The 226,955-nt window shown below is 70.3% G+C and carries 210 protein-coding genes, 3 rRNA genes, 6 pseudogenes and 1 riboswitch (2 of these 220 cut by a window edge); of the genes and pseudogenes, 85 read left to right on the top strand and 134 right to left on the bottom strand.

The features are described 5' to 3' along the window. Positions 1-69 carry the 3' end of a PucR family transcriptional regulator gene (locus OHT77_RS34575; RefSeq protein WP_328832327.1) on the top strand. 1,578 nt of this gene lie to the left of the window's left edge, so the window shows 69 of its 1,647 coding nt (coding positions 1,579-1,647); its start codon lies off the left edge, out of view; it ends in the stop codon at positions 67-69. 10 nt (positions 70-79) lie between these two features. Here OHT77_RS34575 and OHT77_RS34570 read toward each other — a convergent pair whose 3' ends face one another. From OHT77_RS34570 to OHT77_RS34550, 5 genes are all read right to left on the bottom strand, one after another. After that, entirely contained in the window at positions 80-1,219 is a 1,140-nt protein-coding gene (locus tag OHT77_RS34570; RefSeq protein ID WP_328832326.1) for a glycosyltransferase family 4 protein, read from the bottom strand. 429 nt (positions 1,220-1,648) lie between these two features. Continuing rightward, positions 1,649-3,367 (bottom strand): DNA repair protein RecN, encoded by a 1,719-nt coding sequence (recN, locus tag OHT77_RS34565; protein ID WP_328834431.1) that lies wholly within the window; start codon positions 3,365-3,367, stop codon positions 1,649-1,651. A 177-nt stretch (positions 3,368-3,544) separates the two neighbouring features. After that, positions 3,545-4,450 (bottom strand): NAD kinase, encoded by a 906-nt coding sequence (locus OHT77_RS34560; protein ID WP_266767260.1) that lies wholly within the window; start codon positions 4,448-4,450, stop codon positions 3,545-3,547. Next, positions 4,447-5,262 carry a TlyA family RNA methyltransferase gene (locus tag OHT77_RS34555; protein ID WP_328832325.1) on the bottom strand — a complete coding sequence of 272 codons (816 nt, stop codon included), beginning with the start codon at positions 5,260-5,262 and terminating at the stop codon, positions 4,447-4,449. The genes OHT77_RS34560 and OHT77_RS34555 overlap by 4 nt, the downstream gene beginning before the upstream one ends. Positions 5,263-5,269: 7 nt before the next feature. Then, the gene (locus OHT77_RS34550) at positions 5,270-5,587 is read right to left on the bottom strand and encodes a hypothetical protein (RefSeq protein ID WP_328832324.1); all 318 of its coding nucleotides are present in this window, start codon (positions 5,585-5,587) and stop codon (positions 5,270-5,272) included. Positions 5,588-5,629: 42 nt separating this feature from the next. Here OHT77_RS34550 and OHT77_RS34545 point away from each other — a divergent pair, with 42 nt between their 5' ends. Further along, positions 5,630-5,977, top strand: a complete 348-nt coding sequence (locus tag OHT77_RS34545) for an SCP2 sterol-binding domain-containing protein (RefSeq protein WP_328832323.1) — start codon at positions 5,630-5,632, stop codon at positions 5,975-5,977. Here OHT77_RS34545 and OHT77_RS34540 read toward each other — a convergent pair. The 4 genes from OHT77_RS34540 to OHT77_RS34525 form a co-directional block, all read right to left on the bottom strand. After that, positions 5,961-6,806, bottom strand: coding sequence for an ABC transporter ATP-binding protein (locus OHT77_RS34540; RefSeq protein WP_443048225.1), 846 nt, complete (start codon positions 6,804-6,806; stop codon positions 5,961-5,963). The two genes, OHT77_RS34545 and OHT77_RS34540, sit on opposite strands and share 17 nt — an antisense overlap. A gap of 110 nt (positions 6,807-6,916) precedes the next feature. Further along, positions 6,917-7,972, bottom strand: coding sequence for a FecCD family ABC transporter permease (locus OHT77_RS34535; protein WP_328832321.1), 1,056 nt, complete (start codon positions 7,970-7,972; stop codon positions 6,917-6,919). Beyond that, positions 7,969-9,012 (bottom strand): FecCD family ABC transporter permease, encoded by a 1,044-nt coding sequence (locus tag OHT77_RS34530; RefSeq protein ID WP_328832320.1) that lies wholly within the window; start codon positions 9,010-9,012, stop codon positions 7,969-7,971. Before OHT77_RS34530 ends, OHT77_RS34535 begins: the two co-directional genes overlap by 4 nt. A gap of 95 nt (positions 9,013-9,107) precedes the next feature. After that, a complete protein-coding gene (locus OHT77_RS34525) occupies positions 9,108-10,136 on the bottom strand; it encodes an HAD hydrolase-like protein (protein ID WP_328832319.1) in 1,029 nt (342 codons plus the stop codon). Positions 10,137-10,208: 72 nt separating this feature from the next. On the opposite strand from OHT77_RS34525, the gene OHT77_RS34520 reads away from it, so the two are divergent. After that, a complete protein-coding gene (locus tag OHT77_RS34520) occupies positions 10,209-11,501 on the top strand; it encodes a DUF1015 domain-containing protein (RefSeq protein ID WP_328832318.1) in 1,293 nt (430 codons plus the stop codon). Between the two features lie 82 nt (positions 11,502-11,583). On the opposite strand, the gene OHT77_RS34515 is transcribed toward OHT77_RS34520, so the two are convergent. The 6 genes and pseudogenes from OHT77_RS34515 to OHT77_RS34490 form a co-directional block, all read right to left on the bottom strand. After that, positions 11,584-12,456, bottom strand: a complete 873-nt coding sequence (locus OHT77_RS34515) for a hypothetical protein (RefSeq protein WP_328834430.1) — start codon at positions 12,454-12,456, stop codon at positions 11,584-11,586. 75 nt (positions 12,457-12,531) lie between these two features. Continuing rightward, a pseudogene (locus tag OHT77_RS45090) lies at positions 12,532-13,536 on the bottom strand (hypothetical protein); the annotation flags it as partial. Between the two features lie 654 nt (positions 13,537-14,190). Next, positions 14,191-14,307, bottom strand: a 5S ribosomal RNA gene (gene rrf / locus OHT77_RS34505). A gap of 106 nt (positions 14,308-14,413) precedes the next feature. Then, positions 14,414-17,537, bottom strand: a 23S ribosomal RNA gene (locus OHT77_RS34500). 309 nt (positions 17,538-17,846) lie between these two features. Continuing rightward, positions 17,847-19,372: ribosomal RNA gene (locus OHT77_RS34495) — 16S ribosomal RNA — on the bottom strand. Together the 16S, 23S and 5S rRNA genes form the textbook arrangement of a ribosomal RNA operon. A gap of 534 nt (positions 19,373-19,906) precedes the next feature. Beyond that, on the bottom strand, positions 19,907-20,548 hold the full coding sequence (locus tag OHT77_RS34490) for a DNA-3-methyladenine glycosylase (RefSeq protein WP_328832317.1): 642 nt from the start codon (positions 20,546-20,548) through the stop codon (positions 19,907-19,909). A gap of 138 nt (positions 20,549-20,686) precedes the next feature. Between OHT77_RS34490 and OHT77_RS34485 the strand changes: the two genes are divergently transcribed. From OHT77_RS34485 to OHT77_RS34470, 4 genes are all read left to right on the top strand, one after another. After that, positions 20,687-21,469: a sporulation protein gene (locus tag OHT77_RS34485; RefSeq protein WP_266767271.1), complete on the top strand. Its 783-nt coding sequence runs from the start codon at positions 20,687-20,689 to the stop codon at positions 21,467-21,469. A 40-nt stretch (positions 21,470-21,509) separates the two neighbouring features. Next, a complete protein-coding gene (locus OHT77_RS34480; RefSeq protein ID WP_328826102.1) occupies positions 21,510-22,280 on the top strand; it encodes a transposase family protein in 771 nt (256 codons plus the stop codon). A gap of 102 nt (positions 22,281-22,382) precedes the next feature. After that, positions 22,383-22,922 (top strand): YbhB/YbcL family Raf kinase inhibitor-like protein, encoded by a 540-nt coding sequence (locus OHT77_RS34475; RefSeq protein ID WP_328832316.1) that lies wholly within the window; start codon positions 22,383-22,385, stop codon positions 22,920-22,922. A gap of 145 nt (positions 22,923-23,067) precedes the next feature. Beyond that, a complete protein-coding gene (locus OHT77_RS34470; RefSeq protein ID WP_328832315.1) occupies positions 23,068-23,574 on the top strand; it encodes an HNH endonuclease in 507 nt (168 codons plus the stop codon). A 67-nt stretch (positions 23,575-23,641) separates the two neighbouring features. Here OHT77_RS34470 and OHT77_RS34465 read toward each other — a convergent pair whose 3' ends face one another. From OHT77_RS34465 to OHT77_RS34455, 3 genes are all read right to left on the bottom strand, one after another. Next, entirely contained in the window at positions 23,642-24,607 is a 966-nt protein-coding gene (locus OHT77_RS34465) for an SPFH domain-containing protein (protein WP_328832314.1), read from the bottom strand. 152 nt (positions 24,608-24,759) lie between these two features. Next, on the bottom strand, positions 24,760-25,194 hold the full coding sequence (locus tag OHT77_RS34460) for an NfeD family protein (RefSeq protein WP_328832313.1): 435 nt from the start codon (positions 25,192-25,194) through the stop codon (positions 24,760-24,762). A 76-nt stretch (positions 25,195-25,270) separates the two neighbouring features. Continuing rightward, on the bottom strand, positions 25,271-26,062 hold the full coding sequence (locus OHT77_RS34455; protein WP_200690084.1) for an ABC transporter ATP-binding protein: 792 nt from the start codon (positions 26,060-26,062) through the stop codon (positions 25,271-25,273). A 132-nt stretch (positions 26,063-26,194) separates the two neighbouring features. On the opposite strand from OHT77_RS34455, the gene OHT77_RS34450 reads away from it, so the two are divergent. Next, positions 26,195-26,983: a hypothetical protein gene (locus OHT77_RS34450; RefSeq protein ID WP_328832312.1), complete on the top strand. Its 789-nt coding sequence runs from the start codon at positions 26,195-26,197 to the stop codon at positions 26,981-26,983. A gap of 378 nt (positions 26,984-27,361) precedes the next feature. Here OHT77_RS34450 and OHT77_RS34445 read toward each other — a convergent pair whose 3' ends face one another. From OHT77_RS34445 to OHT77_RS34430, 4 genes are all read right to left on the bottom strand, one after another. Further along, the gene (locus OHT77_RS34445; RefSeq protein ID WP_266767278.1) at positions 27,362-27,601 is read right to left on the bottom strand and encodes a chaplin family protein; all 240 of its coding nucleotides are present in this window, start codon (positions 27,599-27,601) and stop codon (positions 27,362-27,364) included. 214 nt (positions 27,602-27,815) lie between these two features. Then, the gene (locus tag OHT77_RS34440) at positions 27,816-28,055 is read right to left on the bottom strand and encodes a chaplin (RefSeq protein WP_266767279.1); all 240 of its coding nucleotides are present in this window, start codon (positions 28,053-28,055) and stop codon (positions 27,816-27,818) included. Positions 28,056-28,235: 180 nt separating this feature from the next. Beyond that, on the bottom strand, positions 28,236-28,877 hold the full coding sequence (locus OHT77_RS34435; RefSeq protein ID WP_266767280.1) for a response regulator: 642 nt from the start codon (positions 28,875-28,877) through the stop codon (positions 28,236-28,238). Beyond that, on the bottom strand, positions 28,870-30,015 hold the full coding sequence (locus OHT77_RS34430; RefSeq protein ID WP_328832310.1) for a GAF domain-containing sensor histidine kinase: 1,146 nt from the start codon (positions 30,013-30,015) through the stop codon (positions 28,870-28,872). The genes OHT77_RS34435 and OHT77_RS34430 overlap by 8 nt, the downstream gene beginning before the upstream one ends. A 185-nt stretch (positions 30,016-30,200) precedes the next feature. Between OHT77_RS34430 and OHT77_RS34425 the strand changes: the two genes are divergently transcribed. The 3 genes from OHT77_RS34425 (at position 30,201) to OHT77_RS34415 (ending at position 33,032) form a co-directional block, all read left to right on the top strand. Next, positions 30,201-30,896 (top strand): SDR family NAD(P)-dependent oxidoreductase, encoded by a 696-nt coding sequence (locus OHT77_RS34425; protein WP_328832309.1) that lies wholly within the window; start codon positions 30,201-30,203, stop codon positions 30,894-30,896. Then, a complete protein-coding gene (locus tag OHT77_RS34420) occupies positions 30,893-31,978 on the top strand; it encodes an S-adenosylmethionine:tRNA ribosyltransferase-isomerase (RefSeq protein WP_328832308.1) in 1,086 nt (361 codons plus the stop codon). Before OHT77_RS34425 ends, OHT77_RS34420 begins: the two co-directional genes overlap by 4 nt. Positions 31,979-32,276: 298 nt before the next feature. After that, positions 32,277-33,032 carry a transglycosylase SLT domain-containing protein gene (locus tag OHT77_RS34415; protein ID WP_328832307.1) on the top strand — a complete coding sequence of 252 codons (756 nt, stop codon included), beginning with the start codon at positions 32,277-32,279 and terminating at the stop codon, positions 33,030-33,032. 105 nt (positions 33,033-33,137) lie between these two features. Here OHT77_RS34415 and OHT77_RS34410 read toward each other — a convergent pair whose 3' ends face one another. Next, on the bottom strand, positions 33,138-35,657 hold the full coding sequence (locus tag OHT77_RS34410) for an ABC transporter ATP-binding protein/permease (RefSeq protein ID WP_328832306.1): 2,520 nt from the start codon (positions 35,655-35,657) through the stop codon (positions 33,138-33,140). A 240-nt stretch (positions 35,658-35,897) separates the two neighbouring features. Here OHT77_RS34410 and OHT77_RS34405 point away from each other — a divergent pair. Beyond that, positions 35,898-37,475: pseudogene (locus tag OHT77_RS34405) on the top strand (streptophobe family protein); the annotation flags it as partial. 2,043 nt (positions 37,476-39,518) lie between these two features. After that, complete coding sequence (gene serB, locus OHT77_RS34400) at positions 39,519-40,727, top strand: phosphoserine phosphatase SerB (RefSeq protein WP_328832305.1); 1,209 nt, start codon at positions 39,519-39,521, stop codon at positions 40,725-40,727. Positions 40,728-41,024: 297 nt separating this feature from the next. Here the strand turns inward: serB and OHT77_RS34395 are convergent, their stop codons facing one another. From OHT77_RS34395 to OHT77_RS34380, 4 genes are all read right to left on the bottom strand, one after another. Further along, positions 41,025-41,567, bottom strand: coding sequence for a SixA phosphatase family protein (locus OHT77_RS34395; protein WP_328832304.1), 543 nt, complete (start codon positions 41,565-41,567; stop codon positions 41,025-41,027). A 77-nt stretch (positions 41,568-41,644) separates the two neighbouring features. Beyond that, complete coding sequence (locus OHT77_RS34390) at positions 41,645-41,851, bottom strand: hypothetical protein (protein ID WP_266767288.1); 207 nt, start codon at positions 41,849-41,851, stop codon at positions 41,645-41,647. A gap of 199 nt (positions 41,852-42,050) precedes the next feature. Then, positions 42,051-42,167, bottom strand: a complete 117-nt coding sequence (locus OHT77_RS34385; RefSeq protein ID WP_019060691.1) for an SGM_5486 family transporter-associated protein — start codon at positions 42,165-42,167, stop codon at positions 42,051-42,053. Between the two features lie 48 nt (positions 42,168-42,215). Beyond that, positions 42,216-43,544: a CynX/NimT family MFS transporter gene (locus tag OHT77_RS34380; protein WP_328832303.1), complete on the bottom strand. Its 1,329-nt coding sequence runs from the start codon at positions 43,542-43,544 to the stop codon at positions 42,216-42,218. Between the two features lie 70 nt (positions 43,545-43,614). Here OHT77_RS34380 and OHT77_RS34375 point away from each other — a divergent pair, with 70 nt between their 5' ends. Continuing rightward, entirely contained in the window at positions 43,615-44,310 is a 696-nt protein-coding gene (locus OHT77_RS34375; protein ID WP_266767290.1) for a FadR/GntR family transcriptional regulator, read from the top strand. On the opposite strand, the gene OHT77_RS34370 is transcribed toward OHT77_RS34375, so the two are convergent. From OHT77_RS34370 to fabG, 3 genes are all read right to left on the bottom strand, one after another. Beyond that, complete coding sequence (locus OHT77_RS34370; protein ID WP_328832302.1) at positions 44,285-44,638, bottom strand: hypothetical protein; 354 nt, start codon at positions 44,636-44,638, stop codon at positions 44,285-44,287. The two genes, OHT77_RS34375 and OHT77_RS34370, sit on opposite strands and share 26 nt — an antisense overlap. A 167-nt stretch (positions 44,639-44,805) precedes the next feature. Beyond that, entirely contained in the window at positions 44,806-45,573 is a 768-nt protein-coding gene (fabI, locus tag OHT77_RS34365) for an enoyl-ACP reductase FabI (protein WP_266767292.1), read from the bottom strand. A gap of 5 nt (positions 45,574-45,578) precedes the next feature. Then, entirely contained in the window at positions 45,579-46,283 is a 705-nt protein-coding gene (gene fabG / locus OHT77_RS34360; protein WP_328832301.1) for a 3-oxoacyl-[acyl-carrier-protein] reductase, read from the bottom strand. 240 nt (positions 46,284-46,523) lie between these two features. Here fabG and OHT77_RS34355 point away from each other — a divergent pair, with 240 nt between their 5' ends. The 3 genes from OHT77_RS34355 to tyrS are packed head-to-tail and all read left to right on the top strand — an operon-like array spanning position 46,524 to position 50,752. Beyond that, on the top strand, positions 46,524-48,047 hold the full coding sequence (locus OHT77_RS34355; RefSeq protein WP_328832300.1) for a TldD/PmbA family protein: 1,524 nt from the start codon (positions 46,524-46,526) through the stop codon (positions 48,045-48,047). Continuing rightward, a complete protein-coding gene (locus OHT77_RS34350) occupies positions 48,044-49,438 on the top strand; it encodes a metallopeptidase TldD-related protein (RefSeq protein ID WP_328832299.1) in 1,395 nt (464 codons plus the stop codon). Before OHT77_RS34355 ends, OHT77_RS34350 begins: the two co-directional genes overlap by 4 nt. Positions 49,439-49,483: 45 nt before the next feature. Continuing rightward, positions 49,484-50,752, top strand: coding sequence for a tyrosine--tRNA ligase (gene tyrS, locus OHT77_RS34345; protein WP_266767296.1), 1,269 nt, complete (start codon positions 49,484-49,486; stop codon positions 50,750-50,752). A gap of 88 nt (positions 50,753-50,840) precedes the next feature. Here tyrS and OHT77_RS34340 read toward each other — a convergent pair whose 3' ends face one another. Next, the gene (locus OHT77_RS34340) at positions 50,841-51,119 is read right to left on the bottom strand and encodes a GlsB/YeaQ/YmgE family stress response membrane protein (protein ID WP_266767297.1); all 279 of its coding nucleotides are present in this window, start codon (positions 51,117-51,119) and stop codon (positions 50,841-50,843) included. A gap of 247 nt (positions 51,120-51,366) precedes the next feature. Here OHT77_RS34340 and OHT77_RS34335 point away from each other — a divergent pair, with 247 nt between their 5' ends. Together OHT77_RS34335 and OHT77_RS34330 are read left to right on the top strand one after the other, a co-directional pair. After that, a complete protein-coding gene (locus tag OHT77_RS34335; protein ID WP_328832298.1) occupies positions 51,367-51,765 on the top strand; it encodes a DUF3099 domain-containing protein in 399 nt (132 codons plus the stop codon). Between the two features lie 315 nt (positions 51,766-52,080). After that, a complete protein-coding gene (locus OHT77_RS34330) occupies positions 52,081-52,320 on the top strand; it encodes a hypothetical protein (RefSeq protein ID WP_266767299.1) in 240 nt (79 codons plus the stop codon). Between the two features lie 25 nt (positions 52,321-52,345). Here the strand turns inward: OHT77_RS34330 and moaA are convergent, their stop codons facing one another. The 3 genes from moaA to OHT77_RS34315 form a co-directional block, all read right to left on the bottom strand. Continuing rightward, positions 52,346-53,335 (bottom strand): GTP 3',8-cyclase MoaA, encoded by a 990-nt coding sequence (gene moaA / locus OHT77_RS34325; protein WP_328832297.1) that lies wholly within the window; start codon positions 53,333-53,335, stop codon positions 52,346-52,348. A gap of 184 nt (positions 53,336-53,519) precedes the next feature. Further along, positions 53,520-55,139, bottom strand: coding sequence for a solute symporter family protein (locus tag OHT77_RS34320; RefSeq protein ID WP_328832296.1), 1,620 nt, complete (start codon positions 55,137-55,139; stop codon positions 53,520-53,522). Further along, positions 55,136-55,492 carry a DUF485 domain-containing protein gene (locus tag OHT77_RS34315; RefSeq protein WP_266767302.1) on the bottom strand — a complete coding sequence of 119 codons (357 nt, stop codon included), beginning with the start codon at positions 55,490-55,492 and terminating at the stop codon, positions 55,136-55,138. Before OHT77_RS34315 ends, OHT77_RS34320 begins: the two co-directional genes overlap by 4 nt. Positions 55,493-55,733: 241 nt before the next feature. Here OHT77_RS34315 and OHT77_RS34310 point away from each other — a divergent pair, with 241 nt between their 5' ends. The 3 genes from OHT77_RS34310 (at position 55,734) to OHT77_RS34300 (ending at position 59,916) form a co-directional block, all read left to right on the top strand. After that, positions 55,734-57,272 carry a S8 family serine peptidase gene (locus OHT77_RS34310; RefSeq protein WP_328832295.1) on the top strand — a complete coding sequence of 513 codons (1,539 nt, stop codon included), beginning with the start codon at positions 55,734-55,736 and terminating at the stop codon, positions 57,270-57,272. 117 nt (positions 57,273-57,389) lie between these two features. Further along, on the top strand, positions 57,390-58,805 hold the full coding sequence (locus OHT77_RS34305; RefSeq protein WP_328834429.1) for a CoA transferase: 1,416 nt from the start codon (positions 57,390-57,392) through the stop codon (positions 58,803-58,805). Positions 58,806-58,905: 100 nt separating this feature from the next. Continuing rightward, a complete protein-coding gene (locus OHT77_RS34300) occupies positions 58,906-59,916 on the top strand; it encodes a CopD family protein (protein ID WP_328832294.1) in 1,011 nt (336 codons plus the stop codon). A gap of 96 nt (positions 59,917-60,012) precedes the next feature. Here the strand turns inward: OHT77_RS34300 and OHT77_RS34295 are convergent, their stop codons facing one another. From OHT77_RS34295 to OHT77_RS34260, 8 genes are all read right to left on the bottom strand, one after another. Continuing rightward, positions 60,013-61,059 carry a zinc-dependent alcohol dehydrogenase family protein gene (locus OHT77_RS34295; RefSeq protein ID WP_328832293.1) on the bottom strand — a complete coding sequence of 349 codons (1,047 nt, stop codon included), beginning with the start codon at positions 61,057-61,059 and terminating at the stop codon, positions 60,013-60,015. Between the two features lie 39 nt (positions 61,060-61,098). After that, on the bottom strand, positions 61,099-61,806 hold the full coding sequence (locus OHT77_RS34290) for a lysoplasmalogenase (protein WP_328832292.1): 708 nt from the start codon (positions 61,804-61,806) through the stop codon (positions 61,099-61,101). Further along, entirely contained in the window at positions 61,803-62,681 is an 879-nt protein-coding gene (locus OHT77_RS34285; RefSeq protein WP_328832291.1) for a sterol desaturase family protein, read from the bottom strand. The genes OHT77_RS34290 and OHT77_RS34285 overlap by 4 nt, the downstream gene beginning before the upstream one ends. Before the next feature lie 100 nt (positions 62,682-62,781). After that, positions 62,782-63,501 carry a VIT1/CCC1 transporter family protein gene (locus tag OHT77_RS34280; protein WP_328832290.1) on the bottom strand — a complete coding sequence of 240 codons (720 nt, stop codon included), beginning with the start codon at positions 63,499-63,501 and terminating at the stop codon, positions 62,782-62,784. Positions 63,502-63,525: 24 nt separating this feature from the next. Further along, positions 63,526-64,791 (bottom strand): amidohydrolase family protein, encoded by a 1,266-nt coding sequence (locus OHT77_RS34275; RefSeq protein WP_328832289.1) that lies wholly within the window; start codon positions 64,789-64,791, stop codon positions 63,526-63,528. Continuing rightward, entirely contained in the window at positions 64,788-66,071 is a 1,284-nt protein-coding gene (locus tag OHT77_RS34270; protein ID WP_328832288.1) for an amidohydrolase family protein, read from the bottom strand. Before OHT77_RS34270 ends, OHT77_RS34275 begins: the two co-directional genes overlap by 4 nt. A gap of 10 nt (positions 66,072-66,081) precedes the next feature. After that, positions 66,082-66,966 (bottom strand): SDR family NAD(P)-dependent oxidoreductase, encoded by an 885-nt coding sequence (locus OHT77_RS34265; RefSeq protein ID WP_328832287.1) that lies wholly within the window; start codon positions 66,964-66,966, stop codon positions 66,082-66,084. After that, the gene (locus OHT77_RS34260; protein WP_328832286.1) at positions 66,966-67,763 is read right to left on the bottom strand and encodes an acetoacetate decarboxylase family protein; all 798 of its coding nucleotides are present in this window, start codon (positions 67,761-67,763) and stop codon (positions 66,966-66,968) included. Before OHT77_RS34260 ends, OHT77_RS34265 begins: the two co-directional genes overlap by 1 nt. A 172-nt stretch (positions 67,764-67,935) precedes the next feature. Here OHT77_RS34260 and OHT77_RS34255 point away from each other — a divergent pair, with 172 nt between their 5' ends. The 5 genes from OHT77_RS34255 to OHT77_RS34235 all read left to right on the top strand — a co-directional run bounded on the left by OHT77_RS34255 (position 67,936) and on the right by OHT77_RS34235 (position 72,734). Further along, the gene (locus OHT77_RS34255) at positions 67,936-68,922 is read left to right on the top strand and encodes a DEDDh family exonuclease (protein ID WP_266767314.1); all 987 of its coding nucleotides are present in this window, start codon (positions 67,936-67,938) and stop codon (positions 68,920-68,922) included. A 79-nt stretch (positions 68,923-69,001) separates the two neighbouring features. Further along, positions 69,002-69,235: a hypothetical protein gene (locus OHT77_RS34250; RefSeq protein WP_033286388.1), complete on the top strand. Its 234-nt coding sequence runs from the start codon at positions 69,002-69,004 to the stop codon at positions 69,233-69,235. Positions 69,236-69,320: 85 nt separating this feature from the next. Then, complete coding sequence (locus OHT77_RS34245; RefSeq protein ID WP_328832285.1) at positions 69,321-70,115, top strand: SURF1 family cytochrome oxidase biogenesis protein; 795 nt, start codon at positions 69,321-69,323, stop codon at positions 70,113-70,115. Positions 70,116-70,186: 71 nt separating this feature from the next. Next, positions 70,187-71,974, top strand: a complete 1,788-nt coding sequence (locus OHT77_RS34240; protein ID WP_328832284.1) for a glycoside hydrolase family 15 protein — start codon at positions 70,187-70,189, stop codon at positions 71,972-71,974. 4 nt (positions 71,975-71,978) lie between these two features. Beyond that, positions 71,979-72,734, top strand: coding sequence for an SDR family oxidoreductase (locus OHT77_RS34235; RefSeq protein WP_328832283.1), 756 nt, complete (start codon positions 71,979-71,981; stop codon positions 72,732-72,734). A 7-nt stretch (positions 72,735-72,741) separates the two neighbouring features. Here OHT77_RS34235 and amaP read toward each other — a convergent pair whose 3' ends face one another. From amaP to OHT77_RS34210, 5 genes are read right to left on the bottom strand one after another with little or no spacing between them, the layout of a single operon-like run. Beyond that, positions 72,742-73,329 (bottom strand): alkaline shock response membrane anchor protein AmaP, encoded by a 588-nt coding sequence (amaP, locus tag OHT77_RS34230; RefSeq protein WP_328832282.1) that lies wholly within the window; start codon positions 73,327-73,329, stop codon positions 72,742-72,744. After that, positions 73,326-74,000: a DUF6286 domain-containing protein gene (locus tag OHT77_RS34225; RefSeq protein WP_328832281.1), complete on the bottom strand. Its 675-nt coding sequence runs from the start codon at positions 73,998-74,000 to the stop codon at positions 73,326-73,328. The genes amaP and OHT77_RS34225 overlap by 4 nt, the downstream gene beginning before the upstream one ends. Continuing rightward, positions 73,997-74,389: an Asp23/Gls24 family envelope stress response protein gene (locus OHT77_RS34220; RefSeq protein ID WP_328832280.1), complete on the bottom strand. Its 393-nt coding sequence runs from the start codon at positions 74,387-74,389 to the stop codon at positions 73,997-73,999. Before OHT77_RS34220 ends, OHT77_RS34225 begins: the two co-directional genes overlap by 4 nt. Beyond that, positions 74,386-74,571, bottom strand: a complete 186-nt coding sequence (locus tag OHT77_RS34215) for a hypothetical protein (protein ID WP_328832279.1) — start codon at positions 74,569-74,571, stop codon at positions 74,386-74,388. Before OHT77_RS34215 ends, OHT77_RS34220 begins: the two co-directional genes overlap by 4 nt. 55 nt (positions 74,572-74,626) lie before the next feature. After that, a complete protein-coding gene (locus tag OHT77_RS34210; protein ID WP_266767330.1) occupies positions 74,627-75,112 on the bottom strand; it encodes an Asp23/Gls24 family envelope stress response protein in 486 nt (161 codons plus the stop codon). Positions 75,113-75,199: 87 nt separating this feature from the next. Between OHT77_RS34210 and OHT77_RS34205 the strand changes: the two genes are divergently transcribed. After that, the gene (locus OHT77_RS34205; protein WP_328832278.1) at positions 75,200-76,000 is read left to right on the top strand and encodes a nucleopolyhedrovirus P10 family protein; all 801 of its coding nucleotides are present in this window, start codon (positions 75,200-75,202) and stop codon (positions 75,998-76,000) included. A 117-nt stretch (positions 76,001-76,117) separates the two neighbouring features. Here the strand turns inward: OHT77_RS34205 and OHT77_RS34200 are convergent, their stop codons facing one another. The 3 genes from OHT77_RS34200 to OHT77_RS34190 all read right to left on the bottom strand — a co-directional run bounded on the left by OHT77_RS34200 (position 76,118) and on the right by OHT77_RS34190 (position 79,218). Continuing rightward, complete coding sequence (locus tag OHT77_RS34200; RefSeq protein ID WP_328832277.1) at positions 76,118-76,930, bottom strand: enoyl-CoA hydratase/isomerase family protein; 813 nt, start codon at positions 76,928-76,930, stop codon at positions 76,118-76,120. A 117-nt stretch (positions 76,931-77,047) separates the two neighbouring features. Further along, entirely contained in the window at positions 77,048-77,266 is a 219-nt protein-coding gene (locus tag OHT77_RS34195; protein ID WP_019060653.1) for a helix-turn-helix domain-containing protein, read from the bottom strand. A gap of 353 nt (positions 77,267-77,619) precedes the next feature. Further along, the gene (locus OHT77_RS34190) at positions 77,620-79,218 is read right to left on the bottom strand and encodes an ABC-F family ATP-binding cassette domain-containing protein (RefSeq protein WP_266767336.1); all 1,599 of its coding nucleotides are present in this window, start codon (positions 79,216-79,218) and stop codon (positions 77,620-77,622) included. A gap of 334 nt (positions 79,219-79,552) precedes the next feature. Between OHT77_RS34190 and ypfJ the strand changes: the two genes are divergently transcribed. Further along, positions 79,553-80,443: a KPN_02809 family neutral zinc metallopeptidase gene (ypfJ, locus tag OHT77_RS34185; RefSeq protein WP_328832276.1), complete on the top strand. Its 891-nt coding sequence runs from the start codon at positions 79,553-79,555 to the stop codon at positions 80,441-80,443. Between the two features lie 134 nt (positions 80,444-80,577). Further along, complete coding sequence (locus tag OHT77_RS34180) at positions 80,578-80,991, top strand: VOC family protein (protein WP_328832275.1); 414 nt, start codon at positions 80,578-80,580, stop codon at positions 80,989-80,991. Positions 80,992-80,997: 6 nt separating this feature from the next. Here OHT77_RS34180 and OHT77_RS34175 read toward each other — a convergent pair whose 3' ends face one another. From OHT77_RS34175 to OHT77_RS34165, 3 genes are all read right to left on the bottom strand, one after another. Next, a complete protein-coding gene (locus OHT77_RS34175) occupies positions 80,998-82,407 on the bottom strand; it encodes a hypothetical protein (RefSeq protein ID WP_328832274.1) in 1,410 nt (469 codons plus the stop codon). A gap of 203 nt (positions 82,408-82,610) precedes the next feature. Then, entirely contained in the window at positions 82,611-83,738 is a 1,128-nt protein-coding gene (locus OHT77_RS34170) for an alpha/beta hydrolase family protein (protein WP_328832273.1), read from the bottom strand. 493 nt (positions 83,739-84,231) lie between these two features. After that, the gene (locus OHT77_RS34165) at positions 84,232-84,879 is read right to left on the bottom strand and encodes a class II aldolase/adducin family protein (RefSeq protein WP_328834428.1); all 648 of its coding nucleotides are present in this window, start codon (positions 84,877-84,879) and stop codon (positions 84,232-84,234) included. Between the two features lie 469 nt (positions 84,880-85,348). Here OHT77_RS34165 and OHT77_RS34160 point away from each other — a divergent pair, with 469 nt between their 5' ends. The 10 genes from OHT77_RS34160 to cobI all read left to right on the top strand — a co-directional run bounded on the left by OHT77_RS34160 (position 85,349) and on the right by cobI (position 99,303). Next, on the top strand, positions 85,349-86,176 hold the full coding sequence (locus OHT77_RS34160; protein WP_328832272.1) for a lysozyme: 828 nt from the start codon (positions 85,349-85,351) through the stop codon (positions 86,174-86,176). 168 nt (positions 86,177-86,344) lie between these two features. Next, the gene (locus tag OHT77_RS34155) at positions 86,345-87,613 is read left to right on the top strand and encodes an inorganic phosphate transporter (protein WP_328832271.1); all 1,269 of its coding nucleotides are present in this window, start codon (positions 86,345-86,347) and stop codon (positions 87,611-87,613) included. A gap of 32 nt (positions 87,614-87,645) precedes the next feature. After that, positions 87,646-87,867, top strand: coding sequence for a hypothetical protein (locus OHT77_RS34150; RefSeq protein WP_266767350.1), 222 nt, complete (start codon positions 87,646-87,648; stop codon positions 87,865-87,867). Positions 87,868-88,002: 135 nt separating this feature from the next. Beyond that, positions 88,003-88,145: riboswitch (cobalamin riboswitch) on the top strand. 98 nt (positions 88,146-88,243) lie between these two features. Next, positions 88,244-89,185: a cobalamin biosynthesis protein gene (locus tag OHT77_RS34145; protein ID WP_328832270.1), complete on the top strand. Its 942-nt coding sequence runs from the start codon at positions 88,244-88,246 to the stop codon at positions 89,183-89,185. Further along, on the top strand, positions 89,182-90,693 hold the full coding sequence (locus OHT77_RS34140) for a cobyric acid synthase (RefSeq protein WP_328832269.1): 1,512 nt from the start codon (positions 89,182-89,184) through the stop codon (positions 90,691-90,693). The genes OHT77_RS34145 and OHT77_RS34140 overlap by 4 nt, the downstream gene beginning before the upstream one ends. Further along, positions 90,690-94,343: a cobaltochelatase subunit CobN gene (cobN, locus tag OHT77_RS34135; protein ID WP_328832268.1), complete on the top strand. Its 3,654-nt coding sequence runs from the start codon at positions 90,690-90,692 to the stop codon at positions 94,341-94,343. The genes OHT77_RS34140 and cobN overlap by 4 nt, the downstream gene beginning before the upstream one ends. After that, positions 94,340-96,376, top strand: coding sequence for a putative cobaltochelatase (locus OHT77_RS34130; protein ID WP_328832267.1), 2,037 nt, complete (start codon positions 94,340-94,342; stop codon positions 96,374-96,376). The genes cobN and OHT77_RS34130 overlap by 4 nt, the downstream gene beginning before the upstream one ends. Then, entirely contained in the window at positions 96,376-96,975 is a 600-nt protein-coding gene (gene cobO, locus OHT77_RS34125) for a cob(I)yrinic acid a,c-diamide adenosyltransferase (RefSeq protein WP_328832266.1), read from the top strand. The genes OHT77_RS34130 and cobO overlap by 1 nt, the downstream gene beginning before the upstream one ends. A gap of 16 nt (positions 96,976-96,991) precedes the next feature. Further along, positions 96,992-98,572 (top strand): cobyrinate a,c-diamide synthase, encoded by a 1,581-nt coding sequence (locus OHT77_RS34120; protein ID WP_328834427.1) that lies wholly within the window; start codon positions 96,992-96,994, stop codon positions 98,570-98,572. Further along, entirely contained in the window at positions 98,557-99,303 is a 747-nt protein-coding gene (gene cobI, locus OHT77_RS34115) for a precorrin-2 C(20)-methyltransferase (RefSeq protein WP_328832265.1), read from the top strand. The genes OHT77_RS34120 and cobI overlap by 16 nt, the downstream gene beginning before the upstream one ends. An 11-nt stretch (positions 99,304-99,314) precedes the next feature. Here the strand turns inward: cobI and OHT77_RS34110 are convergent, their stop codons facing one another. Further along, a complete protein-coding gene (locus OHT77_RS34110) occupies positions 99,315-100,046 on the bottom strand; it encodes a ZIP family metal transporter (RefSeq protein ID WP_328832264.1) in 732 nt (243 codons plus the stop codon). Positions 100,047-100,168: 122 nt separating this feature from the next. Between OHT77_RS34110 and cobM the strand changes: the two genes are divergently transcribed. From cobM to cobC, 6 genes are read left to right on the top strand one after another with little or no spacing between them, the layout of a single operon-like run. Continuing rightward, on the top strand, positions 100,169-100,993 hold the full coding sequence (gene cobM, locus OHT77_RS34105) for a precorrin-4 C(11)-methyltransferase (RefSeq protein ID WP_328832263.1): 825 nt from the start codon (positions 100,169-100,171) through the stop codon (positions 100,991-100,993). After that, positions 100,990-102,228, top strand: a complete 1,239-nt coding sequence (gene cbiE, locus OHT77_RS34100) for a precorrin-6y C5,15-methyltransferase (decarboxylating) subunit CbiE (RefSeq protein ID WP_328832262.1) — start codon at positions 100,990-100,992, stop codon at positions 102,226-102,228. Before cobM ends, cbiE begins: the two co-directional genes overlap by 4 nt. Next, a complete protein-coding gene (gene cobJ / locus OHT77_RS34095; protein ID WP_328832261.1) occupies positions 102,225-103,934 on the top strand; it encodes a precorrin-3B C(17)-methyltransferase in 1,710 nt (569 codons plus the stop codon). The genes cbiE and cobJ overlap by 4 nt, the downstream gene beginning before the upstream one ends. Before the next feature lie 5 nt (positions 103,935-103,939). After that, the gene (locus OHT77_RS34090; RefSeq protein ID WP_328834426.1) at positions 103,940-104,530 is read left to right on the top strand and encodes a precorrin-8X methylmutase; all 591 of its coding nucleotides are present in this window, start codon (positions 103,940-103,942) and stop codon (positions 104,528-104,530) included. Next, positions 104,527-105,450 (top strand): sirohydrochlorin chelatase, encoded by a 924-nt coding sequence (locus OHT77_RS34085; RefSeq protein WP_328832260.1) that lies wholly within the window; start codon positions 104,527-104,529, stop codon positions 105,448-105,450. The genes OHT77_RS34090 and OHT77_RS34085 overlap by 4 nt, the downstream gene beginning before the upstream one ends. Next, complete coding sequence (gene cobC / locus OHT77_RS34080) at positions 105,440-106,525, top strand: Rv2231c family pyridoxal phosphate-dependent protein CobC (protein ID WP_328832259.1); 1,086 nt, start codon at positions 105,440-105,442, stop codon at positions 106,523-106,525. The genes OHT77_RS34085 and cobC overlap by 11 nt, the downstream gene beginning before the upstream one ends. 259 nt (positions 106,526-106,784) lie before the next feature. Here the strand turns inward: cobC and OHT77_RS34075 are convergent, their stop codons facing one another. From OHT77_RS34075 to OHT77_RS34055, 5 genes are all read right to left on the bottom strand, one after another. Then, entirely contained in the window at positions 106,785-107,690 is a 906-nt protein-coding gene (locus tag OHT77_RS34075; RefSeq protein ID WP_328832258.1) for an SCO1860 family LAETG-anchored protein, read from the bottom strand. Between the two features lie 131 nt (positions 107,691-107,821). Beyond that, positions 107,822-108,913, bottom strand: a complete 1,092-nt coding sequence (locus tag OHT77_RS34070) for an amidohydrolase family protein (RefSeq protein ID WP_328832257.1) — start codon at positions 108,911-108,913, stop codon at positions 107,822-107,824. 90 nt (positions 108,914-109,003) lie between these two features. Next, a complete protein-coding gene (locus tag OHT77_RS34065; protein ID WP_328832256.1) occupies positions 109,004-109,783 on the bottom strand; it encodes an amino acid ABC transporter ATP-binding protein in 780 nt (259 codons plus the stop codon). Then, on the bottom strand, positions 109,780-110,619 hold the full coding sequence (locus OHT77_RS34060; protein ID WP_328832255.1) for an amino acid ABC transporter permease: 840 nt from the start codon (positions 110,617-110,619) through the stop codon (positions 109,780-109,782). Before OHT77_RS34060 ends, OHT77_RS34065 begins: the two co-directional genes overlap by 4 nt. Further along, positions 110,616-111,467: a transporter substrate-binding domain-containing protein gene (locus OHT77_RS34055; RefSeq protein WP_328832254.1), complete on the bottom strand. Its 852-nt coding sequence runs from the start codon at positions 111,465-111,467 to the stop codon at positions 110,616-110,618. The genes OHT77_RS34060 and OHT77_RS34055 overlap by 4 nt, the downstream gene beginning before the upstream one ends. A gap of 173 nt (positions 111,468-111,640) precedes the next feature. Here OHT77_RS34055 and OHT77_RS34050 point away from each other — a divergent pair, with 173 nt between their 5' ends. The 5 genes from OHT77_RS34050 (at position 111,641) to thpD (ending at position 116,225) form a co-directional block, all read left to right on the top strand. Next, complete coding sequence (locus tag OHT77_RS34050) at positions 111,641-112,744, top strand: pyridoxal-phosphate-dependent aminotransferase family protein (RefSeq protein ID WP_328832253.1); 1,104 nt, start codon at positions 111,641-111,643, stop codon at positions 112,742-112,744. 301 nt (positions 112,745-113,045) lie between these two features. Continuing rightward, positions 113,046-113,552 carry a diaminobutyrate acetyltransferase gene (gene ectA / locus OHT77_RS34045; RefSeq protein ID WP_266767380.1) on the top strand — a complete coding sequence of 169 codons (507 nt, stop codon included), beginning with the start codon at positions 113,046-113,048 and terminating at the stop codon, positions 113,550-113,552. A gap of 49 nt (positions 113,553-113,601) precedes the next feature. Continuing rightward, positions 113,602-114,873 (top strand): diaminobutyrate--2-oxoglutarate transaminase, encoded by a 1,272-nt coding sequence (gene ectB / locus OHT77_RS34040; RefSeq protein ID WP_328832252.1) that lies wholly within the window; start codon positions 113,602-113,604, stop codon positions 114,871-114,873. 45 nt (positions 114,874-114,918) lie between these two features. Further along, positions 114,919-115,323 (top strand): ectoine synthase, encoded by a 405-nt coding sequence (locus OHT77_RS34035; RefSeq protein WP_266767384.1) that lies wholly within the window; start codon positions 114,919-114,921, stop codon positions 115,321-115,323. 5 nt (positions 115,324-115,328) lie between these two features. Beyond that, the gene (gene thpD, locus OHT77_RS34030) at positions 115,329-116,225 is read left to right on the top strand and encodes an ectoine hydroxylase (RefSeq protein ID WP_328832251.1); all 897 of its coding nucleotides are present in this window, start codon (positions 115,329-115,331) and stop codon (positions 116,223-116,225) included. Between the two features lie 94 nt (positions 116,226-116,319). On the opposite strand, the gene OHT77_RS34025 is transcribed toward thpD, so the two are convergent. The 4 genes from OHT77_RS34025 to OHT77_RS34010 all read right to left on the bottom strand — a co-directional run bounded on the left by OHT77_RS34025 (position 116,320) and on the right by OHT77_RS34010 (position 119,786). Continuing rightward, positions 116,320-117,369: an aminotransferase class V-fold PLP-dependent enzyme gene (locus OHT77_RS34025; RefSeq protein ID WP_402420928.1), complete on the bottom strand. Its 1,050-nt coding sequence runs from the start codon at positions 117,367-117,369 to the stop codon at positions 116,320-116,322. A 127-nt stretch (positions 117,370-117,496) separates the two neighbouring features. Next, positions 117,497-118,225, bottom strand: coding sequence for a DsbA family oxidoreductase (locus OHT77_RS34020; protein ID WP_328832249.1), 729 nt, complete (start codon positions 118,223-118,225; stop codon positions 117,497-117,499). Between the two features lie 77 nt (positions 118,226-118,302). After that, positions 118,303-118,794: a GNAT family N-acetyltransferase gene (locus OHT77_RS34015; RefSeq protein ID WP_328832248.1), complete on the bottom strand. Its 492-nt coding sequence runs from the start codon at positions 118,792-118,794 to the stop codon at positions 118,303-118,305. After that, the gene (locus OHT77_RS34010) at positions 118,791-119,786 is read right to left on the bottom strand and encodes a GlxA family transcriptional regulator (protein ID WP_328832247.1); all 996 of its coding nucleotides are present in this window, start codon (positions 119,784-119,786) and stop codon (positions 118,791-118,793) included. The genes OHT77_RS34015 and OHT77_RS34010 overlap by 4 nt, the downstream gene beginning before the upstream one ends. A gap of 70 nt (positions 119,787-119,856) precedes the next feature. Between OHT77_RS34010 and OHT77_RS34005 the strand changes: the two genes are divergently transcribed. Further along, a complete protein-coding gene (locus OHT77_RS34005; protein ID WP_328832246.1) occupies positions 119,857-121,221 on the top strand; it encodes an MFS transporter in 1,365 nt (454 codons plus the stop codon). On the opposite strand, the gene OHT77_RS34000 is transcribed toward OHT77_RS34005, so the two are convergent. Next, positions 121,187-121,795, bottom strand: coding sequence for a DUF1349 domain-containing protein (locus OHT77_RS34000; RefSeq protein WP_328832245.1), 609 nt, complete (start codon positions 121,793-121,795; stop codon positions 121,187-121,189). The genes OHT77_RS34005 and OHT77_RS34000 overlap by 35 nt on opposite strands. A 45-nt stretch (positions 121,796-121,840) precedes the next feature. Beyond that, positions 121,841-123,370: an aldehyde dehydrogenase (NADP(+)) gene (locus tag OHT77_RS33995; protein WP_328832244.1), complete on the bottom strand. Its 1,530-nt coding sequence runs from the start codon at positions 123,368-123,370 to the stop codon at positions 121,841-121,843. Between the two features lie 131 nt (positions 123,371-123,501). Between OHT77_RS33995 and OHT77_RS33990 the strand changes: the two genes are divergently transcribed. The 3 genes from OHT77_RS33990 to OHT77_RS33980 all read left to right on the top strand — a co-directional run bounded on the left by OHT77_RS33990 (position 123,502) and on the right by OHT77_RS33980 (position 126,330). Beyond that, a complete protein-coding gene (locus OHT77_RS33990) occupies positions 123,502-124,275 on the top strand; it encodes an IclR family transcriptional regulator (protein WP_019060609.1) in 774 nt (257 codons plus the stop codon). 4 nt (positions 124,276-124,279) lie between these two features. Then, a complete protein-coding gene (locus tag OHT77_RS33985; protein WP_328832243.1) occupies positions 124,280-124,753 on the top strand; it encodes a GNAT family N-acetyltransferase in 474 nt (157 codons plus the stop codon). 122 nt (positions 124,754-124,875) lie between these two features. Then, complete coding sequence (locus tag OHT77_RS33980; protein WP_328832242.1) at positions 124,876-126,330, top strand: peptidoglycan D,D-transpeptidase FtsI family protein; 1,455 nt, start codon at positions 124,876-124,878, stop codon at positions 126,328-126,330. A 75-nt stretch (positions 126,331-126,405) separates the two neighbouring features. Here OHT77_RS33980 and OHT77_RS33975 read toward each other — a convergent pair whose 3' ends face one another. Beyond that, entirely contained in the window at positions 126,406-127,857 is a 1,452-nt protein-coding gene (locus OHT77_RS33975) for an NCS2 family permease (protein WP_328832241.1), read from the bottom strand. Positions 127,858-128,122: 265 nt separating this feature from the next. On the opposite strand from OHT77_RS33975, the gene OHT77_RS33970 reads away from it, so the two are divergent. Together OHT77_RS33970 and OHT77_RS33965 are read left to right on the top strand one after the other, a co-directional pair. Then, a complete protein-coding gene (locus OHT77_RS33970) occupies positions 128,123-128,692 on the top strand; it encodes a SigE family RNA polymerase sigma factor (protein ID WP_328832240.1) in 570 nt (189 codons plus the stop codon). Further along, positions 128,689-129,546 carry a hypothetical protein gene (locus OHT77_RS33965; RefSeq protein ID WP_328832239.1) on the top strand — a complete coding sequence of 286 codons (858 nt, stop codon included), beginning with the start codon at positions 128,689-128,691 and terminating at the stop codon, positions 129,544-129,546. The genes OHT77_RS33970 and OHT77_RS33965 overlap by 4 nt, the downstream gene beginning before the upstream one ends. A 255-nt stretch (positions 129,547-129,801) precedes the next feature. Here OHT77_RS33965 and OHT77_RS33960 read toward each other — a convergent pair whose 3' ends face one another. Continuing rightward, positions 129,802-130,749: a MerR family transcriptional regulator gene (locus OHT77_RS33960; RefSeq protein ID WP_328832238.1), complete on the bottom strand. Its 948-nt coding sequence runs from the start codon at positions 130,747-130,749 to the stop codon at positions 129,802-129,804. Between the two features lie 55 nt (positions 130,750-130,804). Then, positions 130,805-131,212 carry an NUDIX hydrolase gene (locus OHT77_RS33955; protein ID WP_328832237.1) on the bottom strand — a complete coding sequence of 136 codons (408 nt, stop codon included), beginning with the start codon at positions 131,210-131,212 and terminating at the stop codon, positions 130,805-130,807. Positions 131,213-131,331: 119 nt separating this feature from the next. On the opposite strand from OHT77_RS33955, the gene OHT77_RS33950 reads away from it, so the two are divergent. Next, a complete protein-coding gene (locus tag OHT77_RS33950) occupies positions 131,332-131,613 on the top strand; it encodes a hypothetical protein (RefSeq protein WP_328832236.1) in 282 nt (93 codons plus the stop codon). Positions 131,614-131,704: 91 nt separating this feature from the next. Here the strand turns inward: OHT77_RS33950 and OHT77_RS33945 are convergent, their stop codons facing one another. Then, complete coding sequence (locus tag OHT77_RS33945; RefSeq protein ID WP_328832235.1) at positions 131,705-132,262, bottom strand: SMI1/KNR4 family protein; 558 nt, start codon at positions 132,260-132,262, stop codon at positions 131,705-131,707. An 18-nt stretch (positions 132,263-132,280) separates the two neighbouring features. Beyond that, the gene (locus OHT77_RS33940) at positions 132,281-132,529 is read right to left on the bottom strand and encodes a hypothetical protein (protein WP_328832234.1); all 249 of its coding nucleotides are present in this window, start codon (positions 132,527-132,529) and stop codon (positions 132,281-132,283) included. A gap of 157 nt (positions 132,530-132,686) precedes the next feature. Here OHT77_RS33940 and OHT77_RS33935 point away from each other — a divergent pair. Then, positions 132,687-132,940 (top strand): annotated as a pseudogene (locus OHT77_RS33935) (family 43 glycosylhydrolase); the annotation flags it as partial. On the opposite strand, the gene OHT77_RS33930 reads toward OHT77_RS33935, so the two are convergent. The 16 genes from OHT77_RS33930 to OHT77_RS33855 all read right to left on the bottom strand — a co-directional run bounded on the left by OHT77_RS33930 (position 132,937) and on the right by OHT77_RS33855 (position 150,757). Beyond that, the gene (locus OHT77_RS33930; protein WP_328832233.1) at positions 132,937-133,728 is read right to left on the bottom strand and encodes an HAD family acid phosphatase; all 792 of its coding nucleotides are present in this window, start codon (positions 133,726-133,728) and stop codon (positions 132,937-132,939) included. The pseudogene OHT77_RS33935 and the gene OHT77_RS33930 overlap by 4 nt on opposite strands. A gap of 188 nt (positions 133,729-133,916) precedes the next feature. Then, entirely contained in the window at positions 133,917-135,020 is a 1,104-nt protein-coding gene (locus tag OHT77_RS33925) for a right-handed parallel beta-helix repeat-containing protein (RefSeq protein ID WP_443048224.1), read from the bottom strand. Between the two features lie 31 nt (positions 135,021-135,051). Then, a complete protein-coding gene (locus tag OHT77_RS33920) occupies positions 135,052-136,092 on the bottom strand; it encodes a pectinesterase family protein (RefSeq protein ID WP_443048167.1) in 1,041 nt (346 codons plus the stop codon). 1 nt (position 136,093) lies between these two features. Then, entirely contained in the window at positions 136,094-137,257 is a 1,164-nt protein-coding gene (locus OHT77_RS33915) for a pectinesterase family protein (RefSeq protein WP_328832231.1), read from the bottom strand. Positions 137,258-137,344: 87 nt separating this feature from the next. Continuing rightward, a complete protein-coding gene (locus tag OHT77_RS33910) occupies positions 137,345-138,655 on the bottom strand; it encodes a pectate lyase family protein (protein ID WP_328832230.1) in 1,311 nt (436 codons plus the stop codon). Between the two features lie 17 nt (positions 138,656-138,672). Beyond that, complete coding sequence (locus OHT77_RS33905) at positions 138,673-139,461, bottom strand: rhamnogalacturonan acetylesterase (protein ID WP_328832229.1); 789 nt, start codon at positions 139,459-139,461, stop codon at positions 138,673-138,675. A gap of 98 nt (positions 139,462-139,559) precedes the next feature. Beyond that, the gene (locus OHT77_RS33900) at positions 139,560-140,897 is read right to left on the bottom strand and encodes an ABC transporter substrate-binding protein (protein WP_328832228.1); all 1,338 of its coding nucleotides are present in this window, start codon (positions 140,895-140,897) and stop codon (positions 139,560-139,562) included. 114 nt (positions 140,898-141,011) lie between these two features. Next, the gene (locus OHT77_RS33895; protein WP_328832227.1) at positions 141,012-142,523 is read right to left on the bottom strand and encodes a glycoside hydrolase family 43 protein; all 1,512 of its coding nucleotides are present in this window, start codon (positions 142,521-142,523) and stop codon (positions 141,012-141,014) included. Beyond that, entirely contained in the window at positions 142,520-143,365 is an 846-nt protein-coding gene (locus OHT77_RS33890; RefSeq protein ID WP_328832226.1) for a PmoA family protein, read from the bottom strand. Before OHT77_RS33890 ends, OHT77_RS33895 begins: the two co-directional genes overlap by 4 nt. Continuing rightward, positions 143,365-144,534 carry a Gfo/Idh/MocA family protein gene (locus OHT77_RS33885; RefSeq protein ID WP_328832225.1) on the bottom strand — a complete coding sequence of 390 codons (1,170 nt, stop codon included), beginning with the start codon at positions 144,532-144,534 and terminating at the stop codon, positions 143,365-143,367. The genes OHT77_RS33890 and OHT77_RS33885 overlap by 1 nt, the downstream gene beginning before the upstream one ends. A 49-nt stretch (positions 144,535-144,583) precedes the next feature. Beyond that, positions 144,584-145,468, bottom strand: coding sequence for a carbohydrate ABC transporter permease (locus OHT77_RS33880; RefSeq protein ID WP_266767433.1), 885 nt, complete (start codon positions 145,466-145,468; stop codon positions 144,584-144,586). Next, positions 145,465-146,400, bottom strand: a complete 936-nt coding sequence (locus OHT77_RS33875) for a carbohydrate ABC transporter permease (protein WP_019060581.1) — start codon at positions 146,398-146,400, stop codon at positions 145,465-145,467. The genes OHT77_RS33880 and OHT77_RS33875 overlap by 4 nt, the downstream gene beginning before the upstream one ends. Before the next feature lie 154 nt (positions 146,401-146,554). Beyond that, the gene (gene araD / locus OHT77_RS33870; protein ID WP_328832224.1) at positions 146,555-148,285 is read right to left on the bottom strand and encodes an L-arabinonate dehydratase; all 1,731 of its coding nucleotides are present in this window, start codon (positions 148,283-148,285) and stop codon (positions 146,555-146,557) included. Then, positions 148,273-149,181: a dihydrodipicolinate synthase family protein gene (locus OHT77_RS33865; protein WP_328832223.1), complete on the bottom strand. Its 909-nt coding sequence runs from the start codon at positions 149,179-149,181 to the stop codon at positions 148,273-148,275. Before OHT77_RS33865 ends, araD begins: the two co-directional genes overlap by 13 nt. Next, on the bottom strand, positions 149,178-149,846 hold the full coding sequence (locus OHT77_RS33860; protein WP_328832222.1) for a GntR family transcriptional regulator: 669 nt from the start codon (positions 149,844-149,846) through the stop codon (positions 149,178-149,180). The genes OHT77_RS33865 and OHT77_RS33860 overlap by 4 nt, the downstream gene beginning before the upstream one ends. Positions 149,847-150,007: 161 nt before the next feature. Next, entirely contained in the window at positions 150,008-150,757 is a 750-nt protein-coding gene (locus OHT77_RS33855; RefSeq protein WP_328832221.1) for an MBL fold metallo-hydrolase, read from the bottom strand. A gap of 122 nt (positions 150,758-150,879) precedes the next feature. Between OHT77_RS33855 and OHT77_RS33850 the strand changes: the two genes are divergently transcribed. Next, complete coding sequence (locus OHT77_RS33850) at positions 150,880-151,473, top strand: HD domain-containing protein (protein ID WP_328832220.1); 594 nt, start codon at positions 150,880-150,882, stop codon at positions 151,471-151,473. A gap of 59 nt (positions 151,474-151,532) precedes the next feature. Here OHT77_RS33850 and OHT77_RS33845 read toward each other — a convergent pair whose 3' ends face one another. Beyond that, a complete protein-coding gene (locus OHT77_RS33845) occupies positions 151,533-152,123 on the bottom strand; it encodes a TIGR03086 family metal-binding protein (protein ID WP_328832219.1) in 591 nt (196 codons plus the stop codon). A 212-nt stretch (positions 152,124-152,335) separates the two neighbouring features. Here OHT77_RS33845 and OHT77_RS33840 point away from each other — a divergent pair. Continuing rightward, positions 152,336-153,502: pseudogene (locus tag OHT77_RS33840) on the top strand (MFS transporter); the annotation flags it as partial. Positions 153,503-153,792: 290 nt separating this feature from the next. Here the strand turns inward: OHT77_RS33840 and OHT77_RS33835 are convergent. Together OHT77_RS33835 and OHT77_RS33830 are read right to left on the bottom strand one after the other, a co-directional pair. Further along, positions 153,793-154,956, bottom strand: coding sequence for a hypothetical protein (locus OHT77_RS33835; RefSeq protein ID WP_328832218.1), 1,164 nt, complete (start codon positions 154,954-154,956; stop codon positions 153,793-153,795). Beyond that, on the bottom strand, positions 154,953-155,966 hold the full coding sequence (locus tag OHT77_RS33830; RefSeq protein WP_328832217.1) for a 5-dehydro-4-deoxyglucarate dehydratase: 1,014 nt from the start codon (positions 155,964-155,966) through the stop codon (positions 154,953-154,955). Before OHT77_RS33830 ends, OHT77_RS33835 begins: the two co-directional genes overlap by 4 nt. 241 nt (positions 155,967-156,207) lie before the next feature. On the opposite strand from OHT77_RS33830, the gene OHT77_RS33825 reads away from it, so the two are divergent. From OHT77_RS33825 to OHT77_RS33800, 6 genes are all read left to right on the top strand, one after another. After that, positions 156,208-157,017 (top strand): NAD-dependent epimerase/dehydratase family protein, encoded by an 810-nt coding sequence (locus OHT77_RS33825; protein WP_328832216.1) that lies wholly within the window; start codon positions 156,208-156,210, stop codon positions 157,015-157,017. Positions 157,018-157,285: 268 nt separating this feature from the next. Beyond that, a complete protein-coding gene (locus OHT77_RS33820) occupies positions 157,286-158,056 on the top strand; it encodes a DeoR/GlpR family DNA-binding transcription regulator (protein WP_266767449.1) in 771 nt (256 codons plus the stop codon). A 122-nt stretch (positions 158,057-158,178) separates the two neighbouring features. Continuing rightward, on the top strand, positions 158,179-159,549 hold the full coding sequence (locus OHT77_RS33815; protein ID WP_328832215.1) for an ABC transporter substrate-binding protein: 1,371 nt from the start codon (positions 158,179-158,181) through the stop codon (positions 159,547-159,549). Then, entirely contained in the window at positions 159,546-160,484 is a 939-nt protein-coding gene (locus OHT77_RS33810; RefSeq protein WP_328832214.1) for a carbohydrate ABC transporter permease, read from the top strand. The genes OHT77_RS33815 and OHT77_RS33810 overlap by 4 nt, the downstream gene beginning before the upstream one ends. Then, positions 160,481-161,329, top strand: a complete 849-nt coding sequence (locus OHT77_RS33805) for a carbohydrate ABC transporter permease (protein WP_328832213.1) — start codon at positions 160,481-160,483, stop codon at positions 161,327-161,329. Before OHT77_RS33810 ends, OHT77_RS33805 begins: the two co-directional genes overlap by 4 nt. Then, complete coding sequence (locus OHT77_RS33800; RefSeq protein ID WP_266767455.1) at positions 161,326-162,315, top strand: zinc-dependent alcohol dehydrogenase family protein; 990 nt, start codon at positions 161,326-161,328, stop codon at positions 162,313-162,315. Before OHT77_RS33805 ends, OHT77_RS33800 begins: the two co-directional genes overlap by 4 nt. Positions 162,316-162,379: 64 nt before the next feature. Here OHT77_RS33800 and OHT77_RS45085 read toward each other — a convergent pair. The 7 genes and pseudogenes from OHT77_RS45085 to OHT77_RS33765 form a co-directional block, all read right to left on the bottom strand. Further along, a pseudogene (locus tag OHT77_RS45085) lies at positions 162,380-162,505 on the bottom strand (IS5/IS1182 family transposase); the annotation flags it as partial. Between the two features lie 368 nt (positions 162,506-162,873). Continuing rightward, positions 162,874-163,395, bottom strand: coding sequence for a Pycsar system effector family protein (locus OHT77_RS33790; RefSeq protein ID WP_328832212.1), 522 nt, complete (start codon positions 163,393-163,395; stop codon positions 162,874-162,876). Further along, a complete protein-coding gene (locus tag OHT77_RS33785; RefSeq protein WP_328832211.1) occupies positions 163,392-164,165 on the bottom strand; it encodes a hypothetical protein in 774 nt (257 codons plus the stop codon). The genes OHT77_RS33790 and OHT77_RS33785 overlap by 4 nt, the downstream gene beginning before the upstream one ends. Further along, entirely contained in the window at positions 164,162-165,547 is a 1,386-nt protein-coding gene (locus tag OHT77_RS33780) for a hypothetical protein (RefSeq protein WP_328832210.1), read from the bottom strand. The genes OHT77_RS33785 and OHT77_RS33780 overlap by 4 nt, the downstream gene beginning before the upstream one ends. Before the next feature lie 38 nt (positions 165,548-165,585). Next, the gene (locus tag OHT77_RS33775; RefSeq protein WP_328832209.1) at positions 165,586-166,209 is read right to left on the bottom strand and encodes a hypothetical protein; all 624 of its coding nucleotides are present in this window, start codon (positions 166,207-166,209) and stop codon (positions 165,586-165,588) included. Between the two features lie 97 nt (positions 166,210-166,306). Continuing rightward, on the bottom strand, positions 166,307-166,861 hold the full coding sequence (locus tag OHT77_RS33770) for a hypothetical protein (RefSeq protein WP_328832208.1): 555 nt from the start codon (positions 166,859-166,861) through the stop codon (positions 166,307-166,309). After that, positions 166,858-167,874 carry a hypothetical protein gene (locus OHT77_RS33765; protein ID WP_328832207.1) on the bottom strand — a complete coding sequence of 339 codons (1,017 nt, stop codon included), beginning with the start codon at positions 167,872-167,874 and terminating at the stop codon, positions 166,858-166,860. The genes OHT77_RS33770 and OHT77_RS33765 overlap by 4 nt, the downstream gene beginning before the upstream one ends. A gap of 254 nt (positions 167,875-168,128) precedes the next feature. On the opposite strand from OHT77_RS33765, the gene OHT77_RS33760 reads away from it, so the two are divergent. The 4 genes and pseudogenes from OHT77_RS33760 to OHT77_RS33745 all read left to right on the top strand — a co-directional run bounded on the left by OHT77_RS33760 (position 168,129) and on the right by OHT77_RS33745 (position 174,440). Then, complete coding sequence (locus tag OHT77_RS33760; protein WP_328832206.1) at positions 168,129-169,349, top strand: helix-turn-helix transcriptional regulator; 1,221 nt, start codon at positions 168,129-168,131, stop codon at positions 169,347-169,349. Beyond that, positions 169,346-172,603, top strand: a complete 3,258-nt coding sequence (locus OHT77_RS33755) for a toll/interleukin-1 receptor domain-containing protein (RefSeq protein WP_328832205.1) — start codon at positions 169,346-169,348, stop codon at positions 172,601-172,603. Before OHT77_RS33760 ends, OHT77_RS33755 begins: the two co-directional genes overlap by 4 nt. 43 nt (positions 172,604-172,646) lie before the next feature. Next, positions 172,647-172,882 (top strand): annotated as a pseudogene (locus OHT77_RS33750) (transposase family protein); the annotation flags it as partial. A gap of 367 nt (positions 172,883-173,249) precedes the next feature. Further along, positions 173,250-174,440 (top strand): TerD family protein, encoded by a 1,191-nt coding sequence (locus OHT77_RS33745; protein WP_328834424.1) that lies wholly within the window; start codon positions 173,250-173,252, stop codon positions 174,438-174,440. Between the two features lie 50 nt (positions 174,441-174,490). Here the strand turns inward: OHT77_RS33745 and OHT77_RS33740 are convergent, their stop codons facing one another. Further along, positions 174,491-175,072 (bottom strand): TetR/AcrR family transcriptional regulator, encoded by a 582-nt coding sequence (locus OHT77_RS33740; protein WP_328832204.1) that lies wholly within the window; start codon positions 175,070-175,072, stop codon positions 174,491-174,493. A 147-nt stretch (positions 175,073-175,219) separates the two neighbouring features. On the opposite strand from OHT77_RS33740, the gene OHT77_RS33735 reads away from it, so the two are divergent. Continuing rightward, the gene (locus OHT77_RS33735) at positions 175,220-176,671 is read left to right on the top strand and encodes an MFS transporter (RefSeq protein ID WP_328832203.1); all 1,452 of its coding nucleotides are present in this window, start codon (positions 175,220-175,222) and stop codon (positions 176,669-176,671) included. Here OHT77_RS33735 and OHT77_RS33730 read toward each other — a convergent pair. The 5 genes from OHT77_RS33730 to OHT77_RS33710 form a co-directional block, all read right to left on the bottom strand. Then, a complete protein-coding gene (locus OHT77_RS33730; RefSeq protein ID WP_328832202.1) occupies positions 176,668-177,684 on the bottom strand; it encodes a 1-aminocyclopropane-1-carboxylate deaminase in 1,017 nt (338 codons plus the stop codon). The two genes, OHT77_RS33735 and OHT77_RS33730, sit on opposite strands and share 4 nt — an antisense overlap. Before the next feature lie 54 nt (positions 177,685-177,738). Further along, entirely contained in the window at positions 177,739-178,386 is a 648-nt protein-coding gene (locus OHT77_RS33725) for a GntR family transcriptional regulator (protein ID WP_328832201.1), read from the bottom strand. 49 nt (positions 178,387-178,435) lie between these two features. Continuing rightward, the gene (locus tag OHT77_RS33720; RefSeq protein ID WP_328832200.1) at positions 178,436-180,019 is read right to left on the bottom strand and encodes a TROVE domain-containing protein; all 1,584 of its coding nucleotides are present in this window, start codon (positions 180,017-180,019) and stop codon (positions 178,436-178,438) included. A gap of 375 nt (positions 180,020-180,394) precedes the next feature. Beyond that, a complete protein-coding gene (locus OHT77_RS33715; protein WP_328832199.1) occupies positions 180,395-181,858 on the bottom strand; it encodes an alkaline phosphatase PhoX in 1,464 nt (487 codons plus the stop codon). 194 nt (positions 181,859-182,052) lie between these two features. Beyond that, positions 182,053-183,489 (bottom strand): hypothetical protein, encoded by a 1,437-nt coding sequence (locus OHT77_RS33710; protein ID WP_328832198.1) that lies wholly within the window; start codon positions 183,487-183,489, stop codon positions 182,053-182,055. Positions 183,490-183,802: 313 nt separating this feature from the next. Between OHT77_RS33710 and OHT77_RS33705 the strand changes: the two genes are divergently transcribed. Then, complete coding sequence (locus OHT77_RS33705; protein ID WP_328832197.1) at positions 183,803-185,626, top strand: endonuclease/exonuclease/phosphatase family protein; 1,824 nt, start codon at positions 183,803-183,805, stop codon at positions 185,624-185,626. Positions 185,627-185,679: 53 nt separating this feature from the next. Here OHT77_RS33705 and OHT77_RS33700 read toward each other — a convergent pair whose 3' ends face one another. The 6 genes from OHT77_RS33700 to OHT77_RS33675 form a co-directional block, all read right to left on the bottom strand. Then, a complete protein-coding gene (locus OHT77_RS33700; protein ID WP_328832196.1) occupies positions 185,680-186,405 on the bottom strand; it encodes an SRPBCC domain-containing protein in 726 nt (241 codons plus the stop codon). 25 nt (positions 186,406-186,430) lie between these two features. After that, positions 186,431-187,039 carry an ArsR/SmtB family transcription factor gene (locus tag OHT77_RS33695; protein WP_328832195.1) on the bottom strand — a complete coding sequence of 203 codons (609 nt, stop codon included), beginning with the start codon at positions 187,037-187,039 and terminating at the stop codon, positions 186,431-186,433. A 71-nt stretch (positions 187,040-187,110) separates the two neighbouring features. Beyond that, positions 187,111-187,842, bottom strand: a complete 732-nt coding sequence (locus OHT77_RS33690; protein ID WP_328832194.1) for an antibiotic biosynthesis monooxygenase — start codon at positions 187,840-187,842, stop codon at positions 187,111-187,113. Between the two features lie 91 nt (positions 187,843-187,933). Continuing rightward, a complete protein-coding gene (locus OHT77_RS33685; RefSeq protein WP_328832193.1) occupies positions 187,934-188,614 on the bottom strand; it encodes a hypothetical protein in 681 nt (226 codons plus the stop codon). After that, the gene (locus OHT77_RS33680) at positions 188,611-188,757 is read right to left on the bottom strand and encodes a hypothetical protein (protein WP_328832192.1); all 147 of its coding nucleotides are present in this window, start codon (positions 188,755-188,757) and stop codon (positions 188,611-188,613) included. Before OHT77_RS33680 ends, OHT77_RS33685 begins: the two co-directional genes overlap by 4 nt. Before the next feature lie 281 nt (positions 188,758-189,038). Next, positions 189,039-189,710, bottom strand: coding sequence for a hypothetical protein (locus OHT77_RS33675; RefSeq protein WP_328832191.1), 672 nt, complete (start codon positions 189,708-189,710; stop codon positions 189,039-189,041). A 100-nt stretch (positions 189,711-189,810) separates the two neighbouring features. On the opposite strand from OHT77_RS33675, the gene dapA reads away from it, so the two are divergent. Further along, positions 189,811-190,716 (top strand): 4-hydroxy-tetrahydrodipicolinate synthase, encoded by a 906-nt coding sequence (dapA, locus tag OHT77_RS33670; RefSeq protein ID WP_328832190.1) that lies wholly within the window; start codon positions 189,811-189,813, stop codon positions 190,714-190,716. Between the two features lie 30 nt (positions 190,717-190,746). Here the strand turns inward: dapA and OHT77_RS33665 are convergent, their stop codons facing one another. Both OHT77_RS33665 and OHT77_RS33660 read right to left on the bottom strand, forming a co-directional pair. Next, positions 190,747-191,961: a WD40 repeat domain-containing protein gene (locus OHT77_RS33665; protein ID WP_328832189.1), complete on the bottom strand. Its 1,215-nt coding sequence runs from the start codon at positions 191,959-191,961 to the stop codon at positions 190,747-190,749. After that, positions 191,958-192,515: a SigE family RNA polymerase sigma factor gene (locus OHT77_RS33660; protein WP_328834423.1), complete on the bottom strand. Its 558-nt coding sequence runs from the start codon at positions 192,513-192,515 to the stop codon at positions 191,958-191,960. Before OHT77_RS33660 ends, OHT77_RS33665 begins: the two co-directional genes overlap by 4 nt. A 94-nt stretch (positions 192,516-192,609) precedes the next feature. Between OHT77_RS33660 and OHT77_RS33655 the strand changes: the two genes are divergently transcribed. Then, positions 192,610-193,050 carry a hypothetical protein gene (locus OHT77_RS33655; protein WP_443048223.1) on the top strand — a complete coding sequence of 147 codons (441 nt, stop codon included), beginning with the start codon at positions 192,610-192,612 and terminating at the stop codon, positions 193,048-193,050. A 65-nt stretch (positions 193,051-193,115) separates the two neighbouring features. Here OHT77_RS33655 and dapD read toward each other — a convergent pair whose 3' ends face one another. The 3 genes from dapD to OHT77_RS33640 form a co-directional block, all read right to left on the bottom strand. After that, positions 193,116-194,105 (bottom strand): 2,3,4,5-tetrahydropyridine-2,6-dicarboxylate N-succinyltransferase, encoded by a 990-nt coding sequence (gene dapD, locus OHT77_RS33650; protein WP_328832188.1) that lies wholly within the window; start codon positions 194,103-194,105, stop codon positions 193,116-193,118. A 572-nt stretch (positions 194,106-194,677) separates the two neighbouring features. Beyond that, positions 194,678-195,229 carry a TetR/AcrR family transcriptional regulator gene (locus OHT77_RS33645; RefSeq protein ID WP_328832187.1) on the bottom strand — a complete coding sequence of 184 codons (552 nt, stop codon included), beginning with the start codon at positions 195,227-195,229 and terminating at the stop codon, positions 194,678-194,680. Then, a complete protein-coding gene (locus OHT77_RS33640; RefSeq protein ID WP_328832186.1) occupies positions 195,229-195,549 on the bottom strand; it encodes a DMT family transporter in 321 nt (106 codons plus the stop codon). Before OHT77_RS33640 ends, OHT77_RS33645 begins: the two co-directional genes overlap by 1 nt. A 277-nt stretch (positions 195,550-195,826) precedes the next feature. Here OHT77_RS33640 and OHT77_RS33635 point away from each other — a divergent pair, with 277 nt between their 5' ends. Then, on the top strand, positions 195,827-196,690 hold the full coding sequence (locus OHT77_RS33635) for an AbfB domain-containing protein (RefSeq protein ID WP_328832185.1): 864 nt from the start codon (positions 195,827-195,829) through the stop codon (positions 196,688-196,690). On the opposite strand, the gene OHT77_RS33630 is transcribed toward OHT77_RS33635, so the two are convergent. From OHT77_RS33630 to OHT77_RS33590, 9 genes are all read right to left on the bottom strand, one after another. Continuing rightward, positions 196,687-197,070, bottom strand: a complete 384-nt coding sequence (locus tag OHT77_RS33630) for a VOC family protein (RefSeq protein WP_328832184.1) — start codon at positions 197,068-197,070, stop codon at positions 196,687-196,689. The two genes, OHT77_RS33635 and OHT77_RS33630, sit on opposite strands and share 4 nt — an antisense overlap. A gap of 43 nt (positions 197,071-197,113) precedes the next feature. After that, positions 197,114-197,452, bottom strand: coding sequence for a metal-sulfur cluster assembly factor (locus tag OHT77_RS33625; RefSeq protein WP_019060535.1), 339 nt, complete (start codon positions 197,450-197,452; stop codon positions 197,114-197,116). Beyond that, positions 197,449-197,922, bottom strand: coding sequence for a Fe-S cluster assembly sulfur transfer protein SufU (gene sufU / locus OHT77_RS33620; protein WP_328832183.1), 474 nt, complete (start codon positions 197,920-197,922; stop codon positions 197,449-197,451). Before sufU ends, OHT77_RS33625 begins: the two co-directional genes overlap by 4 nt. A 16-nt stretch (positions 197,923-197,938) precedes the next feature. Further along, a complete protein-coding gene (locus tag OHT77_RS33615) occupies positions 197,939-199,213 on the bottom strand; it encodes a cysteine desulfurase (RefSeq protein ID WP_328832182.1) in 1,275 nt (424 codons plus the stop codon). Beyond that, positions 199,210-200,001 (bottom strand): Fe-S cluster assembly ATPase SufC, encoded by a 792-nt coding sequence (gene sufC, locus OHT77_RS33610; RefSeq protein WP_328832181.1) that lies wholly within the window; start codon positions 199,999-200,001, stop codon positions 199,210-199,212. Before sufC ends, OHT77_RS33615 begins: the two co-directional genes overlap by 4 nt. A gap of 7 nt (positions 200,002-200,008) precedes the next feature. Continuing rightward, on the bottom strand, positions 200,009-200,338 hold the full coding sequence (locus tag OHT77_RS33605) for a non-heme iron oxygenase ferredoxin subunit (protein WP_266767496.1): 330 nt from the start codon (positions 200,336-200,338) through the stop codon (positions 200,009-200,011). Further along, a complete protein-coding gene (gene sufD, locus OHT77_RS33600) occupies positions 200,338-201,519 on the bottom strand; it encodes a Fe-S cluster assembly protein SufD (RefSeq protein WP_328832180.1) in 1,182 nt (393 codons plus the stop codon). Before sufD ends, OHT77_RS33605 begins: the two co-directional genes overlap by 1 nt. Before the next feature lie 62 nt (positions 201,520-201,581). Beyond that, complete coding sequence (gene sufB, locus OHT77_RS33595; protein ID WP_328832179.1) at positions 201,582-203,006, bottom strand: Fe-S cluster assembly protein SufB; 1,425 nt, start codon at positions 203,004-203,006, stop codon at positions 201,582-201,584. Continuing rightward, positions 203,003-203,725, bottom strand: a complete 723-nt coding sequence (locus OHT77_RS33590) for a helix-turn-helix transcriptional regulator (protein ID WP_328832178.1) — start codon at positions 203,723-203,725, stop codon at positions 203,003-203,005. The genes sufB and OHT77_RS33590 overlap by 4 nt, the downstream gene beginning before the upstream one ends. Positions 203,726-203,885: 160 nt before the next feature. Here OHT77_RS33590 and OHT77_RS33585 point away from each other — a divergent pair, with 160 nt between their 5' ends. The 4 genes from OHT77_RS33585 (at position 203,886) to OHT77_RS33570 (ending at position 207,509) form a co-directional block, all read left to right on the top strand. Beyond that, entirely contained in the window at positions 203,886-204,731 is an 846-nt protein-coding gene (locus OHT77_RS33585; RefSeq protein ID WP_328832177.1) for an aminoglycoside N(3)-acetyltransferase, read from the top strand. Between the two features lie 10 nt (positions 204,732-204,741). Beyond that, complete coding sequence (locus OHT77_RS33580) at positions 204,742-205,665, top strand: ABC transporter ATP-binding protein (protein WP_328832176.1); 924 nt, start codon at positions 204,742-204,744, stop codon at positions 205,663-205,665. Next, entirely contained in the window at positions 205,662-206,429 is a 768-nt protein-coding gene (locus OHT77_RS33575) for an ABC transporter permease (RefSeq protein ID WP_328832175.1), read from the top strand. The genes OHT77_RS33580 and OHT77_RS33575 overlap by 4 nt, the downstream gene beginning before the upstream one ends. 69 nt (positions 206,430-206,498) lie before the next feature. Further along, positions 206,499-207,509 (top strand): COX15/CtaA family protein, encoded by a 1,011-nt coding sequence (locus OHT77_RS33570; protein ID WP_328832174.1) that lies wholly within the window; start codon positions 206,499-206,501, stop codon positions 207,507-207,509. 22 nt (positions 207,510-207,531) lie between these two features. Here OHT77_RS33570 and OHT77_RS33565 read toward each other — a convergent pair whose 3' ends face one another. The 4 genes from OHT77_RS33565 to OHT77_RS33550 all read right to left on the bottom strand — a co-directional run bounded on the left by OHT77_RS33565 (position 207,532) and on the right by OHT77_RS33550 (position 210,984). Then, a complete protein-coding gene (locus OHT77_RS33565; protein WP_328832173.1) occupies positions 207,532-208,281 on the bottom strand; it encodes a nucleotidyltransferase domain-containing protein in 750 nt (249 codons plus the stop codon). 18 nt (positions 208,282-208,299) lie between these two features. Further along, positions 208,300-209,406 (bottom strand): amidohydrolase family protein, encoded by a 1,107-nt coding sequence (locus OHT77_RS33560; RefSeq protein WP_328832172.1) that lies wholly within the window; start codon positions 209,404-209,406, stop codon positions 208,300-208,302. Between the two features lie 219 nt (positions 209,407-209,625). Beyond that, positions 209,626-209,958, bottom strand: coding sequence for a hypothetical protein (locus OHT77_RS33555; RefSeq protein WP_328832171.1), 333 nt, complete (start codon positions 209,956-209,958; stop codon positions 209,626-209,628). Between the two features lie 72 nt (positions 209,959-210,030). After that, the gene (locus OHT77_RS33550; protein WP_384289767.1) at positions 210,031-210,984 is read right to left on the bottom strand and encodes a heme o synthase; all 954 of its coding nucleotides are present in this window, start codon (positions 210,982-210,984) and stop codon (positions 210,031-210,033) included. A gap of 356 nt (positions 210,985-211,340) precedes the next feature. On the opposite strand from OHT77_RS33550, the gene tkt reads away from it, so the two are divergent. The 5 genes from tkt to pgl are packed head-to-tail and all read left to right on the top strand — an operon-like array spanning position 211,341 to position 218,030. Continuing rightward, positions 211,341-213,428 carry a transketolase gene (gene tkt / locus OHT77_RS33545; protein ID WP_328832170.1) on the top strand — a complete coding sequence of 696 codons (2,088 nt, stop codon included), beginning with the start codon at positions 211,341-211,343 and terminating at the stop codon, positions 213,426-213,428. Between the two features lie 34 nt (positions 213,429-213,462). After that, positions 213,463-214,581, top strand: a complete 1,119-nt coding sequence (gene tal, locus OHT77_RS33540; protein ID WP_328832169.1) for a transaldolase — start codon at positions 213,463-213,465, stop codon at positions 214,579-214,581. A gap of 4 nt (positions 214,582-214,585) precedes the next feature. Beyond that, entirely contained in the window at positions 214,586-216,124 is a 1,539-nt protein-coding gene (gene zwf, locus OHT77_RS33535) for a glucose-6-phosphate dehydrogenase (RefSeq protein WP_328832168.1), read from the top strand. Next, a complete protein-coding gene (gene opcA / locus OHT77_RS33530; RefSeq protein ID WP_328832167.1) occupies positions 216,121-217,251 on the top strand; it encodes a glucose-6-phosphate dehydrogenase assembly protein OpcA in 1,131 nt (376 codons plus the stop codon). The genes zwf and opcA overlap by 4 nt, the downstream gene beginning before the upstream one ends. Next, the gene (gene pgl / locus OHT77_RS33525; RefSeq protein ID WP_328832166.1) at positions 217,248-218,030 is read left to right on the top strand and encodes a 6-phosphogluconolactonase; all 783 of its coding nucleotides are present in this window, start codon (positions 217,248-217,250) and stop codon (positions 218,028-218,030) included. Before opcA ends, pgl begins: the two co-directional genes overlap by 4 nt. 67 nt (positions 218,031-218,097) lie before the next feature. Here the strand turns inward: pgl and pgi are convergent, their stop codons facing one another. The 8 genes from pgi to OHT77_RS33485 all read right to left on the bottom strand — a co-directional run. Continuing rightward, a complete protein-coding gene (gene pgi, locus OHT77_RS33520; RefSeq protein ID WP_328832165.1) occupies positions 218,098-219,750 on the bottom strand; it encodes a glucose-6-phosphate isomerase in 1,653 nt (550 codons plus the stop codon). A gap of 54 nt (positions 219,751-219,804) precedes the next feature. Beyond that, the gene (locus OHT77_RS33515) at positions 219,805-221,103 is read right to left on the bottom strand and encodes an MFS transporter (RefSeq protein ID WP_328832164.1); all 1,299 of its coding nucleotides are present in this window, start codon (positions 221,101-221,103) and stop codon (positions 219,805-219,807) included. A gap of 132 nt (positions 221,104-221,235) precedes the next feature. Further along, positions 221,236-221,571, bottom strand: coding sequence for an RNA polymerase-binding protein RbpA (locus OHT77_RS33510; RefSeq protein WP_003957010.1), 336 nt, complete (start codon positions 221,569-221,571; stop codon positions 221,236-221,238). A gap of 206 nt (positions 221,572-221,777) precedes the next feature. Then, positions 221,778-222,011 (bottom strand): preprotein translocase subunit SecG, encoded by a 234-nt coding sequence (gene secG / locus OHT77_RS33505; protein WP_328832163.1) that lies wholly within the window; start codon positions 222,009-222,011, stop codon positions 221,778-221,780. Positions 222,012-222,120: 109 nt separating this feature from the next. Beyond that, positions 222,121-222,897: a triose-phosphate isomerase gene (gene tpiA, locus OHT77_RS33500; RefSeq protein ID WP_328832162.1), complete on the bottom strand. Its 777-nt coding sequence runs from the start codon at positions 222,895-222,897 to the stop codon at positions 222,121-222,123. Between the two features lie 5 nt (positions 222,898-222,902). Further along, positions 222,903-224,114 carry a phosphoglycerate kinase gene (locus OHT77_RS33495; RefSeq protein WP_328832161.1) on the bottom strand — a complete coding sequence of 404 codons (1,212 nt, stop codon included), beginning with the start codon at positions 224,112-224,114 and terminating at the stop codon, positions 222,903-222,905. Positions 224,115-224,241: 127 nt separating this feature from the next. After that, the gene (gene gap / locus OHT77_RS33490) at positions 224,242-225,252 is read right to left on the bottom strand and encodes a type I glyceraldehyde-3-phosphate dehydrogenase (RefSeq protein ID WP_266767532.1); all 1,011 of its coding nucleotides are present in this window, start codon (positions 225,250-225,252) and stop codon (positions 224,242-224,244) included. A 189-nt stretch (positions 225,253-225,441) separates the two neighbouring features. Next, on the bottom strand, positions 225,442-226,955 hold the 3' portion of the coding sequence (locus OHT77_RS33485) for a M14 family metallopeptidase (protein WP_328832160.1). The gene runs 1,444 nt beyond the window's last position; only the last 1,514 of its 2,958 coding nucleotides appear in the window; its start codon lies beyond the right edge, outside the window; the stop codon is at positions 225,442-225,444.

The following is a 226,955-nucleotide window of genomic DNA, read 5'->3' as shown; positions in this document are numbered from 1 at the left end:
GACCTCGAAGACCCGCAGACGGTACTGGCGTTGAGCCTCGCGCTGCGCGCCCGCAGGCTCGTCCCCTGAGGCACCGCTCTCAGGTGAACGGCAGCGGCTGGGTCAACTCGTCGTAGACGCTCAGCACTTGGGCGACGGTCTCGTCCTCGGTGGGCCAACTGGCCGCCTGCCGGGCGCCCTTCTCCCGCAGCAGTTCCCGGCGTTCCGGGTCGCGCAGCAGGCCTGTGACGGCGTCGGCGAGGGCCTTCGCGTCGCCGTAGGGCACGAGTTCGGCGGCGTCGCCGACGAGTTCGGGGATGCCGCCGACGGCGGTCGCGACGAGCGGGACGCGGGCGTGCAGGGCCTCCTGGGCGATCACCGAGCGGGACTCCCAACTGCTGGGCAGGAGTGCCAGATCGGCGGCGGCGAGGATCTCGCTCACGTCGTCGCGCCGCCCGAGGAGCCGCACCGGCAGCTCCTCGTCCTCGATGCGGCGCTGCAACTCGCCCCGCAGTGGCCCCTCCCCCGCGATCACCAGCAACGGCGTCGGGTCGAGCCGGCACCAGCCGCGGGAGGCGTCCAGGAGGATGTCGTAGCCGCGCTCCCGGTCGAGGGAGCCGACGGCGACGAGCAACGGGCGGTCGGTGGCGCCGAGTTCGGCCCGCAGCTTGGGGCTGGACCGGTCGGGATCGTCGTGGTCCACGGCGGGGCGACGCGGCCCGGGCAGGGCTACGGCGGCGAGGCGGGCGTCCCGGGCGCCGGTGCGCCGGGCCCGGTCGACGAGATCGGAGGTGGTCCCCAGCACCAGCACGGCGGCCTTCACGACCCGCCGCTCCAGCAGCCGCAGCAGGTGCGCCCGGGCTCCCTCGACGTGGGTGCGGTTGTGCCATGTCACGACGAGCGGGGTGCGGCGGCCGCTGAGGGCGAGGACCGCGCGGAAGGAGGCGTGCAGTCCGTGCGCGTGCACCAGGTCGGCGTCCGCGCAGGCCGCCCTGAGCGTGGCCACGGACGCCGGGTCGCTGCTGCGGGGCACGTGCACGTGGTCGGCGCCGACGCCGGTGAAGTCGTAGGTGTGATCGGCCTCGACGGGGGCGCACACCGTCACGCGCACGCCCCGCGCGACGAGCCCGGAGGCCAGGGAGCGCACATGTGCGCTGCTCGCGGCGTTGCCTCCGCCGAGCACCTGCACGGTGCGCAGCGGCGACTGGCCGTGCGGTGAGTGGCTGCTCACGGGGGTCACGTGGCCGGGGCTCCTGGTTCGGCGACGGGCGGTCACGAAGAAAGTACAGAAGGATCGGGCGGAGGGGGTGTACCGCACGCTTCCTACGCGTTCCGACTCAAGGATGCCAGCACGTACGGGTGTTCCGGCACGCCGGAGAGTGTGGGGGCCGTGCAGATGGGCAACAGGGGCGCGGCTGTCACCCGTACGAGTGAGGAGGCGGCGCGTCCGGAACGGGCTCCCCGCTTCGGCTGGCCCGCGTCGGCGCGCTCACCCTGTCCCCGTACATCGCCGCCACCGCCACAGCGGCGTCATGCGTCCCCGCGTCCCCGAGCGACGTCCGGCACCACCGCACCGGCGGCCCGCTCCTCAGCCGGGGCCCCGCCGGACGTACGCGGGACTCTCACCCGCCGTGCGCGGAGCCCGCGCCAGCCGTACGCGAAGCCCCCGCTACCCGTCCGCCCGCGCCGTGGCCAACAGCTCCTCCGCATGCGCCCGCGCGGTCTCCGAGTCCTCCTGGCCGGCGAGCATCCGGGACAACTCCCGTACGCGCTCCTCGCCTTCGAGGACCTTGACGCCGGAGCGGGTGACGGAGCCGTCGTTGGTCTTCTCGACCAGCAATTGCCGGTCGGCGAACGCGGCGACCTGGGGCAGGTGGGTGACGACGACGACCTGGGCGGTCTTGGCGAGCTTTGCGAGGCGGCGGCCGATCTCGACCGCTGCCTTGCCGCCGACGCCGGCGTCGACCTCGTCGAAGAGGTAGGTCGGGACGGGGTCGGTCCCGGCGAACACGACTTCCACGGCGAGCATCACGCGGGACAGCTCACCGCCGGACGCGCCCTTGGCGATGGGCCGGGGCGGAGCGCCCGGGTGCGGGGCGAGGAGCAGTTCGACCTCGTCGACGCCCGACGGGCCGTAGGCGACCGCACGGCCGCCGACCTCGACGCCCTCCGGGTCCTCGGTCTGCCGGATCTCGAACGACACACGCGCGTGCGGCATCGCGAGGGACGCCAGCTCGGCGGTCACCGCTGCCGCGAAGCGCTCGGCGGCCTCCGTGCGGGCGTCGGTCAACGCCTGGGCCAGGCCGCCCAGTTCACCGCGCAGCGCGTCCCGCTCGGCGGTCAGCTCGTCGATGCGTTCGTCGTCGCCGTCCAGCTCGGTGAGCCGTGAGGCGCCCTGCTCGGCGTACGCGAGCACGGCGGTGATGTCCTCGCCGTACTTCCGGGTGAGCGCGTTGAGGGCGGCCCTGCGTTCCTCGACGGCGGCCAGTCGCAGCGGATCGGCGTCCAGGTCGTCGGCGTAGCCCGCCAACTCCCCTGCCACATCGCCGAGAAGAATGCCGATCTCACCGATCCGGTCGGTGAGCGAGGCGAGTTCGGAGTCGTGGGACCGGACGGCTTCCAGGGCCCGCTGCGCACCCGCGACGAGCGTCGCCGCGTCGATGCCCTCGGGGTCCTCGGGGTTACCGGCGAGCGCGGCATGCGCGGCCGTCGCCGCGGACGCCAACGCCTCGGCGTGACCGAGCCGTTCGGCCTCGGCGGCGAGTTCGACGTCCTCTCCGGGACGCGGCTCGACACCGGCGATCTCGTCGAGGCCGTAGCGCAACATGTCGGCCTCCTGGGCCCGTTCACGCGCGCGCGTGGTGATCTCGTCCAACTCGACGGCGACGGCGCGCAGTCGCCGATACGCCTCGCCGTACTTCGCGAGCGGCCCGGTGACGGCGTCCCCGGCGTACCGGTCGAGCGCCTGCCGCTGCCGGGACTGCTTCAGCAACCCCTGCTGATCGGTCTGCCCGTGCACGGCGACGAGGTCGTCGGCCAGCTCGGCCAGCAACCCGACCGGCACGGAACGCCCGCCCAGGTGTGCCCGGGACCGCCCCTCGGCGGAAACGGTACGGCTGATGAGCAGCGTCCCGTCCTCGAGCTCCGCGCCCGCCTCCTCGGCACGCAGGACGGCCGAGGCTCCCGGAGGCACGGAGATCCGCCCCTCCACGACCGCGTTCTTCGCCCCGATCCGCACCAGCGCCGGGTCCGCCCGTCCCCCGAGCAGCAGCCCGAGACTGGTGACGACCATGGTCTTGCCCGCACCGGTCTCACCCGTGACAGCGGTGAACCCCGGCGACAGCTCGACGACAGCGTCGTCGATGACTCCGAGCGACCGTATCCGCATCTCCTCCAACACGGACACGACCTTACGAGGTCGGGGGCCGCCTGTGCGACGCCCCCCACCTCGCTTATGGGAAGCAGCAGGTGAACGGAAGCAACAAGGCTCCACATATCACCCACGTGAGTGCATCCCGCTCAGGGGCGCGAGGAACTGCGCGACAAGCCCCCACCGGCCGGCACCTTACTGAGGAGCCCCACGCCACCCCGAAACAGGCAACGCGAACTTCGCGACAAGCCGATCCGTGAACGACGCGTGATGCAGCCGGGCCAGCCGCACAGGCACAGCCCCCCGCCGCACCTCGACCCGAGCCCCCGCAGGCAACTCGACCGTCCGCCGCCCGTCACACCACAGAACCCCCGGCGGGATGTGCGGCAGCACCTCGACGGCCAGCACGGAATCCGGCGAGGTCACCAGTGGCTTCGCGAACAACGCGTGCGCACTGATCGGCACCATCAACAACGCCTCGACCTCGGGCCACACCACAGGCCCACCCGCGGAGAAGGCGTACGCGGTCGACCCGGTGGGCGTCGCACAGACGATCCCGTCACACCCGAACCCCGTGACCGGCCGCCCGTCGATCTCCAGCACGACCTCGAGCAGCTTCTCGGCGCCGGCCTTCTGCACCGCCGCCTCGTTCAGCGCCCAGTCCGTGTGCACGATGTTCCCGTTCTTGTGCACGACGACATCGACGGTCATCCGCTCCTCGACCTCGTACGCCCGCGTGACCACCCGGTCCACGACCTTGTCGAGGTCGTCCCGCTCCGCCTCCGCGAGGAACCCCACGCTGCCGAGGTTGACGCCGAGCATCGGCACCCCGGACGCCCGCGCGAACTCCGCCCCGCGCAGCAGCGTGCCGTCGCCGCCGAGGACGATGAGCAGCTCGCAGCCCTCAAGGCATTGCGGGGTGGCCTCGGTGACCGTCTCCACCTCGGGGGGCAGCGGCAGGTCGCGTGCCTCGTACTCCAGGACGCGCACGCCGATACCGGACTGCAGGAGCCCCTTCACGACCAGTTCGGCACTCCGGATGGCCGCCGGGCGGCCCGTGTGCGCGAGCAGGAAAACAGTACGAGCTCGGTTCTGTGTCAACGCGGCCCCTCCGCCACTGCACGGTCAACATCGGCCGGGTCCAGTTCGGGTGCGCCGGCCCGCAGCCACAGAAAGTACTCGACATTCCCCGACGGTCCGGGCAGCGGGCTGGCGGTGACCCCCCGCACCCCGAGCCCCAGTTCGGCGGCCCGTCGGGCGACCCCGCGCACGGCCTCGGCCCGGAGTTCCGGGCTGCGGACGACTCCGCCGCTCCCCAGGCGTTCCTTCCCCACCTCGAACTGCGGCTTGACCATCATCACCAGGTCCGCGTCCGGCTTCGTGCACCGCACCAGGGCGGGCAGCACCAGCCCGAGCGGGATGAAGGACAGATCCCCCACGACAAGATCCACAGGCTCCCCATCGATCGCTTCAAGCGTCAACTCGCGTACGTTCGTACGGTCCTTGACGGTGACGCGTTCATCGCTCTGAAGAGACCAGGCGAGTTGTCCGTACCCGACGTCGACGGCCACGACCTGCGTGGCACCCGCCCGCAGCAGCACATCGGTGAAGCCTCCGGTGGACGCGCCGGCGTCCAGCGCCCGCCGCCCCTCGACCACGAGCCCCTGCGGTACGAAGGCCGCCAGCGCGCCCGCGAGCTTGTGGCCGCCGCGCGAGACGTAGTCGGGATCGTCGTCGTCCTGTACGACCACGATGGCGGCCGCGGTCTCCACCTGGGTGGCGGGCTTGGTCGCGACGGTCTTGCCGACGGTGACCCGTCCGGCGGCGATCAGCTGGCTCGCGTGCTCCCGCGAGCGCGCGAGCTTCCTTCGGACCAGCTCGGCGTCGAGACGGCGGCGTGCCACTCCTGCCACGTTCGGTTCAGCTCCTGTTGTCGTACGGCCTCGGGGGCACCGGAGGACCCGGGCGGGCGTCGAGCGCGGTGAGCGCGTCGCGCAGCCCCCGGTGTACATCCTCGTACACCTCGACATGTCCGTCCGTGGCGAGGTGGTCGGTGTCGGCAAGCCGCCCGAGCTGGGCGTCCACGTCGGCGTTGCCGCTCGGTGCGCGGTCCACGTGCAGGGGCGCGGGCGCGGCCGGGTCGTACGCGGGCTCCGCCTCCACAACGGCCTCCGGAACCGCCGCCGGAACACCCTCCGCTACGGCCCCGACCTCGGCCTCGGGCAATGAGTCGCTCATGCCCAGACGCTACCCCGAAGCCCTGGGGTACCGTCGATCACGATGGCAACGATCGAAGAGTGCCGTGCCGCACTCGAGAAGCTCTCGGACACCATGCAGAAGGCCGATGGGAATGTCCGCGCCGCCGCGGCCATGGACCGCTCGGTCAGCTGCCGGATCACCGACCTCGACACCACGTTCGTGGGCCGGCTCACCGGCGGCCGGATCGTGGTGGACGAGACCGTGCAGGGCCTTCCGGCGGAGAAGGCCCAGATCAGGCTGACCATGGCCGGCGACGACCTGGTGGCCATGGTCAACGGCGGCCTGAACTTCGCCAAGGCCTGGGGCTCGGGCCGGGTGAAGCTGGAGGCCAACGTGTTCGACCTGTTCCGCCTCAGGAAGCTTCTGTAGCCACCGCCGCGGCCCCCGCCCCGGCCGCGGCCCCCGCACGCGCGCGTGCCTTGCGCGCCGCCGGCACCACCAGCGGCGTCCCCGTCTCCGGGTCGTCGATGACCTGGCAGCGCAGCCCGAAGACCTCCTCGACCAGCTCGGCCGTGACGATGTCGCTCGGGGCGCCCTCCGCGATGACCGCGCCCTCTCGCAGCGCGATGAGGTGGGTGGCGTACCGGGCCGCGTGGTTGAGGTCGTGCAGCACCGCGACCAGCGTGCGCCCCTGCTCCTCGTGCAGCTCGGCACAGAGGTCGAGGACGTCGATCTGGTGCTGGATGTCCAGGTAGGTGGTCGGCTCGTCGAGCAGCAGCAGGGGCGTCTGCTGGGCCAGCGCCATCGCGATCCACACGCGCTGCCGCTGCCCGCCGGACAGTTCGTCGACATAGCGATCGGCGAGCTCGGCGACACCGGTCTGTGCCATCGACTCCTGTACGACCCGCTCGTCCTCGGCGGACCACTGGCGCAGGATGCCCTGGTGCGGGTACCGGCCGCGGCCCACGAGGTCGCCGACGGTGATGCCGTCGGGCGCGATGGACGACTGCGGGAGCAGCCCCAGGGTGCGCGCGACCTTCTTCGCCGGCATCGACTGGATGACCTGCCCGTCGAGCAGCACCCGGCCCTCGGTCGGCTTCAGCATCCGGGACAGGGCGCGCAGCAGCGTGGACTTGCCGCAGGCGTTCGGGCCGACGATCACCGTGAAGGAGTTGTCGGGTATCTCGACGGACAACTCACTGGCGATGACGCGCTGGTCGTAGGCGAGGGTGACGTTCTCGGCGGACAGACGGTTCACGGTGCTCCTTCGGTGGTTCTCGTTCGCCGAGGCGTTCGTAGGGGTGTTCGTGGAGAGGCTCGCGGGGACGGTCGTGGCGGCGCTCGTAGGAGTGGTGGCCCTGTCCCCACTCATATCCGGCCCGCCTTCCGCTCGGTGACCAGGAGCCACAGCAGGTAGACACCGCCGAGGACCCCGGTGACCACGCCCACGGGCAACTGGTCGGCGCCGAAGGCCCGTTGGGACGCCCAGTCGGCGGTGACCAGCAAGGTGGCGCCCATGCAGAGGGAGGGCACCAGGTTGGGACCCGGCGAGCGGGTCAGGCGGCGGGCGAGCTGCGGTGCCGTGAGGGCGACGAAACCGACGGGTCCCGCGGCGGCGGTCGCGGCCGAGGTGAGGAGCACGGCGGCCACCAACAGCAGCAGCCGTACGCGCTCGACGCGCACCCCTAGGGCGTACGACACGTCGTCGCCCATCTCCATCATCCGCAACCCGCGCCCGTTGGCGAGGACGAGCGGCAGGAGCACGGCGCACAGCGCGAGGAGTGGCCAGACCTGGGTCCAGTCGCGGCCGTTGAGGGAACCGGTCATCCACACGACCGCGCGGGCCGCGTCGACGAGGTCGGCCTTGGTGAGCAGATAGCCGTTGACGGCGGTGACCACGGCGGAGACGCCGATGCCGACCAGGACGAGCCGGTAGCCGTGCACGCCCTGCTTCCAGGCGAGCAGGTAGATCGCGAGCCCGGTCACCAGACCGCCGACGAGGGCCCCGAGGGTGACAGCGGTCGCGCTGCCGGAGAACAGCACGATCATGACGAGCGCCCCGGCCGTCGACCCCTGCGAGAGGCCGAGCACGTCCGGACTGCCCAGCGGATTGCGCGAGATGGACTGGAACAGCGCACCCCCGAGCCCGAGCGAGGCGCCGACCAGAAGGCCGACGAGGACGCGGGGCAGCCGCAGTTCCCTGACGATGAACTCCTGTCCCGCGTTTCCGCCGCCGAACAGCGTCTTGAGGACGTCACCGGGCGGGATCGGGAAGTCCCCGGTGCCGATCAGCACGACACTCGCCGCGAGCGCGCAGACCAGGAGAAGGACGACGACCGTGACGGCGCGGGGGTCGAGGCGCAGCGAGAGGCCGCCGGTCCGTACGGCTCGGGTACGGAGAGCCTGAGTGGGTGTGGCCTTCACAGCTGGGCCGTCCTCCGCCGTCGTACGAGATAGATGAAGACCGGCCCGCCGATGATCGCGGTGACGATGCCGACCTGGAGCTCCGCGGGCCGCGCGATCAGCCGGCCGAGCACGTCCGCCGAGAGCAGCAGTACGGGCGACAGGATCGTGGCGTACGGCAGGATCCAGCGCAGGTCGGGGCCAGTGAAGGAACGCACCACATGCGGGACCATCAGGCCGACGAAGACGATCGGGCCGCAGGCCGCGGTGGCCGCCCCGCACAGCACGGTCGCGGAGAGCATGGCGAGCGCGCGGGTGCGGTTGAGGTTGGCGCCGAGGGCGCGGGCGGTGTCGTCGCCCATCGCGACCGCGTTCAGGGGGCGGGCGAGCAGCAGCGCGACGACCGTGCCGACCGCGAAGAACGGCGCGACCTGGGTGATCGTCGAGCCGGTGGCCGAGGCCAGTGAACCGACCGTCCAGAAGCGCATCTTGGAGAGCGCCGCGTCGTCCATGATCATGACGGCCTGGAGGTAGCCGTAGAGCGCGGCGCTGATCGCGGTGCCGGCGAGGGCGAGGCGTACGGGGGTGGCGCCCCGGCTGCCGCCCAGGAACCAGACCAGCGCGCCGACGACGGCCGCGCCCGCGAAGGCGAACCAGACGTAGCCGGTCAGCGATGTGACACCGAAGTACGTGATCGCGGTGACGACGGCGGCGGAGGCGCCGGCGTTGATGCCGAGGAGGCCGGGGTCCGCGAGGGGGTTGCGGGTGAGCGCCTGGAGGACCGCGCCGGACAGGCCGAGCGCGGCACCGGCGAGCAGCCCGAGGACCGTACGGGAGATGCGGTCACCGACGACGACGTCCGCGTACGTCCCCGAGTCATGGAACAGGCCGTGCCACACATCCCCCAACGGCAGCGATTTCGCGCCGATCGCGATGCTCGCCAGGGCCACGAGGACCAGGAGCGCCGCCGAGGCGAAGAGCCCAAGGACACGTATCGCCCGGTGGGTTGGGGGCGCGGGGGCGGTCTCCGCGCGCTGTTCTGGGGGACTGTCGACCAACACGTGGTTAGGTTAGCCTACCCTCGCATGCGCTCCGGAGGCCGTGTCCCGCTCCCCCGCCGTTCAGCGCCCCGGGCGCTGGCCCCCGCCTCCCCCTGTCACAACTCCAGCTTCGCCAGCGCCTTCTCGGCGTCCAGCGTGCAGGAGCCGTCGCCCGCCGCCGCCCAGGCCGCCGCGCACAGGGCGCGCAACCCGTCCAAGGGCTCGCCGTCACCGTCGAGTTCCAGCCGGTCACGGCCCGCCGTCGCCGTCCAGCCACCGCACCGGAAGCCGTCTCCCGCCTCGGTGACCTCGGGCTGCCCGGTGAGCATGCCCCGCAGATCGGCGTCGACGTACGTCGGCCGGTGCTGCGGCGGCGCCGCGAGGAGCTGCGGGCCGTCGGTCACGCCGGTGAGGACGAGCAGCGAATCCACCTCGCCGTTGAACGCGCCCTCGATGTCCGTGTCCAGCCGGTCCCCGACCACCAACGGCCGCTTGGCGCCCGTCCGCAGGATCGTCTCCTTGTGCATGGGCGGCAGCGGCTTGCCCGCGACCTGCGGCTCGGCCCCGGTCGCTATGCGTACGACCTCCACCGCCGCGCCGTTGCCCGGGGCGATACCCCGTGCGCTCGGGATCGTCAGGTCGGTGTTGGACGCGAACCACGGCACCCCGCGCGCGATGGCGTAACAGGCCTCCGCGAACCGCGACCACACCAGGTCGGGGCCGCCGTAGCCCTGCGCGACGGCCACCGGCTCGTCGTCCGCCGAGTCGACGGGCTCGAGGCCGCGCTCACGCAGCGCGACCCGCAGGCCCTCGCCGCCGATCACCAGCACGCGGGAGCCCGCCGGCACCTGCTCGCTGATCAGCCGGGCGACGGCCTGCGCGGAGGTGATGACGTCGTCGGCACCGGTCGGTATGCCCAGCTCGGTGAGGTGGTCGGCCACCGCGTCCGGGGTGCGCAGCGCGTTGTTCGTGACGTAGGCCAGCCGCATCCCGCCCTCACGGGCGGTGGCGAGCGAGTCGACCGCGTGGGCGATCGCCTCACCCCCCGCGTACACCACCCCGTCGAGGTCGAGCAGCGCCGTGTCGTACGCCTCGCTCAGGGCCCGGCCACTGCCCTCGGGCCTCGTCCTGACGCTCTGGCTCATTCCACATCGCTCCTCGTTCGATCGCTTTCACCCGATCATCCCGCATGCCACTGACACACGTACGATGCCGGGATGAACACCGCAGGTCACTCGGAAGCAACGGAGCGCCGAGGCCTGGAACTCACCCCGTTCCGAGGCCTTCGCTACGACCCCGACCTGGTCGGCAGCCTGGCCGCCGTGACGTCCCCACCGTACGACGTCGTCGTACGCCCCGACGGCCTGCACCATCTCCAGGACTCCGACCCGCACAACATCGTCCGGCTGATCCTCCCGCAGGCCACCACCCCCAGTGCCCGCAACGAACAGGCCGCCGACACCCTGCATCGCTGGCTCTCCGAAGGCGTCCTCACCACCGACCCCGAGCCCGGCCTGTACGTGTACGAACAGCACGACGGCAACGGCCTGTTGCAGCGCGGTGTCATCGGCGCCCTGCGCCTGTCGGACCCCTCGGAGGGCGTGGTCCTGCCGCACGAGGACGTCATGCCGCACGTGGTCGCCGACCGGGCGGCCCTCATGCGCGCCACCTCGGCGAACTTCGAACCCCTGCTCCTGACGTACCGCGGCAACGGCACCCCGTCCGACACCACGACGGTCGTCGAGCGCATCGCCCAGGACCCCGCACTCCTGTCGACGACCACGGAGGACGGTTACAGCCACCGCCTCTGGTCGGTGACCGACCCCGCCGACCTGGCCCGTATCCAGCAGGACCTGGCCCATCACCAGGCCCTGATCGCCGACGGCCATCACCGCTGGGCGACGTATCGACGTCTACGCGCGGAGCATCCCTCCCCCAGCCCCTGGGACTACGGCCTCGTCCTCCTCGTGGACACGGCCCGCTACCCGCTCCGGGTCCGCGCGATCCACCGCCTCCTGCACGGCGTCCGGGTCTCCGACGCCCTCGCCGCCCTGGAGGGCCTGTTCCGCGTGCGGCACCTGGAGGTGCCCCTCGTGGAGGCCCTGGACGCCCTCGCCGACGCGGCCTGCGAAGGCAACGCCTTCCTCCTCGCGGGCGACGGTGCCTTCCACCTGGTCGACCACCCGGACCCGGACCTCCTGGCCCGCACCATCCCGGGCGACCGCCCGGCCGCGTGGCGCACCCTGGACGCGACGGTCCTGCACGCCACTCTCCTGGACCACGTCTGGCACATCCCTGAGGACGACCCGGCCCGCATCGCCTACATCCACGACACCGCCGCCACGGTCCGCAAGGCCGAACGCGACGGCGGTACGGCCGTGTTGATGCACCCCGTCCGCGAGGAGGTCGTCCGCGACCTGGCCCGCCAAGGCGTCACGATGCCCCGCAAGTCGACGTCCTTCGGCCCGAAACCGGCGTCGGGACTGGTGCTGCGCGCGCTCGACGACTGAGCCGCGGCCGACAACACCCGGAACGCGAAAGGGCGGGACCCCAGGTGCTGGGGTCCCGCCCTTGTCACTTCACTGACGTGGGTCAGTTCTTGTCGTCGTCGTCATCTTCTTTAAGAAGGACATCGTCCTTGACGACGTCTTCCTTGACGACGTCGTCCTTGGACTCGGCAGCGGCTTCGACACCGTCGTCCTCGTCGTCGTCCTCGATGTCGTCGTCCTCGTCGTCCAACTCGTCGACTACGGAGACGTCGTCCTGAGGCTCGACCTCGTCATCGACCTCCGCCTCGACCTCGGCCTCGGCGTCGGTCACGGTGTCGCTGTCGTCCTCGTCGTCCTCGACGAACGCGTCGACGAACTCGACCCCGTCGATCTCGGCGAGCCGGTCCGACGCGTCCGTGCTGCCGTCCTTGTCCGACTCCACGGCCTTGGCGAACCACTCCCGCGCCTCGCCCTCACGCCCGGCGGCGAGCAGGGCGTCGGCGTAGGCGTACCGCAGGCGCGCGGTCCACGGCTGCACGCTGTTCGAGGCCAGCTCGGGGCTCTGCAACGTGACGATGGCCGCGTCGAGCTGGTCCATGTCACGCCGGGCACCCGCCGCGACGAGCCGCATCTCGACCTGGCCGGCCTTGTCGAGCTTGTGCACCTCGGCGGCGCCGGCCATCTCCAGCGCCTTCTCGGGCCGCCCGAGCCCACGCTCGCAGTCGGCCATCACGGGCCACAGGTCGACAGTGCCGGTCATCCGCCGCGCGGCACGGAACTCGGCCAGCGCCTCGCTGTACTTCTGGTTGGCGTACGCCGCGAACCCGGCCGCCTCACGCACGGCGGCGACACGCGACGCCAGGCGCAGGGCGATCTTGGAGTAGGCGTAGGCGGCCTCGGGGTCCTCGTCGATGAGCCGGGCAACCATCACCAGGTTCTTCGAGACGTCCTCCGCGAGCCCCTTCGGCAGACTCATCAGCTCCTGCCGTACGTCCTTGTCGATCTCCTCGCCCGTGACGTCCTCGGGGATCGGCAGGCGCTTGATCGGCTCACGGTCGCGGTCCCGCTCGTCCCGGAAGCGGCTGCCGCCACCGCGGCGGTCGTCGCCCCGACGGTCGTCGCGCCGGTCGTCGCGGCGGGGGTAGCCACCGCGCTCGTCGTCACGCCGGAACGCGGGACGGTCACCACGGCTGTCGTCCCGACGGAAACCACCGGGACGCCCACCGCGCTCGCCGCCACGGTCATCACGTCGGTCATCGCGACGGGGACCCGACGGACGGTCGTCACGACGGGGAGCGGCGGAACGGTCGTCACGGCGGGGGTAGCTGCCCCGCTCACCGCGGTCGTCGTCACGCCGGAAGGCAGGACGCTCGCCCCGGTTGTCGCCACGGTCATCACGCCGGAACGGAGGCCGCTCACCACGGCTGTCGCCACGGTCGTCACGGCGGAAGGCCGGTCGGTCCCCACCACGGTCGTCACGACGCGGGGCGGCGGAACGGTCGTCACGGCGGGGGTATCCGCCACCGTCGCCACGGTTGTCGTCCCGACGGAAGGCAGGACGGTCACCGTCACGACGGTCGTCCCGACGGTCATCACGCCGGAAGGGCGGACGCTCGCCGCGGTCGTCGCGACGGAAGGGCGGACGCTCGCCGCGGCTGTCACCACGGTTGTCGCCACGGTCGTCACGACGGAACGGAGGCCGCTCACCACGGCTGTCATCGCGCCGGAAGCCACCACGGTCGCCGCCGCGGTCGTCCCTGCGGGGGCCGGCGGGGCGGTCGTCACGGCGAGGAGCGGCGGAGCGGTCGTCACGCCCACGGAACCCACCGCGATCGCCGCTGCCACGGTCATCGCTACGACGGTCATCGCGGCGGTCGTCGCGGCGGGGGTAGCTGCCCCGGTCACCGCGGTCGTCGTCACGCCGGAAGGCAGGACGCTCGCCCCGGTTGTCGCCACGGTCATCGCGGCGGAACGGAGGCCGCTCACCGCGATTGTCGTCACGCCGGAAACCGCCGCCGCTGCCACGGCTGTCGTCACGCCGGAACGGCGGACGCTCACCACGGCTGTCATCGCGCCGGAAGCCGCCACCGCGGTTGTCGTCGCGACGCTCGCCACCCCGGTTGTCGCTGCGGTCGTCACGACGGAACGCGGGCCGCTCACCACGGCTGTCGTCCCGACGGAAACCACCGGGACGCCCCCCGCGCTCGCCACCGCGGTCATCACGGCGGGGACCGGACGGACGGTCGTCACGACGAGGACCTGCGGGCCGGTCATCACGACGCGGGCCGGCGGAACGGTCGTCACGCCCGCGGTAACCACCGCGATCGCCACCACCACTGCTGCCGGCACCGCCACGGTCGTCACGGCGAGGGGCGCCGCCACGGCTGTCGTCACGACGGCCGTAGCCCCCGCGATCACCACCGCCGCCGCTGCCGCCGCGGTCGTTCCCACGGTCGTTGCTACGGCTCGGGCCTCCGCGGTACCCGCCACGGTCGCCGCGGTCACCACTGTCCCGTCGCCGCTCCTCGCGCTCGGGTCGGTCCTCGGGAGAGTTGGTGGACATCGGTGACTCCTGTCTTCGGTACCGCAAGTCATTCTCGCGCAGCCAGCTACGCGGCGCGCTCCGGACTGTGTTTCTGAAAGTTTCTGGAAAAACAAAAGGACCCCTGGTCCCAGCGTGAACGCTGGGACCAGGGGTCCTCCAAATATTGTTCGGCGGCGTCCTACTCTCCCACAGGGTCCCCCCTGCAGTACCATCGGCGCTGTAAGGCTTAGCTTCCGGGTTCGAAATGTAACCGGGCGTTTCCCTCACGCTATGACCACCGAAACCCTAATGGTTTCGAGCGAACAAGCACACTTTTCTGTTGTGTCGTTCAAGCTCTAGCCGACAACTGTTCGTTGTCTCAGAACTAACACAGTGGACGCGAGCAACTGAGGACAAGCCCTCGGCCTATTAGTACCGGTCACCTCCACCCATTACTGGGCTTCCAGATCCGGCCTATCAACCCAGTCGTCTACTGGGAGCCTTAACCCCTCAAGGGGGTGGGAACACTCATCTCGAAGCAGGCTTCCCGCTTAGATGCTTTCAGCGGTTATCCCTCCCGAACGTAGCCAACCAGCCATGCCCTTGGCAGAACAACTGGCACACCAGAGGTTCGTCCGTCCCGGTCCTCTCGTACTAGGGACAGCCCTTCTCAATGTTCCTGCGCGCGCAGCGGATAGGGACCGAACTGTCTCACGACGTTCTAAACCCAGCTCGCGTACCGCTTTAATGGGCGAACAGCCCAACCCTTGGGACCGACTCCAGCCCCAGGATGCGACGAGCCGACATCGAGGTGCCAAACCATCCCGTCGATATGGACTCTTGGGGAAGATCAGCCTGTTATCCCCGGGGTACCTTTTATCCGTTGAGCGACGGCGCTTCCACAAGCCACCGCCGGATCACTAGTCCCGACTTTCGTCCCTGCTCGACCCGTCGGTCTCACAGTCAAGCTCCCTTGTGCACTTACACTCAACACCTGATTGCCAACCAGGCTGAGGGAACCTTTGGGCGCCTCCGTTACTCTTTAGGAGGCAACCGCCCCAGTTAAACTACCCATCAGACACTGTCCCTGATCCGGATCACGGACCCAGGTTAGACATCCAGCACGACCAGACTGGTATTTCAACGACGACTCCACCCACACTGGCGTGTGAGCTTCACAGTCTCCCAGCTATCCTACACAAGCCGAACCGAACACCAATATCAAACTGTAGTAAAGGTCCCGGGGTCTTTCCGTCCTGCTGCGCGAAACGAGCATCTTTACTCGTAGTGCAATTTCACCGGGCCTATGGTTGAGACAGTCGAGAAGTCGTTACGCCATTCGTGCAGGTCGGAACTTACCCGACAAGGAATTTCGCTACCTTAGGATGGTTATAGTTACCACCGCCGTTTACTGGCGCTTAAGTTCTCAGCTTCGCCACCCCGAAGAGTGACTAACCGGTCCCCTTAACGTTCCAGCACCGGGCAGGCGTCAGTCCGTATACATCGCCTTACGGCTTCGCACGGACCTGTGTTTTTAGTAAACAGTCGCTTCTCGCTGGTCTCTGCGGCCACCCCCAGCTCATGAAGTAAATTCAATCACCAGTGATGGCCCCCCTTCTCCCGAAGTTACGGGGGCATTTTGCCGAGTTCCTTAACCATAGTTCACCCGAACGCCTCGGTATTCTCTACCTGACCACCTGAGTCGGTTTAGGGTACGGGCCGCCATGAAACTCGCTAGAGGCTTTTCTCGACAGCATAGGATCATCCACTTCACCACAATCGGCTCGGCATCAGGTCTCAGACTATGTGTGATCCGGATTTGCCTAGACCACGTCCTACACCCTTACCCCGGGACAACCACCGCCCGGGATGGACTACCTTCCTGCGTCACCCCATCACTCACCTACTAACCGCTTGGGCCGGCGGCTCCACCACTTTCCATTCCCCGAAGGGTCCGGAACGGCTTCACGGCCTTAGCATCACGATGCTCGATGTTTGACGCTTCACAGCGGGTACCGGAATATCAACCGGTTATCCATCGACTACGCCTGTCGGCCTCGCCTTAGGTCCCGACTTACCCTGGGCAGATCAGCTTGACCCAGGAACCCTTAGTCAATCGGCGCACACGTTTCTCACGTGTGTATCGCTACTCATGCCTGCATTCTCACTCGTGAACCGTCCACCACTAGCTTCCGCTGCAGCTTCACCCGGCACACGACGCTCCCCTACCCATCCCAGCACCCGTTGGGGCTTATTGCTGGAATGACACGACTTCGGCGGTACGCTTGAGCCCCGCTACATTGTCGGCGCGGAATCACTAGACCAGTGAGCTATTACGCACTCTTTCAAGGGTGGCTGCTTCTAAGCCAACCTCCTGGTTGTCTCTGCGACTCCACATCCTTTCCCACTTAGCGTACGCTTAGGGGCCTTAGTCGATGCTCTGGGCTGTTTCCCTCTCGACCATGGAGCTTATCCCCCACAGTCTCACTGCCGTGCTCTCACTTACCGGCATTCGGAGTTTGGCTAAGGTCAGTAACCCGGTAGGGCCCATCGCCTATCCAGTGCTCTACCTCCGGCAAGAAACACACGACGCTGCACCTAAATGCATTTCGGGGAGAACCAGCTATCACGGAGTTTGATTGGCCTTTCACCCCTAACCACAGGTCATCCCCCAGGTTTTCAACCCTGGTGGGTTCGGTCCTCCACGAAGTCTTACCTCCGCTTCAACCTGCCCATGGCTAGATCACTCCGCTTCGGGTCTTGAGCGCGCTACTAAATCGCCCTATTCGGACTCGCTTTCGCTACGGCTTCCCCACACGGGTTAACCTCGCAACACACCGCAAACTCGCAGGCTCATTCTTCAAAAGGCACGCAGTCACGACGAATTGAGTAAACTCAATGCGCGACGCTCCCACGGCTTGTAGGCACACGGTTTCAGGTACTATTTCACTCCGCTCCCGCGGTACTTTTCACCATTCCCTCACGGTACTATCCGCTATCGGTCACCAGGGAATATTTAGGCTTAGCGGGTGGTCCCGCCAGATTCACACGGGATTTCTCGGGCCCCGTGCTACTTGGGTGTCTCTCAAACGAGCCGTTGACGTTTCGACTACGGGGGTCTTACCCTCTACGCCGGACCTTTCGCATGTCCTTCGCCTACATCAACGGTTTCTGACTCGCCTCACAGCCGGCAGACTGTGAAAGAGAGATCCCACAACCCCGTATACGCAACCCCTGCCGGGTCTCACACGCATACGGTTTGGCCTCATCCGGTTTCGCTCGCCACTACTCCCGGAATCACGGTTGTTTTCTCTTCCTGCGGGTACTGAGATGTTTCACTTCCCCGCGTTCCCTCCACTTGCCCTATGTGTTCAGGCAAGGGTGACAGCCCATGACGACTGCCGGGTTTCCCCATTCGGAAACCCCCGGATCAAAGCCTGGTTGACGACTCCCCGGGGACTATCGTGGCCTCCCACGTCCTTCATCGGTTCCTGGTGCCAAGGCATCCACCGTGCGCCCTTAAAAACTTGGCCACAGATGCTCGCGTCCACTGTGCAGTTCTCAAACAACGACCAACCACCCATCACCCTGCCCTTACAGGCAAGTTCACTGGGGTCGGCACTGAAGGCAGCTTCACAGCCGTACCTTCAGACACCCAACAGCGTGCCCGGCCAGGATCCGTCCGGAGATCGTGCTTTCCACACTCTTGCGAGTAGTACTTGCAGTCTCCGACCCGTGATACCGGCCGAATAATCAACGTTCCACCCTTGAGCAACCAGCATCGAACATTCGCCGATGTACTGGCCTCTGACCGAGCGAACTCGGTTAGAAGTGCTCCTTAGAAAGGAGGTGATCCAGCCGCACCTTCCGGTACGGCTACCTTGTTACGACTTCGTCCCAATCGCCAGTCCCACCTTCGACAGCTCCCTCCCACAAGGGGTTGGGCCACCGGCTTCGGGTGTTACCGACTTTCGTGACGTGACGGGCGGTGTGTACAAGGCCCGGGAACGTATTCACCGCAGCAATGCTGATCTGCGATTACTAGCAACTCCGACTTCATGGGGTCGAGTTGCAGACCCCAATCCGAACTGAGACCGGCTTTTTGAGATTCGCTCCACCTCACGGTATCGCAGCTCATTGTACCGGCCATTGTAGCACGTGTGCAGCCCAAGACATAAGGGGCATGATGACTTGACGTCGTCCCCACCTTCCTCCGAGTTGACCCCGGCGGTCTCCTGTGAGTCCCCGTCACCCCGAAGGGCACGCTGGCAACACAGGACAAGGGTTGCGCTCGTTGCGGGACTTAACCCAACATCTCACGACACGAGCTGACGACAGCCATGCACCACCTGTACACCGACCACAAGGGGGGCACTATCTCTAATGCTTTCCGGTGTATGTCAAGCCTTGGTAAGGTTCTTCGCGTTGCGTCGAATTAAGCCACATGCTCCGCTGCTTGTGCGGGCCCCCGTCAATTCCTTTGAGTTTTAGCCTTGCGGCCGTACTCCCCAGGCGGGGAACTTAATGCGTTAGCTGCGGCACCGACGACGTGGAATGTCGCCAACACCTAGTTCCCACCGTTTACGGCGTGGACTACCAGGGTATCTAATCCTGTTCGCTCCCCACGCTTTCGCTCCTCAGCGTCAGTAATGGCCCAGAGATCCGCCTTCGCCACCGGTGTTCCTCCTGATATCTGCGCATTTCACCGCTACACCAGGAATTCCGATCTCCCCTACCACACTCTAGCTAGCCCGTATCGAATGCAGACCCGGGGTTAAGCCCCGGGCTTTCACACCCGACGTGACAAGCCGCCTACGAGCTCTTTACGCCCAATAATTCCGGACAACGCTTGCGCCCTACGTATTACCGCGGCTGCTGGCACGTAGTTAGCCGGCGCTTCTTCTGCAGGTACCGTCACTTTCGCTTCTTCCCTGCTGAAAGAGGTTTACAACCCGAAGGCCGTCATCCCTCACGCGGCGTCGCTGCATCAGGCTTTCGCCCATTGTGCAATATTCCCCACTGCTGCCTCCCGTAGGAGTCTGGGCCGTGTCTCAGTCCCAGTGTGGCCGGTCGCCCTCTCAGGCCGGCTACCCGTCGTCGCCTTGGTGAGCCATTACCTCACCAACAAGCTGATAGGCCGCGGGCTCATCCTGCACCGCCGGAGCTTTTAACCACAGACCATGAGGCCCGAAGTGTTATCCGGTATTAGACCCCGTTTCCAGGGCTTGTCCCAGAGTGCAGGGCAGATTGCCCACGTGTTACTCACCCGTTCGCCACTAATCCCCACCGAAGTGGTTCATCGTTCGACTTGCATGTGTTAAGCACGCCGCCAGCGTTCGTCCTGAGCCAGGATCAAACTCTCCGTGAATGTGTACCGGTTATCCGGTGATACATCACGAGAGCGGAACAGCCAGGCGGAATAAGCCCGGCCGTTCACAGCGTCCTCGCTGTGTATTTTCTTCAAAGGAACCTCGTCCCAACCGTCAGATGACAGTCGGAGACGGGGTATCAACATATCTGGCGTTGATTTTTGGCACGCTGTTGAGTTCTCAAGGAACGGACGCTTCCTTTGTACTCACCCTCTCGGGCTTTCCTCCGGGCTTCCCTTCGGTCTTGCGTTTCCGACTCTATCAGACCGTTTCCGGTGCCGATTCCCTGTCGGGGGGCTTTGCGAAAGGCTTTGGTTTTTCGTCCGTCGGCCTTTCGACATTCACTACGTTAGCCGATTCCCTCGGCAACTCATAATCGAGTTCCGCGAGTTCGAATTCAGGCATGCAGGCACGCCGAAATCGCCCTCAGCGAGGGAGAGTCGTAAGTAGTGGGTTGGCCGCTTCCGGCTGCAGGCGAACGCCGTACCCGGGTCAAGCGGCTCGGGCTACATTACGCACCCTGCCAAGACGCGTCAACTTGGCCGACGTCTCGGCGTATGTGCCCGATACGGGCTAACCGTAGGGTCGTTGGTGATCCAGAACCGCCACGGGTGGACCGCGCCCTCGCCGGAGACTCCGGTACGGGGGCCGCTGCTTACCTGATGGGAGGGCACCGGTGTACCGGTCAGCATCCTGATGGGTGTCTCGTCCGGGGTGCACGCGTCCGTGCCGTCCAGGGAGCGGTCGACGTCCAGGGCGGTGGCCAGGCGGGCGGGGCCTTTGGCCAGTTCTTTGTCATTTCGGGCCGAGAGTCGACGTTTGCGGGCGAGTTCGGCACCCTCGACGATCTCTCCGGCCCGGAGCAGGACCCCTCGTGCGGTGCCTTCGGGCCCGCACACCAGGTTCATGCAGTGCCACATGCCGTAGGTGAAGTAGACGTACACGTGACCGGGCGGACCGAACATCACGCCGTTGCGGGCCGTCGGTCCCCTGTACGCGTGGGACGCCGGGTCGTTGCCGCCGTCGTAGGCCTCGACCTCTGTGAGGCGCAGGACGATCGGGCCGTCGGGGGTCGTACGGACGACGATGCGGCCGAGGAGGTCGGGGGCGACCTCCAGGACAGGGCGGTCGAAGAACTCCCTGGGAAGGGGCATACGGTCCGGGGGCGCGATCATGGCGTCCGAGCGTAGTCCAACCGCGCTTGTGCCAAGGGGTGGTCAAGGTTCGGTCCGCTTGCCAGGGTGTGGCGCGGAACCGGGCGCGGCCGGTTCGCGTTTGTAGGGATCAAGGGTCCACACGTAAAGGGAGAGTCAATGGCGTTCAAGAAGCTGCTCGCGAGCCTGGGGGCCGGCGGGGCTTCGGTGGAGACGGTGCTGACCGAGGTCAACGTCGTTCCGGGCGGGGTCGTCCAGGGCGAGGTGCGGATCCAGGGCGGGTCCGTCGCCCAGGAGATCCAGGGGCTCTCGGTCGGACTGCAGGCCAAGGTCGAGGTCGAGAGCGGTGACCAGGAGTACAAGCAGGACATCGAGTTCACGAAGGTGCGGCTGGGCGGCGCCTTCGAGCTCCAGCCGGGGGCCGCGCACAACGTGCCGTTCGGTCTCGAGATCCCCTGGGAGACGCCGGTCACGATGATCGACGGCCAGTCGCTGCGCGGGATGCACATCGGGGTGAGCACGGAGCTGGCGATCGCCCGTGCCGTGGACTCCAGTGACCTCGACCCGGTCAACGTGCATCCGCTGCCGGCGCAGAAGGCTCTCCTGGACGCCTTCATCCAGCTGGGTTTCCGGTTCAAGAGCGCGGACATGGAGCGCGGGCACATCCGGGGGACGCGGCAGAAGCTGCCGTTCTACCAGGAGATCGAGTTCCAGCCGCCGTCGCAGTACCGCGGGCTGAACCAGGTGGAGCTGAGTTTCGTCGCCGACGAGAACGCGATGGACGTCATCCTGGAGATGGACAAGAAGCCGGGCCTCTTCAGTGAGGGCAGTGACACGTTCCGTTCCTTCCAGGTGGGTCTGCACGACTTCCAGGGGACTGACTGGGCGGCGTACCTGAACCAGTGGCTGTCCGAGGTCGGCAGCAAACGGAACTGGTTCTAAAGGGTGTTGCACAAGGCCGTGAACTGGGCATCTCCGGTGTATGGCAGGGGTGTTGAGGGCCGAACGGGTGTGGGTGGAGACATTCACCGGGCTGCAAGTGACGCAGTTCGCGCGTCTGTTGAAAGTGGTGCGGGAGCGGGGCGGTAACGGCACCCTGCGGGGCCGGCCATGGTCGCTGCCGCTGGCCGAGCGGGTGCTGGTGGTCGCGGTGTACTACCGCACCAATCTGACGATGCGGCAGCTGGGCCCGCTGTTCGGTGTCTCCTCCTCCACCGTGTGCCGGGTCATCCAACGACTGGGACCGCTGCTCGCGATCGAGCCCGTCTCCCGCCCGGCCGATGCCCCGGAACGCATGTGGATCGTGGACGGCACGCTGATCCCGCTCCGCGACCGGTCGGTGGCCGCATCCAGCCGCAACTACCGGTTCTCGGCGAACGTGCAGGTGGTCGTGGACGCGGACACGCGGCTGGTGATCGCGGCAGCACGACCGGTGCCGGGCACGACGGCGGACGCCCACGCCTGGCGTGCGTCCGGGCTGAGCCGACACTGTGAGGGCGTGACGGTGCTCGGCGACGGCGCCTACCTCAACTGCGGCATGGCGGTACCGCACCGCAAACGCCCCGGACGGGCTCTGCTCCCGGGCGAGGAGGACGACAACGCCGCCCACCGCAAGGTCCGCGCCCGCGTGGAACACGTCATCGGCCGCCTGAAGAACTACAAGATCCTCCGCGACTGCCGACAGCACGGCGACGGCCTCCATCACGCGGTCCAAGCCGTCGCCCACATGCACAACCTCGCCCTCGCATCATGACCAGAAGACTGTGCTCACCCACTCTGGCCTGCCCGAACACGGCCTTGTGCAACACCCTTTAGGCTCGGTATCCACTGAAGAAACCGATCAGGAGGTACCGAGGTGACCGAGCTCAAGCGGCGGCCGCTCCCCCATGACTTCCACCCGCCCGTGCCGTCGTTCACGGTGACGAGTGCGGACGTCGAGCCGGGGGCCACGCTCAAGGACGCTCAGGTCTACGCGGCCGGCAACACCTCGCCGCAGCTGCGGTGGGAGGGCTTCCCGCCCGAGACCAGGAGTTTCGCCGTGACCTGCTACGACCCGGACGCCCCCACGGGCAGCGGGTTCTGGCACTGGACGGTGTTCGACATCCCGGTCTCGGTGACGGAGCTGCCGGAGGGTGCGGGCAGCGGCAAGTTCGAGGGGCTGCCCGAGGGCGCCGTACAGGTGCGGAACGACTACGGGTCGAAGGACTTCGGGGGCGCCGCGCCGCCGCCCGGGGACGGGTCCCACCGCTATGTGTTCACGGTGTACGCCGTGGACACGGAGAAGCTCGGTCCGGACTCGGACGCCTCTCCCGCGGTCGTCGGATTCAACCTGCGGTTCCACACGCTGGCGCGCGCCCATGTGGTCGGTGAGTACGAGGTTCCCGCCGAAGACTGACGTTCATTGAACGTTTGCCCGCCTCTGGTCTTGGAATTGATCAGGGGCGGGCAGTTTTTATTGCGTTGTCCATCTCGGCGTGCCCGGCCAGAGTTGATCCAAGCCCGCCATGTGGTGGGCCGATTGCACATGGGAGGTGGGCTGGATGCGGGACACGCTGGTGCTGAACGCGAGCTTCGAGCCGCTGTCGACGGTGTCGTTGAATCGAGCCGTCGTTCTGGTGCTGCAGGACAAGGCTGTCGTCGAGCAGGCCCACCCCGAACTGCGCATGCGCGGAGCCGAGGTCGACATACCGGTCCCCCGGGTGATCCGGTTGTGCAGGTATGTGAGGGTGCCGTTCCGAAGACAAGCTCCGTGGTCGAGGCGCGGTGTGCTGGTCAGGGACCGGCACCGGTGCGCGTACTGCGGCAGGCGCGCGACGACGGTCGACCATGTGGTGCCGAGGGCGCAGGGCGGTCAGGACTCCTGGCTGAACACGGTGGCGTCGTGCGCGGAGGACAACCACCGCAAGGCGGCGCGGACCCCGGAGCAGGCGGGGATGCCGTTGCTGCGGCATCCGTTCGAGCCGACGCCTGCGGACGCGATGCTGTTGGCGCTGGGGACCGAGGACTTCGATGCCCTGCCGGACTGGCTGGTTCAGCCGGCCGCGTAGGGCATGTGAGCAGAACTGGGGCCCACCTCCCGCGAGAGGTGGGCCCCAGTGTCGTAGAGCGGGTCCGTCAGTCGATGGACGGCTTCTCGCGGCGTTGGCGTTCCGAATTGCCGCCGGAGCTACCGGAGTTGCCTCCGTCGTTGCCCGAACCGCCGCCGAACGGGCCCATGTTGCCCATCGCGCCGGAGAGGCCCTTGAGGGCGTCGCCGATCTCGCTGGGGACGATCCAGAGCTTGTTGGCGTCGCCCTCGGCGATCTTCGGGAGCATCTGGAGGTACTGGTAGCTGAGGAGCTTCTGGTCGGCGTCGCCGGCGTGGATCGCCTCGAACACCGTGCGGACTGCCTGGGCTTCACCTTCGGCGCGCAGGGCCGCGGCCTTGGCCTCACCCTCGGCGCGCAGGATCTGCGACTGCTTCTCACCTTCGGCGGTGAGGATGGCGGCCTGGCGGGTACCTTCCGCGGTGAGGATCGCGGCGCGCTTGTCACGGTCGGCGCGCATCTGCTTCTCCATCGAGTCCTGGATGGAGGTCGGGGGCTCAATTGCCTTGAGTTCCACGCGGTTTACGCGGATGCCCCACTTGCCCGTCGCCTCGTCGAGGACTCCGCGCAGCGCCGCGTTGATCTCCTCGCGGGAGGTCAGGGTGCGCTCCAGGTCCATGCCGCCGATGATGTTGCGGAGCGTGGTGACCGTCAGCTGCTCGATCGCCTGGATGTAGCTGGCCACTTCGTAGGTCGCGGCCCGCGCGTCCGTCACTTGGTAGTAGATGACCGTGTCGATGTTGACGACCAGGTTGTCCTGGGTGATCACCGGCTGCGGCGGGAACGGTACGACCTGTTCGCGCAGGTCGATGCGGTTGCGGATCGTGTCGATGAACGGGACGACGATGTTGAGTCCCGCGTTGAGTGTCCGTGTGTAGCGGCCGAATCGCTCCACGATCGCGGCACTTGCCTGCGGGATGACCTGGATCGTCTTGATCAAAGCGATGAAGACCAACACCACCAGGATGATCAAGACGATGATGACCGGTTCCATCGTGCTCCCCGTACCCTTCTCCGCCTCGGCGCTTTCGGAAGATCTTATGGTTGTTGAAGATCTTGCTGGTCGAGTCTGACAGACCGTCGAGCAACTCGTGTGCCGTTCGGTTCAGTTGAGTCCCGCGAGGTCATCCCTCGCGTCCTTCGAGGTCAGATGACGATCGCGGTGGCTCCCTCGATCTCCACGACGTCCACCTCCTGGCCCGGTTCGTAGGCGCGGTCGGTGTCGAGTGCGCGGGCCGACCAGATCTCTCCGGCGAGCTTGATCCGACCGCCGCCTGAGGCGTCGACACGCTCCAGGACGACAGCCTGCTTGCCCTTCAACGCGTCCACTCCTGTGGCGAGTTGGGGGCGCTGGGAGCGGTGCCGGTTCGCGATGGGCCGTACGACCGCGATGAGCGCGACCGAGACGACGGCGAAGACGAGGACCTGGACGACGAGGTCACCGCCGATCCCGGCGGTCCCCGCGGCGGCCACGGCGCCGACGGCGAGCATGCCGAACTCCGGCATCGCGGTCACCACGAGGGGAATCCCGAGTGCCACCGCGCCGACGAGCCACCACACCCAACCGCCGATGTCGTTCACATGGTCAATGGTAGGGCTGCGGGTGCCGTCACGGACAGGGCGCACATGTCCCTGCACCCGCTTCTTACAAGGGAGTTCAGGCCATGGGGAGACCGTGTGCGGTCCAGCGGTCGCCGACCTGCTCGACGATCAGCGGGAGGCCGAAGCACAACGACAGGTTGCGGGCGGTGAGTTCGAGCTCCAGCGGGCCGGCGGCGAGGACCTTGCCCTGACGGATCATCAGGACGTGGGTGAAGCCGGGGGCGATCTCCTCGACGTGGTGCGTGACCATGATCATGGAGGGGGCGATCGGGTCGCGGGCGAGGCGGCCGAGACGGCGTACGAGGTCCTCGCGGCCGCCGAGGTCGAGGCCGGCGGCGGGCTCGTCGAGGAGGAGCAGCTCGGGGTCGGTCATCAGGGCGCGGGCGATGAGGGTGCGCTTGCGCTCGCCCTCGGACAGGGTGCCGAAGCGGCGGTCGAGGTAGTCGCTCATGCCGAGGCGGTCGAGGAAGGCGCGGGCGCGCTGCTCGTCGACGTCCTCGTAGTCCTCGTTCCACCCGGCGGTCATGCCGTAGGCGGCGGTCAGGACGGTCTGGAGGACGGTCTGGCGCTTGGGGAGCTTCTCGGCCATGGCGATGCCGGCGACGCCGATGCGGGGGCGCAGTTCGAAGACGTCGACCTTGCCGAGGGTCTCGCCGAGGATGGTAGCGGTGCCGCTGCTGGGGAACAGGTAGCTGGACGCGACGTTCAGGAGCGTGGTCTTGCCGGCGCCGTTCGGGCCGAGGATGACCCAGCGCTCGCCCTCCTTGACCGACCAGGAGACCTGGTCCACCAGAGCCCGGCCCTCCCGGACCACGGTTACGTCCTCCAGCTCCAGAACATCGCTCATGAGCGCGCTGTCTCCCATTGCATCGTCGGCCTGTCTCGGCTGTCGCGTGCGCCGGTAGGCGCAGCCCTCGAAGAAATCTACGCCACCGGCCGGGCGGTCCATTCCATCGGTCCTGTCCTTAGGGTGGACGCCATGCTTTCGGAACCACGCTCAGGGCGCCTCGCCGCCTGGGGAAATGCCCTGTTGGCCGGACTTGTCTCGCCGGACGACGCCGTGCTCGCCATCGTGGGCGAGGACGCCGTGCACCGGGTGGAAGGGCTGCCGGGCGAGTCGGCGCCCGTCGGACTCACGCTCGCGCTGGGGCGGCTGCGCGCGCTCGGGGTGACCGGACTGCGCGTCGCGCTGCCCACCTCGGGACACCCGCTGGGGCTGAGCGGGCCGCCCGCGTTCAACGCGCGGGCCCTCGACGCGGAGGAGGCGGTGGTCTGCTACGGCGCCGCGCTCGGCCTCGTTCCCGAGGTCTACGAGGCCGGTCCCGCCGGTGACGTCCATGTCGAGGTCGTGTGGCACTGCCTGCCGGTGCGGGAGGCGCCGCCGGCCGATGTGCCGTCGCTCGGGGAGGCGGAGCGGGAGCTGGCGGAGGCGCTGCGGGATGCGACGGAGGTGTTGTCGCGGCTCGATGTCGCCGGGTCGGGGCCGGTGGCGGAGGCGGCGGTCGACGCGTACCGCGCGCGGGCGGAGCGGGGGCGGGAGGTGTTGGCGCCGGGGTATCCGCCGCGGGCGGTGCGGGTGCTTGAGCTGGCGCAGCGGGTGGGGTTGCTGGTGTCCGTGGCGTACGAGAACGGGCCCGGGGGTGCGGTGAGTGCGTCCGAGATGATGGCTCGGGCGGAGGCGTTGCGGCCGGTGGAGCGGACGGCTCGGCGGGCGCAGGTCGCGGCGTACAACTCCGTTGTGGAGGAGCGGGAGAAGGGGGTGCGGTGAATGTTCCGCTGCCTTGGTTGCCCGGTGTTGGGGTGGGCGTCCTCTGGGGGCTGCGCCCCCAGGCCCCCGCTTCGGCCCTGAAGGGGCCTCGTCCTCAAACGCCGGACGGGCTGAGTTGTACCGGCCTGGGTTGAGAGGTGGCGGGCGGGCTGATCACTGCGGGCCTGGGTTGAGAGATTGCCGGACGGGCTGGATTTTGCCGGCCTGCGTTGAGAGGTTGCCGGACGGGCTGGATTCTGTCGCCCGCGTTGAGGGGTACCGGGCGGGCTGATCAATGCCGGGCTGGGTTGAGAGGTTGCCGGAGGCCCCTCGGATCTCATGCAAAAGGGCCCCGCGAGTCGTCGTTGACTCGTGGGGCCCCTTTTTTGTGCTGTGGCGTCAGCCGTTGATGCCCTTGTTGCCGAACGCGGGGTTCAGCAGGCCGATGACGTTGACGCTGTCGCCGACGACGTTGACCGGGACGTGGACGGGCACCTGGACGGCGTTGCCCGAACCGACACCCGGGGACTTCACGGCCGCGCCGTCGGCACCGGCGTCGGCGAAAGCGGCACCGGCGGAGGCGCCGGCGGCGATACCGGCGACGGTGAGGGCCACAGCGGCCTTCTTGGCGATGTTCATGAGAAGCGTTCCTCCTGCGATTGCGTGACCGACCCGGCCGCGGGTCGTGCGCTGATCAACGCGGGGGGAGGCGGAAACGGCACGCGGATGCGCGTGTGACTGCCCGTTCGGATCATTGGCGCGACAAGCCGACCAGGTGACCAGGTGACGAGCAGACCGGCCGCCCAGGGAGTGCCCTGGACGGCCGGAGGTCACTGTCGCGTGGCGACGTGTGTCAGCGGTTGACGCCGAGGTCACCGAAGGCGGGGTTCAGGACGCCGATGACGTTCACGCTGTTGCCGACCGCGTTCACCGGGATGTGCACCGGGACCTGGACGACGTTGCCCGAGCCGACGCCGGGGGAACCGGCGGCCTGGCCGTCGGCCAGGCCGTTGGCGGAGGCCAGTCCGGCACCGGCGGCGACAAGCCCGCCGGCCACCATCGTCACGGCCGCTGCCTTCTTCAGGTTCTTCACTTCTGAGCCCTCCTAGCGATGACCGCGGCAGGCGCCGCGGCACGCACTGGAGAACGGCGGAGATCCACGAAGGATGCGCCATTCGGGGGACATTCCCACGACGGTATGAATCTCAGCCCGGAAGGGGACGCTCCGTGTTGCCGACGCAGCTCTCCGACCTCGCCGGATCGCTCTGTGCGGTCACCGCGTCAGACCGTGGCGTACAGCGAACAGGGCGGCCTGGGTGCGGTCCGCCAGGTCGAGCTTCATCAGGATGTTCGAGACGTGGGTCTTGACCGTCTTCTCGGAGAGCACCAGGGCGCGGGCTATCTCGCGGTTGGAGCGGCCGTCGGCGATCAGGCCGAGCACCTCGCGCTCCCGCTCCGTGAGCGAACCGCCTCTCCCCTGCCCCGAGTTGGACTCCTCCTGGGACAACAGGACGCCGGCGACCTCGGGTTGGAGCAGGATGTGGCCCGCGTGCACGGAACGGATGGCGCCGGCCAGGGCGTCCGGGTCCACGTCCTTGTAGACGTAACCGGCGGCGCCCGCGCGCAGGGCCGGGATCACCGTGCGCTGTTCGGTGAAGCTGGTGACGATCAACACGCGCGCGGGGAGGTCGAGTTCGCGGAGTCTGCGCAGGGCGTCGATGCCGTCCATGCCCGGCATCTTGACGTCCATGAGGACGACGTCGGGCTTCAACTCCTCGGTGCGGGCGACTCCTTCGGCGCCGTCGGCCGCCTCGCCGACGACCTCGATGTCGTCCTGCACCTCCAGGAAGGTGCGCAGGCCCCGGCGGACGACCTGGTGGTCGTCGACGATGAGGACCTTGATCGGATCAGCCACCGGGGACCTCCATCTCGATCGTGGTGCCCTTTCCGGGCGCCGATTCCACGGTCAGTGTGCCGCCGACGCCGTTGGTGCGGTCCCGCATGGAGACCAGGCCGAGGTGGCGTCCCGCGCGGCGGATCGACTGGGGTTCGAAGCCGCTGCCGTCGTCGGTGATCCGGAGGACCGCTCCGCAGCCACGCCGTGCCAGGGTCACGCCGACGTGCTCCGCGCCGGAGTGGCGCAGCGCGTTGTGCAGGGCCTCCTGGGCGACGCGGAGCATGGCCTCCTCCTGGGCCGCGGGCAGCGCGCGGAAGCCGCGGCCGGTGAAGGTGACGCGCGCGGTGTGGGCGCGGTCGAGGACCTGGATCTGGGTGCGCAGGGTGGCGATCAGTCCGTCCTCGTCCAGCGCGGCGGGGCGCAACTCGACGACTGCTGCCCGGAGTTCGTCGGCGGCCTCGGCGGCGAGCGCGGCCACCTGCTGGAGTTCGCCCTTGGCGCGGGAGGGGTCGCGGTCCACGAGGGTGGCGGCGGCCTGTGCGGTGAGGCGGAGGGAGAAGAGCTTCTGGGCCACCGCGTCGTGCAACTCGTGGGCCAGGCGGGAGCGTTCCTCCGCGATGGTCAGCTCGCGGCTGCGCTCGTAGAGGCGGGCGTTGGTGAGGGCGATGGCCGCGTGCTGGGCGAGGATGGAGAGCAACTCCTCGTCCTCCTCGGTGAAGCCGCAACTGCCGTCCTTCTTGGGGCAGTTCTTGTTCGCGAGGAACAGGGCGCCGATGACCTCGTCGTCGTCGCGGATGGGCAGGCCCAGGAAGTCGGACATGTCGGGGTGGGCCGAGGGCCAGCCCTCGAAGCGGGGGTCCTTGCGGACGTCTGCCAGGCGCTCGGCCTTCGCCTCGTGCAGCATCGCGGCGAGGATGCCGTGCTGGCGCGGGAGCGGGCCGATGGCCTTCCACTGGGCGTCGCTGACGCCGTCGACCACGAACTGGGCGAAGCCGCCGTGGTCGTCGGGGACGCCGAGGGCGGCGTACTCCGCGTCGAGCAGCTCGCGGGCCGAGGCGACGATCGTCTTGAGGACGTCGCGCACCTCGAGGTGCCTGCTCATGGCCAGCAGCGCGGAACTCACCGCCGCGAGGCCGGACCGTGGACCTTGACTCATGTCCTCACGGTACCGGCGGGGTGTGACAGTGCGGATCGGGCTGGTGACGCCCGTCTTCTGGTCCGGTGGGCCTAGGCCGAAGGGCCCCCGTGGATGCGGCCCGGGGCTGACGCGGCGGGGGCGGTCCCGTTCCTACGTTGGGAGCACGCCGATGGCGGCGTAGTGGACGAGGGGACGTGTGTGTCATGTCGGTAGCGATCATCACGGGGGCGTCCAAGGGACTGGGCCGGGCTCTCGCCGAGGCCCTGGCGGCGCGCGGCTGGGATCTGGTGCTGGACGCCAGGACCGAGGGGGTGCTGACGGAGGCCGCGGTGGCGGTCGCCGCGTACGGCACGCGCGTGGAGGCCGTGCCCGGGGATGTCACGGACGCCGTGCACCGGGCGGAGCTGGTGGCGGCGGCGGGGAAGCTGGGCGGTGTCGACCTCCTGGTGAGCAACGCGAGCGCGCTGGGCGCCGAGCCGCTCGTACGGCTCGAGGAGCTGACCCTGGACGGGCTGCGGCGGGCGCTGGAGGTGAACGTGGTGGCCGCGCTGGGGCTGGTCCAGGAGGCGCTGCCGCTGCTGCGGGCCTCGGGGGCGGGCGCGGTGATCGCGGTCAGCTCGGACGCGGCGGCCGAAGCGTACGAGACGTGGGGCGGTTACGGGGCGTCCAAGGCGGCCCTGGACCATCTCGCGGCCGTGCTCGCCGCTGAGGAGCCCGGGCTGCGGGTGTGGGCGGTGGATCCCGGGGACATGGGCACGGACCTGTACGCGGCGGCCGTACCGGACGACGGTGATCCGCGGCCGGAGCCCTCGGCCGTGGTGCCGGGCTTCCTGCGGTTGCTGGACGAGCGACCGGCGAGCGGCCGCTACGGCGCGCCGGCCCTGCTGGAGGAGCGATGACCGTGGCCGTGCGGGTCCCGGAGGAGCTGTCCGCGCGCGTGCCGGCGGAGCAGCGCGGGCCCGGGCTCGACCGGGACGCCGTACGACTGCTGGTGTCGCGGGGTACCGAGGTGTCGCATCACGTGTTCGCGGAGCTGCCGCGGCTGCTGCGGGCCGGGGATCTGCTGGTCGTGAACACGTCGCCGACGCTCGCCGCGGCGGTGGACGGGTGGATCGGGCACACGCGCGTGGTGGTGCATTTCTCGACGCGCGGCGATGACGGGCGGTGGGCGGTCGAGCTGCGGGAGCCGGACGGGAAGGGCACCACACGCGCGCGTGCGGGCGGCCCGGAGGGGACGGAGGTGCGGCTGCCCGAGGGTGTGCGGCTGGTCCTGGAGGAGCCGCTGAGCGGGCGGGGCGAGCGGTTGTGGTGGGCGGGGGTGTCCGGTGCGGAGGTGCCCGCGCTGCTGCGGGAGCACGGGCGGCCCATCCGTTACTCCTATACGGAGCGGGATCAGCCCTTGGACGTCTATCAGACGGTGTTCTCCTTGCCTGCCGAGGACGGGACAGGCAGTGCGGAGATGCCGAGTGCGGCTCGGCCGTTCACCGCGCGGCTGGTGGCGGAGGCGGTGAGCCGGGGAGTGCAGTTCGCGCCGATCACGCTGCACACCGGGGTGGCGTCGGCGGAGGCGCACGAGCCGCCGTACCCGGAGCGGTTCGCGGTGCCGGAGGCGTCGGCCCGGCTGATCAACGCGGTCAGGGCCGGGGACGGGCGGGTGATCGCGATCGGAACGACGGCGGTGCGGGCGGTGGAGTCGGCCACCGAGGATGACGGGGTCGTACGCGCGCGTGCGGGCTGGACGGACCTCGTGGTGACCCCGGAGCGGGGCGTGCGGGTGGTGGACGGGCTGCTGACGGGGCTGCACGAGCCGGAGGCCTCGCATCTGCTGATGCTGGAGGCGGTCGCGGGGCGGGCCGCCGTAGGCCGGAGTTATGAGGAGGCGTTGCGCGGGCTCTACCTGTGGCACGAGTTCGGGGACGTGCACCTCATCCTCCCGGAGGAGGACCCTCACGCGGTGCGTTGCTCACGCAACTCCGGGTGAGGATGAGGAGGGGGCGATGTGAGCCCGCACATAGGGCGCAGATCACGTACTAGCGGACATAGGAGATATAGGCGCACCGCTTGAGCGGGACAGACGGTCCTGTCTGTCCCGTTTTGCCCTTCCCTGCTCCACTATCCGGGATCGTACGTCACACCTTTGCCACAGGTTTTTGCGGCCGCTAAGAATTGCAGCCGTCGCTCAGCGCCGCGGATCTCCTCCGCGGCGTTTGTGCCGGAAGCACCCGCGTCCCCGCCGGACGGTGAGCGACCTCCGCGCAATTCGAAGAGGTCCATCCGCCATGCCCAAGAACCTGAACACTCCTGGTCATAGTCGCCTGACCAAGCTGACCAAGCAGCACAAGATCGCGCTCGCCGGTGTCGCCACGCTCGGCGCCGCGGCCCTCGCGTTCTCCGCGGTGCCCAGCGGCGCGGGGACGACCACGAGCGACGCCGCCCCCACGGCGAAGATCGCGTACAAGTCGGAGCCCATCAAGGGCGTCAAGGCCAGCGTCACCGACCAGCTCGCCGGCGCGAGCGTGAAGACCGAGGCGATCCAGGCGAAGGCCGACGCCAAGGCGAAGGCCGCGAAGGCCAAGGCGGACGCCGCCGCGAAGAAGAAGGCCGCCGCCGAAGCCGCCGCCAAGAAGAAGGCGGAGGCCGCGCGCAAGGCCAAGAAGGCCGCGAGCCGCTCCACCGAGCGCGTCAGGATCCAGCCCGTCGCCGCGAAGACCTACGCCAACAACCTCAACGGCTGGATCGACCAGGCGCTGTCCATCATGAGGCAGAAGGGCATCCCGGGGTCGTACAACGGCCTGTACAAGAACATCATGCGGGAGTCCTCGGGCAACCCCAGCGCGATCAACGGCTGGGACGTCAACGCGGTCAACGGCACCCCGTCGATCGGCCTGCTCCAGGTGATCCAGCCGACGTTCAACGCGTACCACGTCTCCGGTACCTCGACGAACATCTACGACCCGGTCGCCAACATCACCGCCGCCGCCAACTACGCGGCCGACCGGTACGGCTCGATCGACAACGTCAACAGCGCGTACTGAGGCCTCCGGCGGACCTCTGGGTCTCGGTATCGACGCCGAAGGGCGGCACCCCCACCAGGGGCGCCGCCCTTCGGCGTCGTCATGCACGACCTGCTTGCGCGAGAACTACTTCCGCATGACCTCGGGCTCGTGGCGGCGCAGGAAGCGGGCCACGAAGAAGCCGCAGATCACGCCGAGGGCGATCAGGGCGGCCATGTCCATGCCCCAGGCGCCGACGGTGTGCTCCCACAGCGGGTCGGTGCTGTCGCCCGGTTTCGGCGGGCTGATCTTGTTGAAGTCGAGCGTGGCGCCCGCGGCGCCGACCGCCCAGCGCGAGGGCATCAGGTACGAGAACTGGTTGACGCCGATCGAGCCGTTCAGCGTGAACAGGCAGCCGGTGAACACGACCTGGATGATCGCGAACATGACCAGCAGCGGCATGGTCTTCTCGGCCGTCTTCACCAGCGAGGAGATGATCAGGCCGAACATCATCGCGGTGAAGCCGAGACCCATGATCGGGATGCAGAGCTCGAACATGGTCTGGCTGCCGAGCACCAGGCCCTGCTTCGGGATCTCCCGGCTGGCGAAGCCGATGACGCCGACCATCAGACCCTGCAGCGCGGTGATCACACCGAGCACGAACACCTTGGACATCAGATACGCGGAACGGGACAGGCCGGTGGCGCGCTCCCGTTCGTAGATGACCCGTTCCTTGATCAGCTCACGGACGGAGTTGGCCGCGCCCGCGAAGCAGGCGCCGACCGCGAGGATCAACAGGACCGTGGTGGCCGTGCCGTTCGGGATGATGCTGCCGTTCGCCCGAGCCGGGTTGGGCAGCAGACTGTTGCCCGAGTCGATGAGCAGGCTCACCGCGCCCAGCACGCCCGGCAGGATCACCATCAGGGCCAGGAAGCCCTTGTCGGAGGCGATCACCGCGACATAGCGGCGCACCAGCGTGACGAACTGCGACATCCAGCCCTGCGGCTTGGGCGGCTTCATCGCCTGCATCGGCGGCATCTGTACGGACTGCGGTGCTATCGCGTCGATGTCCGCGGCGTACATCTGGTAGTGCTGCGAGCCCTTCCAGCGGCCGGCCCAGTCGTAGTCGCGGTAGTTCTCGAAGGCGGAGAAGACGTCGGCCCAGGTGTCGTAGCCGAAGAAGTTCAGCGCCTCCTCCGGCGGCCCGAAGTAGGCGACGGAACCGCCCGGGGCCATCACCAGCAGCTTGTCGCAGATCGCCAGTTCGGCCACGGAGTGGGTGACGACGAGGACCGTGCGGCCGTCGTCGGCGAGGCCGCGCAGCAGCTGCATGACATCGCGGTCCATGCCCGGGTCGAGGCCCGAGGTGGGCTCGTCCAGGAAGATCAGCGAGGGCTTGGTGAGGAGCTCCAGGGCCACCGAGACGCGCTTGCGCTGGCCGCCGGAGAGAGAGGTGATCTTCTTCTCTTTGTGGATGTCGAGCTTCAGCTCGCGCAGCACCTCGTCGATACGGGCCTCGCGCTCGGTGCCGGTGGTGTCGGCGGGGAAGCGCAGCTTGGCCGCGTACTTGAGGGCCTTCTTGACGGTCAGTTCCTTGTGCAGGATGTCGTCCTGCGGGACCAGACCGATGCGCTGGCGCAGCTCGGCGAACTGCTTGTACAGGTTGCGGTTGTCGTAGAGGACGTCGCCCTGGTTGGCGGGCCGGTAGCCGGTGAGCGCCTTGAGCAGGGTCGACTTGCCGGAGCCCGACGGGCCGATGACCGCGATCAGCGACTTCTCCGGTACGCCGAAGGAGACGTCCTTGAGGATCTGCTTGCCGCCGTCGACCGTCACCGTCAAGTGCCGTGCAGAGAAGGAGACTTCACCGGTGTCGACGAACTCTTCCAGCCGGTCCCCGACCAGCCGGAACGTGGAGTGGCCGACGCCGACGATGTCGTTGGGGCCCAGCAGCGCCGAGCCGCCCTTGGTGATCGGCTGGCCGTTGACGTACGTGCCGTTGTGCGAGCCCAGGTCGCGGATCTCGAAGCGGCCGTCGGGCGTCGCGTGGAACTCGGCGTGGTGGCGCGAGACCTGGAGGTCCGAGACCACCAGCTCGTTCTCCAGCGCACGGCCGATCCGCATCACGCGGCCCAGCGAGAACTGGTGGAACGTGGTCGGGCTGCGGTCGCCGTAGACCGACGGCGCCCCCGCGCCGGCGCCGGATCCCTGCTGCGGCGGAATGTTCGCGGCGGCCGCCGGCGCCTGATAACGCTGCTGCTCAGGCGTCTGCGCCGGGGCCTGCTGCGGCGGCGCCTGCTGCGCCCAGCCGGGGCCCGCCCCCTGTGCGGCGTACGGCTGTTGCTGCGGCTGCGCCTGCGGGGTCGCGACGGCCGCCGCGGCACCGGACAGGTTCAGCCGCGGGCCGTCGGTCGCGTTGCCCAGGTACACGGACGTGCCGGGGCCGATCTCCATCTGATGGATGCGCTGGCCCTGCACGAACGTGCCGTTGGTGCTGCCGTGGTCGTCGATGACCCAACTCCGGCCGCCCCAGCTGATCGTGGCGTGCCGCCAGGAGACCCTGGCGTCGTCGACCACGACGTCCCCCTGCGGATCACGTCCGAGGGTGTAGGACCGGGACGCGTCGAGCGTCCAGGTCCGTCCATTCAATTCCAGTACGAGTTCCGGCACTCCATGCCCCACTGAGTAGTCCCCCGAGTTACCCCCATCACAGGGAGTCTAGGGATGGCGAACATCGTCGGGAACTATTTCAGGCTGCACCCCCTGACCGAAAGTCGGGCCTTGTGAAGACCACGTCGGTACGCCTTCGCCGGTTCCGTTGACGGGGTTGAAACCGACCCGGAGAGTGGTAATCCACGCGAGGGGGACATGTGCGGTGTCCGCACCGCGCCGCGGATCGGGGGGTCTGCCATGAGCTCAGCGACAAGTGTCGGGACGGCGCACCACGACACGAGGGTGCCCTGGACCGACGTCCTGCTCTCCGCGATCGCGGCGGTGAGCTGGGCCCTGATAGGCATGGCGGGCACGGCGGCACTCGGCCTGCACCTGCTGGGCGCCGACGCGACGGGCTCGCTCGGCCCGATGACCGCGGCGGTGGTGGCCCTCGGCGCGGGCGGCTCGGTCACCCCGACCGGCGACGTGTCGGCTTTCGGCCTGACCGGCGCACAGGCCAACACGGCCGTCACGATCACGCCGTTGGGCGTGAGCCTGGTGGGCGCCCTCCTGCTGTCGTACTTCTTCCTACGGTCCTTGCGGGCGGCCGGAGTTGTGATCGCACCGGCCGAACTCCTCGCGCGCGCGGGCTCGGTGATCGCGCTCTTCGTGGCGATGCTGGGCGGGCTGGCGTGGGCGGGCCACGACGTCATCACGATCGACGGAAGCAAGCTGGGCCTCGACAAGCTGACGGGCGGCGGCAGCGGGGGCGGCGGGGTGAACATCCCCGGCCTCGGCGACATCGGTGACATCGGCGGCCTGCTCCCGGACAAGGTCGGCGACCTGGTCAAGGCGAAGGCGGCGGTCGGCTTCACGGTGGACACGGCACCGACGCTGCTGGGTGGCCTGGCCTGGTCGGCCGGCATCCTGCTGATCGCCCTGCTGGCCTCACGCCGTACGCCCCTGCCCCGCGGTTGGGAGGCGGTCCACCGTGTCGTACGCCCGGCCGCGTCCGCCCTTGTCACGGTGCTGCTGGTCGCGGTGGCGGCGGGGCTCGCGGCGGCGGCGTACGCGGCGATCGGCGACGACCACCCGAAACGCATCGCGGGCGCGGCGCTCCTCGGCGCCCCGAACGGCGTCTGGCTCGGCATCCCCCTCGGCCTCTTCGTCCCCTGGGACGGCGAGGCGACGGGCGAACTCTCCAAACTCCTCCCCCATCCCTTGGACCACCTCCTCAGCGCGAAGTCGAACCAGCCGGTGACGGTGGGCCGGCTGGCCGAACTGGACGGGCGGGTCTGGCTGTTGGCGGTAGCGGCGGCGCTGATGATGCTGCTGGCGGGGGTGTTGGCTGCGGCGCGAACGCCTGTGGGAGTGAGGGGTGTTGGGGGATCAGCGGGCTCAACCGGTGCGGGTGTGCCGGGTGTTGCCAGGGGTCTCGGCGATGCCAGTGGTGCGAGCGCGCCGGGTGCTGTCGGGGGTCTCGGCGATGCCCGTGGTACGAGTGCGCCGGGTGTTGTCGGGGGTCGCGGTGATGCCAGTGGTTCGGGTGGTCGCAATGGCCGGGAAAGCGCTCTTGGGTTTGCCGGGCGGTGTGCCCTGCGGCTGGGGGTTGTCACCGCGCTGACGCTGCCGTTGCTGGCGTGGCTCACGGATGTGTCGGTGGACGCGTCGCTGTCGGTGCTGGGGTTCGACGCGTTCGGCGCGGGGATCGAGTTGCACGGGCATCTGGGCATGGCGTTGGTGCTGGGGGCTGTGTGGGGTGCGGGGGCGGGGGGTGTCGGGGGTCTGCTCGCGTATGCGACCGGGGCGGCGGGATGGCGGGCGTCGCGGCTGGCACGGGGGGACTTGGGGACGGGGAGTGGGACTGGGACTGGGGTGGGGGAAGGGGTCGTGGTTGGAGTTGGGGTGGGGTCGGGGGTGGGGTCCGGGTCTGGAGCGGGGTCGGATGGGTGGAGGCCGGGTTCCGGGGTGGGGTCGGGGTCTGGAGCGGGGTCGGATGGCTGGGGGCCGGGGTATCCGGAGCGGTCGCAGCCTGTGGGGAGTGCCGGGCATGGAGGGGGCGCCGGGCCTGCGAGGGGGCCGGGGTCCGCAAAGGGGTCGGGGACTGCTGGGGACTCGGGGCCTTATGTGCCGAGCGAGCCGTACCGTGCGCCTAATCCCGCGACCAATCCGTATCTCCAAGTACCTGATGAACTACGGCAACCGGAGGACCGGAGGCCGTCCGGGGGCGCGTGGCCAGATGGGAAGCAGTCGGGGCGCGGGGGCGGGGCGGGGCCTCGGGGGTCCGGGGCTGGTGGTTCGGGGGCGGGCGGGGAGTGGGGTGGCGGGGGTGGGCCTGGCGGTGCGGGGGGTGGTGGTGCGGGGTCTGGTGATGCGGGAGCCGGTGGTTCGGGGCCTCGTGGTGGAGGGACCGGTGGTGCAGGCCCTGGCAGTGGAGGGCCCCGTGGGGTCGGGCCCGGTGGTGGAGCACCCGGTGGTGCAGGCCCTGGCGGTGGAGGGCCCCGTGGTGGAGCGCCGGGCGGGGGCGGACCTGGTGGTGGGGATCGGCCCCGTGGGGCAGCTTGGCCGCCGGGGGCCGGATCGCCTACGGAGGTCGTGTGGCCGCCGAGTGCGGGGTCACCGCAGGACGGGGGTCGGCCGCCTGGCGGAGGTGCGCGGGGTGACGGTGCCGGGCAGCCTCCGGGTGACGTAGGACCGAGTGGTGGGGCTCGGTCTCGCGGGCCGGCGTGGCCACGGGATGCGGGTTCACCGCAGGAGGGCGCGTGGCCGCCGGGCGAGGGGACACCGCAGCAAGGTGGTCGGCCACCCCTTGGAGGGGCAGCGCCTGCCGGTCGGCCTCAGCCGCCGGGCAGCGCAGGGCAGTTCGGGGCTGGTGGGGCACCCGGAGCGGTGGGGCCCGGTGGGGTCGGGCCGTACGCCGGGAGTACGCGGCCGCCCGGGGTCGTACCGCCTGACGACGGGACTCAGCGCAACGACGACCCGCAGGTACCCGATATCCCGCCGCCCGTCGACCTTTACGGCGCCCCGACCATGGCCCAGTCCTACGAGCCGCCGGATCGGTCGCGTCGGCGTCGGCCGGGGGCACGTTCGCGGGACTGGCAGGGGGATGACCCGGATGAGGGGCAGCAACCTCCGCCTCCTCCGCCGACGACACCGCCACCGCCCCCTCCGGGGAGGCCTAAGGGGCGTCGGTGACTCGGCTTGGTGCCGGGTGAGAGGTGGGGGACGTCTGTCAGGGGGTGGGTGGCGTCAGTCAGGGGGTGGGTCGGTGCATTCCCATGGCCCGGCGAGCCAGCTCGTGCAGGGACCAACGGTCCAGTGCCCTGGTGTCGGGTGGCTCACGGGCTGGCGGCTCGGCGGCTCGGCGGCTCAGTGCCCAGGCGGCTCGACACACGGCGCCCCACTCGCCCAGCACCCGACCACTCAGCATCCGAGCACCCAACACACCGCGCCCCACTCGCCGAACCGCCCAACACATCCCACTCACTCACCCACTCGCCGAACCGCCCAACACATCCCACTCACTCACCCACTCACCCACTCACCCACTCACCCACTCACCCACTCAGGCGTACCCACCCATCCCGCGCCGCCCCAACCCCCCTCACCAGTCCCCCTCCCTACGACAACAGGTCAACTCCTGATCAACCACGCGCCCCAAAACGATCACCACACCCCACCTCCTGACCACTCCTCAGCCACCTCACGATCACCCCCCGCCCGCTCCTGACCAGCACCCACCCCACTCCTGACCACTCCCCGCCCCCTTCGTGATCGCCCCGTAAGGTTCGCGCCACCGATCCGACACCCACTGTTCCGTGTCCGCTAGGCGGACCTCTGCCGCATAAGGCACTGCGTGCCGGATACGGTGGGTACACCATGAGCGCTTCGCAGACCTCTGACGTCCCCACTCTCCTCGTCAAGATCTTCGGCAAGGACAGGCCGGGCATCACCGCCGGACTCTTCGACACCCTCGCCGCCTACTCCGTCGACGTGGTCGACATCGAGCAGGTCGTCACCCGTGGCCGGATGGTGCTGTGCGCACTCGTGACCCCGCCCCCCGCCGGGCTCGAAGGGGATCTCCGGGCCACCGTGCACAGCTGGGCCGAGTCGATGAAGATGCAGGCGGAGATCATCTCCGGCCTCGGCGACAACCGCCCCCGCGGGCTGGGCCGTTCGCTGGTGACGGTGCTGGGCCACCCCCTCACCGCGGAGTCCACCGCCGCGATCGCCGCCCGCATCACCCGCGCCGGCGGCAACATCGACCGCATCTTCCGGCTCGCCAAGTACCCAGTCACAGCAGTCGAGTTCGCGGTGTCCGGTGTGGAGACCGAACCCCTGCGCACCGCCCTCGTCACCGACGCGGCAACCTTCGGCGTCGACATCGCCGTCGTCGCGGCGGGCCTGCACCGGCGGGCCCAGCGCCTGGTCGTCATGGACGTCGACTCCACGCTCATCCAGGACGAGGTCATCGAACTCTTCGCCGCGCACGCCGGCTGCGAGGACGAGGTCGCCGAGGTCACCGCCGCAGCGATGCGCGGGGAACTGGACTTCGAGCAGTCCCTGCACGCCCGCGTGGCACTGCTGAAGGGGCTCGACGCGTCGGTCGTCGACAAGGTCCGCAGCGAGGTGCGCCTCACGCCCGGCGCCCGCACCCTGATCCGTACGCTCAAGCGTCTCGGCTACCAAGTCGGCGTCGTCTCAGGCGGGTTCACCCAGGTCACCGACGACCTCAAGGACCGGCTCGGGCTCGACTTCGCCCAGGCGAACACGCTGGAGATCATCGACGGACGGCTCACCGGCAAGGTCACCGGCGAGATCGTCGACCGCGCGGGCAAGGCCCGGCTCCTGCGCCGCTTCGCCGCCGAGGCGGGCGTACCGCTCGCGCAGACCGTGGCCATCGGCGACGGCGCCAACGACCTGGACATGCTCAACGCGGCCGGCCTCGGTGTCGCCTTCAACGCCAAGCCGGTCGTACGGGAAGCCGCGCACACCGCGGTGAACGTGCCGTTCCTCGACACCGTGCTCTACCTGCTGGGCGTCACCCGCGAAGAGGTCGAAGCCGCGGACACCCACGACGAGGACTGACCCCGGCCCGGGAGACGCCCCGAACCCGACACGGGCCGAGGACGAATAACCGAGGACTCGAGGACCGATCACAGCCTCACACCACGTTCAGGGGCCCGGCACCACACGGTGCCGGGCCCCTTGTCATGCCGGTCTGCACGGCCTGCCCGGTCTGCAGGGCCTGCCCGGTCTGCAGGGCCTGCCCGGCCTGCCTGGTCTGCACGGCCTTGCCCAGCCGATCCAACCGCTGCCCTGCCTGCCCTACCTGCGCAGCCCAGCCCTACTCAGCCCTGACCAGCCCAGCCCAGCCCGCTCCGCCTACTCCGACGGCGCCCAGTAGTCATCCAGCGCAGCCACACCCGGCTCCAACGCCTTCCACGAACCGGTGAAGGACAGCACCGCAAAACCGGCGGTCGCGAACCCTCGACGCGTCAACCGCTCCCGAGCCTCACCGCTACCCGCGCCCGCGCCCGCTCCCCCACCCGCTCCGGGAAGGATCTCCGCCAACCCCTGCACACTCGGGTTGTGGCCGACGAGGATCACGTTCCGCGCGTCGTCCGGCGTCTCGTTCAGCACCGCGATCAGCTCGCCGGGAGAGGCTTCGTAGAGCCGCTCCTCGTAGACGGTTTTCGGCCGGTGCGCGAGCTCGTGGACGGCGAGCTTCCAGGTCTCCCGGGTCCGGACCGCCGTGGAGCAGAGGGCCAGGTCGAAGGGGATGCCGGTGTCGGCCAGCCTGCTTCCGGCGGTGGCCGCGTCCAGGCGGCCCCGCTCAGCGAGCGGCCGCTCGTGATCGGTCACCTGGGGCCAGTCGGCTTTCGCATGCCGGAAGAGGACGATCCTGCGGGGTTCTGCGACGCTCATGGGATCCAGCTTCGCATGAAACAGGCCATGGGGCGCAGGGAGTTGACGGGGCGGCCGCGCGGGTGCTCAGCGACTGCTCAGCGGGCTATGAGCTGGTGCGCGCGCTCGAAGAGGTGCGTGATCATCGGGTCCGAGCCCGCCGCTTGCGCGTCCGTCGGGTTGAGCATCATCACGAGCAGCACGATGAACGCGAGCGCCGGCAGGGCGAGGGCCCACCACGGCAGCCTGATGTCGACGCCGCCCGTGGTCGCCGGGTGGGGCCGGGTGTGCGTAGGGGCCGACATGGATGCCTCCGCTGGTCTCCGAGTGGTCCGCGATCCGCTTCTCGCGGTCACACCATCGAAGTTACGGAAGTTCCGGCCCCCAACCCATCCGGAGATCCACCCACTTGACCCTGAGCCTCACCCCCTAGGGGATGGTGGGGACAACCCCACCATCGGCCCGCGGAGGCACCTTCACGGAGACTCGGTCACGGGGACGCGGTCACGGCGAAGCGATCGTCGCGATGATGGCGATGACGATGAAGATGGCGAAGAACGAGCCGAAGACGATGAGCATCTTCCGCTGGCCGTTCTGGGGGTTCGGATCGAGCACTGGCATGCGCCCAGTCTCGCACCATCGGCCCTTGCCGGACGCGCCGGGGTGAGGTCAGCGGACCGCCTCGTCCTCCACCGTGCGGTTGCGTCCCGCGAGGACGCCGACGGCCATCTGCGGGATCATCAGGCCGGCCATGAGGGCGATCGGCAGTCCCCAGCCGCCGCTGCTCTGGTAGAGCACGCCGACCAGGAGCGGCCCCGGGATCGAGATCAGATACCCGGTGCTCTGCGCGAACGCCGACAGCTGGGCGACGCCCGCACCGGTCCTGGCCCGCATGCCGACCATCGTCAGGGCCAGCGGGAAGGAGCAGTTGGATATGCCGAGGAGCACGGCCCAGGCCCAGGCGCCGCCGGCCGGTGCGAGGTACAGGCCCGCGTATCCGGCGAGCCCGCAGAGGCCGAGCGCGATCACGATCGGGCCCTGCCGGGGCAGCCGGGTGGCCAGCCGCGGGATGACGAAGGCGAGCGGCACGCCCATCACCATCGTGACGGCGAGGAGCAGCCCCGCGGTGCCGGCGGAGACCCCCGCGTCCCGGAAGATCTGTGCCATCCAGCCCATCGTGATGTAGGCGGCGGTGGCCTGGAGCCCGAAGAACACGGCGAGCGCCCAGGCGGTGCGGCTGCGGGTGATCCGCAGCACCGGCTGCGCCCCGGGCGTGGATGTCCCGTCGGCGGCCTCCCGCGCGCGGGGGTGCTGTTCCGCGGAGGGCGCCTCCCGGTGTCGTACGAGAGCGATCCAGGGGAGTACGGCCGCGGCGGCCAGCGCTGCCCAGACGGCGAGGCCGGAGCGCCAACTGCCGCCCAGGGCGTCGGTGACGGGGACGGTGATCGCGGCGGCGGCTGAGGTACCGAGGGCCAGGGCCATCGAGTACAGGCCGGTCATGGAGCCGACCCGGTCGGGGAACCAGCGCTTGACGATCACCGGCATCAGGACGTTGCTGACGGCGATGCCCATGAGGGCGAGCGCGCTGCCGATCAGGAAGCCGGGTATGCCGCCGATGTAGGGCCGTATGAGCAGGCCCGCGGTGATGGCCGCCATGCCGGCGCAGACCACCGCGGCCGGGCCGAAGCGGCGGGCGAGGCGGGGTGCCATGACGCCGAAGAGGGCGAAGCACAGCGGGGGTACGGAGGTGAGCAGTCCGGCGACGCTGCCGCTCATGCCGAGGCCGTCGCGGACCTCTTCGAGGAGGGCGCCGAGGCTGGTGATGGCGGGGCGGAGGTTCAGCGCGGCCAGCACGATGCCGACGACGATCAGACGTTTGGTCCACGCGCGCGTGGGGGCGGCTCCGGTGGACTCCGGGGAGTCGGCCGGAGTGGACTTGCTGACGTTGGTCGTGGACCTCAGTGTCCCTGTTTCCTCGCTTGCCATGCCACCCATCATAGAATGATGGGATGATTGGTTGTCCATCCCCGGGTGGCCCGCTCCCGCCCCGCCCATGCGAAGGTGTGCCATGCCCCTGAGTCACCCCCGTCGTTCGGCGCTCTCCGAGCAGGTCATCGCCGCGCTGCGGAACCAGATCGCCTCGGGCGAGTGGCCGGTCGGCTCCCGGATCCCGACCGAGCCGGAGCTGGTCGAGCAGCTCGGGGTCGCCCGCAACACGGTCCGCGAGGCGGTCCGCGCGCTCGCGCACAACGGCCTGCTGGACATCCGCCAGGGCTCCGGCACCTACGTCGTCGCGACGAGCGAGCTGGCGGGCGTGATGCACCGCCGCTTCGCGGACGCCGACCCCCGGCACATCGCCGAACTGCGATCCACCCTGGAGTCGTCGGCGGCGCAGCTGGCCGCCGAGCGGCGCACGGAGAAGGACCTCAAGCAGCTGGACGCCCTCCTCGTACGGCGTGAGGAAGCCTGGGCGTCGGGTGACACGGAGGCCTTCGTGACGGCCGACGCGACCCTGCACATGGCCGTGGTGGCGGCCTCGCACAACGACGTCATGACGGCGATGTACGCCGACCTGGGCGAGGTGCTGCGGGAGTGGCTGCGCGCGGACGTCGGCGAGGCGCTGACCCCGGAGACGTACATGGACCACACGCGGCTGGTGGACGCGATCCGCGCGGGGGACGCTCAGGCGGCCGCCGAGGAGGCCGCGGGCTATCCGTTCGTGTGCCGCGCGCTGCGGTTCAGCTCGCCCGCTTCTGGTGGCTGACCCACACCGCGCGGACGTCCTCCCAGCAGCGGCCGGTGAGCCGTACGGTCTGCGCCGGGCCCGCGTCGGTCGCGATGCCGTCGCTGTCGATGTCCCACCAGCGGTCGCACTCGATGTGCAGGCTGACGCGGTCGGTCCGGGGGTACGGGTTGTGGCAGTACGCGATCACGTGCGAGCCGTGGACGGCGGTGCGGCAGTCGGCGCCGAACAGCTGGGGCGCGGTCGGTTTTCGTACCTCCACGCGTGCGTGGGGCATCGCCTCGTACGCCAGGGAGATGACGAGCACGACGGCGGCGGTCACTGAGGCCAGGCTGCGGGACAGACGCACAAGGGAAACCTCCTCGGCGGTGCTGGGGAGGAAATCGCGTGGTGAACGCGTAATCCAGAGTGCGCGGTTGTCCCCGGTCCCCGCCCGGCCGGGTGGGCCGAACGGGTGACACGGAAAGGGCCCGCACCCTGTCCGGTGCGGGCCCTTTCCGTGCTTCCGTGGCGGTGTTACGCGCCGATGGCGTGCAGGCCGCCGTCGACGTGGACGATCTCGCCGGTGGTCTTCGGGAACCAGTCGCTCAGCAGGGCGACGATGGCCTTGCCGGCCGGCTCCGGGTCGTTGAGGTCCCACTCCAGGGGGGAGCGGTTGTCCCATACGGAGGCCAGCTCGCTGAAGCCCGGGATGGACTTGGCGGCCATCGAGCCGAGCGGGCCGGCGGAGACGAGGTTGCAGCGGATGTTCTGCTTGCCCAGGTCGCGGGCGAGGTAGCGGCTGGTGGCCTCCAGGGCGGCCTTGGCCGGGCCCATCCAGTCGTACTGCGGCCACGCGAAGGACGCGTCGAAGGTGAGGCCGACGACCGAGCCGCCGTTCTGCATCAGCGGCAGGCAGGCCGTGGTCAGCGACTTCAGGGAGAACGCCGAGACGTGCATCGCCGTGGCGACCGACTCGAACGGCGTGTTCAGGAAGTTGCCGCCGAGCGCGTCCGCGGGCGCGAACCCGATGGAGTGCACGACACCGTCCAGGCCGCCCAGCTCCTCGCCCACGACGTCGGCGAGGCGCGCCAGGTGCTCGTCGTTGGTGACGTCGAGCTCGATGACCTTGGTGGGCTTCGGGAGCTTCTTGGCGATGCGCTCGGTCAGCGTGGGCCGCGGGAACGCGGTCAGGATGATCTCGGCGCCCTGCTCCTGGGCCTGCTTCGCGGCGTGGAAGGCGATGGAGGACTCCAGCAGCACACCGGAGATCAGGACGCGCTTGCCCTCGAGGATTCCGCTCATGGTGATCAGTGACCCATTCCCAGTCCGCCGTCTACGGGGATGACGGCTCCAGTGATGTACGAGGCGTCGTCCGAGGCGAGGAACCGCACCGTCGCGGCGACCTCCTCGGGCTGCGCGTACCGGCCCAGCGGCACCTGCTTCATGATCGCGTCGCGCTGCTCGTCGGTGAGCGCCTTGGTCATGTCGGTGTCCACGAAGCCGGGCGCGACGACGTTGAAGGTGATGTTGCGCGAGCCCAGCTCACGGGCGAGGGAGCGCGCGAAGCCGACCAGGGCGGCCTTGGAGGCGGCGTAGTTCGACTGACCGGGGCCGCCCATCAGGCCGACGACCGAGGAGATCAGGACGACACGGCCCTTCTTGGCGCGCAGCATCGCGCGGTTGGCGCGCTTGACGACGCGGAAGGTGCCGGTGAGGTTGGTGTCGATGACCGAGGTGAAGTCCTCCTCGGTCATGCGCATGAGGAGCTGGTCCTTGGTGACGCCGGCGTTGGCGATCAGGACCTCGACCGGGCCGTGCTCGGCCTCGATCTCCTTGTAGGCCTGCTCCACCTGCTCGGGGTCGGTGATGTCGCACTTGACGGCCAGGAAGCCGGCCGGCGGCTCGCCCGAGCGGTATGTGATGGCGACCTTGTCGCCGGCGTCGGCGAATGCGCGGGCGATGGCGAGGCCGATGCCCCGGTTGCCTCCGGTGACGAGAACCGAGCGGCTCAACGGATCACCCTTTCGATAGCGGTTCTGCACACCTGCCAGATACACCTGGTTGACAGGCGGCTTTATCGAAAACCTATCGGTCCGCCGCGTCCGGCGGACAATCGGGCACCGACAGTGGCTTACGGGACTCGCTGTCGGGTCCCTACAGAAAGTGCCGACGCAGCGCGGAAACGTGTGGTCCCCGTACCCGCTCGCGCGACATGATCGGACCCGACAGGCCACGACAGCAGGGAGACCTCCGTGCCTCATTCCATCGACGAAGCCTTCACGGCGCTTCCGCTACGCGCCCTGGCCGACGCCGCGCTCGCACGCGCGCGTGCGCTCGGGGCCGAGCACGCGGACTTCCGGTTCGAGCGGGTGCGCAGCGCGTCCTGGCGGCTGCGGGACGCGCGCCCGGCCGGTACGTCGGACACCACCGACCTCGGGTACGCGGTGCGGGTCGTGCACGGCGGCACGTGGGGGTTCGCCTCGGGCGTCGACCTGAGCCTGGACGCCGCCGCCAAGGTCGCCTCCCAGGCGGTGGCGATGGCGAAGCTCTCCGCCCAGGTGATCAAGGCCGCCGGGTCGGACGAGCGGGTCGAGCTGGCCGCCGAGCCGGTGCACGAGGAGCGGACGTGGATCTCGTCGTACGAGATCGATCCGTTCTCGGTGCCCGACGAGGAGAAGGCGGGGCTGCTGGCGGAGTGGAGTGCCCGGCTGCTCGCGGCGGACGGCGTCAACCACGTGGACGCGTCGCTGCTCACCGTGCACGAGAACAAGTTCTACGCCGACACCGCGGGCACGGTGACCACGCAGCAACGGGTCCGGCTGCACCCGCAGTTGAGCGCCGTGTCGGTCGACGAGTCGACCGGTGAGTTCGACTCCATGCGCACCATCGCGCCGCCCGTGGGCCGCGGCTGGGAGTACCTCACGGGCACCGGCTGGGACTGGGACGGCGAGCTGGAGCGGATCCCTGAGCTGCTCGCCGAGAAGATGCGGGCGCCGAGCGTCGAGGCGGGCCTGTACGACCTCGTCGTGGACCCCTCCAACCTCTGGCTGACGATCCACGAGTCCATCGGCCACGCCACCGAACTGGACCGTGCGCTCGGCTACGAGGCCGCCTACGCCGGCACGTCCTTCGCGACCTTCGACAAGCTCAACAAGCTCAAGTACGGCTCCGAGCGGATGAACGTCACCGGCGACCGCACCGCCGAACACGGCCTCGCGACGATCGGCTACGACGACGAGGGCGTCGAGGGCCAGTCCTGGGACCTGGTCAGGGACGGCACCCTGGTGGGCTACCAACTCGACCGCCGCATCGCCAAGTTGACCGGCTTCGAGCGCTCCAACGGCTGCGCGTACGCCGACTCCCCCGGCCATGTGCCCGTGCAGCGCATGGCCAACGTGTCGCTCCAGCCCGACCCGGCGGGGCTGTCCACGGAGGACCTGATCGGCGGCGTCGACCGCGGGATCTACGTGGTCGGCGACCGGTCCTGGTCGATCGACATGCAGCGCTACAACTTCCAGTTCACCGGGCAGCGGTTCTTCAGGATCGAGAACGGCCGGATCACCGGGCAGCTGAAGGACGTCGCCTATCAGGCGACGACCACCGACTTCTGGGGCTCCATGGCGGCCGTCGGCGGCCCGCAGACCTACGTCCTGGGCGGCGCCTTCAACTGCGGCAAGGCCCAGCCGGGCCAGGTCGCCTCGGTGTCGCACGGCTGCCCGTCCGCCCTCTTCACGGGCGTCAACATCCTCAACACCACCCAGGAGGCCGGTCGATGAGTCCTCGTACGAACAAGCCGCACGAGATCGTCGAGCGCGCCCTCGAACTCTCCCGGGCCGACGGCTGTGTCGTCATCGCCGACGAGCAGTCGACCGCCAACCTCCGCTGGGCGGGCAACGCGCTGACCACGAACGGCGTCACGCGCGGGCGCACGCTCACCGTCATCGCGACCGTCGACGGCAAGGAGGGCACCGCCTCGGGGGTCGTGTCCCGGTCGGCCGTCACCCCTGAGGAGCTGGAGCCGCTCGTACGGGCCGCCGAGGAGGCCGCGCGGGGGGCCGCGCCCGCCGAGGACGCGCAGCCGCTCGTCACGGGCGTACCCCAGTCGCCCGACTTCACGGACGGGCCCGCCGAGACGTCCTCCACGGTGTTCGCCGACTTCGCTCCCGCGCTCGGCGAATCGTTCGCACGCGCGCGTGCGGGCGGCCGTGAGCTGTACGGCTTCGCCTACCACGAACTGGTCTCCAGCTACCTGGGCACGTCGACCGGGCTGCGCCTGCGCCATGACCAGCCCAACGGCACCCTGGAGCTGAACGCCAAGTCCCCGGACCGTACGCGCTCGGCCTGGGCCGGCCGCTCGACCCGGGACTTCAAGGACGTCGACCCGGCCGCGCTGGACGCCGAACTGGCCGTACGACTGGGCTGGGCGGAGCGGAGGATCGAGCTGCCCGCCGGACGGTACGAGACGCTGCTGCCGCCCACGGCCGTCGCGGACCTGCTGATCTACCAGATGTGGTCGGCGTCGGGCCGGGACGCGGTCGAGGGGCGCACGGTGTTCTCCAAGCCCGGCGGCGGCACCCGCGTCGGCGAGAAGCTCACCGAGCTGCCGCTGTCGCTGCGCAGCGACCCGAACGAACCGGGCCTGGAATCCGCCCCGTTCGTGCTCGCGCACAGCTCCGGGGGCGACCAGTCGGTGTTCGACAACGGGCTGCCGCTGGCCGCCACCGACTGGGTGCGCGACGGCGAACTCCAGCACCTGTTGACCAGCCGGCACAGCGCGGGGCTCACCGGGCTGCCGGTGGCGCCGGCGATCGACAACCTGATCCTGAGCGGGGGCGAGGACCGTTCCCTGGAGGAGATGGTCGCGAGCACCGAGCGCGGGCTGCTGCTGACCTGCCTCTGGTACATCCGCGAGGTCGACCCGGCGACGCTGCTGCTCACCGGGCTGACCCGGGACGGCGTCTACCTCGTCGAGAACGGTGAGGTCGCGGGCGAGGTGAACAACTTCCGGTTCAACGAGTCGCCGGTCGACCTGCTGGGGCGCGCGACCGAGGCGGGGCGGACGGAGAAGACGCTGCCGCGGGAATGGAGCGACTGGTTCACCAGGGCCGCGATGCCCGCGCTGCGGGTGCCGGACTTCAATATGAGCTCTGTCAGTCAGGGCGTATAACCTCGTACCTGATCCACGCGACCATCCCAAGGAGATACGAGAACCGTGACGGACATCGTCGACGAGCTGAAGTGGCGGGGCCTGTTCGCCCTGTCCACTGACGAAGATGCTTTGCGCAAGGCGCTCGCGGACGGTCCCGTCACGTTCTATTGCGGCTTCGATCCGACGGCGCCCTCGCTGCACCTCGGTCACCTGGTGCAGGTGCTCACCGTGCGCCGGCTCCAGCAGGCCGGTCACCGGCCGCTGGCGCTGGTCGGCGGGGCCACGGGCCAGATCGGCGACCCCCGCCCGACGGCGGAGCGCACGCTGAACGACCCGGAGACGGTGGCCGGCTGGGTCCAGCGGCTGCGCCGTCAGATCGAGCCGTTCCTGTCCTTCGAGGGCGAGAACGCCGCGGTCATGGTGAACAACCTCGACTGGACGGCGAACCTCTCCGCGATCGAGTTCCTCCGCGACATCGGCAAGCACTTCCGCGTCAACAAGATGCTCGCGAAGGACTCCGTCGCCAAGCGCCTGGACTCCGACCAGGGCATCAGCTACACGGAGTTCAGCTACCAGATCCTCCAGGGCATGGACTTCCTGCAGCTCTACCGCAGGTACGGCTGCACGCTCCAGCAGGGCGGCAGCGACCAGTGGGGCAACCTCACGGCGGGCCTGGACCTGATCCACCGCCTGGAGCCGGACGCCACGGTCCACGCCTACGGCACCCCGCTGATGACCAAGGCCGACGGCACGAAGTTCAGCAAGTCCGAGGGCACCGCCATCTGGCTCGACCCGGAGATGACCACGCCGTACGCGTTCTACCAGTTCTGGCTGAACACGGACGACCGGGACATCTCGACCTACGCGCGCATGCTGTCCTTCAAGTCCCGTGCGGAGCTTGAGGAGTTGGAGCAGCAGACCGCGGAGCGTCCGCAGGCCCGTGCGGCGCAGCGTGCGCTGGCCGAGGAGCTGACGACGCTGGTGCACGGCGCGGAGCAGACGGCCGCGGTGACCGCCGCGTCCCGGGCGCTGTTCGGGCAGGGCGAGCTGGCGGAGCTGGACGAGAAGACGCTGGCCGCGTCGCTCTCCGAGGTGCCGCACGTCCAGGTCGCCGAGCTCGGTCCCGTCGTCGATCTGTTCGCCGAGGTGGGGCTGGTGGCGAGCAAGTCCGCTGCGCGGCGGACCGTGAAGGAGGGCGGGGCGTACGTGAACAACGTGAAGGTGTCGGCCGAGGACGCGGTGCCCTCGAAGGAGGATCTGCTGCACGGGCGGTGGCTGGTGCTGCGGCGCGGTAAGAAGAATCTGGCCGCGGTTGAGGTGACTGGAGCGTAAGCGCCAAAGGGGCGCGGGTTGACTGCGGACCGCGGCTTTCGTCGTGGCTGGTCGCGCAGTTCCCCGCGCCCCCTTTGGGGCGCTGCTCCTAAGCTCGCTGTTTGTTCTTGCCGATTGTCGCCATGTACGCCATGTCGACGACGAAGACGATGATGACCGCGGCCACGAGCTGGAACGCGTGGCGGCTCCAGTCGATGCCGCTGGTGGCGGCGACGCCGGCCGCTCGGGCGATCGCGTTGCCGACGATGGCGCCGAGAATGCCGCAAATGGTGGTCAGCCAGAGGGGACTGTGCTGCTTGCCCGGGATGATCGCCTTCGCGATCAGGCCCAGCACGAATCCCACGATGATGGCCCACAACCAGCCCATGGCTGCCTCCTTGTACGGCTCTACGTGAGCATTACGCCAAGTGTGGGTCCGGTCGCGCTACGGCGCATGTCGGGCGGGGCCGTACGTGTTACGGCGCAGTCCGGTCACCGTGACCGGAGGTCCCCCGGTCTCGAAGGCGGCGGAGGCGCGGCGTAACGTAGGACGTGTCGGGGCCCCGTTCCCGGATCGGATGCGGGCCGGGGTTGCGGGCCGGGGAGAGTCCGATGCGGGCGGATGGTGGAATGTGATGCGGAAGCTGCACGGCGAAGGCAACGCCCAGGTGTTCCGGATCACCGGAGCCCGCACGGGACTCGCGGAGGACATCCGCGGGCGGCAGCGCCGCTACATCATCTCGATGTCGATCCGTACGGTCTCGGTGATCCTCGCCTGCGCGCTGTGGAACGTCGAACGGCACGTCGCGATCGTCGCGCTGGTGCTCGGTGTGCTCCTCCCCTATGTCGCCGTGGTGATCGCGAACGCCGGGCGCGAGAACGCGCCGGGGCTTCCGTCCACATTCGTCACCACCCCGCTGCGGCCGATGATCGCGCCGCCGAGGACGGACGAGGCGTTCACGGGAGCCGTCCCGGAAGAGGTCGTGACCGAGCCGGCACCGGGTTCGGGGGGCGAACCGTACGACCGGTCGTGACCGTGGCGAACGCGTCCGAACCGGAAGCCGGGCCCTCGCCAAGCTCAAGAAAAGCTCAGATCAATCATGTTGTTCCGGTGCCGGGCGGCCGGTCACCCGTGACATACTTCGTACGCGCTCCGCATCCCCCGTCGGAGCGACGGACCGACGCCGGGCAGCTCCCCCCGTGGCTGCTCGGCGTCGCCTTTTGAGGCCTCCGTCGCACCCCCCGGAACCGCCCCTCCTTCCCCCCGTCGGTCAATTCAGGCGCTGGTGTCGGGGCGCCGGACGACCGTGGGGAACGGCTGACGTCCGGGCTCGGTTAGGGTCGGGCGCGTGATTCTGAACGCCGCCGGCTCCGATCCCGTCTCCCCGATCTGCTCCGCCAAGGGGTGCCGTGCCGCTGCCGTGTGGGTGCTGGCGTGGAACAACCCGAAACTGCACACACCAGAGCGGCGCAAGACCTGGCTCGCGTGCGAGGAGCATCGCGAGCACCTGTCCCAATTCCTCGGTGTCCGGGGCTTCTTGAAGGACGTCGTCAGCTTCGAGGACTGGGAAGAACCCGAGACTCCGTAGGCCCCCTCTCGCCTACGACGGCCGCTCAGCCGCCGATCGCCGACATCGGGCGGTCCGGCTGGAGGAACGACGGGTCGTCCAGGCCCGAGCCCGCCTTCTTGCCCCACATCGCCTCGCGCCAGATGCGGGCGATCTCCGTGTCCGGGGCGTCCGAGCGCAGGGCGGCGCGGAGGCTGGTCTCCTCGCGGGCGAACAGGCAGTTGCGTATCTGGCCGTCGGCCGTGAGGCGGGTGCGGTCGCAGGCCGCGCAGAACGGGCGGGTGACCGAGGCGATGACGCCCACGCGGTGCGGGCCGCCGTCCACGGTCCAGCGCTCGGCCGGGGCGGAACCGCGCTCGTCGCCGCCCTCGGGGGTCAGCTCGAAGCGGGTGCGGAGGGAGGCGAGGATGTCGCCCGCCGTGACCATGCCGTCGCGCTTCCAGCCGTGCTGGGCGTCCAGGGGCATCTGCTCGATGAAGCGCAGTTCGTAGTCGTGCTCCACGGCCCAGGCCAGCAGGTCCGGGGCCTCGTCCGCGTTGAGCCCCGGCATCAGCACCGAGTTGATCTTCACGGGGGTCAGGCCCGCGTCGTGGGCGGCTTCGAGGCCCTCGATGACGTCCTTGTGGCGGTCGCGGCGGGTGAGGGTCTTGAAGACGTCGGGGCGCAGGGTGTCCAGCGAGACGTTGACCCGGTCCAGGCCCGCCTTCTTCAGGGCGGCCGCCGTGCGCTTGAGGCCGATGCCGTTGGTGGTGATCGACATCCGGGGGCGGGGCTCCAGGGCCGCGACCCGCTCGACGATGCCGACCAGGCCGGGGCGCAGCAGGGGCTCGCCGCCGGTGAAGCGGACCTCCTCGATACCGAGGGAGGTGACCGCGATGTCGATCAGGCGGACGATCTCGTCGTCCGTGAGGAGGTCGGGCTTTGCCAGCCACTGCAGGCCCTCCTCGGGCATGCAGTACGTGCACCGGAGGTTGCACCGGTCGGTCAGCGAAACCCGCAGGTCGGTGGCTACCCGGCCATAGGTGTCGATCAGCATGTGTGCCCCCTCCCTCGTTTCGGACCGCATGTTTTCCGACACCTGCGAGCCTACGCGACACCACTGACAACGAGGGCGGCCCGATCCCACGAGGTACGGCACGGCCGCGTCGTAGGGACCTACGACGCGGCCGTCGGCGTGGGGGGACTGCGTGGGGGGACTCAGAGGGACCTGGCAGGGCCGGTCAGTGGGCTCCGGTGCCGGTCAGGGACCGTACCTCCAGCTCCGCGTACTTGCCGGTGTCCGGCTCCTCCTTGGAGAGGATCGTGCCGAGCCAGCCGAGCAGGAAGCCGACGGGGATGGAGATGATGCCGGGGTTCTCCAGGGGGAACCACTGGAAGTCGACGTGGGGGAACATCGACGTCTCCTTGCCGGAGACCACCGGCGAGAAGAGGACCAGGCCGACCGCGGTGACCAGGCCGCCGTAGATCGACCAGAGGGCGCCCTGGGTGGTGAAGCGTTTCCAGAAGAGGCTGTAGAGGATCGTCGGGAGGTTGGCGGAGGCGGCGACTGCGAAGGCGAGGGCGACCAGGCCGGCGACGTTCAGGTCGCGGGCGAGGGCGCCCAGGACGATGGAGACGGCGCCGATGCCGACCGTGGCGTAGCGGGCGGCGGCCATCTCCTGCTTCTCGGTGGCCTGTCCGCGCTTGATGACGTTCGCGTAGATGTCGTGGGCGAACGAGGACGACGAGGCCAGGGTCAGTCCGGCGACGACCGCGAGGATCGTGGCGAAGGCGACCGCCGAGATGGTGGCCAGGAGGATGGCGCCCCAGTTGGAGTCGACTCCGCCCAGATGCAGGGCCAGGAGTGGGGCGGCCGTGTTGCCCGCCTTGTTGGAGGCGATGATCTCGTCGGGTTTGATCAGTGCGGCGGCGCCGAAACCGAGGGCCAGGGTCATCAGGTAGAAGGCGCCGATCAGGCCGATGGCCCAGTTGACCGACTTACGGGCGGCCTTGGCGGTGGGCACCGTGTAGAAGCGGATCAGGATGTGCGGCAGTCCGGCGGTGCCGAGGACCAGGGCGAGGCCCAGGGAGATGAAGTCCAGCTTGGTCGTGCCGGTGGCACCGTACTTGAGGCCCGGGTTCAGGAAGGCGGACCCCTTGCCGCTGTTGGAGGCGGCCTTGCCGAGCAGGTCGGAGACGTTGAAGTCGAACTTCAGCAGCACCAGGAAGGTCAGCAGCAGCGCGCCGGCGATGAGCAGGCAGGCCTTGACCATCTGGACCCAGGTGGTGCCCTTCATGCCGCCGATCGTGACATACACGATCATCAGGACGCCGACCAGGGCGACGATGCCGATCTTGCCCGCGTCGGTGGTGATGCCGAGGAGCAGCGAGACCAGGACGCCCGCTCCGGCCATCTGGGCCAGCAGGTAGAAGATCGACACCACGATGGTGGAGGTGCCGGCCGCGGTGCGGACCGGGCGCTGGCGCATGCGGTACGCGAGGACGTCGCCCATGGTGTAGCGGCCCGAGTTGCGCAGCGGTTCGGCCACCAGGAGCAGGGCGACCAGCCAGGCGACCAGGAAGCCGATGGAGTACAGGAAGCCGTCGTACCCGAAGAGGGCGATCGCGCCGGCGATGCCGAGGAAGGACGCGGCGGACATGTAGTCGCCGGAGACGGCGAGGCCGTTCTGGAAGGCGGTGAACTGGCGGCCGCCCGCGTAGAAGTCGGCGGCGCTCTTGGTCTGGCGGCCCGCCCATACGGTGATGACGAGCGTCGCGGCGACGAAGATCGCGAACAGGGTGATGATCAGCGGCCGGTGCTGGCTCGCCTCGCCTGCGGCAAGGGTGATCGCGGGGCTCATGCGCCGTCCTCCATCCGGGACTTGATGGCTGCCGCCTTGGGGTCGAGCTTCGCGGCGGAGTACCGCGCGTACCACCAGGCGATGAGGAACGTGGTGAGGAACTGGGCGAGGCCCAGGACCAGGGCGACGTTGATGTTGCCGACGACCTTGGTGTCCATGAAGTCGTCCGCGTAGTTGCACAGCAGCACGTACAGCAGGTACCAGACGATGAAGGCGACGGTCAGCGGGAAGGCGAAGGAGCGGTGGGCGCGGCGCAGTTCGGCGAACTCCGCACTCTCCTGGACCTGTTCGAACTCCTCGGTACTGGGGAGTTGGCGTTCGGCTTTCGAGGGGGGTGGTGTCTCGGTGGCCACGGTGTCTCCTCGCGTTGCGGACCTGCGGGTACTGAGTTGGCTTGGCGCTTCCTGCCCAAGGGCACGGCGCGGCACCTCGACCGGTTCAACTCCTTTGACTTCTTTCGGTAGTCGTCTTTGGGAAATCATTGCTGGCCAGCCGTCGCGGGAGATAACTTCGGGTCTGCACCACTCGTCATGTACCTGCCCGGGCGCCAACCACGTCTCGGGCCGTTTCGTTTTCGGATGATGTGGAGATCCCATGGCTCATCTGCGCCCCAGACGCCGGCTCGCCCTCGCCGTGCCGGTCGTGCTGTCGCTGACCGCCTCGCTCGGTTTCCTCCCGTCCGCGGCCTCGGCGGTCCCGGCCGTCGAGCCCGGGACCGCGGCCCAGGCCGCCGACGCACCGAATCTTGCGTATGTGGTCAACACACGGCTGGACCACCGGACGATCAACTCGGTCAAGAAGGCGATCAATGCGGCCGGCGGCACCATCGTGGTGACGTACGAGAAGATCGGCGTGATCGTCGTCCACTCGGCGAACCCGGACTTCGGCCCGGTCATCCGCAAGGTGCACGGTGTGCAGTCGGCCGGTGCCACGCGCACCGCGCCGCTGAGCCTCGCCTCGACGACCGACGAGGGCGCGGTGCAGTACCTCTCCAAGGACCAGGCCGCGAAGACGGCGAAGGCCTCCGCGGCCGCCGGGAACAGCGAGCCCCTGGAAGCCGACCAGTGGGACCTGCCGGCGATCGGCGCCGACAAGGCCGCCAAGATCAACCCGGGCAGCAAGAGCGTGACGGTCGCCGTCATCGATGTCGGCGTGGACGACACCCACCCGGACATCGCCCCGAACTTCTCCCCCTCGCAGTCCGCCAACTGCGTGGGTGGCAAGGCGGACACCACGTACGGCGCCTGGCGTCCCGTGGACTCCGGCCACTATCACGGCACGCATGTCGCGGGTGAGATCGCCGCCGCCCGCAACGGCATCGGTGTGGCGGGCGTCGCGCCGGGCGTGAAGGTCTCCGGCATCACGGTGGCCGAGCCCGACTCGACCCAGTTGTTCTACCCGGAGAGCGTGGTCTGCGCGTTCGTGTTCGCCGCGGACCACGGCGTGGAGATCACCAACAACAGCTACTACGTTGATCCTTGGCTGTACAACTGCATGGACGACCCTGATCAACGTGCCATTGTGGATGCGGTCAACAGGGCCCAGCTGTACGCGCAGAGCAAGGGCACGCTCAATGTCGCGGCGGCCGGCAACTCGAACGACGACCTCGACTCCCACGCCCTCGTCGACACCTCCAGCCCCGACGACTCGACCGCCACGACCCGGACGGTCGACCCGCACGAGTGCTTCGACGTACCGACCCAGCTGCCGGGCGTCGTCACGGTCAGCTCGGTCGGCGTGAAGAAGGCCAAGTCGTACTTCTCCAGCTACGGCAAGGGCGTCATCGACGTGGCGGCGCCGGGCGGGGACGCCCTGCAGATCCCGGACACCCCGTCGAAGAACGGCCGCATCCTCTCCACGCTGCCGAACAACTCCTACGGCTACCTCCAGGGCACCTCGATGGCGACCCCGCACGTCGCCGCGGTGGCCGCGCTGCTCAAGTCCACGCACCGGTACGCCAGTCCGGCCCAGTTGCAGGGGCTGCTGAAGGCCGAGGCGGACAACCCGGGCTGCCCGACCGAGCCGTACGACACCAACGGTGACGGCGTCGTGGACGCGACCTGCGTGGGCGGCAAGCGGGTCAACGGCTTCTACGGGTTCGGCATCGTCAACGCGCTGCGTGCGGTGAAGTAGCCGACACCTCGCTTGCTCACGGGCCGGGCGGACTTCCGCCCGGCCCGTTCGCGTCCGTACAGTCCGTCCATGCATATATTGATTGAATCAATACTGCATAGTTCAATCATGACTGATATGAATGGCATCAAGGTGGCATGGGGTGCGATGGGCGGCGATCCCGCCCTGGTCTCGCGCCTCTCGACCGTCGTACGCGCGGGAGCCCTTCAAGCACGCCTTCCCGTACGGGAGTTGGCACGGGCCTGTGTGGGATCGTGCGCGCTGGCCGCCGCCGAGTTGGGGGCGCGGCGGGCCGGGCTCGCGGAGGTGCCCGGGGTGCGGGTCGACGACGGGGCCGTCGCCACGGCGTTCGTCAGTGAGCGGCATCTGTTGATCGACGGGCGGGCGCCGGTCAGCTTCGCGCCGCTGTCGCGGTTCTGGCGGACGGCCGACGGGTGGGTCCGCACCCACGCGAACTATCCGCACCACCGGGCACGGCTGCTGGGCGCGTTGGGGCTGACGGAGGGCGCCTCCGTGGAGACCGTGGCCGACGTACTCGCCGAGCGGTCCGCCCTGGAGGTGGAGGAGGCGGTCTACGGCGCCGGGGGCCTCGCGGTCGCGCTGCGGACGGCGGAGGAGTGGGCCGCGCATCCACAGGGGGCCGCGGTCGCCGGGCGGCCGCTCGTCGAGCGCGAGCGGATCGGGACGGCACGCGCGCGTGTGCTCCCGCCGCTCGACGGCGACCCGTTGCTGCCCGCCGCCGGGATGCGCGTGCTCGACCTGACCCGGGTCATCGCGGGCCCGGTCGCCACACGGACGCTCGCGCTGCTCGGCGCGGATGTGCTGCGGGTGGACGCCCCGCAGTTGCCCGAGGACCCGGACACGCACGCGGACACCGGGCTCGGGAAGCGGTCGACGCGGCTTGACCTGGGTCTCGCGGCCGATCGGCGTGCCTTCGAGGCCCTGCTGGAACGGGCGGACGTGATCGTCACCGGGTACCGGCCGGGCGCCCTGGACCGGTTCGGGCTCTCCCCCGAGGCACTGCTCGACCGTAGGCCCGGGCTGGTCGTGGCGCAGCTGTCGGCGTGGGGCGCGTACGGGCCGTGGGGTGACCGGCGGGGGTTCGACAGCCTGGTGCAGGTCGCCACGGGCATCGCGGCGATCGAGGGGTCGCCGGAACAGCCCGGGGCGCTGCCCGCGCAGGCCCTCGACCACGGGACGGGGTATCTGCTGGCGGGCGCGGTGCTGCGGGCGCTGACGGAACAGTCGGAGCGGGGTGGTGGCATCGCCCTGCGGCTGGCGCTCGCACGGACCGCGGGGTGGCTGATCGCGGGTCAGGGTGAGCGGGGCCGGGCGGCGGCACACGAGCAGGGTGCGGTCCCCCGCGAGGAGAGCGGGACGGCGTACACCCGGCCCGACGCCTGGCTGGTCGAGACAGACAGCGGTATCGGGCACCTCCGACATGCCCTGTCACCCGTGTCCTTCGACGGTGGACCCTCGAACTGGGCGCGTCCTCCGGGGTGTTGGGGCATGGATCCGGCTCGCTGGGCTTGATTTCGGGGGCATCCAGAAGCGCGCTTATGGGCGAAATACGGTTCATCCAATCGTTTTGCTGCACTTGCCCGGTTCTGCGGCGGCTGGTGAAGATCTTGGTGTGACCTTGATACGACCGACTGTCGAAGCGGCCGACACCAGCGGCTCCGGGCGGCGCCCCGGTCCGCGTCGGGCCGTCACCGTGCTGGCGCTGGTGGTGCTCGCCGCGCTGATCCCGCTGCTCGGCCCGTCCGCCGCGCTGCACGACACCGGGGAGGCCGCCGCGCCCGGTGTAGGCGGCATCGCGCTGCTGCGGGCGGTGCTGTTCGGCGCCCTGTGTGTGCCCCTGGGTGAGCTGTTCGTGAACCGGCTGGCGCGCACCCTGCCCGGCGCTCCCCCGAACGGCCCCCGCAGCTGGTCTCTGTACGCGGCCGGTGCCGGTTTCGTCGCCGCGCTGGGGCTCGCGTCGGTCGTGGTGACGGACACCCTGGTGCCGGACAGCCCGACCCGGATCGACATCGCCGGCCTCTACCAGTCTCGGGACGGCAGGCTCGCACTCCTGGAGATCGGCGCGTTCGCCGTGGCTGCCCTGTGCGCGCGGTCGCGGCGGCCCGGCGTTCAGGTGTGGCCCCTTGGCGCCGTGGTCCTCGCGGAGGCGCTGCGCGCGCATCCGACGGGCGAGTACAGCCCCCTGGTCGGCTCCGAACTGACCCTGGTCCATCTGACGTGCGCGGCGCTGTGGGTGGGCGGTCTGCTGCACGTCCTGCGGACGCTGCGGCAGTGGCGGGGCACCGAGGCGGGTGCCGCGCTGCTGGGTCTCTACGCGCGCGTGGCGGTCGTCCTGCTCGCCGCGATCACCGCAACGGGGGTGTGCAGTTCGCTGCGCCGGATGCCGGTCGGCACGATCCTGGACCAGCTGACGACGACGGCGTACGGGCGCACCCTGCTCGCCAAGGTGCTGCTCGTCGCCGCCGTCGCCGTCCTCGCGCTGTGGGCCCGGTCCCGGCTGCGGCGGGCCACCGATCCGCTGACCGCCTGCTCCCCCGCGCGGGCGGAGGTCGTCGCCCTGGGAGTGGTGGTCGTGCTCTCCGGACTGTTGACGGCGTTGCCGGTGCCGATCCGCTGGCATTGACCAGCCAGCCGATCAACCCGGCCAGTCGATCAACCCGTCAGCCAATCAATCGACCAATCGGTCAATGGTGCCGTCCATGGTTGATCGAATGATTGATCAGCCGTTGGTGACCAGGACCTTCAGGGCCGTGCGCTCGTCCATCGCCTTGTAGCCGTCGGGCACGCCCTCCAGGCCGACCGTGAGGTCGAAGACGGGCGACGGGTCGATCGTGCCGTCCAGGACGTCGGGCAGCAGTTCCGGGATGTACGCGCGGACCGGCGCGACCCCGCCGCGCAGGGCGATGTTCCGGTCGAACATGACCCCGAGGTCGAGGCCGGTGCCGCTGCCGTGCGGCACGCCGACGAAGCCGATCGCGCCGCCGTCGCGCGTGATCTCCACGGCCGTGCGCATGGACTGCTCGGTGCCGACGGCCTCGACGACGGCGTGCGCGCCCTGGCCGCGGGTGAGTTCGCGGACGGCCGCGACGGCCTCCTCGCCGCGTGCGGCGACGACGTCGGTGGCGCCGAAGCGGCGGGCGATGTCCGTACGGGTCTTGTGGCGGCCGAGCGCGATGATCCGCTCGGCGCCGAGGCGCTTGGCGGCGAGCACGGCGCACAGGCCGACCGCCCCGTCGCCCACGACGGCGACGGTGGTCCCCTTGCCGACGCCGGCGCCCAGGGCCGCGTGGTGGCCGGTGCCCATGACGTCGGACAGGGTCAGCAGCGCGGACAGCAGGTGGTCGTCGGAGGCCGCCTCCTTCGGCAGCCGTACGAGGGTGCCGTCGGCGAAGGGCACGCGTACCGCCTCGCCCTGGCCGCCGTCGTAGCCCACGGCGCCCCAGAAGCCGCCGTGCACGCAGGAGGTGGTGAGGCCCTCGCGGCAGTAGTCGCAGACGCCGTCGGACCACATGAAGGGCGCGACCACGAGGTCGCCCGTCCTGACGCCGGTCACCTCGGAGCCGGTCTCCTCGACGATCCCGAGGAACTCGTGCCCGATGCGCTGCCCCGGCTGCCGGGCCGCCTCGCCGCGGTACGCCCACAGGTCGCTGCCGCAGATGCAGGCGCGCAGCACCCGGACGACGGCGTCGGTCGGCAGCTGGACCAGGGGCTCGGGCACGTCCTCCACGCGCATGTCGAACGGGGCGTGGATGGTGGTGGCGCGCATGAGGGTCCTTCTCGTCACGGGTGTGCTGGTGCGGTGCGCTCAGGGGGTGGTCGAGCGCACTTCACGGTACGCCGCCGTCGGCGCGCGGCGCTCGGCGAGGGTGCCGAGCACGCCTTGGACCAGCAGGAACTGCGCGGCGACGTACGTCACCATGATCCAGAAGTCGGGCCTTGGCGGCTGGGGCCAGTCGGCGACGCCGGTCGCGATGAGGGTGTCGGAGACCATGAAGAGCGCCCCGCCGAGCCCCGCGACGGGGCCGAGCCGGACGACCGCGGCGCACGCCATGGCCGTGAGGAGGGCGCTGTAGCCGGCCACCGGGATGCGCAGGTCCGCCGGGAGGTCGGGCCACAGCAGCGTGACGGTGACGGCAAGAGCGACGGCGTACCCGCCGACGAGGAGACCGGCACGCGCGCGTGGAGCGCGTTCCGGGCCGCCGTACGTCCTGAAGAGGGCGAGGTAGCAGACATGGCCCGCCGCGAAGCCGGCCATGCCGGCGAGGAAGGCGGGGTCGGCGTCCGAGAGCAGCAGGGTGTCGCCGCCCCAGCCGAAGAGGAGCGCGGCGACGAGGAGCCGGGGTGCGCCGCGCAGGGCCGCGTACGCGGCGAGGAGCGGCATCAGGAGAGGCTTGGCGACGGTGTGGGCGGGGTCGTGACCGACGGCGAGCGCGAGCAGGTCCACGAGGGCGGCGAGACCGAAGGCCGCCAGGAGAACGCGTGCGGCGGCCGGGTGTCCGGGACGTGGGTTCACGCGGCCGCGGTCTCCTCGGCGGCCGGAGCGCCCTCTGCCACGGCGGGTGCCGGCTGCCAGCCCGGTCCCCGGAAGACGCGCCCCGCGCGCTCGCGCCAACTGGTCGCCGTCTTCAGGTCCTTGGCGATGGCGACGTACTCATGGGTGGCGACCTTGATCGGGTTGAACGTGTTGATGTTCTTGGTCAACCCGTAGACGGGCCGCTCAACCTCGGGCACGAACGACCCGAAGAGCCGGTCCCAGAGGATGAGGATGCCGCCGAAGTTGCGGTCCAGATAGCCGCCCTGGGAGGCGTGGTGGACCCGGTGGTGGGACGGGGTGTTGAAGACGAACTCAAACCAGCGGGGCATACGGTCGATCCGCTCGGTGTGGATCCAGAACTGGTAGACGAGGTTCGCCGAGGAGCAGAACGCGAGCGCGGCGGGGTGCACGCCCAGGGCGACGAGCGGAACGTAGAACGGCCACACCGTGAGGGTCGTCCAGGGCTGGCGCAGGGCCGTGGTGAGGTTGAACTTGCGGCTGGAGTGGTGGACGACGTGGCAGGCCCACAGGATGCGGATGACGTGGTGGCCGCGGTGGGACCAGTAGTAGAAGAAGTCCTGGCCGAGCAGCATCAGCGGGATCGTCCACCACAGGACGGGCACGCGCAGCGGGGTGAGTTCGTAGATCGCGGTGTAGATCGCGACGATCGGGATCTTCCAGAGGAAGTCGAAGACGAGGCTCCCGAGCCCCATGCCGAGACTCGTCGCGGCGTCCTTCGCCTCGTAGCCCGCCGCGTCCTCGTCGGGGTGGACGCGCACGCTGATCATCTCGATCACGGTGAGCAGCGCGAAGGCGGGTATCGACCAGAGCACGGCATCGGGCAGGTTCGGCATGGATGAACCGTAGGACCGCACATCGGCCGCGACTAGACGTTGTTACCCACAAGTATTACCGGGGGTACGCGCTTGCTTGTTGGTGATCTCCGCCAACGCGTCAGGCTCCGGCCGCCCCGAGGAGCGTCCCCGCCACGTACGTCACCGCCATCGCCAGCGCTCCCCCGGCCACGTTCCGCGCCATCGCCGGCTTCGGGGCGGCCGCGCCGAGGCGGGCGCTGGCCCAGCCGGTGAGGACGAGGGCCGCGAGGGAGGAGACGACGGTGACGCCGAGGCGCCAGTCGGCCGGGGGCAGGACGATCGCCAGGAGGGGCAGCAAGGCGCCGATCGTGAAGGACAGGAAGCTCGCCCCGGCCGCGTGCCAGGGGTTGGTGAGGTCGTCGGGGTCGATGTTGAGCTCCACGCGCGCGTGGGCGCGCAGTGCGTCGCGTTCCGTGAGCTGGGCCGCCGCCTCCATGGCCACGTCCCGGGTCAGCCCGCGGTCCTGGAGGAGTTCGGTCAACTCCTCCAGTTCCGCCTCCGGTTGCTCCTTCAGCTCGCGCTTCTCCATGGCCAGGGCGGCCTTCTCCGAGTCGCGCTGCGTCGAGACGGACACGTACTCCCCCGCCGCCATCGACATGGAGCCGGCGAGGAGACCCGCGAGGCCGGCCGTCAGCAGCGCCGTGCGGTCGTCCGTGGCGCCGGCCACGCCGACGACGAGTCCGGCGGTCGACAGGATGCCGTCGTTCGCGCCGAGGACCGCGGCCCGCAGCCAGTTCAGCCGGGAGCCGAGGCTGCCGCCGTGGGCCTCGGAGTGGGACTCGACGTTGGTTTCAGTCACCCCCGGAGGATTCCACCCCGGGCCTCACCACACCCGTACCGACGCTCCCCGCGCGAACACCGGGCTCGTCGCGCCGGCCGGCGGTTCGGCGAGGGGCTCCGCGATCTCGCTCACCAGGGGGCCGACCTTCGCCGCGACCGGGTCCAGGGCGTCGAGGTCGAAGCCGTACACGCGGGCCGCGTTGCCGCCGAGCATGGCGGCGACCTCGTCGCGCGGCACGCGCGCGTACGCGAAACGGAGGCCCTCCCTGGAGTACGGGTACGTGCCCTCGTCGTGCGGGAAGTCGCTGCCCCACATGATCTTCTCGATGCCGATGCGGTCGCGCAGGGGCACCTCATGGGGGCGCATGAAACTGGCGCCCACGAAGCAGTTGTCGCGCCATACCTCCGACGGACCCTTCCCCATGGAGGCGGCCAGTCCCGCGCCGAACTTGGACTCCGCGGTCGATGCCTTCGTAGCCGCCGCGACCAGCCTGCCGTGGTAATAATCCAGCATGTCGAGCACCCCGGGTATCCATCCGGAGCCCTGCTCGGTCAGGACCAGTCGCAGGTCCGGGTGGCGGCGGAAGGCACCGCCGAAGATGAGGTGCCACAGGGCGCGGTGCGAGAACCAGGTCGTCTCGACCATGTACACCGCGCGGGCGGCCGGTTCGTCGCCCAGGGGCGGGGACGCCGAGCCCGCGTGGTGGTTGACGGGGACGCCGAGTTCCGCGCACACGGCCCAGATCGGGTCGTACGCCGACGAGTACAGCTCCGGCAGTCCGGAACCCGGAGGGGTGCCCGGCAGCAGGAGACCGCCCCGGAGGCCCGCCGCGACGGCCCACCGGATCTCCTTGACGGCCTCCTGGACGTCGTTCAGGAGGATCTGGAAGACACCCGCCCGTCGGCCCGGTGCGGCCGAACAGAAGTCCGCCAGCCAGCGGTTGTGGGCGCGCAGGCCGGCCCAGCGGCGCCGGAACTCCTCGGCGGTGGGCGCGGGCGCCATCAGGGAGCCGGACGGGAAGAACGGCGGGATGGTGTTCGGGAAGACGACCTCCGCGACGATCCCGTCCTGCTCCAGCTCCGCGATCCGCCGCGCGGAGTTCCAGTTCCGGTCGGCCGTGTCGGCGACCAGGTCCTCGTACGGATTGACGTAGGTGGCCGCCCACGCGTCGAACTCGTCGTGGTACCGCTGCTCCAGGTAGGGCCTGTAGTCGAGGAGATCGGCGCCCGCGTGGCAGTCGGCGGAGATGACCGTGTACCGGTCCGCGCCGTCGGGGCCCACCGGGTCCAGGGAGTCCGTCGCGCTCATGGCGTCGCCCCCAGGACCGGGAAGTCGTGGTCGGTCAGCCAGTGCCGCCCCACCTCCCGCGAGCGCGCCCAGGACGCCCTCACGGCCTCCTGGTCGTCCTGCTGGCCGAGTTCGGCGGGGGTCGGGCCGATCCGGCGGGCCAGCGGGCTCAGCGCGGCCACGTCGAAGCCGAAGGCGTCCGCCGCCGCGAGACCCAGCATGCGGCGGGTCTCGTCGACCGGGATGTCGTGGAAGGTGCGCTTCAGCCACGCGCGCGTGTCGGGCCAGGTGCCCTCGGGGTGCGGGAAGTCGCTGCCCCAGAGGATGTTGTCGACGCCGATCTCGTAGCGCTGCGCCAGTTCACGGCGCTTGGTGTTGGTGGCGCAGATGAAGACCTGGCGGTCGAGGTACTCGTGTGGCGGCCGCTTCAGCTCCGCGAACGGAGACAGCTTCTTGCCGCCGTGGGCGCCCAGGTAGAGGCGGTCCATGAACCACAGCTGGTTCGGCAGCCACCAGCAACCCGACTCCGCCACACCGAACTTGAGGCCCGGGTGGCGTTCGAAGACTCCGGACCAGAGCAGGAACCAGAGCGGCCGGGCGGGCCACCAGGTCACCTCGCTCACGTAGATGCCCAGGTGGTCGCCGTACTCGTGGCGGGGCGCCGCCCCGGAGTGGGTCAGTACGGGCATCCCGCACTCGGCGGCGGCCGCCCACACGGGGTCGTAACGGCGGTCGTGGTAGGGCTCCTTGTCGACCCACATGGAGGGGATCATCAGGGCGCCGAGACCGGACTCCTTGGCGCGGTGGATCTCCGCGACGGCCTTCTCCGTAGGGGCCGTTATCGGCAACAGGGCGACTCCGCAGTGCCGTTCGGGGTGCTCGGAGACGAAGTCGGCGAGCCAGCGGTTGTGCGCCTGGGCGCCCGCCATGCCCAACTCGGGGTCCTGGTCCCCGGAGAGGCCGAGGCCCACTCCGAAGGGCGCGGCCGTCTGGCTGTCGACGGCGTCGGCGTCCGGGAAGACCACCTCGGCGGCCACCCCGTCCCCGTCCAGCTCCTTGAGGCGCTGCGCGCTGTCCCAACCGCCGCGCAGGCCTTCCTCGTTGTCGTGGAACCACTTGGCGGCGAACGCCTCGTTGCGGATGCCCAGCCGGGTCATCTCCTCGCGGCGCCGGTCGCGTCCGGCGAGGAACTCGTCGAAGTCCCGGTGGAACCGGGCGTCCAGATAGGGCCGGTACTCCTCGGTGGGCAGCCCGGCGTGGCAGTCGGAGGAGATGATCAGGTACGGCTCCTGGTCGGTCACAACAGCCCCCTCAGTCCAGGATGAAGCTTTCGAGGTACGACGGGTTCGTCCGGTCGAGCATCGAGCCGGCCCGTGCCCGGATCTGGGCGTCGCTGTGCTCGCTCTCGGGCAGCATCCAGAAGCGGTCCGCCCGGATGCCGTCCACGACGAGCTCGGCGACCTCCTCCACGGGCGTGAAGGCGACCTCCTTGCCGGCCTCCTTCATCGCGCTCTCCCACTGGCCGAGGCTGCGGTACGGCGTCCTGCGGGGGCGCTCCTTGGCGTACCGGGCGGGCCGGTTGCGGTGCGACTCCCACAGGCCGGTGCGCAGCATGTGGGGCCCCGGGAAGAGCACCGAGGCGCCCACGCGCGCGTGCTCCGCCCTCAGGTGGGCGTACAGGGACTCGGTCATCGTGACGACGGCCGCCTTGGTGACGGCGTACACGGAGGCGGTGGGCAGCGGAGCGATCCCGCCGTCCCCGGAGGACGTGTTGACGACATGACCGGGTTGATCGGACTTGATCATCCTCGGGACGAACGCCTGGATGCCGTGGAAGACGCCCCACACGTTGACGGCGAACGCCCACTGCCAGTCGTTCGGTTCGTGCTCCCACATCCGGCCCTCGGCACCCGAGCCGACCCCGGCGTTGTTGCACAGGACGTCGACGGCGCCGTACGTCTCGTAGGCCGACTCGGCCAGATCCAGGACCTGTTGGCGTACGCCGACGTCAACCACGCGCGCGTGCACGTCGGCTCCGTCGGCACGCAGGTCGGCGGCGGCCTTGTCCAGGGCGCCCTGCTCGACGTCGGCGAGGACCACCTTGAGTCCCTCGGCGGCGAACCGCCGTGCCATCGCGAGCCCGATCCCGCTCGCCGCCCCGGTGACGACGGCGACCTGACCCTCCCTCAGTTCCATCAGACGCTCCCCTCGGGAGGCCCGTCGTGGATCTGGAGCGGGTCGTCGTAGCGCTGGTGGATGTACGGCAACAGGGCCTGCGCGTCGACCCGTTCGACGACCTTGCCGCGCTGGTCGCTGGTCTTCTCGCCGATGGTGATGTCGACGAGGGAGCGCACGGGCAGGTCGGCGACCGGGTCGTACATGGACTCGCGCAGGACGACGTCCCCGGTGACGCGTTCCAGTCGGCGGACCTTCTCGTTGCGCAGGCAGTGCACGAGCACCGGGTCGGCGTCGAAGCCCGAACCGTCCACCGCGGGAAGGAACTTGAAGTAGAAGTCGGTCTTCTGCGTCGGCCCCGGGAGGGGCAGTTCCTCGCTGACGGCGCCGCGGACCTCGACGAAGGCGATGCCGTGCCGGGCCAGGGACGCGCGCACGACGAGGCCCACGCGCTCGACGGTCACCTCGCCGAGTTTCTTGGGCTCCCCGAAGACCTCACGTCCGCCGGTGAGGGCCCGTTCGTGGGTCATCGGCATCACCAGGGGGTACCAGCCCTCGACGCCGTCGTGCGCGGCGGCGACCGCCAACGAGCCCGCGCCCAGGGGGTATCCGGTCAGTTCGACCTTGCTGATGTTCACCCGGACCAGGGGCCGCCCGGTGGGCTTGAGGGGCGGCGGCAGGACCGCCGCGACCGCGTCAGGGTCGCTCTCCCAGACGGCCACCACACCGGTGGACCAGATGTCCGGGAGTCTGGAACTCGCCGTGCGCGCGGCGGCGATCTCCGCCTCGGTCCGTGCCCCGTACCGTACGCGTGCCATACGCCGTACCGCCCTTCGTAGGCCGTCATCCGTCAGGCGGGCAGCACGGTCGCACCGGGCGGGCAAAAGGTCCATAGCCACGCGCACGCGCATTCGGCGGACCCGAACGGGCGGGCGGGGCGGGCGACCTGAGGGACAGGGCTGTCAGTGGCGGCCCGTATCCTCAGTGACCATGCTCGAAGACCACTCGCCCGCAGTGTCCGCAGCCGCTCCGTGGCCGGCCGCGTATCCCCAGGGGTACGCGGTAGTTGACGTGGAGACCACCGGCCTGGCCCGGGACGACCGGATAATCTCCGCGGCCGTCTACCGCCTGGACGCGCTCGGCGAGGTCGAGGACCACTGGTACACGATGGTCAACCCGGAGCGCGATCCCGGCCCTGTGTGGATCCACGGTCTGACGAGTGACGTCCTGGAGGGCGCGCCCCTCTTCAAGGACATCGCCGACGAGTTCGCGACCCGCCTGGAGGGCCGCGTGCTGGTCGCGCACAACGCGGTCTTCGACTGGCAGATGATCGCGCGGGAGTACGCGCGCGTGCAGATCGATCCGCCGGTCCGTCAGCGGCTGTGCACCATCGCCCTGTCGAAGGAGCTGAGCCTCCCGCTGCCCAACCACAAACTGGAGTCCCTGGCCGCGCACTTCGGTGTCGTGCAGCAGCGCGCGCACCACGCGCTCGACGACGCGCGCGTGCTCGCCGAGGCGTTCCGGCCGAGCCTGCGCGCGGCGGCCCGGGGCGGCGTACGGCTGCCGCTGCACGAGTGCCGGCCGCTGACCGAGTGGGCGGACCGGCCCGCGCCCCGGATCGGCCAGCAGGCGGGCGGCTACAGCGGCTACGGAGCGGGCAGTTGGCGACCCGCGCGCAAGCGGCCCGCGTGCCCGTACCCGAACCCGGGACGGTTCGAGGACGGCAGGCCGCTCAAGCAGGGGATGCGGATCGCGTTCTCCGGGGACACGTCCATCGAGCGCGAGCTGCTGGAGGACCGTGCCGTGGAGGCGGGTCTGCATGTCGCGACGAGCCTGTCCCGGCTGACCAGCCTGCTCGTCACGAACGACCCGGACTCGGGCACGTCGAAGGTCGTCAAGGCCAAGCAGTTCGGCACCCCGGTGGTGGACGAGGCGGCGTTCGGACAGCTGCTGCGGGACGTCGAGGCGGCGGACTGACCGTACGGACGGGTGATTGTCGTACGACGCGCCCCGCGCGCGCTCGCCCGTGCCGGGCGGACGGCCCACCCTGTGGCGCATGGCGAGATGTGAAGTGTGTGGCAATGACTACGGCATGAGCTTCGAGGTGCACGCGCAGGGCGCGGTGCACGTCTTCGACTGCTTCTCCTGCGCGATCCACCGCATGGCCCCCATCTGCGAGCACTGCCGGGTGCAGATCATCGGCCAGGGCGTGGAGGTCGAGGGCCGCTGGTTCTGCGGGGGCCACTGCGCCCGGGCGGAGGGGATGGTGGGGATCATCGACAAGGTGTGACCCGCCGGTCTTCCGGAATCCGCGACCCGTATCCCTTCCGGTACCCCCCTGAATGCGCCCCACGACCGAGTTGTACGGTCGTGGGGTGTACCGCTTCCTGATGTCCCGGCAGTGGGTGATCCTCGCGTTGATCACCCTCCTCCTGATCCCGACGATGATCAGGCTGGGCATCTGGCAGATGCACCGCTACGAGATGCGCAGCGCCCGCAACCAGTTGGTGACGGACGCGCTGCACGCCAAGCCGGTCCCCGTGGAGACGATCAGCTCCCCCGGGCACGCGGTGACCCGTAAGGAGAAGTACCGCACCGTCACCGCGACGGGCACCTTCGAGACCTCCAAGGAAGTCGTCGTCCGGCGCCGCACCAATGGCGACGACGAGGTCGGCTTCCACGTCCTCACCCCGTTCGTGCTGACGGACGGCAAGGTCGTGTTGATCAACCGTGGATGGATCCCGGCGACCGGCGCGCAGACCACGTTCCCGAGGATCCCCGCGCCGCCGAGCGGGAAGACGACCATCACGGGGCGTCTGATGGCCGACGAGACGACCGCGGCCAGCGGCATCAAGGACATCAAGGGCCTGCCCGACCGCCAGATCATGTTGATCAACAGTGAGGAGCAGGCGCGCCGCCTGCACGCCACGGTGGTCGGCGGCTATGTGGAGCAGACCGCGCCGGAGGCGAAGGGCGGCTCCCCGGAGCAGATCTCCGACCCGGGCAAGGAAGACGCCCCGCTGAACTACGCGTACATGATCCAGTGGTGGCTGTTCGCGGCGGCCGTGCCCGTCGGCTATGTGGTCCTCGCCCGCCGCGAGGCTCGCGACCGCCGGGAGGCGGCCGCGAAGGAAGAGGAGACGGCGGAGGCCGAGCCCGCGACCGTGTGAGCTGGGCCTCTCTTCACCCGCCCGGCCCCGAACCAAGATTGCTCCGTCGGCAGGGAGGGAACCCGCACCCCGTGCACCCACGTATCGAGGACTACGCCCTCATCGGCGACGAACAGACCGCGGCTCTGATCGGCATGGACGGCTCGGTCGACTGGCTGTGTCTGCCGCGCTTCGACTCGGCCGCCTGCTTCGCGAGACTGCTCGGTGGCGAGGACAACGGCCACTGGCGCATCGCCCCCGAGGGAGCGGACCGCTGCACCCGCCGCGCCTACCGCCCCGACACCCTCGTCCTGGACACGGAGTGGGAGACCGCCGAGGGCACGATCCGTGTCACCGACCTGATGCCCCAGCGCCACCGCGCCCCCGACGTCGTACGCATCGTCGAGGGCCTCAGCGGCAAGGTCACCGTCCGGAGCACCCTGCGGCTGCGCTTCGACTACGGCGCGGTCGTGCCCTGGATGCGCAGGTCCGACGGGCACCACGTGGCCGTCGCGGGCCCCGACTCGGTGTGGCTGCGCAGCGAGCCCGAAGTGCACACCTGGGGCGAGGACTTCAGCACTCACTCGGAGTTCACCGTCGAGGCCGGCGAGAAGGTCGCCTTCGTCCTCACCTGGCACCCCTCGCACGAGCCCCGTCCGGCGCTCGTCGACCCGTACGAGTCGCTGCGCACCAGCGTCTCGGACTGGGAGCGCTGGGCGGCCCGCTGCCGCTACGACGGCCCCTACAGGGACGTCGTCGTGCGCTCCCTGATCACGCTCAAGGCCCTCACCTACCGTCCGACGGGCGGCATCGTCGCCGCGGCCACCACCTCCCTCCCGGAGGAGATGGGCGGCGTCCGCAACTGGGACTACCGCTACTGCTGGCTGCGCGACTCGACGCTCACCCTGGGTGCCCTGGTCTCGGCGGGCTACCACAAGGAGGCCGAGGCCTGGCGCGACTGGCTGCTGCGCGCGGTCGCGGGCGACCCGGCCGACCTGCAGATCATGTACGGCGTCGCGGGCGAGCGTCGGCTCCCCGAGTTCGAGCTGCCGCACCTCTCCGGGTTCGGCGGTTCGGCGCCCGTGCGGATCGGCAACGGCGCCGTCAACCAGCTCCAACTCGACGTCTACGGGGAGGTGATGGACTCCTTGTGGCTGGCCCGGCGCGCGGGTCTGTCGCCCAAGCCGCACATGTGGTCCCTGCAGAGCGTCCTCCTGGACTGGCTGCGCGACCAGTGGAAGCAGCCGGACGAGGGCCTCTGGGAGGTGCGCGGCGGGCGCCGGCACTTCGTGCACTCCAAGGTGATGGTCTGGGTCGCAGCCGACCGCGCGGTGCGCACCCTGGAGGAGTACGCCGACCTGTCGGGCGACCTGGAGGGCTGGCGCGAGCTCCGCGACGAGGTGCACCGGGACGTGTGCGAGAAGGGCTACGACCCCGAACGCAACACGTTCACGCAGTACTACGGGTCGCAGGAACTCGACGCCGCCCTCCTGCTCATCCCCCGCTTCGGCTTCCTGCCCGCCGACGACCCCCGGGTGGTCGGCACGGTCGACGCAGTCCACGAGGCACTCGGCCACGACGGTTTCGTACGCCGCTACGACACCGCGGCCGACACCCCCGTGGACGGGCTCCCCGGCGACGAGGGCGCCTTCCTGGCGTGTTCCTTCTGGCTCGTGGACGCCCTCCAGATGACGGGCCGCAGGAAGGAGGCCCGGGTGCTGTTCGAGCGCCTGGTGGGCCTCGCGAACGACGTGGGGCTGCTCGCGGAGGAGTACGACCCGGTGGCGGGCCGTCAGCTGGGCAACTTCCCGCAGGCGTTCAGCCACATCGGCCTGGTGAACACCGCCCTCGCCCTGTTCGGGGACGAGGAGGCAGGATAGGGCCATGGATCTTGGACTGAAGGACCGCGTGTACGTCGTCACCGGGGCCACCCGCGGGCTCGGCAACGCCACCGCGCGCGAGTTGCTCGCCGACGGTGCGAAGGTGGTCGTCACCGGGCGGGACGAGCAGCGGGCCGCCGACGCGGCGGCCGAGCTGGGGCCGAACGCGGTCGGCGTGGCCGTCGACAACGCCGACGCGGAGGCGCCGGCCCGGCTGATCGCCGCCGCGCGCGAGCACTTCGGGGGCTTCGACGGCATCCTCGTGAGCGTCGGCGGCCCGCCGCCCGGGTTCGTCGCGGACACGACCGACGAGCAGTGGCAGACGTCGTTCGAGTCGGTGTTCCTGGGCGCGGTGCGGCTCGCGCGCGCGGCGGCCGAGGAGCTGGCGCCGGGCGGTGTCATCGGGTTCGTGCTGTCCGGTTCGGTGCACGAGCCGATCCCCGGGCTGACGATCTCGAACGCGCTGCGGCCGGGTCTCGCCGGGTTCGCGAAGTCCCTCGCGGACGAGCTGGGGCCGCGCGGCATCCGTGTCGTGGGGCTGCTCCCGGCCCGTATCGACACGGACCGGGTGCGTGAGCTGGACGGCCTGTCCGCGGACCCGGAGGCCACGCGTGCGGCCAACGAGGCGCGGATCCCGCTGCGGCGCTACGGGAGTGCCGACGAGTTCGGGCGGGTGGCGGCGTTCCTGCTGTCGCCGGCCGCGTCCTACCTGACGGGGATCATGGTCCCTGTGGACGGCGGTATGCGGCACGGCTTCTGACGTACCGTCAACTCACCCTTTCCGCGCGGTGCTTGACGCCGGTCAGGCGGACCTCCGTCGGCAGGCTCTCCAGGCCCGCCGAATCGCGCGCGTGGGACAGGGCGTTGGCCGTCAGGTGGTCGAGGGCGACTCCGGGGTCCACGTGCGGTTCCAGGCTGAGCTGGACGCGGGCCTCGGGGGCCGTACGGGTCCCGGCGAGCCGCACGTGCGCGTGCGCCACGCCGTCCAGTTCGCCCGCGTCGCCGGCGAGGACGCCCTCCAGGGCCCGGCCCCGCAGCAGCGCGCCCTCGCCGTCACCGGTGCGGACGGAGACCTCGGTGAGCCGACGCCTGCGCAGGACCGCGACGAGCCACCACAGGGCGAGCAGGACGAGGACCGCGAGCACGGCGAGGACCGTCGGCCACCACCAGCCGTCGCTCCGCCAGCGGGTGCGCCGGGCGGCGCTCAGCAGGACGTCGTGGCGCCCGTCGTAGATCCACCAGGAGGGCGGGTTCGCGCCGAGGCCGACGGCCAGGACGGAGCCGCCGAACACGAGCAGTACGAGGCCCACTACACCGATCAGCACGCGGTTGACGATCCTGAGCACCGGCCTCATCCCTTCCGTCCGGAACGGCCGACATGCACCGACAGCGCGGGCGGCCGGGCGAGTCCGAGCCCGGTGATCGCGTCGCCGAGCACGGCGTCCAAGTCGGCCCGTACGTCGTCGAGTTCACGGAAATGCGACACCGCGCGGACGTCGGCTTTCTTCCGGCTCGTCCGTACGCGCACCGACTGCACGCCCGAGACCTCCATGGCCCGGTCGCGCAGCACCATCGCGGCGGCGGAGCGCTGGAGGCCGGCCCGGACGTCGGCGTGGGTGCGGCGCATCGTCAGCACCTGGCGCAGTCCGGGGGTGAGCGCGAGCACGACCAGCAGCAGGCCGAGGGCGGCGGCGATTCCGGCGCCGACGAGGACCCAGGTGTCGTCCAGGGGCCGTTCGGCGAGCTGCCGGGCCAGTGCGCGGCGCCAGTGCATCGCGGGCCGCTCGGCGCGGACGGCGGCGACGTCGTAGAGCAGGACGCCCGCGCCGGCCAGCAGCAGGACGGCGACGATGCCAGCGGGGACGCGGCGCGCCGACCAGAAGCGGCCGCCCTTGCCGTCGCCGTCGTGGACGACGGGAACGTCGTAGTCGGATGCGGCGGTATACCCGCCGTGTCCGGGATCGGTGTCCTTCTCGATGACCGGTAGTCGTTGGGTCGTGCCTTCGGAGCCCTGGGGCTCGCTCATCGCGTCCTCCCCTGTGCCGCGCGGTGCGCATGTGCCGGATGCAGCCGTTCCACATGGACGGCGACCTCGGGTACCTCCATGCCCACCAACGCGCGTACCCGCTGAACCACCTGTCGACGCACCCGAGTACAGCGGTCGCCGATATCGCAGGGATAGCCGAGTTCGAGGTGCACGCGCACGCGTACCGTGTCGTGGTGTACGACGACGGTCGCATGCGGCGGCGCGACCTCCGGGGGCAGCGGTCCGAGCGCCTCACGCGCGGCCTGCGCGGCGATCTTCGCCACCACCCGGTCGGCGATCCGGGTGGCGCCCCGCTCGCCGGGCGCGACGACCGCCGCGGGTGCGCCGCGCTCGTCGACGGCGCTGTCCCCGCCGCTCACGGGTGTCATCGCCGCCGGTCGTCACGCGAGCGGAAGAAGTCGCCGAGTTCCAGGTCCCCCTCGAGGAACCGGCCGACGACGTACCCGACGGCGCCCAGGGCCGCCACCAGCAGGAACGCCCCGAACCCGCCGAAGTATCCGGCGAAGCCCAGCGCCATTCCGGCGATCATGCCGACCACGGCCCTGCTCATCCTGCGCTCCTCAGCTCGTTCGTCGGCCCGCTCGTTGACTCGTACGCCGGATCGGTCACTGGAGCCTGGGCTCCGGTTCGTCGTCCTCCTCGTCCGGCAGCTTCACGTCGCTGACCGCGATGTTGACCTCGACGACCTCGAGGCCGGTCATCCGCTCCACGGCCGCGATGACGTTCTCCCGTACGGCTCGGGCGACGTCCGCGATGGACACGCCGTAGTCGACGACGATCTCCAGGTCGAGCGCGGTCTGCACCTCGCCGACCTCTGCCTTGACACCTCTGGACACCGATTTCGAACCGCCTGGGACCCGGTCGCGCACGGCCCCGAAGGTGCGGGACAGTCCGCTGCCCATGGCGTGGACGCCGAGGACGTCCCGGGCGGCGAGCCCGGCGATCTTCTCCACGACGCCGTCGGCGATCGTCGTCCGTCCCCTGGACGCGGGGTCGCCGCCGCCGCGCTTGGTCGGGGTTTTGCGCGTCTGCAGGGGCTCCCGGTCGCCGTCGGGGTCCTGTGTCCGGTTCCGCTCCGTCATGTCGGTCATCGCCGTACATCCCTTTCGGTCGTCGTCCTTCGACCACGGTAGTTCCGGTTGCGCGGTCTCGCGCTGGAGATGCGGCAGGCTGAGGGCATGACGGCGGACGCGTGGACGCGAGCGGTACGGCATCAACTCCGGCTCGGCAGATTGCTGCCACTGGGTGACCGGCGGGACGGCGCGTGGGTCGCCGAGCGGGCGGCGGAAGCGGTGCTGCGGGGCGCCGCGGAGCGGGTTCGGGGCGTGCGGCTGGGCGCGCTGCGGATCGCCCTCGCCGATCCCGGGGATACGCAGGAACCCGCCGTACCGCCTCCGCCGGGCGCGCTGCCGCCCGGCCCGCTGCGGATCACGGCCGGCTTCGCGGCGGTGGCCACGGAACCCCTGCCGGAGGCGGCGTCCCGCCTGCGTACGGCGCTGGCGACGGCCTCGGCGGAGCGGCTCGGGCTGGTGGTGGCGGAGATCGATCTACAGGTGACGGTCCTGTTGGACCATATGGACGACATTGCCGTCGACGACGACGTTGACGCCCTTGACCACCTGGACGACGCCGACCGTCTGGACGCTGCGGATCATGACCCTGCCGACGACATTGACCATGTTGATGACGTTGATCAGGTGGACGGTATTGACGGCGACGCCGCCTCCCAGGTCGCCGCAGCCGCGCTCGCCGTCCCGGGTGTGGTCCGGCTGACCGGTGCGCTGGGTGGCCTCGGCCGGGCGGTGCACATGGAGGACGTCGCGGGCGAGGGGGCGCTGCCGCGTCTCCACGCGCGTGTGGAGCTCGCGGTGCGCGCGGACCGCCGGGCCGTGGATGTGGCCCGGGAGGTCCGCGCGGCGGTCGGCGAGGCGCTCCCGGCCCACCCGACCGTGGCCGTACTGGTCACCAAGGTGGACTGACGGCACGGTGGGTGGGTGGCGAGGTGGGCCGACGGCCCTGAAGGTAAATCGGCGGCCCTGAAGGTGGACCGGCGGCCCTGAGAATGGGCCGGCGGTCCGGAAGGTGGGCCGACGGCCTTACTCGCCGACGCCTGCCAGGTCCCGCAGCCGGCGCGCCTGCGCGGCCCGCTCGGCGGCGCGCTGGTCGTCGTAGGCGCGGCCCTGGACGCCCTGGAGCAGCGCCTTGGTCTCGATGACGGCGTCGCGCGGGGCGGCCAGCAGCGCGGTCGTCAGGTCGCGTACGGCGTCCTCGAGCTGGTCGGCGGGGACGGCGATGTTCGCGAGGCCGGTGCTGACGGCCTCCTCGGCCAGGACGGAGCGGCCCGTCGCGCAGATCTCGAGCGCGCGGGCGTAGCCGACAAGGCCCACCAGGGGGTGCGTGCCGGTCAGGTCGGGCACCAGGCCGAGGCTGGTCTCGCGCATGGCGAACTGCACGTCGTCGGCGACGACGCGCAGGTCACAGGCGAGGGCGAGCTGGAATCCGGCGCCGATGGCATGCCCCTGGACGGCGGCGATGGACACGAGGTCGCTGCGCCGCCACCAGGTGAAGCCTTCCTGGTACTCGGCGATGGCCCCGTCGAGCACGGAGTCGTCGCTGTGCGCGAGGTCGATGAACGACGGTTCGCCGTCGAAGCCCTCGGGCGTGAACGCCCGCCGGTCGAGTCCGGCCGAGAAGGACTTGCCCTCGGCGCGCAGCACCACGACGCGGACGGTGCCCGGCAACGACCGTCCGGCCTCCGCCAACGCCCGCCACAGAGCAGGACTTTGAGCGTTGCGCTTGGCCGGGTTGGTCAGGGTCACCGTGGCGATCGCGTCGTCGACGGTGAGCCGTACGCCGTCCTTGTCGAGTACGGGACCGAGGTCCTTGTCGTCCTGTTCGGGCGAAGCCATGGGGCGCCTCCGATGTGTGCGGTCAGCAGAGCAGAGCTAAGTGACTGCACAGTAACCACCCGGCCGGTCAGTCGTCCGACCGGGTGGCCACCATCGAAACCGATGGGCCGCCCGGGATCAGGCCGAAGCCTTCTTGCCCCGGGTCGCCCCGCCACGCCCACGGAGCGTGACGCCCGACTCACTGAGCATCCGGTGGACGAAGCCATACGAACGGCCGGTCTCCTCGGCCAGCGCTCGGATGCTCGCACCGGAGTCGTACTTCTTCTTCAGGTCTGCCGCGAGCTTGTCGCGCGCGGCGCCGGTTACCCGGCTGCCCTTCTTCAGAGTCTCGGCCACCCGTGCCTCCTCATGGGAAGTGCGCTCTTGGTCTCCTCATGATCACCCCTCCAAGCGTTCATGGCCACCCATTCGGCAAGGTCCGTAAGACAAGGTTTTGACGACAGGAGCGCGTCCCCACATGTGGAATGTGGAATTCCATAGGGCGCTGTCCGTACGGCCGAACGAGTTGTTCCGCGAAGTACCTGGTCAGAGACGCAGAACGGCCGAGCCCTTGTCGATAAAGGGCTCGGCCGGGAAATCGATGTACGACACACCTCGGTACGAGGAGACCTCACACAGATGGTGGATCAACGGTAGGCCGAATGATCCATACGCCGTGGATCAAGCATTCGGTCAAGCGGCACTGACCATCAGGCCAACGCGACGAGATCCGCGTAATCCGCACCCCACAGGTCCTCGACGCCGTCCGGCAGCAGGATGATGCGCTCGGGCTGGAGAGCCTCCACGGCGCCCTCGTCGTGGGTGACGAGAACGACGGCGCCCTTGTAGGTGCGCAGCGCGCCGAGGATCTCCTCGCGGCTTGCGGGGTCCAGGTTGTTCGTCGGCTCATCCAGGAGGAGGACGTTCGCGGACGACACGACGAGCGTGGCGAGCGCGAGGCGGGTCTTCTCGCCGCCGGAGAGGACCCCGGCCGGCTTGTCGACGTCGTCCCCGGAGAACAGGAACGAGCCGAGGGTCTTGCGGACCTCGACCAGGTCCAGGTCGGGGGCGGCGGAGCGCATGTTCTCCAGGACCGTGCGCTCCGGGTCCAGGGTCTCGTGCTCCTGCGCGTAGTAGCCGAGCTTGAGGCCGTGGCCCTCGATGACCTCTCCGGTGTCGGGCTTCTCGGCGCCGCCGAGGAGCTTCAGGAGGGTCGTCTTGCCCGCGCCGTTCAACCCGAGGATGACGACGCGCGAACCCTTGTCGATGGCCAGGTCGACGTCGGTGAAGATCTCCAGGGAGCCGTACGACTTCGACAGGCCCTCCGCCATGAGCGGGGTCTTGCCGCAGGGCGAGGGCTCCGGGAAGCGCAGCTTGGCGACCTTGTCGGAGACCCGCACCGCGTCGAGACCGGCGAGCAGGCGGTCGGCGCGCTTGGCCATGTTCTGCGCGGCGACCGTCTTGGTGGCCTTGGCGCGCATCTTGTCGGCCTGCGAGTGCAGGGCGGCGGCCTTCTTCTCGGCGTTCTGGCGCTCGCGCTTGCGACGCTTCTCGTCGGCCTCGCGCTGCTGCTGGTAGAGCTTCCAGCCCATGTTGTAGTAGTCGATCTGGGAGCGGTTGGCGTCCAGATAGAACACCTTGTTGACGACCGTCTCGACCAGGTCGGTGTCGTGGGAGATCACGATGAAGCCGCCGCGGTACGTCTTCAGGTAGTCGCGCAGCCAGACGATCGAGTCGGCGTCGAGGTGGTTCGTGGGCTCGTCGAGGAGCAGGGTGTCCGCGTCCGAGAACAGGATGCGGGCCAGCTCGATACGGCGGCGCTGACCGCCGGAGAGCGTGTGCAGCGGCTGGCCGAGCACCCGGTCCGGGAGGTTCAGCGCGGCGGCGATGGTGGCGGCCTCGGCCTCGGCGGAGTAGCCGCCCTTGGTGAGGAACTCCGTCTCCTGGCGCTCGTACTGCCGCATGGCCTTGTCGCGGGTGGCGCCGCTGCCGTTGGCGATGCGCTGTTCGTTCTCGCGCATCTTGCGGATCAGGGTGTCCAGGCCGCGCGCGGAGAGGATGCGGTCGCTGGCGAGCACGTCCAGGTCGCCGGTGCGGGGGTCCTGCGGGAGGTAGCCGACCTCGCCGGAGCGGGTGACGGTGCCCCCGGCGGGCTGGCCCTCGCCGGCCAGGACCTTGGTCAGGGTGGTCTTGCCGGCGCCGTTGCGCCCGACCAGACCGATGCGGTCGCCCTTGGCGACACGGAAGGTGGCGGACTCGATGAGGACGCGGGCACCGGCGCGCAGCTCGATACCGGAGGCGGAGATCACGGACAGACTCCAGAGCGGGGTCGTAGGCGGAAGGGGCGGCTGAGGACGTTCCCGCCGTCTAATGCGCGAGGAGAATGGCCATGGGCCAAGTCTAACGGGGCCGTGCAAGGGCTTTTCCGGTGCGCGCTGGGTGCCCGCCGTGGGGCGGGCGGCCCGGGGTGATCCGGTACGGGGCGCGCACGGCGGTGAGCTGCGCGGTCCGGGCAGGTATCGGGCGACAAGGAGGGGTACGCATCGTGACGTACGGCACGCGCGTGCGTGCAGGGTCGACGGCCGTCCCCCGTTCGGCCCCTCGTCCGGCGCTTCACCGGGGACGGCGGGCGAGGATGACGCCATGCAGTTCGACGACGACGCGAATCTGGACACCTCCGAGGTGCAGGACGTGCGCGGCAGCCGGATTCCCGGTGGCCGGGCGACCGTGGGCGGCGGCCTCGCGGGGCTGATCGCGCTGCTGCTCGGGCTCTTCTTCGGCGTCGGTCCCGACAACCTGGGGTTGTCGTCGGGCAGCGACTCACCGGCGGCGACCGCTTCCTCGCTGGCCCAGGTACAGACGGCCTGCCGGACCGGGCAGGACGCGAACACCAAGGAGGACTGCCGCATCGTGGCGGTGGTCAACAGCGTGCAGGACTTCTGGGCGCAGGAGTTCCAACGGCGCAGCGGTACGTACACGCGGTCGCCCACGGTCTTCTTCAGCGGGCAGGTCGCGACCGCGTGCGGGACGGCGACCTCGGCGGTGGGGCCGTTCTACTGCCCCGGTGACCGGAAGGTCTATCTGGACCTGGGGTTCTTCAACGAGCTGCGGACCAAGTTCGGCTCCAGCGGCGGGCCGTTCGCGCAGGCGTACGTCGTGGCCCACGAGTACGGGCACCACGTGCAGGACCTCATGGGCACGCTCGGCAGGTCGCAGGACGGCCGGACGGGCGCGAACAGCAACGCGGTGAAGGTGGAGCTCCAGGCGGACTGCTACGCCGGTGTGTGGGCGCATCACGCGACCACCACGAAGGACGAGTCGACCGGGCGCCCGCTGATCACCAGCCTCACGGACGCCGACATCCGGGACGGCCTGGACGCGGCGGCGGCCGTGGGCGACGACCGGATCCAGGAGCGGTTCCAGGGCCGGGTGACGCCGGAGAGCTGGACGCACGGGTCGGCGGCGCAGCGACAGCAGTGGTTCTACACGGGCTACCGGACCGGCGACATGGCGCAGTGCAACACCTTCCGCTGACGGCGGTCGGCGGGCGCGGCGCACGGTTCGCGGGGGCGTTGTCAGTGGCGGGTGCAAGACTCGTCGAAAGGGTCCAGAACAGCGAAAAACACCCGATCGACGAGGAACACCCGACGCACAAGGAAGTGATCGGCATGGCAGCCAAGGACAGCGGGCGTCCCAGCATCTACCCGTCGCTGCTGTACACGGACGCGAAGGCGGCGATCCGGCAGCTCACGGAGGCCTTCGGCTTCACCGAACTCGCGGTGTACGAGGGCGAGGACGGCTCGGTGATGCACGCGGAGCTGGTGCAGGGGAACGGCGCGGTGATGCTCGGCTCCAAGGGCCGCGGCGGCCGCTTCGACGAGGCGATGAAGAGCGCGGGCCCCGCCGGGGTGTACATCGTCGTGGACGACGTCGACGCCCATCACCGCCGGGCCGTGGAGCACGGCGCGGAGATGCTGATGCCCCCGACGGACCAGGAGTACGGCTCGCGGGACTACATGGCCCGGGACGCCGAGGGCAACATCTGGAGCTTCGGTACATACGCTCCGGACACAGGGACCTGACCGCGCCTAGCTGCCCCCCGTGTGCACCTGGAAGGCCGCCCGGCGTACGGCCTTGGCCAGTGCCGGGTCGGGGTGCGCGGCGGCGAGCGCGACGAGGACCTGCACGGTGCGGGGATGCCCCACGGCGCGCACCTCGTCGAGGAGCATGGGCACGGTCGGCTGGATCGCGGACTCCAGGTGGCGCACCAGCAGCGGGGCCTCCCCGTGGTCGGCGACCGCGGCGGCGGTGTCGACCCACAGCCAGGTGGCCTCGGCACGGGTGAGCACCTCGTGGGCGTCCTCCGGGTCGATCCCGTCGTGCTCCGCGAGCCACAGCAGGGCGTACGGCCGCAGGGTCGCCTCGTCGGCGACGGAGCGGACATCGGGCTCGGCGGGGGCGCCCACGACCCGCAGCGCCTCGAAGGCGAGGCCGCGCAGCAGGGCGTCCTCACCGCGGGCGGCGTCGATCAGCTCGCCGACCGCACTGCCCACGGTGCGGGCGGCGAGCCAGGCGCGGTACTCGGCGCGGGCGGCGTTCGGGCGGAGCTGGGAGCAGCCGCGGAGCATGTCCTCGGCGGACTGCTCGATGTTCCCCGCGGGGCTCTGCGCGGCCACGCAGATCTGCTCCAGCTTGACCCAGACCGCCCAGCTGCCGAGCGGGGTGAGAGTGGCCTGGCCGTCGCCGTAGGTGAGGGCGCCGACGGAGGCCAGTGCGTGCAGGGCCCAGTCGAGGAGGGGGTCGAGGGGGGTGTCGGCGGCCGGTGGCTGCGGGACGGCCGGGACGGGTTCGGGCTGGGGGCCGTACGGGATCTCGCAGCGCTCGGTGCGGAGTTCGGTGACCCGTTGGCCGAGGAGGTCGAGGAGCTGTTCGACGGGGACGGGGCCGGCGGACAGCTGGAGGAAGGAGAGCACCTGAGGCATGGCCGAGACGACCTCGGCGACGGCTGAGGGCTCGTGCTCCCGGGGTTCGGGGTGCGCGAGCGACCAGGCGTCGAAGAGGGCGACCCAGCCGCGCAGTACGGCACTGTCGTCGCGGTCCCAGGCGCGCAGCCGCCAGCCGGGGCGGGCGGTGTCGCCGTGCACCTCGACGAGTCCGGCGAGGCGGGCGGTGTCCCAGTCGGCGCGGACCTGAGCCGGGGTCAGGCCCAGCTCGCCTGCCGCCCGTTCGGCGGTCGCGTCGGAGAGGGTGCCCTTGCCGTCGGGGCTCGCGCTGTCACGGCCGGGGCGTAGTGCGGCGTCGGCCCAGTGGGCGACGCGGGCGGCTCCGGCCAGGCCGGAGCGAGCCATTCTGGCCAGTTCCGCGGGGGCCGGCGTGCCCTCCGGAGGGCGGGGTGCGGGGCGGCGCGAGCGCCGCTGGTTCATCGCTCGGGGGGCGGCGGCCAGGGGTCGCGGGCGGACGAGTCGAAGCCTGGAGTCGCGCGGGATACGGGACGTCACGGGTGCAGTCTTCCGGTTGACGGTCCGAAAACCCAAACGGAATGTCACGGCGGGCGACGGGGATGGCCAAGGGACGGGTCGTCGAGGGGTGCCGAGGACCGCGTTCAGGCCAGTGGTACAGGGCTAAACGGAAGGTCGGCGGGGGTGTGGAGAGGGTGGCGGTCCGGGGTGGTGAAGGGGGGCGTCCGGTACGGGCCGGCGGATCACATGAGCGGGGTGAGGAAGCGGCGCAGGATCTCCTCGTAGTCGGCCGGGTCGGCGTTCCACATCGCGCTGTGCGGGGCGTGCGCGACCGGCTGGAGGGTGATCAGGTCGGGGCGCTGCGCGGCGAAGCGGCGGGAGAGGGCCCAGGGGGCCACGGTGTCGTCCGGGCCGTGGAAGATCAGGGTCGGGACGTTGAGCCGGGCCGGGTCGGCGGCCTCGGCGATGCGGTCGCCGTGCAGACCGGTACGGCCCTGGGCGGCGCGGACCGCCAGCGGCAGCAGCGCGCCCGGGGTGTGCCGGGCGGTGGCGAGGGCGCGCAGCGTCGTCTCCCAGTCCAGCACCGGGGAGTCCAGCACCAGGCCGGAGACGTGCTCGCGCATCGCGGAGTGGGCGGCGGCGCGCAGGGCCATGGTGGCGCCGGTGGACCAGCCGTACAGGACGACGTGCTCGGCGCCGTAGCGGACGGCGTAGCGGATCGCCGCGTCCAGGTCGCGCCACTCGGTCTCGCCGAGATGGCCCAGGCCGTCGGGGTTGCGGGGTGCGCCGAGGTCGCCGCGGTAGGCGAGGGCGAGGACCGGGAAGCGGTTGCGGTGCAGGAACTCCATGACGTTCATGGAGAGTTCGCGGGTGGCGGCCAGCCCGTGCACCGCGATCACCCAGGTGCTGCGCGCCCCGGGCACGAACCACGCGGGCAGGGAGCCGAGTTCGCCGGGGATGTCGATGTCGGCGTGGTCCAGGCCGAGGGCGGCGCTCGGGTTGCCGACGTGGACGTTCGGGGTGAGCCACACCTTGTCGCCCGGGCGGAGAGTGCCGTGGGTGACGCGTTCGAGGCGGCGTACGACGGCGTCGGCGGAGGAGGCCGCGCTCTCCACCACGGGCCCGACGACCGCGTGGGACCCGTCCCCGGCGAGGCCGTACGTGCCCGGGCGCAGCGAGGCGAGATCCCGGGTGAGGGTGATCTGGCCGGCGGCGGTGGAGTGCACCGTGAGCCGGGGTTCGGTGGGCAGCGGTCGCCCCGGCGACGCCTTCAGCGCGGCGTCACTGGCATACCGCCCGGCGACGACACCGGCGACACCGGCCGCGAGGGCCACGGAGACGGCTGCGGCCGTCGCTTTGACTGTGCGCACGGGTCCAGTGTCGTGGGGGACGGGGTCGGGGGCCAGTGGGAGGGGGTTTCGGGGCGGGGTGAGGTGGAGTGCGGCGGGGGCTTCCGTGCAGGTGGGAGTGGGTGTGGTGGGGGTGGAGCGAGGCACGAGGGGGACGCGGCGGCGTGCAGGTGAGGCGGGTCACGCGGGTCACGCGGGTCACGCGGGTCACGCGGGTCACGCGAAGCAGCTCGCGCCGGAGACGGCCTCGCCGGGACCACACCCCAGAAGGAAGCCAGCCCCCCCGACAACCCCGTTAGGCCTCGCCGAGCGCGCCCCCGACGCCTCCGGCAACCGCACGGGCACGGGCACCCGCACGGGCACCCGCACCGCCACCCAGCCGATCTCACCCATCCCAGCCTCCGCCGCCCCGCACCTCCATCGACCTAACCCCTCGCCTCCCGGCGGCCTAACCCCTCACCCGCCGACAACCACACCCGCGCCCCCTCACTCAAACCCTTCACTCAAAACCCCCTCACCCTCGCTGCCCATACCCCCTCAACTTCTCCCCCGCCTCGGCAAGCTGTTCCCCCGTCAGCAACGAAGGCGACAGCCCCGGTACCGAGGACGCCGTGAGCCACAGGCGGCACATCCACTCCAACTGGGCCGTGCGGTCGAACGCCTGGTCCAGGGAGGCGCCGTAGGCGATCGTGCCGTGGTTCTGGAGGAGGCAGGCGGAGCGGTCGGTGAGGGCGTGGAGCATGTTCTCGGCGAGTTCCTCGGTGCCGTAGGTCGCGTACGGGGCGACCCGGACCGGGCCGCCGAGGGCGCCGGACATGTAGTGGACGGAGGGGAGTTCGGGGACGAGGGTCGAGACGGCCGTCGCGTGGACGGCGTGCGTGTGGACGACCGCGTGGGCGCCGGTGCTGCGGTACACGGCGAGGTGCATGGGCAGTTCGCTCGTCGGGAGCAGCGTGCCCAGCACCTGCCGCCCGTCGAGGTCGACGCCGACCAGGTCGGTGGGCGTCAGCCGGTCGTAGGGCACCCCTGACGGCGTGACCAGCACGGTGTCGCCGACGCGCACGGAGACGTTCCCGGAGGTGCCGACGACCAGCCCGTCGGAGACCGTCCGGCGAGCCGTCGCGACGAGCTCGCCCCAGGCGTCCGCCTCCTCGGCCCGCACACTCCTGCCCCGCGCTTCGCCCGAACTCCCCCGGGCGTCCCGCGCACTCCCCGACGTCTCGCCCGAACTCCCCGGCGTCTCCACCGAACTCCGCGGGGCGTCCCCTGAACTCCCCAAGCTCCCCGCGCTCCCCGGGCCCTCCCCCAAACGCCCCGCACTCCCCGGGACCTCTCGCGAACCCGCCGCACTCCCCCCACTCCCGGAGCCCTCCCCCGAACTCCCCGCCCCCTCGCGGCCGCCCCGCCCACCCCACTGATCCACCCGTCGCTCACCCATCCCCTGATCCTCTCAGCCGGTATCCAACCCACGTTCGAGCGAAGGCACTTTAGGCCGGAAGCCATAGATCCGAAAGATACATATGGGCATAAACCGCCCACTCCAGCCGCCCGACTGGAGACCGACCGGCAGCGACGGATTCCCAACACCCGCTGGGAGACCCGCCGTACACACCACCACCCCCGGGGGAAACATGGCCCGCACCCACACACCCAGCCCGACCTACGCACCGAGCCCGATCCACGCACCGAGCCCCACCTGCACTCCGAACCCCACCCACACCCGGCGCCTCACCAGCACCCTCACCCCCCGCCTCCTCTCCACCACCCTCACCGCCGCGGCCCTCGCCACCGCCCTCGCCACCACCCCGGCCACCGCCGCGAGCTCCCCCAAGGGCCACGACGTCTCCTCCCACCAGAAGAGCGTCAACTGGTCGAACGCGAAGGCGAAAGGCGCGTCCTTCGTCTACGTCAAGGCGACGGAGTCCACCACGTACCGCAACCCGTACTTCAGCCAGCAGTACGACGGCGCCCGCAAGGCCGGCATCATCCGCGGCGCCTACCACTTCGCCCTGCCGAACAAGTCGTCCGGCACGAGCCAGGCCGGGTACTTCGTGGCGCACGGCGGCGGCTGGAAGGCGGACGGCTGGACGCTGCCGCCGGCGCTGGACATCGAGACGAACCCGTACGACAAGAAGCACCCGTGCTACAGCCTGAGCAAGACCGGCATGGTCAACTGGATCAAGGCGTTCAGCGCCGAGGTGAACCGGCGGACCGGCCGCCGCCCGGTGATCTACACGACCACCCAGTGGTGGAAGACCTGCACGGGCAACAGCGGCGCCTTCGCCTCGACGCACCCCCTCTGGATCGCCCGCCACGGTTCGGCGACCGCCGGAGCCCTGCCCGCCGGATGGTCGTACTGGACCTTCTGGCAGTACGCCAACAGCGGCAGCCTCCCGGGTGACCAGAATCTCTTCAACGGATCGATGACCCAACTGCGGAAGTTCGCCCGCGGCTACTAGGCGGCAACCACCGGGCGGCAACCAGGCCGCCCCCTGCGCCGGCCCAGGCAATCCACCAGGCAATTCACTAGGCATTCGGTCACCACGGATACCCCCTCAGTTCATCTTCCGTTCATTCAGGTTGCCTACGGTCAACGCGCCGATGACCTCGAACGATTGCCTGGGTAAATGGAAAACTTCTCGCTGATCCTCGCGATTGTGGTAATCACCGCACTCGCGTTCGATTTTACGAACGGTTTTCACGACACCGCCAACGCGATGGCCACCACCATCTCGACCGGTGCGCTCAAGCCCAAGGTCGCGGTGGCCATGTCGGCCACCCTCAACCTCGTGGGCGCCTTCCTCTCCGTGGAGGTCGCCAACACGATCTCCAAGGGACTCGTCGACGAAAGCGGAATCCGGCCCGAGGTCATCTTCGCCGCCCTGGTCGGCGCGATCCTCTGGAACCTGGTGACCTGGCTCGTCGGGCTGCCGTCCAGTTCCTCGCACGCCCTGATGGGCGGTCTGATCGGCGCGACCATCGCCTCCGCCGGGACCGGCGCGGTCCACGGTGACGTCCTGGTCACCAAGGTGCTGCTGCCGGCACTCGCGGCCCCGGTCGTCGCCGGTGTCGCCGCGCTGCTCGCCACCCGCTTCTCCTACGCGCTGGGCAAGAACGCGGGCGGCAAGGCCGCCGACAAGGGCTTCCGTGTCGGCCAGATCGCCTCCGCCGGACTGGTCTCGCTGGCCCACGGCACGAACGACGCGCAGAAGACGATGGGCATCATCACGCTGGCCCTGATCGCCGGCGGCTCGATCGCCCCCGACTCCGACCCGCCCACCTGGGTCATCCTCTCCGCGGGCCTCGCCATCGCGATGGGCACGTACATCGGCGGCTGGCGCATCATCCGCACGATGGGCAAGGGCCTCACCGACCTCCAGCCGCAGCAGGGCTTCGCCGCCCAGACCAGCGCCGCGGCGGTCATCCTGGCCTCCTCGCACATCGGCTTCTCCCTCTCCACCACGCACGCCGTCTCCGGTTCGGTGATGGGCGCGGGCCTCGGCCGCAAGGGCGGGGTCGTCCGCTGGTCGACCGCGACCCGGATGTTCGTCGCCTGGGGCCTCACGCTGCCGGCCGCCGCGCTGGTCGGCGCGCTCGCCGAGTCCGTGACCGACCTCGGCGACTGGGGCACCGCGCTGGTGGCCGTCTTCCTGGTCGCCTCCAGCGCCGGCATCTGGGTGCTGTCCCGCCGTCAGGTCGTCGACGCCTCGAACGTCAACGAGATCGACGAGCCGGCCGGCGTGGTCACCACCGCGATCGCCGCCGTCGCCCCGCCGCCCCCGTCGGTCGCCCTCTCCGAAGGCCTCACGGCGACGATCCCCTCGCCGCCCGTCGTCGTCACGTCCGACCCGACGACCCCGGCGTCTCCGGCGGCCCCGCCGGCCGCCGCCGTCTGAGCCCGCGCCCCAGGCAGAAGGAACGAATCAGCATGAGCATCGACTGGGCAGCCCTCGGCTCCGTCTTCGGCGTCAGCCTCGTGACCACCGTGGCCCTCGTGGCCGTCTTCACCCTCGGCATCACCGCCCTCTCGCGCCGCGAACGGGCCACCGCCCAGGGCGACTCGGCGCCGCTCGCCCTGACCGGCGCGTACGCCTGCTTCGCGGCCTGCGCGGCGGCGGTGGCGTACGGGATCTATCTGATCGTGGCCTGACCGGCCGCCAGTTGACGCGGGTGTGGGGTGCGGGACGGATCGCCGTCGCGCACCCCACACGCGCGTGACCCCTCCGACCCCTCGTGTGTGGGCCTCAGCACACTCCGTCCCCGCAGGTCAACAGCAAGTTGACGGCCCTTCCAACAGCATGGTGGACTGCCGGAGCCATGTACGGCGGCAGAAGAGGAAGCCGGTGTGAATCCGGCGCGGTCCCGCCACTGTCACCGGGGTAGACACCCCCGGGAGCCAGGAACTCTCGCCGCCGGTCTCGTCGAACCAGGGCGTGGACACCCTGAGTGAGGACATATCGCCATGCTCGGCTGCCGTTCGAGGTCCACCACCAGCGCAGTGTCCGATCCGGCGATCGGCTGAGCCGATGCGTGCCGATCGCGTCTTCGCGTACGGCGCCGCCGCCGGCCTCCTCGGCGACCACCTGCTCGGCGATCCCCGCCGCGGGCATCCGGTCGCCGCGTTCGGCCGTGCCGCCGGCGCCGTGGAACACCTGCTGTGGCGCGACCACCGAGGCTGGGGCGCCCTGCACACCGCCGTGTGCGTAGGCGGCACCATCGCCCTCGCCACCGCGGCCACTTCGGCCCTACGACCTTCCCGTACGGCTTCCGTCGCGCTCACCGCCGCCGCCACCTGGGCCGTCGTCGGCGGGACCTCCCTCGCGCGCGAGGCCGGGGTCGTCGGGCGCGCGCTGGAGGCCGGGGACATCGAGGCCGCCCGGGCCCGCCTCCCCCACCTCTGCGGGCGGGACCCGCAGGCCCTCGACGCGGACGGGATCGCCCGGGCCGTCGTCGAGTCGGTCGCCGAGAACACCTCCGACGCGGTCGTGGGCGCCTTGGTCTGGGGCGGCATCGCCGGCGTCCCGGGCCTGCTCGGCTTCCGCGCCGTGAACACCCTGGACGCGATGGTCGGCCACAAGTCGGCCCGGTACCGCCGCTACGGCTGGGCCTCGGCCCGCCTCGACGACGTGGCCGGCTGGCCGGGCGCCCGTCTCACCGCAGCGCTCGCGACCGTCGCGGGCGGCGACCCGCGCGGCGCCGTCCGCGCCTGGCGCACCGACGCCCCCAAGCACCCGAGCCCCAACGCCGGTCCGGTGGAGGCCTCTTTCGCGGGCGCCCTCGGCGTTCGGCTCGGCGGCACCCTCTCCTACGGCGGCCGGGTCGAGCACCGGCCCGTGCTCAACGGCGACGGACGCCCCGTCGCCGTACCGGACATCGCGCGTGCCGTACGGCTGTCCCGCCGCGTCGGTCTGCTCGCGCTCGGGGTCAGCGTCGCCGGGCGGCTGCTGCTGAAGGGACGTGCCTCATGAGCGGCGGCGGGCTGCTGGTCGCCGGGACCACCTCGGACGCCGGCAAGAGTGTCGTCACCGCCGGGATCTGCCGGTGGCTGGTGCGGCAGGGCGTGAAGGTCGCGCCGTTCAAGGCGCAGAACATGTCCCTGAACTCGTTCGTGACGCGCGAGGGTGCCGAGATCGGGCGGGCCCAGGCCATGCAGGCGCAGGCGTGCCGGATCGAGCCGACCGCGCTGATGAACCCCGTGCTCCTCAAGCCCGGCAGCGACCGCAGCAGCCAAGTGGTCCTGATGGGCAGGCCGGTTGGCGAGATGAGTGCGCGCGGCTATCACGGCGGGCGTCAAGAGGCGCTGCTCGGCACGGTGTTGGACTGTCTCGCCGAGTTGCGGGGCACGTATGACGCGGTGATCTGTGAGGGGGCCGGTTCGCCCGCGGAGATCAATCTGCGGCGGACCGACATCGTGAACATGGGCATCGCGCGCAATGCGAAGCTGCCCGTTCTCGTCGTCGGCGACATCGACCGCGGGGGCGTCTTCGCCTCCTTCTTCGGGACCGTCGCGCTGCTGAGCCCCGAGGACCAGGCGTTCGTCGCCGGGTTCCTCGTCAACAAGTTCCGGGGTGATGTGTCGCTGCTGGAACCGGGGTTGGAGATGCTGCTCGGCCTCACCGGTCGGCGGACGTACGGCGTGCTGCCGTTCCGGCACGGGCTCGGGATCGACGAGGAGGACGGGCTGCGGATCTCGCTGCGCGGCACCGTGCGCGAGTCGACCACCGCGCCGCCGGTCGGCGAGGACGTGCTGCGGGTCGCCGTCTGCGCGATCCCCCTCATGTCCAACTTCACCGATGTGGACGCGCTGGCCGCCGAACCGGGCGTCGTGGTGCGGTTCGTGGACCGGCCGGAGGAGCTGGCCGACGCGGACCTCGTCGTCATCCCCGGCACCCGGGGCACGGTGAAGGCGCTGGAGTGGCTGCGGGAGCGGGGACTTGGGGACGCCCTGGTCCGGCGGGCCGCCGAGCAGCGGCCGATCCTCGGCATCTGCGGCGGCTTCCAGATCCTCGGCGAGCACATCGACGACGAGATCGAGAGCCGGCAGGGCTCGGTCGACGGCCTCGGACTCCTGCCGGTGCGCGTGCGGTTCGCGCGCGAGAAGACCCTCACCCGGCCCGTCGGCGAAGCCCTCGGCGAGCCGGTCGAGGGGTACGAGATCCATCACGGGGTCGCCCGACTGACCGGCGGAGAAGCCTTCTTGGACGGGTGCCGGGTCGGTCAGACCTGGGGCACCCACTGGCACGGCTCGCTGGAGTCGGACGGGTTCCGGCGGGCGTTCCTGCGCGAGGTGGCCGCCGCCGCGGGCCGCCGGTTCGTGCCGGCGCCCGACACGTCGTTCGCCGCGCTGCGCGAGGAGCAGCTCGACCGGCTCGGCGACCTCATCGAACAGCACGCGGACACGGACGCGCTCTGGCGACTCATCGAGTCCGGCGCGCCGCAAGGACTGCCTTTCATTCCACCGGGAGCGCCCGCATGAGCACAGTGTTGTTGTTGTCGACCGCCGACACGGATCTGCTGGCGGCCCGCGCCTCCGGCGCCGCGTACCGGATCGGCAACCCGTCCCGGGTGGACGCGGCGGAGGATCTCCCCGCCCTGATCTCCGGTGCGGACATCGCCGTCGTACGACTGCTCGGCGGCAAGCGCGCCTGGGAGGACGGGCTCGCCGCGCTCAGGGCCTCGGGCATCCCGACCGTGCTGCTGGGCGGAGAGAGCGTCCCCGACGCGGAGTTGATGGCCGAGTCGTCGGTACCGGCCGGTGTGGTCGCCGAGGCACTGCGCTATCTCGTCGAGGGCGGCCCCGACAACCTCACCGAGCTGGCCCGGTTCCTCTCGGACACCGTGCTGCTCACCGGCGAGGGCTTCGAAGAGCCCCGAAAGACGGCCGAGTTCGGCGTCCACGGCGAGCGCGCCTTCGTCGAGGGCCGCCCCACGGTCGGCGTGCTCTTCTACCGGGCGCACCACCTCTCCGGGAACACCGCCTTCGTGGACACCCTCTGCGAGCAGATCGAGGCGAAGGGCGCCAACGCCCTTGCCGTGTACTGCGGTTCACTGCGCGGCGCCGACCCCGCCCTGTACGAGATCCTCGGCACGGCGGACGCCCTGATCGCCACCGTCCTCGCCTCGGGCGGTACCCACGCCTCCCAGGCCTCGGCCGGCGGCGACGAGGAGGCGTGGGACATCGGCGCCCTCGCCGACCTCAACGTGCCTGTCCTGCAAGGACTTTGCCTTACGTCGTCCAGGGCGGCCTGGGACGGGTCGGACGCCGCCCTGTCCCCCATGGACGCGGCGATGCAGGTCGCGATCCCGGAGTTCGACGGCCGTCTCATCACCGTCCCGTTCTCCTTCAAGGAGCAGGGTCCGGACGATGTCCCGGTCTACGTCGCCGACCCCGAGCGGGCCGCGCGGGTCGCCGGAATCGCCGTGCGGCACGCGCGGTTGAAGCACAAGCCGAACGCCGAGAAGAAGCTCGCGCTCGTCTTCACCGCCTACCCGACGAAGCACTCGCGCGTCGGCAACGCGGTCGGTCTGGACACGCCCGCCTCCGCGGTGCGGGTGCTGGACGCGCTGCGGGACGCCGGGTACGGGGTCGACCAACACCCGGACAACGGCGACGAGTTGATCCACCGGCTCATCAACGCCGGTGGCCACGACGTCGAATGGCTCACCGAGGAGCAGCTGGCCGCCGCGCCCGCGCGGGTCCCGCTCGCCGACTACCAGGCCTGGTTCGACAAGCTCGAACCGGAGCTGAGGCAGGGCATGGTGGAGGCGTGGGGCGAGCCGCCCGGCAACCTCTACGTCGACGGCGACGACATCGTGCTCGCGTCCCTGCAGTTCGGGAACGTGGTCGTGATGATCCAGCCGCCGCGCGGCTTCGGGGAGAACCCGATCGCGATCTACCACGACCCCGACATGCCGCCGTCGCACCACTACATGGCCGCGTACCGCTGGTTGGACAACAGCTTCGGCGCCGACGCGGTCGTCCACATGGGCAAACACGGGACCATGGAATGGCTGCCCGGCAAGGGACTCGGTCTGAGCAGCGGCTGCGCCCCGGACGCCGTGCTGGGTGAACTCCCCCTGATCTACCCGTTCATCGTGAACGACCCCGGCGAGGGCACCCAGGCCAAGCGGCGCGGTCACGCGACGGTCGTCGACCACCTGGTGCCGCCGATGGCCCGTGCCGACACGTACGGCGACCTGGCCAAGCTGGAGCAACTCCTCGACGAGTACGCCCTGGTGTCCGATCTGGACCCGACGAAGGCACCGGCCGTGCGGGCGCAGATCTGGACGCTGGTGAAGGCGGCCGAGCTCCACCACGACCTGCATGTCGACGACCAGCCGGACGACGCGGCGTTCGACGAGTTCGTGATGCACATCGACGGCTATCTGTGCGAGATCAAGGACGTGCAGATCCGCGACGGGCTGCACATCCTGGGCGGCGGCCCGGTCGGCGAGGCGCGGGTGAACCTCGTGCTGGCCGTACTGCGCGCCTCGCAGGTGTGGGGCGGGCAGGCCAACGCGCTGCCGGGGCTGCGGGCCGCGCTGGCGGAGCATTTCGGCCTGGTCGAGAAGGAGTTGCTGGCCGAGCCGGGCGCCCCGGTGAAGGTGCCGGTGGAGCTGACCGAGCTGGTCGACGGGCCCGCCCGGTCCGCCGCCGACGCGATCGACCTGCTGGAGCAGCTGTGCCGCCGGTTCGCCGAGGGCATGGAGTCCCAGGAGTGGGAGGTCACGGCCGTACCGGCCCTCGTCCGTGAGGTGATCGGCGCCGAACTCCCGGACGCCGTCGCGGTGTTGGAGTTCGCCTGCGTCGAGGTCGTGCCCCGGCTCGCCCGCACCACCGACGAGATCGACCACATCCTCCTCGCCCTGGACGGCGGTTACGTCCCGGCGGGCCCCTCGGGCTCCCCGACCCGCGGTCTGGTCAACGTCCTGCCGACCGGACGGAACTTCTACTCCGTCGACCCCAAGGCCATTCCGTCCAGGCTGAGTTGGGAGGTCGGGCAGTCCCTGGCCGACTCCCTCGTGCAGCGCTACCTCCAGGACACCGGCGAGTTCCCGAAGTCGGTCGGCCTCACGGTGTGGGGCACGTCCGCGATGCGCACCCAGGGCGACGACATCGCCGAGATCCTCGCGCTGCTGGGCTGCCGTCCCGTCTGGGACGACGCCTCGCGCCGGGTGACCGGCTTCGAGATCGTGCCCGTGACGGAGCTGGGCCGGCCGCGCATCGACGTCACCGTGCGGATCTCCGGCTTCTTCCGGGACGCGTTCCCGCACGTCGTCGGGCTGATCGACGACGCGGTGCGGGCGGTGGCCGAGCTGGAGGAGCCGCCGGAGTCCAACTACGTCCGCAAGCACGCCGACGAGGACACCGCGGAGCACGGCGACCGCCGCCGCGCCACGGCCCGTATCTTCGGCTCCAAGCCGGGCGCGTACGGCGCGGGGCTGCTGCCGCTGATCGACGCCCGCAACTGGCGCAGCGACGCGGACCTCGCCGAGGTGTACGCCGTGTGGGGCGGTTACGCGTACGGGCGCGGCCTCGACGGGCGGCAGGCCCGCGGGGACATGGAGACCGCGTTCCGGCGCATTGCCGTGGCGGCGAAGAACGTCGACACCCGCGAGCACGATCTCGTCGACGCCGACGACTACTTCCAGTACCACGGCGGCATGGTCGCCATGGTCCGTCACCTCACCGGCACCTCCCCCGAGGCCTACGTCGGCGACTCCGCCACCCCCGACCAGGTCAAGACCCGCACGCTGGGCGAGGAGACGCACCGCGTCTTCCGCGCACGGGTGGTCAACCCCCGCTGGATGGCGGCGATGCGGCGCCACGGCTACAAGGGCGCCTTCGAGATGGCGGCGACCGTCGACTACCTCTTCGGGTACGACGCGACGGCCGGCGTCGTCGACGACTGGATGTACGAGAAGCTCAGCGCGGAGTACGTCTTCGACCCGGAGAACCAGGACTTCATGAAGAAGTCCAACCCGTGGGCGCTGCGCGGCATCACCGAGCGGCTGCTCGAAGCGGCCGAGCGCGGACTGTGGGCCGAGCCGGACGCGGACACGCTGGAACGACTGCGGGCCACCTACCTGGAGCTCGAAGGCGACCTGGAGGGCGACGACAAGTGACAACTCCCTTTCCGTTCACGGCCGTTGTCGGCCAGGACGATCTGCGGCTCGCGCTGCTGCTGAACGCCGTGTCGCCGGCGGTCGGCGGTGTGCTGGTGCGCGGCGAGAAGGGCACCGCCAAGTCGACGGCGGTACGCGCCCTTTCGGCGCTGCTGCCGGAGGTCGCCGTCGTGCCCGGCTGCCGCTTCTCCTGCGATCCCGCCGCACCCGACCCGGCCTGCCCGGACGGGCCGCACGAGACCGGGCCCGGGGCCCAACGCCCGGCGCGCATGGTCGAGTTGCCGGTCGGCGCCTCCGAGGACCGGCTCGTCGGCGCGCTGGACATCGAGCGGGCGCTCGCGGAGGGCGTCAAGGCCTTCGAGCCGGGCCTGCTGGCCGACGCGCACCGGGGCATCCTCTACGTCGACGAGGTCAACCTCCTCCACGACCACCTCGTCGACCTGCTGTTGGACGCGGCGGCGATGGGCGCGTCGTACGTCGAACGCGAAGGCGTCTCCGTCCGGCACGCCGCCCGCTTCCTGCTCGTCGGCACCATGAACCCCGAAGAGGGCGAACTGCGCCCGCAGTTGCTCGACCGCTTCGGCCTGACCGTCGAGGTCGCCGCCTCCCGGGAACCCGACCAGCGGGTCGAGGTGGTACGGCGCAGGCTGGCCTACGACGACGATCCGGAGGGCTTCGCGACCCGCTGGGCGGACGAGGAGTCCTCGGTGCGGGCGCGGATCATCGCCGCGCGTGCGCTGCTGCCGTCCGTGCGGCTGGGCGACGGGGCGCTGCGGCAGATCGCGGCGACCTGTGCCGCCTTCGAGGTCGACGGCATGCGCGCCGACATCGTGATGGCCCGCACGGCGACCGCGCTGGCCGCGTGGGCCGGACGGACCGACGTGCTCGCCGAGGACGTACGCCAGGCCGCGCTGCTCGCGCTGCCGCACCGGCGGCGGCGCAATCCCTTCGACGCGCCGGGACTTGACGAGAACAAGCTCGACGAGACGCTGGAGGAGTTCGCGGAGCCGGAGCCCGAGGACGACGATCCGGATCCGGACGGCGGCCCCGACGGGCCCGGCGGTGGCGGGCAGCAGCCGCCCGAGCCGGACTCCGACGGGCCCCAGGGCGATGACACGGGCGCGCGGCCCGAGGCCGGTGAGGGCGGGGAGCCGCAGCCTTCCGGTTCCGGTGAGCAGCAGCCCGTACGCGCCTCCGAGCCCTTCCGCACCAAGGCGCTGAGCGTGCCGGGGATCGGCGAGGGCGCGGCCGGCCGGCGGTCGCGGGCGCGGACCGAGCACGGGCGGACCACCGGCGCCAAGCGGCCCCGAGGGGCGCTCACCAAGCTGCACCTGGCGGCGACCATCCAGGCCGCCGCGCCGCACCAGCTGGCGCGCGGACGGGCCGGGCGCGGCCTGGTCGTACGCCGGGACGATCTGCGGCAGGCGACGCGCGAGGGGCGTGAGGGCAACCTCGTGCTGTTCGTCGTGGACGCCTCCGGGTCGATGGCGGCACGGCAGCGGATGAGCGCGGTGAAGGGTGCCGTGCTGTCGCTGCTGCTCGACGCGTACCAACGGCGGGACAAGGTGGGGCTGGTGACCTTCCGGGGGTCCGCCGCGGATGTCGCCCTGCCGCCGACCTCGTCCGTGGACGCCGCCGCCGTACGGCTGGAGTCCTTGCCGACGGGTGGGCGGACGCCGCTCGCCGCCGGGCTGCTCAAGGCGCACGACGTGCTGCGGGTGGAGCGGTTGCGGGATCCGGCGCGGCGGGCACTGGTCGTCCTGGTGACCGACGGGCGGGCCACCGGTGGGCCCGAGCCGGTCGCGCTCGCCGGGCGGGCCGCACGGCTGTTCGCGGCCGACGGGATCGCCTCCGTGGTCGTGGACTGCGAGTCCGGGCCCGTACGGCTGGGCCTGGCCGGGCAGTTGGCCGGAGAGCTGGAGGGTACGGCGGTGACGCTGGACGAGCTGCGGGCCGACTCGATCGCCGGGCTGGTCCGGGATGTGCAGGGGAATCAAGGGCGTTCGGGTTCGAGTTCGAGGAGGGCCGCGTAGTGCCGCAGGGTCAGCCCAGTGTCGTACCGGATGACGGTCTGACGACCCGTCAGCGTCGTAACCGGCCACTTGTCGTCGTGCACACGGGAGTTGGGAAGGGCAAGTCCACCGCCGCCTTCGGACTCGCGTTGCGGGCCTGGAATCAGGGGTGGCCCATCGGGGTGTTCCAGTTCGTCAAGTCGGCGAAGTGGAAGGTCGGCGAGGAGAACGCGCTGCGGGTGCTGGGAGCATCCGGCGAGGGCGGGTCCGTCGACTGGCACAAGATGGGCGAGGGGTGGTCGTGGGTGCAGCGCGACTCCCAGATGGACAACGAGGAGAAGGCCCGCGAGGGTTGGGAGCAGGTCAAGCGGGATCTCGCCGCCGAGACCTACCGGCTCTACGTGCTGGACGAGTTCGCCTATCCCATGCACTGGGGGTGGGTCGACGTCGACGAGGTCGTCTCCGTGCTGCGGGACCGGCCGGGCACCCAGCATGTCGTCATCACCGGGCGGAACGCGCCCGAGAAGCTCGTCGAGTACGCCGACCTCGTCACCGACATGTCCAAGGTCAAGCACCCCATGGACGCCGGGCAGAAGGGTCAGCGGGGTATCGAGTGGTGAAGCTGCCGTGACGTCCATGTCCCCCTCGGGCTCCTCGGGCTTCTCGTCCTCCTCGTCCGTGCCTCGGCTGGTCATCGCCGCGCCGTCCTCCGGCAGCGGCAAGACCACCGTCGCCACGGGGTTGATGGCCGCGTTCGCCTCGCGGGGGCTCGCCGTGTCTCCGCACAAGGTCGGGCCCGACTACATCGATCCCGGGTATCACGCGCTCGCCACCGGACGGGTGGGGCGGAACCTCGACGCGTATCTGTGCGGGCCGGAGTTGGTGGCTCCCCTGTTCGCGCACGGGGCTCGTGGGTGTGATCTCGCGGTGGTCGAGGGTGTGATGGGGATGTACGACGGGGCCGCGGGGGAAGGGGAGTTGGCGTCCACCGCGCATGTCGCGAAGTTGCTGCGGGCGCCCGTCGTTCTCGTCGTCGACGCGTCCTCGCAGTCCCGGTCCGTTGCCGCGCTGGTGCACGGGTTCGCTTCCTGGGATCCGGAGGTTCGGGTCGGAGGGGTGATCCTCAACAAGGTGGCGTCCGATCGGCATGAGGCGTTGTTGCGGGAGGCGTTGGACGCCGCCGGGGTTCCTGTTCTGGGTCTGTTGCGGCGGGCTCCTCAGGTGGATACGCCTTCTCGGCATCTCGGGTTGGTGCCGGTTGCCGAGCGGCGGGCCGCGGCGGTGGAGGCTGTTGCGGCGATGGGGGCGCAGGTGGCCGCCGGGTGTGATCTTGAGGGGTTGATGGCGCTGGCGCGTAGTGCCGGTGCGTTGTCCTGTGTCGGGTGGGACGCGGGTGAGGCGCTGGCTTCTTCGCCCCCGCCGCCCCTGCCCTCCCCCACTCTCGGCTTCGCTCGAGCGGGGGGACCCCCATCGTCCCTGGGGGCTGCGCCCCCAGACCCCCGCTTCGGCCCTGAAGGGGCCTCGTCCTCAGACGCCGGACGGGCTGGAAGTGCCGGCCTGCGCCCACAAGTGACCGGACGGGCTGACTTTGCGCGCCCGGAATCACCCACATCAAAGATCAGGATTGCCGTCGCCGGTGGTCCCGCCTTCACCTTCTCCTACGCCGAGCACACCGAGCTTCTCGCCGCAGCCGGTGCCGAAGTCGTCGTGTTCGATCCGTTGCGGGATGAGGAACTGCCGGACGGGACACGGGGGTTGGTGATAGGGGGCGGGTTCCCCGAGGTGTACGCCTCTGAGTTGTCCGCCAACGAGCCCTTGCGTAAAGCCGTTTCCGCTCTCGCGCAGAGCGGCGCTCCCGTCGCCGCCGAGTGTGCCGGACTGCTGTACCTGTGCCGGGAGTTGGACGGGATGCCGATGTGCGGGGTGCTGGAGGCGTCCGGGGGGATGAGCGGGCGGCTGACGTTGGGGTATCGGGACGCCGTCGCCTTGAGCGACAGTGTGCTGGCCGTGGCGGGGACGCGGATGCGGGGGCACGAGTTCCATCGGACGCTCGTCGAGCCCGGCTCGGGGGCGGCGCCCGCCTGGGGAGTTCGCGCCCCTGAGCGGCGGGTCGAAGGTTTCGTACAACAGGGTGTGCACGCGAGTTATCTGCACACGCACTGGGCGGCCGAGCCCGGTGTGGCCCGTCGGTTCGTGGAGAGGTGCCGGACGTCATGAGCAGCCGCAGGTTGATCGGAGTCGGGGTGGGTCCCGGCGATCCGGAGCTGGTGACCGTCAAGGGCGTCAACGCTCTGCGGGAAGCCGACGTGATCGTCGTGCCCGTCATGGACACCCTGGAGCGGGGACGCGCCGAGGCCACCGTTCTGCATTACGTGCCCGAGGAGAAGGTGCTGCGGGTGGTGTTCGCGCTCAATGAGCGGACCGACCGTGCTCGGCGTGAGGCCGCCTGGGATGCCGCGGGGGCCAAGGTCGCCGAGTTGCTCGGGACGAACGGTGTCGTGGCGTTCGCCACCATCGGGGACCCCAACGTCTACTCCACCTTCACCTATCTCGCCCTGACCATAGGGGAGTTGGTGCCGGGGGTCGTCGTCGAGACCGTGCCCGGGATCACCGCCATGCAGGATCTCGCGGCGCGCTCCGGGGCCGTACTCACCGAAGGGACCGAGCCGTTGACGCTCGTGCCGGTGACCGCCGGGTCGGGTGTGCTGAAGGACGCGCTGGCGGGGCCGGGGACGGTCGTGGCGTACAAGTTCGGGCGGCAGGCCGCGGAGGTCGCCGAGGCGCTGCGGGAGACCGGGCGGCTCGAGGACGCGGTGTGGGGTTCGGCGCTCGGGCTGCCCGAGGAGTCGATCCGGCCCGCCGCCGAACTGGACGGGCAGCCGCTGCCCTATCTGTCGACGCTCATCGCGCCCGCGCGGCGCGAGGGCGGGCGGGGCGGGAAGTTGTGAGCGGTCGTGGATCAGGCCGCCGCGAGGCCTACCACCAGCCAGATGAACGCCGCTCCCGCGACCGTGCACAGCAGGGTCGCGGGCGCGGGATGCTCGTGGTGGGCCTCGGGGAGGATCTCGGCGGCGGCGAGATAGAGGAGCACACCGCCGAAGAAGCCGAGATAGCCGCCGAGCAGGGCCTCCGGGATGGTGAGGAAGGCCGTCGACGCGGCACCCGCCACCGGGGCCGCCGCGTCCGCGACCAGCATCGCGATCGCCTTGCGGCGGGCGTTGCCGTACAGACTCGTGATCGTGTACGTGTTGAAGCCGTCCGCGAAGTCATGGGCGATGACCGCGAGCGCGACCGCGGTGCCCATGCCGCCGCCCACCTGGAACGCGGCGCCGATCGCGACCCCGTCCATGAAGCTGTGGCCGACCATCGCGGCAGCCGCCGTGAGGCCCACCTCGGGCGCGCGGCCGTTGCTCTCCTCGGCGCCGTGCGAGGCCTGACGCGCGGCGAGCAGGCGTTCGACCAGATGGGCGACGAGGAAGCCGGCCACGAAGAGCAGCAGCGCGGCCGGTACGCCGAACACCTCGCGGCCCGCCGCGTGCAGCGCCTCCGGCAGCAGGTCGAGGCCGACCACGCCCAGCATCAGGCCGCCGGCCAGGCCCAGGACGAGATGGCGGCGGTCGGTCACGCGCTGTGCCGTCCAGCCGCCGGCCAGCGTCATCAGGAACGCGCCGAGCGCGACGAAGACCGCCATAGTCCCCTTGCTATCCGATCAACCCCTGTTCGCGCACATCCTGGCCCACTTCGGCCCCACTCGCATTGACGTTCCCCACCCTCCCCACGTTCCCTTTGTTCCGCTTGAGAGGACCCAGCCCCATGGCCGATGCCGATACCCCCACCGGCAAGGTGACCTTCGTCGGTGCCGGCCCCGGCGCCGTCGACCTGCTGACCTTCCGTGCCGCGCGCGCCATCGCCGAGGCCGACGTCGTGATCTGGGCGGCCAGCCTGGTGCAGGCCGAGGTCCTCGACCACGCGCGCGAGGGCGCCGAGATCCTGGACTCCGCCACGATGTCCCTGGAGGACGTCGTCGCCGTCTACGAGCGGGCCCGCGCCGAAGGGCTGCGCGTCGCCCGTATCCACTCCGGTGACCCGGCCCTCTGGGGCGGTACGCAGGAGCAGGTCGACCGGTGTGCCGCGATCGGCATCGCGACGGAGATCGTCCCCGGTGTCTCCGCGTTCTCCGCCGTGGCCGCCCTCGCGCAGCGCGAGCTGACGATCCCCGAGGTCGCGCAGTCGGTGGTCCTCACCCGGCTCGGCGGCGGCAAGACGCCGATGCCGCCCGGCGAGGAGGTACGGGAGTTCGCGCGGCACGGCACGACCATGGCGATCTTCCTGTCGGCGGCCCGCAGCGGGCAGTTGGTACGGGAGCTGCTGGAGGGCGGCTACCCGACGGACACGCCGGTCGTCGTCGCGTACCAGGCGACCTGGCCGGAGGAGCTGATCGTGAAGTGCACGATCGCCACGCTGGAGGAGACGGTCAAGGAGCACAAGCTCTGGAAACACACGCTCTTCCTGGTCGGCCCGGCCCTCGACGCCCACGGCACCCGCTCGCACCTGTACCACCCGGGCCACTTCCACGGCTATCGCAAGGCCGACCCGGAGGCCCGCAAGGCCCTGCGCTCCCGGGGTGCGAGCACGTGATCACGGTCATGGGGACGGGGACGGGAGCGGCGGTCGCGGACGACGTGCTCGCCGCCGCCCGGCTCGTCGTCGGCGGGCGGCGCCATCTCGCCGCCGTCGCCGTCCCCGAGGACGCCGAGCAGGTCGTCCTCGGCCCGCTCGCGCCCGCGCTCGACACCATCGAGGCCTACGTCGGCAAGGGCGAGCCCGTCGTCGTGCTGGCCTCGGGGGACCCCGGGTTCTTCGGGATCGTCCGGGCCCTGGCGGAACGGTTCTCCAGCGACGCCCTCGATGTACGCCCCGGTGTCTCCTCCGTCGCCACCGCCTTCGCCCGGCTGGGGCTGACCTGGGACGACGCGGTCGTCGTCAGCGCGCACGGCCGCGATCCGCGGACGGCCGTCAACGCGTGCCGTGCGCACCCCAAGGTCGCCGTGCTGACCGGACCGGGCGCCGGACCCGCCGAGCTGGGCGCCGCGCTCACCCACCGGGCCGCCGGACGTGTCCTCGTCGTCGCGTCCGCGCTGGGCTCCGGTGAGGAGCGGGTCGAGCGGGTCACGCCCGCCGAGGCCGCCGCCCGGGACTGGGGTACGGCGGTGAGTGTCGTCCTGTGTCTGGACGAGGAGCGGGTGCTCGGTGCCGTGCGGACGGTCGCCGGGGCCGCCGTCGGGCCGGCCCAATGGGCGCTGGACGAGCGGGAGTTCGAGCACCGGGACTCGATGATCACCAAGTTCGAGGTACGGGCGCTGGCGCTGGCCCGGCTCGGGCCGCGGCTCGGCGAGCTGGTCTGGGACGTCGGCTCGGGCTCCGGGTCCGTGGCCGTCGAGTGCGCGCGGCTCGGCGCCGCCGTCACCGCCGTCGAGAAGACCCGGGACGGTGTCGAGCGGATCCGTGCCAACGCCGAGGCGCACGGCGTCGATGTGCATACCGTGCACGGGGCGGCGCCGACCGTGCTGTCCGATCTCGATGATCCCGACGCCGTGTTCGTCGGCGGGGGCGGGCGCGAACTGCCCGCCATCGTCACCGCGTGCGCGCGGCGGGCCAGGCGGACGGTGGTCGTCGCGATGGCCGCGCTCGACCGGGTGCCGGCCGTACGGGAGGCCCTCTCGGCGGCCGGACTCACGGTCGACGGGGTGCTGTTGCAGTCGTCCCGGCTCGCGCCGCTGCCGGGTGACGTGACCCGGCTCGCGGCGACCAATCCCGTTTTTCTGCTGTGGGGAAACCGAACCCCCGTCTCTCCAGAAGGAGTTGCTCTGTGATCGGCCTCATCTCCGCCACCGCGGCGGGCGCGGGCGCGCGGGACCGGCTGGCCGCCGCGTGGCCGGACCGCACGCGTGTCTACGAGGGTCCCGTGGCGGACGCCGTCCGGGCCGCGTTCGCGGAGTGCGAGCAGCTCGTGTGCTTCCTCGCCACCGGAGCCGTCGTCCGGCTGATCGCCCCGCTGCTGGGCGACAAGCGGACCGACCCGGGGGTCGTGTGCGTCGACGAGGGCGGCCGGTTCGCCGTGTCGCTGGTCGGCGGACACGGCGGCGGGGCCAATGAACTCGCCGTGGAGGTGGGCGAGTTGCTCGCCGCGCGGCCCGTGGTGACGACGGCGACGGACGCGGTCGGTGTGCCCGGCCTGGACACGCTCGGGTTCCCTGTGGAGGGCGATGTCGCCGGCGTCTCGCGCGCGCTGCTCGACGGCGAACCGGTCGCCCTGGAAGCCGAGTTGGCGTGGCCGCTGTCGCCGCTGACGGTGTCCGACCATGGCTCCTACGTCATCCGGGTCACCGACCGCGCCGTGGAGCCCGCCGAGCGGGAGGTCGTGCTGCGGCCGCCGTCCCTGGTCGTCGGGGTCGGGGCGTCCAAGGGGGCGCCGGTGGACGAGGTGCTCGGGCTCGTCGAGAGCGCGGTGCGTGACGCGGGGTTGTCCCTCGCGGCCCTCGCCCAACTGGCCACCGTGGACGCCAAGTCGGAGGAGCCCGGCATCGTCGAGGCGGCCCGCCGTCTGGGTGTCCCGCTGGTGACGTACTCGGCCGACGAGCTGGCCGCCGTAGAGGTACCCAACCCCTCGGACGCGCCCCTGGCCGCCGTGGGCACGCCGTCCGTGGCGGAGGCCGCGGCGCTGGTGGGCGGGGGTGAACTCCTCGTCCCGAAGCGGAAGTCGGAGCGTGCGGACGGGCAACCGGCCATGGCCACCTGTGCTGTCGTACGACGGGTCGCGCGCGGGCGGCTCGCGGTGGTCGGGCTCGGGCCCGGCGCCCGGGATCTGGTCACCCCGCGTGCGAAGGCCGAACTCCGGCGCGCCGCCGTGCTGGTGGGGCTCGACCAGTACGTCGACCAGATCCGGGATCTGCTGCGGCCCGGGACCGTGGTCCTGGAGTCGGGGCTCGGCGCCGAGGAGGAGCGGGCCCGTACCGCCGTCGCGGAGGCGCGCAAGGGGCAGGCGGTCGCGCTGATCGGCAGCGGGGACGCCGGGGTGTACGCGATGGCCTCGCCCGCGCTCGCGGAGGCGTCCGACGACATCGACGTGGTCGGAGTCCCGGGCGTGACCGCCGCGTTGGCCGCCGCCGCGATCCTCGGGGCGCCGCTCGGCCACGACCACGTCTCCATCAGCCTCTCCGATCTGCACACGCCGTGGGAGGTCATCGAGCGGCGGGTGCGGGCGGCGGCCGAGGCGGACATCGTGGTGACGTTCTACAACCCCCGCAGCCGGGGCCGGGACTGGCAGCTCCCGAAGGCCCTCGCGATCCTCGCCGAGCACCGGGAGCCGGGGACGCCGGTCGGTGTCGTACGGAACGCGTCGCGGCCCGACGAGTCCAGCCGGCTCACCACCCTGGCCGCGCTCGATCCCGCCACGGTCGACATGATGACGGTCGTGACCGTGGGCAACACGGCCACCCGGGACATCGCGGGGCGCATGGTGACGCCGCGCGGGTACCGCTGGCAGGCGGCGCAGGCGTCGCGGGAGGTGGCGAAGTGAGTTCCGTGGACCGGGTGATCCATCCGATCGAGCTGGAGTCCTACCGGCGGCTGCGCGCCCGCCTCGACACCTCGCACTTCCCGCCGCTGACCCGCGCGGTCGTGGAACGGGTCGTGCACTCCGCGGCCGACCTCGACTACGCGTCCGATCTCGTCCTGGACGAGGGCGAGTTGGCGGTCGCGCACCGCGCGCTGCACGCCGGGGCGCCGGTCGTCGTGGACGTGGAGATGGTCGCCGCCGGCATCACCCGTCGCGACACCGTGTGCCGGCTCCGGGACGCCGAGTCCGGCCCGGGACTGACCCGTTCGGCACACGCGATCCGGCTCGCCTACGACGAGGTCGGGCCCGGCGCCCTGTGGGTGATCGGCAACGCGCCGACCGCCCTGGAGGAGCTGCTGCGGCTGGACGCCTCGCCCGTGCTCGTCATCGGACTGCCCGTCGGATTCGTCGGCGCGGTCGAGTCCAAGGCCGCGCTGCGCGAGAGCGGGCTGCCCGCCGTGAGCAACGTGTCCGAGAAGGGCGGTTCGGCGGTCGCCTCGGCGGCCCTCAACGCCCTGCTGTACCACCCTGTTTCACATCCGGAGGAGAAATCGTGACCACCCCGCCGCCCGCCCTGCTCATCGCCGGACACGGCACCCGCGACGAGGCCGGAGCCGAGGCGTTCCGGGACTTCGTACGGGAGTTGGGCCGCCGCCACCCCGAACTGCCCGTCGCGGGCGGGTTCATCGAGCTGTCGCCGCCGCCGCTGGGCGACGCGGTGACCGAGCTGGTGGAGCGCGGGGTGCGCCGGTTCGCCGCCGTACCGCTGATGCTGGTGTCCGCCGGGCACGCCAAGGGGGACATCCCGGCGGCGCTGGCCCGGGAGAAGGAGCGGCACGAGGGCATCTCGTACACCTACGGCCGTCCGCTGGGCCCGCACCCGGCGCTGCTGAAGGTGCTGGAGCGGCGGCTCGACGAGGCGCTCGGCGAGTCGGCGCGCACCCCGGCCGACCGGGCCGACGTGACCGTGCTGCTCGTGGGGCGCGGCTCGACGGACCCGGACGCCAACGCCGAGGTGCACAAGGCGGCGCGGCTGCTGTGGGAGGGACGCGGATACGCGGGCGTGGAACCGTCGTTCGTGTCGCTGGCGGCGCCCGACGTGCCGAGCGGTCTTGACCGGTGTGTGAAGCTGGGCGCGAAGCGGATCGTGGTCCTGCCGTACTTCCTGTTCACCGGCATCCTGCCGGAGCGGGTGCGGCAGCAGACGGAGGGCTGGGCGGCGGCGCACCCCGACATCGAGGTGCGGTCGGCCGACGTCATCGGCCCCGAGCCGGAGTTGCTGGACCTGGTGATGGAGCGGTACCGGGAGGCGGTCAAGGGTGATCTGCGGATGAACTGCGACTCGTGCGTGTACCGGATCGCGCTGCCCGGCTTCGAGGACAAGGTGGGGCAGCCGCAGCAGCCGCACTTCCATCCCGACGACGAGGGCCACGACCACGGGCATCACCATCACGGTGGGCACGCCCATGCACACTGACAGAGCCCACGGTCCGACGGACCGGGCCCACGATCTGCGTCATCACGGTGACGCCGAAGTCCGGGACGACGGCGCCCTGTTGATCGACCTCGCGGTGAACGTCCGCGCGGACACGCCTCCCGTCTGGCTGCGTGAGCGGATAGCCGACTCGCTCACCGGCCTCGCCGCCTACCCGGACGGGCGGACGGCGCGGGCGGCGGTCGCGGCGCGGCACGGGCTGCCGGTGGAGCACGTCCTGCTGACGGCGGGTGCCGCCGAGGCGTTCGTGCTGCTCGCCCGGGCGCTGAAGGTCCGTCAGCCGGTCGTCGTGCACCCGCAGTTCACCGAGCCGGAGGCGGCGCTGCGGGATGCGGGGCACGCGGTGGAGCGGGTGCTGCTGCGGGAGGCGGACGGGTTCCGGCTGACCCCGGGGGCGGTGCCGGAGGACGCGGACCTGGTGCTGATCGGCAACCCGACGAACCCCACGTCCGTCCTGCACCCCGCCGCCGCCGTCGCCCGACTCGCCCGTCCTGGGCGGACGTTGGTGGTCGACGAGGCGTTCATGGACGCGGTGCCGGGTGAGCGGGAGACCCTTGCCGGCCGGACCGACATCCCTGGCCTGGTCGTCCTCCGCAGCCTCACCAAGACCTGGGGTCTCGCCGGGCTGCGGATCGGGTACGTCCTCGCCGCCCCCGAGACGATCGCGGAACTGGAGCGGGTCCAGCCGTTGTGGCCGGTGTCCACGCCGGCGCTGGCCGCGGCGGAGGCCTGCATGGACTCGCAGGCGCTCGCCGAGGCCGCCCACGCCGCCCACCGGGTCACCGCCGACCGGGCCCATCTCGTCGCCGGGCTCGCGGAGTTCGCCCCCGACGGCCTCCGCGTCATGGAACCCGCCGAGGCGCCGTTCGTCCTTGTCCGGGTCCCCGACGCGATGGCGGTACGGCGTCACCTCCGCGACCTGGGCTTCGCCGTGCGCCGTGGGGACACGTTCCCGGGGTTGGACGACCAGTGGCTACGGCTGGCCGTCCGCGACCGGGCGACAGTGAACCGTTTCCTCCAGGCACTGGACCAGGCGCTGACGCTGGCGGGCGGGTGACGGGGGTTCCCCTCCCGACTTTCCCACCCACCCACCCGACTCGGTGGGCCGAGAGGTCACCGCACAAACCCTTTCCCACCACCCACCCGACTCGGCCGGCTGAGAGGTCACCGTAGAAGCCTTTCCCACCCACCCACCCACCCGAAGCGGTGGGCTGAGAGGTCGCCGTAGAAGCCCTGCCCACCTGGACATCCTCTGCAGTTGAAGGTCAACCTTCAAAGCGCCCGAAACGGGTGGGTGGGTGGGAAAGCGTGGTGGGTCAGGTGCGGCGGCGGCGCGTCATCATCACCGCCGCTCCTCCCGCCGCCAACAGCACCACCGCCCCGCCCGCGATGTAAGGCGTCGCGGAACTGCCCCCCGTCTCGGCCAACCCCGCCTCCGCAGGCGCCCCTTGGGGCTTCACGTCCGGCGCGGGCTTGGCGGACGGCGGCGTCACGGAGGCGACCTTCGGCGCCTCACAGGTCGCCTGGGCCAACGTCACCGTGCCCTCGACATCCGCCACGTTCAGCTTCAACGGGTTGACGGAGACCTTGAGTTCGAGCGCGGTCGCAGCGGCCGTACGGGTCGTGGTCGACGTCTTGGACAGATCGAGGCTGACGGACCCGACCCCCGGCACCTGAACCTCCGTAGGACCACTCGCGGTCACCGTGATCCGCTTGCCGAGCACGGTCACCGCCCCCGGCAGATGCGACGTGGCGACCGGCGCCTTCCCCGCCTCGCACGTCGCCTTCGAGGTGACCGCGTCGATCTCGATGAGGGAGAGCAGCGGCAGCCCGGGGACATGGAGCCGCGCATGGGCGAGGTTCGTGTACCCCTCGGCCTTCGTCGCGGACACGGTCGCCTTCGCCGTGGCGACGTCCGCGCCGAGCACACTGAAGGGCTGCCCACCGTTCACCCCGTCCAACTGGGCGGTGAGCGCGGTCTTTTCGGCACTCTGCGGGGCGTGGACCTCGTTGAGGGAGACCGCGAGCGGGACATCCACGGTCTTGTTGAGCAGGGAGACGTCGAGCCCGGTACGGAGCACGACGGCGCTCGCGCGACCCTGGTCGGTGGTCGCGTGGGCGGAACCCGCGCCGGCCAGCGCCACGGGACCGGTGGCGAGGGCGGTAGCCGTGGCCACGGTGGCCCAACGGCGTGCGGGCATGCGGAAGTTGGTGCCGTTCAAGGTGTGGGACCCCCAGAAGAGACATGCTTGGGACCCGGTAAGAATTACTCACGAGGGGTGAACCGTCAGCGATCCGGCGTCACTTCACCCCATCGTGGGTTTTCCGTGAACTTATTCGAATCGCCTGGCGACTATTCGACCACCAGCCCGTTCAGCACCACCCGCCGCGGCGACGCGAGCACGCGCACATCGGCGCGCGGGTCCGCCTCGTACACGACGAAGTCCGCCGGCGCACCCTCCTCCAGCCCGGGCCGCCCGAGCCACTCCCGCGCGCCCCACGCGGTCGCCGACAGCGCCTCCACGGCGGGGATGCCGGCGGTGACGAGTTCGGCGACCTCGGCCGCGACCAGGCCGTGGGCGAGAGAGCCTCCGGCGTCGGTGCCGACGTAGACCGGGACGCCGGCGTCGTAGGCGGAGCGCACGGTGTCGTAGCGCCGCTCGTAGAGTCGCCGCATGCGAGCGGACCAGCGGGGGAACTTGGCGTTGCCGTCGTCGGCGAGCTTCGGGAAGGTCGCGATGTTGACGAGGGTCGGGACGATGGCGACGCCCCGCGAGGCGAACAGCGGGATCAGCTCCTCGGTGAGGCCGGTCGCGTGCTCGATGCAGTCGATGCCGGCCTCGACCAGGTCGCGCAGCGCGTCCTCGGCGAAGCAGTGCGCGGTGACGCGGGCGCCGAGCCGGTGGGCCTCGGCGATGGCCGCCTCCACCGCGTCGCGCGGCCAGCAGGCCGACAGGTCGCCCAGGTCGCGGTCGATCCAGTCGCCGACCAACTTGACCCAGCCGTCGCCGCGCCGGGCCTCCTGGGCGACGTAGGCGACGAGGTCGTCGGGTTCGATCTCGTGGGCGAAGTTGCGGATGTAGCGGCGGGTGCGGGCGATGTGCCGGCCTGCGCGGATGATCTTCGGGAGGTCTTCGCGGTCGTCGATCCAGCGGGTGTCCGAGGGGGAGCCTGCGTCGCGGAGCAGAAGGGTGCCGGCGTCGCGGTCGGTGAGGGCCTGTTGCTCGGCGGTCCCGGCGTCGACGGGGCCGTGGGTTCCCAGGCCTACGTGGCAGTGGGCGTCGACGAGGCCGGGGAGGGCCCAGCCGTCCACCGTTCGGATGTCGTCGGCGGCGGCGGGGCGGTCGTAGGAGATGCGGCCGTCGATGACCCAGAGTTCGTCGCGGATGTCCTCCGGTCCCACAAGGACCCGGCCCTTTACGTGCAGCACGGCTTGATCGCTCATGGGACGCACGATAGTTCGTCGGGTGCGGGCGCGATGTGGCTGGTCGCGACCACGCGGCGGAGCCGTACGTCGCCACGGCCCCGCGCCCCTTCAGGGCGCGTTGTCCTCGTCCTGGACCTCCGCCATCGCCGGGTCCAGCAGACGCGACAAGAAGTGGCGGGTGCGGTCGTGCCGTGGGGTGGTGATGACCTGGTTCGGGGTGCCCTCCTCGATGATCACGCCCGCGTCCATGAACACGACCCGGTCGGCCACCTCGCGCGCGAACGTCATCTCGTGGGTGACGACCATCATCGTCATGCCCTCGTTCGCGAGCATCCGCATGACCGCGAGGACGTCCCCCACCAGCTCCGGGTCGAGTGCCGACGTCGGTTCGTCGAAGAGCATGACCTCGGGGTCCATCGCCAACGCCCGTGCGATGGCGACGCGTTGCTGCTGGCCGCCGGAGAGGGAGGCGGGGTGGGCGTCGGCCTTTTCCGCGAGGCCGACGCGGCGGAGGTTGTCGGCGGCGATCTTCGCGGCCTGGGTCTTGTCGCGGCGCAGGACGCGGCGTTGCGGGAGGGTGAGGTTCTCGGTGACGGTCAGGTGCGGGAAGAGGTTGAACTGCTGGAAGACCATGCCGATACGGCGGCGTACGGCGTCGATGTCGACATCGGGGTCGGTGATCTCGGTGCCGCCGACGAACACCCGTCCCGCGCTGGGTTCTTCGAGCAGGTTCACGCACCGCAGGAGGGTCGACTTGCCGGAGCCCGAGGGGCCGATGACGCACACGACCTCGCCCTGTGCGATCTCCAGGTCGATGCCGCGCAGCACCTCGTTGGTGCCGAACGACTTGTGCAGGCCCTGTACGTGGATCTCCGGGGTGCCGGTCACCGGACCGCCTCCCCCGTCCTGGTCTCCATCCGCCGGACCACGAAGCTCAGCGGGATCGTCACGAGGAGGTAGCACAGGCCGGCCACCAGGATCGGCGTGGAGTTGGCCGTCGTACTCGCCAAGTCCCGTCCGTATTTGGAGAGTTCGCGTTCCTCCAGGGTGACGCCGAGGAACAGGACCAGGGAGGAGTCCTTGAAGAGGAGGACGAGTTCGTTGGTCAGCGGCGGGAGGATGATCCGGAACGCCTGCGGGACGACGATCGACACCATGGCCCGCGCCGGCGAGAAGCCGAGCGAACGGGCCGCCTCCAACTGCCCTCTGGGCACCGCCTGGATGCCCGCGCGGATCGTCTCCGCCATGTACGCGGCCGACACCAGGCCGAGCGCGAGGGCGACCTTGCCGTACGTGCCGCCGACGATCTCCGTGCCCGGGAAGGCGAGCGGTACGGCGACGCCGACGAAGATGAAGATCAGCAGGGCGGGCAGGCCGCGGAAGATCTCGATGTAGATCCCGGCGAGCCAGCGGTAGGGACCCACCGACGACAGCCGCATCAGGGCGACGACCATGCCGAGGACGAGACCGAAGACGAAGCCGGACAGGGTGTACAGCACCGTGTTCTTCAACGCCAGCGTGATGACGTCCGGGAACATCTGCTGGGCGATGCTCCACTGCGCGAACTGGTTCTTCAGGCGGCCCCAGTCGGCGGTGACCGCGAAGACGATCACGACGGCGGCGAAGACGGCGTACTGCACTCCCTGGGACAGCCTGCGCCGCTGCCGTCTGCTCAACCCCTGTCTCCTGGGCTGGAGTCGGGGGTCCGCCGTGTCGCCGGTCATGACGCCGACGGAGAGGCGGCCGAGGCGTCGTAGGGGCCGATCCACTTCTCGTAGAGCTTCTTGTACGTGCCGTCGGCCTTCGCGTCCTTGATGGCCTTGTTGATGGCGGCGAGGAGTTTCGTGTTGCCCTTCTTGACCGTGAAGCCGTACTGCTCACCGGTGTTGAGGTTGTCGACGACCTTGAACGCGTCGGCGTTGGCCTTGGTCTTCAGCCAGCCCTGGACGACCGGGTAGTCGATGATGACGGCCTGGACCTGACCGGTGCGCAGGCCGTTGAGGACGGCGTCGGAGGACTCGAAGGAGACGGGGTCGAAGCCCTGCTTCTTGGCGTAGTCCTCGCCGGTGGTCTGCGCCTGCGCGCCGAGCTTCCTGCCCTTGGCCTTGACGTCGGCGAGCGAGGTCAGGCCGCTCTTCTTGTCGACGAGGACGGCCTGGGTGGCGTCGAAGTAGGGGTCGGAGAAGTCGACGTTCTTCTTGCGCTCGGCGGTGATGGTCATGCCGGCGGCGGCGAGGTCGCACTCGCCGGCGTTGAGGAAGGCGCCGGTCTTGAAGTTCTCGAAGGGGGTGTCGAGGATCGTCTGCTTCACGCCGAGGTCCTTGGCGACCAGGTCGATGAGGGAGACGTCGAAGCCCTGCACCTTGCCGTCGATCTCGGACTGGAACGGCGGGTACGGGAGGTGCGTGCAGGTGGTGAGCCGGCCGGCCTTGACGAGTTCGACGCCACCGGCGGCGGTCTTCGAGCCGCTGCCGCCGCTGTCGCTCGACGTGCAGCCGGCCACGAGGACGAGTGCGGCGCTCGCGGTGGTGGCGGCCAGGGTGCGGATCCGGCGGCCGAGGAGCGTGTTCACGGAGGCCTCCTGTGACGGAACTATGGGTTCCGATTATTCGGAGGGGTCCGGCGGCCCGCTCACCCGGACGGCGACCAGGGGGCCGTCCGGGCTAAGAAGTCGCCGGTTACGCTCATCTCCGTCGATCAGGACCGTCCCGCCCGGCCCCTCCCCGCGAGCGAAAGAGCACCGCCATGACCCACCCCTTCCTCGACCTGGCCCCGCTGAGCGCCGCGCACTTCGCCGCGATCGAGGACCGGGTGGCCCGGTTGCTCGACACCGAGCAGGATGTCGTGATCATGCAGGGTGAGGCGTTGCTGCCGCTGGAGGGGGCGATCCGTTCGACGGCGGGGCCGGGCACGCTCGCGCTGAACGTCATCACCGGCCCCTACGGGCAGACCTTCGGGAACTGGCTGCGGGACTGCGGCGCCGAGGTGATCGACCTCTCCGTGCCGTTCCACACGGCGGTGACCGCCGACCAGGTCCGGGAGGCCTTCGCGGCACACCCCGGGATCGACTTCGTGTCCCTGGTCCACGCGGAGGCGGCGACCGGCAACACCAACCCGGTCGCGGAGATCGGCGAGATCGCACGGGCGCACGGCGCGATCTTCTACGTCGACGCGGTCGCGTCCATCGGCGCGGAGCCGGTGCTGCCGGACGCGTGGGGGGTCGACCTGTGCGTGATCGGGGCGCAGAAGGCGATGGGCGGTCCGGCGGGCGTCTCGGCGGTGTCGGTGAGCTCACGGGCCTGGGCCCGTATGACGGCGAACCCCGGCGCCCCGCGCCGCTCCTACCTCTCCCTCCTCGACTGGAAGGACCGCTGGACCGACGCGGGCCGCACCGCGCTGCCGCACGCACCGGCCCAGCTGGAGATGCTCGCGCTGGAGGCCTGCGTGGAGCGCATCGAGTCCGAGGGCCTGTCCACGGTGATCGAGCGCCACGCGACCGCGGCGGCGGCGACCCGCGCGGGCGCCCTCGCCCTGGGCGGCGGCCTCGCACCGTACGTCCACAAGGCCTCCGAGGCGGCCCCGGTCGCCACGACCCTCAGGACCCCGCCGGGTGTGGTGGCTTCCGACCTGGTGGCGAGCGCCCTCTCCTCGAACCCGGGGTTGCCCCTGGCCGCGGGCGGCGGCGCTCTGGCCAAGGAAATGATCCGGGTCAACCACTACGGCGTGGACGCGACGGCGGAGGCGGTCCGGAACTCCTTGGCAGCGCTCGGCGCGGCACTGGCCGGGCAGGGGGCGTCGGTGGACCTGGAGGCCGCCCGGTCCGCCGTCGACAGCGCCTGGCGCCGATAGCGGACCGAGTAATGCCGGCCTAATTCAGACGCAATTCCCGGGAATTTTATCGCCGCTTTTACGGGTAGCTTCCCACATTCTTCTGCCCGATTTACGCGAGGCCAAACGCAAATAATTCGCGCAGATCTCGTGAGGGTTACACCCCTGTGACCCGTTACACAGAGCGCCCGTTTCACGCCTTATGCGGTGGTCAAAGTATGACATAAAGACCGCCATCGCACGCGTGATAACACAAGCGGGCCTCAGACGTAACCCCATCCCTCCATGCAATTTCGAATTTCCCTCGGTAAATTCAATTCGCATGACTGCCACCCAAGCAGACCTGCACATCGACCGCCCCACGGTGGCCGACGGCGCCGCGTTGTGGCGTATTGCCAAGGACTCGAACGCCCTCGACCTGAACTCGTCTTACAGCTATCTGCTGTGGTGCCGGGACTTCTCCCGTACCTCGGCCGTCGTCCGTGACGAGCGCGGCGAGCCGGTCGGCTTCGTCACCGGGTACGTGCGGCCCGAGCGGCCGGGCACGCTGCTTGTGTGGCAGGTGGCCGTCGACGCCGCGCAGCGCGGTCGCGGGCTGGCCGCCCGGCTGCTCGACGGACTCACCGCGCGGGTCGCCGAGGAGTACGGCGTGACCGAGGTCGAGACCACGATCACGCCCGGCAACACCGCCTCCGAGCGCCTCTTCACGTCGTACGCCGAACGCCACGGCGCCCCCGTGGAGCGCACGGTCCTGTTCGAGACCGGTGACTTCCCGGACGGACCGCACGACCCCGAGGTGCTCTACCGCATCGGCCCGCTGGGTCACTGAGCCCCCCGTTGCCCGCCACCCGCACCCCCCACACCGAGGAGCGATTCGCGTGACCATCACCCAGCCCGATCTGAGCGTCTTCGAGACCCTGGAGTCCGAGGTCCGCAGCTACTGCCGCGGCTGGCCCACCGTCTTCGACCGGGCCCGGGGCAGCCGTATGTACGACGAGGACGGCCACGCCTACCTCGACTTCTTCGCGGGCGCCGGCTCGCTGAACTACGGGCACAACAACCCGGTCCTGAAACGGGCGTTGATCGACTACCTGGAACGCGACGGCGTCACGCACGGGCTCGACATGTCGACCGGTGCCAAGCGCGCGTTCCTGCAGACCTTCCAGGACCTGGTGCTGCGCCCGCGCGACCTGCCGTACAAGGTGATGTTCCCGGGCCCGACCGGCACCAACGCCGTCGAGTCCGCGCTGAAGCTGGCGCGGAAGGTGAAGGGCCGCGAGGCGATCGTCTCGTTCACCAACGCCTTCCACGGGATGTCCCTCGGCTCGCTCGCCGTGACCGGCAACGCCTTCAAGCGGGCCGGTGCCGGCGTCCCGCTGGTGCACGGCACGCCGATGCCGTTCGACAACTACTTCGAGGGCAAGGTCCCCGACTTCCTGTGGTTCGAGCGGCTGCTGGAGGACCAGGGCTCCGGCCTGAACAAGCCCGCCGCGGTGATCGTCGAGTCCGTGCAGGGCGAGGGCGGCATCAACGTCGCCCGCCCCGAATGGCTGCGCGCGCTGGCCGAGTTGTGCGAGCGCCAGGACATGCTGCTGATCGTCGACGACATCCAGATGGGCTGCGGCCGCACCGGCGCGTTCTTCTCCTTCGAGGAGTCGGGCATCGTCCCGGACATCGTCACCGTGTCCAAGTCCATCAGCGGCTACGGCCTTCCGATGTCGCTGTGCCTGTTCAAGCCCGAGCTGGACATCTGGGAGCCGGGCGAGCACAACGGCACGTTCCGCGGCAACAACCCGGCGTTCGTCACCGCCACCGCCGCCCTGGAGACGTACTGGGCGGACGGCGCCGCGATGGAGAAGCAGACCCGGACCCGCGGTGAGCAGGTCGAGCAGGGGCTGATCTCGATCACCGAGGAGAACCTCGCCGACATCAGGGAGTACCGGGGCCGCGGTCTGGTCTGGGGCATCGAGTTCAAGGACCCCGAGCGGGCCGGCCGGATCTGCGCCCGCGCCTTCGAACTCGGCCTGCTGGTCGAGACGTCGGGCCCGCAGAGCGAGGTCGTCAAGCTGCTGCCCGCGCTGACCATCACCCCCGAGGAGCTGGACGAGGGTCTGAGCATCCTCGCCCGCGCCGTACGCGAAACCGCCTGAACCGAACCACCAGCTGTTACTGCGTCAAGGAGGCGTCACCACACCGTGATTGTCCGTTCGTTCAAGGAACTCGAAGGCACCGACCGGCACATCAAGGCCGCGTCCGGCACCTGGGAGAGCAAGCGCATCGTCCTCGCCAAGGAGCGGGTCGGTTTCTCGGTGCACGAGACCATCCTCTACGCGGGTACCGAGACGTCGATGTGGTACGCGAACCACATCGAGGCCGTCGTCTGCGTCGAGGGCCACGCCGAACTCACCGACAACGAGACCGGGCAGACGTACACGATCACGCCCGGGACCATGTACCTCCTCGACGGCCACGAGCGGCACACGATGCGGATCAAGGAGGACTTCCGCTGCATCTGTGTCTTCAACCCGCCCGTCACCGGACGGGAGGACCACGACGAGAACGGCGTCTACCCGCTGCTGACCGAGCCCGAGGAGGTGTGACGAGCATGACCACCGTCACCGACATCACCGACCTGTACCCGAGCCGCGGCACCACCGAGGTGTCCGTCCCGCGCAAGGACCCCGTCGTCTGGGGCTCCCCCGACACCCCGGGACCGATCCCGACGGCCGACCTCCAGGCCTTCGAGCGCGACGGCTTCCTCTCCATGCAGGAACTCCTTCGCGACGACGAGGTCGAGGTCTACCGGCAGGAGTTGGAGCGCCTCGTCACCGATCCGGCGATCCGGGCCGACGAGCGGTCGATCGTCGAGTCGAAGTCCAAGGAGATCCGGTCCGTCTTCGAGGTGCACCGGATCAGCGAGGTGTTCGCGCGTCTCGTGCGGGACGAGCGGGTCGTCGGGCGGGCCCGGCAGATCCTCGGTTCGGACGTGTACGTCCACCAGTCGCGGATCAACGTGAAGCCGGGCTTCGGCGCGAGCGGCTTCTACTGGCACTCGGACTTCGAGACCTGGCACGCCGAGGACGGTCTGCCGAACATGCGCACCGTGTCCGTGTCGATCGCGCTCACCGAGAACCACGACACCAACGGCGGCCTCATGATCATGCCGGGCTCGCACCGCACGTTCCTCGGCTGCGCGGGCGCGACCCCCGAGGACAACTACCGCCAGTCGCTGCAGATGCAGGACGCGGGCACGCCCTCGGACGAGGCGCTGACCGGGATGGCCTCCGAGTACGGCATCAAGTTGTTCACGGGCAGGGCCGGTTCGGCGACCTGGTTCGACTGCAACTGCATGCACGGCTCCGGCGACAACATCACGCCGTTCCCGCGCAGCAACGTCTTCATCGTGTTCAACAGCGTGGAGAACACGGCCGTCGAGCCGTTCGCGGCTCCGGTACGGCGCCCCGAGTTCATCGGCGCCCGGGACTTCACCCCGGTGAGGTGACGGCGAGGCGGTTCACCGCGAGGGCACCCCGGTCACGGCGACCGGGGTGCCCTTCCGCACGCCAACTCCCTTGAAGCGCCGGCCTCTTCCCGCGTCAGCCGGCCAGGACCTCCAGCAGCCGGTCGACGTCCTCGGCCGTGTTGTAGAGATGGAAGGCCGCCCGCAAGTTCCCCGCCCGGTCGGAGACTTCGACCCCCGCCGCGCTCAACTCGCCCTGCCGACGCCCGAGTCCGGGCACGGAGACGATCGGTGCCCCGGGGGACGCCACCGGTTCGTGCCCGAGGGCGTCGAGCCCCGCGCGGAAGCGGTCGGCGAGGGCCAGGTCATGGGCGCGTACGACGTCGACCCCCACCTCCTCCAGCAGCGCGAGCGAGTGGCGGGCTCCGGCGTAGGAGAAGAGGGCCGGGCTCTCGTCGAACCGGCGGGCGGAGTGGGCGAGTTCCTCGACCGGGCCGTAGCAGCTGTCCCAGGGGGCCTCGCCCGCGACCCATCCGGCGAAGACCGGGGTGAGGCCGCCGAGGTCCTCCGGGGTGACGAGGAAGGCGACCCCGCGGGGGCAGAACAGCCACTTGAAGCCGACGGAGGCGACGTAGTCGTAGGCGCCCGCGTCGAGGTCGAACCAGCCGGTGGCCTGGGACGCGTCGACATACGTGCGCGCCCCGTGTTCCTGTGCCGCCGCCCGCAGCGCGGGCAGGTCGGCGATGCGGCCGTCGGCGGACTGGGCGGCGCTGACCGCGACGAGCGCCGTGCCGGGGCGTACCGACTCGGCGATCCGCTCCAGCGGGACGGCGCGCACCTTGAGGTCGGGGCGCATGTGGAAGGGGTTCACCACGGAGCTGAAGTCGGCCTCGGCGGTGAGGACTTCGGCCCCGGCGGGCAGTGAGGAGGCGATCAGCCCGCTGTAGACCGCGACCGAGGCCCCGGCCGCCACCCGGCCGACCGGTACCCGGGTCAGCCGGGCGAACGCGGCGCGGGACGCCTCGACGTCGTCGAACATGTCGGTCGGCGTACCGACCGCGGCGGCCTCGATGGCGGTGCGCATCGCGGTGACGGTACGGGTCGGGAGGAGGCCGGTGCTCGCGGTGTTGAGGTAGGTGTTCTTCGGGGCGAACTCGGCGCGGACGAGGCTCTCGAAGGTCTCCATGCCCCCACTCTGCGGCGCCGGAAAGCCCTCGTCCATTGCGGATTTTTACGTGGATCCGCTAAGGAACGCTTATAGGTCACCGGACGGTCGCCCCTGACCAGCGCCTTTCAGCCAGGGGCTACGGCTGTCAGGCCTGCGGCACCGCGCACCCGTCGGGCCCGCACGCCTCGGCGTCGCCGCCGCTGCCGGTCCCGCTGTCGATCAGCTTGAGCGGCGCGTGCTCGCCCCACGCCTGGGTCAGCGCCTGGGCGAAGACCTCGGCGGGCTGGGCGCCGGAGACGCCGTACTTGCGGTCGAGGACGAAGAAGGGGACGCCGTTGGCACCCAGCTCGGCGGCCTCGCGCTCGTCGGCGCGGACGTCGTCGGCGTAGGCGGCCGGGTCGGCGAGCACCTTGCGGGCGTCGTCGGCGTCGAGCCCGGCACTGGCGGCCAGCTCCACGAGCCGCTCGTCGTCGCCGAACACGGACCGCTCCTCGGCGAAGTTCGCCTTGTACAGCGCCTGGATCAGCTCGTCCTGGCGGCCGTGCTCCTTGGCGAAGTGGAGGAGGCGGTGCATGTCGAAGGTGTTGCCGTGGTCGCGGTCGCGGGTGCGGTAGTCGAGCCCCTCGGCGGCGGCCTGCGCCCCGAGGTTGTCCTCACCGGCCTGCGCCTGCGCCTCGCTCATCCCGTACTTCTTGGTGAGCATCTTGATCACGGGCTGGGTGTCGCCCTTGGCGCGGCCCGGGTCCAGCTCGAAGGACCGGTGCACGACCTCGACGCCGTCACGGTGCGGGAACGCGTCGAGCGCCTTCTCGAAGCGGGCCTTGCCCACGTAGCACCACGGGCAGGCGATGTCGGACCAGATCTCGACGCGCATTCTTCGGCTCTTTCCAGGACGTACGGATGGAACGGAGACTCCCTCCGTCTCCCCCGTGAACGTTCAAGCACCTCGCTTCATTCCCCCGCCACGTCCAGCCGCATCCCCAGGTGATGACCACCGTCGCCCGGCTCGGCGACCCATCCCTGCCGCACGTAGAACCCCTGCGCCCGCTCGTTGTCGACATGCACGTCGAGTACGGCGCTCCGCCGCCCGTCGGCCCGCCACTGCTCGACGCAGGCCGTGTGCAGGACCGTGCCGAGCCCGGAGCGCCACCGCTCGGGCTCGACGTGGAACTGGAACAGCTTGACCGTGTCCGCCGCCCCGCCCTCGGGGGTGCGGAAGGAGGCGACGGCGACGATACGACCGCTCTCCACGACGCACAGCACATGGGCGTCGGGCCGCTCGATGACTCCGCGCCAGGCGGCGAGCCAGTCCCGCCCGTCCTCCGGGACGCCGTCGGGGTAGTACGTCGCCCGGGCCCGCGCGTGCAGCGCGGCGACGCTCTCGGCCTCCGCGGGCAGCGCCGTACGGATCACCCGGGCTCCACTGACTCGGTCGCTGATCATGCAACCGATGACGTGACCTCGGCCCCTCCGGTTCCCAGCCGGCTGTACTGCGTCCGGTAGGCGCTCGGCGTCAGCCCGGTGCGGCGGACGAGGTGGCCGCGCAGGGAGTCCGCCGTGCCCAGGCCGCAGGCGCGGGCGACCTGGTCCATGGGAAGGGCGGTGGTCTCCAGAAGCTCCTTGGCCCGCTCGACGCGCTGGTGGAGCAGCCACTGCAGGGGGCTCACCCCGCTCTCCGCGTGGAACCGGCGGGTCAGCGTGCGGACGCTGACGCCCGCGTGCCGGGCCAGGTCGGTGAGGGTGAGCGGCTTGTCGAGGTTGCGCATGGCCCAGCCCCGGGTGTCCGCGCAGGCGACACCGCGCTCGGGCGGCAGCGGGGTCTGCGTGAACTGGGTCTGCCCGCCCGGCCGTACGGGTGCCACCAGGGCGAGGCGGGCGACCTCGTTGGCGATGGCAGCGCCGTAGTCGGTGCGGATGATGTGCAGGCAGAGGTCGATGCCGGCGGCGTATCCGGACGCGGTCAGGAACTGGCCGTCCTGCACGTAGAGGACGTCACCGGTGACGTCGACCTCCGGATAGCGGCTGCGCATCTCCTCGGCCTGGTTCCAGTAGGTCGTGGCCCGGCGCCCGTCCAGCAGCCCGGCCTCGGCCAGGGCGAACGCGCCGCTGCAGATGGACGCGATGCGCTTGCCCGCGGCGGCGGCCTCGCGCAGGGCGCTGACCGTGCGCGGGTCGGGCGTGTACCGGTGCCCGGTCCCGACGACGAGCACCAGGTCCGCGTCCCGCACGACGCCGAGCCCCTGCCGTACGTGCAGGTCGAGGCCGCCCGTGGTCGGCACGGGCCCGGGTTCCGGAGCGCAGATGACCGTCTCGTAGCCCCGCTCCCCGTCGACCTCGACCCGATCGAACAGCAGCTCCGGGATGGCCAGGTTGAACATCGAGACAGGGGTCGCCGCGACAACGGCGACCCGACGGGGACGGCTGGGCTGGACCATGGCCAGAACCTCCGGACGTATGGCATTCCGGCCACTACTGTACGGCGCCGCCCACCCGCACCATGAGGACATGACGACGTCCACCACCCAACTCACGCCCCGCACCAGGGACTTGCCCCCGCTCTCCCCCGCGCTCACCCTCACCGCCGCACTCCTCGGCTTCGCGCTCATCACCCTCGACGCGTCCGTGGTGAACGTGGCGCTGCCGTCGATCGGGACCGCGCTGGGCGGCGGGATGTCGGGACTGCAGTGGGTGGTCGACGCGTACGCGCTGTCCTTCGCCGCCCTGATGCTGTCCACCGGCGCCTTCGCCGACCGGGCCGGGGCGAGCCGCGCGTACGCGATCGGTATCGCCCTCTTCACCCTCGCCTCGGCGGCCTGCGGCCTGGCCCCGAACCTCCCCGCGCTGATCGGCGCCCGCGCGCTCCAGGGCGTGGCGGCGGCCGTGGTCCTCCCGGCCTCCCTTTCCCTGGTACGGCAGGCCTACGCCGAACCGGTCAAGAGGGCGCGTGCGGTGGCGACTTGGGCGGCCGGCGGCGCGGTACCGGTGGCGCTCGGCCCGGTGGCCGGAGGGGTGCTGACCACGCTCTGGGACTGGCGGGGCATCTTCTTCGTCAACCTGCCCCTGGGCGCGACGGCACTCGCCCTGCTCCTCCGGGCCCCCCGCTCGGAACGCCGCCCCGCGCCCCTGGACCTCCCCGGCCAGCTGACAGCGGTGATCGCCCTGACGGCGGCGACCTTCGCGGTAATTGAACGCGGGGGCACGGGACTTGTGGCCGCGCTCATCGCGATCCTCGCGGCCGGGGCCTTCATCACCGTCGAAAGGCGCCAGTCCCACCCGGTGGTGCCGCTCGCCCTGTTCCGCAGCCGTACGGTGTCGGTGGCGGTCGCGACGGGCGCGGCGTGCAGCGTCGCCTTCTTCGGGCTGACCTTCGTCTTCGCGCTCTTCTTCCAGCAGGTGCAGGGCCGTTCGGCGCTGTACGCCGGCCTGATGTTCCTGCCGATGACCGGCCTGATCCCGCTGACGAACATCGCGGCGGGCAGACTGGCGGCCCGTCACGGCGCCCGACTCCCCATGCTGACAGGCCAGTTGCTGGCCGCACTGGGCACGCTCGTCCTGCTGTCCGTCGACGAGAGCACGCCCCCGCTGCTGGTGGCGGTGCTCCTCGTACCGATGGCCCTGGGCTGCGCCCTGACGGTCCCGCCGCTGACCGCGGTGATGATGGACGCGGTGACGGCGGAACGCGCGGGCCTGGCGGCGGGCGTACTCAACTCCGCGCGTCAGGTGGCAGGCGGCCTGGGCATCGCGGTCTTCGGAGCACTGGTCTCCGCCGACTTCACGGCGGGCCTGCGAGAGAGCCTCGCGATCAGCGCGACCCTCTTCGCGGCAACGGCTTTCCTCAGCTTCCGTCTCGCAGATCGTTCGGCCAACTAGGCCTGAACTCAAGGTGGTCGTACGTCACGACGCACCCCTCCCCCATCGGCGACTGGGCCATGAACCCGACGAGCGCGGCATCGGTCTCCTTCTCGTCACCGAGCGTGAAGAGCCGGATGAATATCCACTTCTTCCCGTCCCGGGACGCGTGAAAGGCAAACGCCCGCCCGGTCCGACTGACCCGCAGCCACACCGAACTCCCGTCCACGGTGAAGGAGTTGGCGTCGTCCGAGTGCCCCCGCGTGACCACCGTGCACACGGTGGGCACGTCGGGCGAGTACTCCAGGCAGAGCTTGGCCCAGGCCCGCTCCCCCACGTGGACGTAGAGCACCCCGGCATCGAAGGACCCGGCGAACCCGACGGTGACGCGGGCGATCAGCTGGAAGTCCCCATGCGGCGCCCCCAGCAACCGAGGCGCGTCGGAGGCGGGTTCCAGCCCTTCCCCGGTAGGCGGCACGAACCGATCCTGCCGGGGCCCGGCCCATCCACTGAGCACACCGTCGTCGTACGACCAATGCCCGTCGGGACCGTAAGTGCGGAGGAGAAAGGGCAGTTGGGAAAGTTCCAAGTCCATCGACTAATCATCTCAGCCCAGGGGGAGTGTTTTTCAGGGGCGGCGCTACCGCTCCAATCGCCCGTCATAACGCCGGGGCAGCCCCAGCGGATTGGCGTCCCGAAGCTCCAACGGCAGCAACGCTTCGGGCGTGTTCTGATAAGCCACAGGCCGAAGCCACCGCTCAATGGCCGTACCCCCGACAGATGTCGAGGTGGACGTCGTAGCCGGGTAAGGCCCTCCGTGATGCTGAGCCGGCGCCACGGCAACCCCCGTAGGCCACGCATTCACCAGCACCCGCCCGGCCAACGGAGTGAGTTCCGCGAGGATCTCCGGCCCACGCCCCTCCCCGGCCGCCTCCCCCGCCGACAGCTGAACCGTCGCCGTGAGATTCCCGGGCAGTCGCGACAACACGGCGTTCGCCTGCGCGTCGTCGTCGTAGCGCGCCACGACCGTGACCGGCCCGAAGCACTCCTCGAGCAGCAGGTCGTACGCGCCCTCGGCGACCAGCTTCTCCGCCGGGACCGTGAGGAACCCGGGACTCACCGTGTGCTCGCTCCCCGCCCCCGGCGTCACCGGCGACTCCACCTCGGGCAACCCCGCCCGCTCGGTGACGCCCGCGAGGAAGTTGTCCCGCATCCGGTGGTCCAGCAGCACCCCGGAGTCCGTGTCGCTCACGGCATCCGTGAGGGACTTGACCAGCCCGTCCCCGGCGGCACCGGACGGCACCAGCACGAGCCCCGGCTTCACACAGAACTGCCCGACACCCAACGTCATCGAACCGGCGAGCCCCGTACCGATCGCCTCGGCCCGCTCGGCCGCGGCAGCCTCGGTCACGACCACCGGGTTCAGGGAGCCCAGTTCGCCATGGAACGGGATCGGGACCGGACGTGCCGCCGCCGCGTCGAAGAGGGCACGGCCGCCGCGTACGGACCCTGTGAACCCGGCCGCCGAGACCAGCGGGTGCTTGACCAGCTCGACGCCCGCCTCGAAGCCGTGCACCAGGCCGAGGACACCGGCCGGGATGCCCTGCTCGGCGGCGGCCCGGCGCAGCACGCTCGCGACCAGCTCGGACAGGCCGGGGTGGTCGGGGTGCGCCTTGACGACGACCGGGCAGCCGGCGGCGAGCGCGCTCGCGGTGTCACCGCCGGGGACGGAGAAGGCGAAGGGGAAGTTGGACGCCGAGTAGACGGCGACGACACCCAGCGGCACCTTGTAGCGGCGCAGGTCCGGGATCGGCGGGGTCGCGGTGTCGTCGGGGTGGTTGATCACCACGTCGAGGAAGGCGCCCTCGTCGACGATGTCCGCGAAGGCCCTGAACTGGTAGCAGGTACGGGCCAGTTCGCCGTTCAGCCGGACCGGGCCGAGCGCGGTCTCCGCGTCGGCGACCTCGACCAGCTGGTTCTTGGCCGCCTCGAGCTGGTCGGCCGCCCCGCGCAGGAAGGCCGCGCGGACGGTACGGTCGGCGAGCGAAGCCCGCGCCGCGTGCGCGGCGCGGACGGCGGCGTCCACCTCCTGGGCTGTGGCCTCCACCGCAACCTGTTCCCGCTGCTTCCCGGTTCGGGGGTCGACACTCCAGACTGGTGCTGCTGCCACCGCGGGTCCCTCCACATGTAATGCCGCAGTTCTGGGTCATTCACCAGGGTCGTTCGATATGCTGAACGCTGTCTCTGATGATGAATATGCTCTCGGAGACTATTTCCCGTCGAACGAAGGGGTCAAGGGCGATGTCGGCAGGCGAGACAGGCGGCGGGGCACAGGTCAAGTCCGCGGTGCGGACGGTGGAGCTGCTCGAATACTTCGCGGGCCGGCCCGGAATGCACTCCCTCGCGGCGGTCCAGGAGGCCGTCGGATATCCCAAGTCCAGCCTCTACATGTTGCTGCGCACCCTGGTGGAACTGGGCTGGGTGGAGACGGACGCGACGGGCACGCGGTACGGCATCGGGGTGCGGGCGCTGCTCGTGGGCACCTCGTACATCGACGGCGACGAGGTCGTGGCGGCGGCCCGCCCGACCCTGGACCGGCTCTCGGACGACACCACCGAGACCATCCACCTCGCCCGCCTCGACGGCACGAACGTGGTCTACCTGGCCACGCGCCAGTCGCAGCACTATCTACGGCCCTTCACCCGCGTCGGCCGCCGGCTCCCCGCGCACTCGACCTCGCTGGGCAAGGCGCTGCTGAGCACCTACTCCGACGAGCAGGTCCGCAAGATGCTCCCGGAGACCCTGCCCGCGCTCACCGAGCACACGATCACCGACCGCGAGAAGCTCATCGAGGAGCTCCACCAGGTCCGCGACCAGGGCTTCGCCGTGGACCGCGAGGAGAACACGCTGGGCCTGCGCTGCTTCGGCGTGGCGATCCCGTACCGCACCCCCGCGCGGGACGCGATCAGCTGCTCGGTGCCGGTGGCGCGGCTGACGCCCGCGCACGAGCAGATGGTGAAGGACGCCCTGTTCGACGCCCGCGACCGGCTCACCCTCGCCACCCGGAGGCTCTGAACTCATGCAGGTCTCGCTCCGCCCGATCCACGACAGCGATCTGCCGGTCTTCTTCCGGCTGACGAACGACCCCGAGTCCGTCCGGATGGCCGCCTTCACCGCGAAGGACCCGACCGACCGGGACGCCTTCGACGCCCACTGGAAGCGCATCCGCGCCCTGCCCGGCGTGCGGAACCGCACGGTCCTGGCCGACGGCGACGTCGTGGGCAACGCCGCGGTCTACGGCGACCCGGGCGAGCGCGAGGTGACGTACTGGATCGACCGCGCCTACTGGGGCAAGGGCATCGCGACGGCCGCGCTGCGCGACCTGCTCGCCGAGGAACCCGAACGCCCGCTGCACGCGCGCGTGGCGGCCGACAACCCGGGCTCGCGGCGCGTGCTGGAGAAGTGCGGGTTCCGCGTCACCGGGCACGACCGGGGCTTCGCGAACGCGCGGGGCGAGGAGATCGACGAACTGCTGCTGACGCTGGAGGCGTAGCGGACCGCGGTGGTCGCGTGCGGCTGTCGATGTCCTGAACGGCCGCTGATTTCATGAGCGCTCGATGAGAAATGGCGATGTCAGGGAACGATTCGTTCCCGTCCGGTCGTCTTCAGAGCGGGATGAACAAGACGATCAGGCGCGCCTCCGTCTTCGCGCTGCTCCTGGTGCTCGCCCTCCTGGCGAGGGCGACCTGGGTGCAGTTCTACGACGGCCAGGCCCTCGCGGACGACAAGGACAACCGGCGGAACGCGATCGCGACATACGCGGACCCGCTCGGGAACATCATCGTGGCCGGCAACGCGATCACCGGCTCCGCGCGGACGGGAAGCAGCAGCGACCTCGCGTACAAACGCACGTACACGGACGGCAAGCTGTACGCGGCGGTGACGGGCTATGCCTCGCAGAGCTACGCGCCGACGCAGTTGGAGGGGATCTACACAGATCTCCTCGACGGCACGGACAGCGGCCTGAAGACCGTCATGGACACGGTCACCGGCAAGCGGGCCGCCCCGGGCAACGTGGTCACGACGATCGACCCGGCCGTGCAGAAGGCGGCGTACCACGCGCTCGGCGACAAGAAGGGCGCGGCCGTCGCGATGGACCCGACGACCGGCAAGATCCTCGCCGTCGTCTCGACCCCGTCCTACGACCCCTCGACGCTGACCGACGCCGACACCGCGGGCACGGCCTGGAAGAAGCTCACGAAGGACCCCGACAAGCCGCTGACCAACCGCGCGCTGCGCCAGCCGCTGCCGCCGGGTTCGACGTTCAAGCTGGTCGTGGCGTCGGCCGCGCTGGAGAACGGGCTGTACTCCTCGGTCGACGAGAAGACAGCCAGCCCCTCGCCGTACACCCTGCCCGGCACGGTCACGAAGCTGAGGAACGAGAGCGCCTCCGCGCCCTGCGAGGACGCCTCGATCCGGGTGGCGCTCGAGTACTCGTGCAACACCGTGTTCGCGAAGATGGCCGTGGACCTGGGCCAGGACAAGGTCAAGGCGATGGCCGAGAAGTTCGGCTTCAACGACGAGAAGCAGGACATCCCGGTGCGCGCGTACCCGAGCGTGTACCCGTCCGACATGGACAAGTCGTCCACGGCCCTCACCGGCATCGGCCAGTACGACGTGACGGCCACCCCGCTCCAGATGGCCATGGTGTCCGCAGCCATAGCCAACAACGGCAAGCTGGTCTCCCCGCACATGGTGTCCGAGACCACCGACAGCGGCGGTGACGTGGTCCACAACTACGACGCCACGACGACCCAGCAGATCGTCAGCTCCCGCACCGCTCAGCAACTCCAGTCGGCGATGCAGTCGGTCATCACGGACGGCACCGGCACGAACGCCAAGATCGCGGGCGTGACGGTCGGCGGCAAGACCGGCACGGCCCAACACGGCGTGAACAACGACCAGTCCCCGTACGCCTGGTTCACGTCCTACGGCAAGTCCGACTCGACGGGCAAGGAGATAGCCGTAGCGGTGGTCGTCGAGCAGTCGGACGCAGCAAGATCGGAGATCAGCGGCAACGGTTTGGCGGCCCCGGTGGCCAAGGCCGTGATGAAGGCAGCGTTGCTGTGATGCCGCTAAGGGGCGCGAGGAACTGCGCGACCAGCCACAACAAACCGCAAGCCGACCGCGCAGCGCCCCCTACTCCTACTTCACACCGAGAACCTGCTCCACGGGATCAATGGCGAAGTACACCAGGAACAGCACCGACACCCCCCACAACAACCAGTTGACCTCCTTCGCCTTACCGAGCACCGCCTTGATCACGACGTAAGAGATGAACCCGGCACCAATGCCATCGGTGATCGAGTACGTGAACGGCATCGCGGCGATGGTCAGGAACGCCGGAATCGCGATCTCGTACTTGTCCCAGTCGATGTGCTTGACGTGAGTCATCATCAGGAACCCGACCGCGATCAACGCAGGCGCGGCAGCCTGCAGCGGCACGATCGTCAGCAGGGGCGTAAGGAACAACGCAAGCCCGAACAGCCCACCGGTGACCAGGTTGGAGAACCCGGTCCGAGACCCTTCCCCCACACCGGACGCCGACTCGATGTACGCGGTGTTGGAGGAAGCGGACCCGATCCCGCCGGCGACAGCGGCGGCGCCGTCGATGAACAGCACGCGCCCGATGTTCGGCACCTGCCCCTCCTCGTCCAGGAGCCCGGCCTCCGCACTGATACCGACGATCGTGCCCATCGCATCGAAGAAGTCGGACAGGATCAACGTGAAGATCAGCAGCACCACGGTGATCGCACTGGTCTCACCGAACGCCCCGAACAGACTGAAGTGACCGATGAGCCCGAAGTCGGGCGCGGCCACGATCTTGTCCGGCACCTTGGGCGTCATCAGCCCCCAACTCTTGATGTCGGCAACGGAGTTGATGATGATCGCGAGGACGGTCATCGTGACGATGCTGATGAGGATCGCGCCCTTCACCTTGCGGGCGACGAGCGCGATGGTCAGCAGGACGCCGAGACAGAAGACGAGGACGGGCCAGCCGGTGAGATGACCGACGGCGCCGAGCTGCACGGGGACGGTGGTGTCGGCGGCGTCCGGTATACGGCTGACGAAGCCCGCGTCGACGAAGCCGATGAACGCGATGAACAGCCCGATGCCGACGCCGATCGCCTGCTTGAGCTGTTGCGGGATCGCGTTCATGATCGCCTCGCGCAGCCCGGTGAGGACGAGCACACAGATCAGGACGCCCTCGATGACGACGAGGCCCATCGCGTCGGGCCAGCTCATCAGCGGCGCCAGCTGGAAGGCGACGACGGCGTTGAGGCCGAGGCCCGCCGCGATGGCGAGCGGCAGGTTGCCGCCGACGCCCATGATGACCGTCATCACACAGGCCACCAGGGCGGTGGCGGTGACCAGTTGGCCGGTGTCGAGCGAGTGCCCGAACTTGTCCTTGGCGCTGCCCAGGATGATCGGGTTCAGGACAAGGATGTAGGCCATCGTGAAGAACGTGGCGAAGCCGCCGCGTATCTCACGGCCGAAGGTGGACCCCCGCTCGGAGATCCTGAAGAACCGGTCGACACCGTTCGCCGCCGGTGGTTCGGCACTTGGCCGGTCGGCCACCTTCTGTGACTCGGACATGCGGGTACTCCTCGTGGCTTCAATGATCGGTGCGCGGATGCTGGCTGGATTGTTCCCGCGTTGAACCTGTTTCAGGTTTTCCCCGTGTTACGGAATCGAGGTCGGCGCGCCAGTCTGCGGTCGGCCTGCCAGACGTTGTTCGAAGGTCCGTACCAGAATGGCCAGTTGACCACTGCTACGCTTCCGGATCTCGCGGGGGCCACCCCCGAACAAACACGTGTCAGCTACATGACATACACAAAGCCGCAGCGAGGAGAGGTCCGCCGTGGGCACAGTCGTCGACGACGCCGCCTCCGAGGAGTTCCACGCCTTCTTCGAGCGTCACTACGCCGAACTGTCGCGCCTGGCCCACCTGTTGACGGGTGAGGCGGACGCCGCCGACGATCTCGCGGCCGACGCGCTGCTCGCGCTCTGGCACCGCTGGGACCGGGTGCGCGCCGCCGACCATCCGGCGGCCTACGCCCGCGGGGTCGTCGCCAACCTGGCCCGCACCCGGATCCGCAGCGCGGTGCGCGAGCGGCGCCGGGTCGCCCTGTTCTGGACGCAGCGCGAGGAGAAGACCGAGAACCCGGACGTGCCCGGCGTGGTCGACGTCCAAGAAGCCCTGCGCAGACTGCCGTTCCGCAAGCGGGCCTGTGTGGTGCTGCGGCACGCGTTCGACCTGTCGGAGAAGGACACCGCGCTCGCCCTCGGTGTGTCCGTCGGTACGGTTAAGAGCCAGACGTCAAAGGGCATGGCCGAGTTGCAGCGCCTGCTCGGCCCGCAGAGCCCTCCGCTGCGGATGCACGCGGCGGCGCTGGCACGCGGCGGCGAGAGCGGAGGGAGGACCCGATGAGGCATCAGGACGTGCACGACGACGAGTTGATCGCCCGGCTGCACGAGGCGGCCGAGGGACACGAGCCCGACCGCTCCCGCATCCTCGCCCGGCTCGAACGCGGGATGGCCGCGCAGTCCCGCCCCGACCACCGGGCCACCCGGCCGCCCGTGTTCGGCTGGGTGCGGGTGGTCAGCGCGACGGCCGCGGTGGCGGGCGTCCTCGCGATCGGCGGCTACGCGGTGGCGTCCGCGGTGAAGAGCACCTCCCCCGCCGAGCAGACGGTGTCCGTCCCACCGACCCCGACGCCCACACCGTCACCGGACGCGACGAGCCGTACGCCGGTCAAACCGGTTGTCCCAAGGCCGAGTTCGGGCTCCGGCGCCCCGCACAGCACTCCGAGCGCGACCGCCACGCCGACGACGTCCGCGACCGGGTCACCCTCCGCACCTCCCGCGCTGCCGGCCGCCTCCGGCACCCAGGACGGCCCGCTGTGGTCGGACGGTTCGATCGACCCGGGAAGCAACGACTTCTGGGCGCAGAACGACATCACCCTGAAGACGACGAAGCAACTCAGCGCGCTGACAGTTCAGTTGAAGGTGAAGCAGACCGGCGGGGTCACGTCGTCGGGCGCCTGGCGCTCGCTCCCCGAGCAGGATTTCACGCAGACGGTGACGGAGCAGGACGGCTTCCTGGTCTACACATGGGTGCTCAGGGAGGGCCGTACGGTCGCGGTCGGGGACTGGGTCTTCGCCGGGCAGTACAACCATGCCCGCGGCGGCCGGGACGCCAAGGACGACAGCTACGCGGCGGCGGGCACGGCGGCGGGCCAACAGCTGGCGGTGAAGGGCGACTTCGCGGGGCAGAAGTCGTAGAAGCCCGTTCGTACGGCGGAAACAACCACACGTTCGTTTTCAACGTCCTTTCCTGTGCGTGGGGTTCGGATGGGACGCGGTACGACGTCCTGAAGATCAACACCATCAGTGGTTCGACGGGCTCGGGCTTCCTCAGCTCCGGCACATCGTCCGACTGCACAGACCTGCTGAACCGAGCCCCCCTCGGTCAGCAGAGCAACGCCCCTGCCGGTGACGACCGGCGGGGGCGTTGCGTTGTGCCCTGGGCCGCGGGGGCTAGCGCGCCCCTGGTGTCCGGACCCGCAGAGCCTGGACGGACCAGTCGAAGACGGGAGCCAGGCTCTCCGGAGCCGTCCAGCCGTTGACCACGGCCAGGAGCTGGAGATATCGCTCCCTGCGGGGGTCGTTGACGGTCTCCAGCCGGGTCGCCAGCCGATGGCGTAGCTCACTGTCGTCGGGTCGGCCGAGGAGGCGGGCGTAGTGCGCGGTGAACGACGCGACGAACGGATCGGCCTGGGGTGAAGCCGGGTCGATGCCGGCGGTGAGGGCCGGCCCGGCCTGATCCCGGACGGCCACGGCGATGTCGCGCACCGGGACCGTGCTGTTGCTCCTGGCACGCTCAGCTGCCTGGTCCTCGGCGATCTTCCGCACAGAGGCGCGGAAGTCCGGGTCGAGGGACAGCTCGGCCAACTCCACCCACGCCTGGACCTGTTCGGCCTCCGGGTTGTCGGGCAGTTCGGGGGTCATGGAGCGCATGACCCCGGCGAGCGCGGGGGCGGCGTCGTCGAGGCCGCCGAATACGGCGTCCAGGAAGTCGCCGATCAGACGCCGCCGTTCGTCCTCGGAAAGCTGGGCCAACCGGTGCATGAGTTCCGTCTCCTCAGGTGTCGCCCGGCGCTCGGCCACCGCCGTCATCACCGCGTGCCGCAGTCGCAGGACCCGGATCTGCACCGCCAGCGCCTCGGCGTGCGCCGCGGCGACCTCGGGCAGCGAGAGCTCACGGTCCACGACCCTGCGGATCGTGGAGAGGTCAAGTCCCAACTCCCGCAGGGTTCTTACGAGGTCCAGGCGCGCTACGGCGTCGACGCCGTAGCGGCGGTAGCCGGCCGGGCTGCGGTCCGCCGGCGCCACGATCCCGCGATCGGAGTAGAACCGAACGGTCTTGACCGTGAGCCCGGTCCGCCGAGCGAGTTCACCGATCGAGTAGAGCGCGTCACCGTCCATGCCCCCACCTTTGCGTCTCCCCTTACTGGAGACTCAAGCGACTCCGTTCACGGGATCAGGGAAGCAGGCCGAGCGCGTGCAGCGCGTCGAAGGCCATCTCGTCGACGGCCGAGACTCGGTTCCGGTCGGCGTAGCGGAACCACGCCTTCTCGGCGATCTCTCTGGACGGGGTCAGCTCACCGCGGTGAGCTGCGGTGTAGCAGATCATGCGGAAGGGGCCGTGATCCGGATGGCCCTCGCCGATCTCGAACGTGCCGAAGTGCGCCATGGAACCGGGGTCGATCGCCGCCCGCAGTTCCTCGTCGATCTCCCGCACCAGGGTCTCTTCGTCGGACTCGCCCGGCTCACGATGACCGCCCGGCAAGTAGAAGCGATCTCTGCCGTGACTACGGGTCACCAGCACCCGGTCGTGCCGAACCAGGACCCACGCCACCTTCTCCGGCACGCTGCTGCCTTCCGCCATGACTCGGGACCGTACCTCGCCCGGCTCGGCTGCACCGGCTCCTCACACCTCCTGGATCGGTACGCTTCCGTCGGGAGGCGGGAATGTTCAATGCGGTGGCTTTTGGCGCTGGCGGTGTCATGTTCCTGGCTCTTGGCGCGTGGTTCGTCTGCCGGCAACGCCGCAGGCACGCCGGCACCCTCGCGGGCTGGGGCGCACTGGCCCTCGGAGCAGCGCAGTTGATACACGCCGCGGGATCCTTGACCAGCAACCGCCAGCCGTTCAGCGTCGTCCTCGCCACCTGCTGTGCGGTAGTCAGCGTGGTCGGCTACATCCTGGTGGCGAGCGACAGGGACACGGTCCCTGACGGCCGCGGCCACAGCCGCCGGAAGCGCCGGAAGCTGCCTCCGATCCGCCCATGACGCGCTGCTTTCAACAGGCTCTCCAACTGTGGTGGCGGGGCCTTGGGCTGAGATGAGACGGGAAGCGAGACGGCGCACTCGTCCCGGCTCGTCACCCGTGGGGGCACTCCCGGCTGGACACTTCACGGTGCGGGTAGGGCCCATCGGGCATGACGTCGTTCAGCCAGTCGGTGAACCACTGGGCCAGTGACTGTTCGAGCGGGGCGAGGGCGTGCGGGAGACAGCAGAGGTTGGGATCCCAGTTCCACATCTGCCCGTCTGCGGTGCGGAAATCGATCAGCGTCCACATGGCGCAGCCACGGTTCATGAGAGGCACGATCCCCGGTGGGAGAGGGTGATCGGGATCGGCGGCGAAGTCGTCGTAGGCCATGGAGATGTCCGCGCGGTCGCCGAACCACTTGCCCGTGTCGGTGAGGGACAGCACTTCCGACGGGCCGAAGCCCCCGTTGGCGACCTCGAGGTACATCCGCTTCAACAGGTCGGGCATCGGGTGGCCCACGACTCGCTCGAACCTGGTGACGTCCTCGGCGGACGCGGGACCGGGCAGCCCCCGGCCGGCCACGCGTGCACGGGTAGCCAGGATGAGCTCGTCGTCAGTCACATCGAGATCCTTGGCGAGGCTGCTCAGCTTGTCGAGGTCGAAGAACACGACCGGGGATCTCGCGCCTCAGCTCTGCGCGTCGTCCCGCGAGAAGCGGACCTCGCGCTTCTCCATCCACCGGTACGACCAGTGCATCTCAGCCGTGATGGTCTTGACGCTCCCCTCGGGGAACTCCTTCGTGGCTGCCTCCAGCGCCGCGTCGACGGCCGCGTTGTAGGCCGCCTTGATCCGGGCCTCGCCCACCGTGGAATTGGGTGTCTGGAGATCGAAGTCGAGCGTGATCGTCAGATGCTTCGGCGCGGGGTCCTGTGCCATGAGTGCCTCCCCTTGGTGACGTACAGGACCGCCAGTATCGGGTCAGTAGGCGATCACCGCCATCGAACGGCCCAAAAGCCCCAACCCAGGCACCCATCAAGGAGTTTGCGGCAAGCCACGTCAGCTCATCGTCGTCCCGATCGCCGCGGAGACCGTGGAAGAGACAAGCGTGGCCTACGCGACGGGACCGTCCCCGTCCGGTCCGTGGACCGAGCGGGGGACGGTCCTGTCCAAGAACCCCGAGTACGGCATCCTGGGCACGCCCTGAACGGGCCAGGAAGGCCTGGTGGGGACGGCACGCACCGGGAGACCACGATCGACCGCCTGTGGTTCGCGGCGGACGGAACGATCCTGCCGGTGGTGCCCACCCTCGGGTCGGTCGGCGCCGTAGAGACTTCCCGTAGGGACTAGCTGACGAAGTAGGTCGGGTTCGGGAGCTTGTACGTCTTGTCGGCGTAGCCCCCGTCGAGGTCCGAGTACTGGTCGCCGAAGTTGGCGATGATGTCGTAGCCGAGGGACTCGATGTGCTTCCGGGTACCGGACTTGTACTGCACGGTGGTGCAGGTCCAGGTGCCGGCGGTCGCGCAACTGCTCAGGTACGACGGCGGGTTGGCCGTGTTCTTGAGGAACATGTGGTCGGCGTCGAGGTTGATGTCGGCGCCGACCTTCTTCAGGTTGTCGACCGCGGAGGTGCGCTGCGCCTCGGTCAGGCCCGAGTTGTAGAACACGGCGACGCCCTTGGACGCGGCGTACTTGACCAGCGCGGGGGTGCCGAAGACCTCCGGGCGGTTGGCCTGGGCGACGTACGCGGCCCAACTGGCCGAGCTGTAGCCGTAGTTGTTCTTCTTCTCGTAGTCGAGGCTGAGCAGCAGCGTGTCGTCGATGTCGAAGACGACCGCCGGCTTGACGCCCTTGTGGTGCTTGCGGACGGCCGCGTCGATGTACTTCTTCGCGGACGCGTCGATGCGCGCCAGGTCCTTGGCGTACGGGCTCGTCGCCGAGGCCTGGTACACGCCGTTGCTGTCGAGCGTGGTGCCGTAGTAGGTGTCGATGTCCTTCGTCAACAGGCCGATGTTGTACGGCTCGTGCGTCGAGTTGGCCGTCGACTGGCCGGCGCTGGCGACGCCGCTGCCGTACAGGGCGGCACCGGCGACGACACAGGCGGCGCCGAGGGCGGCCGCTCTAAGGGACTTCCGCATGGAATCTCCGGATCTGGTTCCGATGGGTGATGCACCAGGTCAGGGACTGTCTACGCGCATCACGCGTCGGGCGCGAGGGCCTTTATCCGATCGATACGAAATCCACAGGGCGGACGGTGGCGGCGAGCGCTCTCCACTGGCGTAGGCGGGCCCAGCCCCGTCCAACCCGAACTGGGCCCACCGCACGGTCAGTTCATCGTCGCGCCGATCGTCGTGCTCCCCGTCGTGAGGAACGTCGTCGCCGGCAACGTGCCGCTCGACGAACGGGCGTTGTACGTCGTCGACGCGTCCGTGGAGATGAAGGACGGGGTGGAGACGCCGGAGTCCCAGTTGTTGCCGGACGAGGTGACGGCGGAGCCCTTGGTGACCGAACCGCCGCTGTTGCTGACGGCGAGGTTCTTGCCGAGTTTGGCGGAGCTGGTGGCGAAGTAGTAGCCCGCGCCGCCGTTGACGTAGGCCGTGGTGCGGTTGATGACGATCGCGCCGGTGTTGGAGTTCTCGGTGAAGCCGTTGCCCGAATTCCCCCAGGCGGCCGAGTTGTTGACGACGTGGGCGACGGTGACGCCGTTGCCGCCCAGCTTGTAGCCGTTGCCGTTGCCCTCGAACGCGGAGTCGCCCCAGCGGTTGATCCCGTTGCCGAAGGACCAGCTGTGCTCGATGGTGACCGGCGACGAGAAGGACCAGAGGTCGATGCCGTCGTCCGAGTTGTTGTACAGCCGGGCACCGGTGACCAGGTTGCCGGTGCCGGAGCCGAACTTGATGGCGACGCCGTCCGCGTTCTGGCCGTGCGTCGCGGCGTCGTAATTGCCGTACGAGTCAAGGTTCTTGACCGTGTTGTTGACGGTGCCGTCGCCGGTGAGCGTGAAGCCGGAGTCGCCGCCGTTGATGGTCTTGACGTTGCTCCAGTTGGTGCCGGTGCAGGACTGGCAGACGACCGCGCTGTCCGGGGAGTTCTGGAAGGTGATGTTGGAGACGTTCCAGTAGTCCGCCGTCAGCTTGAAGATCCAGGACCCCGACGGCAGTGACGAGCCGTCGATCTTCACCGTCTCCGAGCCGTATGCGGTGAGGGTGACCGGCGCGGAGGAGGTGCCGTTGGTCGTCGACTGGAGGGTGGCCGTCGGGTAGTAGGTGCCGCCGCGGACCTGGATGACCGTGCCGGCGGTGGCGTTCTTGATGGCGCTGGTCAGATCGGTGGAGTTGCTGACCACGACGGTCGCCGCGTGGGCCGGGGTGGCGATCACGGCGAGTCCGAGCGAGGCCGTGGTCACGGCGAGTGCGGTGAAGGTGCTGATACGACGCATGACGTGCGGGTCCTTTCGTCGATCAGAAGGAGCGGACGGGGCGCCAGTCACCGAGGTAGGCGGCAGGGGTGTGCAAGTCGGCCTCGGCGAAGGCGAGTTGGGGCCGGTTCTCCGGGACGGTGATCACGGAGCCCGGCCCTGTGTTGCGGTACTCGGCAAAGCGCATCGACTGCCAGGGGTAGGCGTCGCGCATGTTCGTGTAGGGCGCGACGGGGTCGATGCCGGGCCCGATCCGGGAGTCCCGCACGACGAGGGACGGCCAGGCCGTTGTCTCGTACGACGGGACCCACGGCCGGGCCAGCTTGTACGCGGCGTCCTCCGCGCCGGAGGTGATCCGGGAGCGGACCGCGAGGATGCCGTGCGGGTTGGCGCGGGCGGTGGACGGGGCGAAGACCATGCCCTTGGGGGTGAAGGACACGTCCCGTTGCAGGGTGTGGAAGCGGCAGTCCGCGAAGACCGCCGTGGCCCGCCCGAAGACGAAGTCGACGTCGCCCTCGATGTAGCAGTGCGAGAAGTACTGCCGGTCGAAGGCCTCCAGCGCGGACGTGTCCACGAACAGCGTGTCCTGGTGGGCGAGCAGACGGACCCGCGAGAACCGCGAACGGTCCCCCGTCACATACGCGGCCACCGCCTGCGTCCCGGTGATCTCCGGATGGTCCGCGCGCAGCCAGTCGTTGGCGAGGGTGAGGTCCCGTACGGTCAGCCCGGGCGCCGCCGAGGTGAAGGTCGCGGAGCCCGCCGTGCCGTACGTCCCCGAACCGTCCGGCTTCTGCGTCCCGTTGGCGTTGTCGTAGACGATGACGACGTCCCGCGGGTCACGGGTCGCGCCGCGCAGCGTCAACTCACCAGCTGAAACAGGGACGTTGACGACCTCGCGATACGTCCCCGGGTGCACGACGATCGTCCAGCCGACGCCCTGCACCGCGTCGACGGCGGCCTGTACCGACTCACCGGGCCGGACATGCAGCACACGACGACGGCCGAGGCCTACGGCGGGTCCGGCGCCGGCGGCCACCAGCCCACCGGCAATCCCCGCCAGGAGGGTGCGTCTGGGCACGGCCATCTCAGCGCCTCCGCCCCGGGGTCCAGTCACCGAGATACGTCTCACGGGTCGCCGACTCAGCCTGCACAGGGGTTAGTTGGGGCCGGTTCTCCGGCACGCTGATCACGGCGCCCGGACCCGTGTTGCGGTACTCCGCAAACCGCTGGCTCTGCCAGGGATAGGTGTCCGACATGTTGGTGTACGGCGCCACCGCGTCGATCCCGGCGCCCAGCACCGTGTTCCGCACGGTGAGCATCGGGTGGGCGGTGGTGTCCGAGCCGGGTACCCAGGGGCGGGCCAACTTGTAGTAGCCGCGCGGGGCTTCACTGCTCACGCGGCTGTGCGTCACCAGGTAGCCGCGCGGGTTCGCCACCGCCGTGGAGGGCGCGAAGACGAAGCCGTACGGTGCGGTCGCCAGGTCGGTGCGGTTCAGGGTGCGGAAGTGGCAGTGGTCGTAGACGGCGGTCGCGCGCCCGAAGACGAAGTCGACGTCTCCCTCGACGTAGCAGCGCGTGTAGTACTGGCGGGCGAAGACGCCGAGCGCCGACGAGTCGGCGTACAGGGTGTCTTGGTGGCCGAGGAAGCGGCAGTCGAAGAACGCCGAGCGGTCGCCCTGCACCTTGACCGCGACCGCCTGGGTGCCGGTGATGTCGGGGTGGTCGGCGCGCAGCCAGTCGTTGGCGAAGGTGATCCAGCGGGCGGTGAAGCCGTCGGTGCGGAGCGTGGTCGTGGCCGAGCCGGAGGTGCCGTAGGTTCCCGAACCGTCGGGTTTCCGGGTGCCGTTGGCGTTGTCGTAGACGATGACGACGTCACGCGGGTTCTCGCTCGCGCCGATCCAGGTCATCTCCGTGGCGGCGTCGGTGAGTTGGCCGGTCGCCGGGTCGGCGACCCCGGTGATGACCGTCTCGCGGTAGACACCGGGTGCGAGGACCAGGGTGTACCTGGCGCCGGTCGCGGCGTTCACGGCGGACTGGACGGTGGTGAAGTCGCCCCGGCCGCGCGGGTCGACGTACAGGGTGAGCGGGGTGAGGCGCGCGGCGGGTGAGCCGTAGCGGCCGAACGGGCGGGGTCTGCCGACGGCGAGGGCGGGGACGGTGGTGAGGCCGAGCGCGACGCCCGCGCCGGCGCTCGCCATGAGGAATCCCCGTCTGGTCAGGGGCAGTTGATGGATGTGGTGCGAGGGCATGCGGGTGCTCCTTCGCGGTGCGGCTCGTGAGGTGGCGCGGGTGCCGGGCCGATCGGACGGGACCGGCCCGGTGTCCGGCGTGGTGTGTCAGCGCAGGCGGCCCGCGCCCGCTCCCCGGTCGACGAGGTACGGCACGGCCTTCGCGGGGTCGATCTTCGTGCGCAGGGTGGGTGTCCAGCCCGCGCCCGACTGGAGGATCTCGGTCGGAACTCCCGCGTTGTGGACGGCGATCAGGTCGGTGAGCTTGCCGTTGACGTAGTTGTCGTCGGCGGTGAGCGGTGCCTCGGACCACTTCTTGAGGATGGTGGCCTCGTCGATGCCGGCCGGGACGGTGAACGCGTTGTGTTCCGCGACGAGTTGGGACTCCAGGCCGATGCCGTAGCTGTAGCCGTAGCCCGGCTCGGCGACGAAGTGGTTGTTGTACGAGTCGACTTGGCCGAAGCGGACGCGGGGTGCGCGTTCGACCAGGTTGGAGAACAGGTTGTGATGGAGCGTCACCTTCAGATGGCCGCGGTCGACTGCGGCCGTGGAGGCGCTGTCGCTGTTGCCGATGAGGATCGTCTTGTCGTGGTCGGTGAAGACGTTCCAGGAGGCGGTGACGTAGTCGGCGCCCTTCACGACGTCGAGTTCGCCGTCGTGCTGCTCGAAGATCCGCCCGAAGTAGGTGGGCAGCGAACTGTCCGGGTGGGCGCCGTCGGTGAACGTGTTGTGGTCCAGCCACACATGCGTGGAGCCGTAGATGACGGCGCTGTCGTACTCGGAGTTCCAGTTGCCCGTGTCGCCGTCGGTCGGGTCCCACTGCGGGAAGCAGTCGAGGGGGCTCTCGAAGGAGAGGTTGCGGACGATGACGTTGTCGACGGCCTTGATCTGGAGGCTGGCGCCCTTGAAGCCGGCGTGCTTGCCGATGCCGATGACGGTGGTGTTGGCGGGGATGTACGCCTCGATGGCGGCGTACTGGTCGGCGGCGGAGACGCGGCGCAGGCCCTCGGGGCTGTCGGCGGGTTCGTTGTCGAGGTTCTGGTCGTAGCCCCAGACGGCGGGGTCGTAGGTGGCGAGGTACTGGTCGAAGTCGTAGCCGGGCGCGGCGAAGGAGTCGCAGCCCTCGGCGTTGGCGTCGATCACACCCTTGACTCTGATGATCTTCGGCGCGGTGCCGCCGGCGGCCAACGCGGCTTTGAAATCGGCCCAGTTGGAGACGGTGTAGACGTGATCGCGGGTGGCCGTCGCGCCACCGCTGGTGCCGGTGCCGTAGGAGGCCCAGCCGTCAGCGGTGCCGAGGGTCTGCCGGTCGAGGGGGCGCGGATGGGCCTGGGCGCTGGTCGTGGTGACGGCGAGGGCCAGTGCGGTGCAGCCCACCAGCGTTGCTATGACGCGTCCATGACACTTCTGTATACGCACTGTGCGGGTCTCCTTGTTCAGAGGACCGGGGCGTCCGTCGCCTCGGGCCAGGTGATCCAGGACGTCGGAATGTCCTCGTGCAGCCGGACGACGTCACGCGAGGCGAGCACCCGGGTGCGCAGCAACTCCCGCGCCACGAGCCGCGCCACGGCGATCGCACCGGGCGGATTGAAGTGCGTGTTGTCCTGCTCGGTGTCGGTCCAGTTGAAGTAGACCTTCGTCTCCTCCACCCCGAGCCGCTGCCACAGCGCGAGCGACAGCGCCTCGATGTCGAGCAGCGCGACCCGCTCCTCCTTCGCGAGCGCCCGCATCGCCGCCGGGTAATCCCCGTGCGTCGGCAGGGCGTTGCCGTCGGCGTCGAACCTGCGCCGCTCGACCGGGGTGGCGAGCACGGGCCGGGCGCCATGAGCCCGGGCCCCTTCGATGTACAGCCGCAGATAATCCTGGTAGGTCGTCCACGGCTCGGTGTAGCGGGTGGGGTCGTCGCTCTTCTCGTCGTTGTGCGCGAACTGCACGAGAAGGACGTCACCGGGCCGGACGGCGGAGAGGATCACATCCAGCCGCCCCTCATCGACGAAGCTCTTCGAACTCCGCCCGTTGACGGCCTGGTTGGACACCTTCACCGCCTTCCGCAGAAAGAAGGGAAGCGCCATTCCCCACCCGGTCTCCGGCGCTTCGGCGGAGTACTTCTGGGCGGCGGTGGAATCACCGGCGATATAGAGAGTGCGCTCCCGTCGAACACCCCCACCACGTAAAGGAACAGCAGTGAGAGCCCCTAGGGCAACCTGCCGACGACTAAGAGACACGATCGACTCACCTCTCGGATTTTGTCTTTTAGGGGCGCGGGGAACTGCGCGACCAGCCCCCACCGGCCCGCAGCCCCCCACCAACCGAACCACCCAACTCAGTGGTTCTTCTTCCAGTCCGCCTGCGCCTTGTTCAACTGATCAGCCAACGTGTCCAGGAACTCCTTCGCCGTCACCTTCCCCAACAACAGCTTCTGGAAGTTCGGCTCGTTGTCCGCCTTGGAGATCGTGTTCCAGTCCGGCAGGTAGTACGGCAGCTGCACGATCTTCGTGTCGGCCCCGTTCAACGCCTGCGCAGCCAACTGCGTGGGCTCGGACTTCTGGATCCACGCCGCGTCGGCCGCGTCGGTGTTGGCCGGCACCTGCCCCGCCGACTCGTTGTACTTCGAGTTCTCCGCCGGAGAAACCGCGAACTCGATGAACTTCCAGGCCGCTTCCTTGTTCTTGCTGGACTTGAACAGACTCAGCCCGTCGACGGGGTTGGAGATCTGCACCCGCGTACCGTCGTCCTGCGTCGGGTTGGGAATCCCCTTGAACTTGTCCGCGCCCAGCGCCTTCAGATGGTCCTGGTACGACCCGAGGTTGTGACTCAGCATTCCGATGGTGCCGCTGTCCCACTGCGCGACCATCTTCGTGAAGTCGTTGTTGAGGTCGGCGGACGGAGTGTCCTTTTTGAACAGCCCGACGTATTTCGCCAACGCGGCAACGTTCTTCGGGTCGTTGACGGTCGTCTTGTCGCCGTTCCAGAAGGACGTGATCCCGGTCTGCCCGTACACCGCGTCCAGTGCCGGCGCGATGGACCCCTCGCCACCTCGAATGGTGAACCCGAACTTGTTCTTCGCCTTGTCGGTGAGCTTGTCGGCGGCGGCGTAGAACTTCGACCAGGTGGTCGGCGCCTCCAGCCCGGCCGCCTTGAACAGATCGGTGCGGTACCAGAGCGTGCCGTTGTTGGCGGAGGTGGGGATCTGGTACAGCGTGCTCCCACCGCCCGCGCTCTTGCTGACGTCGAGCAGGTTCTGGCTCAACTTGCCGTTCAGGGAACTGGACTTGAGCCGGCTGTCCAACGGCTCCAGCGCCCCCTGCACCGCCACCTCGGCCAGCACCGCCGTCCCGACCCCGCCGACGTCGGGCAGGCCGCCGCCCTGGATCGCGGTGTCGTACTTGGACTGGGCGCTCGCGGCGGGTATCCCGACGTACTTGACCTTGATGTCGGGGTTCTTCTTCTCGAAGTCCGCGATGATCTGCTTCCAGATGTCGGTGCGGACACCGCCGTTGTTGTCCCAGAAGGTGATCGTGCCCTTGCCCGATCCCTCGCCGCCCTTGTCCCCCGCGGCCCCGCTGCCGTCGTCGCCGCAGGCTGTGGCGGTCAGCGCGAGCACGCAGCCCAGGGCGACGGCCAGGGCGGCACGCCTGTTTCTGCGGATGCTGGTCTTCATAGGACGGCTCTCTTCTGATGGATCCAACGGGGTGGTGATGTCACGGAGGACGGGCAAGCGCTTGCCACGGAGGTGCGTCATTGCGACTCCCAACAGGCGTACGGGCAGGGCGGGTTAGTGGAGAGAACTGATCCGGAACCGGGCGAAGCCGGCCGCGCCGGCATGTCCCGTGCCGACGGGCGCGAGCGCGAACAGTCCGAGCAGGGCGCCGACCCAGCGCCAGGGGGTGGCGGCGAAGACCTGGCCGCTCGGACGCTGCCCGTCCCCGACGTCGTAGAAGAAGCGGCAGCGGGCGTTTGTGCCGATCTCGATGCGGAGGTGGACCCGGCCGGAGGGTGCGGGGCAGGGCTCGCTCGCATCGCGTTCGCGATCGGCGACGGGTTCGGCGAAGCGGTGGACGAACATCACCGTGCCGTCCGCGCCCCGCTGCAACCCGATCCAGCTGTAGGCATCACCGAGCACGGCGAGTCCGGCTCGCGCCCCCACCTCCTGGCTGTGCAGGCGCAGTTCGACCTCGACGGCGACAGGTTCGGCGGGGAGGCGCTGGGTGAGGAGGTTCGGGAGGCGGCGCAGGTCATCGGTGTCGGTGGTGCGGGCGCAGGTCAGGCGGAGGCCGTCGCCGGAGTGGTGGGTGGCCCAGCCGTCCTGCGGGTTCGCCGTCCACTGCCACTGGCGGCCGTACCGTCCGCCGGGGAAGTCGTCGTCGGTGGCGGGCGCGGCGGTCGGCTGCGGCGGGAGATCCGGTTTCCGGTGTACGGCCACGGGGGCGCCCGCGTCGCCGATGACCGGCCAGCCGTCGTCGTCCCAGCGCATCGGCTGGAGATGGACCAACCGGCCGTAGGCGCCCCGCTGTTGGAAGTGCAGGAACCAGTCCTCGCCGGACGGGGTGCGCACCCACGCGCCCTGGTGGGGGCCGTTGACGTCGGTGTCCCCCTGCTCCAGGACGACCTTCTCCTCGTACGGTCCGAAGAAGCCGCGTGAGCGGAACGCGCCCTGCCAGCCGGTCCCGACTCCCCCCGCGGGGGCCAGGATCCAGAACCAGCCGTCGTGCAGGTGGAGTTTGGGGCCCTCCAGGGTGAACCAGCCGGGGATGCGGTCCGCGTCGACGACGACCTTGCCGTCGTCGAGGAGGGTCGTGCCGTCGGGGTGCATGCGGTGGCCGGTGAGGCGGTTCTTGATGCCCGCGCGGGACTTGGCCCAGGCGTGTACGAGGTAGGCCTCGTCGTGGTCGTCGTCCCACAGGGGGCAGGGGTCGATGAGTCCCTTGCCCTCCTTGAGGAGGTGCGGCTGGGTCCAAGGGCCGCGTATCTCGGGGGCGTTGACCTGGAAGATGCCCTGGTCGGGGTCGCCCCAGAAGATCCAGAAACGTTCGTCGTGGTATCTCAACGCCGGTGCCCAGACGCCGCAGTCGTGCCGCGGGGTGGTGAACTCCGCTGCGGGTTCGAGGCGTTCGAGGGCGTGGCCGACCAGGGTCCAGTTGACCAGGTCGCGGGAGTGCAGCAGGGGCAGGCCCGGGACGCGGCCGAAGCTGGACGCGGTGAGGTAGAAGTCGTCGCCGACGCGGATGACGTCCGGGTCGGACCAGTCGGCGTTCAGGACGGGGTTGGTGTACGTCTCGTGGGTCACTGGCTGACCGCCTTCCGCACGAGCGCGGCGGCCTCGGCACGGTCGAGGCGGCCGTCGGCGACGACGGTGACGATCCGTCGTACGACCGTGTCGCCGGGCGGGATCGCCAGCCGTTCCTCCGTCGCCAACGAGGCGCCCACGCCCGGGTATTCGGCGGTGCGGACGAACCACGGGTCGCGGCGGGTGCGGTCGGTGGCGCCGGCGAAGACGAGGGTCCAGCCGGTGCCGGCGAGGGCGAGCCAGTCGGCGCGGGTGCCGTGGATCTCCGGTTCGCCCTCGCGGTCGGCGGTGAAGACGCTCGGGGTCTCGGCCTCTTTGCGGGCCCGCCAGAAGAAGCCGCCGTACGCGGCTCCGGGGCGGCCGTTGGTGGCGGGGCTGCCGATCGAGAGGGCGTCCGGTGTGACGTTGGTGAGGGAGAAGGTGAAGTCCAACGCCCAGGCCGTGTCGGTGAGTTCGGTGGCCGCGACCGTACGGCGTTCGCGGAGCAGCTCGGCGCCGGAGGCCACCCAGCGGAGTTCCTCGACGAAGCCGTCGGGGTCGCGGAGCTGGAAACCGGAGTGGCGTTGGGCGCCGTGGTTGTCCAGTTCCGTGGGGCCCTGGTCACGAACGTAGGTCCGGCCGCCCCAGAAGTTGTGCCCCTCGACGTCGGGAACGGCGACACCGACGCCGAGGTGGTGGGTGTGGTCGACGGGGCTCAACTCGGTGACCGCCGTGCCCGCGAGGGTGGTCACGGGGTGCAGATACGGGCGAGGGGAGAGCCGGTCGGGCAGCTCGGGCCGGGTGACGTACCGGGCGACCGGGCGGCCCGCGACGCGCAGCACCGGCGTGTCGTGGGTGATCATCAGGTGCTCACCTCTTTCGGTGGGGCCCAGGCGGCGCCCAGTTCGGAGTAGAGGGCGAGGGTGTCGGCCGCCGCCGTGACCAGTGCGTCGATGCCGGGGACGACCCGGCGGTGCTCGGCGGGGATCATCTGCCAGGCGTCGGTGGGCAGTTGGGCCGGGTCGGGGGCCCGGCGGATCGCCTCCACGACCTTCATGAAGGCGCCTGTCGCGTCGGGTTCGACCAACAGGGCGTCGCCGTCGGTGAGATGGGCGACGAGGTTCTCCAGCAGGTCGGTGCGGCCGTACTCGAACTCCTCGGGGCCGTGGCCCGCGCGCTGGAGCAGGACGCGGTCCTGCTTGTACCAGTAGGTGATCCGGCCCTCGGTGCCGTGCACCAACACGTAGGGCTCGCCCGGGTGTTCGGCGCACAGGGTCACCGCGACGGTGACCGGGCGGCCCTGGACGGTGGTGACGCGGACGCAGGAGGTGTCGTCGGACTCGATGTCGTTGGCCCGCAGGAGTTCGGTCTCGATGCGGACGACGTCCTCGGCGCGGGTCGTCTCGTTGAGGGCGAGGGCGGTGGCTACGGCGTGCGCGAGGGGGTTGGTGAGCGCCCCGTCGATCACGTCGACGCCGTTCAGGCGCCGCTTGCCCGCCCAGGGAGCGCGCCGGTAGTACGCCTCGTCGCGGGCCCAGGCACCGGCGCCGCCGACTCCGGTCACCGTGCCGATCGCGCCCTTCTCGATCAGTTCGCGGACCGCGGGCACGGCGTGCGAGCCGAGCGACTGGAACCCGATCTGGCAGACCACCCCGGCCGCGGCGACCCCGTCGGCCATGCGGCGGAACTCGGCGTACGACGGCGCGGGCGGCTTCTCCAGCAGCAGGTGCACGCCCCGCTTCGCGGCGGCCAGCGCGAGGTCGGTGTGGGTGGGGATCGGGGTGCAGACCACGGCCACCTGGGCGCCGGTGGAGTCGAGCAGGGCACCGAAGTCCGGTGACTGCGCGGGGAGTTCGCCCCCGAACTCCTCCTCGGTCAGCGGGGTCAGCTCGCAGATGCCGGCGAGGCGCACGAGCCCCTTGTCCTGGAGCCTGCGGATGTTCTCGACGTGCCAGCGGCCGTGGCCGCGCGCACCGGCGAGGACGACGGGGACGGGCGTGGAGACGGTCGTAGGACCGGTGGTGGGGTTCATGGGATTCTCCCTGCTTCGACGATCTTCGTCAGCAGGGTAAGCGGTTGCCTCATCCCTTCACCGCCCCCGCGCTGAAGCCGGTGATCAGCCACTTCTGGATGAAGGCGAACACGATCACCACCGGTACGGCCGCGATGATGCCGCCCGCTGCGAGCGCGCCGAGGTCGACGCTGTCGGCGCCCATCAGGGTGTTGAGGCCGACCGGGATCGTCTGCTTGCTCTGGTCGGACAGGAACATCAGGGCGAACAGGAAGTGGTTCCAGGCGTGCACGAAGGCGAAGGAGCCCACGGCGATCAACCCGGGCCGCAGCAGCGGGAGTACGACGATGCGGAACGCGGCGAAGCGGTTGCAGCCGTCGACCCAGGCGGCCTCCTCCAGGGACTGCGGGACGTTCCGGATGAAGCCGCTGATCAGGATCATCGACAGCGGCAGCTGGAAGACGGTCTCCGCGATGACGACGCTGCCGAGCGAGTTGATCATCTGGAGCTTGGCGAAGATCTGGAACAGCGGCACCAACAGCAGGGCGCCCGGCACGAATTGGGAGCAGAGCAGGGCGAGCATGAACGCGCGCTTGACCCTGAACTCGAAACGGGCGAGAGCGTAGCCGCCGGCCAGGGCGACCACCGTGGTGAGGATCAGGGTGGCGACGCCGACGTAGACGCTGTTCTGGAAGTAGACGCCGAAGCTGCGGTCGGTCCACACCTTCTGGAAGTGGTCGAAGGTCATCGGCCAGGGCACCAACGAGGTCGAACCGGCCGGGCGGAACGCGAAGAGGAGGATCCAGTAGAAGGGGATCAGGGTGAAGACGAGGTAGATCCCCAGGGGGACGTAGATCTGCCAGCGCGGGACCTCGTCCCAGGCGCGGCGGACCTTGCGCGGCTGTTGCGGGGCGGCGGACTCCCGCTCGCGGGCCGGGGCGATCTCGGTGATCACTTGTCGCCACCTCCGAACTTGCTCAGCCGCAGATAGATGATCGAGAAGAAGAGCAGGATCACGAACGCGACCGTGGTGAGGGCCGACGCGTAGCCGAAGTTGTGTGCTTCGACGCTGGTGTTGGCGACGTACAGCGGGAGCGTGGTCGTCTCGCCGGCCGGGCCGCCGCCGGTCAGGGTGTAGAGCAGGTCGACGTTGTTGAACTCCCAGACCGCGCGCAGCAGTGTGGACAGCACGATCGCGTCCTTGAGGTGCGGCAGGGTGATGTTCCGGAACTGCTGGAAGCGGCTGGCGCCGTCGACCTCGGCGGCCTCGTAGAGGTCCTTCGACACGGACTGGAGGTCGGCGAGGATGAGGATCGCGAAGAAGGGGACGCCCCGCCAGAGGTCCGCGACCACCGCGGCGGAGAAGACGGTCGAGGGGTCGGAGAGCCAGCTCGTGCCGTACTGGCCGATTCCCATGTCGGCGAGGTAACGGGTCACGCCCGTCTGGGAGTTGTAGAGCAGCACCCAGATCGCGGAGGTCAGGACACCCGACACGGCCCACGGGGAGAACACCAGCGCGCGGCCGATGGAGCGGCCCACGAAGGTCTGGTTGACGATCAGTGCGAGGGCCAGGCCGAAGAGCAGCTGGAGGCCCACCTCGACGACGACCCACTTGGCGCTGAACGTCAACGTGTCCCAGAACTGGGGGTCGTTGGTGAAGGCGTGGGTGAAGTTGTCGAGGCCCGCGAAGCCGTTGCGCCACGGCTTGGTGGGGTTGTAGTTCTGCAGGCTGTAGTAGAAGACGCTGATGACCGGGTAGGCGATGAAGCCCAGCATGAGCAGGGCCGCCGGGGCGATCAGCAGGTACGGGAGCCTGCGCGGGGTCGCGGAGGCACGGCGCCGCCGGGGTGGCGCTGGCGGTTTCGCCACGGCTGCGGCTTGGGCCATGACTGTTCTCCGTTCGCTTGCGGTGGGTCGTGTACGGGGTGCTTGTGGTGGGTCGCGGTGCGAGGTGCTCGCGGTGGGTCGCGGTACGGGGTGAAGCGCTTTCTCCGTGGGTGTGGTGCGGCGCTGTGCGCTACGAGAAGGGGAGGGGAGGGAGTTAACCCGCGTACGGGTCGGCGACCTTGCCCGGGCGGGCCAGGAACTCGAAGTCGCAGCCGGTGTCCGCCTGGGTGATCTGGTCGTTGTAGAGCGCGCCGTAGCCGCGTTCGTACCGTGCGGGCGGCGGTGTCCACTCCGCCCTGCGTGTCTCCAACTCCTCGTCGTCCACGTTGAGTTGGAGGGTGCGCGCCTCGACGTCCAGGGTGATGGTGTCCCCGGTCCGCACGAGCGCCAGTGGTCCGCCGACGTACGACTCGGGCGCGATGTGCAGCACACAGGTGCCGTAACTCGTGCCGCTCATGCGGGCGTCGGAGATGCGGACCATGTCCCGGACGCCCTGCTTGAGGAGGTGGTCGGGGAGCGGGAGCATGCCGTACTCGGGCATGCCGGGGCCGCCCTTGGGGCCCGCGTTGCGCAGCACCAGCACGCTGTCTGCTGTGATGCCCAACTCCGGTTCGTTGATGGTGCGTTGCATGGTCCTGTAGTCGTCGAAGACGACCGCGGGGCCGGTGTGCTTCAGCAGGTGGGGTTCGGCGGCGATGTGCTTGATGACGGCGCCGTCCGGGCAGAGGTTGCCGCGCAGGACGGCGACCCCGCCCTCGGACGCGACCGGGTTGTCGCGCGGCCGGATCACGTCGTCGTTGTGCACCCGCGCGCCCGCGAGCTGCTCGCCGAGGGTGTCGTAGGAGACCGTCGGGCGGTCCAGGTGGAGCAGGTCGGTGATGCGGGAGAGGAAGCCGGGGAGGCCGCCCGCGAAGTGGAAGTCCTCCATGAGGTACGTCTGTCCGCCGGGCCGTACGTTCGCGAGGACCGGGACCGTGCGGGCGATGCGGTCGAAGTCGTCGAGCGTGAGGCGGGCGCCCGCACGGCCGGCCATGGCGATGAGGTGGATCACGGCGTTGGTGGAGCCGCCGAGGCCGAGGACGGTGGTGACCGCGTCCTCGAAGGCCTCCTGGGTGAGGATCGACGAGAGAACACGCCCCTTGTGGACTTGTTCAACGATCCTCATGCCGGATTGCGCGGCCATCCGATCGTGCCCCGAGTCCACGGCGGGGATGCTCGACGCGCCCGGCACGGTCACCCCGAGCGCCTCGGCGGCGGCCGTCAGCGTGGACGCCGTCCCCATGGTCATGCAGTGCCCGGGCGAGCGTGCGAGGCCGCTCTCCAGTTCGGTCAGCTCGCAGTCGCCGATGAGGCCCGCGCGCCGGTCGTCCCAGTACTTCCACATGTCGGTGCCGGAGCCGAGGACCTCGTTGCGCCAGTGGCCCGGCAGCATCGGGCCGGCGGGGACGAAGACGGTGGGGAGGTCGACGCTCGCGGCGCCCATGAGCAGCGCCGGCGTCGACTTGTCGCAGCCGCCCATCAGCACGGCGCCGTCCACGGGGTACGACCGCAGCAGCTCCTCGGTCTCCATGGCGAGGAGGTTCCGGTAGAGCATCGGGGTCGGCTTCTGGAAGGTCTCGCTGAGGGTGGCGACCGGGAACTCGAGAGGGAAGCCGCCCGCCTGCCACACCCCGCGCTTCACGGCCTGCGCGCGGTCACGGAGGTGGACATGGCACGGGTTGATGTCCGACCAGGTGTTGAGGATCGCGATGACGGGCTTGCCGAGGTGTTCCTCGGGGAGGTAGCCGAGCTGGCGGGTGCGGGCCCGGTGGCTGAAGGAGCGCAGCCCGTCGGTGCCGTACCACTGGTGGCTTCTGAGCTCTTCCGGTGACTTCATATCGACCATCCGGCGGCTATCGCGGCGACCTCGGCGCGCTCGCTCTCGGGCAGGGGCTTGCTCGGCGGGCGGACCTCGCGGCGGCACAGGCCGAGGGACGCAAGCGCTTCCTTGACGATCGTGACGTTGTTCGCGGAGCCGTTCGCGGCCCTCAGTTCCTCGAAGCGGCGGATCTGCTCCCACACCTTCATCGCGCCCGGGTAGTCCCCGGACCGAAGCGCTTCGATCATGTTCAGCGAGACGGACGGGGCGACGTTCACGAGCCCGGAGGTGAAGCCGGTGGCGCCAGCCGAGAAGTAGGAGGGCGCGTACGGTTCGGCCAACCCCGCGACCCACACGAAGCGTTCGAGCCCCGCGTCCCGGGCGAAGGCGGCGAAGCGGGCCGCGTCCGGGACGGCGTACTTGACGCCGATCACGTTCGGGCAGTCGTCGGCGAGTTCGGCGAGCCGGGCGCCGGGCAGTTGGGCGTTGCGGATGTACGGGACGACACCCAGGTCGGGCACGGCCTCGGCGATGGCACGGTGGTAGTCGACCCAGCCGCCCTGCGAGACGTACGGGTGGACAGGCTGATGGACCATCACCATCTGGGCGCCGAGGTCGCGGGCGTGCCGGGCGGAGGCGATGGCGGTGGGGACGTCGTGGCCGACGCCGACGAGGATCGCGGCGCGGTCGGCCGCCTCGTCGACGGTCAACTCCGTGACGAGCTGCCGCTCTTGAGGGGTGAGGGCGTAGAACTCGCCGGTGTTCCCGTTCGGCGTGAGGATGCCGATCCCGCCGTCGAGCAGGCGGCGGAGCAGGGCGCGGTGGGTGTCCTGGTCGATGCTGCCGTCCTCGGCGAACGGGGTGACGGGGATCGCCACCACGTCGGCCAGGGCGGTGCGTTGGGCCTCGAACGCCGCTGTCATGCCTGACCGTCCTCTTCCTGTGATCCCAACTCGGTGCCGGGGAAAGCCCGTTGCACGAACGACGCGATGTGGGCGTGGAGCGCGGTGGCCGCGCCGTCGGCGTCGCCTTCGAGGGCGAGGCGCAGGATCTCGCGGTGTTCGCCGGCCTCCCGTTCCCAGGAGGGCGAGGCGGCCCAGGCGACGGCGGAGACGAGGGCGGCCTGGTCGCGGACCTCGTCGAGCATCCGGCCGAGCAGCGGGTTGCCGCACGGCAGGTACAGCGCGCGGTGGAACTCCCGGTTGGCCAGGGAGCGTTCGGCGGTGTCGGTGGCCTCGTCGGCGCGGGTCAGGGCGTCGCGGGCGTCGTCGAGGGACGCGCTCAGCCGTACGGCCCGGCGGAGCGCCTCGGGTTCGAGGAGCAGCCGTACGTCGTAGACCTCGCGCGCCATGTCCGCGTCCACCATGCGCACCGTGACGCCCTTGTACTGGTTCATCACGACGAGTCCGGTGCCGGCCAGGGTCTTGAGCGCCTCGCGCACGGGGGTCTTGGACACCCCGAACTGTGCGGCGAGTTCGGTCTCGACCAGTGGCTGACCCGGGGTCAACTGACCGGTGAGGATGCGGCGTTTGATCTCCTCCTGCACGTACTGCGTGCGGGACGGGATCGGCGTGGGCACAGAGGTCATGCGCGCCTCTCGGATGTCACGTGGCTGCGGTCGCGTATCTGATCTCGCGTATCGCGTCTCATATATGACGTACGAAGTACGACGCGTTGAAGGTAGGAGCGCGCTTTTGTTTCGTCAATGCTTCTGACAAAGGAAGTTGGGGTTGCCGGGGCCGGAGCGCCTCACATGGTCTTGGTGACGCCTTCGAGCGCGGCGGAGGTCCGGCCGGGAAAGATCGCGGCGGCGCGCTCCAGGGCCGCTTCGCGAGTAAGAGTCGGCCCCACATGCGTGATGAGGAGTTCGCGCGCGCCCTTGGCGCAGGCCCCGGCGTCCTCGGGCGTGAGGTGAACCTGCCGTTCGCCTTCGCGATGCCGGTCGATGTCGGCCTCGCAGAGGAACACGTCGGCGCCGCCCGCGAGTTCGGACAGCGCCTCGCAGGGTCCACTGTCCCCGGAGTAGCCCAGCACGCTCCCCTGGCACTCGGCGCGCAGCCCGTACGCCTCGGTGTCGTGGACGACGGCGCGGGCGGTCAGCCGGAGGTTCCAGTGCCGGACGGCGTGTCCGTCGTAGAGCGGCCGGAAGTCGAAGACGCCGCTCAGGAACCGTACGTCCGGCCGCCCGAAGAACCCGGCGAGCCGGCGCGCGCAGTCCTGCGGGGCGTAGAGCGGGATCGGGGAGGCCGGGGTCATCCCGCCGAAGGCGAACGCGTAGGCGGCGGCGAGGAGATCGGCGCTGTGGTCGGCATGCAGATGCGAGATCCAGATCGCCGTCAGCCGCGCCGGATCAGTGTGCCGCTGCAACTCCGCGAACGTCCCGGTCCCCGCGTCCACCCACACCTCGGCGCCCCCGCCACGCAGCAGATACCCGGAACAGGGCCGGCCGGGGCGCGGGTGCGGGGAGGCGGTGCCGAGGGTGGTGAGGCTCAGGGGCATGGTGGGGAAGAGTACGGATCCGGGCCCCGGGGTGCTCACGGTTCAGGGTGTTGCGTGGCGCCGGACTCCGGGGGGCTACGGGTATCCCCAAGGCGAAGTGCGGTCAGTACCCTGACGCGGTGATGACCAGCGCTCTCCTGTCGCAGGCGATGTGCAGCACCGTCGACACCCCTCTGCTTCCCCTGCCGGATCGAGTCGTCGGCCTTCTGTCGGAGCTGGGCAGCCCGCCCCGGCTGGCGGCTCACCTGCGAGCCGTCCATGACGTCGCGCATCAGCTGGTCGCCTGGCTGGAGCAGCACTGTCCGGCCATGGCCTTCGACCGTGAGGCGGTGCTCTTCGGGGCGGCGACGCACGACGTGGGCAAGACGGTGCACGTCTCCGAACTCTCCGGGCCCGGGGCCGCGCACGAGGAGGCGGGGCAGGCCCTGCTGCTGGCGCACGGGTTCAGCCCGGAGCTGGCCCGCTTCGCCGCGACGCACGCGTCCTGGGCGCGGTCGCCCGTCGGCCTGGAGGACCTCCTGGTGAGCCTTGCCGACAAGATCTGGAAGAACAAGCGTGTTCCCGGACTGGAGGACCTCGTCGTGGCCCGGCTGGCCGACGCGACGGGCAGGGCGGTGTGGGAGGAGTTCATCGCGCTCGACGAGGTCCTCGCCCGCATCGGCGACGGGGCTGACGAACGGCTGGCGTTCCAGGCGTCCTTTCCGATCCACGGCTGAGGGACCGGGGCGCAGAGGTGACGTCCTCGGCGACCCCTACGGCGCGTCCTCGGCGTCCCCTACGGCTTCCACCCCGGGTCCCGACCGCTGAGCCCCACCGCCCGGTCCAGCAACGGCGCGTCCTCCGGTACCGGGACGACCGGGCCGAAGATGCCTCCGCCGCGGGTCGGGTCCTGTGTGGCCGCGAGGAGGAAGTCGTAGGACACCTGGAGGGCGGCCGGGTCGGGGGCGTAGGGCTGGCCGGTGACCGTGGCCAAGTCCCAGCCGTGGATGACGAGTTCGTCGGCGGCGACGGCCGCGGCGACCGCGCCGGGGAGGTCCACGCCGCCCGCACGGGTCATGCCGGTCCAGGCGGCCGGGTCGCGCCAGGCCTCGGCGAGTCCGTCGAGGGCCTTGGGGAGTTCGGCGCGCCAGTCGGCGCCGATGTCGGGCAGGGTGGCGAGGGTCGGGCTGGTGTCGGTCGTGGCGCCGAGGTCCTTGCGCGCGGCGTCGCGGAAGGCGACGGACAGGCCGAGCACATGGCCCAGCAGATGCCGTACGGCGTAGTCGGGACACGGCGTCCCGTCGCCGAGCCGCTCGTCCGGGATGCCCTCCGCGAGCCGGGCGATGACCCTGGCCTGCGGTCCGAAGTCGAACGTGTTGTCACTCATGCGCTGCCCTTCCGGGGGTTCGGTCTCCACACCTGATCTGAAGTGGACTCGTGAAGCGGGCTCGTCAAACGGACTCGTGAGCTGAATCCGTTAAGTAGACCGATCGTGCGCCCGAAACTCATCGCTCCCCGTGCCACGCCCCCGCCACCGCCCCGTTTCTACGGCACCTGCCCGATGCCCCCTCCCCCGCCTTAGACCCACGATGACCAGGCATGACGACAAACTGGACGGTGACGCGCATACTGCGGGACCGCAACGCGGGGCTGTATCTCGCGGGCCTGGTGGTGTCCGCCTTCGGCTCGTCCGCGCTCGGGCTCGCGGCCGGGGTGTGGGTGAAGGACCTCACCGATTCGAACGGTCTCGCCGCGCTGTGCACCTTCGCCGTGTGGGCGCCGACCCTGTGCGGCCCGGCCCTCGGCACGATCGCCGACCGCGTCCGCCGCAAGCCCCTGCTGATCGGGACCAACCTCGGCCTGGCCGCCCTCCTCCTCACCCTCCTCGCCGTCGACTCGCGCACCGACCTGTGGCTCCTCTTCACGGTCCTCTTCGTCTACGGCACCACCGTCGTCGTCCAGGACCCCGCCGAGTCCGCCCTGCTCGCCGCCGTCGTCGACCGGGACCTCCTCGGCGACTTCAACGGGCTGCGGATGACGGCCGTCGAGGGCATGAAGCTCGTCGCACCGCTCACGGGCGCGGGCCTGTACGCCGCGTTCGGCGGGCCCGCGGTGGCCGGTCTGGACGCGGTCACCTTCGTACTGGCGGCGGGCCTGTGGCTGCTGATCCGCGCACGGGAGGAACGGCCGCAGCGCCCCGCCGGCACCTGGCGGGACCAAACCGCCGAGGGCGTAAGGGAGTTGTGGCGGAACCCGTTGCTGCGCTCGCTCGTCCTGGCGGGCGGGGCCACGATGTTCCTCGCCTCCCTGAGCAGCTCCACGACCTACGCGATCGTCGACGCCCTGGGCCACTCCCCCACCTACACAGGCGTGTTGTACGCGGCCCAGGGGACCGGCTCGGTCGCGGTCGGGCTGGTCTCCGGGCCCGCGCTACGACGGCTCGGTGCGCGGCGGTTCGGGGCGGCCGGGATCGCGCTCACGGCGGTGGGGGTGGCGGCGCGGGCGGTGCCGTCCGACGCGGTGGTGTTGGCGTGCAGTGCGGCGGTCGGGCTGGGGTTGCCGTGTGTGCTGATCGCCGCGTTCACCGCTGTGCAGCGGGAGGTGCCGGGTCCGCTGCTGGGACGGGGTACCGCGACCGCCAACACCCTGATCTTCACACCGAATGTGATCGGGCTGGGGGTGGGGGCGGGGATGGTCGAACTGGCCGACTTCCGGGTGCTGTTGCTCGTGACCGGGCTGGGGTTGTTCGCAACGGGGGCTTGGCTGGGGGTGGTTGGGGCGGGCGCGGCTCTGGACCGAGGACCGGGCCAGGAAACGGATCAGGGCCTGGATCAGGGACCGGATCAGGGCCCGGATCAGGGCCCGGATCAGGGACCGGATCGGACCCCGGCGCACTCGGATCATGGCCCGGCGCAGGCCTCTGCGCCGGGGCCGACTCGGGGCCCGGCGCCCGCGCCCACACCCGCACCCGCACCCGCACCCACACCCGCTCAAGCCCAGGTCCCGGCTCAAGGCCCGACTCTTGGCCCGGCCCAAGCTCCGAACGCCGCGGCCCCTCAGCCCCCCGCCAGCGCCCCCCGCACCTCCGCCAAGTCCCCCTCCGACGCCAACCCCGCGTGATACAGCCGCAGTTCGGTCGCGCCGAGGCCCCTGGCCCGTTCCGCGTCCGCCGCCAGCGATCCCGGCCGTCCGCCCATCCCGGAGACCACCGTGAAGTTGGCCGCCAACACCGCCCCTTCGCGGCCCTGTTCGGCGAATGGCGTCAACAGGCCCGTGCCGGCCGCGCAGGGGACGACCACGCCGTCCGCCACCGAGAGGATGTGCCCGGGGTCCACGCCGACGTTGGCGCCGCAGTGGTAGGACTCCGGGTCCGCGTGCAGCAGGACCTGGAAGCCGGCGGGTGCGGCGGCCCGGACCGCTGCGACCGCCGTCTCCTGGAGGGTGCGGGCCCGTTCGTCGCGCCATGCGCGGGTGGCGGTCGCCTCTGTGTCGCCGAGGAGTTTCCCGACCCCCGCCCAGCCGCCGTCGGAGGGCGCCCCCTGCCACACCGGTGCCAGCGCGGCGCGTACGGACGACGCCAACTGCTCGGCGTCGAGGCCGTGTTCGCCGTAGCCCTCGCGGCAGGTCGGGCAGAAGCACAGAGACATCAGGTACTGGCCGGCGTCCCCGAGCCCGACTCCGGCCGTCTTGTCGTGGGCGTGCAGGTGGGCGAGGCCGTACCAGCCGAGGGACTCCAGTTCGGTGCCGCGCGCGCCGGGGCGTACGGCGGCCTCGGCGGCGAGGTCGACGAGGTAGGCGCGGGTGGCGGGCTGGGCGATGCAGGGGGCCCAGGGGTAGCGGTCGCCGTAGGCGTTGACCACCGAGGTGTCCGGATGGTCCGCGCCCAGGCGGGAGTTGTGGGCGAGGACGACCCAGGTGTGGACCTCCAGGCCCGCGTCCACGAGCGCGGCGGCGGCCTCGCCGAAGGCGTCGCCCGGCGCCCAGTCCCCGGCCGGGTAAGGCCTCAACTCCCGTCCCTGCCAACGGTCGTCCGGCGGATACAGCACGGCCGCGTGCTCGGCGGTGACGATGCGGTGGCGCGGGTGACGGGGGGTCAGTGCGCGCGTGGAGTGGTACGCGGAGGCCAAGGTCGCCTGCTGGACGCCGAGTCGGGCGATCCTGTCGCCGGCCTCGGGGTCGCCGTTGACGTCCCAGGGGTAGACGAACGCCGATGCCTTCACGCGTCCTCCTCGATCCGCGACTCGCTCTGCGACCCGACCTGTGGCTCGACCTGTGGCTCGATCTGTGACTCGATCTGTGACTCGATCAACGTATAGCCGCGCTCGATGAGTTGGGCCAGCTGCTTGACGTGGTCCTCGGTCGGTTCGGTCAGCGGTGGGCGGACCTCGCCGACGTCCAGCCCCCGCATCCGCACACCCGCCTTGACCAGCGAGACGGCGTAACCCCGTCCCTGGGCGCGGAGTTCGACGAACGGGCGGTAGAAGCCGTCCAGAAGGCGGTTGGCCGTGGTGTCGTCGCCGGTGGCGAGGGCCCGGTGGAAGGCGAGCGCGATCTCGGGGACGAAGCAGAACACGGCGGACGAGTAGAGGGTGATGCCGATGCCCCGGTAGGCGAGCTGGGTCTGTTCGGCGGTCGGCAGGCCGTTGAAGTAGAGGAATTCGCCGGGGACTTCGGTGCGGACGGCGCTCAGGATGCGCTGCATCAGGTCGAGGTCGCCGAGGCCGTCCTTGAAGCCGATGATGCCGTCGGTGCGGGCGAGTTCGACGACCGTGGCGGGGGTGAACACCGCGTTGTCGCGCTGGTAGACGATGACCGGCAGCGCGGTCGCGGCGGCCACCTCGCGGTAGTGCCGCAGCAGCCCCTCCTGCCCGGCGACCACGAGATACGGCGGCATGGCGAGCAGCCCGTCCGCCCCGGCGTCCTCCGCGAGCCGCGCGTACCGTACGGCGAGGGCGGTGCCGTAGCCCGCACCCGCGATCACCGGCACCCGGCCCGCGGTCGCCTCCACGGCCACCCGGACGCCCGCCTCGAACTCCTCGGGCAGCAGCGCGTGGAACTCCCCGGTGCCGCAGCACGCGAACACGGCGGCGGCCCCGGCCTCGACGCCCCGGCGGACGTGCGCGCGGTAGACGTCGAGATCGACGGAGCCGTCGGGACCGTACGGGGTGACGGGGAAGAACAGCGGCCCGCTGGGGATACTGAGCCGGTCGGCGAGAGGGGCTGGCGTCACGGGCTCTCCCTTGAAACAGGCGCGTGCGTTCTTCTGATCAACGTCTACATTTCTGAACAGCCCCACCCTAAGGATCTGCCTCACGGTGGGTCAAGCAGGCAAATGAGCAAGAAGGAAGCGGATTTCCCAGGTCCGCGCCACACTTGACGGGCACGGTGGCCGATCCTTAGCGTGTCCATGAATGTGAATCATGTTCATGGATGAGGCCAGTCAGCCATTGCCGACCCCAAGGAGACCGAGGATGCCCGCTCCCCGCACCGTTCTGCTCACCGGCGCCGCAGGCGGGCTCGGCACCCTGATGCGGGAGCTGCTCCCCTCCTACGGCTACGCGCTGCGCCTGCTGGACGTCCGCCCCATCGAGGGCGAGCCGGACGCGATCACCGCCGACCTCTCCGACCGGGCGGCGCTCCGCGAGGCTGTGCGGGGCGTCGACGCGATCATCCACCTCGCGGGCATCTCCCTGGAAGCCTCCTTCGACAAGATCCTGGCGTCGAACATCGAGGGCACGTACAACCTGTACGAGGCGGCCCGGCAGGAGGGCGTCCCCCGTATCGTCTTCGCCTCCTCCAACCACGCCGTCGGCTACACCCCGCGGCCCGAGGGCGACGACCCCTTGATCCCGGTCGACACCCCGCACCGCCCGGACACCTTCTACGGCCTGTCGAAGTCCTTCGGCGAGGACCTGGCGCAGCTCTACTGGGACAAGCACGGCCTGGAGACCGTCTCCGTGCGCATCGGCTCCTGCTTCCCGGAGCCCAGCAGCGTGCGCATGCTGTCGATCTGGATGAGCCCCGCCGACGGCGCCCGCCTCTTCCACGCGGCCCTGACCGCCGAGGACGTCCAGCACACCGTCGTCTACGGCTCCTCCGCCAACACCCGCCTGTGGTGGGACCTCTCGTCCGCGCGGGCGCTCGGTTACGAGCCGCAGGACGACTCCGAGCCGTACGCCGAGAAGCTCGTCGCCGAGCAGGGTGACCTGAAGCCCGGTGTCGAGGCGCACGCCTACCTCGGCGGCCACTTCGTGACCGACCCGCCGATCTGGCCGTACTGACGGAAAAAGGGACTCCGGAGCGGCGGGCGGGCGCCGAACGGGCCCGCCCTTCGCCGTGTTCGGGCACGGACGCTGCCCGATCTCACGCCTCGGCGCACAGCCGCGCAGGTCCGCGACGGGCACCGCGCGCGGTAAACGGTCACACACGGGCAGCATCGGGCGTGCAACAGGCCTGGTCAGTGCCGCGCACCCGCTGTAGAACTTCCCCCAAGGGTCCCACCGGGCCCGAACGGGCAGTACCCAGGTGAGCGGGAAGGCGGTGTCGGCCATGAGCACGAGTTCGGCGGAGGAACGCCAGCGGGAGATCGTGCGGGTCGCGCGCCGCACCGGCTCGGTCGACGTCACCGCGCTCGCCGCCGAGCTGGGCGTGGCCAAGGAGACCGTACGGCGCGATCTGCGGGCCCTGGAGGACCACGGGCTGGTCCGCAGGACCCATGGCGGCGCCTACCCCGTGGAGAGCGCCGGCTTCGAGACGACGCTCGCCTTCCGCGCCACCAGCCATGTCCCCGAGAAGCGCCGGATCGCCCTCGCGGCGGCCGAGCAGCTCGGGGACGCCGAGACCGTCTTCGTCGACGAGGGCTTCACCCCCCAGCTCATCGCCGAGGCGCTGCCCAGGGACCGGCCGCTGACCGTGGTCACCGCGTCCCTGCCCGTGGCGGGCGTGCTCGCCGAGTCGGAGAACACCTCCGTGCTGCTGCTCGGCGGCCGGGTCCGGCACGGCACCCTGGCCACCGTGGACCACTGGACGACGAAGATGCTCGCCGGTTTCGTCCTCGACCTCGCCTTCATCGGCGCCAACGGCATCTCCCGCGAACACGGCCTGACCACGCCCGACCCCGCCGTCAGCGAGGTCAAGGCGCAGGCCATCCGCGCCGCCCGGCGCACCGTGTTCGCGGGGGTGCACACCAAGTTCGGGGCGGTCAGCTTCTGCAGGTTCGCCGACATCGGCGCCCTGGAGACGATCGTCACGAGCACGCTCCTCCCGTCGGCCGAAGCCCACCGCTACTCCTTGCTGGGGCCACAGGTCATCCGCGTCTAGAGCTCCCCGAGCGTCCAGAACGCCGTGTGAAATCCCAACCGAGTCACTACCAGGGCGCAGCCATGTCCGGCGACGCCTTTGTCACCCCATAAATCCAACTCCCCTTACTGCAGGAGCGATCCATGCGAACCCAGAGCCGACGACGGCCGCCGCGAGCCACGCTCGCCCTGGCCGCCGTAGGGACGCTGCTCGCCCCGCTGCTCTCCGGCTGCTGGGTCGGAGCGGGCGGCGCCGGATCCGGCGGCAACTCCATCAACGTCCTGATGGTCAACAACCCCCAGATGACCGAACTCCAGAAGCTGGCCCCGCACTTCACGAAGGAGACCGGCATCAAGGTCAACTTCACGGTGCTGCCGGAGAACGACGTCCGCGACAAGATCAGCCAGGACTTCGCCAACCAGGCCGGCCAGTACGACGTGGCGACCCTCTCCAACTACGAGATCCCGATCTACGCCCGCAACGGCTGGCTGCACGAGATGGACTCGTACGTCGCGAAGGACAAGGCCTACGACGAGCAGGACATCCTCAAGCCGATGCGGGAGTCCCTGACGGCGGACGACGGCAAGCTCTACGGGCAGCCGTTCTACGGTGAGTCGTCCTTCCTGATGTACCGCAAGGACGTGTTCGCGGCGAAGAACCTCACGATGCCCCCGCACCCCACGTGGACCCAGGTGGCCGACCTGGCCGCGAAGGTCGACGGCGCGAAGCCGGGCATGAAGGGGATCTGTCTGCGCGGGCTCCCGGGCTGGGGCGAGCTGATGGCGCCGCTGACGACGGTCGTGAACACCTTCGGCGGGACCTGGTTCGACAAGAACTGGAAGGCGCAGCTCGACTCCCCCGGCTTCGAGCAGGCGACGAAGTTCTATGTCGACCTGGTCCGCAAGCACGGCGAGTCCGGCGCGGCCCAGTCCGGCTTCGCCGAGTGCCTGAACAACATCACGCAGAGCAAGGTCGCCATGTGGTACGACGCCACCTCCGCGGCCGGTTCGCTGGAGGCCAAGGGCTCCCCGGTGAAGGGCAAGATCGGCTACGTCCCGGCGCCGGTCGAGAAGACCAAGTCCTCGGGCTGGCTGTACACGTGGGCGTGGGGCATCCAGAAGGCGTCCCACAACTCCGACAAGGCCTGGAAGTTCGTGTCCTGGGCGTCGAGCAAGCAGTACGAGCAGCTGGTCGGCGACACGGACGGCTGGTCCAACGTGCCGGCCGGGAAGCGCTCCTCGACGTACACGAACCCGGACTACGTCAAGGAGGCCGCCGCCTTCCAGGAGATGACGAAGGCCGCCATCGAGGGCGCCAAGCCCAATGACCCCGGCGTGCAGCCGCGGCCCGCGCCCGGCATCCAGTTCGTCGACATCCCCGAGTTCACCGACCTCGGTACGAAGGTCTCCCAGGAGATCAGTTCGGCCATCGCCGGACGGCAGTCCGTCGACTCGGCCCTGAAGAAGTCCCAGAAACTCGCCGAGCAGATCTCCAAGGAGTACGAGGGACGATGACCGCCACGACAACGGCCCCACTGGCCACCAGTCCGACCCGTACCGCGCGGCAGCCCTCGGACCGACTGCGCGCCTGGGCCACCCGTGCCCCGCTGCTCCCCGCCCTGGTCTTCATGATCGTCGTGACCCAACTCCCGTTCGTGGCCACGCTGGTGATCTCGTTCTTCGACTGGAACGCGCTCTACCCGAAGGCCCGGCACTTCACCGGTCTCGACAACTACCACCAGGTGCTGACCGACGCGGACCTGCGCCACTCGGTGTGGACGACCGTCCTGCTCACCGTGGCGGTGGTGCTGGCCAGCCTGGTCTTCGGGCTGCTGCTCGCGCTGCTCCTGGACCGGAAGTTCAAGGGCCGGGGTTTTGTCCGCACGCTGCTGATCGCGCCGTTCCTGGTGGTGCCGGTGGCCGCGGCCCTGCTCTGGAAGCATGTGCTCTACAACCCTGAATACGGCCTGTTCAATGGGCTGTTGCACTATGTGGGCGGCCCACAGCCGGACTGGATCTCCAACACCCCGCTGCTCGCCGTGGAAGCGTCGCTCGTGTGGCAGTGGACGCCGTTCATGATGCTGATCCTGCTGGCCGGGCTGCAGAGCCGCGACCACCAGCAGATCGAGGCCGCGAAGGTGGACGGCGCCAGCGACTGGCAGGTCTTCCGCTATCTGACGCTGCCGCACCTGCGCCGCTATCTCGAACTCGGCGCCCTGCTGGGCTCGATCTACATCGTCCAGAACTTCGACGCGGTCTTCACCATCACGTCCGGCGGCCTGGGCACCGCCAACCTGCCCTACACCGTCTACCAGAGCTTCTACCAGGCGCACGAGAACGGCCTCGCCTCGGCGGCCGGCGTCCTGGTCGTCATCGGCTCGATCATCATCGCGACCTTCGCCCTGCGGGTCGTGTCGTCCCTGTTCCGTGAGGAGGCGTCCCGCGCATGAGCAGTGTCGCCGTACGCGCGCGTGCCCGCCGCAAAGGCGCCGGCCTCGGCCTGGTGGCCTGGGTGCTCGGCATCGTGTTCTTCCTGCCCATCGCCTGGATGGCGCTGACGTCCTTCCACTCGGAGTCGGACGCGGCGACCAATCCGCCGTCCTTCGGGGCCGCCCTCACCCTGGACGGCTACCGCGACTTCTTCGGCACCGGAGGCGGCGCGAGCCCCTGGCCCGCGCTCGTCAACTCTCTGGTGGCGTCGCTCGCTTCGACGCTGTTCGTGCTGGTGCTGGCGTTCCCGGCGGCCTACGCGCTGTCGATCCGCCCGGTGAAGAAGTGGACCAACGTCCTGTTCTTCTTCCTGTCCACGAAGATGCTCCCGGTGGTGGCGGGCCTGCTGCCGATCTACCTGTTCGCGAAGAACGCCGGGATGCTCGACAACATCTGGCTCCTGGTCATCCTCTACACCTCGATGAACCTGCCGATCGCGGTGTGGATGATGCAGTCCTTCCTCGCCGAGGTCCCGGTCGCCGTCATCGAGGCGGCGCAGATCGACGGCGCCCGGCTGCCGACCATCCTCGCGCGCGTGGTCGCCCCGATCTCCCTCCCCGGTATCGCCGCGACAGCCCTCATCTGCTTCATCTTCAGCTGGAACGAGCTGCTGTTCGCCCGGGTCCTCACGGGCGTGGTCGCCGAGACCGCCCCCGTGTTCCTGACCGGCTTCATCACCAGCCAGGGCCTGTTCCTGGCGAAGGTGTGCGCCGCGTCGCTCGTCATCTCCCTGCCGGTGCTCGCCGCGGGGTTCGCCGCCCAGGACAAGCTGGTCCAGGGCCTCTCCTTGGGAGCCGTGAAATGAAGGCCGCCGTCATCGAGTCCGTGGGCCGCGCCGTCGTCACCGAGGTCCCCGACCCGACGCCCGGCCCCCGCGAGGTCGTCGTCGAGGTCGCCGCCTGCGGGCTGTGCGGCACCGATCTGCACATCCTCCAGGGCGAGTTCGCGCCCAAGCTGCCGATCGTGCCGGGCCACGAGTTCGCCGGCGAGATCGTCGCGGTCGGCACCCAGGTCACCGAGGTCTCGGTCGGCGACCAGGTGGCCGTGGACCCGTCCCTGTACTGCTTCGAGTGCCGGCAGTGCCGCAACGGCCACAACAACCTCTGCGAACGCTGGGCCGCGATCGGCGTCACCACGGCGGGCGGAGCGGCCCAGTACGCGGTCGCCCCCGTGGCGAACTGCGTGAAGCTGCCCGAGCACGTGCGCACCCAGGACGCGGCGCTCGTCGAACCCCTGTCGTGCGCGGTGCGCGGCTACGACGTCCTCAAGTCCCGCCTCGGCGCGCATGTGTTGATCTACGGCTCCGGGACCATGGGCCTGATGATGCTCGAGCTGGCCAAGCGCACCGGCGCGGCGAGCGTCGACATCGTGGACCTGAACCCGGCCCGCCTGGAGACGGCCCGCACGCTCGGGGTCTCCGGCTCGGCGGCGAACGCGGACGAGCTGGACCGGCCGCAGGGCTGGGACCTCGTGGTCGACGCGACCGGCAACGCGGCGGCGATCCAGGACGGCCTGGACCGGGTGGCGAAGGCAGGCACGTTCCTGCAGTTCGGGGTGGCCGACTACGCGACCCGGGTGTCGATCGACCCGTACCGCATCTACAACCAGGAGATCACCATCACCGGCTCCATGGCGGTGCTGCACAGCTTCGAGCGGGCGGCGGAGCTGTTCGCGAACGGCGTCCTCGACCCGGAGATCTTCATCAGCGACCGGATCGAGCTGGAGCGGTATCCGCAGGCGCTGGAGCAGTTCGCGGCGGGGGTGGGGCGGAAGATCGTGGTGATTCCCTGAGCGCTCCCCCGTAAATGATCTTCGCATAGTGCGAGCAGCGCCCTGCTCTGTACGGTCCGTTCGCTTACTCGGCGAGAGGGAGGTTCTGCCGACGGGTGATGCCCTGCATGACGTCGCGAACACCGTCTCCCGTCGGGCAGGAGTCGCACAAGATCTTCCAGGTCTCCATGCGAGCAAAGACATGCTCGACGCCGTCGGTGATGGTGGGCGCGCCACCGACGGCGGACTTGGCGCAAGGTTCGTTCTGGTTGCCGGGAGGGTGAGGACCGATCACACGCTCGATGCCGATCAAGACCCAGCAACACTCCCGTGTCGCGAGCTGTGCATCGCGGTGCCCGGGCGGTCGGACCCGGGTTCGACGTCCGACCCGGTGCAGTGCTCGCGCAGACCAGCGCGCACGTTCGCCACCGTCGGACCGTCGACCAAGTGCCGGGGGCAGGTGGGCGATCCACCGTTGCAGGTCGGTCAGGACGAGCGCCGGGCGCGCTCGTGTCATTCGAGCCCCAGGACGGATCAGCGGTTGCCGGCACCTCGGCGTGGGGGGGCGGATCCCGCTGTTTATCTGATCAGGCTCACCAGCAGGGCGACGGCGCAGAGCACGGCCGCCGTGCCGAACAGGAGCAGCGCGCGCCGGATGAGGTCGTACTTGGTGGCGGCGATTCTCGACACCTCGTAGATCTGGTCGACGAGGGAGGCGCCCGGGGTCCGTAGCGTCCATACGAGCCGGTCCTCCAGCAACTCCTTGGGGCGGGCGACGACATCACCGAAGTAGCCCACCAGGTGCGCCGTGGCCGCCGTGGTGCGGCGGGTACGGGGACAGACGGCCCAGCCGAGGAGCGTCACCCCTGCCACCGCCGCGCACAGGCCCGCCCACCACAGCCAGGCGGCGGCGTCGGTCACGGGCCGGGCGTACACCCGGCCCGTGAGCGCCGTGGAGAGGGCCGCCCCGAGCGCGACCCCCGCCCCGGCCAGCAGCAGGGACGCTTTGGCATCGGCCTGCCGGACCTCGTCGCGGGCATCGGCCAGCAGGCGGCCCGCGTAGGCGCGGAACTCCGCGCTATCCGGTCCCGGGCCGGTCACCGCGGGTCCGGGGAGCCGGTGTCCAGGGCGGCTGAGCCAGGCGCGGCCGAGTCCGCGGCAGCGATGAATTGACGGCGCATCAGCTCCTGTTCTCCGTCGCTCACCACGCGTCGAAGACTGACCGAGGAACCCCCGCCCGGCTGGCCGAGCAGGACGTCGGCAGCCCCGGGGACCGGCAGGCTCAACACTGCCAGTGTGGCGCAGAAGCGGTTGCGCGCGATGGGCGTGGCGTGAAACGTGTGCACCGGGACCTCGTGCCAGGTCCCGGCCGGGAAACGGGCGGCGCGCAGGGTGGGGACCACGTCGAGGTCTTCACCGGTCTCGTACAGCTCGTCCTTGCCCATCACCCCCGTCGGCCGGACCTGGTAGACGCGCAGGCGGCGCGCGCCGGGCGGCACCTCGCGCGGGTCATGCCGGCTCGGGTCGACGGCCCCGTACTGCGACTCCCGGTACTCGCCCGCCAGGACGCGGGAGTACAGGTTGAAGCAGTGCTGATGGATGGACGGGTGGCTCGGCAAGCCCCGGCGGAGCCCGTCCGGCCAGAAGTGGACACGGACGAGGCCCAGCGCCGGCACTTGGGCGATCTCGAAAGTCGCGAAGCCGGTGGGGTGCCACAGCCCGCGGCCCAGTCGGCCCGCCCGGATCGCGGCCACCGTGCCGGCCAGCAGGTCCCCGGTCGCAGTGGCAGCCTCGTCAAGGAAGCGCAGGTGCGCGGGCTCCTGGCCTGGTCCGGATATGGCCGTGGGTTCGTCGGCCGGAGTCGGGGTCACGGCGTCTCCCCCACCGGGGACGGCCGCTCGGCCTCCGCCGCGCGCACCTCGTACACGAAGGCATCGCCCTCGTACTCCTTGGCGGTCAGGGTTGTCTCGCCGAGTGCCGTCCAGCCGCCGAACGGCGCCCCCGACTCCGAGGGTTTCACCTGCTCCGCGAGCTGCTCGCTCACCGCTATCAGATGCGATCGCCGAGGAAGGGACGCGAACATGGGTGTACTCCTCTCCTTCGAGGCCGTCGCCAGCCCCTGTTCCAGCCGCACCGCCTCAATCACCGCGGTTCCGTCGAAGGCGGCGGCAAAACTGCGGGTGCCGGCGATCCGGCCGTAGCTGTAGTCGCCCTGGTGAAGCACCATGCGTGTGCCCACGCGTTTCTCGGGCGCGCGTATGGAGCCGTTGAGCCGCTCGATGAGGCCCACGAGGGCCTCCCAGCGAGTGACGATGTTCGTGATCAGCGCCGTGGTGTTCGTGAACGCCCGCTCGGGGAAGGCGGCCACGAATCCGTCGCCCGCGAACTGGGCCTGGGTGGTCCCGAGGTCGCCAAGCATGGTGTGCAGTTCGTGCGCGACCCGTCTGCGGAACTCGTCCTGTGCCCGGTCCGCCGTGGTGGAGAAGGTGTGCATGTGCTCGAACGCGTACCGCAGCGCGGTTCCGTATCCGGCGAGGTCCACCACGCACAGCACACCGCGCTCCTCGCGGTGGAACAGCTCCGGCGGTACGTCGAGGCCTTCCTCACTGATGGCGAGCCGGCGCATCTCCTCCTGGAGGACGTGCTCGATGTTGCTCATCAGCGGCTTGCCGAGGAACCAACGCTCACTGCGGCCGTGCTCCTCGCCGGGACGCACCTCCGTCGCCGTCAAATACCCGCCAAGCGGCAGGAAGACGTAGCCGCGCCGCTGCTCGGGATCGGCGAGGTTGCGGGAACTGGAAGCGTCCACGCCCACCAGGCCGTGCCGAAGGATGTAGTACGCCTTCACCGTGCTCGGGGAGCGCGGGGACACCTTCAGCTCCAGGAAGGGGCTGCGGGACCGGAGCTGGGTGTCTCTCAGGCCCATCTGGTAGGCGAGATGGTTTAGGTCCCGCTCGATGTCGATGCGGCCCGCTGCCTCGGTGGCGAGCCGCATCAGGGACCCGGCCGTCGTGGGGGGAGAGAACTCGATCGGGACCGGGTAGGCGACGAACGGCGGCGCCCAGTACCCCTCGTCGTGCGGCGGGCTGTTGTGCTGTCCGGCGAGCGGATAGCTCGGGTGGACGAGCATCAGGTGGTGGTCGTCCTGCCAGGCGACGGCGATCTCCAGCGTCGAGATGATCCACACCTGTGACGGGGTCACCGGGAGCGGCATCTTCCCCGGGCTCTCGTCGGTCAGGACCTGGTAGGTCATCTACTCACCCTTTGTTCATCCTCACGGCCCGCCTGGGGTCAGATGCTGGACCGGATGGCAGGAAGCGCGTCCGCCACGTTGGACGACACCTTGCGGCCGAACGGCGTCTCGGACCGGGCGAGTTCCTCCGCCAGCCGGGACGGTTCGATCCACACGTGCGGCAGCTCCAGATCGAGCGCCGCGACGCTGTTGAGGAAGTAGCTGAACTCGTAGGCGGTGTAACTGTTCGACGTCTTGGAGAACTTGAGGGAGTAGTTCGTGTAGAACGGTGTCCCGCTCCACGTGCCGTTCAGGTCGGCGATGACGTTGTTCACCCCGGTCTGGATGGCCGACACGTAGGCGTCCTGGCGGCCGACGCGCAGATGCTCCAGGGCCTCGGAGAGTGCGCGGAACGTGGATCCCTCGGTGAGGGCCAGGACCGAGCTGGTTCCGGCGTCCGGGGCAGCGGCCAGTTCGTCGCGGGTGAGGATGAGCGACGCGTAGGGGAACATCCAGGTGTCCCAGGTGCCGGCCGGGTGCGGGTCCACCACGAGGATCTCCTTGGCACTGTTGACGACCACCTGGGGGGCGGTCAGCGCGTAACGCTGGGGCACGACAGCGGCGTCCAGGCGTTCATCGTTGAGGTCCGAGTCCTGGTCCCAGGAATAGTCGGCGTTGGTCATGGGGTCCTCTCTCTGCTTTCTGCTGATGTCTCCGAGGACCGCGACGGTGTTCGCATTCTGCGATTCCCGCTCTGCGGTCTGCGAGGGCGGTCGCACTCTAGGGTCCTCGGAGGCGTTCGATCTCCCGCCGGACACGGGTCTGCGCCCGGGAGAGGAAGACATCGGTCGGCCGGAAATCGGGGTTGCCGGTGTGCCGGAACAAGGGGGTGTGGGTGCGCGCCGAGCCGGACGGCGTGACCTCGGTGAGCGGCACGGGCGATCCTGCCGGAGGCGGATGGGTCTCGGCGGTCAGCACCGAGACCCATACTGTGCCCATACCCTCCTGAAGGGCGGCCAGGCAACGGTGGACCCCGTCGAGGATCAGCAACCCGTTCGGGTGACGCTCGACCAGCGGGCCGAGCAGCAGTGTGCCCTCCGGCGGTGGGCCGGTGAGGACGGGCCGGTACGGGGCCATCCCCGCGTGGGTGAACGCACTCAGAAGTGCCTGGGCCGACCTGTAGGAGTCGGGCGCAACCAGCTCGATCACGCTGTTGAGCGAACGGAGGGCGACCCGTTCACACGTCACGTCCACCGCCCCGAAGCGGTCGCCCCAGCTGTCGGCCACGGCTTGTCGCCAGGCCCGCGCGGCCAGATCAAGGGAGAGCGGAGTCATCGGCGGTCCGCCGTCGGCTCGGGGTGGCCGGGGAACCGCCAGGGCGAACCGTCCAGCCGTGAGTCCGCCCCGTCCACCACCGAGAGGGCCACCAAGTCGCCTGCCGGGGTGGCGAGATGGCAGAGGTCCCCGGTGAACGTGCCCCGGTCGCCGCGGTGGAAATCCCCGCGGTCACGCATGTGGCTGACGAGGACCGGGAGTCGGCGAGCCACCTCACCGGGCAGGGCAACCGACACCTGTTCGGGGACGATGCCGAGCAGGGTCGGCAGATATGCGCCGTGCGAGTCGGCCACCACCCGGCCGCTCACCGTCACGTCCCGCAGCAGCGTGCGGGCGGCGGTGAGGCCGGTGAGGGGCGCGTCGGCTGGATCCTCGTAGCGAAAGAAGGGACACAGGATGCCCGCGCCGGTGCGCAGCCGGATCCGCCAGTCCTTGCCGTGCTCGCGCAGACGGGCCTCGGGGTGGGCGCGGCCGTGGGCCGACAGTCGCCGGGTGATACGGACGGCTGTCTCCGGGCCCACGTCGAACACCACGTCGTAGTCGTGCATGCTCCGCACTGTGGGGTCCCGGAGCAGCAGGCGGGCCGATCCCGTAAGTCCGAGCGGACCGGCGGGCAGCGCGTCACTCAGGACACGGGCCAGTTCGGCGAGATGGGACTCGGCGTAGCGGCGCAGGAAGGAGCCAGGCACCGTGTCGGTGCGCGGGTCGACGGCGGCGGATAGGTGCAGGTCGACCTGGGAGAGCGGCACGATCGACTTCGCCGAGAACGGGTGCGCGTGGTCGAAGCAGGTGCCCGTCGGAAAGCGGACCAGTTCCCGCTCCCGCTCGGACATCCCCCGCCCGTCCGCCACGTACGCCTTGCGGTACCGGGACCCGAACAGCGCGTACCCGCCCGCCGTGGACGGCACGAAGGCCAGTTCCCCGACCAGGTGTCCTGGCGGGTGGCAGTGACCGTGCACCGCCAGGATCCGGCCGTCCTTCAGTAAGACGTAGTCCTGGTCCCGGATGAGCATCCTGTTCCCCTCAGCGCCGTCCGGGCGCCGTGCTGCCCGGAGTCCGTACTCCCGCTCGCATGCCACCTGCGCCTTTCGCCGTGTCAGAGGAGATCCCGGCCGATGATCGGTCTCCGGCGTCCCGCGGGTTCCCGCCCCGGCGACCCGCCGTCCGTGATCGACAGTCCTCCTAGGATGGGGCGTTACCCCACGCGTAGCCAGGGGTTGCCCGCTAGCCTTGTCATTCGGCAACAGGCAAGACCTTGGAGCGCACCGTGGATTCTTTCGGCACGCGACTGCGCCGGTACCGGGGCGAACGGCAGTGGTCCCTGTCGGATCTCTCCGCGCGGACGCACTACTCCCCGGGACACCTGAGCAAGGTGGAGAACGACCTGCGCATGCCGACCCGGGAACTGGCGGCTAGTTGTGACGCGGCGCTGGGCGCCCGGGGCCAACTCCTCGCGGCGCTGGGCGCAGGCCGGACCGACGACACGGCGCGAGGCACTGGCGGGTCCGCAGGGTCGGCGCCCCAGGCGGCGCGACCCGACGAGGCAGCCCTGCCCGCACTGCCCGCCACCCTGTCCGACGGCGCGGCCGCACCGGTCGTCGCGGCGCTGACCACCGTCCTGGACGGACTGCGGGCCACCGCGCAGAGCGCCGGCCCCGGGGCCGTGCTGGAGAGCGCGGCCGCACAGGTGCGGGCCCTGCGCAGCATGGCGACGCACACCCGCGACCCCGATTCCGGACACCTGCTCTCCCTGGCCGGCCGCTACGCGGAGTTCGTCGCCTGGATGTGCCAGGAGGCCGACGACGAACGGTCCGCCCTCAGTTGGGCGCGCACCACGGCCTCCCTCGCCCGGCACGTCGGCTCACCGGACATAGAGGCCAACGCCGTCCTGCGGCGCTCCCTGCTCGCCCTCTACTGCGACGACGGCGCCGCCACCGTCGAACTCGCCTCCGCCGCAGCCGACTTCACGTCCTCCTCGGCCACCCGGGTACGGGCTCTTCTTCGCTTGGCCCAGGGCCACGCCCTCAGCGGCGACGACCTCCGCTGTCGCCGAGCGCTCGACGACGCCTTCAGCCTTCTCTCCGGCACCAGTTACGCCGCCGGCCATGGGAGCGGTCACTACGGCACCCGGCACGTCGCGGATCCCGCCGCCATGGCAAGGGGCTGGTGCCTCCAAGTGCTCGGCCACCACGACGAGGCGCTCGGCCTGCTGAGCGCCGAAGCGCGGCGCATCCCGGCCCACGCGCACCGGGCACGGGCCCGATTCGAGGTCAGAGTCGCGCTCGCCGCGCTCGGCACCAACGACGTCGACCGCGCCTGCGCCACCCTTCGTGACGTCCTCACGGTCGCGCCAGGCCTCGACTCCGCTACCCTGCGCACCGATCTGCGCGGCTGTGTCCGGGCCCTGTCTCGGCACCGTCGGCACCCGGCCGTCGCGGAGCTGCTTCCCGTCGTCACCCGCCAGGCGTCCCGCCGTGCGGCCGCATGACCACACCCGTGCCCACCGGCATCTTCGTCAACTACCGGGTGGGCGACTGCGAGACGGAGGCAGCGCTGCTGCACCGCCTGCTGGCCGACCAGTTCGGCGACGAGCAAGTGTTCTTCGCCAGCAGCTCCATTCAACTGTCCGCCGACTTCACCGAGGCCATCCCCGAGGGCCTTACCCGCTCCTCCGTCCTGATCGCCCTGATCGGGCCGGAGTGGCTGACTGTCACCGACGCCCACGGCACCCCGCGAATCCAGTTGAAGGAGGACTGGGTCCGCCGCGAACTCGCCCACGCCTTCCAGCACGGGATCCATGTCATCCCCGTCCTGGTCGACCGGGGACGGCGCATCCGTATGCCCTCAGCCGCTGAACTGCCGGACGATCTCGCCAGACTGGAACGCTGCCAGTACCTACGGATGCACTACCAGAGCCTGCAACTGGAGCGCCTCTTCGAAGAGCTCGCGGACCTGACCCCCCAGACCTTCGCCCACCGTGTCCTGCTGCCTGCCGAGGAACTGCCCCCCGAGCCCGTCCCCAGCATGCTGCTGCGCGCCGAGTACGGCGTCGTCCCCTTCCACGGCCGGGAAACCGAGCAGGAGGACATTCACGCCTGGTGCGAGGAACCGGCGGGATCTGCTGTACGTCTGATCACCGGACCCGGCGGCCAGGGCAAGACCCGTCTCGCTCTGCACCTGTGCCGCCGGGCCACCGAGCGAGGTTGGTTGGCGGGGTTCGTCGACGAGTCCTGCGCGCCGGACGACCTCGCCGTGCTGGCCCGGTGCACGGCGCCGCTCCTGCTGGTCCTCGACTATGCCGAGGCCCGCGCCGAGCAGCTGCTCGTCCTCGCCGCCGAGTGTGTGCGCCGCGACGCCGACGCCGGGCCGGTGCGTCTGCTGCTACTCAGCCGAGCCGGCGGGGAGTGGCAGCGCCCGCTCGCCGAGTACGCCGACGACCGGGTCGCCCTCCTGTTCGCCTCCATGACGGAACGTCGACTCGCGCCGCTGGTGCCGTCCGAGGAGCGGCGGCAGGCCGAGTTCGTCGGCGCTGCCCAGGAGTTCTCGGCCCACCTGGCCGGCACCCGCCCCGAGGCCGCTGTGGTCCCCGCCGACCTATGCGCCGCCCGCTACGACCGGATCCTGGACGTGCACGCCGCCGCCGTGGTCGCGCTGCTCGAACAGGACAACCCGCTGGGCAGTGCTCCTTCGGCCTCACCCGACCCGGTGGCCCGGGTGCTGGCCCACGAACGCCGTTACTGGAGACGGCTGCTGGCGGTCCACGGGCTCCCCGAGGACACTTCGCTGCACGCGGACACACTCATCGCGGTCGCAACCCTCTTCGGGGCCGGCACCGAAGACAGGGCGCTCGCCCTGCTGTCGGACACCCCCACCTTCGAGGGCGCGTCCGTGTCGCTGCGGCGCCGCCATCTGCGCTGGGCCTCGGCGGTCCTCCAGGGCGGCCCAGGACTCCACCCGCTGCGCCCCGACCGGCTCGGCGAGGAGCATGTCTCACACGTCCTGGCCTCCCTACCCGAGGTGGCCACCGCCCCCTTGCCGGGACTGGACGACGGCCAGGCTCGCCGGGCTCTGACCGTCCTCGGCCGTGCCGCCGTACGCCACCCGGTCGCCGCCAGCGCCGTCACCGCACTGCTCACCCACGACATCAACCGCATGCTCCCCCTGAGCATGGAGGTCGCACCCCAGCTGGAGAATCCGCGCGTCTTCGCGCGGACCCTGCTGGACGGTCTCCAGGCGCACCACGACGACCACACCGTGCGTCTGGTCCTCGCCCACCTGCCCGACGAAAGCGTCGCCCTCGCGGACCTGGCGGTGCTCGCCAGCGAACTCACCCTGGACAACGCCAAGCGGCACGCGTCCGTCAACCCGGCTGCCACCGCTCGCCTGTTGTTGCGCTACACCTACCATCTCAAGAGCAGCGGGCGCCGCCGGGAGGGCCTGCGCGCGGCCGAGGAAGCGGTCGGGCTCTTCGAGCAGCTCGCGGCGGACAGCCGCCAGACACATCTGGCCGACCTCGGCCGCGCTCTGCACAGCCTCGCCGTCATGCTCGACGAGACGGGCGAGCGGGAGCGCGGCCTGCGCACGATCCGCCGCGCCGTCGAGGTGCGGAAGGAACTGTGCGAGCAGAGCGACGTCTACCTGCCCGAGCTGGCGCTCTCGCTCGATGTCCTCGGCGCCGACCTCACCGAACGGGGCCACGGAACCGAGGGTCTCGCTGCCGGCCGGGAGGCCGTACAGATCTTCGAAGGACTCGCCTCCGAACGCCCGGTGTTGTACGAGCCGCAACTGGCCACCGCCCTCAATAACCTGGCGCTCCAGTGGGAACGCTTCGGCGAGCCCGGCGAGGCATGCGCGGCGTCCTCGCGCTGTGTGGTCGTGCTGCGCCGCCTGTCCGACCAGAACCCCGACGCGCACTTGACCAAGTACGCCGAAGCACTGAACCATTACGCCTCCGCGCTGGCCAGGGCGGGCCGGCCCGAGGAGGCGCTCGCCTCCGTCGTGGAGGCGGTAGAACTGCTGCGCGTCCTCGTCGAGACGGACCCGGGACTCACCGAGGACGCCTCCAACCCGAGCGTCCGGCTGGCCTCGGCGCTCGTCAACTTGTCTATCGTGCAGTCCGCGAACGGCCTGCACGCCGAGGCGCTCACCTCAGCGGTGGAGGCAGTTGAGGCCCACCGGCGCCTGGCCGAGGCCCTGCACGGCGTCTACCGGCCGCGCCTGGCCGTCGCGCTCACCACGCTGGCCGCCCGGCACGGCTCGGCAGGCAACCTGAAGGAGGCGCTAGCGGCGGCCGTCGAGGCGGTCCGTATCCGGCGGTCCGATCCGGAGGGCCGCTCAGCGGACCTCGCGCACGCGTTGGGCAACCTCGCGGCACTGCTCGCGCAGGCGAAGCAGTGGCCGTACGCCGAGCAGACCGCCGCCGACGCGGTGGCGGTCTACCGCTCGCTCGGGGAACTCAACGAGCAGGCGCACGTCGAGTCGCTGGCGTGGGTGCTCCACACCCGCGCCGCTGCGGCGAGTCACGTCGAAGGAGCCACCGACCGCATGATCGAGGCCATTGACGCTTCCGTGGAGCTGCGGCGCGCGCAGGCCGCGACGCTCGGAGGCCGCCACGAAGCGACGCTGACCAGTGCCCTGTTCGCCCAGGCTGTCCTGCACGAACGGGCCGGCCTGCCCGACGCCCCAGTGATCCACGCCGAGGCGACGAAGCGACGGGACGATCTCCAGAAGCCCACGCCCTAAGGCTCATCCCGTTGTACCTCGTCACGGATGAGATGGTCTTGACGTGACTGGTGTGATCACGGGTTCGGAGCCGCCTTCGACGGCGCCGTTCACCGGCTTGATGCCGCGTTGCTTCGGCAAGTTGGTGACTGTGCCCCGTGAAACCGCGGACGAGGCGCGGCCCGTACGCCACTGCAGTCTGCATCGAGGACCGGCTTCTGCTGGTCGCGGCGTACTGGCACGAACTTGACGCTGCGCCGACTCGTCCCGCTCTTCGGCGTCTCCAAGTCGGCTGCGGATCATCGACCGTCTCGGCGCCAAGCTCGCGGTATAGGACGCCGTCGGCGCCACCACCTGAAAGGCCAGGCCGAGCATCCCGTCTAGAAGCAGAGACACAATCGCTCCCGCAAGCAGGTCAGGCCCGCGTAGGGCACGCCTTCGCCCGCGTGAGGGGCCGGAAGGACTTCCGTGGCTGCCTCCGCAAGGCCACGAACAACCGGTCGGCGGCTATCCGGGTCTCCGGCTCAGCGACAGTTATTTGCGGGACAACCGCCGGGAACCACCGGTATTCAAAGGGATCCGAGCCGGTAGTTCCATGGGTTGGCCAATTGGCCGCTTGGTAAGGGAACGGCAAAATGGTCTCGGTCGTTCACGAGTCATGACAGCTATGACCCCCGGCTCGAACATCCCTCTCTCCGCCGCCCGCGTGACGGTGGACGTCGCCGCCCCGGTGCGGCTCGACGTATCGGGCCTGCTGCTCACGGGCGACGGCAAGGTGCGCTCCGACGACGACTTCATCTTCTACAACCAGCCGACGGGCCCCGGCGTGACCTACCGCTCCGGCGGCGGTACGGCACCCGACGCGATCACCGTCGACACCGGCGCCGTCCCGCCGGGCATCGAGAAGATCGTCGTCACCGCCAGCCCGGACGCGGCCGGCCAGAGCTTCCAGGGCATCGAGCCCACGGCCACGATCCGCAACGCGGACGACAACAGCGTGCTGGGCACCTTCACGCCCCCGCAGCTCGGCGCCGAGACGGCGCTCGTGGTCGTCGAGATCTACCTGCGCAACGGCGTCTGGAAGGCCCGAGCGGTCGGCCAGGGGTATGCGAACGGCCTGGCGGGCATCGCCACGGACTTCGGCGTCTCGGTCGAGGAACCCGCGGCGGCTCCGGCACCCGCACCGGTCGCCCCGCCGACCCCGACGGTGCAGACCCCGGTGGCACCCCCGGCCCCCGTGACTCCCCCGCCGCCGCCCGCCGCGCCCCCGCTCGGCGCCGGAAAGATCAACCTCGACAAGGGCCGCGTCAGCCTCCAGAAGAACCAGACGGTGTCCCTGGTCAAGGGCGGCCGTCCGCTCCTCTCCCAGGTCAAGATGGGCCTCGGCTGGGAGCCCGCGTACCGCGGCAAGGACATCGACCTGGACGCCTCGGTCATCGCCTACGGCCCGCAGCGCAACCACGTCGACAGCTGCTACTTCGGCAAGCTCTCGATCCTGAACGGCGCGATCAAGCACTCCGGGGACAATCTGACGGGCGAGGGCGGCGGTGACGACGAGGTGATCGTGGTCGACCTCGGCCGCATCCCTCAGGAGGTCACCGGCCTGGTCTTCACGGTCAACTCCTTCTCCGGCCAGAAGTTCACCGAGGTCGCCAAGGCCTACTGCCGCCTCCTGGACGCCGCGACCGGCGAGGAGCTGGTCCGCTTCGACCTCACCAACGCCGAGGCCCAGACCGGCGTCATGATGGCCAAGCTGGTCAAGCAGTTCTCCGGCGAGTGGGACATGACCGCGATGGGCAACTTCGTGAAGTCCCGCACGGTGCGCGGCATGGTCAAGCCGTCCGCCCAGGCACTCTGAGCAGTCCTACGACCGCTGCGGGCGCCCCTGGCCGAGGGGCGCCCGGCGGTTCACTCCCCCTGCCCCGCGGGCCGTAGCCCGTCCGTCAGCAGGGACAGATAGCGGCGGATGAACTTCCCCTGGCCGTCGGCCAGTTCGGAGGCCGTCGACACTCCGTGGGCCAGCCGCAGGACCTCGATCGGCTCGACGTCCTGACGCAGGGTGCCCTCCCGCTGCGCCGCCTCGACCAGCCGCTGCGCCGCCCCCTTCATGGACGTGCCGCAGGCGGTGAGCGCGGCCTGGCTGCCGTCCGTGACGGCCGAGCCGAGCAGGGTCTTCATCCCGCGCACCTGGATGGTGCCGACGCAGACCTCGTACAGCCACTCCACCAGGGCCTCGCCCGGCGGGAGTTCCTTCGCGAGCTCGTCCGCGCGGGTGCCGAGCGCCTCGATCCGGTCGACGTAGGCCGCCTCCAGCAGGGCCTGCCGGGTCGGGAAGTGCCGGTACAGCGTGCCCGAGCCGACGCCCGCGCGCTTGGCGATGTCGTCGAGGGACGCGTTCTCCCCGTGCTCGGCGAAGGACTCGGCCGCCACCTTCAGCAGTCGGTCGTAGTTGCGCCGGGCGTCCGCGCGCATGGGTCTGACCTGCGCCATCCAGATACTCCTTGCGAACCGGGGACTGTCTCCGTATCTTACCGAGTGCTAAACGGAGACAGTCCCCGCTTACCGTCGTATTCGTCGACGGGCAGTCCGTGCTGCCCGCACGTCACCTGCACGGGGACGCCAGACCGGGAGAACTCCATGTCCACCCCGTCCGCACCGTCCACCACTGTCGATGATCTCTCCACACCACCCCGACCCGCCAGGCTCGGCGCCGTCCTCTTCGCCGTCGTCACCGCCTATCTGATGGTCGGCGTCGACTCCACCGTCGTCAACGTCGCACTGCCGGACATCCAGAAGGACCTCGACTTCAGCCCCACCGGCCTGTCCTGGGTCCTCAACGCCTACACCCTCGCCTTCGGCGGGCTGCTCCTGCTCGGCGGCCGGGTCGGCGACATCGCAGGCCGCCGCCGCACACTCACGATCGGCGTCCTGCTCTTCGCCCTGTCCTCCCTGCTCGGCGGGCTCGCCACCGACAGCGTCTGGCTCCTCGCGGCCCGCGCGCTGCAGGGACTGGGCGCCGCCCTCATCGCGCCCAACACGCTCGCCCTGATCACCACCAACTTCCCGGAGGGCCCGCGCCGTCACCACGCGCTCGGCATCTACTCCTCCATGGCCGGCATCGGCGCCTCGATCGGCCTGGTCATCGGCGGCATGCTCACCTCGTGGGCATCCTGGCGCTGGGCCCTGCTGATCAACGTGCCGATCGGCGCCGCCGTCGCCCTGGCCCTGCCCCGCTTCGTCACCGAGACCCCGCGCCACGCGGGCCGGTTCGACGCGGCGGGCGCGCTGACCGGCACCGCCGGGATGACCTCGCTGGTGTACGCGTTCATCCGGGTCTCCTCGGACGGATGGGGCGATCTGCAGGCGCAGTTGGGCTTCAGTTTCGCGGCGGCACTGCTGGCGGGCTTCGCCCTCGCCGAGTCCCGTGCAGCCCAACCCATCATGCCGCTGCGGCTGTTCGCGGACCGCAACCGCGCGGGCGGCTACGCGGGCGTCCTGCTGCTGCCCGCGGGCATGTTCGGCGCCTTCTACTTCCTCACCCTGATCAGCCAACGGGTCCTGGACTACAGCCCGTTGCGCGCGGGCCTCGCGTTCCTGCCGATGACCCTGGCGATGTTCACGGTGGTCCGCCTCGTCCCGCGGCTGCTGGCCCGCCACGGCACCAAGCCGGTCCTGCTGACCGGCATGACCCTGATCGTCGTGTCGGCGGGCTGGCTGTGGCAACTCCGTTCCACTGACGGCTACTTGACCGGCCTGCTCGGCCCGCTGCTCCTCATGGGCATAGGCGTCGGCATGAGTTTCATGCCCCTGAACGCGACGATCCTCGCGGGCATCGCGCCCCGGGAGGCGGGCGCCGCCTCGGGACTGCTCCAGACCCTCCAGTGGCTCGGCGGCACCCTCGGCCTGTCCGTGCTGGTCACCGTCTTCGGCACGGCGACCCGGCACGCCACCGGATCGCCGTCCGAGATCCTCGTCCACGGCTCCGCCCGGGCGTTCGGCGTCGGTGCGCTGATCGCCCTGGCGGCGCTGCTGGTGGCGGCGTTCGTGATCACCGGGAGGAAGGCCGAGAAGACCGGAGGGACGGTCTAGAACAGCGCGCTGTACGCGTTCAGCGCGGGCTGGCCACCGAGGTGGGCGTACAGGACGGTGGAGTCGGCGGAGATCTCGCCGCGCGCGACGAGGTCGATCATCCCGGCCATCGACTTGCCCTCGTACACGGGGTCGGTGACCATCCCCTCGGTGCGGGCGGCGAGGCGCATCGCCTCCAGGGTGGTGTCGTCCGGGATGCCGTAGATACCGGCGTGGTAGCGGTCGTCGAGTTCGACGTCGTCCACGGTCAACTCCCGCTTCACCCCGATGAGTTGGCCGGTGGCGTGGGCGATGCGGGCCACCTGCTCGCGGGTCTCGGCGGGCTTCGCCGAGGCGTCGATGCCGAGCACCCGGCGCTCACGGCCGCCCGCCTCCTCGATCGCCCTGAACCCGGCGACCATGCCGGCCTGGGTGGAGCCGGTCACCGAGCACACCACCACCGTGTCGAAGAAGACGCCCAACTCCCGCTCCTGCTCGGCGACTTCGTGCGCCCAGTTGGCGAAGCCGAGGCCGCCGAGCGGGTGGTCGGAGGCGCCGGCCGGGATCGCGTACGGCTTGCCGCCGCCCTCCTCGACCTCGCGCAACGCCAGCTCCCAGCTCTCCTTGAAGCCGATGCCGAACCCGGCCTTCACCAGGCGTACGTCCGCTCCGGCGAGGCGGCTGATCAGGATGTTGCCGACCTTGTCGTAGACGGAGTCGGGCCACTCCACCCAACTCTCCTGGATCAGCACGCACTTGAGTCCGGCGCGGGCGGCACAGGCGGCGACCTGGCGGGTGTGGTTGGACTGCACGCCGCCGATCGAGACAAGGGTGTCGCAGCCCTTCGCGAGGGCGTCGGCGACGAGGTACTCCAGCTTGCGGGTCTTGTTGCCGCCGTACGCCACACCGGAGTTGCAGTCCTCGCGCTTGGCCCACAGGGCGGCGCCGCCGAGGTGGGCGGTGAGTCGCTCCAGCGGGTGGACGGGCGAGGGACCGAAGAGGAGGGGGTAACGGTCGTACGAGGAAAGGGACATGGGGACTCTCCCGGGTCGCTGGTCGGTCGGGGCGCGGGTCGGTCAGGGCACGGGTCAGTCGGCGTCGGCGAGGCCTTCGAGGCCCCGCCAGATCTCCGCCGTCACGCGGACCGCGGCGTCCACATCGCCCTCGGCGCATGCCTCGATGAGGCGCTCGTGCAGGCCTGCCGAACGGCAGTTGCCGCCCTCGCCGAAGCGTCGTCGCTCCAGCCGGCGGATGAGAGGGGTGTAGCGGGCGACTGTGGCGGCCGCGGCGCGGTTGCCGCTGACGTGGACCAGGACGTCGTGCAGTTCGTCGTCGGCGCGCAGCGCGGCGTCCACGTCACCGGCGCGCACGGCGGCGGCAAAGCGGTCGTTGGCCGCGCGCATCACATCAACGTCCGTGCCCTGCAGGAGCGGTACGGCGATCCGTGTCACCAACTCGTGCAGGGCACCGACGACGGCCGCCGCGTCCCGTACGTCGGCGGCCACGACCGGGGTCACCCGGGTGTAGCTCTGCGGCTTGCTCTCCAGGAGCCCGTCGTCCACGAGCCGTGAGAACGCCTCCCGCACGGGCGCCCGGGACAGCCCGAGCCGCTCGGCCAGCTCGGCGTCGCGCACCACCGCGCCGGGTTCGATCTCCCCGGCGACGATGGCGTCACGGATCGCTTCGTAGGCACGGTCCCTGAGCAGGGTGCGGCGGACGGGCCGTAGGGCTTCCATGGCCGTAATGCTAGAACTGAAATGTTAGATGTCAATGCCTCCTGGTGGGTCAGGCGGCCCAGGGCCAGTCCGCGTCCCGGGCCGACTCGAGGAGCGGGACCATCCGGAAGGCCGCGTCCGAGAGGCCGCCGAAGGTGTGCCGGTTGCCCCGGCCGGACGGGCCGTGGCCTGCCCGGTACCCGGCGAGGTTCCAGGTGTAGACCGGCACATGGGCCGGGACCTGCTCGGTCGGGTCGCCGTGCGGGTGGTGCGTGTACTGCTCGTCGGTGACGATCAGCACCCGGTCCTGGCCCCGGTAGTGCGCGCGGACCGCCGAGGTCGTGTCGGTGCCGCCCAGGTCGCCGAAGCGGCCCAGGACCTTGAGCACCGACTCGCCCGCGCCGAGGTCCAGGCGCCTGCTGGTCGTGCCGAACTCGACGAGGTCCGCGTCCGCCGCCCGCAGCGCGAGCGCCGTGCCGAAGATCGCCGCCGCGTCGGCGCGGTTCAGCTCCGAGCGGTCGGACAGCCGGGAGAAGAACATCGAGCCCGAGCGGTCCACGAGCACCAGCGTGCGGCCCGGCAGCGCGGGCACGTTGGCCAGCGAGTGGCCGAGCGCCTGCTCCAGCGGGTACGACCAGCGCAGCGAGGGCGCGTGCTGGAACGCGGCGAGGTACCGGAAGGGGAACTGCCGCGAGCGCGCGACCTCCGCCGGGTCGCTGATCTTCGCCGCCACCCGGGCCGCGACCTCGTCCGAGACCCCGGCCTCGTCGAAGTTGCGGAGATTCCTGACCAGCGCCATCGAGCCCATGGACGGGATGACGGCCTCCCAGGCCGCCTTGTCCATCGGGCCCTGCAGCCAGCCGGCCAGCGCCTCCCACGTCATCCCGGCCGCCGCGAGCCGCTCCGCGCCGTCGGCCGCCATGACGACCGCGCGCCGCCCCTCGACCGGCAGCGCCATCAACTCGCGGTGCGCGGTGAGGACTTCGTTCGAAGCGGGCGGCACGGCGGTGTCCGGGTGGTGCCGCCGGTCCAGCGCGTACTGGAACAGCTCGCCCTGCCACGCCTTGTCCGGGTCGGGTGCCGCGTGGACGAGGTTGAGGATGTCGCCGAAGCGGTAGCCCTTGGACGCGGTGTCGTACTTCAGCAGCGACTTGCCGCCGTAGAGACGGCGTACGGCGTCGGCGACACCGCGCTTGACGGGCTTCGGGATGTTCCGGCCGTAGCACGCGGTCCAGTACGCGAGCAGCTCGCCGGGCTCGTCCGGGCGGCGCAGCACAGAGTCGACGACCTGCCGGTTCGAGGGGCCGTCGGTGGCGCCGGCGTCGAGGCGGGCCTTCACGTACTCGGCGGCGCCCACGACGGCGGCCGTACGGAGGTTGCCCTCGCCGCGCAGCCAGCCGAGGAGGCCCGCCGTCCAGGCCGGGTCGGTGACGGCGAGCTCGCGCACGAGGGTCGCGAAGCGGTCGTCGCGGTCGGCGCCGGACTCGTAAAAGGTCTGCTGGGACACGAAATTGGTGACCGCGAGCAGGAAGAGCTCGGAGCGCGCGTCGCGCTCGCGGCCCCGGCCGCCCTCGTACGTACGGAGCACTCGGCCGGTGGAGGTGACCCGCGACGTGGGCTGGGCCTTCGCCGCCTTGGTGTTGAAGCGCGCCATGGTGAATTCCCCCGAATTCATTGTCCCTTGTTCCTCGGAAGGCGGGATTTTCGGAGGGAGGCGCGGCGAAAGGTGGGTGCCCGAGTTCAGAGAGCGGCGACGGACTTTTCAGATGCCCTACCCAATTGAGCTACACCGACCCGAAGTCGATGACGGGACTCGAACCCGCAACCGTCCGATCCAATGAAGTAACCGTTGCCTGCGCACCGGGCACCCACCATGAGCTGCGCCTCCCGAGATCAAGAACGGCTGCGGTGTCTTTTTCGGTTGCAACGAAGTAACCGCCGCCTGCGCACCGGGAGGTGCGTGCTGTTGTGATCTCAGAGTAGGAGGCACAGCTCCGGAGGGGCCAATCAATTAATTCCGTACGGGAGTTCAGCCGCGCTTCTGCCGCTTCCACGGCCCCGTGATCGCCAGCATGATCCCCGGGGTCTGGATGTTCGCGTAGAGGGTCTTGCCGTCGGGGGAGAAGGTCACGCCGGTGAACTCGCTGTATTCCGGGTTGTCTTCGGTGCCGATGTTCAGCTCGTTGCGGGCGATGGGGTAGGTGCGGCCGGAGTCGGTCGCGCCGAACAGGTGCTGGACGCCCTCGCCGTCCTCGGCGATGACGAGGCCGCCGTAGGGAGAGACGGTGATGTTGTCGGGGCCGTCGAACGCGCCGTCCACGGAGGGGTCCGGGTTGACGCCGATGAGGACCTTGAGGGTGAGGGTGCGGCGCTTGGGGTCGTAGAACCAGACGGCGCCGTCGTGCTGGACGGGGCTCTCCGTGCGGGCGTACGAGGAGACGATGTACGTGCCGCCGTCACCCCACCACATGCCCTCCAGCTTGCGGGCGCGGGTGACCTGGCCGGCGGCGAACTGCTTGCGGACGGACACCGTCTTCGCGTCCCGGTCGGGGACGTCGACCCAGTCGACTCCGTAGACCGTGCCGATCTTCGTGGCACGGGAGAGGTCGTCGATGAACTTGCCGCCGGAGTCGAAGCACTTGAAGGCCTGGAGGACGCCCGCGTCGTCGGCGAGGGTGCGGAGCTTGCCGCGGCCGTGGTGGAAGTGCTCCGGCGGGGTCCAGCGGTAGAGGAGGCCGTTCGGGCCGGACGCGTCCTCGGTGAGGTAGAGGTGGCCGCGCTTGGGGTCGACGACGACCGCTTCGTGGGCGTAGCGGCCAAGTGCCTTGATGGGCTTGGGGTTGCGGTTGGCGCGGCGGTCGACCGGGTCGACCTCGAAGACGTAGCCGTGGTCCTTGGTGAAGCCGTTGGTGCCGGCCTTGTCCTCGGTCTCCTCGCAGGTGAGCCAGGTGTCCCAAGGGGTGTTGCCGCCCGCGCAGTTGGTGGCGGTGCCGGCGATGCCGACCCACTCGGCGACGTGGTCGCGGCGGACCTCGACGACCGTGCAGCCGCCGGCCGCGGCGGGGTCGTAGACGAGGCCCTCGGTGAGCGGGACGGGGTGGGGCCACTGGGCGCGGGGGCCGGCCAGCTCGTGGTTGTTGACGAGGAGGGTGGTGCCGCGCGGGCCGTCGAAGGTGGACGTGCCGTCGTGGTTGGAGGGGGTGAACTCGCCTGATTCCAGCTTGGTCTTGCCGCTGTGGGTGATGACGCGGTATTTGAAGCCGGCGGGGAGGGCGAGGAGGCCGTCCGGGTCGGCGATCAGCGGGCCGTAGCCGACACCGACGTGGCCGTGTCCGTGGTCGTGGTCATGTCCCTGGCGGGCGGCGGCTTCCTCGGTGTCGGTGGACGCGAGGGCGTTGGGCGCGGTGGCGAGGGCGCCGACGCTGCCCGCCAGCGCGACCCCGGCACCTGTCATCGCGGACTTGGCGGTGAAATCCCTGCGGGTGAGCGACATGGTGTCTCCTGTGACGGTGGGTGTGCCGTGGAGGGTGGCGGACCTCGGTCGGCGCCACGCTCCCGCCCATGTCTGAACACGAGTTGAACACCGGCCGACTTCTCCGGGCTCTCTTCCATGAATCCGTCTGCGCCCGGCCACGAAGCCGTATGCGCTCACCCAAGGGATTCAAAAGCGGCCGGGGCCGCGTCGGCTCAACTCCCTTGCTGGGAGCGTGCCTTGAAGGCCGCCTTCCGTGCTTCCTTCGCGATCCGCTTGTCGGGGTGCAGGCGGCCCATCGCCTCCAGGACGTCCGCGGTCGCCGGGTGGTCGACCCGCCAGGCCGCGGCGAAGAAGCCGTTGTGCTGCTGGGCGAGGCCCTCGACCAGGGCCTGGAGCTCCTCGGAGTTGCCCTCGGCGGCGAGCTGGGCGGCGACCGTGTCGACGGTCAGCCAGAACACCAGGTCCTCGGAGGGCGCGGGGACGTCGCTCGCGCCGTGCTCGCTCAGCCAGACCCGGGCGAGGCCGCCCAGCTCGGGGTCGTCGAGCACCGCGCGCAGGGCGGGCTCGGCCTCCGCGCCGACGAGGGAGAGCGCCTGCTGGCAGAGCAGCCGCCGCAGGGGCGCGCCGGGGTCGCCGCCACGGGCCGCGGCGAGCAACTCCTGTGCCGCGGCGAGGGGTTCACGACCGGCCAGCCACTGTTCGATCTCGGCCTGCGCGGCCCGCTGCGGGAACCGCGAGGTCCCGTCGAGCAGCGCGTCCGCGCCCTTGTCCGCGAGGTCTCCTACGGCGGGGGCGGCGAAGCCCGCTTCGAGGAGGCGGGCGCGGAGGCCGTAGAGGCCGAGGGGGGTGAGGCGGACCATGCCGTAGCGGGTGACGTCGGTCTCGTCGACGGCGGCCGCGGGGCCCTCGCCGGGTTCGTCGACGTCGGCCATGAGGGCTTCGTCGACGGGCTGGTACTCGACGATGCCGACGGGTGCAAGCAGGCGGAACTGGTCGTCCAGGCGCATCATCGCGTCGGAGACCTGTTCCAGGACGTCGTTGGTGGGTTCGCCCATGTCGCTGGGGACGATCATCGAGGCGGCGAGCGCGGGCAGCGGGACGGGTCCGTCGCCGGGGCCGTCCTCGTTGACGGTGAGGAGGTAGAGGTTGCCGAGGACGCCGTCGAGGAACTCGGCCTCCGCCTCGGGGTCCCAGTCGAGTGACGAGAAATCGACCTCGCCGCCCTCGTCCATGGCGTCGACAAGACCGTCCAGATCGGGCACGCTCGCGTCCGCGAGGAGGGTGTCGAGGGCGCCGAGCCAGACCGCGAGGACGTCGTTCGGCGAGCCGGAGGTGAGCTGGGCCAGCTCCTCGCCGGCCGTGACGGTGCCCTCCTCCTCGTCGACGACCACGACGAGCCCGGTGTCGACGGCGACCCGCCAGGCCTCGCTGGCGTCGGCCGCGGCGTCGTCGCCGGTCAGCCCGAGGAGCTCGGCCGCGGCGGGCAGCTGCTCGTCGACAAGGCTGCCACCGGCGTCGATCCGGGTGTCGGGGCCCGCCCAGCGGGCCAGTTGTGCGGCGCGGGAGAGCAGGGGGGTGGACAGCGCGTCGCGCGCCAGCTCCGCTTCGGAGTGCAGCCGCACCGGCGGCAAGGGGGAGCTGTCTGACATCGGCGGGATCTCCTAGGGCGCCTCGAGGGCCGTACGACGGCCGTACACGACACACGACTCAGCCGCTCAGCCTAGACGGATTTCGACCCATGCCGCCCGGTTCATGTGCTGGCCACATGGTGTCCATGGCTGAAACCTTGACAACTGGCCTGCCCCGCAATGAGATTGACGCGCGTAGAAATGTCATGGACACCTGATCCAGGTAATTTCTACGCGCGTCGCTGCCGCCCCACCGGTCGCGGCTCCCACCGCCGCAGTACGTGTTCCCATCACCCTCGTCCCGGCACTCATGCATGTCCCCGGAGGGATCCCGTTGCCGAGCAAGTCCTCCGCGCGCCTCGCCGCGCTCACCGTCGCCGCCGCCTGTTCCGTGGCGTCCACGATCGTTCTCACCTCGCCCGCGCACGCCGACGGCGTCCGCATCCATGACATCCAGGGCACGACCCGGGTGTCCCCGTACGCCGGCCAGAAGGTCGCGGACGTCCCGGGCGTCGTCACCGGCATCCGCACCTACGGCTCGTCCAAGGGGTTCTGGTTCCAGGACGCGACCCCGGACGACAACCCGGCCACCAGCGAGGGCGTGTTCGTCTTCACCAGCTCGACCCCGACCGTCGCGGTCGGCGACGCGGTCACCGTCTCCGGCACGGTCTCCGAGTACGTCCCGGGCGGCGCCGCCACGGGCAACCAGTCGCTGACCGAGATCACCAAGCCGACGGTCACCGTCGTCTCCAAGGGCAACGCCGTACCGGCCGCCGTGGTGATCAGCGACAAGTCCGTGCCCAGCAGGTACACGCCGGCCGGTGACACCGCCGCGAGCGGTTCGATCAACGGGCTGACGCTGCAGCCGAAGAAGTACGCCCTGGACTACTACGAGTCCCTCGAGGGCATGAACGTCCAGGTCTCCGACGCCCGCGTGGTCACCGCGACCGACCCGTACGCGGAGCTGTGGGTCACGGTGAAGCCGCACGAGAACGCCACCAAGCGCGGCGGCACGGTCTACGGCTCCTACGACTCGCAGAACACCGGGCGCCTCCAGATCCAGTCCCTGGGCGCGACGGCGGACTTCCCCGTCGTCAACGTCGGCGACAGGCTCTCCGGCACCACGGCCGGCCCGATGGACTACAACTCGTACGGCGGCTACACCCTGGTCGCGAACGAGATCGGCACCGTGAAGAGCGCCGGTCTGAAGCGCGAGACGACGAAGAAGCAGTCGCGCGGCCAGCTCGCGGTGGCGACCTACAACGTCGAGAACCTCGACCCGTCGGACGGCACCTTCGCCGCGCACGCCTCGGCGATCGTGAACAACCTACAGTCCCCCGACATCGTGTCCCTGGAGGAGATCCAGGACAACAACGGCGCGACGGACGACGGCACGGTCGACGCGAGCGTCACGGTGAACAAGCTGATCGACGCGATCGTCGCGGCGGGCGGCCCGAAGTACGACTGGCGCTCGATCAACCCCGTCAACGACCAGGACGGCGGCGAGCCCGGCGGCAACATCCGCCAGGTGTTCCTGTTCAACCCGCAGCGGGTCTCCTTCACCGACCGCGCCAGCGGCGACTCGACGACCGCCGTCGGGGTCGCCAAGGTGCACGGCAAGGCGCAGCTGACGGCCTCCCCCGGCCGTGTCGACCCGGCCAACGCGGCCTGGAGCGCGAGCCGCAAGCCGCTCGCGGGCGAGTTCGTCTTCAAGGGCAAGACGGTGTTCGTGATCGCCAACCACCTGATCTCCAAGGGCGGCGACCAGGGCCTGACCGCGCAGTACCAGCCGGTCACCCGCAGCTCGGAGACCCAGCGGCACGCGCAGGCGACCGCGGTCAACGCCTTCGTCAAGCAGATCCTCGCGGCCCAGAAGGACGCGAACGTCATCACGCTCGGCGACATGAACGACTTCGAGTTCTCCGACACCGCGAAGATCCTCGAAGGCAGGGGCGAGCTGTACTCGGCGATCAAGTCCCTGCCGAAGAACGAGCGTTACACGTACGACTACCAGGGCAACGAGCAGGTCCTGGACCAGATCCTGATCAGCCCGTCGATCCGCAAGGACTGCTTCGAGTACGACAGCGTCCACATCAACTCGGAGTTCAACGACCAGATCAGCGACCACGACCCGCAGGTGCTGCGCTTCCAGCCGTAGCACCTACGGGCCCACGGGGGTGGGTGGACGGGGTCGCGCCGGCTCGCACCAGGTCAGGCGAAGACCCCGTCCAGCCAGCTCTGCCAGGCGAGTTCGTTCGTCTTGGCGTCGGCGTCCGCGGCGAAGTCGTGGACGCTGACGCCGACCGGGGCACCCCAGTGGTTGCGCCCGAAGAACCGGATCAGCGCGCTGTCGGTGCGCAGTCCGATGAAGTACGGGTCACGGAAGTCGACCACGGCGTCCAGGAGTTGGCCCTCGGGACCGCGCGCCTGCACCCGCGCTCCCTTGGAGACGTCGTCCGCGAGGCCGAGCGCCCGGGCCGCAACCTCCAGCGATTCGGGGGCGGTTGAGGCATCCGGCGCGTTCAGCGTGGCGAAGGCGACCGGCCGGCCCGCGAAGTGTGTGACGTACTCGCGCAGGGTGTGCATGTAGAACGCGTTGTGCTTGCTCGCGCCGTCGAACTGGTTGTCCCAGTCGTCGGTGAAGATCCCGCTGTGGACGTACCGCACCCAGGCGCGCCTGCCGCCGTCGCGGGGCTCGATGGTCTCGTCGATCTGGTTGAGGCTCTGGGTGGGGAACCCGACGTCCTCGGTACGGGCGGTCAGCCGGTGCGGCGGTTCGAAGTTGGTGAGGGTCGACCCGAAGGGCCCGACGCGCTTCTCCCCGTCGAACTCCATCGGCCACAGCCAGCCGCCGGTGCCGGAGGTGACGGCGTCCCACACCTCGTCCGGCGTGGCGTCGACCTCAAACTCGTAGACGATCTCGAATTCCTTGGACATGGCTAGCTCCTGAGTACTACTGGGTCTACTGGTCCAGTTCCGGGGTGGGCGGTGTCTTGAGCGTGGGGTGGACGGCGATGACGATCCGGTGGTCGCGGCCCTCGTCGGTCTCCCCCGCGTCGTACTTGCGGATGAGGGCGCTCACCCCGGCGGTCAGTTCCTGGATGAACGCGGCGCGGTCGGCGGCGGACGCGAAGCGCACCTCGCCGTCGAGCGCGTAGGTGGCCAGCCGCTTGTGCGCCTTGGCCGCGCCGGTGATCAGCGAGCCGACATCCCGCACCAGGCGGGCGCCGAGCGCCAGCAGCCAGCGCGCGGAGAGCTGGTCGCGGAACCGGTCCGGGTCCGGCTGCACGGCGGCGAGCGCGAGCGGCGAGATGACGTACGACGCGGCGGTCGCCCGCATCAGCCGCTCGGTGACATTGCCCTTGCGCCGCTCGTCGGCCAGCTCGACCAGGCCGTGCCGCTCCAGCGCCTTGAGGTGGTAGTTCACCTTCTGCCGGGGCAGTCCGACCCTGCCGGCCAGCATGGTGGCCGACGCGGGTCCGGCCGCCAGTTCGGCGAGCAGCCGGGCCCTTATGGGGTCAAGCGAGACGGCGGCGGCCTCGGGGTCCTCGATCACGGTGACGTCCAGCATGCGTCCACCGTCTCACCGAACACTTTTTTTGTCCAGGCGGGTGTGGTTGTCGGTGGAGAGGGTTCGGCGGGTCAGTCGGGGACCAGGCCGAGGGCGTGGTCGTAGCGGCTGACGGTGGTGCTCCTCAGGCCGGGCCAGGTCTGGACGCGTTCCCACAGGGCGGTGGCGGAGCCGATGCCGTCGCCGGGGGCGGAGAGGGCGTCGAGGTGGGACTGGGCGCTGTCCCACTCGGCGTAGTTGAGGACGCGGGTGCCGTCGGTGGAGAGGTGGAAGTGGGCGGAGATGCCGCCGGGGTGCGGGGCGGGTTCGTTGGCCAGGGCCTCGAACACGGCGTCCACCCAGGCGTGTTGACGCGCGGAGTCCGGCCCTTCGAACTCGACGTCGACGATCACGATGCACCCCGGGACACGGCCGCCCCGGTCCGCCGGTCCGCCGCTGCGGTAGTGGCGGTAGCGGGTGAGGCCGAGGCGTTCGATGTCCGGTACGGCGGTGTCGATCTCGTCGACGCGTTCCTGGCGGCGGGTCCTGGCGAAGGCTTCGTAGGCCTGCTCGCTCGTCCACTGCGAGTAGTGCAGCAGGGTGGAGGCGTCGTGGCCGGTGTAGACGTGGTAGCCGAGGAGGTCGTCGGCGGGCCACGGGCGGCGCTCCCAGGCGGCCGCGACCGCCTCGACGGACCGGCGTTGCCGCAGCGGGGTTCCGACCCGCCAGGTGCTGAAGAAGGGGGCGCCGACGCGGGGGTCGGCGAGGTCGGGGTGGGAGTCGGTGCGGCGGGTCGTACGGGTCGTGCGGGACGTGCCGGTCATGTTGGCCTCCGGTGGTCGGTACGGGTGTGCGTCACCGACCAGCCTTCAACCTCGACCAAACTTGAGGTCAAGGCCGCCCGCCGCCGTCCTCCTACTGCGGCTTCCCGCCCCCTTCCAGCCGGGCCAGCCGGCTCTGGAACCAGTCGAGCCGGGCCTGCAACAGGGCTGCCTCGGCGAGGAGTTCGGGCACGCCGAGGTCCTCGGGGAGTCCGGGGTCGACGGTCGCCCTGTGCGTGCCGCCGCCCGCCACCACCCGCAGTCCGTCCCCGGCCAGCCGGGCGAACTCGGCGAGCGAGACGGACGTACGGCCGCGCACGCAGCCCGGGCACGCGGCGGCCAGGGCACGCCAACCGGGCCTGCCCCGGCCCGCGTCGGCGAGCGCCACGGCCCGCGCGCCGCAGACACAGGGGCCGACGGTGGCGGTGCGGACGCGCTGGCGGGCGTAGCGGAAGCCGAGTTCGAAACGGAGGTAGGCGCCGAGCACGGTGACGTCGAGGAGGACCGCCGCACGGTGCTCCTCCATGCACAACAGGGCTTCCGCGGCGGCCCGTTCGTGCACACAGTGGAAGCCGCAGTCGCAGCGCCGCGCGGGCGAACGGTGGCGGCGGCCGTACACGCAGGACGCGTCGGCCACGACTCCGTACGGCAGCGCGCCGCCCAGCGACACACCGGTGAACCCGGCCCGGGTGCCGTCCTGGGACAGCACCGGGTGGGCGATCTTGAATCCGGTCGGCGGCTCCGTCGGACGTTCCTCGGGGAGCCGCAGCCTCATCGGGTGACCGGGACCTCTTCGGGCACCGTCAGCTCCGCGACCTCCGCGAACTCGCCCGTCTCCTGCGGGAGTTCGAGTTCACCGTCGTGGATCTGCGGCCGCTCCTCGGCGACTCCGGTGGCCAGTGCCTTGCCGAGCTTCATGACGCCTCCCGTGACCAGGGGTGGATCAACTTCCCACGTCTGTGACCTTCCTGGCCATGGTGACCCATGAAGGGGCCAATTGGACATAGGGCCTTGGGGAGAGCGCGTTGGGGAGAGGGCCTTGGAAAGAGGGCGTGCGGCCAGAGGTCGGGGGCCCGGGGTTGGGGGCCCAAGGTTGGGGGCCCGGGGATCTTCGGCCTCGGCGGCCCGCCACGCCGCGAGGCCGTCCGGCCCACACGGCCGACCTGGATGCCGCCGGCCGGCTCTCGGGAGCCCCGGCTCTAGTACGGACCGCCCCGGAAGTAGACGCTCCTGTACGGGCGAGGGCGGTCGCCGTGTTCGTGGGCGGCGTCGGAGCGGTCGGCGGGGGTCGAGCGCTCGGCCAGGGCTCGCAGTGTCCTCAGGCCGGCCAGGATCTCGGCACGGTGCTCGGAGGTCTTCATCCAGGCGGGCAGCCTCGGGAACATCGCCCTCGTCGGGGACAGTGCGCCGCGCTCGCGCAACCGGGCGCCCACGTAGGCCGCGAGAGCGTCGACGTGTTCCTCGTCGTAGGCCCAGAGGGTGTGGCCCACGCAGCGGGTCTGGAGCCAGAGCGGGCGCCGGAAGAAGGGGTCCTCGGTGCCGCCCGGCTCCGTGCCGACCAGGGCGTTGTCCCGCATCGCGGCTTCCCAGTCGGCGACTGCTCCGCACCCCGCGCAGGTCAACCGGCGTGGCTGGAACAGGAGTTCCGAGGCGTACCGGGGCGCGGGCAGCCCAGGACGCGGGACCACGAGCGCGCGGCCACCGCAGCGGGGGCAGACCACCTGAATGCGGCGGGTGAAGTGGGCGAGCGGGACGTTGTCGTCGCGGTGGCGGACGGGGAGGGCGGGGGCTCCTTCCGCGTCACGCCGTCGCGCGGAGTCCCCGGTGTCTTCGTTGTCCCCAGCGTCCCCTGTGTCGCCGCTCCCCGTCACGCCGCCACCCACCGTCGTCCGTCATTCCGCAGCATGTCTTATCTATACCCCGTAGAAGAATTAAGTGGAGCTTCACTGTCGCACTGCCGAGACTACTCCCATGACGAACCCGGCCCCCTCCGCCCCACCCCCCTTCGGCCGCGCCCTGTGCGCCATGGTCACCCCCTTCACCGAGGCGGGGGCGCTCGACCTTCCCGGGGCTCAACTCCTCGCCGTACGGCTGGTGTCGGAGGGGTGTGACGGGCTGGTGCTGTCCGGGACGACCGGGGAGTCGCCGACCACGTCGGACGCGGAGAAGGCGGCGCTGGTCACGGCGGTACGGGAGGCCGTCGGGGACGGGGTGCCGCTCGTGTCGGGGGTGGGGACGTCCGACACCCGGCACACCGTCGAACTCGCCCGGCAGGCCGAACAGGCGGGCGCGGACGGGGTGTTGGTGGTCTCGCCGTACTACAGCAGGCCGCCGCAGGACGCCCTGGAGGCGCACTTCCGCGAGGTCGCCGACGCCTCGGGACTGCCCCTCGTGCTCTACGACATCCCGGGCCGCACCGGCACCCGGATCGAGCCCGAGACCTTGATCCGGCTCGCCGAGCACCCCAGGATCGTCGCGGTCAAGGACTGCTCCTACGACTTCCTCGGCACCCAGAAGGTGCTGGGTCGCACGGACTTGGCGTACTACGCGGGCTGCGACGAGCACATCCTCGCGCTGTACGCGGTGGGCGCGGCGGGCTATGTGAGCACGGTCGCGAACGTCGTCCCAGCCCGACTCCGGGCGATCCTCGACGCGTTCGAGGCGGGCGACACCCCCGTGTCCGCCCGCCTCCAACAACGCGCCACGCCGCTCATCGAGTTGATGATGGCGGCGGGGCTCCCCGGCACCGTGACGGCCAAGGCGCTCCTCAACTCGCTCGGGCTGCCGGGTGGTTCGGTGCGTGCGCCGCTGCGGGCCGCCGGCCGGGATGCGGTCGACGGGCTGGTGGCGGCTTATGAGGGGTTCGTCGCCGGATGACGGCAACGGCCCCAAGTCGGCCCCGAGCGCTCACCGTTCGGCGAAGACCGGTGCCCAGTACTTCGTGTAGATGTCCTTGTACGTGCCGCTGAGCGGTACGACCTTGTCGCTGCCGATCGTGACCAGCACGAGCCGGGGCAGATACGTCTCCTCCAGACTCGTGGTCCGCTCCCAGGCGATGAGCCGCCTGTCGTCGACCCAGGCGAGCAGGTGGCTGCCGCGGACCTTGGTGATCTCCTTGCCCGTACGGGGATCACGGATCGAGGAGTACGACTTCCCGGGGGATCCGCCGACCTCCTTGGTCAGACCGAGGGCGGCGAGCCGCCGGTTCGGGGACAGCCGCGCGTCGACGTCCGCCCGCAGGTACTTCTCCTCCGGGGGCGCGGCGATCTTGTCGCCGTCGAGGCCGTAGAACTGCTCGCTGCCGTCCCGGTCCCCGAGTACCTGCGCGTACACCTGCTCGCCGGAGCGGGTGAAGCGGAAGTCCTGGCGGCTCTGGACCCTGGTGTCCTTCGCGACACCGCTCCAAGTGCCCTTGCCGGTGGCCGTGTCGAGGGCGTAGAAGCCCGTACGACTGGACTCGCCGCGCGGTGCCAGCCAGTCCGCCGCGCCGGTGTCCGCGTTCACCGCCGACAGCGTGCGGGCATCGGGATTGTCGTCGTAGGTCGTCGCGACGATCCTGCCGCCGTCGTGCGAGAACTCGACGGCGCCGACACCGCGTTCGACCGGGATCCAGCGCTCGACCCTGCCCGTGGTGAGGTCGAGGATGCCGATCCGGTGGGCGGGCAGGTTCTGTTCCAGCACGGCGGCGGTGTGCATGCCGGGCGCGACGGCGACGTAGGACCACCTGGTGTTCTTCCGGTACTTGTCCGTGCGCGGGTCGAGCAGCCAGTAGGTGCGGGTGAAGACCCCCTCGACGGACGTCCGCGCCACGGTGTCGGCCGTGTAGTACGCGGCGAGCGCCGTCCCGCCGGCCGCGATCAGGTCGCGGGGCGGCCATTGGTCGGGGTGCGTCACGACCCCGTCGATCACCTCGGCGGGGCGCACGTCGGTCCGGCCCGGTTCCAGCAGGGGCACGGCCACCGCGACCGTGATCACGGCGACCGCGGCGGCGGCGACGGTCGCGAGCCGGCGTGTCCGACGGCGGCGGACGGCCAGCACCCGGTCGGCGAACCCCGTAGCCGGCGGCGTCTGCCGGGAGGCCTGCTCGCGCAGGGAGTCGCGCACCAGTTCCTCGATGTTCACGGACGTGCCTCCACGGGTGAGAAGTCACGGGACGGCACGTCGGCGGCACCGTGCGGGCCGATCGCGGCCAACTCCGGTGCGAGGACGCGCAGTCGGGCCAGCGAGCGGTGGGTGGTGGAGCGCACGGTGCCGACCGAGCAGCCGAGGAGGCGGGCGACGTCGCCCTCGGGCAGGTCCTCGAAGTAGCGCAGCACGAGGACGGTGCGCTGGCGGGCGGTGAGCCGGGACAGTGCCTCGCGCATCACCAGGCGCAGTTCGGCTGCTGCGGCCGCGTCGACGTCCGCGCCGGCCTCGGGCGGTTCGGCGACGCTGACCTCGCGGCGGCGCCACTTCAGGCGCCAGCGGCTGACCTGCTGGCGGTACAGGATCCGCCGTACGTAGGCCTCGGGCTCGTCGATCCGCTGCCACCGTCCGGCCGCCTTGACCAGGGCGTTCTGGAGCAGGTCCTCACCGGCGTGCTGGTCTCCCCCGCAGAGCAGCACCGCCGTCTTCAGCAGTGCCGACGATCTGCTGTCCACGAAGTCCCGGAAACCCTCCAGCCCTTCGGCATTCATCGTCACCTTCTCTTCCTCGACGGTGCCCGTGCCCCGCCCCTGTGCTCCTACTGACGCGTGCGGGGCCGCCTGGCTATGCCTGCCGCCACAAGAAATTTCCGCCCACCCCACCCACCCCCTCCCCTACGGTGACCCCATGAGCAGCCGCCCCCTACGGGTCTGGCTGAACCCCGCGCACGGCCCCGCGCTTCTCGGGCTCGGGTACGACCTGTGCTGGGCGACCACGTGGATGGAGACCGCGAACGAGTCGATCGGCCCGGTCATCGGTCTGCCCGAGCTGCCGTACGTCGACTTCGGTGACCGGCTGTTCGCCGAGCGGCCCGACGGGGTGCACTGGAAGACGGAGGCGATCGTGGCGTACGCCGAGGGGCGCCCCTTCGCCTGGGTGGACGACGAACAGGGCGCGCCCGACGGGGTGTTCGTGACCGCCCACCACCCCGGCCCGGCGCTGCTGCATCACGTGAATCCCCGACTCGGGCTGCGCGAGGGGGACTTCGCGGCGCTGGCGGAGTTCGCAGCGACCGCGGGGACCTGACCCCTTACACGGGTCGAGCGCCCTCCCGGTGACCGGCAAGGCGCTCGACTCACGTACGCGAAAAGCTAGTTGTGGCTGTGCAGGATCTCGTTCAGGCCGCCCCAGACCGCGTTGTTCGGGCGGGCCTCGACCGTGCCGGTGACCGAGTTGCGGCGGAAGAGGATGTTGGAGGCGCCGGAGAGTTCACGGGCCTTGACGATCTGGCCGTCGGGCATCGTGACGCGGGTGCCGGCGGTGACGTAGAGCCCGGCCTCGACGACGCACTCGTCGCCGAGCGCGATCCCGACGCCCGCCTCGGCGCCGACCAGGCAGCGCTCGCCGATGGTGATGCGGACGTTGCCGCCACCCGACAGCGTGCCCATCGTGGACGCGCCGCCGCCGATGTCCGAACCGTCGCCGACCACGACACCGGCGGAGATCCGGCCCTCGACCATCGACGTGCCGAGCGTGCCCGCGTTGAAGTTGACGAAGCCCTCGTGCATGACCGTGGTGCCCTCGGCGAGGTGCGCGCCGAGCCGGACCCGGTCGGCGTCGGCGATGCGGACGCCCTTCGGGGCCACGTAGTCCGTCATGCGCGGGAACTTGTCGACCGAGGTCACCTGGAGGTGCAGGCCCTCGGCGCGCGCGTTCAGCCGCACCTTCTCGACGTCGTCCACGGCGACCGGGCCGAGCGAGGTCCAGGCGACGTTGGCGAGGAAGCCGAACATGCCGTCCAGGCTCTGGCCGTGCGGCTTGACCAGGCGGTGCGAGAGGAGGTGCAGGCGGAGGTAGACGTCGTGCGCGTCGAGCGGCTTGTCGTCGAGGGAGGCGATGACCGTTCGGACCGCGATCACCTCGACGCCCCGGCGGGCGTCCGGGCCGAGCGCCTTCGCCGCACCGTCACCGAGCAGCTCCACGGCACGCTCGGCGGACAGCCGCTCCGTACCGGCGGGCCCGGGTTCGGCGGACAGTTCGGGCGCGGGGAACCAGGTGTCGAGTACGGTCCCGTCAGCGGCGACGGTGGCGAGCCCGGCGGCAACGGCGCCGGTGGTGCGGGATGCGGTCGTGTCGGTCATGAGGGAAACCTAACCTGGCGAAGGCGGCCGGGACCAACTCGCCCACGGGGCGTCTCAGGGAACGACACGGAAAGGGGCGGCGGGACCCTGGCATACCCGGCGGGATGGGCCGGGCGGGCTCCAGTACACCCCGGCGAACCGGGCGGGCTCCGGTATACCCCGGTGGGACGGGCCGGGCGAACCGCGGCATGCCCGCCGGACGGCCCAGGCAGACCCGCACATGCTCGACCAGACGGCTGAGCCGGACCCTGCACGCCCGACGGGACGACCGGGCGGGCCCCGACACGCCACAGGGGACAGCTCGGACGGACCCCGGCACACCCGGCGAGACGACCCGGGCGAACATCGACGCACACCGACGCGCCCCGAGGCGGGACAGCCTCGGCGGACCGCGCAACACCCGCCGGGACGGCCCGGACGGACGGCGACGACCGCAGTGCCCGGCACCCAGCGACCCCCGATCTGCGGACCCGGGTTACGGGCACCGGGCACCGGGCACCGGGCACCGGGCACCGGGCACCGGGCACCGGGCACCAACGTACCCACACGCGAGCCAGAGGCACCCGCCCCCGTCACTCCCCCACCGCCCCCGGAATCACCCGCCCCAGCACCTCCCGCGCATACGCCTCGTCGTACGCCGTGTCCGTCAGCAGGACCTGGAGGCAGATGCCGTCCATCAGCGCGACGAGTGCCCGCGCGGTGACCGGGTCCGTGCGTCGGGAGAGGCGTTCGGCGAGGTCGCGGGCCCACTCGTCGGCGACGGGGCGCAGGGCGGGGCGGCGGAGGGCGGCGAGGTACAACTCGTACTCCAGCTCCACGCCCGTGCGGTCGCCCGCGAGCCACTCCCCCATCCAGCCCGCCAACTCCTCGGCCAGGTGGGTGCGTTGGTCCTCCAGACCGCCGCGCGCGGCGATCACCTTGGCGAAGCCTTCGTTGGCCTGGCGCAGGGCCGCGACCATCAGCTCGTCGAGGGTCGCGAAGTGGTACGTCGTCGAGCCGAGCGGCACATCGGCCTCGGCGGCGACGGAACGGTGGCTGAGCCCGGCGAGGCCCTTCTCCCCGACCACCCGGATCGCCGCGTCGATGATCCGCTGCCGCCGCTCGGGGTCGTAACGCCGGGCCATCAGTGCGCCCCGCCCAGGTTGAGCAGCACGACCCCGACGATGATCAGCGCGATCCCGGCGGCCTTCGCCAGGGTCATCCCCTCGCCCAGGAACACCGTTCCGATGGCCACGATCGCGGCGGTGCCGAGGCCCGCCCAGATCGCGTAGGCCGTGCCCACCGACATGGTCTTCAGCGTCTGCGCGAGCAGCGCGAAGGAGAGCACGTAGCCGAGGACCGTGAGAACCGAGGGCCACAGCCGGCTGAAACCGTGGCTGAACTTCATGGCGGTGGTACCGCCCACCTCCGCGGCGATCGCCGTGAGGAGCATCAGGAAGGCCATGTGTACGAGTGTACATAACGGCGCTGACACAGGGCACGCATAAGCCAGTTGGACCCAGGGAGACGCTATGGAGGCACTGAGGAGCTGACGCGAAATCCCTTACGTCACAGAGTTCCGCTACGTCGCACACGCACCCGGGAAACTCGTAGAAACCGCTCACTGAAACGGCTGCTCGCGCTCCTCTCGAGCCACTACTGTTTCACCGTTCGCACACCTGTCACGCACCTGGCTTTCACGGTCACGGCCGTCGCCATGGGCGCCGCTGGAGGAACAGCGCATGCCAGACAGCACGTCCCGGCCCCCTTCCCCGCACCACGCCCCTTGGGAGAACGGCTGGCACCCCGACAGCACCCGGCCCCCCGGAACCCGCCGGCTCTGGCTGGCCGGAGCGCTCGCCCTCACCACGATCGTCGTGTGCGTGACGGCAATCGTCGTGACGGACAAGCATCCTGACGACGCGTCACGTACGAAGCGGGCGGACCCGACGTCACCGGACGGCGCGGGCGGCCCCGGCCTGCTCTCGTTCGCCTCGCCGTCGAAGAAGGGCACGCCGACACCGGACGAGCACGCACCGGCGTCGGCGACGGCATCCGGTCCCAGCGCGTCGACCGCCGCTTCGGAGCACGGCGCGACGCCTTCCGCGAAGACGCCCGCGCCGCCCAAGTCGACGTCCACGCGCGGGAGTTCAACGGGCTCGTCCGGCTCCTCCGGCTCGTCCTCCACCGCCCGGACGTCGGTCCGCTCGGTCAACTACCCGGACCGCTACTGGCAGGTGAGCGGCGACTTCGTGAAGCTCAACCCGGCCACCTCCGCCGCGGCCCGCGACACCGCCACCTTCACCCTGGTCAAGGGCCTTGCGAACAGCTCCTGTTACTCCTTCACCACGGCCGCCGGCACCTACCTCCGCCACCGCGACTTCATCCTCCGCGCGGAACGCGACGACGGCTCCCCCCTCTTCACACAGGACGCCACCTTCTGCCCCCGCACCTCGTCCTACTCCGGCGCGGTGATGCTGGAGTCGGTCAACTACCCCGGCCGCTACCTCCGCCACCAGAACTTCCAACTCAAGCTGGACCGCTACCAGAACAGCGCGCAGTACCGGTCGGACTCGGCGTTCCGGCTGGTGGACGGGCTCGACTAGCCGGGCACGTCACGGAAGGCGATCAGCGAGGCCTTGGGCCGCAGCACGCAGAACTCGTTGCCCTCGGGGTCGGCGAGCACCACCCAGCCCACGGCTCCGCCCTGGCCGATGTCGACCCGCCGCGCGCCCAGCGCGAGGATCCGCTCGACCTCGGTGTTCTGGTCGTCCGGCGCGAGGTCGAAGTGCAGCCGGTTCTTCACGGTCTTCGGCTCGCTCACCGGCATGAAGCAGATGCCGGTCCCCGCGAACTCCCCTGGTCCGATGACCACTTCGCGCGGTTTCTCGGACAGCACCCGCCAGTCCAGCACTCCGCACCAGAAACGGGCGAGCCCGGGAAGGTCGTACGCGTCGACCACGATGTGATGCAGAGAAACGGCCATACCCAAAGGTATGGCCGTTCCCGGTGAGCGTGAGTCGGTGGGCTCAGACGTTGAACCCCAGTGCCCGCAGCTGGTCGCGGCCGTCGTCCGTGATCTTGTCGGGGCCCCACGGCGGCATCCAGACCCAGTTGATGCGGAGCTCGTTGACGAGGCCGTCCGTGGCGGACTTGGCCTGGTCCTCGATGACGTCCGTCAGCGGGCAGGCCGCCGAGGTCAGGGTCATGTCGATGGTGGCGATGTTGGCGTCGTCGATGTGGACGCCGTAGATCAGTCCGAGGTTGACGACGTCGATGCCCAGTTCGGGGTCGACGACGTCGAGGAGGGCCTCGCGGACCTCCTCCTCGGAGGCGGGCTTGATCTCCATGGTCTCGGTGTCGCTCATGCCGTCTTCCTTTCCGCGTCGGCGTCGGCTCCGCCCAGGGCCTGGGCCGTCGCGTCCTTCCACGCCATCCAGCTGAGGAGGGCGCACTTCACCCGTGCCGGGTACTTGGAGACACCGGCGAACGCGATCGCGTCCTCCAGCACCTCCTCCATCGCGTCGTCGGGCTCGATCCTGCCCTTGGACTGCATCAGCTCCAGGAAGGTCTCCTGGATCTTCTGCGCCTCGGAGAGTTCCTTGCCGACGAGGAGGTCGTTCAGTACGGAGGCCGATGCCTGGCTGATCGAGCAGCCCTGGCCCTCGTAGGAGATGTCCGTGATCTGCTCGCCGTCGTACTTCACGCGCAGCGTGATCTCGTCGCCGCACGTCGGGTTGACGTGGTGCACCTCGGCGTCGCCATCCCGCAAGCCCCGGCCGTGCGGGTGCTTGTAGTGGTCCAGGATGACTTCCTGGTACATCGAATCAAGCTTCACGATTCCAGCCAGCCCCTCAGCCGAAGAAGTTCCGTACGTGCTCCAAGCCGTCGACCAGTGCGTCGATCTCGGCCGGCGTGGAGTACAGATAGAACGACGCTCGCGTGGTCGCAGGAATTCCGTAGCGCAGGCAGACCGGGCGGGCGCAGTGGTGGCCGACCCGGACCGCGATGCCTTCCTCGTCCAGCACCTGGCCCACGTCGTGCGGGTGGATGTCGCCCAGCGTGAAGGAGATCGCCGCGCCCCGGTCCTCGGCCGTGGTGGGGCCGATGATCTTCAGGTCGGGGACGTCCAGCAGGCGCTTCACCGCGTACTCCGTGAGCGCGTGCTCATGGGCGAGGATCTTGTCCATGCCGATCGAGGACAGGTAGTCGATCGCCGCGCCGAGGCCCACGGCCTGGGCGATCGGCGGGGTGCCCGCCTCGAACTTGTGCGGTGCGGGAGCGTACGTCGACGAGTGCATCGACACGGTCTCGATCATCTCGCCGCCGCCGAGGAACGGGGGCAGGTCCTCCAGGAGTTCCTGGCGGCCCCACAGCACGCCGATGCCCGTCGGGCCACACATCTTGTGGCCGGTGAAGGCCACGAAGTCGGCCTGGAGCGCCTGCACGTCCAGCGGCATGTGCGGCGCGGCCTGCGAGGCGTCGATCAGGACCAGGGCCCCGACCTCCTGTGCCCGGCGCACTATCTTCTCGACCGGGTTGACCGTGCCGAGGATGTTCGACACCAGCACGAAGGAGACGATCTTCGTCTTCTCGGTGATGATCTCGTCGATGTTCGACAGGTCGAGGCGGCCGTCGTCGGTGAGGCCGAACCACTTCAGCTTCGCGCCCGTGCGCTGCGAGAGCAGCTGCCACGGCACGATGTTGGAGTGGTGCTCCATCTCCGTGATGACGATCTCGGTCTCGTGGTCCACGCGGTAGGGCTCGTCGGCCCAACCCAGCATGTTGGCCACGAGGTTGAGCGACTCGGAGGCGTTCTTGGTGAAGATCACCTCGTCGCGGGAGGGCGCGTTGATGAACGTCGCGACCTTGTCCCGCGCGCCCTCGTACAGTGCCGTGGCCTCTTCGGCGAGCACATGCACACCGCGGTGGACGTTGGCGTTGTAGCGCTCGTAGTACTCGTTCAGGGCGTCCAGGACCTGGCGCGGCTTCTGCGAGGTCGCCGCGTTGTCCAGGTACACGAGCTTCCTGCCGTCGTGGACCGTACGGTCCAGGATGGGGAAGTCCTTGCGGAGCGCCTCGTCGAGTAGTTGAGATGAACTCGTGAGGAGGCCCGGCAGCTGCGTCACGCTACTTCCTCCTTTGGGTTCCCTCCGGTCACGGAGCCACCCTTCGTGTAGACCTCGTAGCCCTCGTTCTCCAGCTTGTCGGCGAGCTCGGCACCACCGGACTCGACGATCTTGCCGCCGGAGAAGACGTGCACGAAGTCGGGCTTGATGTAGCGCAGGATGCGCGTGTAGTGCGTGATCAGCAGGGTGCCGACCTCGCCGGTCTCGCGGACACGGTTGACGCCCTCGGAGACGACGCGCAGGGCGTCGACGTCCAGGCCGGAGTCGGTCTCGTCGAGGATCGCGATCTTCGGCTTGAGCAGCTCCAGCTGAAGGATCTCGTGGCGCTTCTTCTCGCCGCCGGAGAAGCCCTCGTTGACGTTGCGCTCGGCGAAGGCCGGGTCCATGGAGAGGCGCTCCATGGTCTCCTTGACCTCCTTCACCCAGGTCCGCAGCTTGGGGGCCTCGCCGCGGACGGCGGTGGCGGACGTACGGAGGAAGTTGGAGACGGAGACACCGGGGACCTCGACCGGGTACTGCATCGCGAGGAAGAGGCCGGCGCGGGCGCGCTCGTCGACGGACATCTCGAGGACGTCCTCGCCGTCGAGGGTGACGGTGCCGCCGGTGATCGTGTACTTGGGGTGACCCGCGAGCGAGTAGGCGAGCGTCGACTTGCCGGAGCCGTTCGGGCCCATGATGGCGTGGGTCTCGCCCTGCTTCACGGTGAGGTCGACGCCCTTGAGGATCTCCTTCGTGGCGTTGTCGGCCTCGACGGTGACGTGCAGGTCGTGGATTTCAAGCGTTGCCATGGGTTCCTCAGGACTCCTGGGTGAGGGAGGCGCGTACGTCAACGAGGACGCTGCCCCCTTCGATCTTTACGGGGTAAACGGGTACGGGGCGCGTGGCGGGGAGGCCGGACGGCTTGCCGGTGCGCAGGTCGAACGCGGAGCCGTGCAGCCAGCACTCGATCTGGCAGTCCTCCACCTCGCCCTCGGAGAGCGAGACGTTCGCGTGCGAGCAGATGTCGTTGATCGCGAACACCTCCCCCTCGGTCTTCACGACCGAGACCGGCGTGCCGTCGAGCTCCACCCGCTTCGGGGTGTCGTCCTCCAGCTCGCCGAGGTCACAGGCGCGTACGAAGGCCATCAGACCGACGCCTCCAGCTCCGCGTCGATCTTCTCGAGCAGCCGCTCCTCGATGTCGGTGACACCGATCTGCTGGACGAGTTCGGCGAAGAAACCGCGGACGACCAGACGGCGGGCGTCGTCGGCGGGGATGCCGCGCGCCATCAGGTAGAAGAGCTGCTCGTCGTCGAAGCGGCCGGTCGCGGAGGCGTGGCCGGCGCCGACGATCTCGCCGGTCTCGATCTCCAGGTTCGGCACGGAGTCGACCCGGGCGCCGTCGGTCAGCACCAGGTTGCGGTTCATCTCGTACGTGTCGGTGCCCTCGGCGGCGGCCTCGATGAGGACGTCGCCGATCCAGACCGCGTGGGCGCCCTCGCCCTGCAGCGCGCCCTTGTACATGACGTTGGACTTGCAGTGCGGGGTGTTGTGGTCGACCAGGAGGCGGTGCTCCTGGTGCTGGCCCGCGTCCGTGAAGTACAGGCCGAACAGCTCGGCGTCGCCGCCGGGGCCGGCGTAGGCCACGCGCGGGTGCAGTCGTACGACGTCGCCGCCGAAGGTGACGACGAACGACTTGAACGTGGCGTCCCGGCCGATCAGGGCGTTGTGCTGGCCGACGTGCACGGCCTTGTCGTCCCAGTCCTGGACGGAGACGACGGTGAGCTTGGCGCCGTCGCCGACGATGTAGTCGACGTTGGCGGCGAGGACCGCGTCACCGGTGTGGTCGATGACGACGACGGCCTCGGCGAAGGCTCCCAGCTCGATGACCTGGTGGCCGTAGGCGACGCCGCCCTCGCCGTGCACGACGATGCGGATCGGCTCGGTGAGGACCGTCTCCTTGGGGACGGTCACGACCGAGGCCTTCTCGAAGGACGAGTAGGCCTGCGCGGCCACGCGGTCCACCGGGGTGCCCGCCTTGCCGAGCCGCGCGTCGTCACGGCCGACGGTCTCCACGGTGACCCCTTCGGGGCTCCCGATGGCGACCTTCACGCCGTCGCCGGTGGCGACCGCGGTGCCGTCGTGCAGCCCGCGCAGGCGCTCCAGCGGGGTGAACCGCCACTCCTCCTCGCGGCCGTGGGGGACCGGGAAGTCCGCCACGTCGAAGGAGGGGGGTGCGCTCATGCGCGTGGCGACGGTCGACTCGGCGGCAACTGCCACCGCGCCGGCGGTGGTTGACCCCACCGGAATGCTCTGAGCCTCAGCCATGGCTGTCGGTCTGCTCTCTTTCCTGCGTCAGAATTCGCTGGCTACGTACGGAGGAACCGGTCTTAACCGACCGAGCCTTCCATCTGCAGCTCGATCAGCCGGTTGAGTTCGAGGGCGTACTCCATCGGCAGCTCCTTGGCGATCGGCTCGACGAAGCCGCGCACGATCATCGCCATCGCCTCGAACTCGGTCAGACCGCGGCTCATCAGGTAGAAGAGCTGGTCCTCGGAGACCTTGGAGACGGTCGCCTCGTGGCCCATGGAGACGTCGTCCTCGCGGACGTCGACGTACGGGTACGTGTCCGAGCGGGAGATGGTGTCGACGAGCAGCGCGTCGCACAGCACGTTCGACTTGGAGCCGTGGGCGCCCTCGCCGATCTCGACGAGACCGCGGTAGGACGTACGGCCGCCGCCGCGCGCCACCGACTTGGAGACGATGTTGGAGGACGTGTTCGGCGCCATGTGGACCATCTTGGAGCCGGCGTCCTGGTGCTGGCCCTCGCCCGCGAAGGCGATGGAGAGGGTCTCGCCCTTGGCGTGCTCGCCCATCAGGTAGACGGCCGGGTACTTCATCGTCACCTTGGAGCCGATGTTGCCGTCGATCCACTCCATGGTCGCGCCCTCGTACGCCACGGCGCGCTTGGTGACCAGGTTGTAGACGTTGTTCGACCAGTTCTGGATGGTCGTGTAACGGCAGCGGGCGTTCTTCTTGACGATGATCTCGACGACCGCGGAGTGCAGCGAGTCCGACTTGTAGATCGGCGCCGTACAACCCTCGACGTAGTGCACGTAGGCACCCTCGTCGACGATGATCAGGGTCCGCTCGAACTGGCCCATGTTCTCCGTGTTGATGCGGAAGTAGGCCTGGAGCGGGATCTCGACGTGCACGCCCTTCGGCACGTAGATGAAGGAACCGCCGGACCACACGGCCGTGTTGAGCGACGCGAACTTGTTGTCGCCGACCGGGATGACGGTGCCGAAGTACTCCTTGAAGAGCTCCGGGTGCTCCTTCAGCGCGGTGTCGGTGTCGAGGAAGATGACGCCCTGCTCCTCCAGGTCCTCGCGGATCTGGTGGTAGACGACCTCGGACTCGTACTGCGCGGCGACACCGGCGACGAGGCGCTGCTTCTCCGCCTCGGGGATGCCGAGCTTGTCGTACGTGTTCTTGATGTCCTCGGGCAGGTCCTCCCAGGACTCCGCCTGCTTCTCCGTGGAGCGCACGAAGTACTTGATGTTGTCGAAGTCGATGCCGGAGAGGTCGGAGCCCCAGTTCGGCATGGGCTTCTTCTCGAACAGGCGCAGGCCCTTGAGACGGAGCTTGGTCATCCACTCCGGCTCGCTCTTCTTGCCGGAGATGTCCCGGACGACGTCCTCGTTGATGCCGCGCTTCGCGGAGGCACCGGCCACGTCGGAGTCGGCCCAGCCGTATTCGTAGGTGCCCAGACCCTCGAGCTCGGGGTGGGCGGTCTCCTCGATGGGGAGCGTCATGCGGGGTTCCTCCCGGCGTTACTTACAGATGTGTTAGCTGCGTTCTTGGAAATCTTCGGGATAAACGTGGTGCACACGCCGTCGCCGTGGGCGATGGTGGCCAGTCGCTGGACATGGGTGCCGAGCAGCTGGGAGAAGAGCTCTGTCTCCGCCTCGCACAGTTGCGGGAACTGCTCGGCGACATGGGCGACCGGGCAGTGGTGCTGGCAGAGCTGCTCACCGACCGGTGCGCTACGCGCCGTAGCAGCGTACCCGTCCGCGCTCAGGGCCTTGGCCAGCGCTTCCGCGCGGTTCTCCGGGGCCACGGCCTCGACGGCCTTGCGGTAGGCGATGGCCTGGGCGGCCATGCGGTCGCGGGCGAAGGCGACGATCGCCTCGTCCCCGCCGCCGTGCGCAGCGATCCAGCGCAGGGCGTCCGCGGCGAGCTTGTCGTAGGACTGGTCGAAGGCGTCCCGGCCGCAGTCGGTCAGGGCGAACACCTTGGCGGGGCGGCCGCGCGTGCGCGCGCCGTAGACCCGCTGCTCACGTGCTTCCACGACGTCGTCGACGACGAGTGCGTCGAGATGACGGCGTACGGCGGCCTGGGTCAGCCCCAGCCGGCCGGCGAGGTCGGCCACGGTCGACGGGCCGTGGTCCAGGATGGAGCGCGCGACGCGGTTGCGGGTGGACCGCTCACCGGTCGCGAGTTCCTCCTGCGGAGCCTCGCCAACGTTTTTCACAACGCCATTGTTGCGTAATTCCTCAGAGGCAGGCAACCCGCGCCCACCGGATGGACGGTGCACTGCATCACTTAGGCATACCTAATCTGACCTGCGAAAACGATCTTTGATCGATCAATTCACTGGCCCCCGCGACCCCCTTACGGGAGACTCCTCCACCATGCCCGTACCCCCTCCCACCGGCCCACTTGTCACCCGGGGCACAGTCGCCGCACAGCTGCGCGCCCTCGGCGTCCGCCCCGGCGAGACCCTCCTCGCGCACACGTCCCTCAGCTCCCTCGGATGGGTCTGCGGAGGCGCCGTGTCGCTCGTCCAGGGAGTGCTCGACGCCCTCGGCCCGGACGGCACCCTGGTCGTCCCCACCCAGACCGGCGACCTCTCGGACCCGGCCCACTGGGCGAACCCGCCGGTCCCCCAGGAGTGGTGGGGCACCATCCGCACGTCCATGCCGCCCTACGACCCCCTCGTCACGCCCTCGCGCGGCGTCGGCGTGGTCCCGGAGACCGTGCGCACCTGGCCCGGCGCCGAGCGCTCCGCGCACCCGCAGACGTCCTTCGCGGCGGTCGGTGCCCGCGCGGCCGAGGTCGTCGCCGGGCACGCGACCGACTGCCGGCTCGGCGAGCGCAGCCCGCTGGCCCGCCTGGAGGCCCTCCACGCGCGCGTGCTGCTGCTCGGCGCGGGCTACGGCACCTGCACGAGCTTCCACCTCGCCGAGTACCGCATACCCTCGCCGCTGGTCCGGGTCGGCCGCCCCGGACCGGACGGCTGGGAGACGGTCACCGAGGTGTCGATCTCCTCCGACCGCTTCGACGAACTGGGCCACGACTTCGAACGGGACCGCCCCGCCGGCGATCCCGTGCTCCGCGGCACGGTGGGCGCGGCCGACGCCCGTCTGTTCCCGGTGGCGGACGCCGTGGCCTACGCCGAACGGTGGCTGGCGGTGCACCGTTCCCGTGAGGAGGAGATCCCGGCACCCGCCCGCCTGCGGCGCGGGCCGCGTACCTAGACTCGGGCCCATGCGAAGTGAGCCCGTGCTCCAGGTCCAGGCCCTGGTGAAGCGGTACGGCACGAAGACCGCGGTGAACGGCCTCGACCTGGTGGCCGGTTCGGGAGTCACCGCGGTGCTCGGCCCCAACGGGGCGGGCAAGACGACCACGGTCGAGACCTGCGAGGGGTACCGGAAGCCGGACGCCGGCACGGTGCGCGTCCTGGGCCTCGACCCGGTCCGTGAATCCGCCGCACTGCGCCCCAGAATCGGCGTGATGCTCCAGTCCGGTGGTGTCTACTCGGGCGCCCGGGCCGACGAGATGCTCCGCCACATCGCCAAGCTGCACGCGCACCCGCTGGACGTGGACGCGCTCATCGAGCGCCTGGGCCTGGGCGGCTGCGGCCGTACGACCTACCGCCGGCTGTCCGGCGGCCAGCAGCAGCGCCTCGCGCTCGCGATGGCCGTCGTGGGCCGCCCCGAGCTGGTCTTCCTGGACGAGCCGACCGCCGGCCTCGACCCGCAGGCCCGCCGCGCGACCTGGGATCTCGTCAGGGACCTCCGTACGGACGGCGTCTCGGTCGTCCTCACGACCCACCACATGGACGAGGCCGAGCAGCTCGCCGACGACGTCGCGATCATCGACGCCGGCAAGGTCATCGCGCAGGGCTCCCCCGAGGAGCTGTGCCGCGGCGGCGCCGAGAACACGCTCCGCTTCTCCGGGCGCCCTGGCCTCGACGTCGGCTCCCTGCTGAAGGCTCTTCCGGCCGACTCCACGGCCGCCGAACTGACCCCGGGCTCCTACCGCGTCGGCGGCAAGGTGGACCCGCAACTGCTCGCCACGGTCACCTCCTGGTGCGCGCAGCACGGGGTGATGCCGGAGAAGATCTCGGTCGAACGGCACACCCTGGAGGACGTTTTCCTGGAGCTGACCGGCAAGGAGCTGCGCTCATGACCACGGCGACCTACGCGCCCGCACCGGGAGCGGCCCCGCTCCCCCGCATGATCGCGGCACAGGCGGTCCTCGAGACGAAGATGCTCCTCCGGAACGGCGAGCAGCTCCTCCTCACGGTGGTCATCCCGACCCTCCTCCTGGTCCTGTTCAGCTCGGTGGACATCGTCGACACCGGCAAGGGCAAGTCCGTCGACTTCCTCACCCCGGGCATCCTGGCCCTCGCCGTGATGTCGACGGCCTTCACCGGCCAGGCCATCGCGACGGGCTTCGAGCGCCGCTACGGCGTCCTGAAGCGCCTCGCGTCCTCGCCGCTGCCCCGGTGGGGTCTGATGACCGCGAAGACGGTCTCGGTGCTGGTCACGGAGATCCTCCAGATCATCCTGCTGACGGCGATCGCCTTCGCGCTGGGCTGGTCCCCGCACGGCAACCCCTTCGCGGTGTTCCTGCTCCTGGTCCTCGGCACGGCGGCCTTCTCCGGCCTCGGTCTGCTGATGGCGGGCACCCTGAAGGCGGAGGCCACGCTCGCCGCCGCGAACCTGGTGTTCCTGCTGCTCCTGGTCGGCGGCGGGGTCATCGTCCCGATGGACAAGTACCCGCAGGGAGTGCAGGACGTGCTGGGCCTGCTGCCCATCTCGGCGCTGTCCGACGGCCTGCGGGACGTGCTCCAGCACGGGGCCGGGATGCCCTGGGGCGACCTCGGCATCCTGGGCGTGTGGGCGGTCGTCGGGCTGGCGGCGGCCGGGAAGTTCTTCCGCTGGGAGTAGCCCGGTCCGGGGTCCCTCACGAAAGCCCCGGGGGACCCTCGTGAACGCGTGCACAAGCACCCCCCTACGATGGTCCCCGTGCCAAACGTGACCCGTGCCGACGTCGTAGCCGCCGCGCGCAACCCCCTCGCCTTCATCGCCGCACGCTGGACCCCGGATCCCCGGACGGTGCAGCGGGCGGCCCTCGCCGCGCTCGTCATGTCGGTGGTCATCGTGGTCACCGGCGGTGCCGTGCGGCTGACGGGATCGGGGCTCGGCTGCCCAACCTGGCCCAAGTGCACGGACGACTCGCTGACCACGACCAGCGCGATGGGCTTCCACGGAGCCATCGAGTTCGGCAACCGCATGCTGACGTACGTCCTGTGCGCCGCCGTCGGCTGGGCGATCATCGCGGCACGCTCGCGGAAGCCGTGGCGGCGCGGGCTGACCCGGCTGGGCTGGGCGCAGTTCTGGATCGTGATGAGCAACGCGGTCCTCGGCGGCATCGTGGTGCTCGTCGGCCTCAACCCCTACACGGTCGCGGCGCACTTCCTGCTCTCCTCGGCGCTGATCGCGGTCGCCACGCTGATGTGGCAGCGCAGCCGGGAGGGCGACGCGGAGCCCAAGCCGCTGGTCGGCAAGGCCGTGCAGCAACTGGTGTGGTTCCTGGTCACCGCCTCCGTGCTGCTGATCGCGGTCGGCACGATCGTCACCGGCGCGGGCCCGCACGCGGGTGACTCCAAGGAGGTCGACCGCATCCCGATCGACTGGGAGACGGTCGCCAAGCTGCACGCGGTGCTCGCCTGGATCGTGGTCACGCTGACGTTCGCCCTGTGGTTCGTCCTCAAGGCGGTCGACGCCCCCAAGGGCCCCCTGGACCGCACCCGCGACCTGTTCCTGATCCTGCTCTCCCAGGGCGTCATCGGGTACGTCCAGTACTTCACGAACCTCCCCGAGGCCCTGGTCGCCCTCCACATGCTGGGCTCGTGCCTGGTGTGGATCGGCGTGCTGCGGGTGCTGCTGTCGCTCCGCGAGCGGCCGGAGGTCGTCGCCGACCTGCCCGGCCCGTCGGTGGAACAGTCGCTCCCCACGCGCGCGTGAGGCGTCACCCGCGCTGAACGGCTCACCCGTAGCGGGTCACCATGTCGTCGATGGCCGGGCCCAGAAAGGCCCGGGTCAGTTCCGCCCTGCGGCGGAGCCAATCGCCCTCCACGGAGGCGGCGGACGGGACCGTATCGTCGTAACGCCTCCGTACGACGTCCGCCACGACCTCCACCGGGGCGCCCAGCGCGGGCAGCAGGTCGAGGGCCTCGCGCTTGGTGATCAGACGGCCGTCCCTGCGGGTGACGGTCGCGCGGGCGAAGGTGGTCAGGCCCACGTCGACCCAGCCGTTCTCGAGCCAGAGCTGCGGCTTGTCCACGGCCGGCCGCCAGAAGTCCCGCTGGTCCCGTACGACGAACTCGGCCAGCTCCTGGTCCGTCACCTCGGGGAGCAGGTCCTTCGGTGATCCGCCGTGCAACACCCGCCCGAACTGGTGCAGTTCACGCCGGGTGACGGGGGTGACGGGCCGGCGGATGACATGGTCGTGGGCCCAGGTGAGGTGGCTCTGGTTCGGGGCGTCCTGCGTGCCCGGCGCGAGGTAGCTGCAGTGCAGCCGCACCGCGAGGGGGTCGGTGCGCAGGCCCCGGTGCAGGGCGACGAGCCGGCGGGCGGTGCTCGGCTTGAGGGGGTGGTCCAGGATCGCTATCAGGTCCAGGTCGCTGCGGCCCTCCTGATAGTCGCCCCCGGCGAGCGAACCGTGGGCCCACACGGCGAGGGGGTCCAGCGGGGCCAGTTCGTTCAGGAAGCGGTCGAGCAAGGCGTCGGTCGGCATTGGCCCAGTCTGTACAGCTCACTCCAGCCCGTACACCCTCTTCGCGTTGCCGACCGCGATCAGTCCCGCGACCCGCTGCGCGTCGGCCGGTGACCAGGCCCCGTCGGCGACCCAGGTGCCGAGCACCCGCCCGAGCGCGTCGCGGAACAACCGGGCCCCCACGACGTGCAGTTCGGGCAGGCCGTGGGCCCCGCTGGAGAAGAGGATCTTGCCGAAGGGGGCCAGCTCCAGGATCTCGGCGAGCACGGTCGCGGCGCGGGCGCCGGTGCGGACGAGCGCGGCGCCCGAGTCGGCGTAGACGTGCGGGAAGACGCCGGCGAGGTGGGCCGCGTGGCGGTGGTACGGGTAGCTGTGCAGCAGGATCAGGTCGGTGCCGAGGCCGGCCGTCGCGCGGACGAAGTCGGTGAGCAGGACGGGGTCGGTGCGGTCGATGCGCAGGCCCGGTTCGCCCAGTCCCGCGTGCAGTTGGAGCGGCAGCCCGGACGCGACGGCGATCCACAGCAGGTGCCGTAGCAGCACGGGGTCGCTGAGCGTCCCGCCGACCCGGCGCCCGGCCAGCCAGCGGGCCGCCGCGCCGCGCACCTCGCCGGGGCCCGGCGGTTCGGGGGCGAGCGCGAGGCCGTGCCGTACGCCCGCCACCGAGGTGAAGGCGACAGCGCTCGCGGCGGCGCCGTGCACCGACTCGGCGAGGTTGGCGAGGAAGGACTCGACGGTGCCGGAGGTGTCGGCGACCTGTTCCGCGAGGAGTTCGAGGCGGACGATCTCCCGCGCGTCCGCCTGCCCCGCCGTCGCCATCTCCGCGGGGCCGGTGAGGTCGCCGGGCAGGCCCGTGTCGATCAGGTACGTCGTGATGCCGCTGCCGCGCAGCAGCCTGCGGCCCGCTTCCAGTACGCCCAGTTCACGACGGCGGGCGAGATAGCGGGCGGGCGGGCAGTGCGGCTCCAGGCCGAGGAGGGGTGGGCACCAGCGTCGTACGGCGAAGCCCGTCTGGGTGTCGAAGAGGGTGGTGCCGGGGGCGGGTGGGCCCTCCGTGCGGGCGAGTTGGGCCTCGAAGGTGCCGAGGCCCAACTCCGTTCTCAGTACGCCGTGGCAGTACTGGTCCACGAGGGACGGCGTTTCGATCATCCGGGCTTCCCGTTGCTGGACCTTGTGTTCCTGAGGTCCTAACGGGTGAATCGGGTGTGAGGTGTTGCTTGTACACACCCCGTGTGACGGGGGCGCCATGGGGAGGGGGTTCGGGTTCGTCAGCGATCGACGGTTGGGGGTGGCTGGTCGCGGCCACGCGGCGGAGCCGCACATCGACACAGCCCCGCGCCCCCTTGGGGCGCTGCTCCCCGGCCCTGTTCAGCCGTTGCTGGGGCCGCCCACCTGGATGCCTGCCATGCGGGTCCACTCGTAGGGGCCCGTCTTCACCTTGGCCGCGAACTCGCCGTCGAAGGTCTCGTGGGTGGTGATCCCGGACTTCTCGACGGCCTGCTGGGCGATCTCGTAGGAGGTGGCCACCAGGTCGCCCCAGGCGCCGTCCTCGCCGACGAGGACGATGCGGGCGCCGCGTTCACCGATGTAGGCGACCTGGCCCTCGGCGCCGCCGTGTGCCGTGGAGAAGGTGCCGATCTGCTTGGCGAGGCGGGCCACCTGGCGCTCGGCCTTCGCGTCAACCTGCTGCGTGTCTGCCATGGCCAGGATGCTACCGACGAGTAGCCCCGAGAGCGACGGGCGGGGTCCGTGACTCCCGCCTCAGCGGGCCCCTCACCTGAGGAAGGGGTCCACCGCGATCGCCACGAACAGGATCGACACGTAGGTGATCGACCAGTGGAACAGCCGCATCTCCTTGAGCTTGCCGCCCGTCACCTCGGCCTTGGCGCGGTTCTGCAGCCCGTGCGCCTCCCACAGCCAGAAGCCGCCGGCCAGCAGGGCCACCAGGGTGTAGAACCAGCCCGTGTAGCCGAGGGGCGTGAGCAGCAGGGAGACGGCGACCATGACCCAGCTGTAGATCACGATCTGCCGGGCGACGACCTTGTTGGAGGCGACGACCGGGAGCATCGGCACGCCCACGCGCGCGTAGTCGTCCTTGACCTTCATCGACAGCGGCCAGTAGTGCGGCGGCGTCCAGAAGAACATGACGAGGAAGAGGATGACCGGGGCCCAGGACATGGAGTCCGTGACCGCGGACCAGCCGATGAGGACCGGGAGGCAGCCGGCGATGCCGCCCCACACGATGTTCTGCGACGTACGCCTCTTGAGGATCATCGTGTAGACGACGACGTAGAAGAGGAGCGCTCCGAGCGCCAGCCAGGCGGACAGCCAGTTGACGGTCAGGCCGAACATCAGGGTCGAGATCACCGCGAGCGAGATGCCGAAGGCGAGGCACTCACGGGGGCTGACCATGCCGGTGACGAGGGGCCGCTGCGAGGTGCGGTCCATGAGCGCGTCGATGTCGCGGTCGATGTACATGTTGAGCGCGTTGGCGCCGCCGGCGGACAGATAGCCGCCGACACAGGTGAGGAGGACCAGCTTGAGGTCCGGAACACCCTGCTGGGCCAGGAACATCACCGGAACGGTGGTGATCAGCAGCAGTTCGATGATCCGTGGCTTGGTCAGCGCCACGAACGCCATGACCCGGGCCCCGATCGGCCGCCGGCTCGGGCTCTGGCTCGCCCCGACAATCCCCGCTGGACGGGATTCAACGGCCGTCACGCACACCCCTGACAGAGACATCCCAGCAAGCCTTCGGGTGTGAACTCCCCGTAAAGGCTCACGCGTACCACGCCACTGTAGACGTTGCCCAGACCCGGACATTCGCGGGGGTGGGGTCGTGTTGGACGGCACCCCCGGAAGAGCTGATCACCACTCTGTTGAGCACTCGAACGAGCACCTCCGTATTCAGTTGCCGGATACGAAACGACCCAGTCGGGAGGCGGATCCGCGAGAGTCCCGGCAGTCTGGAATGACTCGAAAAAATGCACGTTCTTACGGGGGTAGGCTCGACAACGGCCGGTGGGCGCCCAGTGCACCGGCATCCGACATGCGTGACATGTGGAGAGGAGCCCTGACCCAGGGTGAGCACCAAGCCGACCACAACAGACCTCGAGTGGACCGAGTTGGACCAGCGGGCGGTGGACACCGCCCGCGTCCTGGCCGCCGATGCCGTACAGAAGGTCGGTAACGGCCATCCCGGTACGGCCATGAGCCTCGCGCCCGCCGCGTACACCCTCTTCCAGAAGGTGATGCGGCATGACCCGGCCGACGCCGACTGGGTGGGTCGCGACCGGTTCGTGCTGTCCGCCGGCCACTCGTCCCTGACCCTCTACACGCAGCTCTACCTGGCCGGGTTCGGCCTGGAGCTGGCCGACCTCGAAGCGTTCCGCACGTGGGGCTCGAAGACCCCGGGGCACCCCGAGTACGGCCACACCACCGGCGTGGAGACGACGACCGGCCCGCTGGGCCAGGGTGTCGCCAACGCGGTGGGCATGGCGATGGCCGCCCGCTACGAGCGCGGTCTGTTCGACCCGGACGCCCCCCAGGGCGAGTCGCCGTTCGACCACTTCATCTTCGCGATCGCCGGTGACGGCTGCCTCCAGGAAGGCATCTCCGCGGAGGCCTCCTCCATGGCGGGCCACCAGGAGCTCGGCAACCTCATCCTCCTGTGGGACGACAACCACATCTCCATCGAGGGCGACACGGAGACCGCGGTCTCCGAGGACACCGTCAAGCGCTACGAGGCCTACGGCTGGCACGTCCAGCGCGTCGCCCCGAAGCCGGACGGCGACCTCGACCCGCACGCCATCTACAACGCCATCGAGGCCGCGAAGAAGGTGACGAACAAGCCGTCGTTCATCGCGATGCGCTCGATCATCGCCTGGCCCGCGCCGAACGCGCAGAACACCGAGGCCGCGCACGGCTCGGCGCTCGGCGCCGACGAGGTCGCCGCCACCAAGCGCGTCCTCGGCTTCGACCCGGAGAAGTCCTTCGACGTCTCCGACGACGTCCTCAAGCACACCCGCCAGGCGCTGGACCGGGGCCGCGAGGCGAAGGCCGCGTGGGACCCGTCGTACCAGGAATGGCGCGCCAACAACCCGGAGCGCGCGGCCGAGTACGACCGCATCCGCGCGGGCGAGCTGCCGGCCGGCTGGGAAGAGCAGCTCCCGGCCTTCGAGACGGGCAAGTCCGTCGCCACCCGTGCCGCGTCCGGCAAGGTTCTCCAGGCGCTCGGCGCGGTCATCCCGGAGCTGTGGGGCGGCTCGGCCGACCTCGCGGGCTCGAACAACACGACGATCGACAAGACGTCGTCGTTCCTCCCGGCGGACAACCCGCTGCCGGAGGCGAACCCGTACGGCCGCACGATCCACTTCGGCATCCGCGAGCACTCCATGGGCGCGGAGCTGAACGGCATCACGCTGCACGGCAACACGCGCGCCTACGGCGGTACGTTCCTCGTCTTCTCCGACTACATGCGCAACGCCGTACGTCTGTCGGCGCTGATGCACCTGCCGGTGACGTACGTGTGGACGCACGACTCGATCGGCCTCGGCGAGGACGGACCGACCCACCAGCCGGTCGAGCACCTCGCGTCGCTGCGCGCGATCCCGGGCCTGAACGTGATCCGCCCGGCCGACGCCAACGAGACGGCCATCGCCTGGCGCGAGGTCCTGCGCCGCTACACGAAGGTGTACGGCGAGGGTCACCCGCACGGTTTCGCGCTGACCCGTCAGGGCGTGCCGACGTACGACGCCAACGAGGACACCGCCAAGGGCGGCTACGTGCTCTTCGAGGCGTCCACCGGGACCCCGGAGGTCATCCTCATCGGCACCGGTTCCGAGGTGCACCTGGCCGTCGAGGCGCGGGAGCAGCTGGAGGCCGACGGTGTGCCGACGCGGGTCGTGTCCATGCCCTGTGTGGAGTGGTTCGAGGCGCAGGACAAGGAGTACCGGGACAGCGTGCTGCCGCCGTCGGTCAGGGCGCGGGTCGCGGTCGAGGCCGGTATCGGTCTGACCTGGTACCGCTTCGTCGGGGACGCCGGTCGCATCGTTTCCCTGGAGCACTTCGGGGCTTCCGCCGACGGCAAGGTGCTCTTCCAGGAGTTCGGCTTCACTGCCGAGAATGTGGCCGCCAAGGCCAGGGAATCCATCGCCGCCGCCCAGAGCTGACGCTGACAAACGACACGTAGGAGATGCATTTTCCATGACAGACGCACTCAAGCGCCTCTCTGAAGAAGGCGTCGCGATCTGGCTGGACGACCTGTCGCGCAAGCGGATCACGTCCGGCAACCTCGCCGAACTGATCGACCAGCAGCACGTCGTGGGCGTCACCACCAACCCGTCGATCTTCCAGAAGGCCATCTCGGAGGGCGACGGCTACGACCAGCAGCTCGCCGACCTCGCGGCCCGCAAGGTCACCGTCGAGGAAGCCATCCGCATGATCACGACGGCGGACGTCCGCGACGCCGCCGACATCCTGCGGCCGGTCTTCGACGCGACCGGCGGCCAGGACGGCCGGGTCTCCATCGAGGTCGACCCGCGCCTGGCCCACAACACCAAGGCGACCGTCGCCGAGGCCAAGCAGCTGGCCTGGCTGGTGGACCGCCCCAACGCCCTGATCAAGATTCCGGCCACCGAGGCGGGCATCCCGGCGATCGCCGAGACGATCGGGCTCGGCATCAGCGTCAACGTCACGCTGATCTTCTCGCTGGAGCGCTACCGCAAGGTGATGGACGCGTACATCACCGGCCTGGAGAAGGCCAAGGAGCGCGGCCTGGACCTCTCGAAGATCCACTCCGTGGCGTCCTTCTTCGTGTCCCGTGTGGACACCGAGATCGACAAGCGGATCGACGCGCTGGGCACCGACGAGGCCAAGGCCGCCCGCGGCAAGGCCGGTCTCGCCAACGCGCGGCTGGCCTACGAGGCGTACCAGGAGGTCTTCTCCTCGGACCGCTGGGCCGCCCTCGACAAGGCGCAGGCCAACAAGCAGCGTCCGCTGTGGGCCTCGACCGGCGTCAAGGACAAGGCGTACAAGGACACCCTGTACGTGGACGAGCTGGTGGCGCCGAACACGGTGAACACCATGCCGGAGGCCACTCTCGAGGCCGCCGAGGACCACGGGCAGATCACCGGCGACACCATCACCGGCACGTACGAGCAGTCGCGCGCCGAGCTGGCCGCCGTGGAAGCGCTGGGCATCTCGTACGACGAGGTCGTGCAGCTGCTGGAGGACGAGGGCGTCGAGAAGTTCGAGGCCGCCTGGACCGACCTGCTCAAGTCGACCGAGGCGGAGCTCTCGCGCCTCGCCCCCTCGGAGGGCTGAGACCTTGGCTCCTCATTCCGGTTCCGGGGCGAATCCGCTTCGTGACCCCGCCGACCGACGGCTCCCGCGTATCGCGGGGCCGTCGGGCCTGGTCATCTTCGGCGTCACAGGCGATTTGTCACGCAAAAAGCTGATGCCCGCCGTGTACGACCTCGCCAACCGGGGGCTGCTGCCGCCGGGCTTCTCGCTCGTCGGGTTCGCCCGGCGCGAGTGGGCCAACGAGGACTTCGCGCAGGAGGTCCACGACGCGGTCAAGGAGCACTCGCGCACGCCGTTCCGTGAGGAGGTCTGGCAGCAGCTCGTCCAGGGGATGCGCTTCGTCCAGGGCACCTTCGACGACGACGACGCGTTCGACCGGCTGCGCGACACGATCGACGAGCTGGACAAGGCGCAGGGCACGGGCGGCAACTTCGCCTTCTACCTGTCGGTGCCGCCGCGTTCCTTCCCGGTCGTCATCCAGCAGCTGAAGAAGCACGGTCTGGCCGACCAGGAGGGCGGTTCCTGGCGGCGCGCGGTCATCGAGAAGCCCTTCGGCCACGACCTCAAGTCGGCCGAGGACCTCAACAAGGTCGTGCACGAGGTGTTCGCCGCGGACCAGGTCTTCCGCATCGACCACTACCTCGGCAAGGAGACCGTCCAGAACATCCTGGCGCTCCGCTTCGCCAACACGATGTTCGAGCCGATCTGGAACCGGTCCTTCGTGGACCACGTGCAGATCACCATGGCCGAGGACATCGGCATCGGCGGCCGGGCCGGCTACTACGACGGCATCGGCGCCGCCCGTGACGTCATCCAGAACCACCTCCTGCAGCTGATGGCGCTGACCGCGATGGAGGAGCCCGCCTCCTTCTCCGCCGACGCGCTGGCCGCCGAGAAGGAGAAGGTGCTCGGCGCGGTACGACTGCCGAAGGACCTGGGGAAGAACACGGTCCGCGGGCAGTACGCCGAGGGCTGGCAGGGCGGCGAGAAGGCCGTCGGCTACCTCCAGGAAGACGGCATCGACCCCAGGTCGAAGACCGACACGTACGCCGCGATCAAGGTCGAGGTCGACAACCGCCGCTGGGCGGGCGTCCCCTTCTACCTGCGCACCGGCAAGCGCCTCGGCCGCCGCGTCACGGAGATCGCGGTGGTCTTCCAGCGCGCCCCGCACTCCCCCTTCGACCAGACGGCGACGGAGGAGCTGGGCCAGAACGCGATCGTCTTCCGCGTCCAGCCCGACGAGGGCGTCACGGTCCGCTTCGGCTCCAAGGTGCCCGGCACCTCGATGGAGATCCGGGACGTCTCCATGGACTTCGCCTACGGCGAGTCGTTCACGGAGTCCAGCCCGGAGGCGTACGAGCGGCTCATCCTCGACGTCCTGCTCGGCGACTCGAACCTCTTCCCGCGCACGGAGGAGGTCGAGCTGTCCTGGAAGATCCTCGACCCGATCGAGCAGTACTGGGACAAGCACGGCAAGCCCGCGCAGTACCAGTCCGGGACGTGGGGTCCGGTCGAGGCCGACGAAATGCTCGCACGAGAGGGACGGAGCTGGCGCCGGCCATGAAGATAGACCTCACCGACACCACTGCCAGCAAGATCAACAAGGCGCTCGTCAAGGGCCGCCGCGCCATCGGCACCCCCGCCGTCGGCATGGTGCTCACCCTCGTCGTCGTCACGGACGAGGAGAACGCCTACGACGCGCTGAAGGCCGCCAACGACGCGTCGCACGAGCACCCCTCGCGCACGCTCGTGGTCATCAAGCGCGTCTCGCGCTCGTCCCGCAACCGCACACAGTCCCGCCTCGACGCCGAGGTACGGGTGGGCGCGGACGCGGGCAGCGGCGAGACGGTCGTCCTGCGGCTCTACGGCGAGGTCTCCGACCACGCCCAGTCCGTGGTGCTGCCGCTGCTGCTGCCGGACGCGCCGGTGGTGGTCTGGTGGTCGGTGGACGCGCCCCGCGACCCGGCGAACGACCCGCTGGGCGCCCTGAGCCAGCGCCGGGTCACCGACAGCTACGCGGCGGAGAAGCCCGTCGACGAGCTGCGGTCCCGCGCCGAGAGCTACGAGCCGGGCGACACCGACCTGGCCTGGGCCCGGATCACCCCGTGGCGCTCGATGCTGGCCGCCGCGCTCGACCAGGTCTCCTCGGAGATCGTCTCCGCCGAGGTGGCGGGCGAGGAGTCCAACCCGAGCGTCGAACTGCTCGCGATGTGGCTCGCCGACCGCCTCCACGTGCACGTCCGGCGGGCGGTCTCCGCGGGTCCCGGTCTGACCCAGGTCCGCCTGGAGACGACCGGCGGGCCGATCACCCTGCACCGCTCGGACGGGGCGATGGCCACCCTGGCGCTGCCCGGCCAGCCGGACCGCGCGGTGGCGCTCAAGCGCCGCGAGACGTCCGAACTCCTCGCGGAGGAGCTGCGCAGGCTCGACCCGGACGAGACGTACGCGTCCGCGCTGCGGTTCGGCGTGGACCGGCTGGGCGGTATCCAGTCGGCGGCGGAACGGGCGGAGGCGGCGGCTCAGCCGGTGCCCGCGCTGCCGGTGCGCGCGGTCTCGGACACGGCTCCGGCGTCCTCGGACACGGCTTCGCCGGCTTCGGGGTCGTCCGCTACGGCTCCGTCGGACCAGGGCGGTTCCGGCCGGCCAACCCCCGCGAAGATGCCCCCGGTGAAGAAGGCTGATCCGCAGTGAGCACTCCCCAGCTCGTCGTCCACCGCGACAAGGAACTGATGGCCCAGGCCGCCGCGGCCCGGCTGATCACGAAGATCGTGGACGCGCAGGCCTCGCGCGGCTACGCCTCGATCGTGCTCACCGGCGGTCGCAACGGCAACGGTCTGCTGGCAGCCCTGGCGGGTCAGCCCGCCCGGGACGCCATCGACTGGGGCCGCCTCGACCTGTGGTGGGGCGACGAGCGGTTCCTGCCCGAGGGCGACCCCGAGCGCAATGACACCCAGGCCCGAGAGGCACTGCTCGACGCGGTGCCACTGGACCCGAAGCGCGTGCACGCCATGCCCGCGTCGGACGGTCTCTACGGCAACGACGTGGAAGCGGCCGCGGCCGGTTACGCCGAGGAACTCGCCCGGTCCGCCGGTCCCGAGAACCACGACTCCGTCCCGGCCTTCGACGTCCTCATGCTGGGCGTCGGCCCGGACACCCATGTGGCGTCGCTCTTCCCGGAGCTGCCCGCCGTACGGGAGACCGAGCGCACGGTCGTCGGCGTCCACGGCGCGCCCAAGCCGCCGCCGACCCGGGTCACGCTGACCCTGCCGGCGATCCGGTCGGCCCGCGAGGTGTGGCTGCTCGCGGCCGGCGAGGACAAGGCCGAGGCAGCGGCGATCGCCCTGTCGGGCGCGGGGGAGATCCAGGCACCGGCCGCCGGTGCCCAGGGCCGCTCCCGCACCCTGTGGCTGCTCGACGCGGCGGCGGCCTCGCAGCTGCCCCGCGCGCTGTATCCGCCGGCTTCCGCCTGACACCGGCGTCTATCGGCAACTTGCCGAAGAGCCCGTACGACCTCGGTCGTACGGGCTCTTCGCTGTCTCAACGCCCGCGCAGCTCGCGGTACTTGGCGACCAGGGCAGTCGTCGACGCGTCCAGTCCCGGTACGTCGGCGCCTTCGGTGAGGGCGGGTTCGACGCGCTTGGCGAGGACCTTGCCGAGCTCGACGCCCCACTGGTCGAAGGAGTCGATGTTCCACACCGCGCCTTGGACGAACACCTTGTGCTCGTACAGCGCGATCAACTGCCCGAGCACGGACGGGGTCAGCTCGCGGGCCAGGATCGTCGTCGTGGGGTGGTTGCCCTTGAACGTCTTGTGCGGCACCAGCTCCTCCGCCACGCCCTCCGCGCGCACCTCGTCCGGTGTCTTGCCGAACGCCAACGCCTGCGTCTGGGCGAAGAAGTTGGCCATCAGCAGGTCGTGCTGCGCCTTGAGCCCGTCACTCAGCTCGGCCACCGGCTCGGCGAAGCCGATGAAGTCCGCCGGGATCAACTTCGTGCCCTGGTGGATGAGTTGGTAGTACGCGTGCTGGCCGTTGGTGCCCGGCGTGCCCCACACCACCGGCCCGGTCTGCCAGTCGACCTCCTGGCCGTCCCGGCCGACGTACTTGCCGTTCGACTCCATGTCCAACTGCTGGAGATACGCGGTGAACTTGGAGAGGTAGTGGCTGTACGGCAGCACCGCGTGCGACTGGGCGTCGTGGAAGTTGCCGTACCAGACACCCAACAGACCGAGCAGCAAAGGCACGTTGGACTCGGCGGGCGCGGTGCGGAAGTGCTCGTCGACGAGGTGGAAGCCGTCGAGCATCTCCCGGAAGCGGTCCGGGCCGATGGCGATCATCAGCGAGAGACCGATCGCCGAGTCGTACGAGTAGCGTCCGCCGACCCAGTCCCAGAACTCGAACATGTTGTCCGTGTCGATGCCGAAGTCCGACACCTTCCCGGCATTCGTCGACAGCGCCACGAAGTGCTTCGCCACGGCGTCCTGACCGGCCTTCAGCTCGGTGAGGAGCCAGTCGCGGGCGGAGGTCGCGTTGGTGATCGTCTCGATCGTGGTGAACGTCTTCGAGGCGATGATGAACAGCGTCTCCGCCGCGTCGAGGTCACGGGTCGCCTCGTGCAGGTCGGCGCCGTCCACGTTCGACACGAACCGGACCGTCAGATCGCGGTCGGTGAAGCTGCGCAGCACCTCGTACGCCATCGCCGGACCGAGGTCGGAGCCGCCGATGCCGATGTTGACGATGTTCTTGATGCGCTGGCCGGTGTGGCCGGTCCACGCGCCGGAGCGGACCCGGTCCGCGAAGCCGGCCATCTTGTCGAGCACGGCGTGCACCTGCGGCACCACGTTCTCGCCGTCGACCTCGACCACCGCGTCGCGCGGGGCGCGCAGGGCGGTGTGCAGGACCGCGCGGTCCTCGGTGACGTTGATCTTGTCGCCGCGGAACATGGCGTCCCGGAGGCCGAACACGTCCGTGGCGGCGGCCAGCGCCTGCAGCAGCCGCAGGGTCTCGTCGGTGACGAGGTGCTTCGAGTAGTCGAGGTGCAGGTCACCGACCTTGAGGGTGTAGCCGGTGCCGCGCCCGGGATCGGCGGCGAACAGCTCCCGCAACTGCACCTCGCCGAGCTCCTCACGGTGCTTGGCCAAGGCGGTCCACTCGGGCGTCTGGTTGAGCCTGGTACGGCCGTCTGCGTTCATTGCGACTTCAGCCTTCTTTCCTACCGACCTGCGGGCCTGTTCCAACCTAATTGATCAGCCCGGGACGCGAGCTGTCGTCGCGTCGTCCTCCAGGGCAACAACAGGTACGTCCGGCTTGACCGCCGGTATCAGCGCCAGGACCGACAGCACGAAGAAAGCCGCGGTGAGCAGTGCGGGCGTGTTCAGTCCCCAGGCGGTGGCGACGGCCCCGCCGAGGAGCGCGCCCAGCGGGGCCCCGGCCGCGGCCAGGGTCCGGAAGGCCGAGCTGACCCGGCCCAGCAGGTCGGTGGGGGCGCGCTGCTGCATCAGCGTGGTCGTGCTGACGTTCCACACCATGCTCATGACGCCGAAGGCCGCCATGGCCGCGACGACGGCGGTCAGGCTGCGCACGGTGCCCATGACGACGAGCGCCGCGGTCTGCACGAGACCGGCGAGCAGCACGGCCCGCAGGGGGCCGAGCCGGTCGGTGATCCGCCGGTGCAGCACTCCCCCGGCCAGGCCGCCGACGGTGAACGCGGTGGTCACCGCGACGTATCCGGCGGTACCTGCGTGCAGCCAACCGGTCACCAGGACGACCAGGGTGGCGATCAGGGCGCCCATGCCGATGTTGCACAGGGCGGTCGCGGCGCACAGGCCGCGCAGGGCCCGGTCGTGCCACAGGGCGCGCAGTCCGTCGGCGATCTCCCCGCGCAGGGTGCTGCCCGCCGGTCTCGGGCCGCGCGACGCGGCGCCGTCGGATCCCGCTCCCCCGCCGGGCGCCGGGATCCGCAGTGAGGCCACCAGTGCGGCGGCGACCAGGAAGGTCACGGCGTCGGCGGCGAAGGGGACGGCGGCCCCGGCGACGATCAGCGCCGGCACCACGGGCGCCCCCAGCAGACCGCCCGCGATCTTCTGCCCGGTCATCAGCCGAGCGTTGGCGGTGCCGAGCGCCGACCGGTCCACCAGGGCCGGCAGCAGGGCCGTGGCGGCGTTGTCGAAGAGGGTCTGGAGCGTGGTCAGTGCGAAGGCCAGCGCGATGAGCAGCGGGATCGAGGCCCGGCCGAGCCCGACGGCCACGGCGAAGGCGGCGACGAGGAGCCCGCGCACCGCGTCCACCCGCCACATCGCGCGCCGCTGGTCCACCCGGTCCGCGACCGCGCCGCCGAGCAGGCCGAAGACGATCCAGGGCAGATAGCCGCAGGCGGTGACGGACGCGATGAGCAGGGGCCGGTGCGTCAGCGACACGGCGAGCAGCGGCAGCGCCGCCGTACGCAGCGCGTCCCCGAAGCGCGACACGACGGCCGCGCTCCACAGCTGCCCGAACCCCCCGCGCCACGCGGGCACATGACTGCCCGTCACCTCGACCGTCGTCACCGCTCCCCCTCACGGTTCGTCATTTCACAAACCGTAGAGGGCAGCACTGACAATCGGTCCTGAGGCCGTCGGCCGCCTGAGGGCGGAACAGCTCCGGCCAGACACCTCGTGGGCGTCCGGCCGGTTCAACTCCTAGATTTCTCCCCGCAGTTTGGCGAGCGCCTCGGCGAGGATCGCCTCGCCGTCCGCGTCGCTGCGCCGCTCCCGTACATACGCGAGGTGCGTCTTGTAGGGCTCGGTGCGCGGCGGGTCCGGCGGGTTGTCCCGGTCCTGTCCGGCCGGGAAGCCGCAGCGCGGGCAGTCCCAGGTGTCGGGAACCTGCGCGTCGCTGGCGAAGCTGGGCTGCGTCTCGTGCCCGTTGGAGCACCAGAAGGAGATGCGCAGCCGTGGCGCGGACTCGCCACGCTCGGCCTCGCCCATCGGCCCCGCCCCGACCCGGCTTCCACGGATCGCGTTGCCACTTGCCACGGTCGTAACTCCCTGCGTGATGGTGCCGCGAAGCGAGTCGGCGTTTCGCTCCGTTGCGAGCGCCTCAGTCTACGTAAGGCCCAACGCGCGTCCAGTGGTTGGAGTTACAGCCCCCACACCTAGACGCAAGCCCCATGATAGGCCGCGCTCAGCTGCGCGTACCGAACATGGGGCCATACGTACGGAATGTGCGACGGAACGTGCGGTCAGTTCGTCTTCATCAGCAGACCGAGCACGACGATGCAGGTGAACCAGAGCAGACCGAGCCCGACGGTGATGCGGTCGAGGTTGCGCTCGGCGACCGAAGAACCACCGACGGACGACGACATGCCGCCACCGAACATGTCGGAGAGACCGCCGCCCTTCCCCTTGTGCATCAGCACCAGCAGCATCAGCAGCAGGCTGAAGACGATCAGGGCGATCGAGAACCCCAAAACCACGGCTGGACCAACTTCCTCGGATTCGGATGGACGACAGGGGGCACAGGGACAGCCCTATGCCCCCGCAAGGGTACGACGGATCGCCGCTACCGCCTACACACGGCCGGACTCACTGATCGCGGAAGCGCACGATCTTGACGAACTCGTCGGCGTCCAGCGAGGCACCGCCGACCAGGGCGCCGTCCACATCGGGCTGGGCCATGATCTCGGCGACGTTGCCGGACTTGACCGAGCCGCCGTACTGGATGCGGACCTGGTCGGCCAGCTCCTGGGTGTACAGCTCGGCGAGCTTGCCGCGGATGGCCTGGCAGACCTCCTGGGCGTCGCCGGAGCCGCAGACCTTGCCGGTGCCGATGGCCCAGACGGGCTCGTACGCGATGACGATCGTCTCGGCCTGCTCGGCCGGGACGTCCTTGAGGCCGCCCTCGACCTGGCTGAGCGTGTGCGCGACGTGGTTGCCCGCCTCGCGGACGTCCAGCTCCTCGCCGACGCAGAGGATCGGGGTCAGGCCGTGCTTGTACGCGGCCTTCACCTTGGCGTTGACGACCTCGTCGGTCTCGGCGTGGTACTGGCGGCGCTCGGAGTGGCCGATGGCCACGTACGTGCACTTGAGCTTGGCCAGCATCGCACCGGAGATCTCGCCGGTGTAGGCGCCGGAGTCGTGCGCCGAGATGTCCTGGGCGCCGTACTTGATCTTGAGCTTGTCGCCGTCGACCAGGGTCTGCACGGAGCGCAGGTCGGTGAAGGGCGGCAGGACGGCGACCTCGACGGCCTCGTAGTCCTTGTCCGCGAGGGCGAAGGCGAGCTTCTGGACGTGGGCGATGGCCTCGAGGTGGTTGAGGTTCATCTTCCAGTTGCCCGCCATGATCGGCGTGCGCGTGCTCATTAAGGTCAGTCCTCCAGTGCGGCGAGGCCGGGGAGCGTCTTGCCCTCGAGGTATTCGAGGGAGGCGCCGCCGCCGGTCGAGATGTGGCCGAATGCGGTCTCGTCGAAGCCCAGGATGCGGACGGCCGCGGCGGAGTCGCCACCGCCGACGACCGTGAACGCCGGGGAGTCGAGAAGGGCCTGGGCGACCGCCTTGGTGCCCGCGGCGTAGTCGGGGTGCTCGAAGACACCCATCGGGCCGTTCCAGAAGATGGTGGCCGCGTCGGCGAGCTTCGAGGCGTACAGGGCACCGGTCTCGGGACCGATGTCCAGGCCCATCTGGTCGGCGGGGATGGCGTCCGCGGCGACGGTGGTGGGGTTGGACGGGGCCTTCGTCTTCAGGTCGGGGAACGCCGACGCGGTCACGACGTCGACCGGGACGACCAGCTCGACGCCGTTCTTCTCGGCGCGCTCGACGTACTCGGTGACGGCGGGCAGCTGGTCGTCCTGGACCAGGGAGGCGCCGATCTCGTAGCCCTTGGCCTTGAGGAAGGTGAAGGCCATGCCGCCGCCGATGAGGATGCGGTCGGCCTTGCCGAGCAGCTGGTCGATGACGGCGAGCTTGTCGGAGACCTTGGAGCCGCCGAGCGCCACCACGTAGGGCCGCTTGACGTCCTCGGTGAGCTTCTTCAGGACGCCGACCTCGGTGGCGATGAGGTAGCCGGCGTAGTGCGGCAGCCGGGCCGGGAGGTCGTACACGGAAGCGTGCTTGCGGTGCACGGCACCGAAACCGTCGCCTACGTAGATGTCCGCCAGGGCGGCGAGCCGGTCGGCGAACTCGCCGCGCTCGGTGTCGTCCTTGGAGGTCTCGCCCGCGTTGAAGCGCAGGTTCTCGATGACCGCGACCTGGCCGGGCTCGAGGCCGCGGACCGCGTCGTGGGCGGCGGGGCCGACGGTGTCCTGGGCGAACGCGACCGGCGCGCCCAGGAGTTCGGCGAGGCGCTCGGCCGGCTGGAGGAGGGAGAAGGCCGGGTCCGGGGCGCCCTTGGGGCGGCCCAGGTGCGAGGCCACGATCACCTTGGCGCCCGCCTCGGCGAGGGCCTTGACGGTGGGCAGCACCGCGCGGATGCGGCCGTCGTCGGTGATGAGGCCGTCGGCCAGCGGGACGTTGAGGTCGGCGCGGACGAAGACCCGCTTGCCGTCCACGCCTTCGGCGAGAAGTTCGTCGATCGTCTTCATAAAGGGACTCCTAGGGAGGGCTCTTCAGATCCGAGAGGGCTGATCGATCACTACGTAGTACAGGGCCCGGGCAGCGCGGCGTGCGCTGCCCGAGCCCTGACTCACATCGAGTTGCCTGCTCCGGGAGTTAGAGCTGGCCGCCGACGAAGACCGTGAGGTCGACGAGGCGGTTGGAGTAGCCCCACTCGTTGTCGTACCAGCCGAGGATCTTCACCGAGGTGCCGTCCTGGACCATCGTCAGGGACGAGTCGAAGGTGCAGGAGGCCGGGTCGCTGACGATGTCCGAGGAGACGATCTCGTCCTCGGTGTACGCCAGGAGGCCCTTGAGCGGGCCGTCCTCGGAGGCCTTCTTGAACGCGGCGTTGACCTCGTCCTTGGTGACCGGGCGCTGCAGTTCGACGACCAGGTCGGTGGCCGAGCCGGTCGGGACCGGGACGCGCATCGCGATGCCGTCGAGCTTGCCCTTGAGCTGCGGGAGCACGAGGGCGGTCGCCTTGGCGGCACCGGTCGTCGTCGGGATGATGTTCTCGGCGGCGGCGCGGGCGCGGCGGAGGTCCTTGTGCGGGAAGTCCAGGATGCGCTGGTCGTTCGTGTAGGCGTGGACCGTCGTCATCAGGCCCTTGACGATGCCGAAGTTCTCGTCGAGAACCTTGGCCATCGGCGCCACGCAGTTGGTGGTGCAGGAGGCGTTCGAGATGACGTGGTGGTTCGCCGGCTCGTACTTGTCCTGGTTGACGCCCATCACGATGGTGATGTCCTCGTCCTTGGCCGGAGCCGAGATGAGGACCTTCTTGGCGCCGCCGGCGATGTGCTTCTCGGCGTCGGCCTTCTTCGTGAAGATGCCGGTCGACTCGATGACGATGTCGACACCCAGGTCGCCCCACGGGATGTCGGCGGGGTTGCGCTCGGACAGCACCTTGATGGTGTGGCCGTCGACGGTGATGGTGTCCTCGGTGTGCGACACCTCGGCCTTGAGTCGGCCCAGGATGGTGTCGTACTTGAGCAGGTGAGCGGTGGTCGCGGTGTCACCCAGGTCGTTGACAGCCACGATCTCGATGTCAGCACCCTGCTCCAGCAGCGCGCGGAAGTAGTTACGACCGATGCGGCCAAAGCCGTTGATGCCTACGCGGATCGTCACGAACCGATCTCCTCGTTGGTACGCCGGCTCAGTGCCGGCGAGTTGTATGGGATGTCCCCGACCGCCTACGACCCTACCTCCCTGAGGCCTCCGTGGTGACATCGAGATGCCCCATACACGGCAGGGCGGTCCGTACCCGCCAGTAGGGGTACGGACCGCCCTGGATGTTCATGACATCGTCACACCGAGTCAGCTCCGAAGGGCCGCCAGAGCCTTCTTGAGCAGGGCCGCGCGGTCGGCGGCCGCGGTGACCTGCTCCAGGCCGAAGCCGAGCAGCACGGTGCGGTCGGTGGTGACCGCGCCGTACGTCTGGAACAGGGCTCCGGTGCGCGTCCAGTCCTTCAGGACGGCCGGGCTGCCCGGAGGCGGTCCCGTGACGCTCCAGGCGCCGAGGGAGGTCTCGAAGCCCTCGGTCTGGGTCGCCGTGCCGGCCAGGACGAGCGAGGTGTCGTCGGCGAGGACGCCGTGACCGCCGGAGCCCGGGTCGGTGATGTAACTCAGCGACACCTCGACCGACTTGCCGGCGTAGGCGCTCAGGTCGAAGCCGACCTGCTGCCAGCCGTCGGAGGCGCCGGTGAAGCTGTTCCACGTGCCGGTGGTGCCGGTCGCGGTGCAGCCGGAGGTGGAGAAGGTCAGGTAGTGCTTGAGCCAGGGGTGCTCGGCGACCAGGAAGCCGGCCTCGCACTCGGACGGCAGGGCGGTGCTGGTGGCGCCGCCGACCTCCGGGAGCGTGGTCCAGTCGTCGGCCCCGGTGGTGTGGATCTCGACCACGGCGTGGTCGTAGCCGGGCTCGGTGTCCCACAGCAGTTCGCTGCGCAGCGTGGGCCTGTCGGCCGCGCTGACCCCGGTGAGGTCGATGGTGCGGGTGAAGCGCTTGTAGGCGTCGTCGGTGTGGACGGCGGCCGCCATGTAGGAGCCCGCGTAGGGCCCGTACGGGTTGACGGTCCCGGCGAACTGACCGGCCCCCGCGCTCGCGAACTGCGGGTAGGTGGCCGGCGCCAGCGAGTCGGAGGTGACGCTGTACGTACCGGCCCGGTCCAGCGGGTTGCCGGGCGCGCCGCTCAGCGGTCCGGTGAAGCCGGCGAGCTTGCCGGAGCCGTTGAACCCGGTGGCCCCGGGGGTGGACGTACGCGAATAGGCGCCCAGGTAGTACTGGCTGAAGTCGTTCGAGGGGGTGCCGTCGCCGAGGTCGACGGAGCCGCCGGCCTGTTCGCCGGCCTCGATCAGCTTGCCGCCCTCGTTGAGGAAGGCGCGCAGCTGGAGCTGGGTGTCGTTGCCCGGTCCCGCCGTGCCCGAGTAGTGGACGACGGTCTTGAAGTGGTCGAGCACGCCGAGCGCGTCGGGCACGCCCTGGGTGGCGACGTCCCAGACGACCGCCTTGCGGCCGTTCGCCTTCAGCGCGTCGACGTAGGTCTGCGCCTGGGTGGCGGCGGCGCCTTCCTCGGCGACCACGAGGGTGTCGGCCGCGGGCCGCTTGGCGACCGTGTAGGTGAAGTGCGTGCTGGAGGTGGGCTTCCCGGACTTCGTCTCTCCGGTGAACCACACCTCGACCTTGTCGCCCTGGTCGCCGTCCTTGACCTTGGCGCGGTACTCGTCGAAGTACAGGTTGTCGTCCCCGCCGTAGGTCCGGCCGCCCTTCCAGGGCTTGAGGGCCACGTCCTTCGTACGGCCGCCGTTGACGCGGTACTTGAGTTCCTTGTCGC

Source organism: Streptomyces sp. NBC_00252 (assembly GCF_036187565.1).
In the GTDB taxonomy this organism is placed as follows: domain Bacteria; phylum Actinomycetota; class Actinomycetes; order Streptomycetales; family Streptomycetaceae; genus Streptomyces.
This window is presented reverse-complemented; position numbering and strand designations above follow the sequence as displayed.

Bases quoted from the DNA above. Each gene is read 5' to 3' on its own strand.
- recN (WP_328834431.1), bottom strand. From the start codon at position 3,367: ATGCGGATACGGTCGCTCGGAGTCATCGACGACGCTGTCGTCGAGCTG.
- OHT77_RS34550 (WP_328832324.1), bottom strand. From the start codon at position 5,587: ATGAGCGACTCATTGCCCGAGGCCGAGGTCGGGGCCGTAGCGGAGGGT.
- OHT77_RS34545 (WP_328832323.1), top strand. From the start codon at position 5,630: ATGGCAACGATCGAAGAGTGCCGTGCCGCACTCGAGAAGCTCTCGGAC.
- OHT77_RS34525 (WP_328832319.1), bottom strand. From the start codon at position 10,136: ATGAGCCAGAGCGTCAGGACGAGGCCCGAGGGCAGTGGCCGGGCCCTG.
- OHT77_RS34520 (WP_328832318.1), top strand. From the start codon at position 10,209: ATGAACACCGCAGGTCACTCGGAAGCAACGGAGCGCCGAGGCCTGGAA.
- OHT77_RS34515 (WP_328834430.1), bottom strand. From the start codon at position 12,456: ATGAGTCTGCCGAAGGGGCTCGCGGAGGACGTCTCGAAGAACCTGGTG.
- OHT77_RS34490 (WP_328832317.1), bottom strand. From the start codon at position 20,548: ATGATCGCGCCCCCGGACCGTATGCCCCTTCCCAGGGAGTTCTTCGAC.
- OHT77_RS34485 (WP_266767271.1), top strand. From the start codon at position 20,687: ATGGCGTTCAAGAAGCTGCTCGCGAGCCTGGGGGCCGGCGGGGCTTCG.
- OHT77_RS34480 (WP_328826102.1), top strand. From the start codon at position 21,510: ATGGCAGGGGTGTTGAGGGCCGAACGGGTGTGGGTGGAGACATTCACC.
- OHT77_RS34470 (WP_328832315.1), top strand. From the start codon at position 23,068: ATGCGGGACACGCTGGTGCTGAACGCGAGCTTCGAGCCGCTGTCGACG.
- OHT77_RS34465 (WP_328832314.1), bottom strand. From the start codon at position 24,607: ATGGAACCGGTCATCATCGTCTTGATCATCCTGGTGGTGTTGGTCTTC.
- OHT77_RS34455 (WP_200690084.1), bottom strand. From the start codon at position 26,062: ATGAGCGATGTTCTGGAGCTGGAGGACGTAACCGTGGTCCGGGAGGGC.
- OHT77_RS34450 (WP_328832312.1), top strand. From the start codon at position 26,195: ATGCTTTCGGAACCACGCTCAGGGCGCCTCGCCGCCTGGGGAAATGCC.
- OHT77_RS34445 (WP_266767278.1), bottom strand. From the start codon at position 27,601: ATGAACATCGCCAAGAAGGCCGCTGTGGCCCTCACCGTCGCCGGTATC.
- OHT77_RS34430 (WP_328832310.1), bottom strand. From the start codon at position 30,015: ATGAGTCAAGGTCCACGGTCCGGCCTCGCGGCGGTGAGTTCCGCGCTG.
- OHT77_RS34425 (WP_328832309.1), top strand. From the start codon at position 30,201: ATGTCGGTAGCGATCATCACGGGGGCGTCCAAGGGACTGGGCCGGGCT.
- OHT77_RS34420 (WP_328832308.1), top strand. From the start codon at position 30,893: ATGACCGTGGCCGTGCGGGTCCCGGAGGAGCTGTCCGCGCGCGTGCCG.
- OHT77_RS34415 (WP_328832307.1), top strand. From the start codon at position 32,277: ATGCCCAAGAACCTGAACACTCCTGGTCATAGTCGCCTGACCAAGCTG.
- serB (WP_328832305.1), top strand. From the start codon at position 39,519: ATGAGCGCTTCGCAGACCTCTGACGTCCCCACTCTCCTCGTCAAGATC.
- OHT77_RS34395 (WP_328832304.1), bottom strand. From the start codon at position 41,567: ATGAGCGTCGCAGAACCCCGCAGGATCGTCCTCTTCCGGCATGCGAAA.
- OHT77_RS34390 (WP_266767288.1), bottom strand. From the start codon at position 41,851: ATGTCGGCCCCTACGCACACCCGGCCCCACCCGGCGACCACGGGCGGC.
- OHT77_RS34385 (WP_019060691.1), bottom strand. From the start codon at position 42,167: ATGCCAGTGCTCGATCCGAACCCCCAGAACGGCCAGCGGAAGATGCTC.
- OHT77_RS34380 (WP_328832303.1), bottom strand. From the start codon at position 43,544: ATGATGGGTGGCATGGCAAGCGAGGAAACAGGGACACTGAGGTCCACG.
- OHT77_RS34375 (WP_266767290.1), top strand. From the start codon at position 43,615: ATGCCCCTGAGTCACCCCCGTCGTTCGGCGCTCTCCGAGCAGGTCATC.
- fabI (WP_266767292.1), bottom strand. From the start codon at position 45,573: ATGAGCGGAATCCTCGAGGGCAAGCGCGTCCTGATCTCCGGTGTGCTG.
- OHT77_RS34350 (WP_328832299.1), top strand. From the start codon at position 48,044: ATGAGTCCTCGTACGAACAAGCCGCACGAGATCGTCGAGCGCGCCCTC.
- OHT77_RS34340 (WP_266767297.1), bottom strand. From the start codon at position 51,119: ATGGGCTGGTTGTGGGCCATCATCGTGGGATTCGTGCTGGGCCTGATC.
- OHT77_RS34335 (WP_328832298.1), top strand. From the start codon at position 51,367: ATGCGGAAGCTGCACGGCGAAGGCAACGCCCAGGTGTTCCGGATCACC.
- moaA (WP_328832297.1), bottom strand. From the start codon at position 53,335: ATGCTGATCGACACCTATGGCCGGGTAGCCACCGACCTGCGGGTTTCG.
- OHT77_RS34320 (WP_328832296.1), bottom strand. From the start codon at position 55,139: ATGAGCCCCGCGATCACCCTTGCCGCAGGCGAGGCGAGCCAGCACCGG.
- OHT77_RS34310 (WP_328832295.1), top strand. From the start codon at position 55,734: ATGGCTCATCTGCGCCCCAGACGCCGGCTCGCCCTCGCCGTGCCGGTC.
- OHT77_RS34305 (WP_328834429.1), top strand. From the start codon at position 57,390: ATGAATGGCATCAAGGTGGCATGGGGTGCGATGGGCGGCGATCCCGCC.
- OHT77_RS34295 (WP_328832293.1), bottom strand. From the start codon at position 61,059: ATGCGCGCCACCACCATCCACGCCCCGTTCGACATGCGCGTGGAGGAC.
- OHT77_RS34285 (WP_328832291.1), bottom strand. From the start codon at position 62,681: ATGCCGAACCTGCCCGATGCCGTGCTCTGGTCGATACCCGCCTTCGCG.
- OHT77_RS34275 (WP_328832289.1), bottom strand. From the start codon at position 64,791: ATGAGCGCGACGGACTCCCTGGACCCGGTGGGCCCCGACGGCGCGGAC.
- OHT77_RS34265 (WP_328832287.1), bottom strand. From the start codon at position 66,966: ATGGAACTGAGGGAGGGTCAGGTCGCCGTCGTCACCGGGGCGGCGAGC.
- OHT77_RS34260 (WP_328832286.1), bottom strand. From the start codon at position 67,763: ATGGCACGCGTACGGTACGGGGCACGGACCGAGGCGGAGATCGCCGCC.
- OHT77_RS34255 (WP_266767314.1), top strand. From the start codon at position 67,936: ATGCTCGAAGACCACTCGCCCGCAGTGTCCGCAGCCGCTCCGTGGCCG.
- OHT77_RS34250 (WP_033286388.1), top strand. From the start codon at position 69,002: ATGGCGAGATGTGAAGTGTGTGGCAATGACTACGGCATGAGCTTCGAG.
- OHT77_RS34235 (WP_328832283.1), top strand. From the start codon at position 71,979: ATGGATCTTGGACTGAAGGACCGCGTGTACGTCGTCACCGGGGCCACC.
- amaP (WP_328832282.1), bottom strand. From the start codon at position 73,329: ATGAGGCCGGTGCTCAGGATCGTCAACCGCGTGCTGATCGGTGTAGTG.
- OHT77_RS34225 (WP_328832281.1), bottom strand. From the start codon at position 74,000: ATGAGCGAGCCCCAGGGCTCCGAAGGCACGACCCAACGACTACCGGTC.
- OHT77_RS34220 (WP_328832280.1), bottom strand. From the start codon at position 74,389: ATGACACCCGTGAGCGGCGGGGACAGCGCCGTCGACGAGCGCGGCGCA.
- OHT77_RS34215 (WP_328832279.1), bottom strand. From the start codon at position 74,571: ATGAGCAGGGCCGTGGTCGGCATGATCGCCGGAATGGCGCTGGGCTTC.
- OHT77_RS34210 (WP_266767330.1), bottom strand. From the start codon at position 75,112: ATGACCGACATGACGGAGCGGAACCGGACACAGGACCCCGACGGCGAC.
- OHT77_RS34205 (WP_328832278.1), top strand. From the start codon at position 75,200: ATGACGGCGGACGCGTGGACGCGAGCGGTACGGCATCAACTCCGGCTC.
- OHT77_RS34200 (WP_328832277.1), bottom strand. From the start codon at position 76,930: ATGGCTTCGCCCGAACAGGACGACAAGGACCTCGGTCCCGTACTCGAC.
- ypfJ (WP_328832276.1), top strand. From the start codon at position 79,553: ATGCAGTTCGACGACGACGCGAATCTGGACACCTCCGAGGTGCAGGAC.
- OHT77_RS34180 (WP_328832275.1), top strand. From the start codon at position 80,578: ATGGCAGCCAAGGACAGCGGGCGTCCCAGCATCTACCCGTCGCTGCTG.
- OHT77_RS34160 (WP_328832272.1), top strand. From the start codon at position 85,349: ATGGCCCGCACCCACACACCCAGCCCGACCTACGCACCGAGCCCGATC.
- OHT77_RS34155 (WP_328832271.1), top strand. From the start codon at position 86,345: ATGGAAAACTTCTCGCTGATCCTCGCGATTGTGGTAATCACCGCACTC.
- OHT77_RS34150 (WP_266767350.1), top strand. From the start codon at position 87,646: ATGAGCATCGACTGGGCAGCCCTCGGCTCCGTCTTCGGCGTCAGCCTC.
- OHT77_RS34145 (WP_328832270.1), top strand. From the start codon at position 88,244: ATGCGTGCCGATCGCGTCTTCGCGTACGGCGCCGCCGCCGGCCTCCTC.
- OHT77_RS34140 (WP_328832269.1), top strand. From the start codon at position 89,182: ATGAGCGGCGGCGGGCTGCTGGTCGCCGGGACCACCTCGGACGCCGGC.
- cobN (WP_328832268.1), top strand. From the start codon at position 90,690: ATGAGCACAGTGTTGTTGTTGTCGACCGCCGACACGGATCTGCTGGCG.
- OHT77_RS34120 (WP_328834427.1), top strand. From the start codon at position 96,992: ATGTCCCCCTCGGGCTCCTCGGGCTTCTCGTCCTCCTCGTCCGTGCCT.
- OHT77_RS34110 (WP_328832264.1), bottom strand. From the start codon at position 100,046: ATGGCGGTCTTCGTCGCGCTCGGCGCGTTCCTGATGACGCTGGCCGGC.
- cobM (WP_328832263.1), top strand. From the start codon at position 100,169: ATGGCCGATGCCGATACCCCCACCGGCAAGGTGACCTTCGTCGGTGCC.
- cobC (WP_328832259.1), top strand. From the start codon at position 105,440: ATGCACACTGACAGAGCCCACGGTCCGACGGACCGGGCCCACGATCTG.
- OHT77_RS34070 (WP_328832257.1), bottom strand. From the start codon at position 108,913: ATGAGCGATCAAGCCGTGCTGCACGTAAAGGGCCGGGTCCTTGTGGGA.
- OHT77_RS34060 (WP_328832255.1), bottom strand. From the start codon at position 110,619: ATGACCGGCGACACGGCGGACCCCCGACTCCAGCCCAGGAGACAGGGG.
- OHT77_RS34050 (WP_328832253.1), top strand. From the start codon at position 111,641: ATGACCCACCCCTTCCTCGACCTGGCCCCGCTGAGCGCCGCGCACTTC.
- ectA (WP_266767380.1), top strand. From the start codon at position 113,046: ATGACTGCCACCCAAGCAGACCTGCACATCGACCGCCCCACGGTGGCC.
- thpD (WP_328832251.1), top strand. From the start codon at position 115,329: ATGACCACCGTCACCGACATCACCGACCTGTACCCGAGCCGCGGCACC.
- OHT77_RS34025 (WP_402420928.1), bottom strand. From the start codon at position 117,369: ATGGAGACCTTCGAGAGCCTCGTCCGCGCCGAGTTCGCCCCGAAGAAC.
- OHT77_RS34020 (WP_328832249.1), bottom strand. From the start codon at position 118,225: ATGCGCGTCGAGATCTGGTCCGACATCGCCTGCCCGTGGTGCTACGTG.
- OHT77_RS34015 (WP_328832248.1), bottom strand. From the start codon at position 118,794: ATGATCAGCGACCGAGTCAGTGGAGCCCGGGTGATCCGTACGGCGCTG.
- OHT77_RS34010 (WP_328832247.1), bottom strand. From the start codon at position 119,786: ATGGTCCAGCCCAGCCGTCCCCGTCGGGTCGCCGTTGTCGCGGCGACC.
- OHT77_RS34005 (WP_328832246.1), top strand. From the start codon at position 119,857: ATGACGACGTCCACCACCCAACTCACGCCCCGCACCAGGGACTTGCCC.
- OHT77_RS34000 (WP_328832245.1), bottom strand. From the start codon at position 121,795: ATGGACTTGGAACTTTCCCAACTGCCCTTTCTCCTCCGCACTTACGGT.
- OHT77_RS33990 (WP_019060609.1), top strand. From the start codon at position 123,502: ATGTCGGCAGGCGAGACAGGCGGCGGGGCACAGGTCAAGTCCGCGGTG.
- OHT77_RS33985 (WP_328832243.1), top strand. From the start codon at position 124,280: ATGCAGGTCTCGCTCCGCCCGATCCACGACAGCGATCTGCCGGTCTTC.
- OHT77_RS33980 (WP_328832242.1), top strand. From the start codon at position 124,876: ATGAACAAGACGATCAGGCGCGCCTCCGTCTTCGCGCTGCTCCTGGTG.
- OHT77_RS33975 (WP_328832241.1), bottom strand. From the start codon at position 127,857: ATGTCCGAGTCACAGAAGGTGGCCGACCGGCCAAGTGCCGAACCACCG.
- OHT77_RS33965 (WP_328832239.1), top strand. From the start codon at position 128,689: ATGAGGCATCAGGACGTGCACGACGACGAGTTGATCGCCCGGCTGCAC.
- OHT77_RS33960 (WP_328832238.1), bottom strand. From the start codon at position 130,749: ATGGACGGTGACGCGCTCTACTCGATCGGTGAACTCGCTCGGCGGACC.
- OHT77_RS33955 (WP_328832237.1), bottom strand. From the start codon at position 131,212: ATGGCGGAAGGCAGCAGCGTGCCGGAGAAGGTGGCGTGGGTCCTGGTT.
- OHT77_RS33950 (WP_328832236.1), top strand. From the start codon at position 131,332: ATGTTCCTGGCTCTTGGCGCGTGGTTCGTCTGCCGGCAACGCCGCAGG.
- OHT77_RS33940 (WP_328832234.1), bottom strand. From the start codon at position 132,529: ATGGCACAGGACCCCGCGCCGAAGCATCTGACGATCACGCTCGACTTC.
- OHT77_RS33930 (WP_328832233.1), bottom strand. From the start codon at position 133,728: ATGCGGAAGTCCCTTAGAGCGGCCGCCCTCGGCGCCGCCTGTGTCGTC.
- OHT77_RS33920 (WP_443048167.1), bottom strand. From the start codon at position 136,092: ATGGCCGTGCCCAGACGCACCCTCCTGGCGGGGATTGCCGGTGGGCTG.
- OHT77_RS33915 (WP_328832231.1), bottom strand. From the start codon at position 137,257: ATGCCCTCGCACCACATCCATCAACTGCCCCTGACCAGACGGGGATTC.
- OHT77_RS33900 (WP_328832228.1), bottom strand. From the start codon at position 140,897: ATGAAGACCAGCATCCGCAGAAACAGGCGTGCCGCCCTGGCCGTCGCC.
- OHT77_RS33890 (WP_328832226.1), bottom strand. From the start codon at position 143,365: ATGATCACCCACGACACGCCGGTGCTGCGCGTCGCGGGCCGCCCGGTC.
- OHT77_RS33885 (WP_328832225.1), bottom strand. From the start codon at position 144,534: ATGAACCCCACCACCGGTCCTACGACCGTCTCCACGCCCGTCCCCGTC.
- OHT77_RS33875 (WP_019060581.1), bottom strand. From the start codon at position 146,400: ATGGCCCAAGCCGCAGCCGTGGCGAAACCGCCAGCGCCACCCCGGCGG.
- araD (WP_328832224.1), bottom strand. From the start codon at position 148,285: ATGGTCGATATGAAGTCACCGGAAGAGCTCAGAAGCCACCAGTGGTAC.
- OHT77_RS33865 (WP_328832223.1), bottom strand. From the start codon at position 149,181: ATGACAGCGGCGTTCGAGGCCCAACGCACCGCCCTGGCCGACGTGGTG.
- OHT77_RS33860 (WP_328832222.1), bottom strand. From the start codon at position 149,846: ATGACCTCTGTGCCCACGCCGATCCCGTCCCGCACGCAGTACGTGCAG.
- OHT77_RS33855 (WP_328832221.1), bottom strand. From the start codon at position 150,757: ATGCCCCTGAGCCTCACCACCCTCGGCACCGCCTCCCCGCACCCGCGC.
- OHT77_RS33850 (WP_328832220.1), top strand. From the start codon at position 150,880: ATGACCAGCGCTCTCCTGTCGCAGGCGATGTGCAGCACCGTCGACACC.
- OHT77_RS33845 (WP_328832219.1), bottom strand. From the start codon at position 152,123: ATGAGTGACAACACGTTCGACTTCGGACCGCAGGCCAGGGTCATCGCC.
- OHT77_RS33825 (WP_328832216.1), top strand. From the start codon at position 156,208: ATGCCCGCTCCCCGCACCGTTCTGCTCACCGGCGCCGCAGGCGGGCTC.
- OHT77_RS33820 (WP_266767449.1), top strand. From the start codon at position 157,286: ATGAGCACGAGTTCGGCGGAGGAACGCCAGCGGGAGATCGTGCGGGTC.
- OHT77_RS33815 (WP_328832215.1), top strand. From the start codon at position 158,179: ATGCGAACCCAGAGCCGACGACGGCCGCCGCGAGCCACGCTCGCCCTG.
- OHT77_RS33810 (WP_328832214.1), top strand. From the start codon at position 159,546: ATGACCGCCACGACAACGGCCCCACTGGCCACCAGTCCGACCCGTACC.
- OHT77_RS33805 (WP_328832213.1), top strand. From the start codon at position 160,481: ATGAGCAGTGTCGCCGTACGCGCGCGTGCCCGCCGCAAAGGCGCCGGC.
- OHT77_RS33800 (WP_266767455.1), top strand. From the start codon at position 161,326: ATGAAGGCCGCCGTCATCGAGTCCGTGGGCCGCGCCGTCGTCACCGAG.
- OHT77_RS33780 (WP_328832210.1), bottom strand. From the start codon at position 165,547: ATGACCTACCAGGTCCTGACCGACGAGAGCCCGGGGAAGATGCCGCTC.
- OHT77_RS33775 (WP_328832209.1), bottom strand. From the start codon at position 166,209: ATGACCAACGCCGACTATTCCTGGGACCAGGACTCGGACCTCAACGAT.
- OHT77_RS33770 (WP_328832208.1), bottom strand. From the start codon at position 166,861: ATGACTCCGCTCTCCCTTGATCTGGCCGCGCGGGCCTGGCGACAAGCC.
- OHT77_RS33765 (WP_328832207.1), bottom strand. From the start codon at position 167,874: ATGCTCATCCGGGACCAGGACTACGTCTTACTGAAGGACGGCCGGATC.
- OHT77_RS33755 (WP_328832205.1), top strand. From the start codon at position 169,346: ATGACCACACCCGTGCCCACCGGCATCTTCGTCAACTACCGGGTGGGC.
- OHT77_RS33745 (WP_328834424.1), top strand. From the start codon at position 173,250: ATGACCCCCGGCTCGAACATCCCTCTCTCCGCCGCCCGCGTGACGGTG.
- OHT77_RS33740 (WP_328832204.1), bottom strand. From the start codon at position 175,072: ATGGCGCAGGTCAGACCCATGCGCGCGGACGCCCGGCGCAACTACGAC.
- OHT77_RS33735 (WP_328832203.1), top strand. From the start codon at position 175,220: ATGTCCACCCCGTCCGCACCGTCCACCACTGTCGATGATCTCTCCACA.
- OHT77_RS33730 (WP_328832202.1), bottom strand. From the start codon at position 177,684: ATGTCCCTTTCCTCGTACGACCGTTACCCCCTCCTCTTCGGTCCCTCG.
- OHT77_RS33725 (WP_328832201.1), bottom strand. From the start codon at position 178,386: ATGGAAGCCCTACGGCCCGTCCGCCGCACCCTGCTCAGGGACCGTGCC.
- OHT77_RS33720 (WP_328832200.1), bottom strand. From the start codon at position 180,019: ATGGCGCGCTTCAACACCAAGGCGGCGAAGGCCCAGCCCACGTCGCGG.
- OHT77_RS33715 (WP_328832199.1), bottom strand. From the start codon at position 181,858: ATGTCGCTCACCCGCAGGGATTTCACCGCCAAGTCCGCGATGACAGGT.
- OHT77_RS33710 (WP_328832198.1), bottom strand. From the start codon at position 183,489: ATGTCAGACAGCTCCCCCTTGCCGCCGGTGCGGCTGCACTCCGAAGCG.
- OHT77_RS33700 (WP_328832196.1), bottom strand. From the start codon at position 186,405: ATGTCCAAGGAATTCGAGATCGTCTACGAGTTTGAGGTCGACGCCACG.
- OHT77_RS33695 (WP_328832195.1), bottom strand. From the start codon at position 187,039: ATGCTGGACGTCACCGTGATCGAGGACCCCGAGGCCGCCGCCGTCTCG.
- OHT77_RS33690 (WP_328832194.1), bottom strand. From the start codon at position 187,842: ATGACCGGCACGTCCCGCACGACCCGTACGACCCGCCGCACCGACTCC.
- OHT77_RS33685 (WP_328832193.1), bottom strand. From the start codon at position 188,614: ATGAGGCTGCGGCTCCCCGAGGAACGTCCGACGGAGCCGCCGACCGGA.
- OHT77_RS33680 (WP_328832192.1), bottom strand. From the start codon at position 188,757: ATGAAGCTCGGCAAGGCACTGGCCACCGGAGTCGCCGAGGAGCGGCCG.
- dapA (WP_328832190.1), top strand. From the start codon at position 189,811: ATGACGAACCCGGCCCCCTCCGCCCCACCCCCCTTCGGCCGCGCCCTG.
- OHT77_RS33660 (WP_328834423.1), bottom strand. From the start codon at position 192,515: ATGAATGCCGAAGGGCTGGAGGGTTTCCGGGACTTCGTGGACAGCAGA.
- dapD (WP_328832188.1), bottom strand. From the start codon at position 194,105: ATGACCGACACGACCGCATCCCGCACCACCGGCGCCGTTGCCGCCGGG.
- OHT77_RS33645 (WP_328832187.1), bottom strand. From the start codon at position 195,229: ATGGCCCGGCGTTACGACCCCGAGCGGCGGCAGCGGATCATCGACGCG.
- OHT77_RS33640 (WP_328832186.1), bottom strand. From the start codon at position 195,549: ATGGCCTTCCTGATGCTCCTCACGGCGATCGCCGCGGAGGTGGGCGGT.
- OHT77_RS33635 (WP_328832185.1), top strand. From the start codon at position 195,827: ATGCCAGACAGCACGTCCCGGCCCCCTTCCCCGCACCACGCCCCTTGG.
- OHT77_RS33630 (WP_328832184.1), bottom strand. From the start codon at position 197,070: ATGGCCGTTTCTCTGCATCACATCGTGGTCGACGCGTACGACCTTCCC.
- OHT77_RS33625 (WP_019060535.1), bottom strand. From the start codon at position 197,452: ATGAGCGACACCGAGACCATGGAGATCAAGCCCGCCTCCGAGGAGGAG.
- sufC (WP_328832181.1), bottom strand. From the start codon at position 200,001: ATGGCAACGCTTGAAATCCACGACCTGCACGTCACCGTCGAGGCCGAC.
- OHT77_RS33605 (WP_266767496.1), bottom strand. From the start codon at position 200,338: ATGGCCTTCGTACGCGCCTGTGACCTCGGCGAGCTGGAGGACGACACC.
- sufD (WP_328832180.1), bottom strand. From the start codon at position 201,519: ATGGCTGAGGCTCAGAGCATTCCGGTGGGGTCAACCACCGCCGGCGCG.
- sufB (WP_328832179.1), bottom strand. From the start codon at position 203,006: ATGACGCTCCCCATCGAGGAGACCGCCCACCCCGAGCTCGAGGGTCTG.
- OHT77_RS33585 (WP_328832177.1), top strand. From the start codon at position 203,886: ATGCCCGTACCCCCTCCCACCGGCCCACTTGTCACCCGGGGCACAGTC.
- OHT77_RS33580 (WP_328832176.1), top strand. From the start codon at position 204,742: ATGCGAAGTGAGCCCGTGCTCCAGGTCCAGGCCCTGGTGAAGCGGTAC.
- OHT77_RS33575 (WP_328832175.1), top strand. From the start codon at position 205,662: ATGACCACGGCGACCTACGCGCCCGCACCGGGAGCGGCCCCGCTCCCC.
- OHT77_RS33570 (WP_328832174.1), top strand. From the start codon at position 206,499: ATGGTCCCCGTGCCAAACGTGACCCGTGCCGACGTCGTAGCCGCCGCG.
- OHT77_RS33565 (WP_328832173.1), bottom strand. From the start codon at position 208,281: ATGCCGACCGACGCCTTGCTCGACCGCTTCCTGAACGAACTGGCCCCG.
- OHT77_RS33560 (WP_328832172.1), bottom strand. From the start codon at position 209,406: ATGATCGAAACGCCGTCCCTCGTGGACCAGTACTGCCACGGCGTACTG.
- OHT77_RS33555 (WP_328832171.1), bottom strand. From the start codon at position 209,958: ATGGCAGACACGCAGCAGGTTGACGCGAAGGCCGAGCGCCAGGTGGCC.
- tal (WP_328832169.1), top strand. From the start codon at position 213,463: ATGACAGACGCACTCAAGCGCCTCTCTGAAGAAGGCGTCGCGATCTGG.
- opcA (WP_328832167.1), top strand. From the start codon at position 216,121: ATGAAGATAGACCTCACCGACACCACTGCCAGCAAGATCAACAAGGCG.
- pgi (WP_328832165.1), bottom strand. From the start codon at position 219,750: ATGAACGCAGACGGCCGTACCAGGCTCAACCAGACGCCCGAGTGGACC.
- tpiA (WP_328832162.1), bottom strand. From the start codon at position 222,897: ATGAGCACGCGCACGCCGATCATGGCGGGCAACTGGAAGATGAACCTC.
- OHT77_RS33495 (WP_328832161.1), bottom strand. From the start codon at position 224,114: ATGAAGACGATCGACGAACTTCTCGCCGAAGGCGTGGACGGCAAGCGG.